Source organism: Actinotalea subterranea (genome assembly GCF_008364845.1).
Taxonomy (GTDB): domain Bacteria; phylum Actinomycetota; class Actinomycetes; order Actinomycetales; family Cellulomonadaceae; genus Actinotalea; species Actinotalea subterranea.
Map to the genome: position 1 here is coordinate 283,885 of NZ_VTTP01000003.1, position 224,117 is coordinate 508,001.

Annotated in this window: 214 protein-coding genes and 3 tRNA genes (2 of these 217 only partly in view); 85 read left to right on the plus strand and 132 right to left on the minus strand. The window is 73.5% G+C overall.

The window, feature by feature from the left end; translation table 11 throughout:
• The 46 genes from FZ988_RS07155 to FZ988_RS07375 form a co-directional block, all read right to left on the minus strand.
• A protein-coding gene (locus tag FZ988_RS07155; RefSeq protein WP_149203327.1) for a response regulator crosses the window boundary here: on the minus strand, positions 1-58 show its 5' portion. 305 nt of this gene lie to the left of the window's left edge; only the first 58 of its 363 coding nucleotides appear in the window; the start codon lies at positions 56-58; its stop codon lies off the left edge, out of view.
• A gap of 55 nt (positions 59-113) precedes the next feature.
• A complete protein-coding gene (locus FZ988_RS07160) occupies positions 114-590 on the minus strand; it encodes a chemotaxis protein CheX (protein WP_149203328.1) in 477 nt (158 codons plus the stop codon).
• The gene (locus FZ988_RS07165; RefSeq protein ID WP_149203329.1) at positions 587-970 is read right to left on the minus strand and encodes a response regulator; all 384 of its coding nucleotides are present in this window, start codon (positions 968-970) and stop codon (positions 587-589) included. Before FZ988_RS07165 ends, FZ988_RS07160 begins: the two co-directional genes overlap by 4 nt.
• Entirely contained in the window at positions 967-1,797 is an 831-nt protein-coding gene (locus FZ988_RS07170; RefSeq protein WP_149203330.1) for a CheR family methyltransferase, read from the minus strand. The genes FZ988_RS07165 and FZ988_RS07170 overlap by 4 nt, the downstream gene beginning before the upstream one ends.
• Positions 1,794-2,912, minus strand: a complete 1,119-nt coding sequence (locus tag FZ988_RS07175; protein WP_149203331.1) for a protein-glutamate methylesterase/protein-glutamine glutaminase — start codon at positions 2,910-2,912, stop codon at positions 1,794-1,796. Before FZ988_RS07175 ends, FZ988_RS07170 begins: the two co-directional genes overlap by 4 nt.
• Before the next feature lie 201 nt (positions 2,913-3,113).
• The gene (locus tag FZ988_RS07180; protein ID WP_246169295.1) at positions 3,114-4,580 is read right to left on the minus strand and encodes a methyl-accepting chemotaxis protein; all 1,467 of its coding nucleotides are present in this window, start codon (positions 4,578-4,580) and stop codon (positions 3,114-3,116) included.
• Between the two features lie 295 nt (positions 4,581-4,875).
• The gene (locus FZ988_RS07185; protein WP_149203333.1) at positions 4,876-6,531 is read right to left on the minus strand and encodes a methyl-accepting chemotaxis protein; all 1,656 of its coding nucleotides are present in this window, start codon (positions 6,529-6,531) and stop codon (positions 4,876-4,878) included.
• Positions 6,528-7,637 (minus strand): multiple monosaccharide ABC transporter substrate-binding protein, encoded by a 1,110-nt coding sequence (chvE, locus tag FZ988_RS07190; RefSeq protein WP_149203334.1) that lies wholly within the window; start codon positions 7,635-7,637, stop codon positions 6,528-6,530. Before chvE ends, FZ988_RS07185 begins: the two co-directional genes overlap by 4 nt.
• Positions 7,638-7,783: 146 nt before the next feature.
• Positions 7,784-9,637 carry a methyl-accepting chemotaxis protein gene (locus FZ988_RS07195; protein ID WP_149203335.1) on the minus strand — a complete coding sequence of 618 codons (1,854 nt, stop codon included), beginning with the start codon at positions 9,635-9,637 and terminating at the stop codon, positions 7,784-7,786.
• A gap of 115 nt (positions 9,638-9,752) precedes the next feature.
• Positions 9,753-10,967, minus strand: a complete 1,215-nt coding sequence (locus FZ988_RS07200) for a methyl-accepting chemotaxis protein (protein WP_223145055.1) — start codon at positions 10,965-10,967, stop codon at positions 9,753-9,755.
• A gap of 199 nt (positions 10,968-11,166) precedes the next feature.
• On the minus strand, positions 11,167-12,780 hold the full coding sequence (locus FZ988_RS07205; RefSeq protein ID WP_149203337.1) for a methyl-accepting chemotaxis protein: 1,614 nt from the start codon (positions 12,778-12,780) through the stop codon (positions 11,167-11,169).
• A gap of 84 nt (positions 12,781-12,864) precedes the next feature.
• Positions 12,865-14,490, minus strand: coding sequence for a methyl-accepting chemotaxis protein (locus FZ988_RS07210; RefSeq protein WP_149203338.1), 1,626 nt, complete (start codon positions 14,488-14,490; stop codon positions 12,865-12,867).
• 159 nt (positions 14,491-14,649) lie between these two features.
• Entirely contained in the window at positions 14,650-15,069 is a 420-nt protein-coding gene (locus FZ988_RS07215) for a chemotaxis protein CheW (protein WP_149203339.1), read from the minus strand.
• Between the two features lies 1 nt (position 15,070).
• Entirely contained in the window at positions 15,071-17,698 is a 2,628-nt protein-coding gene (locus tag FZ988_RS07220; RefSeq protein ID WP_246169296.1) for a chemotaxis protein CheA, read from the minus strand.
• 244 nt (positions 17,699-17,942) lie between these two features.
• On the minus strand, positions 17,943-18,281 hold the full coding sequence (gene csrA / locus FZ988_RS19140) for a carbon storage regulator CsrA (protein WP_149203341.1): 339 nt from the start codon (positions 18,279-18,281) through the stop codon (positions 17,943-17,945).
• Between the two features lie 130 nt (positions 18,282-18,411).
• Positions 18,412-19,803, minus strand: coding sequence for a hypothetical protein (locus tag FZ988_RS07230; protein ID WP_149203342.1), 1,392 nt, complete (start codon positions 19,801-19,803; stop codon positions 18,412-18,414).
• A complete protein-coding gene (locus FZ988_RS07235) occupies positions 19,781-21,844 on the minus strand; it encodes a flagellar biosynthesis protein FlhA (protein ID WP_149203343.1) in 2,064 nt (687 codons plus the stop codon). Before FZ988_RS07235 ends, FZ988_RS07230 begins: the two co-directional genes overlap by 23 nt.
• 88 nt (positions 21,845-21,932) lie before the next feature.
• The gene (locus FZ988_RS07240) at positions 21,933-23,042 is read right to left on the minus strand and encodes an EscU/YscU/HrcU family type III secretion system export apparatus switch protein (RefSeq protein WP_149203344.1); all 1,110 of its coding nucleotides are present in this window, start codon (positions 23,040-23,042) and stop codon (positions 21,933-21,935) included.
• Positions 23,039-23,821 carry a flagellar biosynthetic protein FliR gene (locus FZ988_RS07245; RefSeq protein WP_149203345.1) on the minus strand — a complete coding sequence of 261 codons (783 nt, stop codon included), beginning with the start codon at positions 23,819-23,821 and terminating at the stop codon, positions 23,039-23,041. The genes FZ988_RS07240 and FZ988_RS07245 overlap by 4 nt, the downstream gene beginning before the upstream one ends.
• Before the next feature lie 3 nt (positions 23,822-23,824).
• Positions 23,825-24,097, minus strand: coding sequence for a flagellar biosynthesis protein FliQ (gene fliQ / locus FZ988_RS07250; RefSeq protein WP_149203346.1), 273 nt, complete (start codon positions 24,095-24,097; stop codon positions 23,825-23,827).
• Positions 24,097-24,963 (minus strand): flagellar type III secretion system pore protein FliP, encoded by an 867-nt coding sequence (gene fliP / locus FZ988_RS07255; RefSeq protein WP_149203616.1) that lies wholly within the window; start codon positions 24,961-24,963, stop codon positions 24,097-24,099. The genes fliQ and fliP overlap by 1 nt, the downstream gene beginning before the upstream one ends.
• 11 nt (positions 24,964-24,974) lie before the next feature.
• The gene (locus FZ988_RS07260; RefSeq protein WP_149203347.1) at positions 24,975-25,607 is read right to left on the minus strand and encodes a FliO/MopB family protein; all 633 of its coding nucleotides are present in this window, start codon (positions 25,605-25,607) and stop codon (positions 24,975-24,977) included.
• Entirely contained in the window at positions 25,607-26,359 is a 753-nt protein-coding gene (gene fliN, locus FZ988_RS07265; RefSeq protein ID WP_246169299.1) for a flagellar motor switch protein FliN, read from the minus strand. The genes FZ988_RS07260 and fliN overlap by 1 nt, the downstream gene beginning before the upstream one ends.
• Complete coding sequence (locus tag FZ988_RS07270) at positions 26,359-27,291, minus strand: FliM/FliN family flagellar motor switch protein (protein ID WP_246169301.1); 933 nt, start codon at positions 27,289-27,291, stop codon at positions 26,359-26,361. Before FZ988_RS07270 ends, fliN begins: the two co-directional genes overlap by 1 nt.
• Before the next feature lie 290 nt (positions 27,292-27,581).
• Positions 27,582-28,103: a flagellar basal body-associated FliL family protein gene (locus tag FZ988_RS07275; protein WP_149203349.1), complete on the minus strand. Its 522-nt coding sequence runs from the start codon at positions 28,101-28,103 to the stop codon at positions 27,582-27,584.
• A gap of 5 nt (positions 28,104-28,108) precedes the next feature.
• Positions 28,109-28,996 carry an OmpA/MotB family protein gene (locus tag FZ988_RS07280; protein WP_149203350.1) on the minus strand — a complete coding sequence of 296 codons (888 nt, stop codon included), beginning with the start codon at positions 28,994-28,996 and terminating at the stop codon, positions 28,109-28,111.
• Positions 28,993-29,544, minus strand: coding sequence for a motility protein A (locus FZ988_RS07285; protein ID WP_342781158.1), 552 nt, complete (start codon positions 29,542-29,544; stop codon positions 28,993-28,995). Before FZ988_RS07285 ends, FZ988_RS07280 begins: the two co-directional genes overlap by 4 nt.
• Entirely contained in the window at positions 29,510-29,782 is a 273-nt protein-coding gene (locus FZ988_RS19200; RefSeq protein ID WP_342781159.1) for a MotA/TolQ/ExbB proton channel family protein, read from the minus strand. Before FZ988_RS19200 ends, FZ988_RS07285 begins: the two co-directional genes overlap by 35 nt.
• Positions 29,782-30,087 carry a flagellar FlbD family protein gene (locus FZ988_RS07290; RefSeq protein ID WP_149203351.1) on the minus strand — a complete coding sequence of 102 codons (306 nt, stop codon included), beginning with the start codon at positions 30,085-30,087 and terminating at the stop codon, positions 29,782-29,784. Before FZ988_RS07290 ends, FZ988_RS19200 begins: the two co-directional genes overlap by 1 nt.
• A gap of 279 nt (positions 30,088-30,366) precedes the next feature.
• Positions 30,367-31,557, minus strand: coding sequence for a flagellar hook protein FlgE (locus FZ988_RS07295; protein WP_149203352.1), 1,191 nt, complete (start codon positions 31,555-31,557; stop codon positions 30,367-30,369).
• A gap of 32 nt (positions 31,558-31,589) precedes the next feature.
• On the minus strand, positions 31,590-32,096 hold the full coding sequence (locus FZ988_RS07300; RefSeq protein WP_149203353.1) for a flagellar hook assembly protein FlgD: 507 nt from the start codon (positions 32,094-32,096) through the stop codon (positions 31,590-31,592).
• 9 nt (positions 32,097-32,105) lie between these two features.
• Positions 32,106-33,596: a flagellar hook-length control protein FliK gene (locus FZ988_RS07305; protein ID WP_149203354.1), complete on the minus strand. Its 1,491-nt coding sequence runs from the start codon at positions 33,594-33,596 to the stop codon at positions 32,106-32,108.
• On the minus strand, positions 33,593-34,123 hold the full coding sequence (locus FZ988_RS07310; protein ID WP_149203355.1) for a flagellar export protein FliJ: 531 nt from the start codon (positions 34,121-34,123) through the stop codon (positions 33,593-33,595). The genes FZ988_RS07305 and FZ988_RS07310 overlap by 4 nt, the downstream gene beginning before the upstream one ends.
• Positions 34,123-35,517: a FliI/YscN family ATPase gene (locus FZ988_RS07315; RefSeq protein ID WP_149203356.1), complete on the minus strand. Its 1,395-nt coding sequence runs from the start codon at positions 35,515-35,517 to the stop codon at positions 34,123-34,125. The genes FZ988_RS07310 and FZ988_RS07315 overlap by 1 nt, the downstream gene beginning before the upstream one ends.
• On the minus strand, positions 35,514-36,158 hold the full coding sequence (locus FZ988_RS07320; protein WP_149203357.1) for a FliH/SctL family protein: 645 nt from the start codon (positions 36,156-36,158) through the stop codon (positions 35,514-35,516). The genes FZ988_RS07315 and FZ988_RS07320 overlap by 4 nt, the downstream gene beginning before the upstream one ends.
• On the minus strand, positions 36,148-37,161 hold the full coding sequence (gene fliG, locus FZ988_RS07325; protein WP_149203358.1) for a flagellar motor switch protein FliG: 1,014 nt from the start codon (positions 37,159-37,161) through the stop codon (positions 36,148-36,150). Before fliG ends, FZ988_RS07320 begins: the two co-directional genes overlap by 11 nt.
• Positions 37,161-38,735 carry a flagellar basal-body MS-ring/collar protein FliF gene (fliF, locus tag FZ988_RS07330; RefSeq protein ID WP_149203359.1) on the minus strand — a complete coding sequence of 525 codons (1,575 nt, stop codon included), beginning with the start codon at positions 38,733-38,735 and terminating at the stop codon, positions 37,161-37,163. Before fliF ends, fliG begins: the two co-directional genes overlap by 1 nt.
• Positions 38,735-39,070: a flagellar hook-basal body complex protein FliE gene (fliE, locus tag FZ988_RS07335; RefSeq protein WP_149203360.1), complete on the minus strand. Its 336-nt coding sequence runs from the start codon at positions 39,068-39,070 to the stop codon at positions 38,735-38,737. The genes fliF and fliE overlap by 1 nt, the downstream gene beginning before the upstream one ends.
• On the minus strand, positions 39,070-39,471 hold the full coding sequence (flgC, locus tag FZ988_RS07340) for a flagellar basal body rod protein FlgC (RefSeq protein ID WP_149203361.1): 402 nt from the start codon (positions 39,469-39,471) through the stop codon (positions 39,070-39,072). Before flgC ends, fliE begins: the two co-directional genes overlap by 1 nt.
• Entirely contained in the window at positions 39,471-39,812 is a 342-nt protein-coding gene (locus tag FZ988_RS07345; protein ID WP_149203362.1) for a flagellar basal body rod protein FlgB, read from the minus strand. The genes flgC and FZ988_RS07345 overlap by 1 nt, the downstream gene beginning before the upstream one ends.
• A 179-nt stretch (positions 39,813-39,991) precedes the next feature.
• Positions 39,992-40,327 carry a hypothetical protein gene (locus FZ988_RS07350; RefSeq protein ID WP_149203363.1) on the minus strand — a complete coding sequence of 112 codons (336 nt, stop codon included), beginning with the start codon at positions 40,325-40,327 and terminating at the stop codon, positions 39,992-39,994.
• A gap of 3 nt (positions 40,328-40,330) precedes the next feature.
• Positions 40,331-40,783 (minus strand): flagellar export chaperone FliS, encoded by a 453-nt coding sequence (gene fliS, locus FZ988_RS07355; RefSeq protein ID WP_149203364.1) that lies wholly within the window; start codon positions 40,781-40,783, stop codon positions 40,331-40,333.
• Between the two features lie 34 nt (positions 40,784-40,817).
• Positions 40,818-42,179, minus strand: coding sequence for a flagellar filament capping protein FliD (fliD, locus tag FZ988_RS07360; RefSeq protein ID WP_149203365.1), 1,362 nt, complete (start codon positions 42,177-42,179; stop codon positions 40,818-40,820).
• Positions 42,180-42,337: 158 nt separating this feature from the next.
• A complete protein-coding gene (locus FZ988_RS07365; RefSeq protein ID WP_149203366.1) occupies positions 42,338-43,525 on the minus strand; it encodes a flagellin N-terminal helical domain-containing protein in 1,188 nt (395 codons plus the stop codon).
• A 118-nt stretch (positions 43,526-43,643) separates the two neighbouring features.
• Positions 43,644-45,218 carry a glycosyltransferase family 2 protein gene (locus FZ988_RS07370; protein WP_149203367.1) on the minus strand — a complete coding sequence of 525 codons (1,575 nt, stop codon included), beginning with the start codon at positions 45,216-45,218 and terminating at the stop codon, positions 43,644-43,646.
• Between the two features lie 76 nt (positions 45,219-45,294).
• A complete protein-coding gene (locus tag FZ988_RS07375; protein ID WP_149203368.1) occupies positions 45,295-46,176 on the minus strand; it encodes a sigma-70 family RNA polymerase sigma factor in 882 nt (293 codons plus the stop codon).
• A gap of 315 nt (positions 46,177-46,491) precedes the next feature.
• Between FZ988_RS07375 and flgN the strand changes: the two genes are divergently transcribed.
• The 5 genes from flgN to FZ988_RS07400 all read left to right on the plus strand — a co-directional run bounded on the left by flgN (position 46,492) and on the right by FZ988_RS07400 (position 51,321).
• Positions 46,492-46,971 carry a flagellar export chaperone FlgN gene (gene flgN / locus FZ988_RS07380; protein WP_149203369.1) on the plus strand — a complete coding sequence of 160 codons (480 nt, stop codon included), beginning with the start codon at positions 46,492-46,494 and terminating at the stop codon, positions 46,969-46,971.
• 7 nt (positions 46,972-46,978) lie between these two features.
• Positions 46,979-48,397, plus strand: coding sequence for a flagellar hook-associated protein FlgK (gene flgK, locus FZ988_RS07385; RefSeq protein ID WP_149203370.1), 1,419 nt, complete (start codon positions 46,979-46,981; stop codon positions 48,395-48,397).
• A gap of 3 nt (positions 48,398-48,400) precedes the next feature.
• Complete coding sequence (flgL, locus tag FZ988_RS07390) at positions 48,401-49,339, plus strand: flagellar hook-associated protein FlgL (RefSeq protein ID WP_149203371.1); 939 nt, start codon at positions 48,401-48,403, stop codon at positions 49,337-49,339.
• Positions 49,336-49,773: a flagellar assembly protein FliW gene (gene fliW, locus FZ988_RS07395; RefSeq protein ID WP_149203372.1), complete on the plus strand. Its 438-nt coding sequence runs from the start codon at positions 49,336-49,338 to the stop codon at positions 49,771-49,773. Before flgL ends, fliW begins: the two co-directional genes overlap by 4 nt.
• A 123-nt stretch (positions 49,774-49,896) precedes the next feature.
• Positions 49,897-51,321, plus strand: a complete 1,425-nt coding sequence (locus FZ988_RS07400; RefSeq protein ID WP_149203373.1) for an EAL and HDOD domain-containing protein — start codon at positions 49,897-49,899, stop codon at positions 51,319-51,321.
• Between the two features lie 141 nt (positions 51,322-51,462).
• On the opposite strand, the gene FZ988_RS18475 is transcribed toward FZ988_RS07400, so the two are convergent.
• On the minus strand, positions 51,463-51,630 hold the full coding sequence (locus tag FZ988_RS18475; RefSeq protein WP_188079020.1) for a hypothetical protein: 168 nt from the start codon (positions 51,628-51,630) through the stop codon (positions 51,463-51,465).
• Positions 51,627-52,292, minus strand: coding sequence for a DsbA family oxidoreductase (locus FZ988_RS07405; RefSeq protein ID WP_149203374.1), 666 nt, complete (start codon positions 52,290-52,292; stop codon positions 51,627-51,629). Before FZ988_RS07405 ends, FZ988_RS18475 begins: the two co-directional genes overlap by 4 nt.
• 105 nt (positions 52,293-52,397) lie before the next feature.
• Here FZ988_RS07405 and FZ988_RS07410 point away from each other — a divergent pair, with 105 nt between their 5' ends.
• From FZ988_RS07410 to FZ988_RS07430, 5 genes are all read left to right on the plus strand, one after another.
• Positions 52,398-53,234, plus strand: coding sequence for an alpha/beta fold hydrolase (locus tag FZ988_RS07410; RefSeq protein ID WP_149203375.1), 837 nt, complete (start codon positions 52,398-52,400; stop codon positions 53,232-53,234).
• A complete protein-coding gene (locus tag FZ988_RS07415) occupies positions 53,227-53,787 on the plus strand; it encodes a TetR/AcrR family transcriptional regulator (RefSeq protein WP_149203376.1) in 561 nt (186 codons plus the stop codon). Before FZ988_RS07410 ends, FZ988_RS07415 begins: the two co-directional genes overlap by 8 nt.
• A 25-nt stretch (positions 53,788-53,812) precedes the next feature.
• Positions 53,813-54,133 carry a helix-turn-helix transcriptional regulator gene (locus FZ988_RS07420; RefSeq protein ID WP_149203377.1) on the plus strand — a complete coding sequence of 107 codons (321 nt, stop codon included), beginning with the start codon at positions 53,813-53,815 and terminating at the stop codon, positions 54,131-54,133.
• Positions 54,134-54,429: 296 nt separating this feature from the next.
• Positions 54,430-55,494 carry a TerC family protein gene (locus FZ988_RS07425; RefSeq protein ID WP_149203378.1) on the plus strand — a complete coding sequence of 355 codons (1,065 nt, stop codon included), beginning with the start codon at positions 54,430-54,432 and terminating at the stop codon, positions 55,492-55,494.
• 66 nt (positions 55,495-55,560) lie between these two features.
• Positions 55,561-56,634, plus strand: coding sequence for a winged helix DNA-binding domain-containing protein (locus tag FZ988_RS07430; RefSeq protein ID WP_149203379.1), 1,074 nt, complete (start codon positions 55,561-55,563; stop codon positions 56,632-56,634).
• Between the two features lie 67 nt (positions 56,635-56,701).
• On the opposite strand, the gene FZ988_RS07435 is transcribed toward FZ988_RS07430, so the two are convergent.
• The 4 genes from FZ988_RS07435 to FZ988_RS07450 form a co-directional block, all read right to left on the minus strand.
• Entirely contained in the window at positions 56,702-58,270 is a 1,569-nt protein-coding gene (locus FZ988_RS07435; RefSeq protein WP_149203380.1) for an aspartate:alanine exchanger family transporter, read from the minus strand.
• 321 nt (positions 58,271-58,591) lie between these two features.
• The gene (locus FZ988_RS07440; RefSeq protein WP_149203381.1) at positions 58,592-58,798 is read right to left on the minus strand and encodes a hypothetical protein; all 207 of its coding nucleotides are present in this window, start codon (positions 58,796-58,798) and stop codon (positions 58,592-58,594) included.
• Between the two features lie 31 nt (positions 58,799-58,829).
• On the minus strand, positions 58,830-60,173 hold the full coding sequence (locus FZ988_RS07445; protein WP_149203382.1) for an MFS transporter: 1,344 nt from the start codon (positions 60,171-60,173) through the stop codon (positions 58,830-58,832).
• 117 nt (positions 60,174-60,290) lie between these two features.
• Positions 60,291-61,298, minus strand: coding sequence for a hypothetical protein (locus FZ988_RS07450; protein WP_149203383.1), 1,008 nt, complete (start codon positions 61,296-61,298; stop codon positions 60,291-60,293).
• Positions 61,299-61,532: 234 nt separating this feature from the next.
• Here FZ988_RS07450 and FZ988_RS07455 point away from each other — a divergent pair, with 234 nt between their 5' ends.
• The gene (locus FZ988_RS07455; protein WP_149203384.1) at positions 61,533-62,129 is read left to right on the plus strand and encodes a hypothetical protein; all 597 of its coding nucleotides are present in this window, start codon (positions 61,533-61,535) and stop codon (positions 62,127-62,129) included.
• 12 nt (positions 62,130-62,141) lie between these two features.
• On the opposite strand, the gene FZ988_RS07460 is transcribed toward FZ988_RS07455, so the two are convergent.
• The 5 genes from FZ988_RS07460 to FZ988_RS07480 all read right to left on the minus strand — a co-directional run bounded on the left by FZ988_RS07460 (position 62,142) and on the right by FZ988_RS07480 (position 66,502).
• Entirely contained in the window at positions 62,142-62,549 is a 408-nt protein-coding gene (locus tag FZ988_RS07460; RefSeq protein ID WP_149203385.1) for an OsmC family protein, read from the minus strand.
• Between the two features lie 106 nt (positions 62,550-62,655).
• Positions 62,656-63,414 (minus strand): iron ABC transporter ATP-binding protein, encoded by a 759-nt coding sequence (locus FZ988_RS07465; RefSeq protein ID WP_149203386.1) that lies wholly within the window; start codon positions 63,412-63,414, stop codon positions 62,656-62,658.
• Positions 63,411-64,478, minus strand: coding sequence for an iron chelate uptake ABC transporter family permease subunit (locus FZ988_RS07470; protein WP_246169302.1), 1,068 nt, complete (start codon positions 64,476-64,478; stop codon positions 63,411-63,413). Before FZ988_RS07470 ends, FZ988_RS07465 begins: the two co-directional genes overlap by 4 nt.
• On the minus strand, positions 64,468-65,523 hold the full coding sequence (locus tag FZ988_RS07475; protein WP_188079021.1) for an ABC transporter permease: 1,056 nt from the start codon (positions 65,521-65,523) through the stop codon (positions 64,468-64,470). Before FZ988_RS07475 ends, FZ988_RS07470 begins: the two co-directional genes overlap by 11 nt.
• Before the next feature lies 1 nt (position 65,524).
• Complete coding sequence (locus FZ988_RS07480) at positions 65,525-66,502, minus strand: siderophore ABC transporter substrate-binding protein (protein WP_149203388.1); 978 nt, start codon at positions 66,500-66,502, stop codon at positions 65,525-65,527.
• A 118-nt stretch (positions 66,503-66,620) separates the two neighbouring features.
• Between FZ988_RS07480 and FZ988_RS07485 the strand changes: the two genes are divergently transcribed.
• Complete coding sequence (locus tag FZ988_RS07485) at positions 66,621-67,448, plus strand: siderophore-interacting protein (RefSeq protein ID WP_149203389.1); 828 nt, start codon at positions 66,621-66,623, stop codon at positions 67,446-67,448.
• Positions 67,449-67,650: 202 nt separating this feature from the next.
• Here FZ988_RS07485 and FZ988_RS07490 read toward each other — a convergent pair whose 3' ends face one another.
• Complete coding sequence (locus tag FZ988_RS07490; RefSeq protein WP_149203390.1) at positions 67,651-68,961, minus strand: RNA polymerase sigma factor; 1,311 nt, start codon at positions 68,959-68,961, stop codon at positions 67,651-67,653.
• On the minus strand, positions 68,934-69,353 hold the full coding sequence (locus FZ988_RS07495; protein ID WP_223145056.1) for a YciI family protein: 420 nt from the start codon (positions 69,351-69,353) through the stop codon (positions 68,934-68,936). Before FZ988_RS07495 ends, FZ988_RS07490 begins: the two co-directional genes overlap by 28 nt.
• A gap of 218 nt (positions 69,354-69,571) precedes the next feature.
• On the opposite strand from FZ988_RS07495, the gene FZ988_RS07500 reads away from it, so the two are divergent.
• Complete coding sequence (locus tag FZ988_RS07500; protein WP_149203391.1) at positions 69,572-70,996, plus strand: AAA family ATPase; 1,425 nt, start codon at positions 69,572-69,574, stop codon at positions 70,994-70,996.
• A gap of 136 nt (positions 70,997-71,132) precedes the next feature.
• On the opposite strand, the gene FZ988_RS07505 is transcribed toward FZ988_RS07500, so the two are convergent.
• Positions 71,133-71,215, minus strand: a tRNA-Leu gene (locus FZ988_RS07505).
• 196 nt (positions 71,216-71,411) lie between these two features.
• Between FZ988_RS07505 and FZ988_RS07510 the strand changes: the two genes are divergently transcribed.
• The 7 genes from FZ988_RS07510 to pknB are packed head-to-tail and all read left to right on the plus strand — an operon-like array spanning position 71,412 to position 80,773.
• Complete coding sequence (locus FZ988_RS07510) at positions 71,412-72,116, plus strand: FHA domain-containing protein (protein ID WP_149203392.1); 705 nt, start codon at positions 71,412-71,414, stop codon at positions 72,114-72,116.
• Positions 72,117-72,125: 9 nt separating this feature from the next.
• Positions 72,126-72,635 carry an FHA domain-containing protein FhaB/FipA gene (locus tag FZ988_RS07515; protein ID WP_149203393.1) on the plus strand — a complete coding sequence of 170 codons (510 nt, stop codon included), beginning with the start codon at positions 72,126-72,128 and terminating at the stop codon, positions 72,633-72,635.
• A gap of 10 nt (positions 72,636-72,645) precedes the next feature.
• On the plus strand, positions 72,646-73,911 hold the full coding sequence (locus FZ988_RS07520) for a Stp1/IreP family PP2C-type Ser/Thr phosphatase (protein ID WP_149203394.1): 1,266 nt from the start codon (positions 72,646-72,648) through the stop codon (positions 73,909-73,911).
• A gap of 46 nt (positions 73,912-73,957) precedes the next feature.
• Positions 73,958-75,448, plus strand: a complete 1,491-nt coding sequence (locus tag FZ988_RS07525) for an FtsW/RodA/SpoVE family cell cycle protein (protein WP_149203395.1) — start codon at positions 73,958-73,960, stop codon at positions 75,446-75,448.
• Positions 75,445-76,899 (plus strand): peptidoglycan D,D-transpeptidase FtsI family protein, encoded by a 1,455-nt coding sequence (locus FZ988_RS07530; protein ID WP_149203396.1) that lies wholly within the window; start codon positions 75,445-75,447, stop codon positions 76,897-76,899. The genes FZ988_RS07525 and FZ988_RS07530 overlap by 4 nt, the downstream gene beginning before the upstream one ends.
• The gene (locus FZ988_RS18945) at positions 76,896-78,719 is read left to right on the plus strand and encodes a serine/threonine-protein kinase (RefSeq protein ID WP_246169304.1); all 1,824 of its coding nucleotides are present in this window, start codon (positions 76,896-76,898) and stop codon (positions 78,717-78,719) included. The genes FZ988_RS07530 and FZ988_RS18945 overlap by 4 nt, the downstream gene beginning before the upstream one ends.
• On the plus strand, positions 78,719-80,773 hold the full coding sequence (pknB, locus tag FZ988_RS07540; RefSeq protein WP_149203397.1) for a Stk1 family PASTA domain-containing Ser/Thr kinase: 2,055 nt from the start codon (positions 78,719-78,721) through the stop codon (positions 80,771-80,773). Before FZ988_RS18945 ends, pknB begins: the two co-directional genes overlap by 1 nt.
• Positions 80,774-80,847: 74 nt before the next feature.
• Here the strand turns inward: pknB and FZ988_RS07545 are convergent, their stop codons facing one another.
• The 4 genes from FZ988_RS07545 to FZ988_RS07555 are packed head-to-tail and all read right to left on the minus strand — an operon-like array spanning position 80,848 to position 83,213.
• Positions 80,848-81,498: an aminodeoxychorismate/anthranilate synthase component II gene (locus FZ988_RS07545; RefSeq protein ID WP_149203620.1), complete on the minus strand. Its 651-nt coding sequence runs from the start codon at positions 81,496-81,498 to the stop codon at positions 80,848-80,850.
• 1 nt (position 81,499) lies between these two features.
• Positions 81,500-81,661 (minus strand): hypothetical protein, encoded by a 162-nt coding sequence (locus tag FZ988_RS18480; RefSeq protein WP_188079042.1) that lies wholly within the window; start codon positions 81,659-81,661, stop codon positions 81,500-81,502.
• A complete protein-coding gene (locus FZ988_RS07550; RefSeq protein WP_149203398.1) occupies positions 81,658-82,449 on the minus strand; it encodes a class E sortase in 792 nt (263 codons plus the stop codon). Before FZ988_RS07550 ends, FZ988_RS18480 begins: the two co-directional genes overlap by 4 nt.
• Positions 82,446-83,213 (minus strand): DUF881 domain-containing protein, encoded by a 768-nt coding sequence (locus tag FZ988_RS07555; protein WP_149203399.1) that lies wholly within the window; start codon positions 83,211-83,213, stop codon positions 82,446-82,448. The genes FZ988_RS07550 and FZ988_RS07555 overlap by 4 nt, the downstream gene beginning before the upstream one ends.
• 112 nt (positions 83,214-83,325) lie before the next feature.
• Between FZ988_RS07555 and FZ988_RS07560 the strand changes: the two genes are divergently transcribed.
• Entirely contained in the window at positions 83,326-83,571 is a 246-nt protein-coding gene (locus tag FZ988_RS07560) for a cell division protein CrgA (protein ID WP_149203400.1), read from the plus strand.
• A 216-nt stretch (positions 83,572-83,787) separates the two neighbouring features.
• On the opposite strand, the gene FZ988_RS07565 is transcribed toward FZ988_RS07560, so the two are convergent.
• Both FZ988_RS07565 and FZ988_RS07570 read right to left on the minus strand, forming a co-directional pair.
• A complete protein-coding gene (locus FZ988_RS07565; RefSeq protein ID WP_149203401.1) occupies positions 83,788-84,654 on the minus strand; it encodes a rhomboid family intramembrane serine protease in 867 nt (288 codons plus the stop codon).
• Between the two features lie 33 nt (positions 84,655-84,687).
• Positions 84,688-85,227 (minus strand): peptidylprolyl isomerase, encoded by a 540-nt coding sequence (locus FZ988_RS07570; RefSeq protein ID WP_149203402.1) that lies wholly within the window; start codon positions 85,225-85,227, stop codon positions 84,688-84,690.
• 113 nt (positions 85,228-85,340) lie between these two features.
• Here FZ988_RS07570 and FZ988_RS07575 point away from each other — a divergent pair, with 113 nt between their 5' ends.
• A complete protein-coding gene (locus FZ988_RS07575; protein WP_149203403.1) occupies positions 85,341-86,348 on the plus strand; it encodes a hypothetical protein in 1,008 nt (335 codons plus the stop codon).
• A gap of 67 nt (positions 86,349-86,415) precedes the next feature.
• Here FZ988_RS07575 and FZ988_RS07580 read toward each other — a convergent pair whose 3' ends face one another.
• Entirely contained in the window at positions 86,416-87,405 is a 990-nt protein-coding gene (locus tag FZ988_RS07580) for a sigma-70 family RNA polymerase sigma factor (protein ID WP_149203404.1), read from the minus strand.
• Positions 87,406-87,423: 18 nt separating this feature from the next.
• On the opposite strand from FZ988_RS07580, the gene FZ988_RS07585 reads away from it, so the two are divergent.
• Positions 87,424-87,888 (plus strand): VOC family protein, encoded by a 465-nt coding sequence (locus FZ988_RS07585; RefSeq protein ID WP_246169307.1) that lies wholly within the window; start codon positions 87,424-87,426, stop codon positions 87,886-87,888.
• A 60-nt stretch (positions 87,889-87,948) separates the two neighbouring features.
• On the opposite strand, the gene FZ988_RS07590 is transcribed toward FZ988_RS07585, so the two are convergent.
• From FZ988_RS07590 to dnaA, 12 genes are all read right to left on the minus strand, one after another.
• Positions 87,949-88,410: an anthrone oxygenase family protein gene (locus FZ988_RS07590; RefSeq protein ID WP_149203405.1), complete on the minus strand. Its 462-nt coding sequence runs from the start codon at positions 88,408-88,410 to the stop codon at positions 87,949-87,951.
• 71 nt (positions 88,411-88,481) lie between these two features.
• Positions 88,482-88,554: transfer RNA gene (locus tag FZ988_RS07595), tRNA-Ala, on the minus strand.
• Positions 88,555-88,587: 33 nt separating this feature from the next.
• On the minus strand, positions 88,588-88,707 hold the full coding sequence (locus tag FZ988_RS18720) for a DLW-39 family protein (protein WP_223145057.1): 120 nt from the start codon (positions 88,705-88,707) through the stop codon (positions 88,588-88,590).
• A gap of 25 nt (positions 88,708-88,732) precedes the next feature.
• Positions 88,733-88,806, minus strand: a tRNA-Ile gene (locus tag FZ988_RS07600).
• Between the two features lie 118 nt (positions 88,807-88,924).
• Complete coding sequence (locus FZ988_RS07605) at positions 88,925-89,614, minus strand: DUF3566 domain-containing protein (RefSeq protein WP_188079022.1); 690 nt, start codon at positions 89,612-89,614, stop codon at positions 88,925-88,927.
• Entirely contained in the window at positions 89,611-92,310 is a 2,700-nt protein-coding gene (gene gyrA / locus FZ988_RS07610) for a DNA gyrase subunit A (protein ID WP_149203406.1), read from the minus strand. The genes FZ988_RS07605 and gyrA overlap by 4 nt, the downstream gene beginning before the upstream one ends.
• A gap of 91 nt (positions 92,311-92,401) precedes the next feature.
• Positions 92,402-94,459, minus strand: a complete 2,058-nt coding sequence (gene gyrB, locus FZ988_RS07615) for a DNA topoisomerase (ATP-hydrolyzing) subunit B (protein ID WP_246169308.1) — start codon at positions 94,457-94,459, stop codon at positions 92,402-92,404.
• Positions 94,460-94,811: 352 nt separating this feature from the next.
• Positions 94,812-95,453, minus strand: coding sequence for a DciA family protein (locus FZ988_RS07620; RefSeq protein ID WP_149203408.1), 642 nt, complete (start codon positions 95,451-95,453; stop codon positions 94,812-94,814).
• Positions 95,443-96,738 (minus strand): DNA replication/repair protein RecF, encoded by a 1,296-nt coding sequence (recF, locus tag FZ988_RS07625; RefSeq protein ID WP_149203409.1) that lies wholly within the window; start codon positions 96,736-96,738, stop codon positions 95,443-95,445. Before recF ends, FZ988_RS07620 begins: the two co-directional genes overlap by 11 nt.
• Positions 96,739-96,750: 12 nt before the next feature.
• Entirely contained in the window at positions 96,751-97,644 is an 894-nt protein-coding gene (gnd, locus tag FZ988_RS07630; protein WP_188079041.1) for a phosphogluconate dehydrogenase (NAD(+)-dependent, decarboxylating), read from the minus strand.
• Between the two features lie 13 nt (positions 97,645-97,657).
• Complete coding sequence (dnaN, locus tag FZ988_RS07635; protein ID WP_149203411.1) at positions 97,658-98,788, minus strand: DNA polymerase III subunit beta; 1,131 nt, start codon at positions 98,786-98,788, stop codon at positions 97,658-97,660.
• A gap of 662 nt (positions 98,789-99,450) precedes the next feature.
• Positions 99,451-101,037, minus strand: a complete 1,587-nt coding sequence (gene dnaA / locus FZ988_RS07640) for a chromosomal replication initiator protein DnaA (RefSeq protein ID WP_149203412.1) — start codon at positions 101,035-101,037, stop codon at positions 99,451-99,453.
• Positions 101,038-101,486: 449 nt separating this feature from the next.
• On the opposite strand from dnaA, the gene rpmH reads away from it, so the two are divergent.
• The 8 genes from rpmH to FZ988_RS07680 all read left to right on the plus strand — a co-directional run bounded on the left by rpmH (position 101,487) and on the right by FZ988_RS07680 (position 108,352).
• Positions 101,487-101,624, plus strand: a complete 138-nt coding sequence (gene rpmH / locus FZ988_RS07645; RefSeq protein ID WP_109131294.1) for a 50S ribosomal protein L34 — start codon at positions 101,487-101,489, stop codon at positions 101,622-101,624.
• Between the two features lie 9 nt (positions 101,625-101,633).
• Complete coding sequence (rnpA, locus tag FZ988_RS07650; RefSeq protein ID WP_149203413.1) at positions 101,634-101,996, plus strand: ribonuclease P protein component; 363 nt, start codon at positions 101,634-101,636, stop codon at positions 101,994-101,996.
• Positions 101,993-102,325, plus strand: coding sequence for a membrane protein insertion efficiency factor YidD (gene yidD / locus FZ988_RS07655; protein WP_149203414.1), 333 nt, complete (start codon positions 101,993-101,995; stop codon positions 102,323-102,325). Before rnpA ends, yidD begins: the two co-directional genes overlap by 4 nt.
• Positions 102,322-103,779 (plus strand): membrane protein insertase YidC, encoded by a 1,458-nt coding sequence (yidC, locus tag FZ988_RS07660; protein ID WP_149203415.1) that lies wholly within the window; start codon positions 102,322-102,324, stop codon positions 103,777-103,779. The genes yidD and yidC overlap by 4 nt, the downstream gene beginning before the upstream one ends.
• 40 nt (positions 103,780-103,819) lie before the next feature.
• Complete coding sequence (locus tag FZ988_RS07665; protein WP_149203416.1) at positions 103,820-104,344, plus strand: Jag family protein; 525 nt, start codon at positions 103,820-103,822, stop codon at positions 104,342-104,344.
• A gap of 425 nt (positions 104,345-104,769) precedes the next feature.
• Complete coding sequence (gene rsmG, locus FZ988_RS07670; RefSeq protein ID WP_246169310.1) at positions 104,770-105,465, plus strand: 16S rRNA (guanine(527)-N(7))-methyltransferase RsmG; 696 nt, start codon at positions 104,770-104,772, stop codon at positions 105,463-105,465.
• 440 nt (positions 105,466-105,905) lie between these two features.
• A complete protein-coding gene (locus FZ988_RS07675; RefSeq protein ID WP_342781165.1) occupies positions 105,906-107,081 on the plus strand; it encodes a ParA family protein in 1,176 nt (391 codons plus the stop codon).
• A complete protein-coding gene (locus tag FZ988_RS07680) occupies positions 107,081-108,352 on the plus strand; it encodes a ParB/RepB/Spo0J family partition protein (protein WP_149203418.1) in 1,272 nt (423 codons plus the stop codon). Before FZ988_RS07675 ends, FZ988_RS07680 begins: the two co-directional genes overlap by 1 nt.
• Before the next feature lie 372 nt (positions 108,353-108,724).
• Here FZ988_RS07680 and FZ988_RS07685 read toward each other — a convergent pair whose 3' ends face one another.
• From FZ988_RS07685 to FZ988_RS07710, 6 genes are all read right to left on the minus strand, one after another.
• The gene (locus tag FZ988_RS07685; RefSeq protein WP_149203624.1) at positions 108,725-110,068 is read right to left on the minus strand and encodes an aminotransferase-like domain-containing protein; all 1,344 of its coding nucleotides are present in this window, start codon (positions 110,066-110,068) and stop codon (positions 108,725-108,727) included.
• A 125-nt stretch (positions 110,069-110,193) separates the two neighbouring features.
• On the minus strand, positions 110,194-110,514 hold the full coding sequence (gene trxA / locus FZ988_RS07690) for a thioredoxin (RefSeq protein WP_149203419.1): 321 nt from the start codon (positions 110,512-110,514) through the stop codon (positions 110,194-110,196).
• A complete protein-coding gene (gene trxB, locus FZ988_RS07695; RefSeq protein WP_149203420.1) occupies positions 110,511-111,590 on the minus strand; it encodes a thioredoxin-disulfide reductase in 1,080 nt (359 codons plus the stop codon). The genes trxA and trxB overlap by 4 nt, the downstream gene beginning before the upstream one ends.
• Before the next feature lie 51 nt (positions 111,591-111,641).
• A complete protein-coding gene (locus FZ988_RS18725) occupies positions 111,642-115,481 on the minus strand; it encodes a murein biosynthesis integral membrane protein MurJ (protein WP_223145058.1) in 3,840 nt (1,279 codons plus the stop codon).
• Positions 115,478-117,910, minus strand: coding sequence for a DUF6049 family protein (locus FZ988_RS07705; protein WP_149203421.1), 2,433 nt, complete (start codon positions 117,908-117,910; stop codon positions 115,478-115,480). Before FZ988_RS07705 ends, FZ988_RS18725 begins: the two co-directional genes overlap by 4 nt.
• Complete coding sequence (locus FZ988_RS07710) at positions 117,907-118,458, minus strand: NUDIX hydrolase (protein WP_149203422.1); 552 nt, start codon at positions 118,456-118,458, stop codon at positions 117,907-117,909. Before FZ988_RS07710 ends, FZ988_RS07705 begins: the two co-directional genes overlap by 4 nt.
• A gap of 96 nt (positions 118,459-118,554) precedes the next feature.
• Between FZ988_RS07710 and FZ988_RS07715 the strand changes: the two genes are divergently transcribed.
• Positions 118,555-120,057 (plus strand): CCA tRNA nucleotidyltransferase, encoded by a 1,503-nt coding sequence (locus FZ988_RS07715; RefSeq protein ID WP_149203423.1) that lies wholly within the window; start codon positions 118,555-118,557, stop codon positions 120,055-120,057.
• Positions 120,054-120,506, plus strand: coding sequence for a pyrimidine dimer DNA glycosylase/endonuclease V (locus FZ988_RS07720; RefSeq protein WP_149203424.1), 453 nt, complete (start codon positions 120,054-120,056; stop codon positions 120,504-120,506). Before FZ988_RS07715 ends, FZ988_RS07720 begins: the two co-directional genes overlap by 4 nt.
• Positions 120,507-120,554: 48 nt before the next feature.
• Here the strand turns inward: FZ988_RS07720 and FZ988_RS07725 are convergent, their stop codons facing one another.
• Entirely contained in the window at positions 120,555-121,871 is a 1,317-nt protein-coding gene (locus FZ988_RS07725) for an MFS transporter (protein WP_188079023.1), read from the minus strand.
• 57 nt (positions 121,872-121,928) lie between these two features.
• Complete coding sequence (locus FZ988_RS07730; RefSeq protein WP_149203425.1) at positions 121,929-122,219, minus strand: hypothetical protein; 291 nt, start codon at positions 122,217-122,219, stop codon at positions 121,929-121,931.
• Between the two features lie 172 nt (positions 122,220-122,391).
• Here FZ988_RS07730 and FZ988_RS07735 point away from each other — a divergent pair, with 172 nt between their 5' ends.
• The 3 genes from FZ988_RS07735 to FZ988_RS07750 all read left to right on the plus strand — a co-directional run bounded on the left by FZ988_RS07735 (position 122,392) and on the right by FZ988_RS07750 (position 124,690).
• Positions 122,392-122,862, plus strand: a complete 471-nt coding sequence (locus FZ988_RS07735; RefSeq protein ID WP_149203426.1) for a hypothetical protein — start codon at positions 122,392-122,394, stop codon at positions 122,860-122,862.
• On the plus strand, positions 122,862-124,085 hold the full coding sequence (locus FZ988_RS18485; protein ID WP_188079024.1) for a putative T7SS-secreted protein: 1,224 nt from the start codon (positions 122,862-122,864) through the stop codon (positions 124,083-124,085). The genes FZ988_RS07735 and FZ988_RS18485 overlap by 1 nt, the downstream gene beginning before the upstream one ends.
• Before the next feature lie 92 nt (positions 124,086-124,177).
• Positions 124,178-124,690, plus strand: a complete 513-nt coding sequence (locus FZ988_RS07750; RefSeq protein ID WP_149203427.1) for a hypothetical protein — start codon at positions 124,178-124,180, stop codon at positions 124,688-124,690.
• Positions 124,691-124,748: 58 nt separating this feature from the next.
• On the opposite strand, the gene FZ988_RS07755 is transcribed toward FZ988_RS07750, so the two are convergent.
• From FZ988_RS07755 to FZ988_RS07770, 4 genes are all read right to left on the minus strand, one after another.
• Entirely contained in the window at positions 124,749-125,312 is a 564-nt protein-coding gene (locus FZ988_RS07755) for a hypothetical protein (protein ID WP_149203428.1), read from the minus strand.
• A complete protein-coding gene (locus tag FZ988_RS07760; RefSeq protein ID WP_188079025.1) occupies positions 125,309-125,656 on the minus strand; it encodes a DUF4333 domain-containing protein in 348 nt (115 codons plus the stop codon). The genes FZ988_RS07755 and FZ988_RS07760 overlap by 4 nt, the downstream gene beginning before the upstream one ends.
• 267 nt (positions 125,657-125,923) lie before the next feature.
• Entirely contained in the window at positions 125,924-127,018 is a 1,095-nt protein-coding gene (locus FZ988_RS07765) for an inositol-3-phosphate synthase (RefSeq protein ID WP_149203430.1), read from the minus strand.
• Positions 127,019-127,038: 20 nt separating this feature from the next.
• The gene (locus FZ988_RS07770; RefSeq protein ID WP_149203431.1) at positions 127,039-127,668 is read right to left on the minus strand and encodes a PadR family transcriptional regulator; all 630 of its coding nucleotides are present in this window, start codon (positions 127,666-127,668) and stop codon (positions 127,039-127,041) included.
• A gap of 512 nt (positions 127,669-128,180) precedes the next feature.
• Between FZ988_RS07770 and FZ988_RS07780 the strand changes: the two genes are divergently transcribed.
• The 5 genes from FZ988_RS07780 to rplI all read left to right on the plus strand — a co-directional run bounded on the left by FZ988_RS07780 (position 128,181) and on the right by rplI (position 132,442).
• Entirely contained in the window at positions 128,181-130,523 is a 2,343-nt protein-coding gene (locus FZ988_RS07780; protein ID WP_149203433.1) for a transglycosylase domain-containing protein, read from the plus strand.
• Between the two features lie 272 nt (positions 130,524-130,795).
• Positions 130,796-131,086: a 30S ribosomal protein S6 gene (gene rpsF, locus FZ988_RS07785; protein ID WP_149203434.1), complete on the plus strand. Its 291-nt coding sequence runs from the start codon at positions 130,796-130,798 to the stop codon at positions 131,084-131,086.
• A gap of 58 nt (positions 131,087-131,144) precedes the next feature.
• Positions 131,145-131,648 carry a single-stranded DNA-binding protein gene (locus FZ988_RS07790; protein ID WP_149203435.1) on the plus strand — a complete coding sequence of 168 codons (504 nt, stop codon included), beginning with the start codon at positions 131,145-131,147 and terminating at the stop codon, positions 131,646-131,648.
• A 90-nt stretch (positions 131,649-131,738) separates the two neighbouring features.
• Complete coding sequence (rpsR, locus tag FZ988_RS07795; protein WP_149203436.1) at positions 131,739-131,975, plus strand: 30S ribosomal protein S18; 237 nt, start codon at positions 131,739-131,741, stop codon at positions 131,973-131,975.
• 14 nt (positions 131,976-131,989) lie between these two features.
• Complete coding sequence (gene rplI, locus FZ988_RS07800) at positions 131,990-132,442, plus strand: 50S ribosomal protein L9 (RefSeq protein ID WP_149203437.1); 453 nt, start codon at positions 131,990-131,992, stop codon at positions 132,440-132,442.
• Positions 132,443-132,569: 127 nt separating this feature from the next.
• Here the strand turns inward: rplI and FZ988_RS07805 are convergent, their stop codons facing one another.
• The gene (locus FZ988_RS07805) at positions 132,570-133,946 is read right to left on the minus strand and encodes an MATE family efflux transporter (protein WP_149203438.1); all 1,377 of its coding nucleotides are present in this window, start codon (positions 133,944-133,946) and stop codon (positions 132,570-132,572) included.
• 432 nt (positions 133,947-134,378) lie between these two features.
• Between FZ988_RS07805 and dnaB the strand changes: the two genes are divergently transcribed.
• The 3 genes from dnaB (at position 134,379) to FZ988_RS07820 (ending at position 137,193) form a co-directional block, all read left to right on the plus strand.
• Positions 134,379-135,758 carry a replicative DNA helicase gene (gene dnaB, locus FZ988_RS07810; protein WP_149203439.1) on the plus strand — a complete coding sequence of 460 codons (1,380 nt, stop codon included), beginning with the start codon at positions 134,379-134,381 and terminating at the stop codon, positions 135,756-135,758.
• 159 nt (positions 135,759-135,917) lie between these two features.
• Positions 135,918-136,454 (plus strand): P-loop nucleotide/nucleoside kinase family protein, encoded by a 537-nt coding sequence (locus tag FZ988_RS07815; protein ID WP_223145075.1) that lies wholly within the window; start codon positions 135,918-135,920, stop codon positions 136,452-136,454.
• A gap of 202 nt (positions 136,455-136,656) precedes the next feature.
• Positions 136,657-137,193 carry a putative immunity protein gene (locus FZ988_RS07820; RefSeq protein WP_149203441.1) on the plus strand — a complete coding sequence of 179 codons (537 nt, stop codon included), beginning with the start codon at positions 136,657-136,659 and terminating at the stop codon, positions 137,191-137,193.
• A 55-nt stretch (positions 137,194-137,248) separates the two neighbouring features.
• Here FZ988_RS07820 and FZ988_RS18950 read toward each other — a convergent pair whose 3' ends face one another.
• Positions 137,249-137,692, minus strand: coding sequence for a hypothetical protein (locus FZ988_RS18950; RefSeq protein WP_149203442.1), 444 nt, complete (start codon positions 137,690-137,692; stop codon positions 137,249-137,251).
• Between the two features lie 114 nt (positions 137,693-137,806).
• Between FZ988_RS18950 and FZ988_RS07830 the strand changes: the two genes are divergently transcribed.
• The gene (locus FZ988_RS07830) at positions 137,807-138,514 is read left to right on the plus strand and encodes a VOC family protein (protein WP_149203443.1); all 708 of its coding nucleotides are present in this window, start codon (positions 137,807-137,809) and stop codon (positions 138,512-138,514) included.
• Between the two features lie 71 nt (positions 138,515-138,585).
• Here the strand turns inward: FZ988_RS07830 and FZ988_RS07835 are convergent, their stop codons facing one another.
• The gene (locus tag FZ988_RS07835) at positions 138,586-139,047 is read right to left on the minus strand and encodes an aromatic ring-opening dioxygenase LigA (RefSeq protein ID WP_149203444.1); all 462 of its coding nucleotides are present in this window, start codon (positions 139,045-139,047) and stop codon (positions 138,586-138,588) included.
• A gap of 320 nt (positions 139,048-139,367) precedes the next feature.
• On the opposite strand from FZ988_RS07835, the gene FZ988_RS07840 reads away from it, so the two are divergent.
• The 3 genes from FZ988_RS07840 to FZ988_RS07850 all read left to right on the plus strand — a co-directional run bounded on the left by FZ988_RS07840 (position 139,368) and on the right by FZ988_RS07850 (position 141,434).
• The gene (locus tag FZ988_RS07840; protein ID WP_149203445.1) at positions 139,368-139,991 is read left to right on the plus strand and encodes a ClpP family protease; all 624 of its coding nucleotides are present in this window, start codon (positions 139,368-139,370) and stop codon (positions 139,989-139,991) included.
• Positions 139,991-140,599, plus strand: coding sequence for a ClpP family protease (locus FZ988_RS07845; RefSeq protein ID WP_149203446.1), 609 nt, complete (start codon positions 139,991-139,993; stop codon positions 140,597-140,599). The genes FZ988_RS07840 and FZ988_RS07845 overlap by 1 nt, the downstream gene beginning before the upstream one ends.
• A 103-nt stretch (positions 140,600-140,702) precedes the next feature.
• Positions 140,703-141,434: a class I SAM-dependent methyltransferase gene (locus FZ988_RS07850; RefSeq protein ID WP_149203447.1), complete on the plus strand. Its 732-nt coding sequence runs from the start codon at positions 140,703-140,705 to the stop codon at positions 141,432-141,434.
• A gap of 28 nt (positions 141,435-141,462) precedes the next feature.
• Here the strand turns inward: FZ988_RS07850 and FZ988_RS07855 are convergent, their stop codons facing one another.
• The 3 genes from FZ988_RS07855 to FZ988_RS07865 all read right to left on the minus strand — a co-directional run bounded on the left by FZ988_RS07855 (position 141,463) and on the right by FZ988_RS07865 (position 143,901).
• A complete protein-coding gene (locus FZ988_RS07855) occupies positions 141,463-141,807 on the minus strand; it encodes a helix-turn-helix domain-containing protein (protein WP_149203448.1) in 345 nt (114 codons plus the stop codon).
• A 95-nt stretch (positions 141,808-141,902) separates the two neighbouring features.
• Positions 141,903-142,565 (minus strand): response regulator, encoded by a 663-nt coding sequence (locus FZ988_RS07860; RefSeq protein WP_149203449.1) that lies wholly within the window; start codon positions 142,563-142,565, stop codon positions 141,903-141,905.
• Positions 142,566-142,617: 52 nt separating this feature from the next.
• On the minus strand, positions 142,618-143,901 hold the full coding sequence (locus tag FZ988_RS07865) for a sensor histidine kinase (protein ID WP_149203450.1): 1,284 nt from the start codon (positions 143,899-143,901) through the stop codon (positions 142,618-142,620).
• Between the two features lie 119 nt (positions 143,902-144,020).
• On the opposite strand from FZ988_RS07865, the gene FZ988_RS07870 reads away from it, so the two are divergent.
• Positions 144,021-144,842, plus strand: a complete 822-nt coding sequence (locus tag FZ988_RS07870) for a GAP family protein (RefSeq protein WP_149203451.1) — start codon at positions 144,021-144,023, stop codon at positions 144,840-144,842.
• A gap of 60 nt (positions 144,843-144,902) precedes the next feature.
• Complete coding sequence (locus tag FZ988_RS07875; protein WP_149203452.1) at positions 144,903-145,982, plus strand: MsnO8 family LLM class oxidoreductase; 1,080 nt, start codon at positions 144,903-144,905, stop codon at positions 145,980-145,982.
• Between the two features lie 3 nt (positions 145,983-145,985).
• On the opposite strand, the gene FZ988_RS07880 is transcribed toward FZ988_RS07875, so the two are convergent.
• From FZ988_RS07880 to FZ988_RS07895, 4 genes are read right to left on the minus strand one after another with little or no spacing between them, the layout of a single operon-like run.
• Positions 145,986-147,512 carry a DUF6297 family protein gene (locus FZ988_RS07880; protein ID WP_149203453.1) on the minus strand — a complete coding sequence of 509 codons (1,527 nt, stop codon included), beginning with the start codon at positions 147,510-147,512 and terminating at the stop codon, positions 145,986-145,988.
• Positions 147,509-148,192: an ABC transporter ATP-binding protein gene (locus tag FZ988_RS07885; protein ID WP_149203454.1), complete on the minus strand. Its 684-nt coding sequence runs from the start codon at positions 148,190-148,192 to the stop codon at positions 147,509-147,511. The genes FZ988_RS07880 and FZ988_RS07885 overlap by 4 nt, the downstream gene beginning before the upstream one ends.
• 59 nt (positions 148,193-148,251) lie before the next feature.
• Positions 148,252-149,109 carry an alpha/beta fold hydrolase gene (locus FZ988_RS07890; protein ID WP_149203455.1) on the minus strand — a complete coding sequence of 286 codons (858 nt, stop codon included), beginning with the start codon at positions 149,107-149,109 and terminating at the stop codon, positions 148,252-148,254.
• 32 nt (positions 149,110-149,141) lie between these two features.
• Positions 149,142-151,745, minus strand: a complete 2,604-nt coding sequence (locus FZ988_RS07895; protein WP_149203456.1) for a lysylphosphatidylglycerol synthase transmembrane domain-containing protein — start codon at positions 151,743-151,745, stop codon at positions 149,142-149,144.
• Between the two features lie 416 nt (positions 151,746-152,161).
• Between FZ988_RS07895 and nirB the strand changes: the two genes are divergently transcribed.
• From nirB to FZ988_RS07930, 7 genes are all read left to right on the plus strand, one after another.
• Complete coding sequence (nirB, locus tag FZ988_RS07900; RefSeq protein WP_281287172.1) at positions 152,162-154,741, plus strand: nitrite reductase large subunit NirB; 2,580 nt, start codon at positions 152,162-152,164, stop codon at positions 154,739-154,741.
• Positions 154,738-155,106, plus strand: a complete 369-nt coding sequence (gene nirD / locus FZ988_RS07905) for a nitrite reductase small subunit NirD (protein WP_149203458.1) — start codon at positions 154,738-154,740, stop codon at positions 155,104-155,106. The genes nirB and nirD overlap by 4 nt, the downstream gene beginning before the upstream one ends.
• Positions 155,103-156,341, plus strand: coding sequence for a uroporphyrinogen-III C-methyltransferase (gene cobA, locus FZ988_RS07910; protein WP_149203459.1), 1,239 nt, complete (start codon positions 155,103-155,105; stop codon positions 156,339-156,341). Before nirD ends, cobA begins: the two co-directional genes overlap by 4 nt.
• Complete coding sequence (locus FZ988_RS07915; protein WP_149203460.1) at positions 156,334-157,452, plus strand: uroporphyrinogen-III synthase; 1,119 nt, start codon at positions 156,334-156,336, stop codon at positions 157,450-157,452. The genes cobA and FZ988_RS07915 overlap by 8 nt, the downstream gene beginning before the upstream one ends.
• Positions 157,449-158,258: a sirohydrochlorin chelatase gene (locus tag FZ988_RS07920; RefSeq protein ID WP_246169314.1), complete on the plus strand. Its 810-nt coding sequence runs from the start codon at positions 157,449-157,451 to the stop codon at positions 158,256-158,258. Before FZ988_RS07915 ends, FZ988_RS07920 begins: the two co-directional genes overlap by 4 nt.
• Positions 158,259-158,343: 85 nt before the next feature.
• Entirely contained in the window at positions 158,344-158,604 is a 261-nt protein-coding gene (locus tag FZ988_RS07925; RefSeq protein WP_149203461.1) for a type II toxin-antitoxin system Phd/YefM family antitoxin, read from the plus strand.
• The gene (locus FZ988_RS07930; RefSeq protein ID WP_149203462.1) at positions 158,601-158,870 is read left to right on the plus strand and encodes a type II toxin-antitoxin system RelE family toxin; all 270 of its coding nucleotides are present in this window, start codon (positions 158,601-158,603) and stop codon (positions 158,868-158,870) included. The genes FZ988_RS07925 and FZ988_RS07930 overlap by 4 nt, the downstream gene beginning before the upstream one ends.
• A 10-nt stretch (positions 158,871-158,880) precedes the next feature.
• Here FZ988_RS07930 and FZ988_RS19145 read toward each other — a convergent pair whose 3' ends face one another.
• Positions 158,881-160,374, minus strand: a complete 1,494-nt coding sequence (locus FZ988_RS19145) for a diguanylate cyclase domain-containing protein (RefSeq protein WP_149203463.1) — start codon at positions 160,372-160,374, stop codon at positions 158,881-158,883.
• Between the two features lie 90 nt (positions 160,375-160,464).
• Positions 160,465-161,253: a CPBP family intramembrane glutamic endopeptidase gene (locus FZ988_RS07940; protein WP_149203464.1), complete on the minus strand. Its 789-nt coding sequence runs from the start codon at positions 161,251-161,253 to the stop codon at positions 160,465-160,467.
• Positions 161,254-161,412: 159 nt separating this feature from the next.
• Between FZ988_RS07940 and FZ988_RS07945 the strand changes: the two genes are divergently transcribed.
• The 3 genes from FZ988_RS07945 to FZ988_RS07955 all read left to right on the plus strand — a co-directional run bounded on the left by FZ988_RS07945 (position 161,413) and on the right by FZ988_RS07955 (position 164,837).
• Positions 161,413-162,336 carry an ABC transporter ATP-binding protein gene (locus FZ988_RS07945; protein ID WP_149203465.1) on the plus strand — a complete coding sequence of 308 codons (924 nt, stop codon included), beginning with the start codon at positions 161,413-161,415 and terminating at the stop codon, positions 162,334-162,336.
• Positions 162,333-163,085: an ABC transporter permease gene (locus tag FZ988_RS07950; protein ID WP_149203466.1), complete on the plus strand. Its 753-nt coding sequence runs from the start codon at positions 162,333-162,335 to the stop codon at positions 163,083-163,085. Before FZ988_RS07945 ends, FZ988_RS07950 begins: the two co-directional genes overlap by 4 nt.
• 147 nt (positions 163,086-163,232) lie before the next feature.
• Positions 163,233-164,837: a peptide chain release factor 3 gene (locus tag FZ988_RS07955; protein ID WP_149203467.1), complete on the plus strand. Its 1,605-nt coding sequence runs from the start codon at positions 163,233-163,235 to the stop codon at positions 164,835-164,837.
• 54 nt (positions 164,838-164,891) lie between these two features.
• On the opposite strand, the gene FZ988_RS07960 is transcribed toward FZ988_RS07955, so the two are convergent.
• From FZ988_RS07960 to FZ988_RS07975, 4 genes are all read right to left on the minus strand, one after another.
• Complete coding sequence (locus tag FZ988_RS07960; protein WP_223145059.1) at positions 164,892-167,597, minus strand: heavy metal translocating P-type ATPase; 2,706 nt, start codon at positions 167,595-167,597, stop codon at positions 164,892-164,894.
• A gap of 93 nt (positions 167,598-167,690) precedes the next feature.
• On the minus strand, positions 167,691-167,927 hold the full coding sequence (locus FZ988_RS07965) for a heavy-metal-associated domain-containing protein (protein WP_149203468.1): 237 nt from the start codon (positions 167,925-167,927) through the stop codon (positions 167,691-167,693).
• A gap of 93 nt (positions 167,928-168,020) precedes the next feature.
• Positions 168,021-168,302 carry a metal-sensitive transcriptional regulator gene (locus FZ988_RS07970; RefSeq protein WP_149203469.1) on the minus strand — a complete coding sequence of 94 codons (282 nt, stop codon included), beginning with the start codon at positions 168,300-168,302 and terminating at the stop codon, positions 168,021-168,023.
• Positions 168,303-168,420: 118 nt separating this feature from the next.
• Complete coding sequence (locus tag FZ988_RS07975; protein ID WP_149203470.1) at positions 168,421-169,323, minus strand: hypothetical protein; 903 nt, start codon at positions 169,321-169,323, stop codon at positions 168,421-168,423.
• A 235-nt stretch (positions 169,324-169,558) separates the two neighbouring features.
• Between FZ988_RS07975 and FZ988_RS07980 the strand changes: the two genes are divergently transcribed.
• A complete protein-coding gene (locus FZ988_RS07980) occupies positions 169,559-169,912 on the plus strand; it encodes a TraR/DksA family transcriptional regulator (protein ID WP_149203471.1) in 354 nt (117 codons plus the stop codon).
• A 74-nt stretch (positions 169,913-169,986) separates the two neighbouring features.
• Here FZ988_RS07980 and FZ988_RS07985 read toward each other — a convergent pair whose 3' ends face one another.
• A complete protein-coding gene (locus tag FZ988_RS07985; RefSeq protein WP_149203472.1) occupies positions 169,987-171,297 on the minus strand; it encodes an isocitrate lyase/PEP mutase family protein in 1,311 nt (436 codons plus the stop codon).
• Between the two features lie 64 nt (positions 171,298-171,361).
• Between FZ988_RS07985 and FZ988_RS07990 the strand changes: the two genes are divergently transcribed.
• The 3 genes from FZ988_RS07990 (at position 171,362) to FZ988_RS18735 (ending at position 175,098) form a co-directional block, all read left to right on the plus strand.
• Complete coding sequence (locus FZ988_RS07990; protein WP_246169315.1) at positions 171,362-172,051, plus strand: ArsR/SmtB family transcription factor; 690 nt, start codon at positions 171,362-171,364, stop codon at positions 172,049-172,051.
• A 151-nt stretch (positions 172,052-172,202) separates the two neighbouring features.
• Positions 172,203-173,561 carry an alpha-amylase family glycosyl hydrolase gene (locus FZ988_RS07995; RefSeq protein ID WP_149203474.1) on the plus strand — a complete coding sequence of 453 codons (1,359 nt, stop codon included), beginning with the start codon at positions 172,203-172,205 and terminating at the stop codon, positions 173,559-173,561.
• A gap of 142 nt (positions 173,562-173,703) precedes the next feature.
• A complete protein-coding gene (locus FZ988_RS18735; protein ID WP_149203475.1) occupies positions 173,704-175,098 on the plus strand; it encodes a GNAT family N-acetyltransferase in 1,395 nt (464 codons plus the stop codon).
• Positions 175,099-175,185: 87 nt separating this feature from the next.
• On the opposite strand, the gene hemL is transcribed toward FZ988_RS18735, so the two are convergent.
• The 8 genes from hemL to hemE form a co-directional block, all read right to left on the minus strand.
• Positions 175,186-176,577, minus strand: coding sequence for a glutamate-1-semialdehyde 2,1-aminomutase (hemL, locus tag FZ988_RS08005; RefSeq protein WP_149203476.1), 1,392 nt, complete (start codon positions 176,575-176,577; stop codon positions 175,186-175,188).
• On the minus strand, positions 176,574-177,596 hold the full coding sequence (gene hemB, locus FZ988_RS08010) for a porphobilinogen synthase (protein ID WP_149203477.1): 1,023 nt from the start codon (positions 177,594-177,596) through the stop codon (positions 176,574-176,576). Before hemB ends, hemL begins: the two co-directional genes overlap by 4 nt.
• Entirely contained in the window at positions 177,593-178,663 is a 1,071-nt protein-coding gene (locus FZ988_RS08015) for a uroporphyrinogen-III synthase (RefSeq protein ID WP_149203478.1), read from the minus strand. Before FZ988_RS08015 ends, hemB begins: the two co-directional genes overlap by 4 nt.
• Entirely contained in the window at positions 178,660-179,631 is a 972-nt protein-coding gene (hemC, locus tag FZ988_RS08020; protein ID WP_246169346.1) for a hydroxymethylbilane synthase, read from the minus strand. Before hemC ends, FZ988_RS08015 begins: the two co-directional genes overlap by 4 nt.
• A gap of 210 nt (positions 179,632-179,841) precedes the next feature.
• On the minus strand, positions 179,842-181,062 hold the full coding sequence (locus FZ988_RS08025; protein WP_149203480.1) for a ferrochelatase: 1,221 nt from the start codon (positions 181,060-181,062) through the stop codon (positions 179,842-179,844).
• Positions 181,059-181,832 carry a hydrogen peroxide-dependent heme synthase gene (gene hemQ, locus FZ988_RS08030; RefSeq protein WP_149203481.1) on the minus strand — a complete coding sequence of 258 codons (774 nt, stop codon included), beginning with the start codon at positions 181,830-181,832 and terminating at the stop codon, positions 181,059-181,061. Before hemQ ends, FZ988_RS08025 begins: the two co-directional genes overlap by 4 nt.
• 138 nt (positions 181,833-181,970) lie before the next feature.
• Complete coding sequence (gene hemG, locus FZ988_RS08035; protein ID WP_246169317.1) at positions 181,971-183,461, minus strand: protoporphyrinogen oxidase; 1,491 nt, start codon at positions 183,459-183,461, stop codon at positions 181,971-181,973.
• A gap of 1 nt (position 183,462) precedes the next feature.
• Positions 183,463-184,557, minus strand: a complete 1,095-nt coding sequence (gene hemE, locus FZ988_RS08040) for a uroporphyrinogen decarboxylase (protein ID WP_149203482.1) — start codon at positions 184,555-184,557, stop codon at positions 183,463-183,465.
• Between the two features lie 57 nt (positions 184,558-184,614).
• Here hemE and FZ988_RS08045 point away from each other — a divergent pair, with 57 nt between their 5' ends.
• The gene (locus FZ988_RS08045) at positions 184,615-185,895 is read left to right on the plus strand and encodes a glutamyl-tRNA reductase (RefSeq protein WP_246169348.1); all 1,281 of its coding nucleotides are present in this window, start codon (positions 184,615-184,617) and stop codon (positions 185,893-185,895) included.
• 17 nt (positions 185,896-185,912) lie between these two features.
• Here the strand turns inward: FZ988_RS08045 and FZ988_RS08050 are convergent, their stop codons facing one another.
• The gene (locus tag FZ988_RS08050; RefSeq protein WP_149203483.1) at positions 185,913-187,403 is read right to left on the minus strand and encodes a CoA-acylating methylmalonate-semialdehyde dehydrogenase; all 1,491 of its coding nucleotides are present in this window, start codon (positions 187,401-187,403) and stop codon (positions 185,913-185,915) included.
• Between the two features lie 179 nt (positions 187,404-187,582).
• On the opposite strand from FZ988_RS08050, the gene FZ988_RS08055 reads away from it, so the two are divergent.
• Entirely contained in the window at positions 187,583-190,201 is a 2,619-nt protein-coding gene (locus FZ988_RS08055) for a helix-turn-helix transcriptional regulator (protein ID WP_149203484.1), read from the plus strand.
• A complete protein-coding gene (locus FZ988_RS08060; RefSeq protein ID WP_149203485.1) occupies positions 190,198-191,442 on the plus strand; it encodes an MFS transporter in 1,245 nt (414 codons plus the stop codon). The genes FZ988_RS08055 and FZ988_RS08060 overlap by 4 nt, the downstream gene beginning before the upstream one ends.
• A gap of 378 nt (positions 191,443-191,820) precedes the next feature.
• Here the strand turns inward: FZ988_RS08060 and FZ988_RS08070 are convergent, their stop codons facing one another.
• Both FZ988_RS08070 and FZ988_RS08075 read right to left on the minus strand, forming a co-directional pair.
• Positions 191,821-192,063 carry a ribbon-helix-helix protein, CopG family gene (locus tag FZ988_RS08070; RefSeq protein ID WP_149203486.1) on the minus strand — a complete coding sequence of 81 codons (243 nt, stop codon included), beginning with the start codon at positions 192,061-192,063 and terminating at the stop codon, positions 191,821-191,823.
• A 234-nt stretch (positions 192,064-192,297) separates the two neighbouring features.
• The gene (locus FZ988_RS08075) at positions 192,298-194,544 is read right to left on the minus strand and encodes an Ig-like domain-containing protein (RefSeq protein ID WP_149203487.1); all 2,247 of its coding nucleotides are present in this window, start codon (positions 194,542-194,544) and stop codon (positions 192,298-192,300) included.
• A 325-nt stretch (positions 194,545-194,869) separates the two neighbouring features.
• Between FZ988_RS08075 and FZ988_RS08080 the strand changes: the two genes are divergently transcribed.
• From FZ988_RS08080 to FZ988_RS08090, 3 genes are read left to right on the plus strand one after another with little or no spacing between them, the layout of a single operon-like run.
• Positions 194,870-195,973 (plus strand): RDD family protein, encoded by a 1,104-nt coding sequence (locus FZ988_RS08080; protein ID WP_149203488.1) that lies wholly within the window; start codon positions 194,870-194,872, stop codon positions 195,971-195,973.
• A 33-nt stretch (positions 195,974-196,006) separates the two neighbouring features.
• Positions 196,007-196,264, plus strand: coding sequence for a type II toxin-antitoxin system Phd/YefM family antitoxin (locus FZ988_RS08085; RefSeq protein WP_149203489.1), 258 nt, complete (start codon positions 196,007-196,009; stop codon positions 196,262-196,264).
• Positions 196,249-196,653 (plus strand): PIN domain-containing protein, encoded by a 405-nt coding sequence (locus FZ988_RS08090; RefSeq protein WP_149203490.1) that lies wholly within the window; start codon positions 196,249-196,251, stop codon positions 196,651-196,653. Before FZ988_RS08085 ends, FZ988_RS08090 begins: the two co-directional genes overlap by 16 nt.
• A 22-nt stretch (positions 196,654-196,675) precedes the next feature.
• Here FZ988_RS08090 and purB read toward each other — a convergent pair whose 3' ends face one another.
• A complete protein-coding gene (purB, locus tag FZ988_RS08095; protein WP_149203491.1) occupies positions 196,676-198,190 on the minus strand; it encodes an adenylosuccinate lyase in 1,515 nt (504 codons plus the stop codon).
• A 485-nt stretch (positions 198,191-198,675) separates the two neighbouring features.
• Here purB and FZ988_RS08100 point away from each other — a divergent pair, with 485 nt between their 5' ends.
• Positions 198,676-199,785 (plus strand): NucA/NucB deoxyribonuclease domain-containing protein, encoded by a 1,110-nt coding sequence (locus FZ988_RS08100; RefSeq protein WP_149203492.1) that lies wholly within the window; start codon positions 198,676-198,678, stop codon positions 199,783-199,785.
• Positions 199,785-200,432: an SMI1/KNR4 family protein gene (locus tag FZ988_RS08105; RefSeq protein ID WP_149203493.1), complete on the plus strand. Its 648-nt coding sequence runs from the start codon at positions 199,785-199,787 to the stop codon at positions 200,430-200,432. Before FZ988_RS08100 ends, FZ988_RS08105 begins: the two co-directional genes overlap by 1 nt.
• 12 nt (positions 200,433-200,444) lie before the next feature.
• On the opposite strand, the gene FZ988_RS08110 is transcribed toward FZ988_RS08105, so the two are convergent.
• Entirely contained in the window at positions 200,445-200,825 is a 381-nt protein-coding gene (locus FZ988_RS08110; protein ID WP_149203494.1) for a hypothetical protein, read from the minus strand.
• A 135-nt stretch (positions 200,826-200,960) separates the two neighbouring features.
• The gene (locus tag FZ988_RS08115) at positions 200,961-201,944 is read right to left on the minus strand and encodes a DMT family transporter (RefSeq protein WP_149203495.1); all 984 of its coding nucleotides are present in this window, start codon (positions 201,942-201,944) and stop codon (positions 200,961-200,963) included.
• Positions 201,945-202,016: 72 nt separating this feature from the next.
• Between FZ988_RS08115 and FZ988_RS08120 the strand changes: the two genes are divergently transcribed.
• From FZ988_RS08120 to FZ988_RS08135, 4 genes are all read left to right on the plus strand, one after another.
• Entirely contained in the window at positions 202,017-204,203 is a 2,187-nt protein-coding gene (locus tag FZ988_RS08120) for an alpha-galactosidase (protein WP_223145060.1), read from the plus strand.
• A 173-nt stretch (positions 204,204-204,376) separates the two neighbouring features.
• Positions 204,377-204,808, plus strand: a complete 432-nt coding sequence (locus tag FZ988_RS08125; RefSeq protein WP_149203496.1) for a hypothetical protein — start codon at positions 204,377-204,379, stop codon at positions 204,806-204,808.
• Positions 204,805-206,460: a hypothetical protein gene (locus FZ988_RS08130; protein ID WP_149203497.1), complete on the plus strand. Its 1,656-nt coding sequence runs from the start codon at positions 204,805-204,807 to the stop codon at positions 206,458-206,460. The genes FZ988_RS08125 and FZ988_RS08130 overlap by 4 nt, the downstream gene beginning before the upstream one ends.
• 182 nt (positions 206,461-206,642) lie before the next feature.
• Positions 206,643-207,200 carry a hypothetical protein gene (locus FZ988_RS08135; RefSeq protein ID WP_149203498.1) on the plus strand — a complete coding sequence of 186 codons (558 nt, stop codon included), beginning with the start codon at positions 206,643-206,645 and terminating at the stop codon, positions 207,198-207,200.
• 596 nt (positions 207,201-207,796) lie between these two features.
• Here FZ988_RS08135 and FZ988_RS08140 read toward each other — a convergent pair.
• Positions 207,797-208,183, minus strand: a complete 387-nt coding sequence (locus FZ988_RS08140) for a phage holin family protein (protein WP_149203499.1) — start codon at positions 208,181-208,183, stop codon at positions 207,797-207,799.
• Between the two features lie 14 nt (positions 208,184-208,197).
• Between FZ988_RS08140 and hisC the strand changes: the two genes are divergently transcribed.
• The 4 genes from hisC (at position 208,198) to FZ988_RS08160 (ending at position 213,251) form a co-directional block, all read left to right on the plus strand.
• Entirely contained in the window at positions 208,198-209,307 is a 1,110-nt protein-coding gene (gene hisC, locus FZ988_RS08145) for a histidinol-phosphate transaminase (protein WP_149203500.1), read from the plus strand.
• Between the two features lie 204 nt (positions 209,308-209,511).
• Positions 209,512-210,639 (plus strand): pyruvate dehydrogenase (acetyl-transferring) E1 component subunit alpha, encoded by a 1,128-nt coding sequence (gene pdhA / locus FZ988_RS08150; protein WP_149203501.1) that lies wholly within the window; start codon positions 209,512-209,514, stop codon positions 210,637-210,639.
• Positions 210,636-211,709 (plus strand): alpha-ketoacid dehydrogenase subunit beta, encoded by a 1,074-nt coding sequence (locus FZ988_RS08155; protein ID WP_149203502.1) that lies wholly within the window; start codon positions 210,636-210,638, stop codon positions 211,707-211,709. Before pdhA ends, FZ988_RS08155 begins: the two co-directional genes overlap by 4 nt.
• A gap of 42 nt (positions 211,710-211,751) precedes the next feature.
• Positions 211,752-213,251 carry a dihydrolipoamide acetyltransferase family protein gene (locus FZ988_RS08160; protein ID WP_149203503.1) on the plus strand — a complete coding sequence of 500 codons (1,500 nt, stop codon included), beginning with the start codon at positions 211,752-211,754 and terminating at the stop codon, positions 213,249-213,251.
• A 50-nt stretch (positions 213,252-213,301) separates the two neighbouring features.
• Here the strand turns inward: FZ988_RS08160 and FZ988_RS08165 are convergent, their stop codons facing one another.
• The 8 genes from FZ988_RS08165 to FZ988_RS08200 all read right to left on the minus strand — a co-directional run bounded on the left by FZ988_RS08165 (position 213,302) and on the right by FZ988_RS08200 (position 220,481).
• A complete protein-coding gene (locus tag FZ988_RS08165; RefSeq protein ID WP_149203504.1) occupies positions 213,302-214,279 on the minus strand; it encodes a hypothetical protein in 978 nt (325 codons plus the stop codon).
• The gene (locus FZ988_RS08170; protein WP_188079029.1) at positions 214,279-215,331 is read right to left on the minus strand and encodes a VWA domain-containing protein; all 1,053 of its coding nucleotides are present in this window, start codon (positions 215,329-215,331) and stop codon (positions 214,279-214,281) included. Before FZ988_RS08170 ends, FZ988_RS08165 begins: the two co-directional genes overlap by 1 nt.
• Positions 215,328-216,386 (minus strand): VWA domain-containing protein, encoded by a 1,059-nt coding sequence (locus FZ988_RS08175; protein ID WP_149203506.1) that lies wholly within the window; start codon positions 216,384-216,386, stop codon positions 215,328-215,330. The genes FZ988_RS08170 and FZ988_RS08175 overlap by 4 nt, the downstream gene beginning before the upstream one ends.
• The gene (locus FZ988_RS08180; RefSeq protein ID WP_149203507.1) at positions 216,383-216,871 is read right to left on the minus strand and encodes a hypothetical protein; all 489 of its coding nucleotides are present in this window, start codon (positions 216,869-216,871) and stop codon (positions 216,383-216,385) included. The genes FZ988_RS08175 and FZ988_RS08180 overlap by 4 nt, the downstream gene beginning before the upstream one ends.
• Complete coding sequence (locus FZ988_RS08185; protein WP_149203508.1) at positions 216,858-217,796, minus strand: DUF58 domain-containing protein; 939 nt, start codon at positions 217,794-217,796, stop codon at positions 216,858-216,860. Before FZ988_RS08185 ends, FZ988_RS08180 begins: the two co-directional genes overlap by 14 nt.
• 11 nt (positions 217,797-217,807) lie before the next feature.
• Positions 217,808-218,800 (minus strand): AAA family ATPase, encoded by a 993-nt coding sequence (locus tag FZ988_RS08190; RefSeq protein ID WP_149203509.1) that lies wholly within the window; start codon positions 218,798-218,800, stop codon positions 217,808-217,810.
• 102 nt (positions 218,801-218,902) lie between these two features.
• Positions 218,903-219,751, minus strand: coding sequence for a pentapeptide repeat-containing protein (locus tag FZ988_RS08195; protein WP_342781174.1), 849 nt, complete (start codon positions 219,749-219,751; stop codon positions 218,903-218,905).
• A 13-nt stretch (positions 219,752-219,764) separates the two neighbouring features.
• Positions 219,765-220,481: an SDR family NAD(P)-dependent oxidoreductase gene (locus tag FZ988_RS08200; protein WP_149203510.1), complete on the minus strand. Its 717-nt coding sequence runs from the start codon at positions 220,479-220,481 to the stop codon at positions 219,765-219,767.
• A 61-nt stretch (positions 220,482-220,542) separates the two neighbouring features.
• Between FZ988_RS08200 and FZ988_RS08205 the strand changes: the two genes are divergently transcribed.
• The 5 genes from FZ988_RS08205 (at position 220,543) to FZ988_RS08225 (ending at position 223,955) form a co-directional block, all read left to right on the plus strand.
• A complete protein-coding gene (locus FZ988_RS08205) occupies positions 220,543-221,046 on the plus strand; it encodes a MarR family winged helix-turn-helix transcriptional regulator (RefSeq protein WP_149203511.1) in 504 nt (167 codons plus the stop codon).
• Between the two features lie 57 nt (positions 221,047-221,103).
• Positions 221,104-221,961, plus strand: coding sequence for an ATP-grasp domain-containing protein (locus tag FZ988_RS08210; protein ID WP_149203512.1), 858 nt, complete (start codon positions 221,104-221,106; stop codon positions 221,959-221,961).
• A gap of 115 nt (positions 221,962-222,076) precedes the next feature.
• Entirely contained in the window at positions 222,077-222,298 is a 222-nt protein-coding gene (locus FZ988_RS08215; RefSeq protein WP_342781221.1) for a helix-turn-helix transcriptional regulator, read from the plus strand.
• Positions 222,295-222,825, plus strand: a complete 531-nt coding sequence (locus tag FZ988_RS08220; RefSeq protein ID WP_149203514.1) for a hypothetical protein — start codon at positions 222,295-222,297, stop codon at positions 222,823-222,825. The genes FZ988_RS08215 and FZ988_RS08220 overlap by 4 nt, the downstream gene beginning before the upstream one ends.
• A 113-nt stretch (positions 222,826-222,938) precedes the next feature.
• Positions 222,939-223,955: a magnesium and cobalt transport protein CorA gene (locus FZ988_RS08225; RefSeq protein WP_149203515.1), complete on the plus strand. Its 1,017-nt coding sequence runs from the start codon at positions 222,939-222,941 to the stop codon at positions 223,953-223,955.
• On the opposite strand, the gene FZ988_RS08230 is transcribed toward FZ988_RS08225, so the two are convergent.
• A protein-coding gene (locus FZ988_RS08230; RefSeq protein ID WP_149203516.1) for a PaaX family transcriptional regulator crosses the window boundary here: on the minus strand, positions 223,952-224,117 show its 3' end. The gene runs 641 nt beyond the window's last position; only the last 166 of its 807 coding nucleotides appear in the window; the start codon falls outside the window, past its right edge; it ends in the stop codon at positions 223,952-223,954. The genes FZ988_RS08225 and FZ988_RS08230 overlap by 4 nt on opposite strands.

A 224,117-nucleotide genomic window follows, 5' to 3' on the forward strand; every position in this document is an offset into this window, starting at 1 on the left:
GCGTGCGGATGACGATCTGACGCATCACCCGGCTGTCGTCGGCAACCAGGACTCTCATCGGTTCCACCTCGTTCGTGCGTCGTTGCTGTTCGGTGCAGTGCGCCGCCGGTCGTTCACAGGAGCCTCCAGAGGCCGATGACGACCATCCGGCCCCGCCAGTCGAGCGGCAGCTCGTACATCAGGCCCTCGGCGTCGATCTCGGGTCGTTCGTGCGCCACCTGGGGCAGCGTCAGCGCACCGGGGTCGGGGACCAGCGCCTTGACGTTCCCGCCGACGACGTTCGCGACCTCGCCCAGGGCGTCGGCCATGTCGGTCTCGCTGAGGACCTCGTCCTCACCCATCGCGAGCAGTGCACGCGAGAGGTGCTCCACGGTCTCGCGCTCCGCGGTGAGCAGGACCCGGCCCGGCAGGGCGCCGTGGACGTCGACCCATGCGTACATGGGGTCGGTGAGCTCGGCCTGGTCACCCTCCCAGGGTCGCAGGAAGCCGGGCTCCCCGTCGACCATCGCGGTGAAGACCTCCTCGGCGATGACCCAGATGGGGTCCGTCCCCGAGAAGTCGTCCAGCGCGATGTTGATGTCCAGGCTCATGCCGACTCCTCAAGTCCGACCAGCCCGAGGAGCTGGAGCTTGTCCCGGATCGCGTCCGGGGTGAAGGGTTTGATGACGTACTCGTGGGCGCCAGCGGCGAGCGCGCGCACGATCTGGCTGTGCTCGCTCTCCGTGGTGATCATCATCAGGGTGACGCCGCGCCACGTGCGGTTCTCCCGCACGGCGGTGACGAAGTCGAGCCCGTTCATGACCGGCATGTTCCAGTCGATGCAGGCGAGGTCGACCTCGGTGCCCGCCTCGAGGATGTCGAGCGCCTCACGGCCGTCCGCGGCCTCGAGGGTCTCGAAGCCCAACGGTTGCAGTGTCCCTGCGATGATGCGCCGCATCGTGCGCGAGTCATCGATCACCAGTGCTCTCATGCTGCCCTCCGGGCCGCGAGCCGGTAGACGGAGCCGCGACCGACCGCGACCCTCTCCCAGCCCTCGTCGATGCCGATGGTTGTCTCTGCCGCGCCCAGGAGCAGGTAGCCGCCGGGTCGTAGGACCTGCTGGACGCGCCGGAGCACGTCCCGCTTGGTCGCGAGGTCGAAGTAGATCAGGACGTTGCGCAGGAAGACGACGTCGAACGGTCCGCCCGGCGGTGGCGCGTCCAGCAGGTTGTGGCGCTGGAACGAGATCGCGGACCGCAGCGCCGGGGCGATCTCCCAGTCGGCTCCGATCCGGGTGAAGTGCTTGACGAGCATCGGGGCCGGCAGGCCGCGGTTGATCTCGAGTTGGCTGTACCGGCCGGCACGTGCGCGGTCGACCATGAGCTGGTTGATGTCCGTCGCGACGATGCGGAGCTGGACCTGGGGGACGGCGTCGGCCAGGACCATCGCGATCGAGTACGGCTCCTGCCCGCTCGAGCACGCCGCGGACCAGATGCGCAGGGTGGGTGCGCCGAAGCCGCTGCGGTCCTCGAGGAGCTGGGGCACGACGTGCTCGGTCAGGGCGTGGAACGGCTGGGCGTCGCGCAGCCAGGACGTCTCGTTGGTGGTGAGCGCCTCGACGACGGCCTCGAGGGCCGCCGGGCTGGGCGTCGCGCGCAGGCCGCGCACGTACGTGTCGACGTCGGTGGTCCCGGCGGCGCGGGCGATCGGCAGGAGCCGGCTCTCGACCAGGTACTCCTTGCCGGCCTCGAGCTGGATCGCGCTACGGCGCCGCACGAGGTCGGCGACGAAGGCGAAGGAGTCGGCGCTCAGGCTCATCGGGCGTCTCCTGTCGCACTCAGCTCCGCCGAGGTGACGGTGCGGGTGATGGCTGCTGCGACCTCGTCGATGGGGAGGATCGCGTGGGCGAGGCCGGCTCCGGCGACAGCACCGGGCATACCCCAGACGACGCTCGTGGGCTCGTCCTGGACGATCACGGTGCCGCCCGCGGTCGCGACCTCCTCGCAACCGACCTTGCCGTCCGAGCCCATCCCGGTCAGGACGACGGCGAGCAGGTCCCCGCCGTAGACGCCGACGGCGGACTTGATCATGACGTCGACGGCGGGCCGGCAGAAGTTGACGGGCGGACCCTGGCTCAGGTGGGTGCGGGCGCCCGACGCCGAGCGCGTGAGCTCGAGGTGGAAGTCGCCGGGGGCGATGTAGACGGTCCCGGGCTGGAGGTCCTCGCCGCCGGCCGCCTCGACGACCGAGCTCGGGCCCAGGCGGTCGAGCCGCGCGGCGAGCTGACGCGTGAAGACGGGCGGCATGTGCTGCACGACGACGATGGGCACGGGCAGGGGCGCCGCGAGGCTCTTGAGCACGCGGGACAGCGCCTCGGGCCCACCGGTCGAGGAGCCGAGGACGACGGCACGGATGGGCCGGCGCAGGCCCTCGGGGCGCGGCCGCAAGCGCGGCTTGGCACGCTCCGGGGCCGGACGCGCGGGCCCGGGGGCCGAGCGCAGGCCGGGCAGGTCCGAGCCCGTCGGCTTGGGGACGAACGCCTTGATGCGCGGGATGAGCTCGCCGGCGACCTGCGCGAGCGACTGCTGGACGCTGCCGACGTTGGCCGGCTTGGTCACGTAGTCCGTGGCGCCGGCGGCGAGGGCGTCGAGCGTCGCGACGGCGCCGCGCTCCGTCAGCGTCGAGAACATGATGATCGGCATGCGGTGGCCGGCCTTGCGCAGCGCGCGGACCGCCTCGATGCCGTTCATGATGGGCATCTCGATGTCCATCGTCACCAGGTCGGGTGCGAGCTGCTCGACCTTGCTCAACGCGATCTGGCCGTTCGCCGCGACACCGACGACGTCGATCGCGGGGTCGGAGGAGAGGGCGTCGGTCACGAGCCGGCGGACGACGACCGAGTCGTCGACCACCAGGACCCTGATGCGTGCCACGTTTCCTCCTCTTTCGCCGCGCTGTGCGACACGATCCAGATCGGCCACGGCGCCCGTCATGTGAGCCGTCCGTGGGTGCTGCGGGCCCGCTCAGCGGGTGAGTCGTGCCGGGGCGTGGGGCCCCCGTGCCGGAGCGCGGGTGCCCTCACGGGCGTGTCAGTAGGTGAAGGCCTCGACCTTGGTCCGCAGGTCGGCCGCGAGCTACGCGAGCTCGTCGGTGGAGGTGCCCATCTGACCGAGCACCTGCGCGGAGGTCGACGCGGCACCGGCGACGCCGTTGATGTTGACGGTGATCTCCCCGGAGCCGGTGGCGGCCTCGGTGACCCCACGCGACATCTCGTTGGTCGTGGCCGTCTGCTCCTCGACCGCCGACGCGATCGTCAGCTGGTAGTCGTTGATGCTCGCGATGATCGCCGAGATCTCACCGATCGCCGCCACCGCAGACGCCGTCTGCGCCTGATTCGTCGCGATCCGACCAGCGATGTCCTCAGCCGCCCGCGCAGACTCCTGCGCCAGCTCCTTCACCTCACCAGCCACCACCGCAAAACCCTTACCCGCCTCACCAGCACGAGCAGCCTCGATCGTCGCATTCAACGCCAGAAGATTCGTCTGCTCCGCGATCGACGTGATCACCTTCACCACGTTCCCGATCTCCGTCGCAGCAGTCGACTCCGAGGACGCCACAGCCTGAGCCGCCACCCGAGCCGCCTCATTCGCATTCTGAGCAATCTCCCTGATCGACGCCCCCATCTGCTCAGCACCCGCAGCCACCGCCTGCACATTGCGCGACACCTGCTCCGACGCAGCAGCAACCACACCCGCCTGCACACTCGTCTCCTGCGACCCCGCAGCCACCTGCGTGTTCGCCGCCGACAGCTCCTCCGCCGCAGCCGCCACGGTCTGCGCGGTCTGGCCGACGGTCGTCATGGTGCTGCGCAGCGCGCCGAGCGCGGTCGCGAGCGAGGCGGCCATCCGGCCGAGCTCGTCGCCGGACGTCACGTGCGGCTCCTGCGTGAGGTCGCCGCGGGCGAGGGCCTCGACGGAGACGCTCACGGCCCCGACGGTGCGGACGATGCCGCGCACGACTGCGAAGGCGATGAGCACCGGGGCCGCGAGGCCCGCGAGCAGGGAGGTGATGAGGAGGACCTCGGAGCGGCTCGCGAGGGCCTCGCCGTCGGCGTGCTCCTGCGCGCCCTGGGCCTCCTGCGCCTCGGCCTCCGCGCTCATGGCCTCGTTGGCGGCGTCTGCCGCGGGGTACACGAGCTCGCCGTACAGGTCGGCGACGGCCTCGGTCTCGCCCGCGTCGACCGCGGGGGCGAACTCGTCGCGGAACGCGGCGTGGAAGGCGGCCGCCTGCTCGGCCAGCGTGTCGACGACCGCCGGGTCGTCCGCGAGGGGCCGGTACGCCTCGACGAGCTCGGTGAAGGCCGCCTCGCGCTCGACGAGCTCGGCACGCAGGTCGGCGCGCTCGTCGGCGTGGGCGAAGGCGTAGGCGTTCACCCGGACCCGGCTGCCCTGGAACGTCCGCTGCATGTCGACGAGGGGCTCGACGGTCTCGTCGTACATGCGCTCCTGGCCGGCATCCAGGCCGCGCAGCGCGGTGACTCCCAGCACGCCCATCCCGGTCGCGACCACGGCGAGCGCCCCGAGCGCGGTGCCGATCTTCACGGCGACCGGTCGGTCGGTGAACCATCGGGCCCGCCCTGCGGGGCGGACGGCGGGGGGGGTGCGTGGCGGACATGGTCGACTCCGGGGTAGATCGGGGGGGAGACCCTCCTTCGTCCCGGACCGTTTGTCATTGAAGGTTCTACGATGGGTCACCCGGGTGAATCCTGGGCCCACCCGGACACGACGACGGGGCCGACGGACGATCCCGTCGGCCCCGTCGGGGCATGGCGTTGTCGGGCATGGCGCCGTCGCGAGGCGCCCCCTCAGCTCGACCCAGGAGCTGCTCGTCCCCTTCTCAGAAGCTGAACGCCGAGACGCGCGCCCGCAGGTCGGCCGCCATGCGTGCGAGCTCCTGCGTCGAGGCGCCCATCTGCGTGAGCACCTCGGTGGAGTTGGACGCGGAGGAGGCGACGCCCGTGATGTTCGCCGCGATCTCGCCGGAGCCGGTGGCGGCCTCGGTGACCCCACGCGACATCTCGTTGGTCGTGGCCGTCTGCTCCTCGACCGCAGACGCGATCGTCAGCTGGTAGTCGTTGATGCTCGCGATGATCGCCGAGATCTCACCGATCGCCGCCACCGCAGACGCCGTCTGAGCCTGATTCGTCGCGATCCGACCAGCGATGTCCTCAGCAGCCCGCGCAGACTCCTGCGCCAGCTCCTTCACCTCACCAGCCACCACCGCAAAACCCTTACCCGCCTCACCAGCACGAGCAGCCTCGATCGTCGCATTCAACGCCAGAAGATTCGTCTGCTCCGCGATCGACGTGATCACCTTCACCACGTTCCCGATCTCCTTGGCGCTCGCGCCGAGCTCGCTCACGGTGCCCGCGGTCGACTCGGAGAAGTGCACGGCCTGCGCCGCGACCTTCGCCGCCTCGTTCGCATTCCCGGCGATCTCCCGGATCGACGCACCCATCTCCTCGGCGCCCGCGGCTACCGCCTGGACGTTGCGGCTCACCTGCTCGGCAGCGGCGGCGACGACACCCGCCTGAGCGCTGGTCTCCTCGGACCCGACCGCGACCTGCGCGTTCGCGGCCGACAGCTCCTCCGCCGCAGCCGCGACGGTCTGCGCCGTCTCGACGACACCCGCGAGGATCTGGCGCAGCGACGCCTGAGCGGCGCTCGCCGACGCGGCCATGCGACCGATCTCGTCCTGGTCGGCGACGTCGGCCGGCACCGTGAGGTCACCCGTGGCCATCGCGTCCAGGCTCGTGCCGACCGACTGGAGGCCGCGGCTGATGCGGCGCGTGATCGCGATCGTCAGGGAACCTGCCGTGACCGCGGCGACGACGAACCCGACCGAGAGGCCGAGGACGACCCAACGGATCTCCTGGGACGCCCGTGCCTCGATGTCGGCGACCGCGTTGCGGGCCTGCCCGTCGGCGAGGCCGAGGGCGCGCGCCGCGTTGTCGGGGTCTCCCGCCATGGACGCCGCGAGCGCCGTCTCGAGGCCCGCAGGGTCACCGGCCTCGACGAACGGCATGAGGGTCGCGTCCCGGTACGCCAGCCAGGCGTCCCACCGGACGAGGAAGTCCTCCCACTGCTTGGTCTGCGCCTCCGGGTACTCGGACACCTCGGCGATGAGCGCCTCGGCACGCCTGTCGTTCCAGGCCGCCGACGTCAGGAGCTGCTCGCGTGTCGCGTCGTCCGCTGCGGACGCCGCACGGCGCACCAGCAGGTGGCTCGACTGCTGGATGGTGCGCAGCTCGGCCATCGACCCCTGGAGGTCGTCCGTCAGCGCCCGCACCTGCGAGAGGTTGCTGCCGGCCCGCACCAGGGCGATCGCCCCGATGCCGCCGACGATCGCGAAGACGAGGCCGAGGACGCCGAGGGCTGTCCCGACCTTGACCGCGACGGGACGGTCCCAGAACCAGGCAGCCGGGCGGCGTCGGGCGACGGTCGGTGCGTCCGCGTGCCCGGCGTCGCCGTGCACCTGTGCCTGCGCGCTCATCCGAGCTCCTCCGCCGTGTAGTAGCCGCTCTCGACCAGGACCTCTTCGTAGTTGTCCTGCGTGACCACCTGGGACGCGAGCAGGTACGAGGGGACGACCATCACGCCGTTGTCGTAGGACGTGACGTCGTTGGTCTCGGGCTCCTCGCCCGAGAGGAGCGCGTCGACCATCGTGACCGCGACCTCGGCGAGCTGCCGGGTGTCCTTGTAGATCGTCGAGTGCAGCTCACCGGCGACGACAGCCTTGACCGCGGTGACGTCGGCGTCCTGGCCGGTCACGACGGGCCAGGGCTTGGCGTCGGTCCCGTAGCCGGCGCCGCGCAGCACCTCGAGGAGGGGCACGGAGATGATGTCGGCCGGCGCGAGGATCCCGTCGAGACGGCGCGAGGTGTAGTGCGCGTCGAGGAGCGGGCCGAGGCGCTTGGCCGCGGTCTCGCCGTTCCACGCGGGCGTCGCGATGGTCTCGAAGGCTGTCTCGCCCGAGGTCACCACGAGCACGCCCGAGTCGATGTACGGCTGGAGCAGGCTCATCGCGCCCTGGTAGAAGACCGTCGCGTTGTTGTCGTCCGGCGAGCCTGCGAACAGCTCGATCGCGAACGGGCCCGTGACGCCCGTGGGCTCACCGGTCTCGTCGATGACGCCGAGCCCGGACAGGAGCGACGTCGCCTGCTGGACGCCGACCCGCGCGTTGTCGAACGTCGCGTAGTAGTCGATGTCCTGCGTGTCGCGGATGAGGCGGTCGTAGGAGATCACCGGGATGTCGGCGGCCGAGGCCTGCGCGAGCACGTCCTTGAGAGCGGTGCCGTCGATCGACCCGATGACGAGGGCGTCCGCTCCGTCGTCGATCATCTTCTGGATCTGGGCGACCTGCGTCGGCACGTCGTCCTCGGCGAACTGGAGGTCGACCTGGTGGCCGAGGGCCTCGAGCTGCGCCTGGACGTTCTCGCCGTCGTCGATCCACCGCTGGGAGGTCGTCGTCGGCATCGCGACACCGACCAGGAGGTCGTCACCGTCACCCCCGCCGGCAGGTATGACGGAGCAGGCGGCGAGCCCTCCCGTCAGGAGCAGGGCGCCGACCACAACGGTCGGTCGCGTGGCGTGCCTCATGGACATCCCCTCGTCGTGCTGAACCTCGGGCACCCGTACGGGGCCCACGGACTGATCGGCCAGGACAGGCCGTTTGTGAGCAGCCGACAGTCCGTCGGCACGTGGTCCGCCCCCACCCGGCCGCCCCGCACCGTGGCCGCGAGACGTCAGAACGCGAACCGGCTGACCGACTCCTCGAGCTCGGACGAGGCGCGCGCGACGGCGTCGGCGTGCTCGCCCATGCGCGTGCTGATCTCGCTCGAGCTGCGCGCGCTCTCGGCGATGCCCGCGATGTTCCCGGCGATCTCGCTCGAGCTCGTCGCGGCGTCGACGATCGACCGGGACATCTCGTTGGTCGTCGCCGTCTGCTCCTCGACGGCGGAGGCGATGGTCTGCTGGAACTCGTTGATCGACGTGATGACCTGGGTCACCTCGCCGATCGCCTCGACCGCCGACGCAGCCTGACCGCTGTTCGCCTGGACGCGCCGCGCGATGTCCTCGGCCGCCTGCGCCGACTCGCGTGCGAGCTCCTTGACCTCGCCCGCCACGACGGCGAACCCGCGACCGGCCTCGCCCGCCCGCGCAGCCTCGATCGTCGCGTTGAGCGCGAGCAGGTTCGTCTGCTCCGCGATCGACGTGATGACCTTGACGACCGTGCTGATCTGGGCGGCGCTGCTGCCCAGCTCCGTGACGGTCGCAGCGGCGTGCTCGGCGCGCGCCACGGCCTCCGTCGCGACCTTGGCGGCCTCGTGCGCGTTGTGCGAGATCTCCCGGATCGAGCCACCCATCTGCTCGGCGCCCGTCGCGACGTTCTTCACGTTGTGGCTGACCTGCTGGGCCGACGCCGCCACGACCTCGGTCGTCGCGCTCGCCTCCTCGGCGCCGTCACGCACGAGCCGCGCGGCGCTCGACATCTCCTGCGCCGCACCGGCCATCGCGAGGGCGTGCTCGACGACACCCGAGAGCGTCGCGCGCAGCGCCTGCTGGGCCGTGCCCAACGCCTCGGCCATGCGCCCCAGCTCGTTGCGGCCGACGACGCGCGCGGTCACCGTCAGGTCGCCCGCCGCCATGGCCTCGAGCGAGTGCTGGACGGCGGCCACGGACCTGCGGATCGACCCCGCCGTGGCGAGTCCGAACGCGACGAGCCCGGCGACCGCGACGGCCATGCCGGCGAGCACGGTCCGCAGGGCCTGGTCGGAGCGCCCGGCGGCGCGCTCGGCACCGACCTCGAGCCGCTCCGTGACGTCGGCCAGCACCAGGTCGAGGTTGCTCTGGTAGCGCAGGGCGAGCGGTTCCGCGTCGTTGCCGAGCACGCGGACGTACGCCTGCTCGTCGTCGGACTGCGCGGCGGGCAGCAGCACGTCGTCGCGCACGGCGAGCCACTGCGCGTAGGCGTCGACGAACTCGGGCCAGCCCTCGAGGTCCGAGCCGCCGGCGGCCTCGACCATCGCGATGTCCGCGGCGACCTGACCGTCGTTGGTCTCCTGCCGGGCCAGCCATGGCCCCTGGAGGCCTGAGCCGACCGCGGCGATCTGCGCGACGATCGCGCTCGCCTCGGCCTGGTTCTCGCGGATCCGGTACACGGGCGCGGCGATCTCCTGCTGGCTCAGCACGATGTCACCCGTGTCCTGGGCGACCTCACGCATCGCGGCGACGGTGCTGAGCGTGAGCAGGCCGCCGACCACGGCGAAGGCGACGACGAGCGCGACGATGCGGGTCCGCACCGAGGCGTCGGCCAGGCGCGGGCGGCGGCGGGGGGCGTCGTCGTGCGCGCCGTCCGGGGGTGCGGGGACAGGTGACCTGGGACCCTGGGCGACGTCCGGGGCCGCACCGGACGGGTCTGCACCGGACGGGCCGGCGGGGCCGTCCGCCGCGCCGTCCTCGAGGGCTCGCCGCCCGGGACCGCGCACCCGTACGCGGGCCGCGAGCACCGGCACCCGCGTGAGGAGGCCGGGCACGCGACGCGTGCGGGCGGGGTCGGGTGTGGTGTGCGGCGTCCCTGCCGCGACTGGTGCCGTCATGGCGCCTGCTTCCCTGCGGGCGGTACAGGGGAGGCCCGTGTGCCGCCCCTGCTCTTCGTGTCACCGAGCGCGTCCATGCGCCCGGGTCGTGCGGTCGTGCGGTCGTGCGGTCGTGCTACAGCCTGAAGGCGTCGACCCGGCTGCGGAGCTCGCCGGACATCCGGCTGATCTCGTCGACGGATCCCTGCATCTGCTTGAGCGTCGCGGCCGACGACGACGCCGCCGTCGCCACACCCGTGATGTTGGTGGCGATCTCGCCCGAGCCGGTCGCGGCCTCGGTGACGCCGCGCGACATCTCGTTCGTCGTCGCGGTCTGCTCCTCGACGGCCGACGCGATCGTCAGCTGGTAGTCGTTGATCTGGGCGATGATCTGCGAGATCTCGCCGATGGCCGCGACGGCCCCGGTCGTGTCGGCCTGGATGGCCTCGACCAGGCGGGCGATGTCCTCGGTGGCCCGTGCCGTCTCCTGCGCGAGCTCCTTGACCTCACCGGCCACGACGGCGAAGCCCTTGCCGGCCTCGCCCGCCCGCGCCGCCTCGATGGTCGCGTTGAGCGCCAGGAGGTTCGTCTGCTCCGCGATCGACGTGATGACCTTGATGACGTTGCCGATCTCCTGCGAGCTCGTGCCCAGCTTCGCGACCGAGACGTTGGTGGCTGCGGCGACGTCGGTCGCGTGAGCGGCGACCTTCGCGGCCTCGTTGGCGTTGGTCGCGATCTCCCGGATCGAGGAGCCCATCTCCTCGGCGCCGGCAGCGACGGCCTGCACGTTACGGCTGACCTGCTCGGCCGCGGCGGCGACGACGCCTGCCTGCGCGCTCGTCTCCTCCGCGCCGGCGACCATGCCCGTGCTCGCCTGCTCGAACGTCCCGACCGTCGCGTCGAGGCCGTCGGCCACGCCCTGGACGCGCGACAGGGTCGCCCGGAGGTTGCGGGCAGCCGCGTCGAGGGCCGAGGCGGCACGGCCGATCTCGTCACGCCGGTCCAGGCCCGTGGTCTGGCTGAGGTCCCCCGCGGCCATGCGCTCGGCCACGTGCCCCACGCGGGCGATCGCACCGACGATGCGACGCGCCATGAAGACACCGACGGCGAGCGTCATCGCGACGCCCGCGATCGAGAGCGCCAGGACGGGGCCGGCGGTCGCGTCGGCCTCGCCGGACGCGAGCTCGCTGCCCGTGAGGACCGCGACGACGACCAGGGGGACGAGCGACCAGAGCATCGCGAGCACGTACTTGCTCAGGAACGAGAAGTCGGCCAGACGGCCCTGCGAACCTCGGGCAGGCAGGGGCGTGGTGGCCGCTACCCGTGGCGTGGCCTCGGTCCAGGCGGTCATGTGCTGCTCCTGACGTGCGTGCAGGGCGATACGTGTCAGGGGCCCCATCGGCAGGCCGATCCGGGATGTGAGCGGTCTGTGGTTCCGGCGCGGCTGCGGGGGGATCGCAGCCGCGCCGGGGCCTGGCCCCGCCCGGGACCGCCGTCGAACGAACCCGGGCGGGAGATCGTGGTGGCGCCGCAGAGCAGCGCCGGTGGTGTCAGTAGGTGAAGGTCGCCACCTTGGTCCGCAGCTCGGAGGCCATGCGGGCGAGCTCGTCCGTGGAGGTGCCCATCTGACCGAGCACCTGCGCGGAGGTCGACGCGGCACCGGCGACGCCGTTGATGTTGACGGTGATCTCCCCGGAGCCGGTCGCGGCCTCGGTCACCCCACGCGACATCTCGTTCGTCGTGGCCGTCTGCTCCTCGACCGCCGACGCGATCGTCAGCTGGTAGTCGTTGATGCTCGCGATGATCGCCGAGATCTCACCGATCGCCGCCACCGCAGACGCCGTCTGCGCCTGATTCGTCGCAATCCGACCAGCGATGTCCTCAGCCGCCCGCGCAGACTCCTGCGCCAGCTCCTTCACCTCACCAGCCACCACCGCAAAACCCTTACCCGCCTCACCAGCACGAGCAGCCTCGATCGTCGCATTCAACGCCAGAAGATTCGTCTGCTCCGCAATAGACGTGATCACCTTCACCACATTCCCGATCTCCTTCGCCGACTCCCCCAACGCACTCACCGTCGCAGCAGTCGACTCCGAAGACGCCACAGCCTGAGCCGCCACCCGAGCCGCCTCATTCGCATTCTGAGCAATCTCCCTGATCGACGCCCCCATCTCCTCAGCACCCGCAGCCACCGCCTGCACATTGCGCGACACCTGCTCCGACGCAGCAGCAACCACACCCGCCTGAGCGCTGGTCTCCTGCGAGCCGGTCGTCACCTCCGCGGTCGAGGAGGAGAGCGCGCCGGCGGCCGCCGCGACGTCGTCCGCGGCCGTCGAGACCTCACCGACGAGAGCGCGGATGCTCTCGACCGCGCGGTCCAGCGCGGCCCCGGCGCGGCCGACCTCGTCCCGGGAGACGAGCCCGGTGGTCCGCGTGAGGTCGTGCTGGCCGATGGCCTCGGCGACGTCGGCGATGCGCGCGACGGGCCGCACGATCGACCGGGTCCCGACGATCGCGAGCACCACGGCGCCGAGCACCGCGAGAGACCCGACCCCGATCAGGAGGATCTGCGAGGACTGCTGAGCGGCGTCCTGCTCGGCCGCGATGGCGTCCGCACGCTCGAGAGCCGAGGCCTGGACGGTGTCCGCGATCTCGGCGATCGCGCTGTACGCGGCGCCCGCCTCACCGTTGATGGCCTCCATGGCGGTGCGGTACGCCGCCGGGGTGCCCTCGGCCAGCCAACCGACCACACGGTCGTCCCACTCGAAGAACTCGTCCCAGGCCGGGCGCAGCTTCGCGAACTCGGCCGCCTCCTCGGGCGTGGCCGTGCTCGTGTCCAGCGCGTCGAGCCACTCGTAGACCCCGGCCTTGCTCTCCAGGAAGCCCGCACGGTTGTAGCTGTCCTCGGCAAGCGCGGTCTGCGGACCGTAGACCGTCGTGTCGCCGAACACGAGCGACTGCCAACCGGTCACGTCGGCGATCTGGAACCGCGCCGTCTCGGCGTCGCGGGCGACGAGCTCCGCCGCCGTGACGCGCTCGCCGTACTCGCGCTGCGCCTGACCCGAGGTGAGGCCGATCGCGACGCACACGAGGACGAGGATCCCGATCGCGCCGAACGTGCCGCCGAGCCGGAGCCCGACACTCAGGTTGCGTAGCCGTGCCATGAGGGTGCCTTCCGCTGTGTCATGCCCTGCGGCCCACCGACGCAGAGCGGCCCGCCCACGTGGTGTGGGCCGGCCGTGGATCTGTCAGTAGGTGAAGGCGGAGACCTTCGCCCGGAGGTCCGCGGCGACCGCGGCGAGCTCGTCGGTGGACGCGCCCATCTGGACCAGGACGTCGGCGGCGGTCTGGGCCGAGCCGGCGACCCCGTTGATGTTGACGGTGATCTCCCCGGAGCCGGTCGCGGCCTCGGTGACCCCACGCGACATCTCGTTGGTCGTGGCCGTCTGCTCCTCGACCGCCGACGCGATCGTCAGCTGGTAGTCGTTGATGCTCGCGATGATCGCCGAGATCTCACCGATCGCCGCCACCGCAGACGCCGTCTGAGCCTGATTCGTCGCGATTCGACCAGCGATGTCCTCAGCAGCCCGCGCAGACTCCTGCGCCAGCTCCTTCACCTCACCAGCCACCACCGCAAAACCCTTACCCGCCTCACCAGCACGAGCAGCCTCGATCGTCGCATTCAACGCCAGTAGATTCGTCTGCTCCGCGATCGACGTGATCACCTTCACCACGTTCCCGATCTCCTTCGCCGACTCACCCAACGCACTCACCGTCGCAGCAGTCGACTCCGAGGACGCCACAGCCTGAGCCGCCACCCGAGCAGCCTCATTCGCATTCTGAGCAATCTCACGAATCGAAGCACCCATCTCCTCAGCACCCGCAGCCACCGCCTGCACATTCCGGCTCACCTGCTCCGACGCAGCAGCAACCACACCCGCCTGCACACTCGTCTCCTGCGAGCCCGAGGCGACCTGGGCGCTGGCGGCCGAGAGGTCGCCGACCCCCTTGGCCACCGTGTCGGACGCCTCGGCGACCGTCGTGACGGTCGCCCGCAGGGACACGAGGGCGGCGTCCAGCGCCGCGGCCATGCGACCGACCTCGTCGCCGCGCGTCAGGCGGGTCTCGGCCGTCAGGTCGCCGGCCGACAGGCGGGCGAGGACGGACTCGACGGCGCCGAGGCCGCGCGTGAGCCCGCCGGTGACGCGCATGCCGAGGATGATCGCGATGACCGTGCCGAGCGCGCCCGCCAGGATGGTCCACATCCGGATCTGCGCGGCCTTGGCGGTCGCGGCCTCGCTGGCCTCGAGCGACTCGGCGACCTGGAGGGCGACGATCTCGTCGATGCCCTCGGCGACGGACACACCGAGCGGGGCGACGGTGCTCGCGACGAGCTCGTCGCGCTCGGCCTTCTTGCCCGCGGCCATGAGCGCGTCGGTCTCGGTGACGGCGTCCGCGTAGGCGAGCACGTCCGCGCGCAGCGTCTCGAGGATGCCCGTCTCGGCCTCGGTCGGGTCGATCTCGGCGATGTACTGGTCGGCGAGGTCCGCGATGCTCGCGAGGGCCTCGTCGCGGTCCGCCCGGTACTCCTTGGCCGCAGCGGGGTCGGAGGCGTAGCCGCCGCTGACGGCGTTCCACCGGGCGAAGACCATCTGGTACTTCATCTGGCCCGCGAGCGACGTGCCCTGCACGTGGCGGCTGTAGAGCTGCTCGGCCGTCGAGGCCATGCTGCCGGCCCCGAGGCTGCCGACGACGACCACGACCACCGTGACGAGCGTCGTGACGATCAGCGCCGTGAGGACCTGGGTGCGGACGGAGAAGTCGTGCAGGCGACGCCGACGGTGCCGAGCGCCTGCAGAACCGGGGTGCGACATGGTGTTGCCCTCCAGGTGCCAGGCACCGTGCCCGGTCCACCGATGTTCCGTTCGTCCCTCAGCCCGATCGCGTGAGGGGATTTCCGCCGCGATCCGTCCGGAACTACGGCAGACGGGTGATCAAGGTCCCCGCCGACCGCCGAACCCGGGACCTGCGACCTACGCCGCCGTGGCGCGCTCGACGTCCAGCGCGAGCAGCAGCCCGCCGTCGAGCTTGTACGCGCCGAGGATGACCTCGCGCAGCTCGGCGGCCAGCGTGTCCGGCGGCGCCTCGAACTGGGTCTCCTCGACGTCGATGACGTCACCGACCTCGTCGACGAGCAGGCTGATCGGCTCCCCGTCGACCTGGACGACGACCATCATCGGCTCGGCACCCGCCGCGAGCGGCGGCAGACCCATGCGGACCCGCAGGTCGATGCTCAGGACGACCTCGCCGCGGAGGTTGACCAGGCCCGAGATGCCGGCCGGGGCCAGCGGGACCGGCGTGCGCGTGTGCGAGCGCAGCGCCTCCTGGACGCGGACGACGTCGACCCCGTAGCGGGCCCCGTCGAGGACGAAGGTTGCGAGCTGTCGGCTCATGTCACACCCCCACGAGCTCGCCGAAGGCGGCCAGCTCGTCGATGTCGTCGGAGAAGAAGGACGGGTCGGCAGCGGCCACCGCTGCCCGGATGTCGAGCAGCTCGGTGACGCGCTCCTTGAGGACCGTGGAGCCCACCAGGCCGTGGTCGCCCAGCTCGCTGTGCCGCGACGCGTGGTCGTCGACGATGTCGATGATCTCGTCGACCACGATCGCCACGCTCCGCTCGTTGCGGGTGTACATGACGACCGTGAGCTCGTCGCGCTGGTCGCTGAGGGAGCCGAGCATGCGGTCGAGCCGCGCCACGGGAGTGATCTGGCCGCGGTACTGCATGACCTCGCGGGAGCCGACGTGCTCGACGACCGCCGCCGGGAGCTTCTCGAGGCGCGTGACCGCGGAGAGCGGGATCGCCACGCGGCGCCCGTCGCCGATGCCCGCGACCAGGGTCTGCACCGTCTGGACGTCGTGCAGGACCTCGTCGCTGCGCAGCGCCCGGGCGTGCTCGCCGACGTCCGCGGCCATCGACCGCCGGGCCAGGCCCTGCACGTCGAGGATCAGCGAGACGCGTCCGTCGCCCATGAGCGTGGCACCCGCGTAGAGGCCGATCGCCTTGAGACGCGCGGAGAGCGGCTTGACGACGATCTCCTCGGTGTTCAGCACGCGGTCGACGACGAGGCCGAAGCGCACCGTGTCGGCCTGGAGCACGGCGATGACCGTGCGGCCCTCCTCGCTGCGGTCCGGCACGCCGAACAGCTCGCGCAGGTCGACGAGCGGCAGGAGGTCGCCGCGCAGCCGGTACACGGGCGAGGAGCCCACGTACTCGATCGCGCCGTCGGACGTGGAGTCGCCCAGGGCGACCAGCTCGAGGAGGCTGACCTGCGGGATCGCGTAGATCTCGCTGTCGCACTCGACGGTCACCGCGGGCATGATCGCGAGCGTCAGCGGGATGCGCAGGCGCCACGTGGTGCCGCGGCCGACGGTCGAGTCGATGTCGACGGTCCCGCCGATCGACTCGATCTTGGTGCGCACGACGTCCATGCCGACGCCACGACCGGACACGTTGGTCACGGCCTCCGCGGTCGAGAACCCGGGCAGGAAGAGGAGCTGGAGGAGCTCGGCGGGAGCCATGTTCGCGACCTGCTCGGTCGTGCGCACGCCTCGCCGCACCGCCGTCGACGCGACGGCCTGCGGGTCGACGCCCTTGCCGTCGTCGGTGATCTCGACGACGACCTGACCGCCCGCGTGGTACGCACGCAGCGACAGCAGGCCCTGCGCGGGCTTGCCCGCCGCGACCCGGGCGGCCGGCGACTCGATGCCGTGGTCGACCGCGTTGCGGATCAGGTGGGTCAGCGGGTCCTTGATGGCCTCGAGGAGGCTGCGGTCGAGCTCGGTGTCGCCACCGATCATCTCGAGGCGCACCTGCCGGTCGCACGCGGCCGCGAGGTCGCGCACCATGCGCGGGACCTTGGACCACACGTGCTCGATGGGCTGCATGCGCGTCTTCATGACGCCCTCCTGCAGCTCCGAGGCGATGAGGCTCAGCCGCTGCGAGGCGCGCGCCAGGTCCACGTCGCCGCCACCCTCGGCGAGCCGGGAGATGGCGTTGCGTGCCAGCACGAGCTCGCTGACCTGGCGCATGAGGGCGTCGAGGAGGTCGACGTCCACGCGGATCGAGCCGTCGGCGGCGCTGCGGGCCGTCGTGGCGTCCGAGGACGGGACCTCCGGGGGCGCCACCGCCTCGGCAGGGGCGGTCACGGGGGCGGGGGGCACGGCGACCTCCGGGGTGTCGGCAGGGGGGTGCGGGGAGGGCACGACGTCGGAACGCCCGACGTCGGTCATGTCCGGCAGGACCGGGTGCGGCGCACCGTCGTCGGCCGGACGGGTCTGCTCGGTGGCGGTCTCGGTCGCGACGGCCGACGCGCGGCCCGTCGCACCCGAGGCGGCTGCGGCGACCGCAGGCTTCTTCGCCACGACGGGCTTCTTGGCAACGACGGGCTTCTTCGCGACCACCGGCTTCTTGGCGACGACCTTGCGCACGGCCGGGGTAGCCGGAGCGGGGGCGGCGGGCGCCTCGGCGGCGGGCTCGGGCTCGGCGGGCGCCTCCTCGGGCTCGGCCGCGACCGCGGCGAGCACGGGCTCGGCCGCCTCCACCACGGGCGCGGGCTCCGGGGCGGTGGTCTCCACGACGGGCTCCGGCTCGGCGGCGGGCTCCTCGGCGGGCACCGCGGCCTCGGGTGCGTCGACCCGCGCCTCGAGGACCGCGCGGATCCGCTCGACGACGGGCGCGACGTCGACCGATCCCTCGGTGCCGTCGGCCTCGATGGACTCGAGGATCGCGCGGATGCTGTCGACCATCTCGAGCAGCACGTCGGTCGTCGGCTGGTCCATGGAGCGTCGGCCGTCGCGGAGCTCGACGAGCAGGTTCTCGCCGGCGTGCGTGACCTTCTCCAGGGAGCCGAACGCGAGGAACCCGCTCGTGCCCTTGATCGTGTGGATCGTCCGGAACACGCTGCCGAGCAGCTCACGGGCTCCCGGGGTGCTCTCGAGCGCCACGAGGTCCGAGTCCAGCTGGTCGAGGTTCTCGTGGCTCTCGATCAGGAACTCGTGGACGATCTCGTCCAGGTCTTCCACAGCGTCCTCCATGACCGGCCGTAACGGGGCCTCCGCTACACGTCACGAGGCACATCGGCGGTCGGCTGCGGGATGTGAGGGAAGTCCGTGTCGTCCGGCGTGCGTTCACCCGCTCGCGGACGAGCGGAGCACGAGGTCAGACGGCGGACGGGCCGCCGCCGACCGCGGCACGCGCTCGCCCGCAGCTGCCGCGGAACACGCGGCCCTGCCCCGCCGCAGGCTGACCGGCCGGAGGGCCGCGAGGTCAGCGGCGGGGCGCGGCCGGCTTCGCGGGGGTGACGGCCGGCTTCGCCGACTGGGCGGCCGGCGTCTCGGGCGCGGACGCACCACTCGCCGCCGCGGGCGCGGGCGGCGTCGGGGGGCGCAGCGCACGCAGGGCCTCGACGGCGTCGTCGTCGGCCGAGCGCGTCGCCTCGACGTTGGCCTGGGTCACGGCCTCGAGGATCTCGGCCCGCGTGACGCGGACCTCGCGCGGCGCGTCGATGCCGATGCGCACGCCGTCGCTGCGCACGTCGATGACCGTGATGACGATGTTGTCACCGATGATCAGGCGTTCGCCGACGCGACGACTCAGGACGAGCATGGTTGCGAGACTAACGGCTCACCACGCCAACGGCCGCGCCGATGGTCCGCACCCGTCCCAGCCCGTGGTAATGATCATGCAATCGGGCTGCGCGAGGCGGCAGCGGCCGCACCCGACACGTCGGTCGGAGTCAGTCCCAGCGCGCGTCGTCGGCGAGGCGCTCGCTCAGCACCGCGGCCCACACGACGGGCGAGGCGGGCAGGCCGTCGACCCAGCCCACGGGTGTGCCGAGGTTGAGGACGGTGCCCGGCGCCTGCGCGTCGAACGTCGCGGTGGCGGCGACGGCGTCGAACGCCCGGCGCGAGCCGACCCCACGCAGCCAGCGCCGCAGGTCAGCGGCCTTGCGGCGCGCGTCGACGACCGCCCACGCCTGGTCGGGGTGCAGGGCCTCGAGCAGCATCGCCGCCTCGTCCCAGTCGTCGCGCTCGGGCCCGACGCCGAGCGCCACGACCGCGGGGACGTCAGCCGAGACGCGTGCGCGGTACCGGGCGAGGGCCGGCACGGTCTGCAGCCGGCGGCCGTGCCCGGCCACGGGCTCCATGGCGCCCGCGAGGACGATGTCCTCGGGCGCGACGCCCACGCGGCCGGCCATCTGGGTCGCGGTGCGCAGCACGGTCGCGGGATCGCCGGCGACCGCGAGCACCTGGCCGGGCGCGACGCGCAGGGCGGGTGCGCGGTCGAACCTGCGCACGAGCTGCGAGAGCGGGACGGGCGCACCGGGGTCCCCGAAGCCCTGGAGCACGCGCGTGGGGAGCCCGAGCTCGAGGAACGTGCTGATCGTCGAGCCCGAGCCGCGATCGTCAGGCTCCGCCGCACGGGCCGGGGTGGGCGCGGGCGCGGGCGGGGCTGCCGGGGCGGGCTCGACGGCACCGGCGGCGCCCTCGTCGGGCTGCGGCTCCCCCGCCTGCGCCTCGTCGGCGTCGGGCGCGTCGTCGTCGGCCTCGTCCGCCTCGTCGTCGGGGGCGTCCGCGTCGGGCGCGGCGGCGTCGTCGGCGGCCTGGGCGGGGAGGGTGGCGCGCTGCGGGACGGGGCCGACCATCTGGCGCACGGACTCGAGGATCTGGGCGAACGTCTCGCCCGACGTCGACATGACCGGGGCCGGCGGCTCCTCGGGAGCCTCGGGCTCGTCAGGGCCCTCCGGGGTGCCGGCTCCCCCCGACGCACCGGTCGGCTCGGCCGCCGCCGGTGCCCCAGCGCCCTCGGGCGCCCCGCCGCCGGCCACCCGCCCCGCGATCAGGTCCGCGTCCTCCTGCTCGGCGGCGTCGGCCGCGGCGAGCAGCGCGTCGATGCCCGCGGCGTCACCCGGTGCCGTGCCGCGCGGGGCGAGGCGGCGCCGGCCCGGGCGCACGGGCTCGGGCACCTCGACGGTCAGCTCGTAGTGCTCCTTGGCGAAGAACCCCGCGAACCCGCCGGTGCGGATGCGCTCGGCCTTGACGATGCGTGCACCCGGGCCCATCTCGGAGCGCACACGGAGCATGAGGGACGGCAGGTCCTCACCGTCAAGCAGCAATCGCGTGGGCATCACTGACCACCCCCACGGTCTCGATCTGCAGGCCGGCGCCCGTCGCCTCGCTGTAGGAGAGCACAGGGAGGCGGGGCACCGCCAGCACCACGGTACGCCGCAGGGCGGGCCGCAGAGCCGGTGCGCAGACGAGGACCGCTTCGCGGCCGCTGGCCTCACCCTGCGCGGCGAGCGTGCGCAGGGTCGTGAGGATCCGGTCGGCACGTGCGGGGTCGAGCAGAAGCTGCGACCCGCCGTCGCCGGGACGGACCGACTCGAGCAGCGACTGCTCGAGGACGGGGTCGAGCGTGAGGACGCGCAGCACGCCGTCGGTCGCGTGCGGTGCCGCGAGCGCGGGGCCGAGGCTCGCACGTGCGGCCTCGACGAGGCCCTCGGGGTCCGTGCTGACCTTGGCGCGCAGCGTCAGGCCCTCGTAGATGCGGCCCAGGTCCCGCACGGCGACCTGCTCCGCGAGGAGGCCCTGGAGCACGCGCTGGACCTCGCCGAGCGTCAGCAGGTTGGGGATGAGCTCGTCGACGACCGACGGGTTGACCTGCTTGACGCCCTCGGTCAGCACGCGCACGTCCTCGCGGGAGAGCAGGCGGGCCGCGTTGGCGTCGATGATCGCGCCGAGGTGGGTGATGAGGACCGAGACGCGGTCGACGACGGTCGCGCCGACCATCTCGGCGCCGTGCCGCAGCTCAGCGGGGATCCACTTGCCGGGCAGGCCGAACACGGGCTCGACGACGGGCGTGCCGCCGAGGCCGTCGAGGTTGTCGCCGAGTGCGAGGAGCCGGCCGCCGGGCGCCTCGCCGCGGCCCACCTCGACGCCCGCGATGCGCACCACGTACGTCGAACGCGGCAGGTCGACCGAGTCGCGCGTCCGCACGGGCGGGACGACGATGCCGAGCTCCATCGCGATCTTGCGGCGCAGGCCGCGCACGCGGGCCAGGAGGTCCTGGTCGGTCCCGCTGCCGACCATGTCGACGAGGTCGGGTGCGAGCAGGATCTCGAGCGCGTGCACGCGCATCTGCTCGATGAGCGCCTCGGGCGTGTCCGCCTGACCCGTCGGGCCGGTCACGGCGGTCTGCGCGGCTGCGGCGACCGTGGCGGCCTCGGCCTTCTCGGTGACGCCCACGCGCCACGCACCGAACAGGAGCAGCGCACCCACGAGGACGAACGGGATCTTGGGCAGGCCCGGGATGAGCGCGAGGGCGATCGCCGCGGCACCCGCGATCTGCATGGCCGTGCGGCTCTGCGTGAGCTGCTGGCTCGCGGCCGTGCCCATGTCGGCCTCGGCGGTGGCGCGCGTGACGATGAGGCCCGTCGAGACGGACATGAGGAGCGCCGGGATCTGCGTGACGAGGCCGTCACCGATGGTCAGGAGGCTGAACCGCTCGAGCGACTCGCCCGCGGACATGCCCATCTGCATCATGCCGATCGCGAACCCGCCGAGCAGGTTGATGACCGTGATGATGATGCCCGCGATCGCGTCACCCTTGACGAACTTGGAGCCACCGTCCATCGCGCCGTAGAAGTCGGCCTCGGCCGCGACGTCGGCCCGGCGCTTGCGCGCGGTGTCCTCGTCGATGAGGCCCGAGTTCAGGTCGGCGTCGATCGCCATCTGCTTGCCGGGCATCGCGTCGAGGGTGAACCGCGCCCCGACCTCGGCGACACGGCCCGCACCGTTGGTAATGACCGCGAACTGGATGACGACGAGGATCAGGAAGATCACGAGGCCGATGACGAGCGAGCCGCCGACGACGAAGTGCCCGAACGCGTCGATGACCTGCCCGGCGTAGCCGTCGCGCAGCACGAGGCGAGTCGAGGCGACGTTGAGGCCCAGCCGGAACAGCGTGAGCACGAGGAGCATCGAGGGGAACACCGAGAAGTCGAGCGGCCGCTTGACGTACATGCTCGTGAGGAGCACGACGAGCGACATCGTGATGTTGACGACGATCAGGACGTCCAGCAGCGCCGCGGGCAGCGGCACCACGAGGAGCAGGACGACGCCGACCACGCCGACCGGGACGGCCAGCTGGGCGAGGTTCTTGCCTCTCATCGGGGGGTCTCCGGTCTCTGGTGGTCGTTCACGTGACGGGCGGTGCGGGCGGTTGCGGGGCGGTGCGGGCTCGGACCGCGGCGGGTGTTCATGCCGCCTCCGGGACCTGGGTCGGCCCGCCCGGCGGGCGGTGCATGCCGGCCGCGGACCCGCGCCGGCGCAGGGCCATGACGAACGCGAGGATGCGCGCCACGGCGACGAAGAGGTGCTGCGGGATCTCCTGGCCCACCTCGCACGCGGCGTGCAGGGCACGCGCGAGCGGGATGTCCTCGACCATCGGGATGCGCTTGTCGTTGGCGACCTGGCGGATGCGGGCCGCGACGTGCCCGGCGCCCTTGGCGACGACGCGCGGCGCTCCCGTTCCCGGCTGGTACCGGAGAGCGACGGCGACGTGCGTCGGGTTGACGAGCACGACGTCGGCCGTGGCCACCTCCGCGATCATGCGGTTGCGGCTCATCGCGATCTGCTTGGACCGGATGGCGCCCTTGAGCATCGGGTCACCCTCGGACTGCTTGTTCTCGTCCTTGACCTCGCGCAGCGTCATCTTCGTCTTCTTGCGGTTGCGCCGCATGATGACGATGAGGTCGAGCGCCGCGAGGCCGAGGCCCGCGACGACGGCCGTGCGGATCAGGTCGGAGATCCCGGCGCCGGCGGTGCTCAGCACCTGGGTCAGGGAGTGCGTGCCGGACCCGAGCATGAACGGGACGAGGCCCTGCACGACCGTGTAGAGGACGGCGCCGATCGCGAGGGTCTTGAGCGCGGCCTTGACGCCCTGCCAGCCCGCCTGGGGCCCGAAGGTCCGCTTGATGCCGTTGACGACGTTGAACTGCTTGAAGGTCGGCTTGATGCGCTTGGTCGAGAAGTGGATGCCGCCCTGCGCCGCCGACGCGACGACCGCCGCGATCACGACGACCGCGAGCAGCGGCGCGAGCGTCCCGATGAGGGACTGCATGCCCGTGAAGAGCGCCGTCACGGCGGCCTCGGGGTCGGGGTCGGCGATGACGTCGGTGACGACCGTGAGCTGGTCGGTCGCGGCCTTGGTGCCGCTGCTCAGCACCATCGGCAGCATGAGCGCGCCGACGCCGATGCCGAGCCACGAGGAGAGGTCCTGCGACTTCTCGAGGGCTCCGTCGCGGCGGAGCTCCTTCATCCGCTTCGGGGTGGCCTTCTCGGTCTTGTCCTGCCCGCCGCTGCTCATCGCGCCACCTCCAGCACGGTGGTCACGGCGGTGTCCGTCAGCGCGCTGATCAGCTGCGGGACGGCGAGGTAGGCGGTCGCCCCGAGGCTCACGGTGATGAGGATCTTGAGCGGGAACCCGAGCGCGAACGCGTTGAGCGCGGGGGCGACCCGGGTCAGCAGGCCCAGGCCGACGTCGGCCAGGAACAGGACCACGATGAGCGGGCCGGCGACCTGCAGGGCCGAGAGGAACATCTCCGTCAGGCCCGTCGTGACGGCCTGCCCCATCGCGGCGAGGTCGAGCGCGGTGCCGAGCGGCAGGGCGTCGAAGCTCCGGGTGAGGCCCCCGATGACCACCTGGTACGCGTCGGACGCGAAGAGCAGCACGATCGCGGTCATCGTGTAGAGCCGCGAGAACTGTGCGCCGTTGGACTGGCTCATCGGGTCGAACGCGGCCGCGAGCTGGAAGCCGCCGAAGAGGTCGATCAGGTTGCCCGCGGACTGCACGGCGGCGAACACGAGCGCGACGAGGAAGCCGAGCGCCCCGCCGATGACGACCTGGAGCAGCAGCTGCCCGATGAAGACCGCGGTGCCCGACGCGATGGCGGAGCCGACCTCCGTCCCGGCCGCGGCGGCGGCGCGGGGCGCGGCGACGAGGCCCAGCGCGAGCGCGAGCATCGCCTTGACCCGCCCCGGGATGGCCCGGTGCGAGAAGGGCGGCGCGATGACGAGGAACGCCGCGATGCGCACGCCCGCGAGCATGATGATCTCGACGGTCGCGAGGGGCAGCGTCAACCCCACGGGTCAGCCCCCCAGGAGCGTGGGGATGCGCTCGAACATCTCGTGCGTGAACGCGACGGACTCGGAGATCATCCAGTGCCCACCGATGAGGAGGGCCGCGGCCACGGCGATCGCCTTGGGCACGAAGCTCAGGGTGACCTCCTGGACCTGCGTGATCGACTGGAGCAGGGAGATCGCGAAGCCGACGACGAGGGCGGTCACGAGCACGGGGGCCGCGAGCTTGCCCGCGAGCAGCATCGCCTGGAGGCCGATGTCCAGGACGGCGTTGGTGTTCATCAGCCGTAGCTCCCCACGAGTGCGGTGACGATGAGGCCCCAGCCGTCCACGAGGACGAAGAGCAGGAGCTTGAACGGCAGCGACACCATGACGGGCGGCAGCATCATCATGCCCATCGACATCAGTGACGCGGAGACGACGAGGTCGATCACGAGGAACGGCACGAAGATGACGAACCCGATGATGAACGCGCTGCGCAGCTCGGAGAGCATGAACGCCGGGATGAGCGTGGTCATCGCGACGGCGTCCGCCGACTCGGGGTTCGGCTGGTCCGCGGCCCGGGTCACGAGCGCGAGGTCCTCCTCGCGCGTCTGACCCAGCATGAACTCCCGCAGCGGCCCGCCGCCGACCTCCACGGCCTCCGAGAAGGTGGCGGTGCCCGCGAGGTAGGGCTGGAGCGCGGTGTCGTTCACCTCGGTGAGCACCGGCGCCATGATGAACATGGAGAGGAAGAGCGCGAGACCGGCGAGCACCTGGTTGGGCGGGACGCCCTGGAGGCCGAGGGCGTTCCGGGTCAGCGCGAGCACCACGAAGATCTTCGTGAAGCTCGTCATCATGAGGAGCAGCGAGGGCGCGACCGCGAGCAGCGTGATGGTCAGCAGCACCACGATCGAGCTGTTGGGCCCGCCGTTGACGCCGTTGATGTCGACGGTCACGCTCGGGTCCGCGTCGGGCGCGGCGGGGTCGACCGGTGCGGCCGGGTCGGCGGGCGGGACGGGCGCGGCGTGCGCGCCGCCCGCCACGAGGACGGTCAGGGCCAGCGCCGCGAGCAGGACGAGCAGCACGAGGGCCGCACGCGTCCATGCCCGACGACGGGCCGGGCCCTGCGACGGCGACCGGTCGAGCCGGCCCGCGCGGGGCGCCAGGAGGGTGGAGGTCAACGCCGGATGGTCCGTTCCTGCACCGCAACCACCGCCTGGCGCCACGTCGTGGCGTCCAGGATCGATCCCTCGAGGGGGTAGCGGGGCTTGGGAACCGCGGGCATCCGTGCCGCGGGGGTGGACGGGGGCGTGGTGGCAGCAGCGCTGCGCTGGGACTTCGTGGTGCGGGCACCCGACTGGCCGGTGGCCTTGGGGCGAGGTGTGGCGCCGACCGCCGCGAGGACCGTGGGCCGTGCGGCCGGGGCCGCCCGCTCGGTGGTCGCGGGCGTGACGACGGGCAGGTCCGCCACGACGTCGACCGCCGTGAGGGCCTCGAGCTCGGCCGGGTCGAGCTCGACGCGCTCGACGCGCGCCGGCTCGGTCTCGGGCGCCTCGGCCTCGATCTCGGTGAGCAGGTTGACCCCGTGCTCGCTGACGCCGAGGAGCAGGCGACGCCCGCTGACCTCGACGAGCGCGAGCGCGCTGCGGCCGCCGAGCGACTGGCGCGAGACGACCGTGAGCGCGGCGGCCCGGGACCGGCGCACGTGCGCGGTCCCGGACATCCGACGGCCGGCGTACCAGAGCAGCCCCAGCACGCAGGCCAGGGCCAGCGCCACGCGCAGGCCGAGCACGAGGGTCGAGGAGTCCATCAGCCCGCGTGCTCCGCGGAGACGATCTCGGTGATGCGGATGCCGTAGTCCTCGTCGACGACGACGACCTCGCCGCGGGCGACGAGGCGACCGTTGACCATGACGTCCGCGGGGGCGCCGGCGGCCCGGTCGAGCTCGAGGACCGTGCCGGGCACGAGCTCGAGGACCTGACGCACGGGCAGGCGGGTGCGGCCGATCTCGGCCGTGAGCGTCATCTCGACGTCGTTCAGGAGGCGCATCGCGGCGCGCTCGTCGTGCACCGGGGTGCCGCCCTCGCCGCGCTGGTGCGGGACGGGCGGTGCGGCCTGGCGCAGGTGCATGCCGAACCAGGCCTGCGCGGTGCCGCTGGGGTCCGCGAGCGCGACGGCCGTGACGCCGTCCTGCGCGAGCGCGTCGCCCACGGGTGCGGCGGTCGTCGCGTCGAGGACGCCGGCGCCGAGCGTCGCGGTCGCGGCCTCGAGGGCCGGGCGGAGCGCGTCGGCGAGCGAGATCTGGTCGGCGCCCGCGAGCGCGGTGGCGACCGCCTCGTCGGCCACGACCATGACCTCGGCGGACACGGCCCCGACGAAGGACGCGCGCACGACGAGCGCGTCGGGCGAGGGCCCGGCGGACGGGTCGAACGACGCGACGGTCAGGGGCACGGTCGAGGGCAGGAGCCGCGTGAGCTCCTCGGCTGCGGCCCGGGCGATGGTCATCGCCTCGGCCGAGCCGGCGACGGGCGCCGTCGCGGTGGACATGCTGCGGGGACTCATCAGGACTTCTCCTCGGAGGTGACGACCAGGCAGGCCAGGCGGGAGCCGTTGCTCCCGATCGCGGCGCGGGCCAGCACGACGTCGCCGACGACGACGTCGAGCGGGGTGTCCGCGCTGTGGTTGAGGGACACGACGTCGCCGACGGCGAGCCGCCCGATGCTGCCGGGCGTGACCGTGAGCGGCTTGAACCGGACGGAGACGCCGACGGGCACGCCCCGCACCTGGTCGGAGAGCAGGTCGGTCGCGAGCCGGTGCTCGCGGAGCTCGTCGGCCGAGCGCTTGTCGCTGGTCTCGCCGTCGCGCAGGGACGCGAGCAGGATGTCGGCGGGGATCATCATGGTCGCGGTCGAGACCCGCTCCCCCGCGGTGAGCTCGAACGTCGCGACGATCACGGGCTCGGAGGCGGCGACGGCCTGGACGAACTGGGGGTTGTACTGCACGGACTTCACGACGACGTCGAGCGGGTGGACCGCCGCGAGCGCGTACGTGAGGTCCTTCGAGGCCTGCTGGAGCAGGTCGCGCATGAGGAACCACTCGATCTCGGTGAGCTCGCGCTCCGGCACGTCGAGCACGATGCCCGGGCCGCCGAGGAGGTAGTCGATCCACAGCATCGTGGTGTCCATGGGCAGCTGGATGACTGCCGTCGAGCGGTTCTGCTCGATGCCGCACAGGACCATCACGGCGGTGGGCGGCAGGGACCGGATGTACTCGTCGTAGGAGCGCATCTCGACGCGCTCGAGGGTTGCGGCGCCGACGACGCGCAGGCGCGAGGTCAGCAGGGTGCCCCACTGGCGCGAGAACGTCTCGAACGCCATCTCGAGGATGCGCCCGTGCTCCCGCGCGAGCGTCATGGGTCGCCGGAAGTCGTAGGGCTCGGGAGCCGCCGAGCGCTTGCGGCGCGTCGTGGCATTCAGCGTGTCCTGGACCGTCACGGCCAGCACATCGGCACACCGCCGGGGGTGATGAGGCAAAGCCGGGAACCAGATGCGCGGGTGCGTGGAATCACCCGGATCGGCGCCGCGCGTCGCGGCGGGCCTGCCGGCCGTGGCATGCACGGTCCGGCTCCCCGGGCTCCTGGGACCCCGGGGCGAGGTGGCGCCCTCCATGGCGCCGTGAAAGACAACCGGCTTCCGTGCCGGTCTGCTGCGTCAGCGCACCTCGGCCCGGGCGGGCCGCGTTCGGCCCTGCGGGTCGGTGCGCCGGGGACGACGTCCCCCAGTGGTCACTGGGTCACGTAGTCGGTCAGGTAGACGTCGATCACCTCGCCCTCGTAGGCCTCCTCGAGCTGGTGGGCGAGCTCGGTCTTGAGGGCCTCGCGCCCCTCGGGGCTCGACACCTCCTCGACCGTGCGTCCCGAGAACAGGGCGATGGCCAGGTCGAGCGCGCGCGCGGCGTCGGGCTCCTCCGTGACCTCGGCCGTGAGCTGAAGGCCCATGCCCAGGCGCAGGTAGTGCCCGCCCGCGAGGTTGATGCTCACGGCCTCGATGACGAACACCTCGCCCTTCTCGGGCTCCGGCTCGGGCTCGGGGGCCGCCTCGGTCGCGGACGCGCCGGGGCCCATGAGGAACCAGTAGGCCGCGCCGCCGCCGAGGACGAGGACCACCGCCAGGACGATGATCATCAGCTTCTTCTTGGAGCCGCCGCCCTCGCCCTTGCCCTTCGACTCCGGCTCCGGCTCCGGGGCGCCCGACGTGGGCCTGGCGCCGATCTTCGGCTTGCTCGCGATCACGCGCTGCTCGGTCATGGCGGTCATCCCTGGTGTGCGTTCTCGATGGACGGGAGGAGGACGCGGGCGTCCTCGGAGATGCCGCTGAGGACCACGAGGTCCACGCGGCGGTTGGCCTCGAGCGGGTCGACCCCGGGGTCGTCGATCGGGCGAGCCTCACCGAAGCCGACGGCCGCGACCCGGCCCGCGGGCAGGCCACCGACCTCGACCATGCGGCGCAGCACCTGCGTGGCGCGGTCCGAGGACAGCTCCCAGTTGGTGGGGTACCGGCTGCTGGGCAGCACGTTGGCGTGCCCCTCGATGGACACCTGGTCGGGCAGCCCGACCAGGACCGGCGCCGTGGTGTCGAGCACCCTCAGCGCGGTCTCGGTGAGCGTGGCCGTGTCAGGGCTGAAGAACACGTCGTCCGCGACCATGCCGATGACGAGCCCGCGCTCGGTCACGCGGAACCGCACCCGGTCGCCCAGTCCCTGCGCGTTCAGCGCCTGGCTGATCTGGTCGCGGATCTGGGCGAGGCGGTCGTACTCGGCGGCGGCGAGCTGCATGGTGCGCTCCTCCTCGGTGATCTCCACCTCGGGGGTCTGCACCTGCTCGGTCTCGATGCCCGTCTCGCCGGCGAGGTCGGGGACGATCTGGAAGTCCTCGACGCCGGAGAGCGCGCCCGTGCTGCCCTGGAGCATCGACGGGGCGCGGTGGCCGAACCCGGCGGCGAGGGACTCCCGCAGGGCCTCGAACTTCGCCTGGTCCACCTGGCTCATCGAGTACAGGACGATGAAGAGGCCGACGAGCACGGTCATCATGTCGGCGTAGCTCACGGCCCACCGCTCGTGGTTCTCGTGCTCCTCGTGGTGCTCGGCCTTCTTGCGACGCGGGCGCTGCCCGTGCCCGCCGGAGCCGTGGCCCGAGCTCACGCCGCCTCCTTCTTCGCGGCCTTGCCGTCCTTCTTGACGGCGTCGGGCGGCATGAGGCTGCGCAGCCGCTGGCCCACGAGGCGCGGGTTCGCGCCGGACTGGATCGCGAGGAGGCCCTCGACCGCCATCTCCATGTGCGCGCACTCGAGCTCGGAGGCGCGGGTCACGCGTGCGCCGAGGGGCAGCCAGATGAGGTTCGCGGAGAGCAGGCCCCAGAGGGTCGCGACGAACGCGGCGGCGATCATGTGACCGAGCTCGGCCGGCTCCGCGAGGTTCTCGAGGACGTGCACGAGGGACACGACGGTGCCGATGATGCCGATGGTCGGCGCGTACCCGCCCATGTTGTTGAAGTACTTCGCGGTGGTGCGGTCGAGCGCACGCTTGCTCGCGATCTTGTCCTCGAGCATCTCGCGGAGGTCGTCGGGGTCGGTGCCGTCGATCGCGGCCTGGAGGCCCGCGCGCAAGAACTCGTTGTCGACCGTCCGGGCCGCGTCCTCGAGCGAGAGGAGGCCCTCACGCCGGGCCCGGTCCGCGAGACCGACGACCACCTCGACCGTCGAGTCGAGGTCCGGCTGCTTGAAAGGTCATCCAGCGACCAAGGGTCCCGAAGGCGCGCTTGGCGTCGCGCAGCGTGCTGCTCGCGAGGCCCGCGCCGAGGGTTCCGCCGATCACCAGGATCATGGGCGCCGGCAGGATGACCGACATCGGGCTCGAGCCCTCGAGGAAGATCGAGAGGAGGACGGCCCCGAACGCCAGGGCCATCCCCGCCATGGTTGCCGGATCCATCAGTCGGCCTCCGGGACTGAGCTGAGGTTGCGGACCGGCGCGGGGCGCAGCTCGGTCACGGCAGCCACGGTGGTGTCACCGGCGAGGGGGTCGCCGGCGCCGTCGGCGCTCAGCGCGAGGGTCGCGGCGGCGACACGCGCCCGGTACGCGACCACGAGCGCGGTGACCTCGTCGAGCGACTCGGCCACGATGTACTTGGTGCCGTCGATCAGGGTCAGGATCGTGTCCGGGGTGCTCTCGATGCGCTGGAGCAGGTCCGGGTTCACCGCGAAGCGCGGTCCGTTCAGACGCGTGACGACGATCATGGTGGTCCGTCCCTGGAGTTCCTTCGGGCCCATCCGTGAGCCCTGCCCCTACCTGATCGGCCGGGGTGGCGGCGGTGTGAGGCTTCGGCGCCGGTTCGGGTGGGTCCCGTGGCGTTCGGTGGCGACCTGCCGACGTGCGGCGCCGTGCGGCGACGTGCGGCGGTCGAGCGGGCCCGCGGGCGGGCCGGGGACGTCCAGCAGCCGGGGCCGTGGACGCGGCGAGCGTGCGACCCCACGCCGGCGGGGCCGTGGGGGTCGCACGCTCGCGGTGCGCCGGGGTCAGCGCTTGAGGTTCACGAGCTCCTGGAGCAGCTCGTCCGAGGTCGTGATGACCCGGGAGTTCGCCTGGAAGCCACGCTGGGCGATGATCAGGTTGGTGAACTCGGCCGAGAGGTCGACGTTCGACATCTCGAGCGCGCCGCCCGTGAGGTCGCCGCGGCCGCCCGTGCCGGCCTCGCCGACCTGCGGGTCACCGGAGTTGACGGTCGTGCGGTACAACGAACCGCCCGCCTTCTCGAGGCCCGCGGGGTTGGTGAACGTCGCGAGCGAGACACGGCCGAGCGCCTGCTTGAGGCCGTTGCTGAACGAGCCGAGCAGCGTGCCGTCCGCGTTGATCGTGAACGACTGGAGCGTGCCGGCCGCGCGGCCGTTCTGCGACAGCGCCTCGACGGTGCTCAGGCCCGCGTACCCGGTGATCGTGCCGAGCTGCACGTCGACCACGCCGGCGTCGAGCACCGCGGGGGTCGTCGTGAGCTTGCCGTCCGCGCCGAACGCCAGGTTGAGGGACGTGCCGACGGGCGCGCCGTCCTGCGTGGCCGCGACGGTCCAGCCGGTGCCCGTCTTGGTGAACGCCAGCGAGAGCGAGTGCATGGTGCCGTCGGCGTCGTAGACGTCGACCTCACGGTTGAGGATGGTCGCCGGCGTGACGGTCGCGTCGGCGGGCAGGTTGCCCTCGAACGTGGCCGACGTCGTGCCCGCCGCGCCCATGAGCGTCGCGATGGGCAGGCGCATGTCCGTGAGCGTGCCGTTGGTGTCGATCGCGCCCGCGTCGTCGGCCGCCCAGCCCTGCACGAGGCCGCCGTCGGGCGTCACGAGCTGGCCCGTCGCGTCGAAGTCGAACGCCCCGGCCCGCGTGTAGAACTGCTCGGAGCCCTTGCGGACCATGAAGAAGCCGTCGCCGGAGATCATCATGTCCGTCGAGCGGTTGGTGAGCTGGGCGGCGCCCTGCTGGAAGTTCGTCGTGATGCCCGCGACGCGCACGCCGAGGCCGACCTGCGCGGGGTTCGTGCCGCCGACGCCGTCCTGGCCGCCGCCCGCGTTCGTCAGGACCTGGGACAGCGTGTCCTGGAACTGGGACTGGGACGCCTTGAAACCCGTCGTGTTGACGTTGGCGATGTTGTTGCCGGTCACGTCGAGCATGGTCTGGTGGGCACGCAGACCGCTGATGCCGGAGAAGAGCGAGCGAAGCATGGGAGTTTCCCTTCGGTGGTGTCGCGGCCTGGTCAGGCAGCGGTTCCGGCGGAACCGGCGGAGTCGGTGGTGTCGGTCGTGGTCGCGGGCGGGGTGGTGGTCGGGGGCGGGGTCACGGCGGCGGGCGCCGTGATCGCGGAGACGTGGTCGATCGGGACCTTGACCTTGCCCACGGTCACCGTGGGCACCTCGTCGTCGAAGGACACGCCGGAGACGACGCCGGTCTGGACCTTGTCCTTGTCGTCGACGTAGCTGACGGTCTGGCCGACCATGCCGCTCGCCGCGATGCGCATCTGGAGCGCGAAGCTCTCGCGGGAGGTGTCCGAGAGCGCGGTGAGCTGCTCCATGGACGCGAGCTGGGTGGACTGCGCCATCATCTCGTTGGTGTCCATGGGGGACGTGGGGTCCTGGTTGCGGAGCTGAGCGACGAGCAGGGCCAGGAAGACCTCCTGGTCCATCTCCTTCTTCGCGTCGGTCGCGGGCGTGTTCGTCGTGTACAGGCTTGGCGGCGGCGCGGACGCCGTGGGTGTGACGGTCATGGTTCCCTCTCAGACGATCAGGTCGAGGCCGGTGCGGCGCGAGCCAGCGTGGGTCGAGGTGCGGGTGCCGTCGCCGGCGAGGCCCGCGTCGGTCGGCGACTCGCGTGAGCCGCGGCCGTCGGAGCCCGTCGTCGAGCCGTCGGGGCTCGCGCCGGTCCCGTTGCCGCCCGGGCCGCCCGTCGCGGGACCCTGACCGCGGGCACCGTTCTGGCTGCCGGTGCCGAGGCCGAGCTCCGCGGGGAGCCCGGCCGCGACGAGGTCACGGCGCAGGTCGGGCAGCGCGGCGCGCAGGGCGTCACGTGCCTGGTCGGTCGCGCCGAGGAGCTCGATCCGCACACCCTCGGCGCCGATGTGCGCGACGACGCGGACCTGGCCGATCGCCTCGGGCTCGACCCGCATGACGAGCACGTGCTGGCCGGCGCCCGCACCGCGGAGGCCGACGAGGCGCGCGGCGAGCTGGTCGGCCACCTGGCGGGGCTCGGGAGCCGGGGCGGGAGCCGACGGTGCGGCGACCTCCGCGGCGGGTGCCGCGGACTGCGTCGGCCCGACGACCGCGACGTTCGCCGGTCCGGTCGGGGCGGTCGTCGTCGCGGTGGAGGTGGTCGGTGCCACGTCGGAGGCGAGCGCCGCGCGGGCGGCCGCAACCGCGGCGTCGGCGGGTGCCTGGGCCGTGGCCGCGGGGTCGGTGGTCGCCTCGGCGGCCGGTGCGGCCTGCGCACCGGACCGCGAGCCGTTCCCGGCCTGCGGGTCGCCACCGTCGGTGGTCGACGGCGCGAGCGCGGTCGGCGCGGTGGCGGTCCCGGTCGCGGTCGTGCCGGCCGCCGAGTCGGGGGTGCCAGGCGTCGCCGTGGCGGCGTCGGCGACCCCGCGCTGCGTGGGCACCCCGCCCTGGACGGCGGCGCCCGCGGCACCGGCGGCACGACCAGCCGCCGCACGACGCCGCGCGTCGAGGTCGACGACGTCGGCGAGGGGTGCGTCGGCGCTCTCGACGGCGACGCCCTGGGCCGCCGCGGCCTCGTCCGCGGCGAGGGCCTGCCCGGCGGCGGCCACGAGCTGGCCGATCGTCAGGAGGACCGCGCCGACGTCGCCCGGGACGGGCTGGGCCGCACCGTCCGCCGGGGCCGTGGGGCCCGTGGCGGGCGCGGAGCCGGCGGCCGTGCCCGGTCCCGCCTGCGCGGTGTCGTCCTGGGCGCCGTGCTGGGACCGGTCGGTCGCGGTGTCCGTGCGCTCGCCGTCGGCCCGCCCGGCCGTCCGGTCGGTGCGGACCGGACGGTCCGTGCGCTCGGAACGCTCGGCGGAGCCGGTGCCGGCGTCGCGGCGGTCGGCGTCGCGCCGGCGGTCGGCGCGCTCGGCCCGCTCGGCCCGGTCGGCCTCGCGGCCCACCTTGTCCATGGTCGACGCGAAGTCGTCACCGCCGTTCCCGCGCGAGCCGGCCGACGTGCGGTCCGCACCGCGCGAACCGGACGGCGGAGGTGCGGGGAGCATGATGATCGTGGTCATCGGTCCTCCTTGGGGGTTGCGGTGCGTGGGCTCTCGACGACGTCGTCGGCGCTGGAACGGTGGGCGTCGGCCGGGGCACCCGGCTCGGCCACGTCCGCGGCGTCGGCGAGGTCCGCCGCACGCTGCCGGGACGCGGCCTCGTCGAGGACGAGCTGCTCGGCGCGCAGCTCCTCGGCGCGCTCGAGCACCTCGTGGCGGTCCTCGAGCTTCTCGAGCGTCGCGGCCTTGGTGCGGGCGGCCGACCACTCGTGGGTCGCGGCGTCGACGCGCACCTCGACGACCTCGAGCGCGGCACGCGCCTCACCCAGCAGGCCGTTGACCGCGGCCCGGCCGGCGATCGCGGCCTGCCACGTGAGGTGGTCGGCGCGCTCGGGCAGGCCCGTGCCGCTCAGCATCTCGGCCGTCTCGTCACGACGCTTCTGAGCCGCACGGCGCTCGGCGTGCGCGAGGGCGAGCGCGGCAGCGGCCTGCTCCTCCTGGAGGTTGCGCAGGCGCAGGAGCCCCGCGAGGCGGAACCGGCCGGCCATCAGCGCACCCCCATCGCGTTCACGAGGCGGGCGAGCTGCTGCCAGGACGCGTCCGCGGCGGCGACCTCGTCCATGCCCTGGCGCAGGAAGGCGTCGATCCCGTCGGCGTTCGCGACGGCGGCGTCGACGAGCGCGTTGCTGCCCGCCACGTACGCGCCGACGTCGAGCAGGTCCTGGGCCCGGCGCCGGGCCGCCATCACCTGACGCAGGCCCGTCGCGGCGGCGCGCTGCTCGGGCGACGTGACGCGGCCCGCGACACGCGAGATCGAGCCGAGCACGTCGATGCTCGGGAAGTGCCCGGCGACGGCGAGCTCACGCGTGAGGACGACGTGCCCGTCGAGGATCGACCGGGCGGCGTCGGCGATCGGCTCGTTGTGGTCGTCGCCGTCCACGAGCACGGTGTAGATGCCGGTAACGGAGCCGCGCTCGTCGGTGCCTGCACGCTCGAGGAGCTGCGCGAGCAGCGAGAAGGTCGACGGCGGGTAGCCGCGCGTCGCGGGCGGCTCGCCCACGGACAGGCCGATCTCACGCTGGGCCATGGCCACACGCGTGAGGGAGTCCATCATGAGGACGACGTCACGCCCCTCGGCCCGGAACGCCTCGGCGATGCGCGTCGCGACGAACGCCGACTGGCGGCGCACGAGCGGCGGCTCGTCGGACGTCGCGACGACGACGACGCTGCGGGCCAGGCCCTCGGGCCCCAGGTCGTCCTCGAGGAACTCGCGCACCTCACGCCCGCGCTCCCCGACGAGGGCGATCACGGAGACCTCGGCCTCCGTGCCGCGGGCGATCATCGAGAGCAGGGAGGACTTGCCGACGCCCGAGCCGGCGAACAGGCCGATGCGCTGACCGCGGCCGACGGTCGCGAGGGTGTCGAGGGCGCGCACGCCCAGGGTCAGCGGGGTGTCGACCCGGGACCGGCCGAGCGCCGAGGGTGCCGACGCGTCGACCGGGACGCGGTGCGCGCCGAGGAGCGGGCCCTTGCCGTCGATCGGGCGGCCGAGGCCGTCCAGCACGCGGCCGAGGAGGGCGTTGCCCGTCGGGGCGGTCAGGGGCCGGCCGGTGCTGCGCGCCGGCATGCCCGTGCGGAGCCCGCTCACGGTGCCGAGCGGCATGCAGCGGAGCGTCTTCGCGGTGGCCGCGACGATCTGCGCGGGCACGGGCGGGGCGACGTCGGCCGGGTCGCCGAGGAGCACGAGGTCCCCGACGGCGCCGCTGAGCCCCGACACGTCGATCGAGAGCCCGACGACCGCCGACACGGACCCGACGCGCTCGGGGGCCGCGCCGGCCAGCGCGCGCGCCAGCCGGTCGTCGGCCGGGCCCAGGGGCGCGTCGGCGCGGGACGGCGCGGCGCCGGGCCGGCTCGTCCGCGGCGCGGAGGTCGTCGTGGTCATGCCTGGTCCTCGAGCAGCGCGCGACGGGCGCGGTCGAGCGCGGCGGCCACCTGGCCGTCGAGGAACCCGCCCGGGTACTCGCTGATGACGTCGCCGGGCGCGAGGCGCGGGTCGGCGACGAGGGACACCCCGGTGGGCAGCGGCACGCCGTCGCCCGTGGCCACGGCGTCCTGGACGCGGGCGAGGTCGGTCGGGTTCAGCCGGATGGTGTGCACGCCGACCTCGGCGGGCACGGCGAGGGCACGCGCGAGGAGGTCACGCACGGACCCCGCGCCGTCGGCGAGCTCGCGCTGGAGCACGACGGCGGCGAGCTCGAGCGCCGCGTCGTACATCGCGCGGCGCGCGTCGTCGACGACGGGCACGACCCGGGCCGAGGTGGCCTGGACCGCGCGCTCGAGCACGAGCATCGCGTCCGCGAGCGCAGCCTGACGTGAGGCCTCGGCGCGCTCGTTCTGCTCGGCGAGGCGTCGCTGCTGCGTGACCGCGGCGTCCGCGGCCGCCCGCGCACCGGCCGACCAGCCGGCGGCGTAGCCGGCTGCGCGGGCGCGGTTCTCGGTCTCCCCGGCGGCGGCGGTCGTCGTGGTCGGCGCGAGCTGGGCGGGCCGGAACGCGACGACGGCGGGCGTGGGCTCAGGCGACATACTCGTCCTCGCCCTCGCGGCGGATGACGATCTGGCCGCTCTCCTCGAGGCGACGGATGACCTGGACGACTGCCGCCCGGGCCTCCTCGACCATGGACAGGCGCACCGGCCCGAGCAGCTCGATCTCCTCGAGCAGGTTCTCGCGGGCGCGCTCCGACAGGTTGCGCAGGATCTTGTCGCGGACCTCGTCGGCCACGCCCTTGAGGGCGGTCGCGAGCGAGGACATCTCGACGCCGCGCAGCACGAGCTGGATCGCGCGGTCCTCGAGCAGCACGATGTCGCCGAAGACGAACATGCGGCTGCGGACCTCTTCCGCGAGCGCCTGGTCGCGTGCCTCGAGGCCCTCGAGGATGAGCTTCTCCGTCGTCGGGTCGGCGCGGTTGATGATCTCGACGAGGGGCTGGACGCCGCCGACCGCGGACATCTCCTGGGGTGTCAGGACGGCCGACGCCTTGCGCTGCATGCTCTCGGCGACGAGCGCGACGACGTCGGGCGAGGCACGCTCCATGAGCGCGATGCGGTGCGCGACCTCACCCTGGGTGGCGTGCGGCAGGCCCGTCATGATCGCGGAGGCGTGCTCGGCGCGCAGGTGGGCCAGGACGAGCGCGATCGTCTGGGGGTGCTCGCCGTTGAGGAGCGAGACCACCTGGCGGGCGTCGGCGTACTGGAGGAACTCGAACGGCTGTCCCTGCAGGGACGACGCGAGGCGCTCGAGCATGCCCGCGGCGCGGTCCCGGCCGACGGACGCCTCGAGGAGCGCCTGCGCGAGGCCGAGGCCGCCGCGGCCGCTGTAGCCCGCGCCCCCGAGCGAGACCTCGTAGAACTCGTCGAGCACGTCGTCGGCGAGCTTGCCGTCGACCCGCTCGAGGCGCGCGATCTCGGTGGTGAGCTCCTCGATCTCGCTCTCTTCGAGCTGGGCCATGACGCGCCCGGCCTGCTCGCGGCCGAGCTGGATGAGCAGCAGTGCGGCCTTCTGGGTGCCCGTGAGCATCGCGGTGGACATCAGCGCCGCCCGCCCACGAGCCAGCCGCGCAGGACCTCGGCCACCTCGGCCGGCTGCTCCGCGGCGAGCGCGATGACGTCGTCACGCTTGCTCTGCATCTCGTCGGACAGGGGCTCGACCGGGGCGGGGAGCGCGAGCGTCGGCTCGGGCTGCTCGAGGATCTCGGCCTTGCGGGACTCGATGAGCTCGATCGCGCCCAGGTCGATCGCCTCGCGGCGGGCCCGGCGGCTGCGGCGTGCACCCATGACGATCGCGAGGATCAGGGCGAGGAGGACGACGCCGCCGATGCCGGCCGTCGTGATGAGCTGCTTGGACTCCTCGGCTGCGGCGGCCTTCTCGGCCTCCGCGAACGCGGCCTCGGCGGCCTCGGCGCTGCTCGTGTCGAACTCCATGCGGGACACGGACACGACGTCGCCGCGTGCCTCGTCGATGCCCGCCGCGGCGACCACCGTCTCCTGGAGGTCGGCCATGTCGAGGTTGCCACCGGCGTCCTGCGAGACGACGACGGAGACGGACTGGCGGCGGACGGCACCGGGGGTCGTCGTGACCTCCTCGACCGTCTTGTTGACGGTGTTGTTGAGGGTCTCGCTCTCCTTGCGGTACGAGCCGTCCGCGTCGTCACCCGTGGTCGTGTTGCCGTCCGGGCCGAGGACCCCGCCGACGGCCTGCCCGGAGCCCGTGTACTCCTCGAGCGTGCTGGTCTCCGAGATGGGGGGCGCGTTCTCGGCGGGCGTGTACGTCTCGGTGACGCGGGCGGCCTGGTCGTAGTCCAGGTCGGCGGTCACGGTCACGACGGCGTTGCCGGCGCCGACGATGCGCTCGAGCATCTGCTGGACGTTCGAGGCGACGCGCGCCTCGTACTCCGCGGTCTGGTTGCCCTGGAGGCCGTTGCCCGAGGTCCCGCCGATCGCGGAGAGGACCTTGCCGTCGGCGTCGATCACCGCGACGTCGGTGGGCGACATGCCCTCGATGCCCGCGGACACGAGGTGCACGATCGACTCGACCTTGTCGGACTCGAGCGCGACGCCCGGGGCGGTCTTGACGAAGACCGACGCGGTGGGTGCGCCCTTCTCGTCGACGAAGACGCTGTCCTCGGGGAGCGCGAGCTTCACGGTCGCGGCCTCGACGCCGTTGATCGCGCCGATGGTCTTGGCCAGCTCGCCCTCGAGGGCCCGCTGGTAGGTGACCTCCTGCTGGAACTCCGAGGAGGTCATGCCCATGTCGTCGAGCAGCGAGTAGCCGCCGCCGTCGGACGACGCGGGCAGGCCGGCCGAGGCGACGGCGATGCGCATCGGGTAGACCTTGTCGTTCGGGACCATGATCGTCGAGCCGCCGTCGGTGAGCTCGTACGCGACCGCCTCGGACTCGAGGTGGTCGACGATCGCGCTCGCGTCGGTCGCGGACAGGCCCGTGAACAGCGGCGTCATCGTGGGCTTCGCGAGCCACGAGGAGAGCGCGACCGCGCCGAGCACGAGCACCGCGACACCGATGACGACGAGGGTGCGCTGCGCGAGCGTGAACTGGCGGATCGACTGCTGGAGGCGGCCCAGCAGGCCGCTGATCTGAGCGGGCATCAGGCCTGCATCCTCATGATCTCGGTGAACGCCTCGACGGCCTTGTTGCGCAGGGCCGCGGTGAGCTCGAGGGTCACGGCGGCCTGGCTGCTGGCGATCGTGTAGTCGTGGACGTCGTCGAGGTCACCCGTGACGGCCTTGACCGCGAGGGCGTCCGACGTCGACTGCATGGCCTGGAGCTGGTCGATCGAGCCGGCGAGGTCGGCACCGAAGACCGCGGCCGTGGGGGACGTGCCGGCCGTCGCGGCGACGGGGCTCGTCTGCCCGACGGCGCCGACGCCGGTCAGGGAGTCGAGCAGCCCCGCCGTCACGCCGGAGATGGGTTGGATGCTCATCAGCTACGTCCGATCTGGAGTGCGGCCTGGTAGGTCTCCTTGGCGCGGTCGACGACCGCGGCGTTCGCCTGGTACCCGCGCTGGGCCATGATCAGCTGGGTCATCTGGCTGGACATGTCGATGTCCGGGTACTTCACGTAGCCGTCCGCGTCGGCCAGCGGGTGGTCGGGCTCGTAGACGAGCCGCCCCTCGGCGCTGCCGAACTCGACGCCCGCGACCTCGGCGCCGCCCTGGCCCCCGTAGTCACGGGCCTGCGCGATGACGTAGCGCGCCTGGAAGGCGTCCTCGTCGGTCGACTTCACCGTGCTCATGTTCGAGAGGTTGTCGCTGATCGCGTCGAGCCAGGTGCGGTAGACGGTCATGCCGCTCCCGGCGACGCCGATGGCCCCGAAGATGCTCATCAGCTCATCCTCATCGCGGTGCGGAGCTTGCTGAACGTGCCGTCGACGGCCTGCGTCGCGAGCTGGTAGCGCAGGTTCGTCTCGACGTTGAGGAGGGTCTCCTCGTCGAGGTTCACGTTGTTGCCGTCCTCACGCGTCGCGGCGAGCGAGCGGGACGTGGCGGGTGTGGTGGCGCCGGTGCCGTCGGACACGGCCGCGGCGAGCGACTCCTCGAAGGAGACGCGCCCGGCGAGGAAGCCGGGGGTCTGGATGTTCGCGACGTTGTCGGCGATGACGCGCTGACGTAGCGCGAGACCGTCCAGAGCACTGTTGATCGCGACGAAGGACACGGAGTCGAACACGGCCGGATACACCTCACCCAGTCGAGGCCTAGCAATGCGGCCGATCCATGGCCTTCGGGGTGAGCGATCCCTGCTCGGCGTGCCCATCGGCCGGGGCCCTGGGCGTGTGAGGGATTCCGGGCCCGGTGATCTTCGCCGGGACGGAAGTCACCCGTACGGGTGAGCGACCGTGTGCCGGGTCAGGCAGGCAGGTCGACGTACACGGGGACGGACGGCGCCCCGGAGCGCAGCGCCTGCGCGGCGCGGCCGTGCCGGCGGCTCAGGTCGGCGGCCTCCGCCATGCGGCGGCCCACCTCGATCTGGCGGTCGAGCAGCGCGAGCGCCCGGTCGCCGAGCGCGGCGGGCAGCGGGCCCAGGCCGACGGGCGGGGCCCACGGGTCGCGCGGCGGGGTGTCAGCGATGTGGTCGAGCGCGAGCATGCGCTCGGCGGCCTCGACGTCGAGCTCGAGGGCGGTGAGAGCTGCCTCCCACGCGCTCCCCCACGTGGTCGACGACGACGCCGTGACGGCAGCCACGGTCTAGCCCACGCCGAGGACGCCGAGGGAGCGCGGCGTCGTCGCCGCACCGGCGGTCGTGACGGGCTCGAGCGTCGCCGCTCCGGACACGGTCGCGGCGGCCTCGTGCCACGCGTCGCGCAGCGGCTCGACGAGCTCGCGGCAGGACGCGGTGCGGTCGGCGTCGCCGGCGACGTTCGCACCGACGAGCTCCGTGAGGAGGAACGTGTAGACGCTCATGAGCTGCTTGGCGCCGTCCCACGCGTCGACGTCGAGGGTCTCGAGGAGCTCGGAGACGATGTCCTGCGCGTGCGTGAGCTGGGCTCCCGCACCGGCGCGGTCGCCGGCACGCTGGGCGTCCTCGGCACGCTTGAGGTCGAGCACGAGGCGGTCGTAGAGCATCGTGAGGAGCTTGGCGGGGCTCGCGGTCGCGACCGTGTCGTCGAGGTACCGCGTGCGCACTGCGGAGTAGTTCATCGCGTTCCCCAGGTGAGGTTCGGTCGGTGCGTGGTCATGAGCCCGAGTTGGCGTTGAGCTGCTCGATCTGAGCGGAGAGCCACGCCTGCTGCGAGGTGAGCGTGCTGAGCGCGACCTCCATCGCCGTGTACGTGCGCTCGAGCGTCGCCTGGCGCATCGCGAGCCGGTCGTCCCAGTCGGCGATCCGGTCCGCGAGGTCCTTGACGATGCCCTGGTGGCTGTTCACCTGCGCGGTGATCGAGCCCTTGTCCTTGTCGGACGCGGACTTCGCGACCTCGGCGACGCGTGAGGCGACGGTGCTGACGATCTTCTCGACCTTGGCGGGGTCCGCGGCAAGGGCGGCCGTGTACTTCGCCGAGTCGAACGTGAAGGTGCCGTCACGGTTGAGCACGAGGCCGATGTCCGACGGCGACGTGCCGTCGACCGGCTGGGACGCGACCGCGAGCAGGTTCTGCTGGAGCCCGCGCGTCGTGCTGTTCCCCGCGAAGAGCCCGCCCGTGACGATCGTGCCGCCGTCCTCTGCGGTGCTCGTGGACGTCTTGGTGCGGGACGCGATCTCGCTGAGCACCGTGTTGAGGTTCGTCACGAGGCTCGAGGCAAGCGTGGTCTGCGCGGCGGTGCTGGGTGCGACCGTGAGCGTGACGGGGTCCGTCTCGGCCTTGCTGAGGGTCACGTCGACCCCGCCGAGCAGACCCGAGAAGGTGTTGGTCGCGGACGTGACGGCCTGCTCCGCGGGCGTACCGGCCCAGAGCGTGATCGACGCGTCCACGGCCGCGCGGATCTGTGCGACACCGGGCTGGTCGGCCGAGTCGTTCGACGCGACCGAGAACGTGGCGGCGGCGCCCGTCTTGGTGCCCGTGAGCTGGATGCGGTAGTCGGGGACGGCCGTGGTGCCGAGGTTCACGACGGCGGCCGTGACGCCCGTGTCGGCCTTGTTGAACGCGGCCGCGACGTCGGCGGCCGACGTGCTCGCGGCGGTGACGGTGACCGTCGTCGCGTCCGGGCCGGTCCCGTGCGTCAGCGTGAACGACGGGGTCGTGGAGGTGAAGCTGCTCGGGAGCGTCACGAGCGAGGACTGCGAGGCCGCGAGGTTCTCGATGTCGAAGGTCACCGAGGAGGGCTGGGCCGTCGAGCCGACCGTCGTGGTGACCGACGTGGCGCTCGAGGTCGCGGTCACGGTCTTCCAGGACTCGGTCTTCGCGGCGGTCTGGGCGGCGGTCAGGAGCGACGCGGCCTTCGTGTTCAGGGACTGGAGGGCCGTGACGAGCGAGGACGCGTTCGCCTTCTTGTTGACGAGCTGCGCCTGCGGGATCGCCTCGACCTGCATCAGGGCCTTGATCATGCCGGTCGAGTCGAAGCCGCTGACGGCGCCCGAGATCGCGAACGAGCTCGCCATGGGTGTCCTCCAGAGTCGGGAATGCCGAACCGGCGGTGGGCGGACGGTCGTCCACCCACCGCCGGTCGGATGTTGCGGGTACTGCTGGTGATACCGGTGCTGCTGGTGATACGGGTGCTGCAGGTCAAGCGGCGGTCACCTCGAGGGCGACCCCAGGCTCACTGGAGGAGCTGGAGCACGCTCTGCGGCAGCGACTTGGCCTGGGCGAGCATCGCGGTGCCGGCCTGGGACAGGATCTGCGCGCGGGTGAACGACACCATCTCCTCGGCCATGTCCGTGTCACGGATCCGGCTCTCCGACGCGGACAGGTTCTCCACGGCGACGTTGAGGTTGTTGATGGTGTGGTCGAAGCGGTTCTGCACAGCACCGAGCTGCGAACGAACCGAGGAGACCTCGGTGATCGCGTCGTCGATGAGGTCGATCGCCTCGGTGGCGCCGCTGGCAGCGGCGAACGTGGGCGTCTTCGCAGCGAGCTGCTCGATCGTGTCGGTGCCCGAGAACGCCGGGCCCGAGATCGTCAGCACGCCGGTCGCGATGGCGGCCGAGCCGGTGCCGAGCGCGGCGTCGATCGCCGTGGTCAGCTTGGTGCCGCGAGCCGCGGCGTCCTCACCGGCCGTGTAGGTCACCGAGGAGAAGTCGAAGCTCTTGGAGCCGATGGTGACGGTGCCGTTGAGCTTCTCGAAGTTCGCCGCGGTGGCGAGGTCGGCGAACGCCGTCTCGGTCGCGATGGTGCCGACGGCCGTGGTCGACGCGTTGGTGATCGTGACGTCCGAGACCTTCATGGCGTTGCTGGCCGTGGTGGTCACGTCGACACCGGAGATCCCGAGGCCCGAGGCGCTCATCGCACCCGTGCTGTTGAGGTCGACCGTGATCTTGTCCTGGGCGGAGGTGTTGGCCCCGACCTGGAACGTGCCGCTGTAGTTGCCGTCGAGCAGCTTCGCGCCGTTGAACTGCGTGGTGTCGGCGATGCGGGTCAGCTCGGTCTTGAGCTGGTCCATCTCGTCCTGGATGTTCGTCTTCGCCTCGGAGGAGAGACTGCCCTCGTTGGACGCCTGGACGGCCAGGGTGCGCATGCGCTGGAGGATCGAGTGCGTCTCGGTCAGCGCGCCTTCAGCGGTCTGGACGACGCTGATGCCGTCCTGGGCGTTGCGGACAGCCTGCTTGGTGCCACCGATCTGGGCGCGGAGGCCCTCGGAGATGGCCAGACCGGCCGCGTCGTCCGCCGCACGGTTGATCCGCAGACCGGACGACAGCTTCTCCAGCGAGGAGTTGAGGTCGTTCTGCGTGTTGGACAGGTTGCGGTACGAGTTCATCGCCGCGATGTTGGTGTTGATCGAGAGACCCATGGGGAACTCCTCCTTGATTCGGGTCGGAACTGCCGCCCCTCCATGGGCGAGCACTTGTCTGATCGGTCGGCGCCCCCGGACCTTGAGCGTTTTCCGGAGAACTTTCTTGCGACGTCCGTCAGCCGTCGGCCGCGGGCGTCACGAGGCCGGGGGCGAGCACGTCGAGCTCGGCGAGCAGCGCGGCCTCCTCGGCGGCCGGGACGAGGGCGAGCGCGGCCTCGAGGCCCGCGAGCGCACGCTCGTCGCCGTAGACGCTGAACGCCAGCGCGCCCGCGAGCGCCCGGCCCCGCGCGTCGACGCGCTCGTCGAGGGCGATCCGCACGAGCGGGCACTGCTCGGCCGCCCCGTACCTGCGGAGCTCGATCGCCCAGGCTGCGGCCTCCTCGAGCGGGAAGGCGAGCGCTGCGGTCGCGACGGCACCGAGCACGGTCGGGTCGCCGGGCCGCGCGTCGTGCATCCACCGCAGGAAGGTGCGCGCGTCGGCGTCGGGCTCCATGAGGCACGCGGTCACGTACTCGCGCCACAGCGCGTCGCCGAGCACCTCGATCACGCGCGTCGTGCGCTCGCGCCCGAGCAGGCTCACCAGGCCGCCGGGTGCGCCGGGCGCGACGCCCTTGCGGGCGGCGGCGACCGCGACCTGGGTAGCCTGCCGGCCGCGGCCGAGCGTCGCGAGGGCCCAGACCTCGATCCGCACGTAGCTGATCCGGTCGAGCCGCTCGCCCTCTCCGTTGAGCGTCGTGGTGGGCATGGCCTCGAGCGCGGCGAGCGCGACGTCGGCCTGACCCCGCTCGGCGGCGACCCGCGCACGCGCGGCACGGGCGAACGCCGGGTTGTCGTCCGACTGCTCCCACAGGTCGAGCCAGCGGTCCGTCGCCTCGGCGTCGCCGAGGAGGTGCGTGACCCCGACCATCGAGGTCGCGAGCAGGCGAGCCCGGCGCGGCAGGCTGAGTCCCGCGGAGCGCAGCTCTTCGCCGAGGGCGGCGGCCTCCACGAAGCGGCCCGCGGCGGCGAGCGACCGGGCGAGCTGGATCCGTGAGCTCTCGAGCTCCTCCGCGGGCACGCCCGCGCGTCGGCCCGCCTCGATCTCCGCCTCGGCGAGGGCGACGTTGCGCTCCCCCTTGGCCTTCCCCTGGCGCACCTCGGTGGCGTAGCCGGTGTGGCGCAGCACGACGTCGGGCAGGGGGACGAGGTGCGCCGGCACGGGTGCGTCGACGCGCCGGGTGAGCTGCTCGTGCAGGCTCCCGGTCCACACGTGGACGTCGCGCCGGAAGACACGGTGCACCGAGACGCGCGCGCTGACCGAACGGGTCGGCGGAGCGAGCGGGAGCGTCGCGGCCTCGTCGACGTTGTGCTGGATGACGGAGTGCGCCGTCGCGCCGTCGCGGCCCAGGTTCTTGCGGAGCTGCGCGGGTACGCCCTCGAACACCTCGTCGGCGTCGATGGACAGCACCCAGTCCGCCGTCACGTGCTCGAGCGCACGGTTGCGCGCGGCCCCGAAGTCGTCGTCCCAGTAGCCCTCGACGACGCGGTCCGTGAACTGCCGCGCGACGTCGCGCGTGGTGTCCGTGGAGCCGGTGTCGTAGACCACGACCTCGTCGGCCCACTGCACGGACGCGAGGCACTGCGCGAGGACGGCCTCCTCGTCCTTGACGATCAGGACGGCGGCGACGGTCGGCGTGCGCCTGGTCGACATGGATCCCCCTCGTTACCCGGGCGCGCAGACGCGCGCACGCGGGTCACATCGGCAGGACGGGTCGAGCGGTGAGGGGTCAGACCGCCCACTCGAGGCCGCCGCCGACCAGCTCGGCGTCGTCGTGCGTCCCCGGCCGCTGCTGCGGGACGGCCGCTGCCGTGCTCGCGTGGGCGCCGGCCGCGGCGCGTGCCGCGACGCTGGCGAAGTAGGCGCGGCGGCGACGCTCGGCGACACCGTCGGGGCGGTCGGCGGTCTGCACGAGCTCGGGGTCGAGGCTCGCGTTCATGCCGTCGCGCAGGAGGCCGAGGGCCTCGGTGCGGAGCTGGCTGATGCGGGACTGGGTGACGCCCATCTCGGCGGCGAGCTCGACGACCGGACGGTCGTGGAAGAAGAGCTGCTCGACGACGTGGCGCATGCGCTCGGGCAGGCTCTCGACGCCGGCGCGCAGGTACTGCAGGCGCTCGCCCACGAGGAGGCTCTCCTCCGGGCCCATGCCCGCGGAGACCACGGTGTCGGCGATCGAGCCGTCGAAGGCCTCGATGGACAGGACGCGCACGTCGGCGTCGCCGCGGGCGGCGTCGATCTCGTCGACACCCATGCCCGTGGCCTCGGCGAGCTCGCTGCGCGAGGGCACGCGGCCCAGGGCGCCGGTCAGCTCGTCGGCGACCTCGGTCAGCTGGCGGGCCCGGCGGCGGGCGCCGCGGGAGACCCAGTCCATGCCGCGGAGCTCGTCGATGAGAGCACCCTTGATGCGCAGCGACGCGTAGCGGGCGAACGGGACGCCCGTCTCGGCGTCGTACGCCCGGGCCGCCTTGACGAGCGCGAGCGACCCGGCGGAGGCCAGGTCGGAGCGCGAGACGTAGGACGGCACGCGGGACAGCATCGCGTTGACGTGGTAGCCGACGAGCGGGAGGTGCTCGACGACCAGCGCGTTCGTGGAGTGCTCTGTTGCGGTCACAAGAAGGGCTTTCGGAGCCCGTGGCGGATGACTTGAGCGGGCCGAGCGGGTGAAAGGATGTGGTACCGGCGCGTCGCTGCACGGCGGGCCCCTCCCGGCGGTACGAGTTGCGCAGTTGCGTCCGATTCACATCCGGTGAACACGTGCCAACTCGGACATCCTCCTGTGATCTACGTCACATTCAGATCAAGAAGCCGCAGGTCAGGGGCCTCCCCGGAACTTCGTGCCAGGGATCGGTCACAATGACGAGGCGCCTGCCGATGGGCTGGGCTGGAACGCGCGAACGCAGATACCTAGACCCAAGGGGACGTCACGATGGGTTTGAACGAGCTCTCCGGGGTGCTCTGGCACGAACGCCAGCTCCTCGAGCTCCTGCTCTTCAAGCTGGAGGAGGAGCAGCTGATCCTCTCCAGCGGACGCACCCAGTGGCTCGGCCACGCGACGCGTGAGGTCGAGACCGTCCTCGACCAGATCCGCGGCGCCGAGCTGGGCCGCTCCATGGAGGCCGACGAGGCCGCCCGTGAGCTCCGGATCTCCAGCGGCGCCAGCCTCCTCGAGCTCGCGAAGCACGCGCCCGCACCCTGGGACGAGCTGCTCACCGAGCACCACGCGGCGTTCGTCTCCCTCACCGACCAGATCAACGGCCTCGCCGAGAGCAACCGCGACCTGCTCGCGACCTCGCACCGGGCCACCCAGGAGACCCTCATGAGCCTGCAGGAGAGCGTGCAGACGTACGACCCGCGCGGCGGTGCCGCGTCGGCGTCGGGCAGCATGCTCCTCGACCAGGCCCTGTGAGGGACGCATGAGCACCTTCTCCGGACTGAGCGGCGCCCTGTCGTCCCTCATCGCGCAGCGCCAGGCCCTCGAGGTCTCCGGCCAGAACGTCGCGAACGCCAAGACCGCCGGCTACACCCGCCAGCGCGCCGACATGACGTCGGTCCAGGCGCTCACGACGCCGTCGATGTTCTCCGCGGCGAACGGCGCCGGCAACGGCGTCCGGGTCAGCGGCATCACGCGCATGGGCGACGTGTTCCTCGACGCGCGCCTGCGCACCGAGACGTCCGCGGCGTCCTTCCAGGCCGCGCAGGCCAAGTCGCTCGACCGGCTCGAGACGCTCGTCACCGAGCCCTCCGACACCGGGATCACCGCGCAGCTCCAGACCTTCTGGTCCGGCTGGCAGGACGTCGGCAACGACCCCGACGACCCGGCCGCGCGGCAGACCCTCATCGGCAACGCCAAGGCGCTCATCAGCCAGATCGCGAGCGGCTACCGGGGCGTCGAGACGCAGTGGGCGCAGGCCCGCACCGAGGCCCAGTCGATCGTCACGCAGGTCAACACGACCGCGACGGCCGTCGCCGACCTCAACGAGCAGATCCGCGCGATCCAGGTCTCCGGCGGCTCGGCCAACGAGCTCGTGGACCAGCGCAGCCTCCTCGTGACCCAGCTCTCCTCGCTCGTCGGCGCCTCCGCCCGTGAGCGTGAGGACGGGACGATCGACGTCATGGTGGCCGGCAACGCGCTCGTCCGCGGCGTCAAGGCGACCGCGGTCCAGCTCTCCGGCCCCAGCTCGATGGCCGAGCTCGTCGCGACGCCCTCGGTGCCCGTGTCGCTCTCCTGGGGCACGACCCCGCCCACGCCGCTGTCGCTCCAGGGCGGCACGCTCGCGAGCCACATCTCGGTCCTCAGCCCCACGGGCTCGCTCATGAGCGCGGCCGACTCCTTCAACGACCTCGCGACGTCCCTCGAGACGTCCGTCAACGCGGTCCACCAGACCGGGACGACCCTCACCGGGGCCACGGGTGTCGACTTCTTCGTCGTCAACCCGGACGCGAGCCTGCCCAAGGCGCTGCGGCTCTCGACCATCAGCGACCCGGCCCAGGTGGCCGCCGCGGACGGCACCAAGGGAACCCTCGACGGGTCCATCGCCGACAAGGTGTCCCAGATCGTCAGCAAGGCCGGCGGACCGGACTCCGTGTGGCGCAGCTTCGTCGTCGACCTCGGCGTCCAGACGCAGGCCGCGACCCAGCGCGCCAAGGTCACCGAGGTCGCCCGGGCGACCGCCGAGAACCTTCAACTCTCCCAGGCGAGTGTCGATCTGGATGAGGAGTCGGTGAACATGCTCGCCTACCAGCGGGCCTACGAGGGCGCAGCACGTGTCCTGACCGCCATCGACGAGATGCTCGACGTGCTCATCAACCGCACCGGCGTGGTGGGGAGGTAACCCGTGATCAACCGCGTGACCCACCAGACGGTCCAGCGCTCGACCCTGGCCAACCTGCAGCTCAACCTCAGCAAGATGGCCGACCTGCAGTCGCGGATGTCCGGCGGCAAGATCATCACCAAGCCGTCCGACGACCCCGCCGGCACCGCCCAGGCGATGGCCCTGCGCACCGAGAAGCGCGCCGCGGAGCAGTTCACGCGCAACGCGGACAACGGTGCGACGTGGCTCAACACGATCGACACGGCGCTGTCGTCGTCGACGGCGCTGCTGCTCAAGGCCCGCAACCTCACCGTCCAGGGTGCCAACTCCGGCGCCATGGGCCCGGCCGCCCGCGAGGCGATCGCCAAGGAGCTCGACGGCCTGCGTGACGCGCTGCTCGACCAGGCGAACACCGACCTGCTCGGCCGCTCCGTCTTCGCCGGCACGTCGAACGCCGGGGTCGCCTACACCGTGACCCCCGCCGTGCCCGAGCAGCCCGGCCCGCCCGTGGTCCCCGCCGTCCCCGCGCAGTACACGTGGACGGGCTCGGCCAACGGGAGCGTCGAGCGTCGCCTCGCCCAGGACACCACGGTCCGCGTCGACGCCGACGGCAAGGCCGCGTTCGGCGACGGCGCCACCTCGGTGTTCGCGCTCATCGACACGATCGCCGCGGACCTGCGCGCCGGCACCGACGTCAGCGTCCACCTCGACACGATCGACGCGCGTCGCGACGCGATGCTCGGCGAAGCCGCCTCCGTCGGCACCCGGTACAACCAGATCGCGACCGCGAAGTCCAACCTCTCGAGCGACGTGCTCGCCCTCAAGACGCAGCTCTCCGCGGTCGAGGACATCGACCTCGCCGCGATCATCGTCGAGATCCAGGCCCAGGAGGTCGCCTACAAGGGCGCCCTCGGAGCCACCGCACGTGTCCTGCAGCCGACCCTGATGGACTTCCTCCGATGAGCGTGATGGTGGCCGACGGGCCGGCCGAGACCCACGACGTCCACGACGTCCTCGAGTTCCTCAGCCCGCCCCCGGGCCTGCGGGACCTGCGCCGCTTCACCCTCACCGCGCTCGACGAGCTCGGTCTGCTGTTCGCCCTGCGCGCCGTCGACGAGCCCGAGACGCGGCTCTTCCTCGTGCCGCCGCGCATCTACTTCCCCGACTACGAGCCGCACCTGGACCCGAGCGTCCGCGCGGACCTCGAGGTCGCCGACGGCGCGGACACCGTGCTCCTCGTCGTCGTGCACCCCGGCCAGGACGGCCGCCCGCCGACGGCGAACCTGCTCGCACCCGTCGTCGTCGACCCCGCCTCCGGGCGCGCCGTTCAGGTCGTGCTCGACGGCGACGAGTGGCCGCTGCGCGCACCCCTGTCCGCCGAGGGCTCCGCGGCCTGAGCCGCAGCCGGCGGCCCGGCGCGGGTGAACTCGCCCGTCCACGCGTTCCCGCGTGCCGAAACGGTCATGCGGGGCGCCGTTCCGCCGATGGTTCGACGACAACGACCAGGCCGAGGAGCGACCGTGCCGACTGTGCCCACCGTCCCGCCGCCCGCTGACCCCGCCGCCGTCGCGGCGCCGCAGGGTGTGCCTGCCGCGCCCGTGGCCGTGGCGCCCGTGCCCGCCGCGCCCGCGCCGGCTCCCGCCGCGCCCGTCGCGCCCGTGGCACCCGCCGCCGCGCACGTCGCCCCCACAGGTTCGACCACGGGACCCGTCGCCCTCCCGGGTGCGACCGTGCACCGGGACCCCGTGACGACGCTCGACGGCCACGTCGTCGGGTACTGCATCTCCGTCAGCATCCAGGCCGCCACGCCCGGCCGGCACGACGCCGCGCACCCCGCGGCCGCACCGGCGCCCGCGGACCTGCTGCACGCGCACTACATGGCTCTCGACCTGCCCAACCTCGTCGCCGACCGCTACGCGTTCCTGCCCGCGACCCAGCGCATGCTCGACGGGTTCGTGCCCGCGCCCGTCGTGCCCGGCCGCCTCGTCCTCGAGCTGCCCCTCGGGTTCGAGCACACGCCCGACGCCGTCCAGCGCGCCGCGGCGCTCCGTGCGCTCGGCATGGAGCTCGCGCTCCTCGACTACCGCGGGGGTGCCGAGCAGGAGGGCCTGCTCCCCCACCTCGGCTTCGTCGTCATCGACCCCGCGCCCCCTGGCCTGCCGCTGTCCGCGCTCGTGCACCACGTGCACGCCGCCGGCGCCCGGGTCCTCGCGGCCGACGTGCGCGACCCGCGCCTTCAGGACGAGTGCCGGGCCGCGGGCGTCGACGGGCTGCGCGGCGGCTACGGCGCGCGCGTCGAGGCACCCGACGGCCAGGTGCCCGCGGGCGGCTCCCGGGTGCTCCGTGCCGGCGAGCTCCAGTGCCTCGCGCTCATGCACCTGCTCGCGCAGCCGGACGTCGACTTCTCCGAGGTCGCCCAGGTGGTCGACACCGACCCCGTCCTGACGCTGCGCGTGCTGCACCTGGTCAACAGCGGAGCGTTCGGGCTCGCCCGCGAGGTCGACACCGTGCACCAGGCCGTCGTGCTGCTCGGCGTGCGCGAGGTCATCACGCTCGTGGCGGCGCTCATGCTCGACGCCCGCCCGGACGCCATGGACAGCCTGTGGTTCATCCTCGCAAGGTCCCTCACGTGCGAGGCGCTCGCCGACGACTCCACCGGCTACACGGTCGGCATGCTCTCGGCCCTGGCCCACCAGCTCGGGGTGCCCGCGGACGTGATCCTCGACAAGGTCGGTGTCTCCGCCGCCGTCGCCGAGGCCGTCCGCTCCGAGGCCGGTCCGCTCGGTGCGGTCCTCGCGGCCGTCCGCGCGCACGAGGACAAGGACACCGCCGGGGTGCTCGCCGCGGGGATGCTCCCCGCCGAGGTCTCCGCCGTGTACGTCCGCTGCGTCCGCGACGCGCTCGCCACGGCCCGCACCGTCACCCGCGCCCCCGCAACCTTCTGACACCCCCCGCCCCCGCCCCCCGACGCCGAGGTCGCACATCTGCAGCGAGCCCGCACATGCGCGAGTACGACCTCGGTGCGAACGTGCGACCTCGCGCGGTGCGGGGCGGTCAGGCCTGGGTCGCGTGTCGTACGGGTCCGGTCAGGCCGGCAGGGCGCACGCATCTCCCTCGCACGCGGCCGCCGAGGGGTCGCCCAGGGGGACGAGCGTGAGAGGGGCCGGCACGGCGCCCGTGTTGCTCGACGCCCCGGCGTCGGCCACCCCGGCCGTCGTCCCGTGGAGCGCGGTCGTCCCGACCGGCCCGGTCATGCGCCCACCCGGTCGCCCGCGGCCTGGCGCAGGCCCTGCTCGAACACCGTCGGGTCCTGCGCTCCGGAGACCCCGTAGCGACCGTCGATGACGTAGAACGGCACGCCGTTGATGCCGTACGCGCGGGCCTGCTCGAGGTCGGCGTCGACGGCGTCCGCGTACGTCCCCGCACGCAGGGCGGCGAGCACCTCCTCGCGGTCGAGGCCGACGTCGGCGGCGAGGTCGGCCAGGTCGGCGTCGTGCCCGACGTGGCGCCCCTCCTCGAAGTACGCGTGGAAGAGGCGCTCGGCCATGTCCAGCTGGAGCCCGTGCGCCTTGGCGAGGTGCAGCACCTGGTGGGCCTTGAGGGTCTTGGTGTGGCGCAGCGCGTCGAAGTCGTACGCCAGGCCCACGCTCTGCGCGATCGCGGTGACGCGCTCGAGCATCTGGCCGACCTGGTCGGCGGGGAGCCCCTTGTGCCCGGCGAGGAAGTCGACCTCGCTGCCCTCGAAGTCCACGGGCGTGTCGGGGGCGAGCTCGAACGAGTGGTACTCGACGTCGACGGGCAGGGCGTCGTCCGCCGCCGCGTAGCGCCGCAGGCCCTCCTCGAACTTCCGCTTGCCGATGAAGCACCACGGGCAGGCGATGTCGGACCAGATGTCGACGCGCAGGGATTCGCTCACGCCACGACCAACCCCACGGCCCCCCGCGGCATTCCACCCGGCCGTTGACGCGTCAGGCTATTGGCATTAGCCTCATCGCTATTGCTACTAGCCCAGGAGGCTCGCGTGACGACGTTCCTTGAGGTCGACGGGGGGCGGCTCGCCTACGACGTCGTCGGCGACGGCCCCCTGGTGGTGCTCGCCCACGGCATGGGCGACAACCGTGGGGTGTACCGGGAGCTGGCCGGGCTGCTGGCGGAGGGCGGGTACCGGGTCGCGAGCGTCGACCAGCGCGGCCACGGCGAGTCGAGCACCGGCTGGCCGTCCTACACGCGCACCGACTCGGCCGCCGACCTGCTCGCCGTCGTGCGGCACCTCGGCGGCCCAGCCGTGCTCGTCGGGCACTCGTTCACCGGCGGCTCCGTGACGATCGCGGCCGCCCAGGCGCCCGAGCTGGTGCGCGCGGTGGTCGAGATCGCCCCGTTCACGCGCGCCCAGAAGCCCGACCTGCGCGGCCTCCTGACGCACGCGCGCTACCGCAGGGGCATGCTGCTGCTCCTCGGGGCCGGCACGTTCCGCAGCGTGGGGCTGTGGACGCGGTACCTCGAGCACGCCTACCCGGGTGCGAGGCAGCCCGGCTTCGACGAGCACCTCGCCGCGCTCGACGCGGACCTGCGACGACCGGGGCGGATGGCCGTCGTCGGCCGCATGGGCATGTCGGCGCCCACCGACGCGGGCGCCCACCTGGGCGACGTCCGCAGCCCCGTGCTCGTCCTGGAGGGTTCGCTGGACCCCGACTGGGTGGACCCGCGCGCCGAGGGTGAGGGAGTCGTCGCCGCGATGCCGGCGGGCGTCGGCCGCGTCGAGGTGATCGAGGGCGCCGGCCACTACCCGCACGCCCAGCGCCCCACCGAGGTGGCCGCCCACGTCCTCGCGTTCCTCGAGGAGACCGCCCGTGCCTAGGGCTGCGCTCTCGACGGACGCGGTGGTCGACGTCGCGATGCGCCTGGTCGACGAGGAGGGCCCGGCCGCGCTGACCCTCGCGGCGGTGGCGACCCGCGCGGGCGTGGCGACGCCGTCGCTCTACAAGCACGTGCGCAGCCTCGCCGAGGTCCGTGCGCTCGTGTCCGTGCGGATCATGGACGAGCTCGCCGAGCGCATCGGGGAGGCCGTGCTGGGACGCTCGGCCGACGACGCGATCCGTGCGCTCATGGCGGCGTGGCGCGCGTACGTCGTCGAGCACCCACGCCGCTACACGGCGCTCGTCCAGGCGCCCGAGCCGGCCGTCGCGGAGGCCGGCGAGCGCGTCGTCGGCGTGCTGCTCGCCGCGCTGCGCGCGTACGGCCTGGAGGACGCCGACGCGGTCCACGCCGCCCGCTGCGTGCGCGCGGCCGTGCACGGGTTCGCGCTCCTGGAGGCCGAGCGCGCGTTCCAGCGGCCCGAGCGGCTCGACGAGTCGTACGCCCTGCTCGTCCACATGGTCGTGGCGGGGCTGCGCACCCCGGCCCACCCCTGAGCGCACCGCAGGTACAGTCCCGACAATGGCGACCATGACCTCCGACGTCGTCGAGCAGCCCGACGCCAGCCGCGGCTGGACGTTCCTGACGAACCACGCGCACGTGCTGGTGGCGATCGGCCGCGACCCGCACGTGCGGCTGCGTGACGTGGCCGAGCAGGTCGGCATCACGGAGCGCGCGGCGCAGAAGATCGTCGCGGACCTCGTCGACGCGGGGTACGTGAGCCGGGCCCGTGAGGGGCGCCGGAACACGTACACGGTGGCGCGTGACCGGCCGTTCAGGCACCCGCTCGAGGCTGGGCACCAGCTCGACGAGCTGCTCGCGGTGCTGGTGCCCCGCCGGTAGACATGCGAACTGTGGTTCGCTAATCTGGCTTCGCACGTTGAGGGGAGTACCTCACCTCGCCGCGTCGTCAGTACGGCCTCCCCAGCGGGGCCCGGCGCGGCGGAGCCGTCCGACGGCTCGAGGGAGACCTCGTCGCTCCTCGCCGAAGGACCCTCACTCGTGGCACCAGCACCGCTCGACCTGCGTCGACCCCCGCTCCCCCCTGCCGCACGCGTGCGGCGTCGTGCACCGCGGCCGTCGCCCCCGCCGGCCGCCCCTGCGCCCCGCACGCGGACCGCGCGTGAGGGGGCGGCCCGATGAACGTCCCCCTGTGGGGCTGGCTCGCCGTCCTGGGCGTCATCCTCCTCATGCTCGCGCTCGACCTCCTCGCCCACCGGCGCGCGCACGTGATCGGCGTGCGCGAGGCCGCCGGGTGGTCGGTGCTGTGGGTCACGTTCGGCGTCGCCTTCGGGGCGCTCATCTGGCAGGTGTACGGCGCGGACCTCGGCCAGCAGTACTTCGCGGGCTACCTGATCGAGAAGTCGCTGGCCGTGGACAACGTGTTCGTCTGGGCGATCATCTTCAGCCACTTCGCGGTCCCGCCGGCCTTCCAGCACCGCGTCCTGTTCCTCGGCGTGCTGGGCGCGCTCGTGTTCCGCGGCGCCTTCATCGCAGCCGGCTCCGTCCTCATCGCCAGCTTCTCCTGGGTGCTCTACCTGTTCGCGGCGTTCCTCGTCTACACCGGCATCAGCATGCTGCGGCGCCGCAACGAGCACCTGGACCCCGAGGCCTCGCGCACGCTCCGCCTGTTCCGCCGGTACGTGCCGATGACCGACGCCTACCACGGGCAGCACATGCTCATCCGGAAGGGCGGCGTCGTGCTGGCCACGCCCCTCCTCGCCGTCCTCGTCCTCATCGAGGTCACCGACATCGTCTTCGCGGTCGACTCGATCCCGGCGATCTTCGCCGTCACGGACGAGACGTTCCTCGTGTTCACGGCCAACGCCTTCGCGATCCTGGGCCTGCGCGCCATGTACTTCCTGCTCGCCGACCTCATCCACCGGTTCGTGTACCTCAAGATCGGCCTGGCGCTCGTGCTCATCTGGGTCGGCATCAAGATGCTGCTCAAGGTCGACGTCCTCTACGTGCCCACCACGATCTCCCTCGCCGTGATCGTGACGCTCCTCGCCGGCTCCGTCGGCGCAAGCCTGTGGGCGACGCGCGGTCAGGAGCGGCGCGGCCCGGAGTCCCCCGTCGACCCGCCGTTCGGCACCGCCACGGACGAGGAGGTCGCCTCGCTCGAGCCGCTGTGGCGCCGACGCCGGGAGGCGCGCAGCCAGGAGCCGGTCGGGACGCGCCGCGACGGCCCGGACGCCGGATGACGCGCAGGACGCCGGATGACGAGCTCGGTGGTGCGCGGTGTCGGTGCCGTCTGGCACCGTCGAGCCATGCCGACGACGACCGTCCCCGACGCGCAGCGCGAGATCTCCCTGCTGCGCCTGGTCGCGCAGGGGGTCGTCGGGCGGCGCGAGACCCCGCGGGAGGTCGTCGCGCGCCTCACCGCGGTCCAGGCGCAGGACGAGGCGGGCGCCCAGCTCTCGATCGCGCTGCGGGCCGGGGTGCCCCGGTCCGCAGTGGTGGCGGAGTACGACGCCGGCACCGTCGTCCGCTCCTGGACGCAGCGCGGGACGCTGCACGCGGTGCTCGCCGAGGACCTCCCGTGGATGGCGGAGCTGATGAACGTGCGGCCCATGGCCGCGCAGGCGAAGCGGCGACCCCAGCTCGACCTGGACGCGTCGCACGTGGCGCGCGCGAACGACGCGACCGTCGCGGCCCTGCGCGGGGGCGGCCGCCTGGCACGGGCGGAGCTCATGGCGGCGTGGGCGGACGCCGGGCTCGAGACGTCCGGGGGCCGCGGCTACCACCTGCTCTCCACCCTCGGCCACGCGGGCCTCGTGTGCTTCGGCCCGACCCGGGACGGCGAGCAGCTCATCGTGCTCGTCGAGGAATGGGTGCCCGCGCCCCGCACGCCCACGCGTGAGGAGGCGCTGCGTGAGCTCGCGCTGCGCTACTTCCTGGGCCACGGCCCGGCGACCGTGCCAGACCTGGTCCGCTGGACGGGCCTCACGGCCAAAGACGCCCGCGCCGGGTTGGCGCTCGCTCTCGACAAGCTCGCGACGCTCGAGGTCGACGGCGTGACGTACTACCTCGATCGCACGATCCCGGCGTTGCTCGAGAAGCACCGCGCCGCCGCCGAGGCCACGCTCCTGCTGCCCGGCTTCGACGAGATGGTGCTGGGCTACGCCGACCGGACGGCAACGGTCCCGGCGCCCTACGCCGACCTCATCGTCCCCGGACGGAACGGGGTGTTCCGGCACACGGTCGTCGACCGCGGGGTCGTGGTCGGTGCCTGGCGCGCCGTCGGCTCCGGCCGCAACCGACGCGTCGAGGTCGAGGCGTTCGAGGACCTCACCCCGGCGGTGACCGAGGCGGTGCCGGCGCTCTTCGCGGCGCTCCCCTGACGTCGCCGCGGCACGCCGCACGACCTCGCCCTCGCCCTCGCCCTCGCCCTCGCCCTCGCCCTCGCCTTCAGAGCGTGACGAGCACCTGCACCAGCAGGATCTTGACGATGATCCCGAGCGCGAACAGCGCGGCGTAGCCCGCCTCGACACGCTCGTCGACGACCCGGCTGCTCGCATACGCGAGGATCGCGGGCTGGCCGATCAGGCCCGCGAGCGCCCCCGCCGCCCGCGGTGCGCTGACGCCGACCACCCGCGCTCCCACGAGGAACAGGCCGCACGTGACCCCCACAACGACCGCCGCGACGAGCACGACCCGCAGGCCCGTGGCCGTCAGCGCCTCCGCCGCGAACGCCTGCCCCGACGCCAGGCCGACCGCGGCGAGGAACAGCAGGAGCCCGAGCTGCCGGATCGTCAGGTTGGCGGCCTGCGGCATGCCCCACACGAGCCGCCCCGTGCGCTCGGCACGTCCCAGGACCATGCCGACGACGAGGGGCCCGGCCGCGGCACCCAGCGCGAACGAGCCACCGCCCGGGAGCGGGATGCTCACCAGGCCCGCCAGGAGCCCGAGCGCGAGCCCGAGCCCGACCGTCACCGCGTCGATCTCGGACACGCGCCGCTCGGAGTCGCCGAACAGCGCGCGCGCCTCGTCGAGGTGCTCACGGGGCACGACGGCGAGGACGCGGTCCCCGAGCTCGAGCGTGAGGTCGTCGCGGGCGAGGAGGTCGAGGTCGCCGCGGCGCACGCGCGTGACCACGCCGTCGAACCTGCCGGGGACGTCGAGCTCCGCGACGGTGCGCCCGGCGACACGGCGGTCCGACACGACGAACCGCTGCGTCTCGACGACCGTCCGGTCGTCGGCCAGGTGCTCCTCCACGCGATGCCCGAGGTGCGCGACGGCGTCGTCGACCGCCGTGCGTGGCCCGACCACGACGACCTGGTCCCCGGGCCGCAGCTCCTCGTCGGGCCCCACCACGCGCATCCGGCCGTCCCGCGCGAGGTAGGACATGCGGACACCGCCGACGGCGAAGCCAGGGACGTCGTCGAGCCGCGTGGGCCGCTCGACCTCGGCGGTCACGGCCTCGAGCCCGACGCCGGCCGCGGGCTCCGGGTCCCGTCGCGCCGGCCAGGTGCGGCTCACCGTGAGGGCGACGAGCACGATCGCGATCGTCACGCCCACGGGGTAGGCGAGCGAGTAGCCGACGGCGGGCTCGTCGGTCCCGGTCGCGGCGGTCGCGGCCGCCAGGGCGGGCGTGGAGGTGAGCGCGCCCGTGTAGGCGCCGGCCCGGAGCGCGCCCGACAGGCCGCCGACGGCGCCGAGGACCGCGGCCGACGCACCGGCGACCGCGAGCGCCGCGACGCCCACACCCATGAGGGGCAGCTGGCGGCGCAGGTCACGGAAGAACGTGCTGCCGGCCGCGAGCCCCACCGTGTACACGAAGAGCGCGAGGCCGAGCGTCTGGACGAGCCCGAGGTTCTCGCCGAGCCGCGCGTCGGCGGCCCCCAGCGCGAGGCCAACGAAGAGCGCGCCGGCCGCGCCGAAGCGGATGGGCCCGAAGGGCACGGCGCCGAGCAGGGTCCCGAGCGCGACGACGAGGAACAGGGTGAGGAGCGGGGAGGAGGCGAGCACGTCGAGCACACCCCGACGTTAGGCCCTGTGCGTGCGGCCGGGCGCCGGCGCTTCTGCGTCATCCGTCACAGGGCCGCCGCACCGCCCCGCGAGATCGCACACCCGCACCGAGGTCGCACTCGCGCCAGTGCGACCTCGGTGCAGATGTGCGGGTTCGCGCTCAGACGAGCCCTGAGGTGGGCGCTCAGGCGGGCCGGGTCAGCGGGCCGGGTCGGGTCAGCGGGCCGGGTCGGGCCGGGTCAGCGGGCCGGGTCGGGCGGGTCAGCGGGCCGGGTCGGGCCGGGTCAGCGGGCCGGGTCGGGCCGGGTCAGCGGGCCGGGTCGGGCCGGGTCAGCGGGCCGTGTCACGCATGGGGATCCCGAACGCGATGCCGCTGACCAGGAGGCCGCCGGCGAAGACGAGGCCGTTGCCGTTGGTCACCCCGGAGCCCATGAGCCAGAAGCCCGCGAGCAGGGCCGCGAGGCACACCAGGAACATCACGACCCGGGTGGGCTCGGGGTGGGTCGTGTACGCGTCGTCGTCCTCGTAGTCGTTCATGCGGGCTCCTCGGGTGCGGGTAGCGACGACGCTACGGACCCTCCTGCGGGCGCGCACCTCGGGCGGCGGCGTCGGACGCGGGGCCGTCGTCGTCCGGCCCCTCGTCGCCTGATCCGTCGTCCTCGGCGAGGGTGTCACCGTCCGCAGGGTCCTCATCGGCGTGCGCGATGTGCCGCAGCTGCCGCCAGATCAGCACGACGAACACGGCGGACCCGACGAACGCGAACCAGAAGGGCGCGGTCACACCCCAGCGCTCGGCGAGCACCCCGCCGACACCGGAGCCGACGACGAGCCCGCCGAACACACCGACCATGTTCACGCTGCCGACCCGCCCTTGGAGCGGTGCGGGGACCGCGCGCTGGCGCACGGTGATCGACGTCGTGCCCCACACGAACGCGTGCGCCCCGAAGACGAAGAAGATGGCCATCGCGACCCACGGCCGCGTGGTCAGGGCGAGACCGAGGTGCGTGAACGTCTCGATGACGAGGCCGATGCGCATGAGGTTGCCGAGGGTCACGCGGCGGGTGATCCACCCGTAGGCGGCAGTGCCCACGAGGCCGCCGACGGCGCTGACGGTCGTCAGGAGCCCGTAGCCGATCTCGCCCATCCCCAGGCGTCGGGTCGCGTAGAGCACGAGCACCGACCACGCGGCCCCGAACGTGATGTTGAACGTGAAGATGGTCAGGACGAGGGTGCGCACGGCCGCGTGGTGCCGCACCCAGCGGAAGCCCTCGGCGATGTCGTGCCGGATGTGCGTGCGCTCGGCATGCTCGCGCCGGTGCCGCGGCAGGCCGATGCGGGCGACGAGCACCGCCCCGAGCCCGACGACGACGCCCTGGGTCGCGAACGGCCAGACGGTCCCGAGGGCGAACAGCGCGGCGCCGATCGGCGGGCCCGCGAGCTGGTTGACGGTGATGAATCCCGTCTGCAGCCGCGCGTTGGCGACCGCGAGGTCCTCACGCCGCACGAGCATCGGCAGCAGCGTCTGCGAGGAGTTGTCCGCGAACACCTCGGCGGTGCCGAGCACGAAGAGGGTCGCGAGCACGAGGACGATCGAGACGTGGCCGGTCGCGACGGTCACCGCGAGGACGGCGAGCACCACGGCCCGCAGCACGTCGACGGTGACGACGATGAGCCGACGGTCGAGCCGGTCGGCCAGCGCGCCCGCGAACAGTCCGAACAGGAGCGGCGGCAACCACTGCAGGGTCGCGGCGAGGGCGACGAGGCGCGCGTCCTGAGTGAGCGAGGCGACGAGGAGCGGGCCGGCGGCGATCGCGATCCCGTCGCCCAGGTTGCTGACCCACGACGACGCGAGGAGCCAGCGGAACCCGACGCCCAGGCGGGCGGGCACCACGGTCTCCACGAGTCGGCTCACAAGCGCGTGATGCTAGTCCCGGCCGCGGTCCAGGGGCCCCGGAGAATCCGGTGGCCGTGGCCGCTCGCGTCGGCCGGGACCCCCCGGGGGGGCGGGTCCCGGCCGAACGCCGACCGGTCAGGAGGTGAAGATGGCGTGCCCCCGCGTGCCGAGCGGGTTGATGTCGTACGTGAGCTCGCTCGGGTCGGTCAGGACGAGGAGGACGTCACCGGTCCAGGTCCCGCCGTTCGGGATGTGCCCGATGCCGAAGTAGCCGCCCTCCTTGCCCTTCTTCCAGTCGTTCGCGAAGCCCGTGAGCTTGCTCACGTCCTCGCCACCGACGGCGAACGTCCCCGGGGAGTTCACGTCGATGCGGTTTCCGCTCTCGTTGGTCACGACGATGGTGACCTCGTAGATCTCCCCCTCGGAGCCGATCTCCGTCGTCACTGTGTCCGAGCTGTAGGGCTTCGGCTCGCTCGCCGTGACGCTGATCCCGTCGGACCACGTGTGCGTCTCGCCGAAGGCGAGCGTCACGTCCTCCTCGTCGGCCTCGCCCGGGCCCGAGGGCTCACCCGTGTTGTTGAGCTGGTTGGCCGTGGCGAACGCGATCGGGGCACCGAGGTCGATGCTGAGCTCGACCGACACGTCGTCCGTGTCGCTCAACCACGCGTTGACGTCGCCCTCGAAGGTCTGCCCGGGCTCGAGCACGCCGAAGTCGACGTTGCTCGGGTAGTCGATGAAGCGAGCCGACCGCCCTGCGGCGACGACGTTCGTGCCGGGCTTCATCGCCGCCTCGTAGACCTCCGTGCCCGTGTTCGTGATGCTGACGGCGAACGCGTAGGGCTTGGTGCCCTCCGGGCCGGTCTCGGTCGTCTGCGTCGGCTCCGGTGCCTCGATGACGATCTCGAGGCCGCGGTCGTCGAGATAGGGCTCACCGAACTCCGTCTCCGGGACGATGTCGTTGGGGTCCCCGTCGAACTCCGCGGGCTCCTCGTCCGGGGTCGCCTCGGCCGTGTCGGAGGACTCGTCCGCGGTCGGCGCCTCTGCGTCACCACCACCGCACGCGGCGAGCGAGAGCGCGAGGGCGCCGGTCGCGGAGAGGACGAGCACGGACCTGGGACGGCGCATGGTGGAGGTACGGCGCATGAGGAAGGGACACCCCTGAGGTTGGGTCGCTGCCGGCCCCGGTCCGCTCCCGTGCGGCACGGGTGGTCCAGGCGTCGTTCAGGAACGTGCTGGCCCCCGTGCCGGCTGCGTGTGGTCGTCGGGGGCCGCGGTCAGGGTAGCGGTGCCGCGCACCGCACGCGCAGGTCAGGACGACGGGCCCGCGCCCCCTCGGTGACCGCTCGGTACCCTTCGTGCGGCGTGAAGGAGGCCACGATGCACGGGGACCCGACGGTGGGCGGGCGGTCCGAGCCGCCCACCCGCGCGTTCAGCGAGCGCCTGGCCCCGCTCGGCAGCTACATCGCCTTCGAGCAGCAGGCCGTCGTGGGCCTGCGCGACGTGCCCGTGGGCGAGCCGCCGTGGCCGGCGCCAGGGAACCCGATGCTCGCGTGGTTCGTCGGCGGCGCGGTCGACCGCGCCGCGGCCGAAGGACCGGGCGCCGCGATCCTCGACCTCGTGGTGCACGCGTGGCGCGAGGGCGGCATCGACTGGGAGCGCCGGGTCGTGGACGGCGAGCAGGCCGGTCCGGCCACCGCGTGGCCCGGCGAACCGCTCGCGGACGTCGAGCGGCACGCCCGAGCGCACCTGGCTCAGGAGCCCCCCGGCGCACGCGCGCTGCGTGCGTTCCCGGCCGGTGCCTCACCCTGGCCGCAGGACGGCGTCGTCATGCTCGAGTACCTCGTCGCTGCGGCCGTCGAGGCGCTGCAGGACGGTGACGGCCTCCCGGACGTGCTGCTCAACCTCGGCACGCAGGCGTGGCGCGAGGGCGGGACTGCGCGCGCGGCACACCTTGCGGGTCCGCCGGCGCCCTGATCGGGCCGACCGTCACGTGGGCTGTGGCGCTGGCTCCCGCTCCACCGGCGCCCCTGCCCTGATCGCGCGGGGGATCTCGGCGACACGGTCGACCACCTCGAGAAGATGCTCGACGTCGTCGGCCGAGGCTGAGGTCTCGACCGCGACCGTGTACGTGATCCCCGTGGACGCCCAGGCGTCGTCGAAGCCCCCACGCGCAGTGACACGGGCGCCGCGGAGCTCGATGCCCAGCGCCTGGGCCTCCCGGTAGAGGTCGTTCAGCACGCAACCGGCAGCGGCGACGTGCAGCAGGTGCGCTCCCGCGAACGGTGCCTCGACGGTGACGCCCTCGGCGCTCCAGCGATGCGGGGCCGACCATGCCTCAGGTGCCGAGGAGCGCAGGTCCCCGGCCCCCACCACGACGGCGTACGTCTCCGACATGCGCCTCCGCCTCTCGCCATGTGCGACGACCCACGGGCCCGTTGCTCGCCGACGGTACCGACCACGCACCGCCACCGGAAGACCGTCGAGCCCCGCGCCCTGCCGCTCAGAGCACCGGCACCGCCACGGGCCGGCCGTCGAGGTGGTGCACCGTGAGCTCGAGGTCGTAGACGTCCCGCAGCACGTCGGTCCGCATGAGCTGCGACGGTGGGCCCTGGTGGACCACGACGCCGTCGCGCATCGCGACCACGACGTCGCTGTACGCGGCGGCCACGTTGACGTCGTGCAGCACGACGACGACGGTGCGGCCGAGCTCGTCCGCGGCCCGCCGGAGCAGGCGCATCATGGCGACGGCGTGGCGCAGGTCCAGGTTGTTCAGGGGCTCGTCGAGGAGCACGTAGTCGGTGCCCTGGCACAGCACCATCGCGACGAACGCGCGCTGCCGCTGCCCGCCGGAGAGCTCGTCGAGGTAGCGGTCGGCGAACGCCTCGAGCTCGAGGAAGGCGAGCGCCTCGACCACGTGGCGCTCGTCGTCGGGCGTGGGGCGGCCCTTGCTCCACGGGTAGCGGCCGAACCCGACGAGGTCGCGCACCGTCAGACGCGCCGTGAGGTGGTTGTCCTGCCTGAGCACGGACAGGCGCCGGGCGAGCACGTCGCCGGGGGTGCGGTGCACGTCGAGTCCGTCGACCGTGACGGTCCCGCCGTCGAGCTCGAGGAGCCGGGCCACGCAGGAGAGCAGCGTGGACTTGCCCGCGCCGTTCGGCCCGATGATCGAGGTGACGCCCCCGGGCGCGAGCTCGAGGTCGACCCCGTCGACGACGCGCGTGGCCCCGTACGCCTTGACGGCGCCGCTGACCCGGATCATCGGCGGCCCTCGCGGACCAGCAGGGACAGGAGCACAAGACCTCCGAGGAGCTCGACGACGACGCTCAGCGCGGTGTCCAGCCCGAGCATGTGCTCGAGCACCGCCTGACCGCCGACGAGGGTGATCGCCGCGACCATCGCCGCGGCGGGGAGCACGTGCCGGTGCCGGTGGCTGCCGACGACCCGGTACGCGAGGTGCGCGACGAGCAGCCCGAAGAACGTGACGGGCCCGACGAGCGCGGTCGAGACCGACACGAGCACGGCGACGACCACGAGGACCCGTGTGACGGCCCGCTGGTGTTCGACGCCGAGGGCCGTCGCCGTCGGACGGCCGAGCAGGAGCACGTCGTAGGCGTGCCGCCCTCGCCACGCGACCACCGACGCAGCCCCGACGAGCACCGCGGCGACGCCGAGCAGCTCGGTGTCCACGGCGTTGAAGCTCGCGAACAGCGCGTCCTGGAGCACCGCGAACTCGTTGGGGTCGATGAGGCGCTGAAGGAACGAGGAGACGCTGCGGAACAGCACGCCGAGCACGATCCCGGCGAGCAGCAGCAGGTGCAGGCTGCGGCGCGCGCCGGTGAACAGCCAGCGGAACAGCACCCCGGCGAAGCCGACCATCAGGAGCACCTCGACGCCGAACCGCAGGTGCGGGTCCACCGCCGCGAGCCGCGCCGAGCCGATCGTGAACACCAGCGTCGTCTGGAGCACCACGTACAGCGCGTCGAACCCCATGATCGACGGGGTCAGGATGCGGTTCTCGGTGACCGTCTGGAACAGCACGGTGGACACACCGATCGCGTACGCGACGAGCAGGAGCGCGAGCACCTTGACCCCGCGGAACGGGAGCACGAACGCCCACGCGCCCCGGGCGTCGACCGTCATGAACGCGGCGACCGCGACGGCCAGGAGCACGCCGAGCCCCACCAGGACGCGCCCCGGGCGGCGGTCACGGGCCGCTGTTGCATCGGCGGGCCGGGCGGGACCGCTGTCCGACGACGACGACGACGACGGTCGAGGCGTGGCGGTCACGGTCCCGCGGCCGGCGCCGCCCAGGTCAGGCGACACGGGCATCCCTGCGCAGCAGGAGGTGCAGCAGCGCCACGCTCCCGACGACGCCCACCACGACCCCGACCGGCACCTCGTACGGGTACCGCACGACGCGCCCGACGAGGTCGCACACGAGCACGAGGCCGGCGCCGAGCACGGCGACCCACGGCGCGGTCCGCCGCACGTCGTCCCCGAGCAGCCGCGAGACCACGTTGGGCACGACGAGCCCGAGGAACGGCACGATGCCGACGGTGACCACGACGACGGCGCTCACGAGCGACACGAGGACGAGCCCGAGGTTCATCACGGCCCGATAGCTGAGCCCGAGCGTCGTCGCGACGTCGCGCCCCATGCCCGCGACGGTGAAACGGTCGGCGGCGAGGTAGGCGACGAGAGTGAGCGCGAAGGCGACCCACAGCAGCTCGTAGCGGCCGCGCAGCACTCCCGAGAAGTCGCCGGTCGTCCAGGCGCCGAGGGACTGCAGCAGGTCGGTGCGGTACGCGACGAACGTGGTCGCGGCGCTGATCACCCCTCCGAGCATGAGCCCGACGAGCGGCACCACGAGCACGGACCGCAGCGGCACGGCGCGCAGCACGCGCAGGAAGAGGGCGGTGCCCGCGAGCGCGAACGCCGCAGCGACGCCCATCTTCGCCATGAGGGGTGCGCCGGGTGCGACGAGCGTGACGACGAGGATGCCGAGCACAGCGGACTCGACGGTCCCGGCCGTGGACGGCTCGACGAACCGGTTCCGCACGAGCACCTGCATGAGCATCCCCGCGACGGCCATGCCCGTTCCCGCGAGGAGCACCGCGACGGTACGCGGGACCCGCGAGACGAGCAGCACGACGAGGTCGTCGCGGCCCGCGGCGCCCGACGCCCCGGTGAGCGCCGCGAGCACGTCGCCCGGGGAGAGCGCCGACACCCCGACGAACAGGCTGACGACCGAGAGCGCGACGACGCAGGCCACCGCCCACCCGAACGCGACCCGACGGCCGCCCCGCGTGGGGGTGGCCGTCGGGGCGGGTGCCGTCGGCGTGACGGGCCGTGCAGGTGCGAGCGTCACGTCAGCCGAGGGCCGTCGTGATCTCGTCGACCATGCGCGAGAGCGTGCCGAGGCCGCCGTTGACGATGTACCAGTCGACGGAGTCGACGTAGACGACCTGGTCGCTGGACCAGGCGGTGGTGCCCGCGACGAGCTCGTTCTCGAGCACCTGGGCGGCGGCCGCACCGGACTCCCCCACGGCGACGTCGCGGTCGACGACGACGAGCCAGTCCGGGTTCGCCTCGGCGATGAACTCGAAGCTCACGGCCTCGCCGTGCGTCGCGGCCTCCACGTCCTCGATGGCGGGGGTGAGGCCGAGCTCGTCGTGGACGAACCCGAAGCGGGACCCCGGCCCGTAGGCGGTGACCTCGCCGCCGGCGGTCATGACGACGAGGCCGGTCCCGGCGTCGGCGGTGATCTCCTTCGCGGCCTCGATGTCGGCGCCGAGCTGGGCGACGATCTCGGCGACCTCGTCCTCCTTGTCGAAGATCTGGCCGAGGATCGCGGCGTTCGCCTCGACGCTGCCCCGGAAGTCGGCCCAGTCGTTGGAGAGGTCGATCGTGGGGGCGATCTTCTCGAGCTCGGGCAGGGCCTCGGCCGAGCGGCCCGCGACGATGATCAGGTCGGGCGCCGCAGCGTTGACCGCCTCGTAGTCGGGCTCGAACAGCGTGCCGACGTCGAGCATGTCGGGCGTGTCGAAGTCGGCGAGGTGGCCGGGGAGGTTGGACTTCGGCAGGCCGTCGACCTCGACGCCGAGCTCGGTCAGGGTGTCGAGGGTCGCGAGGTCGAACGTGAGGACCGTCTCGGGGTTCACGGGGACCGTGGTCTCCCCCTGCGCGTGGGTCACGCTGATCTCGGTGGGCACCTCCTGCGCCGTCACCTCGGCCTCGCCCGCGGGCTCGACCTCCTCGGGCGTGGAGGCGCAGGCGGTGAGCGCGAGGGTGGACAGGACGACTGCGGCGAGGCCGCGGCCGGTCGCCTGCGGGCGGTGCGTGGACATGGGGCTCCGTTCGGGCGGGACTGTGGACGGGTGTCGAGACGAGGAGACCCTGGACGGGTCGAGGTGAGGGTAGCCTAACCTTTGTTCGACGCCGCAACCCCGTCCGGACGGAGCCCCCATGACCACGACCAGCGCCGACGTCGTGCGCCGCGTGCCCCTGCCCCTCGTCGCACGCCGCCTCACGGTGCACCGCGTCGAGGAGCTCAGCCCGACCATGCGCCGCGTCGCGCTGGGCGGCCCCGACCTCGCGGGCTTCGAGGCCCACGGCCCGGCCGACCACGTCAAGGTCTTCTTCCCGCACGACGACGGCGACGGCGACGGCGTGACTATGCCCGTGCTCGAGGACGGCCGCTGGGTCAACCGCGCCGACCCGTCGCTGGTCTACCGCGACTACACGGTGCGGACGTTCGACCCGGCGGCCGGCGAGCTCGTGATCGACATGGTGGTGCACGCCCACGGACCGGCGGGTCGCTGGGCGGCGCAGGCCCGGCCCGGCCTGGTGCTGGGCACGCTCGGCCCGCGGGGCTCGATGCTCGTCCCCCTCGACCGTGACGCGTATCTCCTCGCGGCCGACGAGACCGGCCTGCCCGCGCTCCTCAACTGGCTCGACCGCCTGCCGACGCAGACGTGCGTGCGGGCCCTCGTCGAGGTCGGCGCCCCGGGCGAGGAGATCGACCTGCCGGGCGCCGCGCGGACGGATGTGACCTGGCTGTACCGCAACGGCGCAGCCCCGGGCACGACGACCCTGCTCCAGGACGCCGTCCGCGACGCCCTCCCGACCCTGCCGACGTCGTCGCTGTGGGCCTGGGCCGCGGGCGAGGCCGCCGCCGTCCGAGGCATCCGCGCGCACCTCGCAGGTGCGGGCATCGGCCGCGAGGCCTTCGCGATGACGGGGTACTGGCGCGTCGGCGTCGCGAACTTCGACCACCACTCCCCCGACGCCTGACCCCTGCCGCTCCTCTGTCCCCCACTCCCCCTCCCCACTTCTCCCGAGCTCGCACATCCGCACCCAGATCACACATGCGCGCGTACGACCTCGATGCGGATGTGCGACCTCGGCGGTTACGGGACTGGGGGGGCCGGACGAGTGGGGGCCGGACGAGTGGGGGCCGGACTGGTGGGGGGGCGGGACTCGCGAGGTCGCGACGTCAGAGGGCGGCGGACTTGCGGAGGAGGACGGCCTTCTCGCGCTCGTTGCCGCACAGGCGCGCGGCGAGCTCGAGCTCGGCCCGCGCCTCGGCAGACCGTCCGAGCTGTGCGAGGAGCTCGCCGCGCACGCTCGGCACGAGGTACGTGCCGGCCAGCGAGCCGGAGGCGACGAGGGCGTCGACCAGCGGCAGCGCGGCGTCGGGCCCCGCGGCCATGGACACGGCCACGGCGCGGTTGAGGTCGACGACGGGCGACGGCGCGACCCGTCCGAGCGCCTCGAACAGCACCACGATGCGGTCCCAGTCGGTGGCCTCGATCGACGCCGCGAGCGCGTGCTGCTCGGCGATGGCGGCCTGGAGCCCGTACGGCCCGAGCCCGCGACCTGTCGAGACGGCCCGCGCGAGCGCCGCACGGCCCCGCCGGATCGCCGAACGGTCCCACCGCCGTCGGTCCTGGTCGGCGAGGAGCACCGGGTCGCCGTCGGGCCGCGTGCGCGCCGGGAAGCGCGCGGCCGTGAGCTCGAGCAGCGCGAGCAGGCCCTGCACCTCCGGCTCGTCCGGGAGCAGCCCGACGAGCACGCGCGCGAGCCGTACGGCCTCGTGAGCCAGGTCGGTGCGCAGCCACGAGTCGCCGGTGGACGCCGAGGAGCCCTCGGTGAACAGCACGTAGATCACGGACAGCACGGACCCGAGGCGCTCGGCACGCTCGGCGGCGGGCGGGACCTCGAACGGCACGCGCGCCGCGGCCAGGGTCTTCTTGGCGCGGGTGATCCGCGCCTGGACGGTCGGCACGGGCACGAGGAGCGACGCGGCGACCTGCTCGCTCGTCAGACCGCCGACGACGCGCAGCGTCAGGGCCAGGCGCGCCTCCCGGGACAGCACGGGGTGGCAGGCGATGAACAGGAGCGCGAGCCTGTCGTCGTCGATCCGGTCCGGGTCCCACAGCAGGTCCGGCTCCTGCGCCCGCGCGGGGGCACCGCCGGCGTGCGCGCCGCCCTCGACGAGCTCGCGTCCCAGCGTCGCGTACCGCTCGTCCCGCCCGGCGCGACGTCGGAACGCGTCGATCGCCCGACGCCGGCCCACCGTGAGCAGCCACGCGACCGGGTCACGGGGCACGCCGTCGCGGGGCCAGGCCGCGAGCGCCTCCGTCAGGGCCTCCGACGCGAGGTCCTCGGCGAGCGAGAAGTCACCGGTGTACCGGGCGAGCGCGCCGACGATCCGTGCGGACTCGATCCGCCACACGGCCTCGACGGCGCGCCGCCCGGCTTCGGTGGCCGGAGCGCTCAGTTCGTCCCGAGCTGCTCGCGCCACCCGGCCTCCTTCTCCGCCCACTCGTCCTTCGGGAAGTCGTCGGGCCCGGTGACCCGGCGCACCTCGACCTTGTTGCCCGGGCCGTGCAGCGGTGCGCGCTTCGCCCACTCGACGGCCTCCTCCTTCGTGGCGACGTCGAGGATCCAGAAGCCGTTGAACAGCTCCTTGGTCTCGCCGTAGGGCCCGTCCGTCACGACGGGCGTCTCGGCGGTGAAGTCGACGACGGCGCCCTCGTCGGCGCCCGACAGCCCCTCACCGGCGACGAGGACGCCGGCCTGCATCATCGCCTCGTTGTACCGCCCCATCGCGGCGATGATCTCGCTGAAGTCCTTCTGCACGTACTCCGCGTAGCCCTCGTCGGTGTTCCGCATGATGAGCATGTACTTCGACATCGTCCTGCCTCCCAGGTGTCGTCGGCCCGTGGTCTCGGACCTTCTCATCCCCAGGTCGAACGAGGAAGGCCCGGATCGACACGGCCGTGCGACGGGTCTTTTCGGTTCCGATGGGCAGCACGGTCATTCCGCTCGGCTGTCTTGCCAGGCTGAGATACTATCTCTGGTGTAACTAACAACAGAGATACTTACTGGTCGGGCGAGGTAGGGAGGCGCGCATGACGTCGTTCATCGGCCGCACGCGCGAGCTGGCGCTCCTCGACGACCAGCTCGACATCGTCCGCCGCGGCGGTCGCGATGCCCGTGGGGTCGCGGTCCTCGTCCGCGGACGTCGCCGCATCGGCAAGAGCCGCCTCGCCGAGGTGTTCGCCGAACGGGCCGACGTCCCCTACATCGTGTTCCAGGCGGCACGCCGGTCCACACCCGAGCGCGCGTACGCGGACCTCGCCGCCGCGATCGCGGCGTCGAGCCTCCCGAACGCCGCCGTCGCAGCAGGGAACGAACCTCGGTCGCTGACCGCCGCGCTCACGCTGCTCGCCGCAGCCCTGCCCACCGACGGGCCGTCGGTCGTCATCCTCGACGAGCTCCCCTGGCTCCTCGAGGTGCTGCCCGGGGGAGCCGGGGAGCTCCAGCGGGTGTGGGACCAACAGCTGTCCCGTCGCCCCGTGCTCCTCCTGCTCCTCGGGTCGGACCTCGCGATGATGGAGCACCTGACCAAGCCCGACCAGCCGTTCCACGGGCGCGGCGCCGAGCTGGTCCTGCGGGCCCTCACGCCGGCAGACATCGCCACCATGACCGGTCTGCGCGGGATGGATGCGTTCGACGCGTACCTGATCACCGGTGGGCAGCCCCAGATCGCCGAGACCTGGCGGACCGGCGAGTCCCGCGAGTCCTTCCTCGAGCGATCGTTCGCCACGTCCCTGTCCGCGCTGGTCGCCTCCGGGACCCGCGTCCTCGACGGGGAGCTCCCCGAGGGCGTTCAGGCCCGGACCGTCCTGACCGCCATCGGGGGATACGGGGAGCGGACGTTCTCAGGCATCCAGCAGGCGGCGGGCAGCCTGCAGTCGACCTCCCTGTCCCGGTCCCTCGGCCTGCTCACCACCAAACGGATCGTGGCCGTCGACCAGCCGCTCAGCACCCGGACCCAGAAGGAGCCGCGGTACCGGATCGACGACCCGGCGCTCCGCTTCTGGCTGCCGTTCGTCGAGCCGGCGCTCCCCGAGGTCGACCGCGGCCGCGGTGACCTTGCCCTGGCCCGTGTCAACGACGCCGCGTACGGGTCGTGGCGCGGGCGGGCGATCGAGCCTGTCGTCCGCGCCTCGATGTCGCGCCTGCTCGCGGACACCCCGTGGGCGCACGTCCGGGAGATCGGCGGCTGGTGGCCGAGGTCGAACGTCCCCGAGATCGACCTCGTGGGCGCCGCGCGTCGGCCCGCGCAGGAGCTCGCGTTCGTCGGCACGATCAAGTGGCGTCCCCAGCCCGTCACCGCCACCGACATCCGCAAGCTCTCGACCGACGCCGCCGCCGTCCCCGGCTACCAGAACAGCACGCCCCTGGTCGCCGTGTGCCCCGGCGGCGTGACCCCGACGGCCGGCGCCGCCCAGGCATGGACCGCTGACGATCTCCTGGCGGCGTGGGCCTGACGCAGCAGAGCACGCGCCTGTCCACGACTCGCCGCAGCGTCCCGGCCGGGTCGCCCGCCAGCAGATTCCCCGGCCCCGAGGGCAGCAAGAAGGGCCGCTGACCGGTGTTACCCGAGGTCAGCGGCCCTTCATCCTGTGCGCGAGGGGGGACTTGAACCCCCACGTCCTTTCGGACACTGGCACCTGAAGCCAGCGCGTCTGCCATTTCGCCACTCGCGCGCGCCGCAGAAGGCTAGCACGGTTCGCGGGGCCACCCCCTGCGCGCGTTCGCGGCCGATCGTGGCTGCGGCGGATACGATCAGGCAGGACCTCTGGGCGGTCCACGCGCCCGCCGGGCGTCGCACCACCCAGCAACGATGCCGTCAGCGGGCCCCGCACCCGCCTCGAGCGGGAGCAGGAGACGGGAGGAGGTGGCATGGGAGTCCTCGACAAGTTCGAGAAGGGCGTCGAGCGCGTCGTGAGCACGGCGTTCGCGAAGGCGTTCCGCAGCGAGGTCAAGCCGGTCGAGCTCGCGAGCGCGCTGCGCCGTGAGGTCGACGACCGTGCCGCCGTCGTCGGCCGCGACAGAACTGTCGTGCCCAACGAGTTCACGATCGAGCTCTCTTCTGCCGATCTCCAGCAGGTGGAGGACTGGGGTGCGGAGCCGTTGGCGGACGAGCTCGCGGCGAACGTCACGGACCACTCGACGCAGCAGCGCTACGCGTTCGTCGGGCCGGTGACCGTCGCGTTCGTGGAGAACGAGGAGCTCGAGACCGGGCGCTTCCAGGTGCGCAGCGCCACCGTGCGCGGTGCCGTGGCCCCCGCCACCAGCGTCGCCGCCACCCCGCGCCACCCGCTCGTCGACATCGACGGCCAGCGCTACCTGCTCACGGGGCCCGTCACGGTCATCGGCCGCGGCAGCGAGGCGGACATCATCGTGGACGACCCGGGCATCTCCCGGCGCCACCTCGAGATCCGCGTGACGCCCGACGGCGTCATCGCGAGCGACCTCGGCTCGACCAACGGCACGTTCGTCGAGGGCCACCAGGTGCCCGCGGCCACGCTCGTCGACGGGAACACGATCACGATCGGCCGCACCCGGATCCTGTTCTGGACCGGCACGGACGACGAGGACCGGTGAGCGCCCGGCATGAGTGAGCTCACGATCACCCTGCTGCGGCTGGGCTACCTGGTGCTGCTCTGGGTGTTCGTGCTCGCGGCCATCGGCGTGCTGCGCCGGGACCTGTACGGCACCAAGATCGTCGAGCGTCGTCTGCGTCGCAGCGGGGGAGCGGCCGCACCCGTGGCCCCCAAGGCCGCCCCGCCCGCGCCCGCCGCCGGCTCGGCCCCGTTCCCCAAGCGTGAGGTCGCCCCGCGCCGCCTCGTCGTCACGGCCGGCCCGTTGCGGGGCACGACGCTGCCGCTCACGTCGTCGGCGATCCTCATCGGCCGCGCACCCTCGTGCACCCTCGTGCTCGACGACGACTACTCGTCGTCACGGCACGCGCGGATCTTCCCGCAGGACGGCCAGTGGTTCGTCGAGGACCTGGGCTCGACCAACGGCACGTTCGTCGGCCGCGAGCGCGTGACGGAGCCGACCGCGCTGCGGACGGGCGCCCAGGTCAAGGTGGGCCAGAGCATCCTCGAGCTGCAGAGGTAGGGGGACCGGTATGGCGATCGCCCTGCGCTACGCAGCCCGCTCCGACGTGGGCCTGTACCGGACGAACAACCAGGACTCCGCGTACGCGGGCCCGCACCTGCTCGTGGTCGCCGACGGCATGGGCGGTCACGCGGGCGGTGACGTCGCGTCGTCCGTCGCGGTCGCGAACCTCGCACCCCTCGACGACGAGGCGCACGGGCCGGACGACGCGCTCGACGAGCTGGGCCGGGCCATCGCGGCGGCGCACGACGAGCTGCTCGCGCGCTCCGAGGAGAACCCGGAGCTCGCGGGGCTCGGCACCACCGTGACGGCCCTCCTGCGCTCGGGCAACAAGATCGCGATGGCGCACATCGGCGACTCGCGCGCGTACCTGCTGCGCGACGGCGAGCTCGCGCAGGTCACGACCGACCACTCGTTCGTCCAGCACCTCGTCAACACCGGCAAGATCACGCCCGAGGAGGCCGAGCACCACCCGCACCGCTCGGTCCTGCTGCGGGCGCTCGGCGACTTCGACCTCGACATCGTCCCCGACCTGTCCGTGCGGGAGGCCCGGCCCGGCGACCGGTGGCTGCTGTGCTCCGACGGTCTCTCGGGCGTCGTGAGCAGCGAGACGCTGGCCGCGACGATGATCGAGCTCACCGACATCGAGACGTGCGCCGACCGCCTCGTCGAGCTCGCGCTGCGCGGCGGGGCGACGGACAACGTCACGGTCGTGCTGGGCGACGTCGTCGACGTCGACGGGCTGCCCGACGGCGCCGCCCCGTCGACCCAGTCGCACGTCGTCGGCGCGGCAGCCCTCGACCGCCACCGCCCGACCGTCGGCGCCGGGACGCCCGCCGCCCGCGCGGCCGAGCACTCCGCGGCCGCACGCGCCCGGGCCCGCGCCGAGGACCCGCAGGCCCACGCCGCCGAGCCGACGCCACCCGTCGAGGAGGACGAGCCCGAGCCCAGCCGGGTGCGCCGCCGCGTCGTCGGCGCCCTGGTCACGCTCTTCGTCCTGGCAGCCCTCGGCACCGGCGGGTACCTCGCGTACGGCTGGACCCAGGAGCAGTACTACGTGGGCGTCGCGGAGGAGAAGGTCGCGATCTACCAGGGCATCCCGCAGTCCCTCGGGCCCCTGGACCTGTCGACGGTCGTCGAGACGAGCGACGTCCCGGTCGCGGACCTGCCCGCCTACGTCCAGGACCGGCTCGCGCAGACCATCCGGGCGACCAGCCTCGACGACGCCCGCCAGATCGTGCAGGACCGCGAGTCCGAGGCGGACGGGGCGTCGTGAGGTCGTCCCCACCGGTGAGGACCCGCACCGGGCGGGGGGGCCGCTGATGGCCACCGTCGCTCCCCATCGCGTACGCCCGGGCCGGACCCTCGAGCTCGGCCTGCTCGTGATCGCGCTGGTCATCGGCGTCGGCGCGTACGCGCTCGTCGGCCTGGCGACGTCCGGCACGCTGCCCGTCGACATCCTCGGGTACGGCGCGGGCCTGGTCGCCCTGACCGTCGGGCTGCACCTCGTGCTCCGGTGGCGTGCGCCCTACGCAGACCCGGTGATCCTGCCCGTCGTGACCGCGCTCAACGGCATCGGCCTCGCGATGATCTACCGGATCGACATCGCGTACGCCGCGCGTGACCGGGTCAGCACGTTCGCGGAGCGGCAGCTCGGCTGGACGGCCCTCGGCGTCGTGCTCGCCGGCGTCGTGCTCGTCCTCCTGCGTGACCACCGGACGCTGCGGCGCTACACGTACACGGCGATGGTCGTGGGCCTCGGGCTCATCGTGCTGCCCCTGGTCCCGGGCCTCGGCACCGAGATCAACGGGGCGCGCATCTGGATCCGCTTCGCCGGCAACTCGTTCCAGCCGGCCGAGCTCGGCAAGATCGCCCTCGCCGTGTTCTTCGCGGGGTACCTCGTCACGACGCGCGACACCCTGGCCCTGGCCGGCCCGAAGGTCCTCGGGCTCCAGCTCCCCCGTCCCCGCGACCTGGGGCCGATCCTCCTCGCGTGGGCCGTGTCCCTCGGCGTCCTCGTGTTCGAGCGCGACCTCGGGACGTCGCTCCTGTTCTTCGGCCTCTTCGTCGGGATGCTCTACCTCGCGACCGAACGCCTGAGCTGGGTCGTCCTGGGCCTCGTGCTGTTCGTCGGCGGAGCCGCGGTCGCGTCCCAGGTGTTCAGCCACGTGGGTGCGCGCTTCGACGCCTGGCTCCACGCGTTCGACGACGACGTGTTCAACGCGTCCCCGGGCGGCTCGGGCCAGCTGGTGCGCGGCCTCTTCGGCATGGCGAGCGGAGGCCTGTTCGGCACGGGCTGGGGTGAGGGCCGCCCCGACCTCGTCCCGTACGCGGAGTCCGACTTCATCGTCGCGTCGCTCGGCGAGGAGCTTGGCCTGACGGGCCTCCTCGCGATCCTCGTGATGTACGTGGTGCTCGCCCAGCGCGGCCTGCGCACCGCCATCGGCGTGCGCGACGGCTTCGGCAAGCTCTTCGCGGGCGGCATGGCGTTCGTCGTCGCGTTCCAGTGCTTCGTGGTCGTCGGGGGAGTGACCCGGCTCATCCCGCTGACCGGCCTGACCATGCCGTTCGTCGCGTACGGCGGCTCCTCGTTGCTCGCGAACTGGGTCATCGTCGCGCTCCTGCTCCGCATCTCCGACAGCGCGCGACGGCCCGCCGGTGCGCCCCTGCCGGGTGGTGGCGCGGGCGGCGGACCCGCACCGGAGCCGGATCCCGAGCCGCCGTACGACGCCGACGACGTGCCCACGACGGGCCCGACGGGTGACGACGTCCACGAGACCGAGATCATCGACGTGCGGGAGGTGCGCCGGTGAACACGCCCCTGCGCCGCCTCGCGTCCGTCGTCGTCGTCATGTTCCTCGTCCTCATGGGCGGCAGCACCTGGGTCCAGTACGCCCAGTCCGACCGGCTCAACAACGACCCGCGCAACGTCCGCACCCTGTACCGCGAGTACGGCAATGCACGCGGCCCCATCGTCGTGGCGGGCAACGCCATCGCGTCCTCGACACCCGTGGACGACGCGTTCGGCTACCAGCGCGCGTACACGTCCCCGGACCTGTACGCGCACGTCACCGGCTACTACTCCGTCGTGTACGGCCCCTCGGCCGTCGAGCGTGCGATGAACACCGAGCTCAACGGCTCGGCCGACTCGCTGTTCTACTCGCGCCTCGAGGACCTCGTCACGGGCCGGCAGACGCAGGGCGCGTCCGTCGAGCTCACGATCAACCCGAACGCGCAGCAGGCCGCCTGGGACGCCCTGGGCGACCAGCGCGGCGCCGTCGTCGCCCTCGACCCGACCACCGGGGCGATCCTCGCGATGGTCTCCAAGCCGAGCTACGACCCGAACGCCCTCGCGAGCCACGACACCGCAGCCGTGAACGCCGCGTGGCAGGCGCTCGAGGACGACCCGACGGATCCCCTCGCGAACCGTGCCATCGCGGGGGACACCTACCCGCCGGGCTCGACGTTCAAGCTCGTGACCGCGGCGGCCGCGCTCGAGTCGGGCCTCACGCCCGAGAGCCAGGTCCCCGCGCCCGACGTGCTCGACCTCCCCCAGACGTCCGCGACCCTCAGCAACTTCGGCGGGTCCTCGTGCAGCGGCACGGGCACGACGACGCTCGCCGACGCCCTGCGCATCTCCTGCAACACGGCCTTCGGGCAGCTCGGCATGGACCTCGGCGACCAGGCCCTGCGCGAGCAGGCCGAGGCGTTCGGGTTCGACACGCCCCTGAACGTGCCCATGAAGGTCACGGAGAGCCGGTTCCCGGCCGGCGACCTCGACGAGCCGACCACCGCCATGTCGGCGATCGGCCAGCGCGACGTCCGCGTCACCCCGCTCCAGATGGCGATGGTCTCCGCGGCCATCGCCAACGGCGGCACCCAGATGCGCCCGTACCTCGTCGCCGCCGTGCGCAGCCAGGACCTCACGGTCGTCAGCGAGGCCGACCCGGCGGAGATCGGTCAGCCCGTCTCCCCGGCTACCGCCGCGGCCCTGCGGGACATGATGGTCGGCGTCGTCGCGAACGGCAGCGGCCGCGCCGCGCAGATCTCGGGCGTCCAGGTCGCTGGCAAGACCGGCACCGCGCAGACCACCGACGACGTCGCCCCGCACGCCTGGTTCACGGCCTTCGCGCCCGCCGACGCACCGCGCGTCGCCGTCGCGGTCGTCGTCGAGAACGGCGGCAACATGGGCAACGAGGCCACGGGCGGGCAGGTCGCAGCGCCGATCGCCAAGGCCGTCATCGAGGCGGTGCTCGGCTCGTGAAGCCCGACACCGACGTCGCCCTCGGCGGCCGCTACCGCCTCGCCTCCCGCATCGCCGTCGGCGGCATGGGGGAGGTGTGGGTCGCGCACGACATGGCCCTCGCGCGCGACGTCGCCGTCAAGGTGCTGCGCGAGGAGTTCGCGGGCGACGCCGGGTTCCTCGAGCGGTTCCGCACCGAGGCGCGCAACAGCGCCCAGCTCTCGCACCCGAACATCGCCCAGCTCTACGACTACGGCGAGCAGGAGGGCTCGGGGTTCCTCGTCATGGAGCTCGTCCTCGGCGAGCCCATGTCCGACCTCCTCGACCGGCAGCCCGTGCTCCCGACGCGCCGCCTCCTGCCGATCCTCGCCCAGACCGCGCGCGCCCTGCACGCCGCGCACGTGGCCGGCGTGGTGCACCGGGACGTCAAGCCCGGCAACATCCTGCTGGCCCGCTCGGGTCGCGTGAAGATCACCGACTTCGGCATCTCCATGGCCAGCAACCAGATCCCGATGACCGCGTCCGGGATGGTCATGGGCACCGCGCAGTACCTGTCGCCCGAGCAGGCGATCGGCCGCGCGGCGACCCCGGCGTCGGACATCTACTCGCTCGGGATCGTCGCGTACGAAGGACTCGTGGGAAACCGCCCCTTCACGGGCCCGACGGCGGTGGACATCGCCGTCGCGCACGTGAACACGCCCGTGCCCCCGCTGCCCTCCGACATCGAGCCGCACCTCGCAGCGCTCGTCATGCGCATGCTCGCCAAGGAGCCCGAGGAACGGCCCCGGTCCGCGGCGTCGCTCGCGCGCACGCTCGACGGGATGCTCGACCGCACACCGCCCGGTGGCCTGCCCATGCCCTACGGCCGCCACGCCCGCACGGCCGACATCATCGACGCCGCCGAGATGAGCGACCGCGAGGCCGAGCAGGCGCGCCGACCCGCGACGCAGGGCCTGCCCACCACGGGTGTCGCGCCCGCCGTCGTCCCCCCCGCCGAGCCACCGGCCTGGCCGGTCCCGCTGCCACCGGGCGAGGCCCCCGCCGGCGGTCCCGGGCCTGGTTCGGGGCCCGTCGCTGCAGCGGGCACCACGTCCACGGGGTCGCCCGGGTCGGGTCGCGAGGCGGGTGGCGACGCTGCCGAGCGACGAGGTCCCGAGGAGCCGCACGGGGCGTCCCCGAGCAGCGCCGACGCCGGCGCAGGTGCCCGAGGCGCCCTCGCCGCACCCGTCGCGACGGTCGTGCCCGGCCGCGCGCTCCAGGACGCGACGGCCGTCACTCCCCCCGAGCCGCCGCCCACGTACGTGCCCCGACCGGAGCCGCACGCCGCCGGAGCCGCGGGCCAGGCGGCGCCACCGACCCTCCAGCCCTCCGCCGGAGCGGGCCGACCCGGCTCGGGCACCGACGGGGGAGCGGCACGGTCGATCGGCCGCCGCCGCGCCCGCGAGACCGAGGTCCGGCGCACGTCGACGACCACCGGCCTGCGGTGGGGCACCGTGTCCCGGCCGCTCGTCGTCCTGGTGCTCATGGTGCTCTTCGCTCTTCTCGGCGCCGCGTTCGCGGATAGGGTCTGGGGATCGGCCCGTGCGATCGGCGCGCCTGACGAGCACGGCAGCGTCCGAGCGGTCGTGGCCTCCCCCGGGGACGGCCCCGCACGTGGGAGGATCGGCGCGAGCGTCGACGGCGTCGGGCCCGGCCCGACGGTCGGAGGCCCGGTGGCCATGACCGCAGCGGCAGCAGGACACGTCGCAGCGTCCGGGACGCCGGCGGGGCAGGGCACCACAGCACAGGGCATGAGAGTGCAGGCGACAGGCCTGGACATGACGACAGCGAGGGACCAGTAGTGGTGGACGACGCACCTCGGATCCTCGGCGGCCGCTACGAGGTCGGCGAGCTCATCGGGCGCGGCGGGATGGCCGAGGTCCACATCGGGCACGACACCCGCCTCGGCCGCACCGTGGCGATCAAGATCCTGCGCTCGGACCTCGCCCGCGACCCGTCCTTCCAGGCGCGCTTCCGCCGCGAGGCCCAGGCCGCGGCGTCGCTCAACCACCCGGCGATCGTCGCCGTCTACGACACGGGCGAGGACGTGTTCACCGAGCACGGCGGTGGCGTCGCGCACGTGCCCTTCATCGTCATGGAGTACGTCGAGGGCCACACGGTCCGCGACATCCTCCGGGACGGCTCGGCGGTGCCGATCGAGGAGGCCGTCGAGATCACGGCGGGCGTCCTCTCGGCGCTCGAGTACTCCCACCACGCCGGCATCGTGCACCGCGACATCAAGCCCGCGAACGTCATGCTGACCCCCACGGGCGCCGTCAAGGTCATGGACTTCGGCATCGCGCGGGCCATGGCCGACTCGGCCGGCACCATGACGCAGACCCAGGCCGTCATCGGCACCGCGCAGTACCTCTCGCCCGAGCAGGCCCGGGGCGAGGCGGTCGACTCGCGCAGCGACCTGTACTCGACGGGCTGCCTCCTCTTCGAGCTGCTGACCGGGCGCCCGCCGTTCATCGGCGACTCGCCCGTCGCCGTCGCGTACCAGCACGCCCGCGAGGAGGCCCAGGCACCGAGCGCGTTCGCGTCCGACGTGCCCGAGAGCCTCGACCGCATCACCATGAAGGCGCTCGCCAAGGACCGCGAGTCCCGGTACAGCACAGCCGCGGAGTTCCGCTCCGACCTCGAGGCCGCGATCCGTGGCGGGCGCGTGAGCGCCCCCGCCGTCGGTGCGCTCGGTGCCGCCGCCCTCGGCGGTGCCGCCGCCGCGGCGTACGACCCGGGCCCCGCCACTGCGGCGACCCAGGTGATCGGCGGCGTGCCGAACGCCACGCAGGTCGCTCCCGCCGCGGCGCCCTGGTCGCAGACCGGGGTGGGTGCCGGCGCGGGGACGGGTGGCTACGAACCGTCCCGTCGTGACGTGCCGCCCGAGCCCGAGGAGGAGCCCAGCCGACGGTGGATCCTGTGGGCGCTCGTCGCGGTCGCGCTGATCGCGGTCGCCGGCATCATCTTCCTGCTCAACAGGAACGGCACCCAGGAACCTGAGACCACCGCCGTCGCCGTGCCGGACGTCGTCAACATGGCCGATGCCGCCGCGCGCGAGCTCATCGAGGACGCCGGGCTCGTCTACACCCCGGTGACCGAGCCCAGCACCGAGGTCGCCGAGGGCAACGTCATCAGGACCGACCCCGAGGCGGAGGTCGAGGTGGAGCCCGGCGAGGAGGTCACCGCCTACATCTCGTCCGGACCCGACGCGGTGGTGATCCCTGAGCTCAAGAACTTCTCGGAGGCCGACGCGCGGCGTGAGCTGAACGACCTCGGCATCGAGGACATCAGCATCCAGACCGAGGCGAGCCCTGACGTCACCAAGGACGCGGTCACGCGCACGGAACCCGTCGCGGGCACGTCGGTGGACCCCGGCCAGCCCGTCAAGGTGTACCTCTCGACGGGCCAGGTCGACCTCATCGACCTCACCGGGGCGGCCGAGGCCGACGCGAGCGCCGCGCTCGTGGCCCTGCGCCTGACGCCCATCATCAAGTACGAGGAGAGCGAGACGGTCGCACCCGGCCTCGTCATCCGGCAGAGCCGGAGCCCGGGCCCGGTCCCGCAGGGCTCGTCGGTCGAGCTGACCATCGCGACGGAGCCCACCATCGAGACGGTGCGGGTGCCCGTCAACCTCATCGGTGAGACGTGCGCCGACGCCAAGGACATCCTGGGCGCCTCGAACCTCAACGGGGTGTGCCAGTACGCCGACGGCAAGGCCGCCGAGAACACCGACGTCGTCACCAACAGCAACCCGGCTCCGGGCGCGGAGGTCGAGGTCGGCTCTCAGGTCGTCCTCATCGTCACCAAGGCGACGCCCCCGGGCAACGGCACCGGCACCGGCACCACCAACCCCTGACGGCCCGCGCGACGAGGCCGGCGGACCCGCACGGGTCGCGCCGGCCTCGTCGCGAGCGGCTCAGCGAGGCGGGCTCAGCCCCGCGCGCCCTCGCGGACGAGCGGGTGCATGCCGGCCGACGCCTCGACGGCGCCCTCGAGCCCGCACAGCTCGAGCCAGTTGGCGAGGAGCCGGTGGCCGCCCTCGGTGAGCACCGACTCGGGGTGGAACTGCACGCCGTGCAGCGGGAGCTCGCGGTGCTGCAGGCCCATGATCACGCCGTGGCCGTCCTCGGTGCGCGTGCGCGCCGTGACGACGAGCTCGTCGGGCACCGTGCCGTCGACGACCGCGAGGGAGTGGTACCGGGTCGCCGTGAACGGCGTGTCGAGCCCTGACAGCACCCCGGCGCCCTCGTGGACGACCTCGCTCGTCTTGCCGTGCATGAGCTCGGGGGCGTGCGTGACCGTCGCGCCGAACACCTCGCCGAGGGCCTGGTGACCGAGGCACACGCCGAGCATGGGTGTGCCGGCGTCGGCGCAGTCGCGGATCACGTCCATGCTCGCGCCGGCGGCACGCGGCGTGCCCGGGCCGGGGGAGATGAGCACGCCGTCGTACGTGGCGCGCTCCTGCGCCGACGGCACAGCGTCGTTGCGCACCACGACGGTCTGCGCCCCGAGCTGGTCGAGGTAGCCGACGATCGTGTAGACGAACGAGTCGTAGTTGTCCACGACGAGGATCCGGGTCATCTCACTCATCCACCGTGATGTCGTTGAAGGGCATGTACGGGGCGATCGCCGGGAACACCCAGGTGAAGCAGGCGGCCACGACGGCGACCGCGAGGGCGAGCAGGAGCAGGAGCCGGAGCCACCGGGGGCCGGGCAGCGCCCGCCACAACCACGCGTACATCATGCGCCTCCGGTGAGCTCGGCCGGTGTGCCGTCCGCGACCGGCATCCAGTACTTGAGGTCCGCGTGCACGATGAAGCGCTCCCGGGCCGAGTACATGGGGTGGCAGGTGGTCAGCGTCATCACGGCGCCGGTGGGCACGGCGCCGGGCTGGCCGGGCACGGGCGCGATCACCTGGACGTCACGCGGTGTGACGACCTCGGTGGAGCTCACCGTGTACACGTACCAGGTCTCGGGCGTCTGGACGACGAGCGCGTCACCGACCTGGAGCTCCTCGACCCGGTTGAGCGGCTTGCCGTAGGTGGTGCGGTGCCCGGCGACCGCGAAGTTGCCGACCTGCCCCGGCATCGCGGTGCCCTCGTAGTGGCCGAGGCCCAGCACGTCCAGGATCTCTCGCCGCGTGGTCCCCTGGCTGATCATCTGGAGGTAGTCGGGACCCCAGCGGGGCACCTGGAGGGACGCGAACGTGGTCGCGAACGCGGGCTCGTCGATCACCGGTGGGGGGTCGGTGGGGTCCCGCGGGCCGGTCGGCTCGGCGCTCGGGGCGGGCGTCGGGGCGGGCTGCGCCTCGGAGCGGACCCAGTCCATGCTGCTCACGAGCTCGGCCTGGCGCTGCCCGGCGACGACGTCCGTCCACCAGAGCTGCCACACCACGAAGAGCCCCAGGAGCACGCCGAGCGTCACGAGCAGCTCGCCCAGCACGCCGACGACGGCGGCACCGACCGACCGACGGCGTACCGCCCTGGGGCGTGCGGGCGTCGTGCCCGGCCCGGGCCCGTCCGGTCCGCTCACGACTCGGCGTCGGCGTCGGCCTCGACGCCCTCGGGGAGGGCCGCGTACTTGAGGTCGACGCTGCCCTCGTAGGCAGGGAGCTCGAGCTGGGCCTCGCGTGTGACCGACCACCCGAGGCCGAGCTGCTCGACGTAGTCGAGGTAGATCTCGATCGCGTCGTCCTCCCGCAGGGCCGCGCGCAGCGCGTCGGGGTCGCCGATCGCCTGGACCGTGTACGGCGGGGAGTAGTGCTGGCCGTGCAGGAGGAGCACGTTGCCGACGCACCGGAACGCCGACGTCGCGACGACCCGCTGGCCCTGGAGCGTCATGGCCTCCGCACCGCCCGCCCACAGGGCGTTGATGACCGCCTGGAGGTCCTGCTGGTGGACGACCAGCATGTCGTTGGTGACCTCGTCCGAGTACGTCCTGTTGGTGGGGGCGTCGTCGAGCTGGACCGTCAGTCCTGGGCCCGTGACGGCCACGCGGCCGGCGACGAGCGCCTCCTCGGCGACCGCGCCCGCCTCGTCGACCGACGGTTCCGCGGTGAGCTCCTCGGCCAGGGCGACGACCTCGCCCTCGAGGTCGTGGACCTCGGTCTCGACCTCCTCGAGGCGGGCCATCTCGGTCTCGACCAGGCCCGCGAGGTCCTGCGGCTCACGCCCGGTGGTCCCGGCGGCGAGCCGTGCGTTGGCGGCGAAGAGGAAGCCCGCGAGCACGAGCACGAGAGTCACCCCGAGCGCGCCGGTCACGGGCACGGACCTGCGGGTGCGTGCCTTGCCCGCCATGCCGCGTCCCTCCGTCGACCGGTCCACGAGGTGTGCCGCGTGGTGCCACTACGCTAGACGACGAACCACCGGTGCCCGTGGCACCGGTCCCCGTCCGAGCAGGAGATGTGCCGTGCCCGAGTCGAAGTCGCGCAAGAAGCCGGCCTACGTCCCGCCGGCGGAGCGCCAGGGACCCCAGGTCAACCCTCGCTGGCTCGTCCCGACGATGCTCACCCTGATGATCGTCGGCCTGCTGTGGGTCGTCGTGACGTACATCTCGCAGACGGACTACCCGATCCCGGGCCTGGACAACTGGAACCTCGCCGTCGGGTTCGTGCTGATCATCGCGGGCTTCGGCCTGACGACCCGCTGGCGCTGACGCCGCACCGCACCCGCACCGCCACGAAGGCCCGCCGCACCCGCGGCGGGCCTTCGTCGTCCCGGGGTCGTCCGGGTTCGTCACGGGTGGTCGCCCGTCGCCACCGAGTGTTCTCCCCAGGGGTGGACATCTCTGTGGATAACTACACCGGTGTAGTTCCACAGGTGTGAGCAACCCTGGGGACGGCTGCCGGGGCACCGGACGTGTCGTCCGGGGTCACCAGGAGGCGTACTTGATCGCTGCCATGACGACCAGGACGAGCGCCACGCCCACGGTCACCCCGATGCCCACGACGCGCCGCCTCGCCTTGGGCGCATAGGCGAACCCCACGCCGATGAGGGCGCCCGTCAGGAGGCCGCCCAGGTGCCCCTGCCACGAGATGCCGGGCACGAGGAACCCGATCACGGCGTTGATCGCGACGACCCCGAGGATGGGGCGGGCGCTGCGGCCCATCCGGCGCAGGACGACGGCGATGGCGCCGAACAGGCCGAACACCGCACCCGAGGCACCCACGGTCCCGGTGACCCACGCCGGCGAGAACGGCGACGCGAGCAGCAGGATCATCACGTGCCCGCCGAGCGCGGAGACGAGGTAGAGCGCCAGGAACCGGGCACGGCCGAGTGCGGGCTCGAGCTCATGCCCCAGGATCCACAGGGCGTACATGTTGAACAGGATGTGGGTGATGCCGAACGTTCCGCTCGGGTAGTGCACGAAGGCCCCGGTGAGGAACCGCCACGGCTCGGCGTCGCCGATGCCCGGCGCGAACAGCAGGGAGTTCGTCCACGCGTCGCCCACCGCGAGCTGGAGCAGGTAGCTGACGACGGTCACGCCGATCAGCGTGAGCGTCACGAGCGGCCGCCCGGCCCGCAGGGGCGCGCCGAACGCGGTGCGCGCGACGGGTGCGGTCCGGTTCGCCTCGCGCACGCAGTCGACGCAGTGGATGCCGACGGCCGCCGGGCGCTGGCACTCGGTGCACGTCGGGCGCCCGCAGCGCTGGCACCGCACGTAGGAGACGCGATCAGGGTGGCGGGGGCAGACCGGCACCTGCTCAGGTGCCGGCCCGCCGCCGTACGGCGTGCTCATCGGACGCCGCTCATGGTGCGGGGTGGGGTGCGGTCACTCCTCGACCGTCACCGAGGTGATGGTGATCGCCTCGACGGGTCGGTCGCCCGAGCCCGTGCGGGTCCCGGCGATCGCGTCTACGACGGCGCGGCTCTCGTCGTCCGCCACCTTGCCGAAGATCGTGTGCTTGCCCGTGAGCCAGGCGGTGGGCGCGACGGAGATGAAGAACTGCGAGCCGTTGGTGCCGCCCGGCTTGCCCGTGACGGGGTCGCGGCGCAGGCCGGCGTTCGCCATGGCGAGGAGGTAGGGCTCCGTGAAGCCGAGCTCCGGGTGGATCTCGTCGTCGAACGTGTAGCCGGGGCCGCCGGTGCCGGTGCCCAGCGGGTCGCCGCCCTGGATCATGAAGCCGGGGATGACGCGGTGGAACACGACGCCGTCGTACAGCGGGTCGGTGCGCTCGGCGCCGGTGGCCGGGTCCTTCCACGCCTGCGTGCCCGTGGCCAGCCCGACGAAGTTGCGGACGGTCTTGGGGGCGTGGTTCGGGAGGAGCTCGAGGCGGATGTCGCCGGATGTGGTGTGCAGAGTCGCGAACATGCTCACATCCTCCCACGCAGGCCGGGCGCGGGCCGTGCAAGGGTGGCAGCATGGGCAGGAGGTCCCGCACCCGGGTCAGTTCGTTGTCCGTCCGCCGACAAGGGGAGTCGACCATGTTCGACCACATCCGCCGTTCCGCGCGCACCAGCGTCGACGCCGACCGTCTGAAGAGCCAGGCCGCCGAGGTCGGGGCCGTGCTGAGCGACGCATCCGTGCACGCCGGCCAGGCTGCCGCCCAGCTCGCCGAGCAGGTCGCCGAGCAGGCGAAGGTCGGGGCGCTGCACGCCAAGGACTGGGCGGCGCCGCGCGTCGAGAAGGCGCTGCGGGAGGGCGCCAAGGCCGCCGCGCCCAAGGTCGAGAAGGCCGCCGAGCGCGCCGTCCCGCTGGTGGACTCCGCACACGACCGCCTCGTCGACGACCTGCTGCCCAAGCTCGTGGCGGCCCTGACCGCCGCCGCGGGTGCCGCGGCGGTCGGTGCCGACAAGGCGCGCGACGTCACGTCGGCCAAGCTCACGGAGCTCGCGCACCTCGAGGTGCCGGAGCCCAAGAAGTCCCACAAGGGTGCGAAGGTCTTCTGGTTCTTCGCGGGGATCGCCGCGATCGGTGCCGCCGTCGCCGCGTGGCGGAGCAGCCGTCCGACGCACGACCCGTGGGCCGAGCAGCCGTGGGAGCACGAGTCCGAGCACGGGACGGACCGCTTCAAGGCGCGGGCCGCCGAGGCCCGGGACGAGCTCGAGGGCGTGGTCTCCGACGTGCGTCACGAGCTGGGCGACGCTGCCGAGGCCGTCGGCGAGGCGGCAGGCGAGACCGTCGCGCGGACGCGGGAGGCGACCGAGAAGGCAGCCGAGCGCGCCCGTGAGGCGACGGAGCGGGCACGCGAGGCCACCGAGAAGGCAGCCGAGCGCGCGAAGGACGCCGCGAAGAAGACGACGACGCCCCGCCGCCGCACCGCGAAGGCGGCGACGGACGACGCCACGGCAGCCTCCGACGAGGTCACCGAGGCGATCCCGACCCCTGCCGAGCTCTTCACCGAGCCGACCGATGCGCAGAAGATCCCGACCGACGTCCCCGGTCAGCCCAAGGCACCGGGCTCGACGGCGAAGGGCGCGGACGAGAGCTGAGCCCGCCGTCCGCACGACTGTCCGGGAGCCCGGTGCCGAGAGGTGCCGGGCTCCCGTGCTGCCCGGCTCAGCCCACAGCCGGCAGCGCGGGTGGTAGCCCGGCGGCCGTGAACAGGTCCGTGTCGAACCACGCCGTCACGTGGGCGACGCCGTCGGCGGTCACCACCGGGGCGTGCAGGTTGAACGCCCGGTGCACGCCGTCCTCGCCGCGCATGTAGAGCCCGAACGCGGTACGCCCGTTGAGGGAGGTCCGCACCATCCGCATGTCACCGGCGGCGTTCGCGGGGCAGTGGTGCGTGATGAGCCCGCCGATGTCGCTCGCGCCGCGGTACCAGTCGAGGAACGGCGGCATCTCCCACACGGCGTCCGCGGTCAGCACCTGGACGAGTCCGTCGATGTCGTACTCCTCGAACGCGCGCGCGTACCGCTCGAGGAGGGCGCGGGTCCGTGGGTCGTCCTCGGCGATCGGCACGGGCTCGTGCTCGCGCGCCCGCGCGAGGTGGGTGCGGGCGCGCTGGAGCGTGCTCGTGACGGCACCGACGCTGAGCCCGAGGGTCTCGGCGGCCTCCGCGGCACGCCAGGCGAGCACGTCGCACAGGATCACGACGGCGCGCTGCTGGGCCGTGAGGTGCTGGAGCGCCGCGACGAGGGCCAGCCGGACACTGTCGCGGGTCACGGTCTCGGCCGCCGGGTCGGGCGCGGGCGTGGCCCACAGCGCGTCGTCGGCCAGGGGCTCGAGCCACGGCACCTCACCGTCGCGGGTGAGCCCGTTCGCGGGGCTGGCGGGGGGCTGGCCCAGCCCCGTGGGCAGCGGCCGGCGGCGGCGCCCCTCGAGCGCCGTGAGGCACGTGTTGGTCGCGATGCGGTACATCCAGGTGCGGATCGAGGAGCGCTCCTCGAAGCCGTGAAAGGCGCGCCAGGCGCGCAGGTAGGTCTCCTGGACGAGGTCCTCGGCGTCGTGCACCGAGCCTGTCATCCGGTAGCAGTGGGCGATCAGCTCGCGCCTCAGCGGCTCGACCTGGGCGAGGAAGTCCTGCTCGGTTGTGACGGTGCTCACACCCGCGAGGCTACCCCGATGACTTTCCCCGGCGGGAGGGGTCTTTTTTGCGTGATCGACGCCCGCCTCACCCTCCCGGAGCCCGCCATGGAACGCATGATCTTCGTCAATCTCCCGGTCCGCGACCTCGCCGTGTCGCGCCGGTTCTACACGTCTCTCGGCTTCGACGTGAACGAGCAGTTCTCCGACGACGAGGTCGTCTGCGTCACCATCTCGGACACGATCATCGTCATGCTCCTCACCGAGCGCCGCTTCGCGACCTTCATCACGACGCAGATAGCCGACGCGCGGACCACCACGGAGGTGCTCAACGGCCTGTCGGCCGAGACGCGCGCAGAGGTCGACGAGCTCGTCGAGCGTGCCCTGGCGGCGGGCGGGACGGCGCGCGAGCCGATCGAGGACGGCGCCATGTACGGCCGGAGCTTCACCGACCCGGACGGACACGTCTGGGAGGTCATCTACATGGACATGGGCGCCGTCTGAGGCCAGGCGCTCCGGCCGGCCTCCCGGGCGTCGGGTCCGCCGGGAGGCCGGCCGGACCGCTCAACGGCCCAGGGCCACCGCGAAGCAGACCGCAGCGACCACGCAGGTGAGCGTCCGCACGTGGTTCATCGGGTTCCACTCGGCGAGGTACACCGTCCAGTACGCAGCACCGTCGTCCGTTGCCGGGTCGGTCGCGGCGAGCCGGTTGTTGCGCGGGATGTGGAACGCGAACGTGATCGCGACAGAGGACAGGTACGCCAGCGCGCCCAGGACGAGCAGAACCCCGTCGATGCGCGGCACGTCGCGCCCGCCGGCCACCGCGAGGACGACCGACAGCACAGCGACAGGTACGGCGACGGGCACCCACGCCTTGGGCGCGTCCTCGTTGAACCGCTGCATGGCGGCGGCCCCCGACGCACCGGGGAGCCGGCGCAAGGCGGGCATGATCACGACGGAGAACGCCAGGTAGAAGCCGGCCATGATGCCGCTGCCTGCTGCTGCGGCGATCGTCGCACCGCTCATGTGGGACTACCCGGCCTCGTCACGCTGTGCCTCCGGTCCAGCCTCGACGCCGATGACGGTGTGAGCTTCGGTGGAGCCAAGGGGACTCGAACCCCTAACCCCCTGCTTGCAAAGCAGGTGCGCTACCAATTGCGCCATGGCCCCGTGCACCCGCCTGGGGTGGCGGGACTGACGCGGTCAGTCGATCTCGTCGGTGACCTCGGTCCAGAGGTCGCGCTCGTCGCGATCCTCCGCGTACGTGCGCCAGACGACGTAGCCGGCCGCCGCTGCGAGCAGGGCGATGAGGAGCTTCTTCATCCGTCCTCCGGTGGTGCGTCTGGAGTGGGCCTAAGAGGACTTGAACCTCTGACCTCTTCCTTATCAGGGAAGCGCTCTAACCGTCTGAGCTATAGGCCCGTCACGCCGGCGTGCTGCGGGCGCCGCACGAGACTACCCCAGCGGCACCGCGGCGCCCAAACGCACCCGGTGCGCGACGGGTTCGCGCGGCGGGGCGCCGGGTGCCAGTCGAGGTCGGTCAGTCGTCCGTGAGCGTGAGGTGCACGCCGCCGACGAGAGCCGCCACGATGTTGTAGAGGAACGCGCCGATCGTCGAGAGCGCCGTGAGCAGCACGATGTCCACGACGCCGATCATGGTCGCCAGGGAGATCGCGCGGTCGAACGCGGTGTACTCGAGCAGCGGGAAGAAGTCCTCCGAGCCCGAGAGCGTCGTGATCACGTCGTTCACGGAGACGAAGACGCCGAGGCCGTCGAGCGCGTACCAGACGACCGCGGTCGCGACCACGAGCATGATCCCGACGGCGACCGACAGCAGGAACGACAGCTTCATGACGGACCACGGGTCGATCTTCGCCACGGCCAGGCGCACCCGCCGGGGCCCGCCGGACGAGGTGACGGGCGAGGCCGAGGGACGGGGCGACGTCGTGCGCTGACCCTCGGACTGCGTGCTGATCTCCTCGTGCTCGCGCGACGGCATCGCGTTGCGCGCCGCGCCGACGGCACCCTGCGCGGTCGCCTTGATGCGCTCGGCGAACGACGTCGAACTGCCGGTGTCCGGCTCGGAGGTCGTGGTCTGCGTCGCCGACGGCGCGCTGCCCCCCGAGCGCGGCGCGGAGGCCGGCCGGGGCTGGACGTCCGCGCTACGGGCCGGTGCCGCCGCCGGCCTCTTCGGCGCGATCGAGGGCGGCTTGGTCCCGTCGGTGCTCATCGCTCTCCCTCGGTGGATTCCGTCGTCGCGGGCTGCTCGCTCGCCGCGTCAACCGCGTCGTCGCCAGCATGGGCACTGTCATTGTCCCCGGTGCTCGCCGAGGCGGCATCGTCCTCAGGTATGGCGTCGCCCTCGTCCACGGTAGCCGCATCGGTGCCGAGGTTGCGCTCCACGTTGCGGGCGACCGCGAGGATGCGGTCCCCGGAGTCGGGCTTCGCCAGGATGACGCCGGTCGCGTCCCGCCCGTGCACCGGGATCTCACCGACCTGCGAGCGGACGACCTTGCCGCGTTCCATGACGACGAGGACCTCGTCGCCCTCGTCGGCCATGAGCGCGCCCACGAGGCCGCCGCGGTCGTCGGGGAGGCGCGCCGCACGCACGCCCAGGCCGCCGCGCTTGGTGCGTCGGTAGTCGAGGTTGCCGTCGGAGTTGACGCGGTGCATGTCGGAGCGCTTCGCGGTCCCGCCGTCGGTCACGGTCACGAGGAAGGAGCCCTCGGTCACCACGTCCATGGAGAGCAGCTCGTCGCCGTCCCGGAACTTCATGCCCGTGACGCCCGACGTCGCGCGGCCCATCGCACGCAGCTGGTCGGACGTGGCCTCGAAGCGCACGGCCTGGCCCTTGCGGGAGACGAGCAGCAGCTCGGAGTCCTCGTCCACGAGAGCGGCAGAGACGAGCTCGTCGGGCTGGCCGTCCTCGTCCTCGCGCAGGTTGATCGCGATGAGGCCGCCCGAGCGGTTCGAGTCGAACTCGGCGAGCCGCGTCTTCTTGACCAGGCCGCGGCGCGTCGCGAGGACGAGGTACTCGGCCTGCTCGTAGTCGTGCAGGTCGATGACCTTGGCGATCTGCTCACCGGGCTGGAACGCGAGCAGGTTCGCGACGTGCTGGCCCTTGGAGTCGCGACCGCCCTCGGGGAGCTCGTACGCCTTCGCGCGGTACACGCGGCCGAGGTTCGTGAAGAACAGCAGCCAGTGGTGCGTCGTCGTCACACCGAAGTGCTCGACCACGTCGTCGGCGCGCAGCTGTGCACCGCGCACACCCTTGCCGCCGCGCTTCTGGACGCGGTACTGGTCGCTGCGGGTCCGCTTGGCGTAGCCGCCGCGCGTGATGGTGACCACGACCTCCTCCTCGGCGATGAGGTCCTCCATGGAGACCTCGCCGTCGTACGGGAGGATCGTCGTCCGGCGCTCGTCGCCGTACTTCGCGACGAGCTCCTCGAGCTCGCTGCCGACGATGTCGCGCTGGCGCTGCGGGTCGGCGAGGATCGCCTTGTAGTCCGTGATCTTGATCATCAGACCGTCGTACTCGTCGATGATCTTCTGCCGCTCGAGGGCCGCGAGGCGACGGAGCTGCAGGTTGAGGATCGCCGTCGCCTGGAGCTCGTCGACCTCGAGCAGCTCCATCAGGCCGGCCCGGGCCTCCTCGACGTCGGGCGAGCGACGGATGAGCGCGATGACCTCGTCGAGCGCGTCGAGCGCCTTGAGGTAGCCGCTGAGGATGTGCGCCTGCTCCTCGGCCCGGCGCAGACGGTACGTGGTGCGCCGCACGATGACGTCGAGCTGGTGGGTCACCCAGTGACGCACGAACGCGTCGATGCTGAGCGTGCGCGGCACCTCGTCGACCAGCGCGAGCATGTTCGCGCCGAACGTGTCCTGGAGCTGCGTGTGCTTGTACAGGTTGTTGAGGACGACCTTGGCGACGGCGTCGCGCTTGAGCACGATGACGAGGCGCTGGCCCGTGCGGCCCGAGGTCTCGTCACGGATGTCCGCGATGCCCTGGACGCGACCGTCCTTGACGAGCTCCGCGATCTTCGCGGCGACGTTGTCCGGGTTCACCTGGTAGGGCAGCTCGGTGACGACGAGGCAGATCCGGTTGTGGATCTCCTCCACCGTGACGACCGCGCGCATCGTGATCGAGCCGCGGCCCGTGCGGTAGGCGTCCTCGATGCCGCGTCGGCCCAGGATGGTGGCGCCCGTGGGGAAGTCGGGGCCCGGGATGCGCTCGATGAGCGCCTCGAGGAGCTCTTCCTTGCTCGCCTCGGGGTGGTCCAGGTGCCACTTCACACCCGCGGCGACCTCGCGCAGGTTGTGCGACGGGATGTTCGTGGCCATGCCGACGGCGATGCCCGCCGAGCCGTTGACCAGCAGGTTCGGGAACCGTGACGGCAGGACCGCCGGCTCCTGGGTGCGCCCGTCGTAGTTGTCGCGGAAGTCGACGGTCTCCTCGTCGATGTCCCGCACCATCTCCATGGCGATGGGCGCCATCTTGCACTCGGTGTACCGCGGCGCGGCCGCCGGGTCGTTGCCGGGGGAGCCGAAGTTGCCCTGGCCCGCGACGAGCGGGTACCGCAGGGACCAGTCCTGCACGAGGCGGACGAGCGCGTCGTAGATCGCGCCGTCGCCGTGCGGGTGGTACTTGCCCATCACGTCGCCGACGACGCGGCTGCACTTGGAGAACTGGCGGTCGGGCCGGTACCCGCCGTCGTACATCGCGTACAGCACGCGCCGGTGCACGGGCTTGAGGCCGTCCCGCACGTCGGGCAGCGCGCGACCCACGATGACGCTCATCGCGTAGTCGAGGTAGGAGCGCTGCATCTCGAGCTGCAGGTCGACCGCGGTGATGCGGTCGGTGATCACATCCAGCGGCGCGTCGGGCCCCGTCTCCGGCAGGTCGCCGTCGGGAGTCTGGTCGGTCACCGTGTACCTCGTCTCGTGAATGGCATGTCAGCTCTTGGCGGTCTCGACCCCGGCCGGACCCGCGCGCCGTGGACGGGCGCGGGCCGCACGGTCAGATGTCGAGGAACCGCACGTCCTTGGCGTTGCGCTGGATGAACGCCCGGCGCGACTCGACGTCCTCGCCCATGAGCACCGAGAAGATCTCGTCCGCCGCTGCCGCGTCGTCGAGGTTCACCTGGAGCAGCGTGCGCTGGTCCGGGTCCATCGTGGTGTCCCACAGCTCGGAGTAGTCCATCTCGCCGAGGCCCTTGTAGCGCTGGATGCCGTTGTCCTTGGGCACCCGCTTGCCGGCCGCCTGCCCCTCGAGCAGGTAGGCGTCGCGCTCACGGTCCGAGTACACGTAGTCGTGCGGCGCGTTGCTCCACTTGATGCGGTACAGCGGGGGCTGCGCGAGGTACACGTGACCGTTCTCGATGAGCGGCCGCATGTACCGGAACAGGAGCGTGAGCAGCAGCGTCGCGATGTGCTGGCCGTCGACGTCGGCATCCGCCATGAGGACGATCTTGTGGTACCGCAGCTTGTCGGCGTCGAAGTCCTCGCCGATGCCCGTCCCGAACGCCGTGATGAGCGCCTGGACCTCCTGGTTGCCGAGGGCGCGGTCCAGCCGGGCGCGCTCGACGTTGAGGATCTTGCCTCGGATGGGCAGGATCGCCTGGGTCCGCGGGTTGCGGCCGCGCACGGCGGAGCCGCCGGCCGAGTCACCCTCGACGATGAAGATCTCGCACTCGACGGGGTTGTTCGACTGGCAGTCGCGCAGCTTGCCGGGCATGCCGCCCGACTCGAGGAGACCCTTGCGCCGCGTGGCCTCGCGGGCCTTGCGCGCAGCCATCCGCGCTGCCGCGGCCTGGATCGACTTGCGGATGATGTCCTTCGCCTCGACGGGGTGCGCCCCGAGCCAGTCGCCGAGCTGCTCGTGGACGACCTTCTGGACGAACGTGCGCGCCTCGGTGTTGCCGAGCTTCGTCTTGGTCTGCCCCTCGAACTGCGGCTCGCCCAGCTTGATCGACAGGACGGCCGTGAGGCCCTCACGGATGTCGTCGCCCGTGAGGTTCTCGTCCTTCTCCTTGAGGATGCCCTTCTCGCGGGCGTACCGGTTGACCAGCGAGGTCATCGCCGCCCGGAAGCCCTCCTCGTGCGCGCCGCCCTCGGTCGTCGAGATCGTGTTCGCGTAGGTGTGCACGGACTCCGAGTAGGCGTTCGTCCACTGCAGCGCGATCTCGACGGAGATCTTGCGCTCGACGTCCTCGGCCTCGAAGTCGATGACCTCGGGGTGGACGACCTCGACCTTCTTGGCCGAGTTGAGGTGCTTGACGTAGTCGACGAGACCGCCGTCGTACTTGTAGACGACCGTCCGCACGGGCGCCGCGCCGTCGGCCGCTGCCGTCTCGCCGCCGTCGGTCGAGGACGCCGTGACCTCGTCCTCGGTGCCCGTGTGCTCGGGCCGCTCGTCGGTCAGGGTGATGCGCAGGCCCTTGTTGAGGAACGCCATCTGCTGGAAGCGCGAACGCAGCGTCTCGAAGTCGAAGTCGACGGTCTCGAAGATCGTCGGGTCCGCCCAGAACGTCTGGGTCGTGCCGGTCCGGTCCGTCGGCTCGCCGCGCCGCAGCTCGCCCACGGGCTTGCCGCCGTCCGCGAAGGACTGGTGCCAGGTGTAGCCGTCACGCTGCACCTCGGTCTCGACCCGGTGGGAGAGCGCGTTGACCACGGAGATGCCGACGCCGTGCAGGCCGCCGGAGACGGCGTAGCCCGTCCCGCCGAACTTGCCGCCGGCGTGCAGGATCGTCATGACGACCTCGACCGTCGGCCGTCCCTCCGTCGGGTGGATCGCCACCGGGATGCCGCGGCCGTCGTCGACGACGCGGACTCCGCCGTCCGCGAGGAGGGTCACCTCGATGTGCGTGCAGTAGCCGGCGAGGGCTTCGTCCACAGAGTTATCCACAACCTCGTACACAAGGTGATGCAGACCACGTGGTCCCGTGGAGCCGATGTACATGCCCGGCCGCTTGCGCACCGCCTCGAGGCCCTCGAGGACGGTGATCGCACTGGCGTCGTAGGAGTTGTCCGGGCTGCTCTGCGGGCTGGGTCGGTCGTTGGCGCTCTGGTCTGCCACGGGCAGAGGTGCTCCTCACAGGTGCGGTGCACACCGCCGGACGCAGGCCGGACGGCAGCGGACACAGGGTTCCCGGGCGCACAGGGCCCCTACGGGGAGCGGACCGAGCGCGCGATGCCCCGCGCGCTCCAGCGTGCGTGACGGTCCCGACGGGCGGTCAGCCCCACGGAGCCGTACGACCCCCAGGAATGACAAGGCCATCCTACCGTGCGACGGCCCGCAGGACCGCCTGGGCACACCTTGGACGCATCCGGGGATCCGCCCCCTGACCCCGTGGTCACGCGACGGCTGTCCGGGGCTCTCAGGCGGGTCAGCGCCGATGACCGCCCGGGTGCTTCTCCACAGGGTGACGTCAGCCGTACGTGTCGCGGGGACCGCGTCCCGGAACCCTGCGCCGCCCGCGCCCCCACTGCGGTCCCGACGGGCCCACGACCCTCACCTCGCGCACGACGCCGGCGCCCACCTCGACCTCGAGCCGCGTGAGGAGCTGAGGCACCAGCAGCCGCAGGTTGGCCGCCCAGGCCGTGGAGTCGGTGCGCACCACGAGGAGCCCGTCCTCGAACGTCTCCGGCACGCAGTGGTCCGCGACCTGGTCGCCGACGACCTCGCGCCACCGCCCGATCACCCCGCCGACCGACAGCTCCGTGGACCAGCCGCGCTCGGCCGCGAGCCGCGAGAGCGTGTCACCGAGCAGCGCGGGATCCCGGCCGTCACGCCCCGGCCCGGACCTCGTCTCGGGGAGCGGGGTGCGGCGCCGGCCTGGCTGCCCGGGCCGCACGCCCCGCGCCTGGGCGGCGACGCGTGCACGGTTGAGGGCGGCGCGCGCGACCTCCGACGCTGACGTCAGGCCGAGCTGCTCCGCGACGGGCCGGTCACCGAGGGGTGGGGCCGGCGCGTCGTCGTCCGCGGACGGGGTGCCCGAAGCCGGTGCCCCCGACGCCGGCTCGTCGCCCGCGGGAGCGGACCCGCCGTCGCGACGGCGGTCACCGGACACGCGTCACCTGGCCGTCCATGACGTCGATCCTCGCACCGTCGAGCTGCTCCGGGACGTCCTCGGCGACGGCCGCGGTGACGATGACCTGCTCGGCTCGCGCGACCAGGCCCGCGAGCCGCTCCCGACGGCGGCCGTCGAGCTCGGCGAACACGTCGTCCAGGATCAGCACGGGCTCGGAACCCTCCGCCCAGCCAGGGATCCCGGCGCCCGACTCGTCGTCGGGCGAACCGTGCGTGAGGAGCTCGTAGGACGCGAGCCGCAGCGCGAGGGCGAACGACCAGGACTCGCCGTGGCTCGCGTACCCCTTGGCGGGCAGCCCACCGAGGTTGAGCAGGAGGTCGTCGCGGTGCGGGCCCACGAGGCTGACGCCCCGCTCGAGCTCGCGACGGCGCAGGCGACTCATCGCCTCGAGCAGCTGGGCCTCGAGCAGCTCGGTGCTCGCTCCCGCATGGGGGACCGTCGGCACCATCCGCACCGTGACGAAACCACCCGCGCCACCGGAGGACCGGGACGACGACGTCTCCTCGTCCTCGGCGCTGACCTCGAGGGAGGAGCGGTACCCGAGGACGGCGTCGCCCTGCCGGTCGCTGACCTGCGCGTACGCGGCGGCGACGTGCGGCATGAGCTGGTCGACGAGCGCGAGCCGTACCGCGAGGACCTGCGCACCGACCTGGGCGAGCTTCGCGTCCCAGACGTCCAGGGTGCGCAGGTCGTCGCCGGCGTCGGGCGCATCTTCTGCGGTGCGCCGTGACCCGCCGCGCATGCCCCGACGCGCGGCACCCGCCGTCTTGAGCAGCGCGTTGCGCTGACGCAGCACCCTGTCGTAGTCCGAGAGGACACCCGCCATGCGCGGTGACACCTGCACGGCGAGCTCGTCGAGGAAGCGGCGCCGCCCGTCGGGGTCTCCCTTGACGAGCGCCAGGTCCTCGGGAGCGAACAGCACGGTGCGCAGGATGCCGAGGACGTCACGGGCGCGGCGCGCGGGGGAGCGGTTGATCTGCGCACGGTTCGCCCGGCCCGGGTTGATCTCGAGCTCGACGAGGCTCTGCCGCTCGCCCCGCACGGCCCGGAGACGGACGACGGCGCGTGGGGCGCCGGCCCGGACCAGTGCCGCGTCGGTCGAGACGCGATGGCTGCTCAGCGTCGCGACGTACCCGATCGCCTCGACGAGGTTCGTCTTGCCCTGACCGTTGGGGCCGACGAGGGCGCTCACCCCGGGTTCGAGGGTGAGCTCGACCTGCTCGTAGGAGCGGAAGTCGGTCAGGGACAGCTGGCTGACGTGCACGGCTGCGGCAGGTCAGGCGGGCGGTGCGGGCCGGACGGCGTGGCCGCCGAACTGCTGCCGCAGGGCCGCGACGGCCTTCATCGCGGGAGAGGCACCCTGCCGCGACGCGAACCGGGCGAAGAGGGCTGCGGAGATGACGGGGAGCGGCACGGCCCGGTCGATCGCCTCGTCGACGGTCCACCGGCCCTCGCCGGAGTCCTCGACGAAGTCGTCGATCGCGGCGAGCTCGGGGTCCTGCTCGAGAGCCGCGACCAGCAGGTCGAGCAGCCAGGAGCGGACGACAGTCCCCTGGGTCCACGCCTTGAGGGTCCCGGTGACGTCGATGACGATCTCCTGCGCCTCGAGGAGCTCGTACCCCTCGGCGTACGCCTGCATGAGGCCGTACTCGATGCCGTTGTGCACCATCTTCGCGTAGTGACCGGCGCCGACCGACCCGGCGTGCACGAACCCGTTCTCGCGGGCGCCGTCGGGACGGAGCGCGTCGAAGACGGGCATCAGGAGCTCGACGTCCTCGGTCGACCCGCCGGCCATGAGCCCGTAGCCGTTCTCCAGGCCCCACACGCCACCCGAGACGCCGACGTCGACGTAGTGGATCCCCCGTTCGGCGAGCTCCGCGGCGTGCACGGCGTCGTCCGTGTAGTGCGAGTTGCCGCCCTCGACGACCACGTCCCCCGGACCGAGCAGGGCTGCGAGGTCGGTCACGACCGAGCGGGTGATCGGTCCGGCCGGGACCATGACCCACACGACGCGCCGATCCTGCGGCAGTGCGGCAACCAGCGCGGCGAGGTCGGCGACGTCCGACACCGCAGGGTTGCGGTCGTACCCCGTGACGTCGATGCCACGGGTGCGCAGGCGCTCGCGCATGTTCGCGCCCATCCTGCCGAGGCCGACCATCCCGACGTGCATGGTCCCTGCCACGTCAGCTCGCGAAGCGGATCGGGACGAGCAGGTACCGGTAGCTCTGGTCGTCGTCGCCCTCCAGGGACCCCTGGCCCGTGAACTCGACCGGCTTGTTGGGGTGCGTGAACGACATCCGCACGAACGGCGTGTTGAGAGCGCCGAGCCCGTCCAGCAGGAACTGCGGGTTGAACGCCACGGTGATCTCGTCGCCGACGAGGGCGGCCTCGAGGGCCTCGGACGCCTGCGCGTCGTCCCCCTGGCCCGCGTCGAGCACGACCTGGCCCTCCGTGAACGCCAGGCGGATGGGCGTGTTGCGCTCGGCGACCAGCGCCACGCGCTTCGCCGCGTCCGTCAGCGCGTGCGTCGAGACGACCGCGTGGATCGGCGTCTCGTCGGGGAACAGCCGACGGACAGCCGGGTAGTCGCCGTCGACCAGCAGGGAGGTCGTGTGGCGGCCACCCGCCTCGAAGCCGATGAGGTCGACGCCCGCCCCGGTGGACAGCGCGACGGTCACCCGGTCGGAGGAGCCGAGCGACTTCGCGGCGTCCGAGAGGGTGCGTGCACGCACGAGCGCGACCGAGGAGTGGTCGGGCGTCGCCGGCGTCCAGGACAGGGTGCGCAGCGCCAGCCGGTAGCGGTCGGTCGCGAGGAGAGTGATCGTCTCGCCCTCGATCTCCATCCGGACACCGGTGAGCAGCGGGAGCGTGTCGTCACGGCTCGCCGCGACGGTCACCTGCGCGACGGCCTGCGTGAGCTCGTCACCCGCGACCGTGCCGACGACGGCCGGCATCGCGGGCAGCGCCGGGTAGTCCTCCACGGGCATCGTGAGCAGCGTGAACCGGCTGGCGCCGCACGTCACGGAGACCTTGCTGCCGTCGAGGACGACGTCGACGGGCTTGGCGGGCAGTGCGCGGGAGATCTCCGCGAGCAGGCGGCCAGAGACCAGGACCGTGCCGGCCTCGCTCACGTCGGCCGCGATCTCGGAACGCGCCGAGACCTCGTAGTCGAAGCTCGAGAGCTGCACGACGCCGGACGAGTCGGCCTCGAGGCGGACGCCGGCGAGGACGGGGACGGGCGGACGCGTGGGCAGCGACCGTGCGGTCCAGGTGACCGCCTCGGCGAGGACGTCACGGTCGACCCTGAACCTCATCACTGCATCCCTTCGCCCCGGCGTGCCCTCGTCCGACGTGTGACCTCGTGCGCTGTGTGGCACGACGGTGTGTGGTCTGCGAGCACGGATCTGGGTGAACAGTACGCGGTTGCACCGACGGGGGACACCATTCGTGTCATTCAGACGACAGGATCACGGCCGCGCCGTCGACGGGCCGGAGCCCGGGGTGCGCCTGTGGTCGCGGCATCCCCTGCGGGTCGCGGGTCCTCGGGCCGGATCGGGGTCATGAAGGCGCTGTGGATCTCTGGATGACAAAGGGTTAGTCATCGTCATAGGCAGTGTGGAGAGTGTGGACGACGCCTCTTCGCGCAGGTCAGAGACCGGGGCCGGCTGTGGACCCGCTGTCGACGCAGCTGTCGACAGCCGGCGTGACCGGTGGATCGTCGTCGTGCGTCCACTCGTCGTCCACCGCGAGGCCACCCTGCGTCCACACCTGTTGTGCGTGTCGTCCACGGCCTTCCACAGAGATGTCCACAGGTGTGAACAGTCGTCCCACGGGTGCGCGAAAGGGACCCGGGTGCACAAGACCGGGCGTTCCGGCGTGCGCCGTCGAGGTTCGTCCGCGTGCTTCTGCCGGGCCTCACGAGCGGTCTCCGGAGGAGTATCCGCGGGAGCAGGTTCCTCGGACGTGGAGGCGTCTCTCAGCCGCGGTGCTGCTGCTTGATGCGGTTCGTGAGCTCGGTCACCTGGTTGTAGATGGACCGACGCTCGGCCATGAGCTCGCGGATCTTGCGGTTCGCGTGCATCACGGTCGTGTGGTCGCGGCCGCCGAACTGCTGGCCGATCTTCGGCAGGCTCATGTCCGTGAGCTCCCGGCACAGGTACATGGCGATCTGCCGACCGGTGACGAGCACGCGCGACCGGGAGGACCCGCAGAGGTCGTCGATGGTCAGGCCGAAGTAGTTCGCGGTCTGGGCGATGATCGCCGCCGCCGTGATCTCCGCGGTGTCCTCGTCGGTGATGAGGTCCTTCAGCACGATCTCCGCCAGCGCGAGATCCACCTGCTGCCGGTTGAGGTTCGCGAACGCGGTGACGCGGATGAGCGCGCCCTCGAGCTCACGGATGTTCGTGGAGATCTTCGACGCGATGTAGGAGAGGACGTCGTCGGGCGCCTGGAGCTTCTCGTTCCCCGCCTTCTTGCGGAGGATCGCGATGCGCGTCTCGAGGTCCGGCGGCTGGACGTCGGTGATCAGGCCCCACTCGAACCGCGACCGCATGCGGTCCTCGAAGCCGTTGAGCTGCTTCGGCGGCAGGTCGGACGTGATCACGACCTGCTTGTTCGCGTTGTGCAGGGTGTTGAAGGTGTGGAAGAACTCCTCCATCGTCTGTTCCTTGCCCTGAAGGAACTGGATGTCGTCCACGAGGAGCACGTCGACCTCGCGGTAGCGACGCTGGAAGGCCCCGGCCTTGCCCTCGCCGATCGAGTTGATGAAGTCGTTCGTGAACTCCTCGGAGTTCACGTACCGCACGCGGACGCCGGGGTACAGGGAGAACGCGTAGTGCCCGATCGCGTGGAGCAGGTGCGTCTTGCCCAGACCGGAGTCGCCGTAGATGAACAGCGGGTTGTAGGCCTTTGCGGGTGCCTCCGCGACGGCGACGGCCGCCGCGTGCGCGAACCGGTTGGACGAGCCGATGACGAACGTCTCGAAGAGGTACTTCGGGTTGAGCCTGGCGGGTTCGACGGTGGCGCGTGCGGACGACGACGAGCCGTGCGGGCGCTCCCCGAACGGGAGGTCGTTGCGGCGGCGGCCGTGGTCGTCGTCGTGGTCGTCGCCGATGCCTCGCCGGCGGTCGCCCGTCCGGTGGTCGTCACGGTCGTCGTGGTCGGTGCGATCGCTGCGTCGGTCGCCGCGCTCGAGCAGACCGGTCGTTCGCGGGTGGTCGTCCCGGGTGTCGTCGTTCACGGCACCGGTCGAGCTCGCGCGCTCGCTCTGCGAGGGGCCTCGTGCCGCGTCCTGGTCCAGCGAGGGGTCCACGGTGACGGCGAAGCGGGCGTCGACGCCGAGGACCGCACTCAGTGCCTCGTTGAGCTCCGTGCGCACACGCGACTCGAGGTAGTCCTTGGTGAACTCGTTGCCGACGGCGAGCAGCGCCGTCCCGTCCAGGAGCCCGAGTGGCCGGGCCAGGCGGATGAAGGCGAGCTGCTGGGCGCTCGTCGACGGGTCGTTCGCGATCCGCCCGACGGCGCGGTCCCAGACCTGCGCGATCGAGTCGTCCTGTGCTGGCACTGATCGCTCCTGAGTACTTGCCGATGGCCCTGATCCGAGCCGAAGTCTCGCACGCGGGTCCATGATCCACACACTTGTCCACAAGCTGTGTGCTCACGCCGGGCGGTCCTCTGCCCGGGTCCGGGCGACGGCGGACGGGCACGGCGTGCGGGTCCTCAGCGACCGCTGATCATGGTGCTCCGGCGTGTCGTCCAGGGGAATCCGCCGTACGGGTGCATCCTGGCTCATTTGGCCGGGTGCGTCGAGGTCATGTCCCGCGTTTGACCCGCCGCGCGCCGCCGCGTACCGTGGCACAGCCGTTCCTTCGGCTTCTGCTCGCGTGCCCGCGCACGGCACGCACCCTCACCATCGGGTGGTCCCTGCCGCCGGTGGCGGCAAGCAGCGGCGGGGACGCAACCGACTGTCCGCCGTCCTGGCGGTGACCGTGAACCAACCTTGTGGAGTCTGACGTGTCGAAGCGCACCTTCCAGCCGAACAACCGGCGCCGGGCCAAGACGCACGGCTTCCGGCTGCGCATGCGCACCCGGGCCGGCCGCGCGATCCTCGCTGCACGTCGGCGCAAGGGTCGCGAAGAGCTCTCCGCCTGATCCTCCCCGGTGCTGCCTCCCGCGCTGCGGATGCGTAGCGCCGACGAGTTCGCCGGCACCATCCGTGCGGGCGCCCGTGCGGGCAGGTCGACGCTCGTGGTGCACTGCCGCCTCGTGCCGGGTCGGGAAGCCGCGAAGGTGGGTTTCGTCGTCGCCAGGTCGGTCGGCGGCGCGGTGACGCGTAACCGGGTCAGACGGAGGTTGCGGGGCATGGTCGTCGATCACAGGGACTCCCTGCCGCACGGTGCGGACGTCGTCGTGCGCGCACTACCCAGCTCCGTCGCCGCCGGCTTCGCCGACCTCGAGCGTGAGTACCGGTCCGCCCTGGACGCCGCGTACCGGCGCGCACTCGCCCGGGTGGCGCAGCCATGACGTCGGCTGCGCTCGTCACGCAGCACAGCGTGCTCCGCGCCGTGCGCAGACTCCCCCAGCTCGTCCTCGTCGGGCTCCTCCGCGCCTACCAGTACGGCATCTCGCCGATGACCGGGCCGTCGTGCCGGTTCTACCCCAGCTGCTCGAGCTACGCGCTCACCGCCGTCCAGCGGCACGGTGCGCTGCGCGGCTCGTGGCTGGCCCTGCGCCGGCTCGGACGCTGCCACCCCTGGGCCGCGGGCGGCGTCGACGACGTCCCCCCGGCACGCCACCAGCCTTCTTGCCCGGACCACGGGCCCGCCGAGCGAGCGAGGAGCTCCACGCGATGAATTGGTTCGACACCATCCTCTGGCCGCTGAAGGTGGCCGTGGCCTGGATCATGGTCCAGTTCCACACGCTGCTCACGACGCTCGGCCTTCCCTCCGCCTCGGGGGTGACGTGGGCGCTGTCGATCGTCGGGCTCGTGATCGTCATCCGCATCGCGCTCATCCCGCTCTTCGTGCGGCAGATCAAGGCGCAGCGCGGCATGCAGCTCCTCTCCCCGGAGCTGCAGGCGATCCAGAAGAAGTACAAGGGGAAGACGGACCCCGCGTCCCGCGAGGCGATGAGCCGCGAGACCATGGAGCTCTACCGTAAGCACGGTACGAACCCGTTCTCCTCGTGCCTGCCGATCCTCGCCCAGTCCCCCATCTTCTTCGCACTCTTCCGGGTGCTGTACAGCCTCGGGGACCTCGCCGAGGGGAACTACCCCGTCGGGTCCGACAACCCGAAGTCGAGCATCGGCCCGCTCACGCAGCAGCTCGCCGCAGAGGCGAACAACGCCACGATCTTCGACGCGCCGATCTCGTCGTACTTCCTCGCGCCCGACGCGAGCGCTGCCACCCGCATCGTGACGGTCGCGCTGATCGTCGCCATGTCGGTCACTACGTTCACCACGCAGCGCCAGCTCACGCAGAAGAACATGCCCGCCTCCGCCCTGCAGGGCCCGATGGCTCAGCAGCAGAAGATGCTGCTCTACATCCTCCCGCTGGTCTTCGCGATCTCCGGCGTCAACTTCCCGATCGGTGTCCTCATCTACTGGACGACGACCAACCTCTGGACGATGGGGCAGCAGTTCTACGTCATCCGGCGCAACCCGACGCCGGGCTCCGAGGCGGAGCGCCTGCTCAAGGAGCGTCGGGCGAAGAAGGCTGCCGCCCGAGGCATCGTGCTCGAGGAGGAGAAGCCCGCGATCGAGGAGAAGCCGCGCGGACAGCGGCAGCAGCCCAAGCGCAAGGACCGTGTGCGGCCCGCGGAGATCGCCGGGACCGCCGCGGCGGCCGGCACGGGCGCGGCGAAGGCCCCCGGTGCCAAGCCTGCGGGTGCGAAGCCCGCCGGTGCGAAGCCTGCCGGTGCGAAGCCTGCGGGTGCGAAGCCTGCGGGTGCGAAGCCTGCGGGTGCGAAGCCTGCCGGCGCGAAGCCTGCCGGCTCCACGGCGGCTGGTGCCACGACGGGCGGGACGAAGCCTGCCGGAGCGACTCCCGGTCGGGCCACGTCTGCGGGTGGGAAGCCCGCGCGTGCGAAGTCCTCGGCAGCCCGCCCTGAGACCTCGGGGTCGACGAGCCCGGGCCTGGAGGGCTCGGTGGCCGAGGGAGGCAACGTCACGGACGGGGCCTCTGGGCCGCGTCCGGCCCGTGCGAAGGCGCCGCGGAAGGCCGCGTCGAAGCCCGAGCCGGGTTCGACCGCGTCTGGCGACACCGACGGGACTCAGGGCCCCGAGAGCCCGTCCGCCCCCAGCAGCTGAACTGCGGCAACGCCGCCCCAGGATCGAACGAGGAGATCTCATGACTGAGCAGACCGCGCCCGCCCCGGACGACGCGACTCAGGAGCGAACGCTGACGCGCCGCCTCGAGGAGGAGGGTGAGATCGCAGCCGACTACCTCGAGGAGCTGCTCGACATCGCCGACCTCGACGGTGACATCGACATCGACGTCGACCACGGCCGAGCCGCGGTCGAGATCGTCGCAGAGGCCGGTTCGGAGAAGACCCTGCGCAACCTCGTCGGCGCCGACGGAGAGGTCCTGGACGCTCTTCAGGAGCTCACGCGCCTGGCCGTGCAGACGAAGACGGGCGAGCGCAGCCGCCTGATGCTCGACATCGCCGGGTTCCGCGCCGGCCGGAAGGCCGAGCTCGCTGAGGTCGCACGTGCGGCGATCGCCGAGGTCAAGGCCAGCGGTGCACCCGTGGCGCTCGAGCCGATGAACCCGTTCGAGCGCAAGGTTGTGCACGACGTCGTCGCCGAGGCGGGCCTCGTCAGCGACAGCGACGGCGTGGAGCCCTCTCGCCACGTGGTCGTGCGTCCGGCCTGATCCCGGGAGACCTGACGACGCGCCTGTCGGGCGCAGGTGGCTGGTTTCACGTGAAACCGGACGGCCGCTCGCGCTGGTCTCTGGCAGGCGCGGGGGCGCCACCTTCCAGCACCGTCGCCCGTGGGCTCACGGACTGCACGTTCCATGTTTCACGTGGAACGACCCAGCCGTGAGCGGGACGCTGGTGCGGAGGGCCGGTGCCACCCGGGCACCGGGCACTCGACTGGTTCCACGTGAAACATGGACAGTCATGACCCAACCCCGCCCACGCCATCCACGTCAGGTCCGACTCGATTGCTCGGTGCGCGCAGGCCGGCACTCGACGGCTCACGACCTACCAAAGCCTCACGACGAGCTGGCGGGCACTTGGTTCCACGTGAAACGCATCGTCGTACGCCGTCGCAGGGCACAAGGAGGACCAGACCGTGACCGACGCTCCCGCCGCCCATGAACCTGAGCCGGTGAACCGAGACCTCGTCGTCGAGTACTTCGGTGCGGCGTTCGACCGCGTCGACAGGTTCCGGGAGATGCTCGCAGGCGAGGGCGTCACGCGCGGCCTCATCGGACCGCGTGAGGCGCCACGTCTCTGGGAGCGGCACCTGCTCAACTCCGCCTCAGTCGCTGCGTTCCTACCCGAGCAAGGCTCCGTGATCGACGTGGGCAGCGGCGCCGGCCTGCCGGGCGTGGTGCTCGCGGCCATGCGACCCGACCTGACCGTGACGCTCGTCGAGCCGATGCTGCGGCGTGTGACGTGGCTCGAGGAGGTCGTCGAGACCCTCGAGCTCGCGGGCTCGGTATCGGTGGTGCGTGCCCGTGCTGAGGAGCTGCACGGCACGCTCCTGGCGGACGTGGTGACGGCCCGCGCTGTCGCACCGCTGGACCGCCTCGCCGGATGGACGCTTCCGCTCGTGAGGCAGGGCGGTGCTCTCCTGGCGCTGAAGGGGTCGCAGGCCGCAGTCGAGGCGGCTGACGCCGCACCCGCACTGAGTGCGCTGGGCGGTGGTCCCGCAGAGGTCCTGGACGCGCCCACGATCCCCGGGGTCGACAGCACCGTCGTCGTGCGAGTCGTGCGGGAGCGGGTGGTTCCGCCCGCGCCTCAGGGGAAGCGGGGCCGTCGCTGATCAGCATCTCGGTAGGCGCTTGGCGCCGACGCCGCGGAGGCGGGGGATCGGCGCCCGCAGGCCGGACCGGACAGACTCGCGACGAGCTCCGTCTGGATCGGATGGGATCGCCCGGGACGCAAGGTTGTTTGCGGCCCGCCGATGCGGCTCGGCCGAGGTGAGCTGCACTCGTCCCTGTCCCTGTCCCTCTGTCCCTCTGTCCCTGTGCCCGTGCCTGTGTGCCTGTCCCTGTTGCCGCGCCGCTCGCCTGGGCGCCCTGGGGAGGAGCGGCACCCTCGGGGCGGGGTCGCGGACGGCGGGCGGGCCACAGGGTGGATCAGGATGGCCGGCGGCTGATGCCGGGCGGCTAGCACATCGTGCGGACGGAGAAGTGCGGTGCACGACGCCGGGGCGGGTGCCTCGCAATGGCAGGATGTGACCACGCAAGGACGGGAGTTGTGGTGGACCAGCAGGACCCAGGCTTCGACGTTTCACGTGGAACAGTCGATCCGGACGAGGCGCGCAGGGCAGCGATCATCGAGAGCCTCCCAGCCGTCGACGACTCGACCCCGCTCGCAGCCCAGCTCGCGGCCGACGCGCGACGACGTATCGACCTCTCAGGACGCCGGTTCCCGCGACCGACGCACACGCGTGTGGTCACTGTGGCGAACCAGAAGGGGGGCGTCGGCAAGACGACGACGACCGTCAACCTGGCGGCAGCACTGGCACAGGCGGGGCTCAACGTCCTGGTGATCGACAACGACCCCCAGGGCAACACCTCGACAGCTCTTGGCGTCGACCACCGGGCCGGGACTCCGTCTATCTACGAGGTGCTCGTCGAGGACGAGGACCTCGTCAACGTGGTCCAGCAGTCGACCCGGGTCCCACGGCTTCTCTGCGCGCCCGCGACGATCGACCTCTCGGGCGCCGAGATCGAGCTCGTCTCCCTCGTCGCGCGGGAGAACCGCCTGCGCAACGCGGTGTCGGCCTACCTCGAGGGCCGCGCCGCCGCCGGGCAGGACCGCCTCGACTACGTGTTCATCGACTGCCCGCCGAGCCTCGGCCTCCTGACCGTCAACGCGTTCGTTGCTGCGCAGGAGGTGCTGATCCCGATCCAGTGCGAGTACTACGCGCTCGAGGGCCTCAGCCAGCTCCTCAAGAACGTGCAGCTCATCAAGAACCACCTGAACCCGGCGCTCCACGTGTCGACGATCCTTCTGACCATGTACGACGCGCGGACCAACCTCGCGCAGCAGGTGGCGGCCGAGGTGCGCGAACACTTCCCTGCGCAGACCCTGCGCACGACCGTTCCGCGCTCCGTCCGCATCTCCGAGGCGCCCAGCTACGGCCAGACCGTCATGACGTACGACCCGGGTTCCACCGGCGCGCTCTCGTACCTGGCGGCGGCCCGTGAGCTCGCCGAACGTGCCACGGTGACCGCGCCGGCGCCCGACGCTACGCAGCCGTCGCCGACCGCCAGCGCGGCACCGACCGCAACCGGGGTGGGTGCGCGCGGAGCGGACCACGCCGGACCGGGCCAGCCCGGAGCGAACGACGCCGAAGGCACGAGCCTGACCGCGGGCGCACCGGTGACCGCCGGTGGCCCCGAACGCACGTCCCCGAACGAGGAGATCTGATGGCCGAGAAGCGTCGTGGACTGGGCCGGGGACTCGGGGCGCTGATCCCCAGCGCACCCACGGGTGACTCCCGTCCCGTCGATGTCTTCTTCCCCGGCGCATCGGCGCCCGCGGCACCGGTGCCTGCTGACGTCGCGGAGACGGTCGACGTCGTGGAGGCGACTGACCCCGTAGAGACGACTGAGCTGCCCGGCGGTGCGACCCACGAGGCGAGCACGAGCCCCGCTGTGGTCCATGACGACAGGGGAGCGGCCGGCTACACCGCGCCGGTCGACGCGGGAAGTCCAGCGGCAGCACCCCCGGTCGAGCCGACAGACGACGGCTCCCACGACCGTGGACCGGCTGAGCCGGCGCACACGTCCGGCTCGACCGCCGACGGATCGGCCGCCCGCGCGCAGGGCGCTCCCGACCGGTACGACCTCCCCGACGGACTGCTCCCGGTGCCCGGTGTCCACTTCGCCGAGGTTCCCGTGGGCTCGGTGCGACCGAACCCGCGCCAGCCCCGAACGGTGTTCGACGAGGACGCCCTCGCCGAGCTCGTCGAGTCGATCCGGGAGATCGGCGTCCTCCAGCCGGTGGTCGTGCGTCCGCTGCCGTCGCAGGACGGGGAGCGTGCGTACGAGCTCATCATGGGCGAGCGGCGCCTGCGTGCGACGCGTGAGGCGGGCCTCGCGACAATCCCCGCCATCGTCCGTGAGACCGACGACGCCGACCTTCTCCGCGACGCGCTCCTCGAGAACCTCCACCGGAGCCAGCTCAACGCGCTCGAGGAGGCGGCCGCCTACCAGCAGCTCCTCGACGACTTCGGCTGCACCCACGAGGAGCTCGCCCAGCGCATCCACCGCTCCCGCCCGCAGATCACCAACACCCTGCGCCTCCTGCGCCTTCCGCCGCTCGTGCAGCGCCGCGTCGCCGCGGGGGTGCTGTCGGCGGGGCACGCCCGTGCACTGCTGGGCTTGCCGGACGCCGCCTCCATGGAACGGCTCGCCCAGCGCATCGTCGCCGAAGGGCTGTCGGTGCGGGCCACCGAGGAGATCGTCACGCTCGGGGGAGACGCCGAGCGTCCCGCGACGGCTCGCCGCCCGCGCCCGGGTGACCGCAACGCGGCCCTCGACGACCTCGCCGCTCGGCTCTCCGACAAGTTCGAGACGCGCGTGAAGATCGCCCTGGGCAAGCAGAAGGGGCGGCTGACGGTCGAGTTCGCATCCGTCCAGGATCTCAACCGGATCCTCGAGACCCTGTCCCCGGACGACCCCGGACTCCTCAAGTAGTCGGGCGAGCAGGCACACCCGACGACGCACGGCGCGCACCCGCCTGACCCCGGGCGAGCGGCAGCGATCGTCGACCTGCCCGACCCTGCCAAGGGCGCCAGGGCCGTCCACCCCCCGTCCAACCTGCGAAGGGTTCGGACGGCGAGAGACGGCGGCCCGCGCGCGAGGGACCCACGCAGGGTGGATCGTCCTGGGTGGGGCCAGCTCGCCGACGGAACGACGGCCTGCGCCGTTTCACGTGAAACGACGCGGGCCCCTCACCGCATCCCGGGCAATCGAGCCCGTCAACGCGCCGGCCCGGCAGCCCGCCGGCCCGGCAGAGCGTCAGCCCGCCAGCGCGTCAGCCCCGGCCCCGGCCACGGCCACGGCCCCTCAGTGGACGTCGGGCCCGGCGCCCTCGACGGCATCTGCCTCGCGGTGCGCGTCGGTGCCCGCGCCGAAGATCTCGAGCAGCTCGGTCTCGGCGGCGACGACACCGGCGAGCCTCCGCACGCCCTCGCGGATCCGATCCGGCGTGGGGTAGCAGAACGAGAGGCGCATGTGGTTGGCGCCCTGGCCGTCGGCGTAGAACGCGGTGCCGGAAACGTACGCCACCAGTGCCGTGATCGCGCGTGGGAGCATCGCCTGGGCGTCGATCCCGTGAGGCAGCTTCACCCACGTGTAGAACCCGCCGTCGGGCACGGTCCACGACGCCTCGGGCATGTGCTCCGTCAGGGCGCCGATCATCGCGTCGCGACGTTCGCGGTACATCTCGCGGTAGGCCTTGATCTGGCCCCGCCAGTCGTGGTTGGCGAGGTATGTCGACACGGCGAGCTGCGACGCGTTGGACGGGCACAGGATCGCCGACTCGCTCGCGAGCACGAGCTTCTCGCGGATCGAGTGCGGCGCGACGGCCCAGCCCACGCGGTACCCCGGCGCGAACGTCTTCGAGAACGAGCCGAGGTAGATGACGCCGCTGTCGTCCATCGACCGCATCGCGGGGAGGGGCTCGTTCTCGAAGCCCAGGAGTCCGTACGGGTTGTCCTCGACCACCAGGACGCCGTGCCGACGGGCGATCTCCAGCACACGCGGCCGACGTTCGAGGCTCAGCGTCACACCCGCCGGGTTGTGGAAGTTCGGGACCGTGTAGAGGAGCTTCACCGCGCGGCCCTCGTGGTCGAGCCGGGTGAGCACCTCCTCGAGGGCCTCCGGGATGAGCCCGGCCTCGTCGAGGGGCACGTGCACGACGTCGGCCTCGTAGGCCCGGAAGACGCCGAGCGCCCCGACGTAGCTGGGCGCCTCGGCGACGATCACGTCACCGGGGTTGATGAAGAGCCGCGTCACAAGATCGAGGGCTTGTTGTGAACCCGTCGTGACGACGACGTCGTCGGGGTGCGCCTCGATGCCCTCGAGCCGCATCACGTCGAGGATCTGCTCCCGCAGGGTCTGGTCGCCCTGGCCGGAGCCGTACTGCAGCGCCGTGGTGCCGCGCGACAGGACGAGCTCATGGGACAGCTCGGCGAGCGTCCGCAGCGGCAGCCCCTCGAGGTTCGGCATGCCGCCGGCGAGCGAGACGACCTCGGGCCGGTTCGCGACGGCGAAGAGGGCGCGGATCTCCGAGGCGCGCATCCCGTGGGTGCGGTCGGCGTAGGAGCCGATCCACGGGTCGAGGCGGGTTCCCGTGGCGGGACGGACGGTGTGGGCGGCGCCACCGGGGGTGGGCTTCACCCACCCCATCGGGTCGCCGTTGGCGGGAGTCATGGCCACGAGTCTGCCACGCGCGGGCACTGCCGCTGCCGCGTTGAACGAAGGACGGGCACCGGCCCAGAGGACCGGTGCCCGTCCGACGGGTCAGGACGGCGTCAGACGACGCTCTCGATCTCGGTCACGAGGGCCGGCTTGGGCCGCGCGCCGACGATCTGCTTGACCAGCTCGCCGCCCTTGTAGATGTTGATGGTGGGGATCGACGTGATGCCGTACGCGGCGGTCACCGAGGGGTTGTCGTCCGTGTTGAGCTTCGCGATCTTCAGCCGCCCCTCGTAGGTGCCCGAGAGCTCCTCGAGGATGGGGGCGACCTGGCGGCACGGGCCGCACCAGGGCGCCCAGAAGTCGACGAGCACGGGCACCTCGGACTCCAGGACCTCGGCCTTGAACGTCGCGTCGGTGACAGGAACGGTGGTCACAGGGTCTCCTCGATCTTCTCGGGCAGGGTTGCGGGGCTGGGGGGTTCGGTGGCGTCGACGAGCGACGCCAGGTAGTGCTGGGCGTCGAGCGCTGCCGCGCAGCCGGTGCCGGCTGCGGTGATCGCCTGGCGGTACACGTGGTCGACGAGGTCGCCGCACGCGAAGACGCCGTCGAGGTTGGTGCCGGTGCCGCGCGCCCCGGGGCCGCCCACGAGCACGTACCCGTTCTCGTCGAGGTCCACCTGGCCCTTGAGCAGCTCGTTGCGCGGGATGTGGCCGATCGCGACGAAGATGCCGGTCGCCGCGAGCTCCCGCTCGGCACCGGTCACCGTGTCGCGCAGCGTCACGCCGCTGACCTTGTCCTCGCCGTGGATGGCGGCGACCTCGCTGTTCCAGGCGAACTCGATCTTCGGGTCCGAGAGCGCACGGTCGGCCATGATCTTCGACGCCCGGAGCTCGTCGCGGCGGTGCACCATCGTGACCTTGCTCGCGAAGCGCGTGAGGAACGTCGCCTCCTCGACCGCGGAGTCACCGCCGCCGACGACCACGATCTCCTGGTTGCGGAAGAAGAAGCCGTCGCACGTCGCGCACCAGGACACGCCGTGACCCGAGAGGCGCTTCTCGTCGGGCAGGCCGAGCTCGCGGTACGCGGAGCCCGTGGCGAGCACGACGGCGCGCGAGCGGTACGTCACGCCGTTGCCGGTGACCATCGTCTTGACGGGCCCGTCGAGCCAGGCCTGGACGACGTCGTCGTAGACGACCTCGGCGCCGAAGCGCTCGGCCTGCTTCTGCATGTTCTCCATGAGCTCGGGGCCGTTGATGCCGTCGATGAACCCGGGGAAGTTCTCGACCTCCGTCGTGTTCATCAGGGCGCCGCCTGCCGTCACCGAGCCGGCGATGACGACGGGGGCGAGCCCGGCACGCGCGGCGTAGACGGCGGCCGTGTACCCCGCGGGGCCGGAGCCGATGATGACCAGGTCGCGCACGAGCTCGGTCGATGGGTCGGTCACGAGAAGTCCTTCGTCCGTGGGTCGGTCGGGCGCTCCGGTCGGGCCGGCCCTCGTCCGAGGAACCATGCCCGCTGCGCCGTCGGCGTCAACCGATCCTAGGGCTGATCTGTTCCTTGCTCAGGACAGCCGCACCTCGGCCAGCTCGACCCGGTTGCTGCCGTCCGCCGTCTGGGGGAGCTGCGTGAACCACAGGACGATGTGCGTCGCCTCCGTCGGCTCGGAGAACGTCAGCACCGTCTCCGCGCTCATCGGGCCGGACGCGAGGACCGTGCCCTGGTCGGGCGTCGAGGGGTCGGTCGCGCGGACCTCGACCATGCCGCCCGTGCCGTTCACCTGAAGCGTCACGGTGGTCACCGTCGTCGGCTCCGCGAGCGTCACGGCGTACCCGATGCCGCTCTTCATCCCGTAGGTCGGCGACTTGTAGGTGCGGGTGTACCAGGCCGTGGCCGGGTCCCCGTCGATCGCGAGCGGGACGGCCTCGGGGTGCTCGTTGTTGTCGCCGCCGGGGGGCAGGTCGATCATCTGCGCGCCCGCGATCGTCGGGACCCCGCCACCGTCCGCGGGCTCCTCGGGCGCGTCGGCAGGGGGCTCCACGGCGTCGTCGGCGCCCGCGTCCTGGCCCGCGCCGTCGTCGGCCGCGTCGTCGTCCTGGGTCTGACCCGTGCCGAGGTCCGCGCCGCCGCCGATCGGCGGGGCGGGCGACGTGAGGGCGTTCCACGCCACGACGATCCCGATGAGCACCGCGACGCCCACGAGGATGAGCACGAGCGGCGTCGGGTCGAACCGCTTGCGGACGAGGGCCTCGGTGGACCGCCCGATGAGCGAGTCGAAGGCCTCGTGCGAGGGCTCGTTGCCCGACGACGGCCGCTGCCCCGGACGCTCGGGCCGACCCGCGGCCCCGGGCCAGCCGGTGCCCCCGGCACGGTTCGGCGGCACGACGGGCGGCGCCCCGGCGCCGACCACCGTGGGTGCGTCCTGCCGCACGACGGGCCCTGACGGCCCGTCGGCGCGCTGGGACACCGACCGGGGGTGCGACGCGGCGGCGTCGACCGAGGCGGCCGCGGCGGCAGCCTGCGCGGACTGGCGATGGAACGCGGGCGGCGCCGCCGGGGGCGGGGTCCCGGGGCGCGCTGCGGGCCCGGCCTGGTCCGCGATGGACTCCCGCACGGACTGGCGCTGCACGGTGCGGGGCTGTCCGACGACGCCGTCCTGAACCACTGTCTCCTCGACGGCGGCACCGTCGCCTGCGGCGCGAGGACGGGCGGGGTCGGCGTCGGCGGCGCCCATGATGCTGGTGGGTGCGTCCTGCGGGTCCTCGGGCACGAAGCCTCCTTGGTCGCGTGGCACGGACGTCACGACGGGGCCCACCCGGGTCCCGGTCCACGGCGCCGGTCCGGCGGCCTTCAGGGCCGCGTCGGCCGCGCCGAACACCTCGTCCGCCGCGACGGCCGGCCACGGCTCGAGCTCACGGACGAGCTCGGCGGGGCTGTGCGGGCCGTCGTCGTGCGGACCGAGGGTCACGGCGCACAGCGTGTCGAGGTCGTTGGGCACCCCGGGGACGAGCTCGGCGGGGGCGACGGGGCTGCCCTCGACGAGCGGGGCCGCGACCGCAGGACCGGGGTCCGACCCGGCGGGTGCGGGCCAGCGGCCCGTGAGGGTCAGGTACAGCAGGGACACGAGGGCGACGGTGTCCGCACGCGTCGTCGACCGGGCGTCGCCGATGCCGCGGCCGAGCAGCTCGCCGTCCATCGCGAGGCCGGAGACGACGACGCCGCCGTCGGGCGTCACGCGGACGGCGGAGGGACGCAGCGCGAGGTGGTGCACGCCGCGGCGCCGGGCGACCTCGAGCGCGACGGCGGCCTCGCCGACGATCGCGCGCGCCTGGTCGGCCGGCAGCGGGCCGTGGGACGTCAGCTCGGCGAGGTCCCGCCCGGCGAGCGGCTCCGTCACGGTGTACGGCAGGCCGTCGTGGTCGCCCACGTCGAGGACCCGCAGGAGCCGGGGGTCGGAGACGAGGGCGGCACGCCGGGCCGCGTCCTGGGCGGCGCGGACGCGCTCGCCACGGAGCACGAGGGCGCGCACGGGGCGGTCGAGGATCTGGTCGACCGCGGTCCACGCCTCGACGTCCGGGAGGTCCGTGACCTCCGGCTCGTCCAGGCGGTACCGCCCTGCGAGCAGCGTGCCTCGTCCGACGACGACGTCCAGTGGGTCACCTCCGTGTGCGTTCGCGGGACCCGTTCGACGCCAGGCAGGACGGCTTGCCGCGCCTGCGGGCCGGGACCCGCCCGGTGCGCCCATGCTACGGCGCACGCGACTGAGCAGCGGCTCGAGCAGCAGCCCGACCTCCTCGACCTTCAGCAGGCGCAGGAGCCCCACGTAGATGGCGGCCATGACCACGCCGACGACGACGCACACGAGGACGGCCTTGACGAACCCGGCGCCGGACAGGTTGCCGAACAGGTGGCTCAGCGGCCAGCCGACGGCGGCGGCGACCAGTGCCGCGATGATCGTCCGGACGTGGACGCGGATCAGGCGGCTGCCCGTGCCGCCCAGGCGGTGCCGCACGTGGAAGCCGCCCCACACGGCACCGACCACGTACGAGGCGGCGATCGAGGCGCCCGCCGCCACGACCCACCAGCGTGCGGGCAGCACGAGGTACCCGAGCATGCTGCCCGTCGCGACGATGCCCGCCATGACCACCTGGATGCGGAACAGGCCCTTGGCGTCCTCGTACGCGTAGAAGACGCGCTGGCACAGGGACCACGCACCCAGCGCGCCGAGGCCCGTCACCATCGCGACGACGACGGGCGCGAGCGACCCGGCCTCGGCGGGCCGGGTCGCCTGGAAGACCACGCGGACCAGGGGGAGCGCGAGCACGGCAAGGACGGCTGTCGCGAAGACGGTGAAGACGACGATCAGGCGGAGCCCGTAGGAGAAGTCGGCGCGCACGGCCGCCTTGTCACGCGCGGCGGCGTGCGCCGAGAGGCGCGTGAAGAGGGCGGTGAGCAGCGACACCGTGACGAGGGAGTGCGGGAGCATGAACATCGTGAACGCGAGCGAGTAGGCGTTGTTGCCCGCCACGTCGTCCTGGTACAGCTGCGCCGCGGCCGCGCTGACCCGCACCACGACGAGCGTCCCGGCCTGGCCGACCACGAGCGCGGCGAACGTCCACCCCGCGACCCGGCCGGCGCTGCCGAGCCCGCTGCCCCGCCAGTCGAGCCGCGGCCGGTACCGGAACCCGCTGCGGCGCAGGGGAACGATGAGCACGAGCGCCTGGGCGATGACGCCGAGGGTCGCGGACCCGCCGAGCACGGCGATGCGCTGGGCGTCCCACTGCGCGAACCCGTCGAGGTTGCCGTCGGGCTCGTACGTCCCGAACAGGACCATGAAGACGACGAGGCCCGCGATCGCGACGACGTTGTTGACGACCGGAGCCCACATGTACGGGCCGAAGCTGCCGCGCGCGTTGAGCACCTGACCGAGCAGGGTGTAGACGCCGTAGAACAGCACCTGCGGGATGCACCACAGGGCGAACGCGGTGGCGAGGCCGGCGAAGGCCTGGTCCTTGACCTCCACGGCGAGCCACACGATCAGCGGTGCGGCCGCGGTGAGCAGCGCCGTCAGGCCGATGAGGAGCGCGCCGGCCAGCGTGAGCAGGCGGTCCACGTACTCCTGGCCGTTGGCGGAGCGGTACGCGCGCACCACTTGGGGGACGAGGACCGCGTTGAGGACCCCGCCCGCCACGAGCATGTAGAGCATGTTCGGCAGCCAGTTGGCGACGGAGAACGCGTTCGCCGCGGCGGCGTTCGCGCCGATCGCGGCGATGAGGACCGACGCGCGGACGACGCCGAGGACGCGCGACGTCGCGGTGCCCGCGGCCATGACGACAGCGCTGCGTCCGAGCCGGGAGCCCCCGGCCGCGGGCGTCCCCGAACCGTCGGACGGGACGTCGCTCATGAGCCCGGCCCTCGGCCGACACCCTCGGCCGGGGCGTCGGTGTCGACGTCGTCCTCGGCCTGCTCTTCGGGCGAGAGCGCGTCCGGGCCGGCGGCGACCGGGGCCGCGCGACGGGCGGTCCGGCCCCGACGGATCGTCCGGAAGACCCCGACGAGCACGCCGACGGCCAGCAGCGAGCCGATGATCGCCGTGCCGATGCTCTCCCACTCGGCGCGCACGCGCACCGTGAACGTCGCGTCGTCGTCGACGAGGTCCCCGGCCTGCGTGCGCACCTCGACGGTGATCGCGACGTCGGCGCTCTGCACCGCGTGCACGGGCACCCGGACGATCGTCTCGGACGCCGCGGGGATCGTGACGAGGACGGGCTCGTCGGCGACGAGGCGCCTGTCGTTCGGGCGGAGCGACACGGCGACGGTCACGGGGAGGTCGAGGGCGTTCGTCACCCGGACGGGAACCTCACCCGTCCGCGAGACCAGGTTGAAGTCGCTGCTCGGCTGGACGGACACCGCGTCCTGCAGCGTGGCCGTGGTCGCAGCGGCCCGGGCGACGACCGCGCCGCGGCCCACGGGGTCGGCCCGCCAGGCGACGGACAGCGGGGCCAGGAGCTCACGCTCGACGTCCCCGAGCAGCGTCGCGGGGTCCTCAACCATGCCGACGAGCGCCGTGCGCCCGTCGATCGCCCCGCCGAGGCCGGCGAGCTGGGACGGTGCGATCTCCGCGTCGTCGGTCTCGCGCGCGGGGAGCGTGCCCCGGTCCACGCCCGGGTCGTCCGAGCCGACGAGGGCCGCGACGGGCTCGACGTGCACCCAGGGGGCCTGCTCGAGGGCGTCCAGCTGGGCGTCGACGACGGCGACGTCGGGCTCCCAGTCGCGCGGCACGGTGAGCAGCAGGTGGCGTGCGGTGCTCGGGCGCTCGCGGGTGATCACGGCGAGCTCCGCGAGGAGGTCCTGCGCGGCGTACGCGGGGGTCGCGACGGCCGGGTCCACCGCGGGTGCCGAGGACTCGGCGGGGCGCAGGTCGTCCGTGCCCGCCGAGCCGGCAGCGGCCGAGTCGGCGGCGGGCGGCTCGGCGTCGGCCGCGGCGTCGGCCGTCCCTGCACCGTCGTCCGTCCCTGCACCGTCGACCAGGCCCGTGGTGAGCGCGGTCGAGAGCCGCTCGTCGGGCACGAGGACGGTCACGTCGCCCGCGGCCGCCGCGACCGTGGCGCGCCCCGTGGGGGTGTACGTCAGGACCGCGGGCGACGGGAGGTCACCCGGCCCCACGACGACGGCGCGCGCGGAGCCGCGGTTGACGAACGCGGCGGTCGCGAGGTCGGCGCGGCCGTCGGCGGGCAGGGCGAGGGAGAGCGTCGACGCCCCGGGCAGCCCCGCGGCGGCCGCCACGCGCGTCGAGCGGTCGACGGCTGTGGCGAGGATCGAGCCGGCCTGCGCGTGCGCGAGCGCGCTGACGTCCGCGTCGGCGTACGGCAGGAGCGCGATCTCCCGGTCGGTCGCCGCCTCGAGGACGCCGTCGACCCACGTCGCGACGGCCGTCGACGAGGGGGTCGCCGTCGCGTCGTCGTCGGCCGTCGTGACGCTCTCGAGGAGCTCCGGGTCCAGCGCCCAGCTGACCTCCGGGTGCTCGCGGGTCGCGGCCAGCACGTCGGCGAGGCGCCCGCCCGGCCGGGTCTGCGCCGCTAGCTCCTCGAGCGGTGCCTCGCTGTACGGGTCGACGGCCGGTCCGACGACGGGTGCCAGGACGCTCACGCGCGTCGCGGTGACCTCCTGCTCCGGGAACCACAGGAGGAAGGTGCGCAGCAGCCCCTGACGTGCCCTCGTGGGGTCCGCGACGTCGACCACCTCGAGCGCGACGCCCCGTGGGCCCCAGGCGGCGCGGGCGCGCAGCCCGTGCGCCGACGCCGGCAGGACGGCCGTCGCCGTGGCCGAGGCGCCGGGCGCGAGCGGAGCGGGGAGGTCCACGTGGACGAGCGCTGTGCCGAGCTCCGCCGACGCGTCCGCGGTGCGCCACGCCGTGAGGGAGGAACGGCTCACGAAGGGGTCGCGGTCCAGGTCGAGGAGGACGCGCGGTGCCGCCAGTGCCACCGCCCCGGTGTTGCGCAGGGTCACGGTGACCGTCAGGTCCTGGCCCGGCTGGAGGATCGCGGGGCTCATCGAGTCGAGCGTGACCTCGACGGGCAGGGTCCCGGCCACCACGGGGGCCGGGTCCGTCGCGTTCACGGCAGGGCCGACGCCGTGCGCCACGGACGGTGCGCGGTCGCCGACGACGGCGGCTGCGGGCAGTGCCGTGAGCGTGAGCACGAGCCCGACACCCACGGCCCCGAGCGCCGCGAGGCGCTGACGGGTGGCGAGACGCGCGGGGGCGCTGGCGAGGCGTGGACGGGTCCGCCGGCGCCGACGGGTCGCCGGTCCAGGGCCGGGGGCGTCGCTCATGCGCCGCCGGCGAGCACCGCACCCGCGGCGACGGCGAGCCGACGCTCGTTCGGGTACGCCAGGCGGTCGGGCAGGTCCGTGAGGGCGACCCACGCGACGTCCTCGGCCTCTCCGTCCGGGTCGCCGTCGACGGTGAGCTCACCGCCCGTCGCCGTCAGGAGGAAGTGGTGCACGACCTTGTGGACGCGGCGGTCGTCGCCCGTGAACCAGTAGTCGATGGTGCCGAGGCGCTGCATGATCTGCCCGCGGATGCCCGTCTCCTCCGCGATCTCCCGCACCGCCGCCTCCTCGGGCGTCTCCGGTCCCTCGAGGTGGCCCTTCGGCAGGCACCACTCGAGGCGGCCCGCCCGGTTGCGGCGCGCGATGACGGCGACCTGGGGGTGGTCGCCGGCGCTGGTGACGACGAGCCCGCCCGCGGAGGTCTCCTCGACGACGGGCAGCCCGGGGGCCGAGGGGCGTCGTCCGACGCGTGGGTCGATGCGCAGCGCGTGGCCACCGGGCGGCGAGGGCACCGGCCCGGGCACCGGGTGGGGAACGGCGCTGGACATGTCGACACTGTAACGACCAGGGCTGGAGGCCACGGGACCGCGGCGGCCGGTCGTCGGCGCGTCCCGGCGCGCGCCGATCTGGCACGCTGGTGTCCCGTGCCTACTCCTCCTGCCACCGCCGCCCCCGAGCCGGCCGCGCTCGCGGCCCTGCGGCGTCGCGCCCTGACGGTCCTCGCGGACCTGGCACCCGCCGCGATCGAGCTCGGAGAGGCGTTCGCCCAGGCGGGTCACGAGCTCGCGCTCGTCGGCGGCCCGGTGCGGGACGCGTTCCTCGGCCGCGTGAGCTCGGACCTGGACTTCGCGACGTCGGCGACGCCCGACCAGAGCGAGGCCATCCTCGCCGCGTGGGCCGATGCCCACTGGGACATCGGGCGGGACTTCGGGACCATCGGCGCGCGCCGCTTCGCACGCGAGGGCCAGGCGGACGTCGTCGTGGAGGTCACGACCTACCGGACCGACGCGTACGTCGCGCACTCGCGCAAGCCCGAGGTCGCGTTCGGCGACTCGCTCGAGGGCGACCTCTCACGGCGTGACTTCACGGTCAACGCGATGGCCGTGCGGCTGCCCGCGCTCACGTTCGTCGACCCCTTCGACGGTCTGACCGACCTCGCCCGCGGCCTGCTGCGGACCCCGGTCACGGCGGAGCAGTCGTTCGACGACGACCCGCTGCGCATGATGCGCGCCGCACGCTTCACCGCCCAGCTCGGGATGCGGCTCGCCGACGACGTGCGGGTCGCGATGGAGCGCATGGCCGACCGGATCGAGATCGTGTCCGCCGAGCGGGTCCGTGACGAGCTCGTCAAGCTCCTCCTCGCGGACGACCCGCGACCCGGCCTCGAGGTCCTCGTCGAGACGGGGCTCGCGGACCACGTGCTGCCCGAGCTGCCCGCGCTGCGCCTGGAGATCGACGAGCACCACCGGCACAAGGACGTCTACCAGCACTCGCTGACCGTGCTCGCGCAGGCCATCGACCTCGAGACGGGTACGCACGAGCAGCCCACCGGCCCGGTCCCGGGCCCGGACCTCGTCCTGCGGCTCGCCGCGCTGCTGCACGACATCGGCAAGCCCGCGACGCGCCGGTTCGAGGCGGGCGGCGGCGTGAGCTTCCACCACCACGAGGTCGTGGGCGCCAAGCTCGTGGCGCGCAGGCTCAAGGCGCTGCGGTTCGACAAGGAGACGGTGCAGGCCGTCGCGCGGCTGACCGAGCTGCACCTGCGGTTCCACGGCTACGGCGAGGTCCCGTGGACGGACTCGGCGGTGCGCCGATACGTGACCGACGCAGGCCCGCTGCTCGAGCGCCTGCACCGGCTGACGCGGTCCGACTGCACGACCCGGAACCGGCGCAAGGCCGACCGGCTGTCCTTCGCGTACGACGACCTCGAGCAGCGGATCGCCGAGCTGCGGGAGAAGGAGGAGCTCGCGTCGATCCGGCCCGACCTCGACGGTCAGCAGATCATGGAGCTCCTGGGCATCGCCCCGGGCCGCGAGGTCGGCGAGGCGTACCGGTTCCTGCTCGAGCTGCGCATGGAGCAGGGCCCGCTCGGTCCCGACGCCGCGGGCGAGGAGCTGCGCCGGTGGTGGGCGGCGCGGCACCCGTGAGGCTCTGGTCGGTGCACCCGCGCTACCTCGACCGTCAAGGGCTCACCGCGGGGTGGCGCGAGGGCCTGCTCGCGCAGAAGGTCCTGACGGGCACGACGCGCGGGTACCGGAACCACCCGCAGCTCACGCGTCTGCGCCCGGGGCCCGACGTGCCGCTCCCGGGGCCCGCGGTCGTCACCTACCTGCACGGGGTCGTCGACGAGGCCGTGGCGCGTGGGTACGCGTTCGACCGGTCGAAGATCCTCGGGCCGCCCGACCCGGAGCTGAGGCTCGAGGTGACCAAGGGGCAGGTTGCGTACGAGTGGGCGCACCTGCGGGCCAAGCTCTCCGCCCGGAGCCCCGAGGTGCTGGCCCGCTGGGCGGCGGTCGAGGTGCCGGACGTGCACCCGCTCTTCGTCGTCGTGCCGGGACCGGTCGCCGACTGGGAGGTCGTGACCCAGGCGGGGTGACGGCTCTCGCAGGTCGCCTGCGGTGTGCCCGACCGGGGCCACCGCCGGTCAGAGACCGGGTGCTGAGGTGCTCGCGTGGAGCGGGGTGGGCCGCGGTCGGCCGTCGCCCGACACGGCGCGGAAGGCCAGGAACGTCACGACGTACGCGGCCGCCAGGGCGGCGAACGCGCCGCGCGACCAGCCCGTGTCCGGCAGCGCGACCGCGGCGAGCGCCGCCGCACCCACGAACGCGGCGTTGTAGACGACGTCGTAGAGCGCGAAGGCCCGCCCCCGGAAGGCGTCGGCGGTGTCGCGCTGCACGATCGTGTCGACGGCGATCTTGGCGCCCTGCACGCTCAGCCCCAGGACGGCGGCGGCGACGGCGACGACGCCGAACGCGGACGACGTCACCAGCAGGAGCTGGCTCGTCACGCCGAGGCCGAGGCACACCAGGACCCAGGTCGCGGGTGCCATCCGCTCGTGCGCGAGGGGCGTCAGGACGATCGCGAGCCCGTTGCCCGCGAAGGAGATGCCCGTCAGGAGCCCGAACGTCGCGAGCCCGGCGTCGGCGTCCGCGGGGTCGGAGAGCAGGTTGCGCGCGATGAGGATCAGCGCGATGAAGTTCGCTCCGTACAGGAACCGGTGCACGCCCATGACGCCGAGGGCCGCGGCCGGCGTGCGCCGGGCCACGAGGTAGCGCGCGCCCTCGCCCAGGTCGCCGACCGTCGACCGGAGCTGCGCGAGCAGCCGACCGGCCCTCAGCTCCGGGCCGAGCTGGTCCTTGCCGAGCCGGAGCGCGAGGGATGACGCCGCACCGAAGAGCGCCGCCGCGCAGACCAGCACCAGACCGTCCTTGAGGGGGCCGGCCGGGACGAGCCGCCCGATCGCGAAGCCCAGGACGGCGCCGGTCACCGCCGACACGGCGCCGAGCGTCGGCGTCAGCGTGTTCGCCATGAGCAGCTGCTCCTGCGGGACCACGCGCGGCAGCCCCGCCGACAGCGCGGACAGCAGGAACCGGTTGATCCCGAGCGTCACGAGCGCGAGGACGTACACGGCCGGCCCGACGCCGACCGTGACCAGGAGGACCGCGAGCGTCAGCGCGAGCACGACGCGCAGGGCGTTGCCGAGCAGGAGGACCTGACGGCGTCGCCACCGGTCGAGCAGCGGGCCCGCGAACGGCCCGACGACGGTGAACGGCAGGAGGAGCACCGCGAACGCCGCGGCCACGTCGGCCGCGGTCGCCATGCGCTCCGGCGAGAAGAAGAACAGGGTCGCGAGGCCGACCTGGAACATGCCGTCGCCGCACTGGGAGACCAGGCGCACCGCGAACAGCTTGCGGAAGTCCCGGTGCACCGCGACGGTCTTCAGGTCACCCAGCACGCTCACCCGTGAAGGCTAGCCGTCGCCCCCGTCATGGCCGCCGCGGTGGCCGTGGGTCACGCGTCAGGCGGCCTGGTCCTCGACCGTCTCCGAGAACAGCGGACGCAGGGCGGCGATGACGTCGAGCCGGTCCACGTCCTTGAGGCCCGCGACGAGCGCGATGCACGCGTGCGCGAGGGACATCGCGCCGAAAGCGACGGACGAGACCTGGTCCTGCTCGTCGCCGACGATCTCAGCGAGCTCGGCGAGAGCCAGGGGCACCGCGCGGACGGACGCGGCAGGATTCGCGGGGTCGAGCGCGGTCAGGGCGTCGAGGAGGACACGTGCGACCGCCTGCGGCTGATCAGGTGCCATGGATCGACCATAGGCCACGAAACCGGCAAGTCGGGCGGTCAGGAGACAGGCTCACCCGGTCGGGTGACAGCGGCGGGCGTGCGGGTGGCGCGCACCAGGCCCCGGGTCACGCTCGCGGGGAAGGGTCCCCTACAGTGAGCACGCCGGTGATCGACTGCTGCAGGGGGATGCGATGTCAGGCAATGGCTTCGAGGTCGACCCGGAGGCGCTGGACGAGGCAGCCGGCAAGATCCGCACGGCCGTGGCGGACGGCACCCTGGAGACCCAGTGCTTCGCCTGGGGCAACGGCTACGGCCACCCCGGCCTCAGCGCGGCGCTACGCACCTTCGTCGCCGACGTCGACACGGGCGTGGACCAGCTCGCCGCGAAGGCCGAGGCACTCGCGGTCGACCTGGTCGACCAGGCCGCCGACTACCGCGCGGTCGACGCGAGCGCCCAGGGTCGCCTCACGAACCCGTTCCTCGCGCCCGCGCCCGTGACGCCCGGCCCCTGGGCACCGCCCGCGCCCGTGACGCCCGGCCCGTGGGCACCCCGCGCGCCTCTCGCACCGGCGCCGCCGGGCGTGTTCGACCGGCTCGGCCCACGGGCCCCCCTCGCACCGGCGCCGCCGGGCATCGACTGGTCGGCAGAAGGGAGCGGGTGATGGCAGAGCTCGGCAGCACCACCGACCCGATCGCGCTCGTCCCCGGCAACGAGGCCACCGTCCGCGGGGACGCCACGGCCCTCGGCAACCGCGCGGCCCAGCTCGAGACGGCCGCCCAGACGTTCGCGAGCGTGCGCGTGCCCGGGTGGACCGGGACGTCCGCCGACCGGTTCGAGGTCGCCGTGGGCGCCCTGCCGCGCTCGTGGCGGGTCACGGCCGATGCCCTGACGTCGGCAGCCGCACAGCTCACCGCCTACGCGACCGCCCTGAACGGTGCCCAGCTGGACGCGGCGGAGGCCATCGAGCTCTGGGCCCAGGGCGAGGCGGCCACCGCCGCCGCGGAGCAGTCGTACACCTCGAAGGTCAACGCCTACGAGCGGTCGTTCGACAAGCCCAACCCGACCCCTTACCCCGGACCCTTCGTGGACCCCGGCGCCACGCTCCGGCAGGAGGCGCGCGACCTCCTGGCCGACGCGCGGGCAGCCGTCACGAAGGCGGGCGACGACGCCGCGGACACGCTCGCAGAGATCGTCGTGAGCGACAGCCCCATCGTGCACAACCAGGCGGGCTGGCAGGGACCGGACGTCTCCGGCAGCACCTCGGGCTCGCTGTTCACGTACGACCCGGACTCGGGTGACCGCAAGCTCGACCTCGCGAAGGCCGAGGGGCAGGCCAGCCTGTTCTCCGCCGACGCCTCGACCGAGGCGAAGTCCGGTTCGCTCTTCGCGAAGGCCGAGGCCAGCACCATGGTCGGGGCCAAGGGCGAGGCCGCCTTCGGCGTCGCGGACGGCACCTTCCAGGCGACGGCCGAGGGGAGCGTCGGCGTCCACGCCGACGCGTCCGCGCGGGCCGGGCACGAGCACGCGAGCGTGGGCGTCAGCACGAGCGGGCTCGCCGGCGCACACGCCGAGGCGGGGGTGCACCTCGGCAAGGAAGGCATCAAGGCCGAGGCGGGTGCGTTCGCCGGCGCGAAGGGCGAGATCGGCGCGGACGCCGAGGTCGCGGGTGTCGGCGGGGAGGTCGGCGTCGAAGGCTGGGCCGGCATCGGCGCCGAGTTCGACGGCGGCGTCGGGCGCAACAAGGACGGCAGCTGGACCATGGAGGTCAAGGCGGGCGCCGCGCTGGGCCTCGGCGGGTCCGGGTCGATGGCGATCACCATCGACCCCCAGGGCGTGCTCGACGCCGCCGACGACGCCGTCGACTGGGTCGGCAGCCTGTTCTGACGCGCCGCCGCAACCCGCGCAGCGCACCCGCGCGCATCCCGCACCACCGGACACCGAGCACGCACACGCAGCACGACGAATCGAGGAGACGCATGGCAGCCGTCCCGCCACCCGTCACGTTCCGGCTGCCCGCCGGGTGGCGCCCCCAGCCCGCCGGCGCCACGCCGGGCCTCGACTTCGTCGCGCTCCACGAGACGCCCGACGCCGGCTTCACCGCGAACATCACCGTCGCGCTCGACGTCGCCACCGGTGACGACGCGGTCGAGGTGATGGCCGACGGCGCCGTCGAGCGCCTGGCCGCCACCGAGCAGGACGTGGTGGTCCACAACCGGGCGGTGCTCGGCCACGCACCCGCGCCCGGGCTGGGCCAGGACGTCCGGCTCACGACCCTCGTCGACGGCGTGCCCGTCGAGCTCACGCAGGTGCAGGTGTTCCTGCCCGCCGCGGACGTCGACGTCGACGGACGGCTCGCCGTCTACAGCCTGACGTTCACCGCGACGTCGGCGCAGGCCCCACGCCTCGCCCCCGACTTCCAGGCGCTCGTCGGCAGCGTCCAGGCAGTGACGGGCGGGTCGTCGGGAGGCTCGGCACCCTCCGGCGCGTAGCACCGCCGGCCGGGCTGCGGAGCGCGGGCGCTACGCCGCGGGCGCTACGCCGCGGGCGCTACAGGCGACCCGTGGCCGCGAGGACGGCCAAGGCCCCGCCGACCACGAGCGCGAGCCCGATCGCGGCCCCGCCCACCACCATGCCGACGCGCTGAGCGGCCCCGGCCTTCTCCGTCCACCCCAGCTCGGCGGCGGCCGCCCGGATCATGCCCTGACCCTCGGCCGACTGGAACGTGAAGTCGACGACCCGCCCCGGCTCACCCTGCTCGCTGATGCCCCACGTCCGGTTCGCCTGGAACTCGTACGTGCGGCCCAAGGACCGCTCGACCTGCGCGGACGCGACCAGCCGCGGCATCGGCGCACCGGACGCGTCGACGCCGCCGTCCCAGCGGACCTCCCGGTGGTCGTCCGTGAGCGTCAAGGTCCGGCGCGCCTCATCCAGGACCACGCGGTGCTCGACGACCTTCTTCAGCCCCGCGGCGCCGATCAGCCCGTACCAGCGGGCGTCGACCACGTCGATGCGCAGGTCGAACCCCGCGGGGGTCGGGACCACCTGGTACGGGGTGCCCTGCGCCCGCGCCGCCACAGCGGCCCGCAGTGCGTCCGCCGGGGTAGCCGTCACGACGCGTCCTCGTCAGCGAGAGGCTCCGCATCCACCTCGACGTCGATCGCGACCTCGTCGTCCACCACGTCCGTCGCAGTGACCGTGACGCCGTACGACTCACCGCTGTCCGTGAGCGTGCAGCGGACCTCCGCGCCCGCCTCCGCCTTCAGCGGGTCCGGGCACTCCACGAGCTCAGGCGCGCGGCCCACCGTCTCCGCGAGGACCGCGCTCACCTTCTCCGCGAGCTCGTCCGAGGAGACCTGGCTCCCGCCCACGGAGACGGAGCAGGCCGTCAGGGTGAGAGCGAGGACCGCGAAGGTCGGGAGGAGGGCGAGGGCGGTGGGGGTGGTGGGGCGACGCATGGCGGACATCCTGGCACGGGGGTGCGGGTGCCGCGGGCTGCGCCCTGCGGGGACGGGTACCGCGGGCTGCGCCCTGCGGGAGGCTGCGCGGGCTTCGCCCTGCGGGAGGCTGCGCGGGCTTCGCCCTGCGGCGGTGGTTGCGTGTGCTCTTCGTCTTGCGGCGGACTACCGCGCTGTTCTTCTGGTCGCGGTAGTCCTTCACTCCGTTACGGCCGAGGGCCCCGGCGAAATGCGCGCCGGGGCCCTCGACCTTCACTGCGTTACGGACTACCGCTCCACGTCACCGGCGATGAAGGCCTCCAGGCGCGTGCGCCCCGCGGTGTCCTCCATCTGGATGGGCGGGGACTTCATGAAGTACGTCGCGGCGGCGTGGATGGGGCCACCGACGCCACGGTCCTTCGCGATCTTCGCGGCGCGCAGGGCGTCGATGATGATGCCCGCCGAGTTGGGCGAGTCCCAGACCTCGAGCTTGTACTCGAGGTTCAGGGGCACCTCGCCGAACGCGCGGCCCTCGAGGCGGACGTACGCCCACTTGCGGTCGTCGAGCCACGCGACGTAGTCCGACGGGCCGATGTGGACGTTGCGGTCCTCCTTCTTGCCGGCCAGGGGGCCGTCGTCGAGGTTGGACGTCACGGACTGCGTCTTCGAGAGCTTCTTGGACTGCAGGCGCTCGCGCTCGAGCATGTTCTTGAAGTCCATGTTGCCGCCGACGTTCAGCTGGTACGTGCGGTCCAGGATCACGCCACGGTCCTCGAACAGACGGGCCAGCACGCGGTGCGTGATGGTCGCGCCCACCTGGGACTTGATGTCGTCGCCGACGATCGGCACGCCGGCCGCCTCGAACTTCGCGGCCCACTCCGGGTCGGACGCGATGAACACCGGGAGCGCGTTGACGAAGGCCACGCCCGCGTCGATCGCGCACTGGGCGTAGAACTTCGCGGCGTCCTCGGACCCGACGGGCAGGTAGCAGATGAGGACGTCGGCCTCGGCCTCACGCAGCGCGGCGACGACGTCGACCGGAGCGGCGTCCGACTCCTCGATCGTCTCCCGGTAGTACTTGCCGAGGCCGTCGAGGGTGTGACCACGCTGGACGGGCACGCCGAGCGGCGGGACGTCGCAGATCTTGATCGTGTTGTTCTCGCTGGACCCGATCGCGTCCGACAGGTCGAAGCCGACCTTCTTGGCGTCGACGTCGAACGCCGCGACGAACTCGATGTCCTTGACGTGGTACGGGCCGAACTGCACGTGCATGAGGCCCGGAACCTTCGCCTGCGGGTCGGCGTCCGCGTAGTAGTGGACGCCCTGCACCAGCGACGCGGCGCAGTTGCCGACGCCCACGATGGCGACGCGGATAGAACTCATCCTCGTTCCTCGGTTTTCTCTCAGTGCTGGGACGCGTCAGCGCCGTCAGCGGTGGCGGAGCCGGCCGGACGGCCGGGCCCCTCTGGCTTCACGCGACGGGTGCCGCGTTCGTTGTCGATCAGGCCGTCGAGCCAGCGGACCTCGCGCTCGACCTGCTCGAGGCCGTGACGCTGGAGCTCGAGCGTGTACTCGTCGAGCCGGTCGCGCGTGCGTGACGCCGACTGCCGCACCTGGTCGAGGCGCTCCGCGAGCCGGGTGCGCCGGCCCTCGAGGATCCGCAGGCGGGTCTCGGCGTCGGTCTGCGCGAAGAACGCGAACCGGACGTCGAAGTGCTCGTCCTCCCACGTCGTCGGGCCGGAGCTCGACAGGATCTCGGCGAAGTGCTCCTTGCCGTCGGCCGTGAGCTCGTAGACGATCCGAGCCCGCTTGCCGCTCAGGGCGTGCGGCGGCGGTGTCTGCGACGCGTCCGTCCCGGCGATGAGCCCCTGACCCACCAGGCCCTTGAGGCACGGGTACAGGGAGCCGTAGGACAGCGCCCGGAACGAGCCGAGCAGCAGGTTGAGGCGCTTGCGGAGCTCGTAGCCGTGCATCGGCGTCTCATGGAGCAGGCCGAGGATCGCGAGCTCGAGCACGTCCGAACGACCGCGCACCCGCCACCCCCGATCCCTGCGTTGTTCCGATGGATCGAGACGACCCAGCGCACCGATGTATCGAACTGATACATCGGGAGCGTACGACGAGGGTTGCGGCTTGGCAAACAGCGGGTGACGGACCGCACGATCAGCACACAGCCTTCACCGCGCGACCCCGATACTTGTCGGGCCCGGCACAGGTCGGGTCCGTACCCTGTCGGGAGGCTGGACCCCAGCCACCCGCCGCGCACACCCCGCGCGGCACAGCCTCGTCGTCGACCGGAAGGCACACCGTGGCACCGGGCAACCCCCCTTCTCGCGGCTCCTCAGGACCCGCCGGTGCGAACCGACCGCAGCGTCGCAGCGCCCTCGGCCCCCAGGCCGGCGCCTCCCGCGCGGCCGCGGGTGGAGCCGCCTCGACCGGCGCCGCCGGCGCGACCCGCCGGGCCACGGGAGCGGCGGGCGGGCGCGGAGCCCCCGCCCCTCGTCGTCGTCGGCCCATCGACTACCCGCGCCAGGGGAAGACGGGCGTGCGCCGGTGGCTCCCGTCGTGGCGCCTCGTGCTCGGCACCTTCGTGACGTTCATGGCGCTCGGCGCCGGCGTGATCGTGGCGATGTACATGCAGACGGAGGTCCCGACGCCGGACGAGTTCGCCGACGCCCAGACGACGACCGTCTACTTCTCCGACGGCACGACGGAGATGGGCACCTTCGCCGCCCAGAACCGCGTCATCGTCGACTCGATCCCCCAGCACGTGCAGGACGCCGTCGTCGCCGCCGAGGACCGCACGTTCTACGAGAACGCCGGGATCAACGTCACCGGCATCGCGCGCGCCCTGTGGAACAACCTCACCGGCGGCTCCCAGCAGGGCGGCTCCTCGATCACGCAGCAGTACGCCGAGCGCTACTACATCGGCCAGACCGTGAGCGACTACAGGGGCAAGCTCGAAGAGGCGTTCATCGCGATCAAGCTGGACCGGGAGCAGGACAAGCAGGAGATCCTGTCCAACTACCTCAACACCATCTACTTCGGCCGCGACTCCTACGGCATCGAGGTCGCGTCCCGGAACTACTTCGGTGTCCCCGCCGCGGACCTGACGGTCGCTCAGGGCGCCCTCCTCGCGGGCATCATCCCGTCGCCCAACAACTGGGACCCGCGGACCAACCCGGAGAAGGCCGAGCAGCGCTGGAACTACGTGCTCGACGGCATGGTCACGATCGGTCGCCTGACCCAGGCCGAGCGGGACGCGCAGGTGTACCCGGAGACGATCGAGTACTCCCGCTCCGACAAGCTCGCCGGGACCAACGGCTACCTGCTCGACATGGCCAAGCGGGAGGTCCTCGCGAAGAGCCCCGTGACCGAGGCCGAGTTCAACACGCGCGGCTACAAGATCGTCACGACGATCGACGCGAACGTCCAGGCCATGGCCGTGCAGGCGATCGCCGAGATGCCCGCCGACCGCCCGGCCAACGTGCACGCGGGCCTCGTGACCCTGGACCCGTTGTCCGGCGGGATCGTCGCGCTCTACGGCGGCCCCGACTACCTCGTCCAGGCGCGCAACGCCGTGACCCAGGACGTCGCGCAGGCAGCCTCGACCTTCAAGCCGTTCACTCTTGTCGCCTACCTCGAGGCGGGCGGCTCGCTCAAGTCACGGTTCGTCGGCACCAACAAGATGGACGTCGCGGACTGGAAGGACATCCGCAACTTCGGCGGGACGAGCTACGGCAAGATCGAGGTGCTCGAGGCGACAGCGAAGTCGGTCAACGCCGTCTACGCCCAGATGAACAACGAGGTCGGCCCCGAGGCCACGCTCGACGTGGCACGACGCGCGGGCATCCCCGAGGAGGCCCTGGAGAACCAGGGCTACATCTCCAACGTGCTCGGCACGGCGTCCCCGCACCCGCTCGACCTCGCGGAGGCCTACAACACCTTCGCGGCGCAGGGCCTCCACATGGACCCGTTCATCGTCAAGAGCGTCGAGTACCTCGACGGCGGGCTGGTCTACGAGGGCGGCACCGACGCCCCGGAGCGGGTGTTCGCCGAGGACGTGATGGCGGACACGACGTACGCGCTCACCCAGGTCGTCGAGTCCCGTGGCGGCACGGCGCGCAAGGCCGCCGACGTGGGGCACCCCGTCGCGGGCAAGACCGGCTCCTCGAACGACAACCTCTCGGCCTGGTTCGTGGGCTACACCCGGCACCTGACCACCGCCGTCGCGCTCTACCAGGTCGCTGCGGACGGGAACCCGGAGCCGATCGCGGACTTCGGTGGGTACGACCAGGTCACCGGCGGCACCGTCCCGCTCGACATCTGGACGGCGTACATGAAGCGTGCGATGGAGGGCCGCGAGGTCCTCGAATTCCCCGAGCGTGCAGACGTGGGCGAGCCCAACACGCCGCCGATGGTCGCCGTGCCGGGCGTCGTCGGCATGCCCGAGGCGGAGGCGCGGGCCGCGATCGAGGGCGCCGGCCTCGGCGTCAACGTCCAGCAGGCCAACGACGCGAACGTCCCGTCGGGCAGCGTCATCTCGCAGGACCCCGGCGGCGGCACCGAGATCGCGCAGGGCACCGCCGTGACGATCGTCGTCTCGACGGGCCCGGGCACGACGGCGGTGCCCAACGTCGTGGGCCAGCCCGTCGCGTCGGCGCAGAGCACGCTGCAGGGTGCGGGCTTCGTGGTCACGACGACGCAGCAGACGAGCGCGACCGTCCCGCAGGGCCAGGTCATCAGCCAGAACCCCGGGTCCGGGACCTCGGCCGCGCCCGGCAGCACCGTCACGCTCGTCGTCTCGAGCGGCACGGGCGTGGTGGAGCCGCCGCCCGTGGTACCGCCGGGCACGGGCCAGCCTGACCCGAACACCGGCGGAGGCTGACCCTCTGCTCCGCCCAGCACGCCCGACGGCCGGGCCCCGCGCACGGTGGGGCCCGGCCGTCGCGCGTCAGCCCGCTCCTCACACCGGACCGGGGTCCTGACCAGGGCTCGGCCGGAGGTCCTGGTCGAGGCGCGCTCCGGCACCCGGTAGCATGGGCGGTTGCTGCCTCGACCCTGTGGTGCCGATCATCACGCCGGCCCGGCACGCAGACGCACAACCCTCCTGTCACGGAGAGACCGTGACCGTTGAGTCCACAGGAGGTGGGTACTCACATGCGTCATTACGAGATGATGGTCATCCTCGACCCCGAGATCGAGGAGCGCACCGTCGCCCCGTCCCTCGACAAGTACCTGTCCGTGGTCACCACCGCGGGCGGAACGATCGACAAGGTCGACATCTGGGGCCGTCGCCGCCTCGCGTACGAGATCGCGAAGAAGTCCGAGGGCATCTACGCGGTCGTCGACTTCACGGCCGAGCCCGCCACGGCCAAGGAGCTGGACCGCCAGCTCGGCCTGAACGAGGCCGTCCTGCGCACCAAGGTCATGCGCCCCGACGCTCACTGAGCGTCGCCGCGTCTGAACGCGTCGTACTCGACCGGACCGATCTGAACGAGGAGCTGGCATGGCTGGTGACACCGTCATCACGGTGATCGGGAACCTCACCGGGGACCCCGAGCTGCGCTTCACCCCGTCGGGTGCAGCCGTGGCGAACTTCACGGTCGCCTCGACCCCCCGCACCTTCGACCGCCAGAGCAACGAGTGGAAGGACGGCGACACGCTGTTCATGCGCTGCTCGATCTGGCGTGAGGCCGCGGAGAACGTCGCCGAGTCGCTCACCAAGGGCACCCGCGTGATCGCCTCCGGCCGGCTCGTCCAGCGCTCGTACGAGACCCGCGAGGGCGAGAAGCGCACAGTGGTCGAGCTCCAGGTCGACGAGATCGGCCCCTCGCTGCGCTACGCGTCGGCGAAGGTCACCCGTGCCCAGCGCTCCGGCGGTGGCGGCGGTGGCTTCGGCGGCGGTGGCGGCGGCGCCCAGGGTGGTGGCGGCGGCGGGTTCGACAACGACCCGTGGGCCACGCCCGCACCGTCGGCCGGCGGCTCGTTCTCGGACGAGCCCCCGTTCTGACCTGCACCACAGACTCAACCCATCCCGGCTCACGCGGCTGATCCTCAGCGCAGCGGTTCCGGGCTCCGAAGAACCTGAAGGAGCACCACGATGGCGAAGCCCGTCGTCCGCAAGCCCAAGAAGAAGCAGAACCCCCTCAAGGCGGCCAAGATCGACGCCGTCGACTACAAGGACACCGTGCTGCTGCGCAAGTTCATCTCCGACCGCGGAAAGATCCGCGCTCGCCGGGTGACCGGTGTGACCGTCCAGGAGCAGCGTGCGATCGCGCGGGCAGTGAAGAACGCCCGCGAGATGGCTCTGCTGCCGTACTCGAGCTCGGCTCGCTGAGAGAGGCTGAACCGATGGCAAAGCTCATTCTGACGCACGAGGTCACCGGCCTCGGTGCTCCTGGCGACGTGGTCGACGTGAAGGACGGGTACGCCCGTAACTTCCTCCTGCCCCGCGGCCTCGCGACCGGCTGGTCCAAGGGTGCCGAGAAGCAGATCGCGGGCATCCGCAAGGCCCGCAAGGCGCGCGAGATCGCGACGCTCGACGAGGCCAAGGCCGTCCGCGACTCGCTCCAGTCGAAGCCGGTCGTCGTGACCGCCAAGGCCGGCGCGTCGGGTCGCCTCTTCGGCGCCGTGACGACGACGGACATCGCGGAGGCCGTGACGGCCTCGGGTGGCCCGGCGATCGACAAGCGCAAGGTCGAGATCGGTCAGCCGATCAAGTCGCTCGGCGAGTACCAGGTGCAGGTCCGCCTGCACGAGGACGTCTCCGCGCAGATCGACGTCCGGGTGGTCCCGCAGGCCTGAGCCTCGCGCCCCCGGTCGAGCGGCCCGGTCCCCGATGGGGGCCGGGCCGTTCGGCGTTCCGGGGCCGGGCGGCTCGCTCAGGTGCGGGCTGCGTGGGCTCGGTCACGTGCGGGCCGCGCTGGCTCGGTCACGTGCGGGCCGCGCCGGTCACCATCCACGCGGCGCCGCGGGCGCGCAGCCCTGTCGTCGCGGCCCGGGCGGCCATGAACAGCCCGGCGAAGGCCACCCATGACCACAGGAGGCCGGTCGTGCCGGGGTCGGCCAGCGCGCGCACGGCGAGGGCTGCCGGTGCGTACACGGCGAGCGTGACCATGCCGGCGCCCGCGAGGTAGCGACCGTCGCCCGCGCCGATGAGCACGCCGTCGAGCACGAAGACCCACCCGGCCATGGGCAGGGTCACCGCCACGACCAGGAGCGTGGTGGTGACGGCCGCACGGACGGCGTCGTCGGCGGAGAACACCGGGGCGAGCCACTGCCCGGTCGCGGCGAGGACGACCCCGAGCGCGGCGCCGGCCGCGACGCCCCACTGCAGGGTGCGCCGCAGCACCGTGCGGGCCGTCGTGAGGTCGCCCGCCCCCAGGGATCGGCCGACGAGCGCCTGCGCGGCGATGGCCAGGGCGTCGAGGGTGAAGGCGGCCAGGCCCCACAGGGCGACGATCACCTGGTGGCCCGCGAGCGTGACCGTCCCGAGGCCGGTGGCGACCCACGCCGCCAGGAGGATCGCCAGGCGCAGGGAGACCGTCCGGACGAGCAGCGGCGCACCCGTGCGCAGGCCCAGCCCGAGCCCTGCGTGGGTCGGTCGCAGCGGCACGTGGGCGTCCCGTGCGCCGCGCGCCACGACGACGACCAGGACCGCGGCCATGGTGAGCTGCGCAACCGCCGTGCCCAGACCCGAGCCGCCGACACCCTGGCCGAGCCCGAGCACGAGGGCCGCCGACAGGACGGCGTTGAGGACGGCGCCGCCGGCCGCCACCCACAGGGGTGTGCGCGTGTCGAGCATGCCGCGGAGCACGCCCGTGGCGGCGAGCACGGTGAGCATCCCGGGCAGGCCCGGAGCCGACCACCGCAGGTAGGCGACGGCGTGCGGCGCGACGGCGTGCGGCGCGCCCAGGAGGTCGACGAGCGCGGGTGCCGCGAGCCAGAGCGCTGCGCCGAGCAGGACGCCCAGCGCGGCGCCGAGCCACATGCCGTCGATCCCCAGCCGGAGCGCGTGACCCCGGTCGCCCGCACCGATCGTGCGGGCGACGCTCGCCGTCGTGGCGTACGCGAGGAAGATGCACAGCCCGACGACCGTGGTCAGGACCGTGCTGGCGAGCGCGAGACCCGCGAGCTCCTCGGTGCCCAGCGTGCCCACGACGGCGGAGTCGACGAGGACGAACAGGGGCTCGGCGACGAGGGCCCCGAGGGCCGGGACGGCGAGGGCGACGATCTGCCGGTCCAGGGCGCGACGGTCGTCGGGGGCCGGCGTGGGCAGGGGTGACCGGCGGCTGGTCTGGCGACGCATCGGACGATCCTCCCAGGCGCGACGCGCGGCCGCGCGACCCCTCCGGGGCAGGCTCCTCCCCCGCGCGACCGAACACCAGGCGGGATGAGGTGTCCATCAGATGAACGGATGGGCCACGGGTTTCTGTCCACAGCCGGTGCACGGCGAAGGGCCCTGCTCAGAGCCTGTTCCCACGGCCATTTCCACGGTATCCACAGTGTTGTCCCGAGCCTGTGCACAGTCACCCGCCCGGGCGTCCACAGGCTGTCCCCAGGGTCGCCCACAGGCTGGCGGGGCTCGATGTTGGGTCATGGCCCGATGCCCCCTAACCTCGCGAGGGAAGCAGGACGGGTTCGTCGTCAGCGGCAGCGCAGAGCACTGTCAGAGGCGTGCGATAGAACGTCAGTTCGAGACGTACGCAAGCTGTGGAGGGTCCGAGACGGTGGTCAGCCGGTGAGCATCGACGAGCTCGAGCAGGGACTGAGTCCCACCCGCGCGGGTGGCGGCTTCGACCGCACCCCGCCCCAGGACATCCCTGCTGAGCAGAGCGTGCTCGGCGGCATGATGCTCTCGAAGGACGCCATCGCGGACGTCGTCGAGCAGCTCAAGGGCATGGACTTCTACCGTCCTGCGCACGAGGTGATCTACGACTCGATCCTCGACCTCTACGGGCGGGGCGAGCCGGCGGACGCGGTCACGGTCGCCGCCGAGCTGACCAAGCGTGGAGAGATCGGCCGCATCGGCGGCGCGCCCTACCTGCACACGCTCATCTCGATGGTGCCGACCGCCGCAAACGCGGGCTACTACGCGCGCATCGTCCGCGAGCGTGCGGTGCTTCGGCGCCTCGTCGAGGCGGGCACCCGCATCGTCCAGCTCGGCTACGCCACGGACGGCGGTGACGTCGACGACATCGTCAACAACGCCCAGGCCGAGGTCTACGCGGTCACCGAGCAGCGCACGAGCGAGGACTACCTCCCCCTCGCCGAGATCATCAACGGCACGATGGAGGAGATCGAGGCGGCCGGCCACCGCGGCGACGGCATGGTGGGCGTCCCCACGGGCTTCATCGAGCTCGACCGCCTGACGAACGGCCTGCACCCGGGCCAAATGATTGTTCTGGCCGCTAGGCCGGCAATTGGCAAAAGCACCCTAGGAATTGACATAGTTCGATCGGCGTCAATTAAGCACCAGATGACGTCGGTGATCTTCTCGCTCGAGATGAGCCGCAACGAGATCACCATGCGCATGCTCTCCGCCGAGGCCCGCGTGCCCCTGCAGAACATGCGCAAGGGCACCATGCGCGACGACGACTGGCAGAAGCTCGCGTCGACGATGGGCCGCATGTCCGAGGCGCCTCTGTTCATCGACGACTCGCCCAACATGTCGCTCATGGAGATCCGGGCCAAGTGCCGCCGGCTCAAGCAGCGCCATGACCTCAAGCTCGTGGTGATCGACTACCTGCAGCTCATGAGCTCGGGCAAGCGCGTCGAGTCCCGCCAGCAGGAGGTCTCGGAGTTCTCCCGTGCCCTCAAGCTCCTCGCGAAGGAGCTCGAGGTCCCGGTCATCGCGATCTCGCAGCTCAACCGTGGCGCCGAGCAGCGGACCGACAAGCGTCCCCAGATGAGCGACCTGCGCGAGTCCGGCTCCATCGAGCAGGACGCGGACATCGTCATCCTGCTGCACCGCGAGGACGCCTACGAGCGCGAGTCCCCGCGCGCGGGCGAGGCGGACCTCATCGTCGCCAAGCACCGAAACGGCCCCACCGACACCATCGTCGTGAGCTTCCAGGGCCACTACGCGCGCTTCGTCGACATGGCGCCGGGCGGGATGTGAGGACCGTTCGTGCGGCGTCGAGATGCAAGGTTGTTCGACTCAGCGTTGTCGATGGTCTGACGACCGCGACAGCTGCTCAGGGCGCCTAGGACGAGGCTCGCCAGGGCGAGGAGCCCGAGACCGGAGCGACGAGGCGTTCAGCGCCAGGATGGGTGCGTGATGAAGACGCAACCCACTCTGTTCATGATGGTCGGTCTACCCGGGACCGGGAAGACCACCGAAGCACGACGCATCGAGCTCGAGCAGAAGGCCCTCCGCCTGACGAAGGACGAGTGGGTCAAGGCGCTCTACGGGCCGGCGAACCCGTCGTCAGCCACGGATGTCATCGAAGGTCGACTCATCGCCATCGGGTTGCGAGCACTCGAGCTCGGCGTCAACGTCGTCGTCGACTTCGGGCTCTGGAGCCGAGACGAACGGTCCGCCCTCCGGCAAGCCGCGGCAGACAAAGGCGCCAGAGCAGAGGTCCGGTACTGCGCACTCACGGCGGAGGAACAGCGACGACGACTCGACCGGCGACAGGCAGAGGAACCACAGACGACGTGGCACATGTCCGACGCGGAGCTCGCCACGTGGGCCTCCATGATCGACGTCCCGACGGCGGGCGAGCTGGACGGCAGCGAACCGCTCGACGACCCGCCCGCGACTCATGCCAGCTGGGACGAGTGGCGCGTTCAACGCTGGCCCGCAGCACTCTGACTCAAGACCGCCCGGAGCGCCGAGCGGTCAAGGTACGACGCCTGACGCCGGGCAACCTATCCTGCATCTCGACAGCAGGGATCGGCGTCGCGCACACCTTCGACGGGGGCGGCGCGCGCACAGGGACGCGAGATCCGACGCACGCCCTGCGACTGAGTCGAGGGGTGCATCTCTCCCGCTTCGTCCGAGATGGAGGGTTGGTGTGGCTTCTCCCCAGGCGCTCAGCGAGGCTGATCGGCGCACCGTGGCCAGCTGGGCTGCGGACTGTGCGGAGCGTGTTCTGCCGCTGTTCGAGGCCGAGGCGCCCGACGACGATCGCGCGCGCGACGCCATCGCGCGGGCCCGGATGTTCAGCCGCGGTGAGCTGCGCGCGGCCGACGAGATCCGCCGCCGATTCGTCGCCGGCCGTGCGGCGAACGCGGTCAGCTCGCCCGCAGCCGTGGCCGCAGCCAGGGCGGCGGCGCAGGCCTCGGGTGTCGCCCACATGGGTGCGCACGCGCTGGGCGCCGCCGCCTACGCGGCGAAGGCTGCCGGCCTGGCCGCCCCCGACCACTCGGACGCCGTCAGCGAGGAGGTTCGGTGGCAGCTGCAGCACATGACCACGCAGACCCGGGTCGCGCTGCAGTCTCTGCCGCTGCTCGGCGAGGACTCGGCGGGTCCACTCGGGTCAGGACTGCTCAGCTCCGGCGTTCTCGCGACAGTGATCCGAGAGATCCAGGCTGAGGTGGCCGCTTCCTGACGACGCCGCCCGTCGCGGATGCGAACCTGCTCGCATCGACGATCTCGACGACCTCCTACGGCGTCGGCTGGTACCGCTCCGCGAACGCCGGCACCGGAACCTGCTGGCCCGCGGACAGGTACCCGAAGTGCACGGCGACCGGCGCGCGGTGCACCTCGGACGTGCGACCGAGCGTCTCGCTCAGGAGGAAGTCGTTCAGCGCGACGACCGTGGGTGCCCCGCTCGGGTACGGGACGTGCAGGAGGGCTACGGCCACGCGAGGGGCGCGGCGCCACTCGGCACCCACGACCTCGTCGCGGCCGAACCGCAGCTCCACCAGCCACGACACCTCGCCCGCGACATGCGCCAGGAACGGTCGGCTCAACAGATCCGTGAGGAGGGCGCCGACGCGCGTGTCCGGCGGGACCTCGAGCGTGCGCGCGTGGTCCTCGCAGTCGTCACCCATGCACACCGAGTCGCGGTCCACCGTCACCTGCATGCCGTGCACCGTAGCGGCCACGTCGCCACCCTCGCGGGTGCCGCGTGGAGGTCGACGGGTATCCAGGACCAGTCGGGCACGCCGAGCCGATCCGGCCCCGTGCCGTGCGCGCCCGACGCGCCTACAGTCGGACGGGTGTCCGGCCGACTGACGGCGCTGACCGTCGACGCTCTCGACCCCGCCCGGCTGTCGCTCTTCTGGGCCGCGATGCTCGGCAGGGACGTCGCCGACGAGCCGGGAGGCGCACGGCTGCTGGCCGGCGCGGACGGTCAGCTCGGCCTCCGGTTCGCTCAGGCCCTGTCGGCGAAGGTGGGTCGCAACCGCATGCACCCCCACCTCACCAGCACGAGCGCGGCCGACCAGGCGCGCACGGTCGCGCGCGCACGTGAGCTCGGTGCGACGCACCTGGACGTGGGTCAGCTGCCGGAGGAGGGGCACGTGGTCCTCGCGGACCCCGAGGGCAACGAGCTGTGCGTCCTCGAGCCCGACGCACCGTTCACGGCCGGCTGCGGGTTGCTCGGCGAGCTCAACGGCGTCGGCACGCGCGAGGTCGGGCTCTTCTGGGCCCGGGCTCTGGGCTGGTCCCTCGTGTGGGACCGCGACGGCGAGACCGCGATCCAGGCACCTGGAGGCGGCACGAAGCTCTCGTGGGACGGTCCACCGGTGCCGGCGAAGCAGGGGCGCAACCGCCACCGGTTCGACCTCGCGGTCGCGGGTCACGAGCTCCACGACGAGGTCGCCCGCCTCGCCGCCCTGGGCGCCACGCCGCTGGGGGACGTGGACGGCGGCCTCGAGCTCGCCGATCCGGACGGCAACGAGTTCTCGCTCCGGCCCCAGGGGTAGGTGCCGGTCGCGGACGCAGAAGGGCCCCCGCGCTCAGGTGAGCGTGGGGGCCCTTCTACCCGGGAAGGTTCTCAGGCGGTCGTGGTCGCTGCCGGGGCAGGAGCCGAGATGACCGCGTCAGTGGGGACGAGCTTCCGGAGCGCCCAGCCGACGAGGATGAAGAGCAGGCCCATGCCTGCGGCGAAGGCGGCGACGCCGAACGCGATGACCGAGGAGAACAGCGAGGTCCGCAGGAACGAGGCGTTCATGACGGTCGGGCGCAGCGGGTCCTCGCGGTCGAGCTCGGCGTAGGTCTTGCCACCGGACATGTCCAGGGCGTGGTGGTTGATGATGTCCGCCTGGTAGAAGGCGTCCAGGGGGCCGTTGACGACCTTGCCGCCGAAGGCGGCCGCGTCCTCGGCGACGACGATGTTCTCGGCGACGAGCTGCTGGCGGACCATCATCCACGTCGCGCCACCCGCGACGATCATGAGGATGCCGGCGATGATCGCGACGAGCCCGACGATCCGGACGGGCTTTGCGGAGGTGTTCATGGTTCGTGCCTTCCCAGGATTCGAGGGCGGTTCGCGTCCGTTGGCCCCTCGCAGAAGCGGCTGTCGCTTCAACCACTTAAGCGTGCACGGCCCGCGCGGCGATTAGTTGGGCCGTAGGTCCGGGTTAAATCCGGGCCTGAAGTCCCAGGTCAACGCCGCACACGGCGGACGCGGGCCGGCCGGCGTCGTGCGCCGGGACCGTGTCTGCCCGTGGCAGATCTGCCGACGGCAGACCGGACCCCTCGACGACGGCCAGGGTGTGACTGTGGAGAGGTCGCGCACGCCGCCCCCGGTACGCGCACCGAGCCCCAGGAGGCACCATGCACACCCCGACCGTCGGCCGGGCCGAGACCGCCGCCGCCCGCTTCGACGAGCAGCTCGCGAACCGCCTGCTCCACCAGCGCATCGTGGTGCTGGGCGCTGAGGTCGACGACGCGATCGCCAACCGGATCTGCGCCGAGCTCCTGCTGCTCTCCGCCGAGGACCCGCGCAGCGACATCGCGCTCTACATCAACTCCCCGGGTGGCTCGGTCAGCGCCGCACTCGCCGTCTACGACACGATGCGGCTCATCCCCAACGACGTGTCCACGCTCGCGATGGGGCTCGCGGCGAGCTCGGCCCAGTTCCTGCTGTGCGCGGGCGCACCGGGCAAGCGGTTCATCCTCGAGCACGCGCGGGTGCTCATGCACCAGCCGTCGGGCGGGCTCGGCGGGACGGCCGTCGACATCGCCATCCAGGCGCAGAACATGGCGCACGTGAAGCGGACCATGCAGGGACTCATCGCGCGTCACACCGGGCAGACCGTGGAGACGATCGAGCGCGACAGCGACAGGGACAGGTGGTTCACCGCCGAGGAGGCACGTGAGTACGGGTTCGTCGACCAGGTCGTCACGACGCTCGACGACGTCCGCCCCGGCGGTTCGACGCGCAAGGTGGGCCTGTGATGGCCGGCTCCTACACGATCCCCACGGTGATCGAGAAGCGGCCCACGGGCGAGCGGCACGCCGACGTGTTCAGCCGCCTCCTGTCCGAGCGCATCATCTTCCTCGGCACGGAGATCGACGACGGCGTCGCGAACGTCGTCATCGCGCAGCTGCTGCACCTGCAGTCCGAGAGCCAGGACACGGACATCAACCTCTACATCAACTCCCCGGGTGGCTCGCTCACGGCGCTCATGGCGATCTACGACACCATGCAGTTCGTCCGGCCCGACGTGTCCACGTTCTGCATGGGCCAGGCCGCGTCGGCCGCCGCCGTGCTCCTCGCCGCCGGCGCGCCCGGCAAGCGGTTCGCTCTTGAGCACGCCCGCGTCCTGCTGCACCAGCCGTCGGGCGGGGCCGAGGGCACCGCCGCGGACCTCGAGATCCAGGCGCGGGAGGTGCTGCGCGTGCGCGCGGAGGTCGAGGAGGTCCTGTCCCGGCACACGGGCCAGCCCGTCGAGAGGCTGCGCGCCGACACCGACCGGGACCGCATCTTCACGGCCCACGAGGCCGTCGGGTACGGCGTGGTGGACGCGGTGGTGCAGACCCTCAAGGGCGGCCGCAGCGCGTGACGTTGGCGCCGGGCGGGGCCCGGACCGGGCCCCGCCCGACCGCTCCAGATGGGAGGATGGGAGGGGTGTCGTCGCAGGTCACGGCACAGAAATGAGGCACACGGTGAACCGATCCATCCAGACCGTCGAGGACGTCCTCACGCTTCTCGACGCGCTCTTCGAGGAACGCGCCGACAGGTGGACGGACCGGGGCGGGGCCGCCTGGTGGGACCGGTTCTACGCCGACCGTGGACGCGGCGTCCCCTTCTTCGCGGACGCACCCGAGGAGAGCCTCGTCGGCTGGGTCGACGCCGGCGACCTCCCCGTGGGCCCCGGGACGCGCGTCCTCGAGCTCGGCTGCGGCCCGGGCCGTAACGCCGTCTGGCTCGCCCGACGCGGGGCACACGTCGACGCGCTCGACCTCTCCGAGGAGGCCTTGGCATGGGGCCGTGAGCGCGCCGCGGAGGCAGGGGTCGACGTGAGGTTCGTCCGGTCGGACATCTTCGCCTGGTCAGGTGGCGAGGAGCCGTACGACCTCGTCCTCGACAGCGGGTGCTTCCACCACCTGCCGCCGCACCGCCGGATCAGCTACCGCGCACTCCTCGAGCGGTCCGTGCGTCCCGGAGGGAGCTTCGCCCTCACGTGCTTCGCGGCCGGTGCCATGGGCTGCGAGGACCCGGACGAGGCGCTCTACCGCGACGGCGGCCTCGGCGGCGGGCTGGCGTACTCGGCGCAGGAGCTGCGCGCGACGTTCGGCTGGCTGACCGAGATCGAGCTACGACGCATGCGCGCCCAGCCCGAGGGGTCGGGCCTGTTCGGTGAGCCGTTCCTCTGGACGGGCCTCTTCCGCCGCTGACGCCCGCGCGTCCGGCCGCCGTGCCAGGTCACGCGGCGAGAAGCACCGCGGTCCCTGAGCGCTCAGGCGCCGGCCGGGCGCCGTCGACGACCGACGTCGCGCGCGGCCACGCCGTCAGGTCGACGACCACGGACGGCGCACGCAGGGCCGCGTGCGCCGCGCCCACGAGGTCCACGAGCCCGATGCCGAGCGCGTCGCACACCGCCGCGAGGATCTCCGACGACGCCTCCTTGCGGCCCCGCTCGATCTCGGAGAGGTACGCCGTCGAGACGCGTGCGACGTCGGCCACCTCACGCAGCGTGCGGCCCTGGGCCTCGCGGCGCGCACGCAGGATGCCGCCGATCAGCCGGCGGAGCAGCGGTTCCGGTCGCACGGGCGCCTCCTGGGTGTCGTCCCTCTGCGGCCGAACCTAGCAACGGGCGGGGCCGGCGACGCCGGGGCGCGGTCCGCCGTCCGCGAACACGCTCCCTACACGAGGCCCGCGGCGCGCGCCCGGATCGCCGCCTGGACCCGCGAGGTGCAGCCGAGCTTCGTGAGCACGCGCGACACATGGGTCTTCGCGGTGGCCTCCGTGATGCCGAGGGCTGTCGCGACGTCCGCGTTCGACAGGCCGCGCCCCAGGCACGTGAGCACCTCGCGCTCGCGGGCCGTGAGGGCCAGGACGTCGACCGGAACCTCCGGCGTGGCGTCCGCGCCGCCGACGTCGGCCGCGACGAACGCGGTGAGCAGGCGGCGCGTGACCTCCGGGGCGAGGACACCCTCCCCGGCACCGACCCGGCGGACGGCGTCGAGCAGCGCGGCCGCGTCCGTGGACTTGAGCAGGAACCCGGCCGCACCGGCCCGCAACGCACCGAAGACGTACTCGTCGATGTCGAAGGTCGTCAGGACGAGCACGTCGCCGAGCCCCTCCTCGACGATGACGCGCGTCGCCTCGATGCCGTCCGTGCCCGGCATGCGGATGTCCATGAGCACGACATCGGGCCGCAGCGCCCTCGCGTTGCGGATCGCCGCCGCCCCGTCCCCGGCCTCTCCCACGACCTCGATGGCCGGGTCCGTCTCGAGCATGAGCCGCAGGCCCGCCCGGATCGCGGCATGGTCGTCGGCGACGAGCACCCGCACGGCCGCGCTCATCGCACCGCACCCGTCGGCGGGAGCCCGGCGATCGGTGCGCACCCGGCCCCGCTCATGCCGGCGCACCCACGGGGAGCTCGGCGGCGACCGCCCACCGTCCCGCCACGTCGTCGACCCACCCGGCGGTCAGCCGTCCGCCGAGCGCCTCCGCACGCTCGCGCATCGTCAGCAGGCCCAGCCCGCCGCCGTCGGCCGACGCGCGCGCCACCGCGTGCCCAGCGGCGCTCCCGGGGACCCCGGCGTCCCGTGCGGGGCGCACCGCGCGGTCCGACTCCACGGACAGCAGGAGCAGGTCGCGCTCGCGGCGCACCACCACGCGCGCGCGACCGCCGGGTGCGTGCTTCGCCGCGTTCGTCAGCCCCTCCTGGAGGATCCGGTAGGCGGCCTGGTCGACCGCAGCCGGCAGCGGCGGCAGGTCCGCGGGGGGCGCCCCGTCCCACACGACACGGAGCCCGGCCGTGCGCGCGGCGTCCAGCAGGGCGTCCGCCTCCCGCAGCCGGGCGGGCGCCGCGGCACCGTCATCGAGCGCGCCGCCCGAGCGCAGCAGCAGGATCATCGAGCGCATCTCCGCAAGGCTCGTCACGCCGGCGGCACGGATCGCCTCGAGCGCACGCCGGTCACGGCCCGCCGCCCGTGGGTCGTCCGCCGGCACCGCGAGCGCGGCTTCGGAGTGGATCGCGATCGCCGACAGGTTCCCGGCGATCGCGTCGTGCAGGTCCCGTGCCATGCGGGCGCGCTCGTTGCGCACCGCGTCGGCCCCCCGCAGCTCGGCGAGGCGAGCGAGGTCGTCGGCGCGGGCCTGCGCCAGCTCGGCCAGCTCCGCCTGGCGGCGCACGGCGAGCGCCCACCACAGAGGGGTCCCCAGCAGTGCGAACACCTGGATGGTCATGAACGCGGCGAGCTCGACGCTCCGGGTGCCGACCCAGGTCGCGACCGTCGCGGCGGGGATGAGCAGCACCACGGCGGTCCGCAGGCGGTCGACGGCCCGGGTGCTCGCGAACATGCCCGCGGCGTAGATCAGGTCGAGGAGCACGAGGACCACGGCCATCGTGCCGCCGAGGGACAGGTCGACGGCGAAGACGAGGGTGCCCGCGGCCAGCGCCGCGATCGGGTGCCGCCGCTTGCCGAGCATCACGAGGCATCCCGCAGCGAGCGGGACCAGTCGCACCCACGGCTCGACGGACTCCACGAGCAGCGGGACGTCCGTCCACAGGTCGGTCAGGCCCAGCTGGATCGTCAGGGCCCCGATGACGAACGTCCCCACCGCCCACACGGCGTCGACGGTGCGGGGCGTCGTCGGGCCGTGCCTGCGCACGACCTCGACCCACCGGCTCACGGCACCATCCCAGCACGCCGGCGTCGTGCCCGGATCCGACGAACGATGTACGCGGCCACCTGGGACCTCCCGCCTTTGCCCGACGACGCCCGCCGGGGTCTGCCGCCACGGTGGCGAGCATGTCACTCGCACTCCTGGGCCCCCTCGTCGTCCTGGCGCTCGTCGACAGCACGAGCTTCGGGACCCTGCTCATCCCGATCTGGTTCATGCTCACCGCCGAGGTCCGGCCCCGCAGGGTCCTCGTGTTCCTCGGCACGGTCGCGGCCTTCTACCTCGTGGTGGGCCTCGCCCTGCTCGCCGGCGCCGACGCCGTGCTCCGCGAGGTGCCGCTCGACCACCCCGTGGTGCCCGTCCTCCAGCTCGCGCTCGGCGTCGTGCTCTTCGGGTGGAGCTTCACTATCGGCCGCAAGCCCACGACAGACGGTGCTGCCGCGCCCGCGGCGGCTCACGGCGCGACCGGCACGGACGCCGTCGGCGGCGCACCCGCCACGACAGCGGCGACGGCCACCCGGCAGGGAGGGCGCCTGCTGCGTTGGCGGGACCGGGCGGTCGGGGCCGAGTCGGGGACCACCGGGTACGGCGCCCTCGTCGGGCTCGCCCTGGGGGCCGCGCTCGTCGAGGTCGCGACGATGCTCCCGTACCTCGGGGCGATCGGGCTGCTGAGCAGCTCGGGCCTGCGCCCGCTCGAGCAGGGCCTCGTGCTCGCGGTCTACTGCGTCGTGATGGTGCTCCCCGCCCTCGTCCTGCTGGCCCTGCGCGTGCTGGCCGCGTCGAGGATCCGGCCGACGCTCGAGCGCGTCGCCGCCTGGATGGAGCGCACCGGGGCCGAGACGACCGGGTGGGTGGTCGGGATCATCGGCTTCCTCCTCGCCCGCGACGCGCTCACGCGCATCACCGACCTCACGGCGATCCTCGACGCCCTGACGATCCGGCTCCACTGAGGGACGCGCGCCGGCACGTCACCGAGGAATGGGTGCCGCCCGTCGGCGGTTGGCCCAGGGGTGAGCACCGACGACACGACCCTGCCCCTGGCCGTCCTCGACTTCGTCGGGATCGAGCACGGCGAGTCCGCGCACGACGCCCTGGAAGGTGCCATCGGCATCGCCCAGGCGGTCGAGGCCGCGGGCTTCCGCCGGTACTGGGTCTCCGAGCACCACAACATGCACAGCCTCGCGTGCAGCGCACCCGAGCTCCTCATCGCGGCTGTCGCCGGACGCACGCAGCGCATCCGCGTGGGCGCCGCCGGGATCATGCTTCCCAACCACGCACCGTTCAAGGTGGCCGAGCTCTTCCGGACGCTCATGGCGCTGCACCCCGGGCGCATCGACCTTGCGCTCGGTCGCGCGCCCGGGACGGACCCGCTGACCGCGCACGTGCTGCGCCGCGGCGCCCAGGTCGACGTGAGCGCGGACTTCCCCGGTCAGGTGGCCGAGCTCTTCGCGTTCCTCGGCGAGGGCTTCCCGCCGGGCCACCCGTACGCCGCGCTCGTCGCGGCGCCCGTGGTCGACGAGCGCCCGCAGACGTTCATGCTCGGCTCGAGCGAGTACGGTCCCCGGTTCGCCGCCGCGAACGGCCTGAGCGCCGTCTTCGCGCACCACATGAGCCCCGAGCTCGCGGTGCCCGTGCTGCGCGAGTACCGGCGCACGTTCCGCCGCCGCGTGGTCGAGCCCGAGGATGACGCCGCCGCCGCGGCCGCCCCCGTGATCGGGCAGGCGGAGCCCCGCTCGGCGATGTCCGTGCTGACGTTCGCGAGCGACGACCCGGGTGCGGTGCTCGAGTTCGAGGCCGCGTGGGCGTTGACGATGACGAACCTCGCGCGCGGCATCCGCGAGCCGCTGCGGCCCGAGGAGGTGCGTACCTACGCGGCGTCGGACGACTTCGCGATCGCGCGGCGCGCCGGGCTGAGCACGTCCGACGGCCGGATGGTCACGGGCACGGCCGACCAGGTCGTGGCCCGGCTGCGCGAGCTGAAGGCCGACGCGGAGGTCGACGAGCTCGTGCTCGTGACGCCCTCGCTCGACCGGGGGCGTCGTGCGGCGAGCTTCGCTGCCGTCGCGGACGCCTGGCGCCGCTCGGCCTGACGGTCAGGTGCGCTTGCGTCGGCGACCGGAGGCCGCCGCGAGGACGGCTGCCACGGTCAGCGCCCACAGGTGCTGGATGTTCGGCAGCGCGTCGGGCATGCCCCCGAGGAACGCCGCGACGGCCGTCGGCAGCGTCCCCACGAGCGCGACGTCGAGGCCCTTGAACATGCCCCCGGTCGGCGGAACCCCGCCCATGGGGCTCGACACGGTCGACGCGGTCCACCGCGGCGCCGGGCGGTACGCCGCGCGCACCGCGGCCGCGGCGACGACGAGCGCCCACGCGGGCGCCACGAGCAGCCAGCCCGTCTCGCCCGTCCGCGAGGCGTGCACCGCGAAGGTCGGCACCGCCCAGACCACTGCGGCGAGGAGGGGCACGACGCCGCGCACGAGCCTCGCGTCGCGCGCCGAGAGCGGCAGGAGGCGGTCGAGCACCGGCGCCATGTCGGCCTGGCGCGCGCCGCCGGCGGCGGAGCTCGCGGCCCAGAAGCCGGTGAGCAGCCACACACCGTAGAGCGCCAGGCCCCCGCTCGTCAGGGCGACCTTCCCGGCGGCGACCGCGAAGAGCGTCGCGACGACGATCTGCACGAGCGGGCGCGGTGACCGCACGAGGAGCATCAGGTCGGCGAGCACGATCGCCCGGCGCGGGCCCCCGGCGCGCAGACGGACCGACCTGCGTCGTGCGCGGCCGGTCGAGGCGCTCAGCGCGTGGCCCAGCTCGCGCAGGTCGAGCGAGAGCACGGCGACCTGGGCGCGGTCGCCGAGCGAGCCCTGGGCGCGGAGCCGGGCACCGCTCAGCTCCGGGGTCCGCCGCTCGGCGACGACCGTCCCGGCGACGGCGAGCAGGACCAGGGGGACGGCCGCCCACCACCCGGCACCCAGCGCCCAGCCGTCGGTCGCCAGCCCGAGGAGCGCGATCGCCGCGAAGGCGAGCGCGGTGACGAGCAGAAGTGCCTCGCCGGCCGCCGCGACCCATCGGCTGCCGCGTGGGTGCACCTGCGCGACCTCCGCACCGGCGACCGCGGCACCGAACACGGCGGCGCCGAACGCCGCCCACCGGAGCACCAGCCCGACGGAGCCGGTCCCACCGACCATCGTCACGAGCAGCGGGACCAGCACGAGGCCGGTCGCGGCGGCGACGAGCGGCCAGCGCACGACGGTCGGGCGCAGCAGGCCCCGGCGGTCGATCGGCATCGGCAGCCACCACGCGGCGCCGCCCCCGCCGAGGCCGACGGGCCCGAGCCGCCCCGCGAGGCTGAGCAGGGCGCCGAGGGCGGCCATCGCGACGAGGGCACCCGGGAGCTCGCCGGTCAGCGCCACCGTGGTCTCGCCCGCGTCGGGCGCCGCGTCCCGAAGGCTCTGGGCGATACCGGTGACGAACGCCGTGCACAGGCCGACGGTGACGACCGCGTACCAGACGTCGGAGAGCACCGAGCCGAGGCCGCGGCCCGCGCGCGCGTTCTGGATGCCGTCGGTGAGGTGCCTGACCTGCCGGCCCGTGGGGATCCGCTCGGCGTCGTGCTGGAGGGTCATGCGGTCATCACCGCGACGGCCTCGGCCGTGCGCAGCCGCCGGCACCTGTCGTCGTCGATGACGACGGCGTCGGCGCCGAGAGCGGTGAGCAGCCCCGGGTCGTGGGTCGCGAGGAGCACGCTCGTGCCCGCGGCGGCCTCGGCCCGCAGCAGGTCGGCGAGCGAGGCCCGCATCGCGCTGTCGAGGCGCTGCTCGGGCTCGTCGAGGACGAGCAGGTCGCGGGGCCGCACGAACGCGGCGGCCAGCAGGAGGCGCCGGCGCTGGCCCGACGACAGGGCGGAGGGCAGCACGTGCTGCTGCTCTGTCAGGCCGAAGGTCTCGAGCATCGCGTCGACCGTCGTCGTCGTGTTCGTGACGCCGTGACCGGCGGCCGTGAGCAGGAGGTGCTCGCGCGTGGTGAGCCCCGGGAACCACGCGTCGTCGTCGAGGACCCCCGCGACGCGGGCCCGGAAGTCGGCCGACCGCTCGTCGACCTCCTCGCCGAAGACCCGGAGGGTCCCCTCGAGCGGCTCGAGCAGGCCGAGCACCGCGCGCAGGACCGTCGACTTGCCGGCGCCGTTGGGGCCGACGAGGGCGAGGACCTCCCCCGGGCGGAGCGTCAGCGACACGGGCGCGCACACGGCCTCGCTCGTGTACCCGACGGTGAGGCCCTTGGCGTGGATGAGCGGGGTCGCGGCCATGGACTCGACCCTAGGGCGCCGACCGCCTCCCGGTGGACGGGCCGACACGCGCGCCCCGGTCAGGCGGCGGGTGCCGCGGACGCCAGGAGCCAGTCCAGGGCGTCGCCGCACCGGGCCAGGACCGAGACGTGACCGTCGTGCGGCTGCCGCCAGATCTCGGCGCCCGGGACGGTGCGTGCGAGCCGCTCGCCGTGGCTCGCGGGCACCACGCGGTCCTCGCCCCCGTGCACCAGGAGCACGGGGACCGTCACGGCGGCCGGGTCGAAGCCCCACGGCGTCACGAAGGCGCAGTCGTCGTCGACCAGCCCGTCGGGCCCGGCCTGGGTCGCGCGCCCCGCGTCCTGGCCGAGCGACGACCAGTCGCCCTCGAGCGCCGCCCAGTCGGCCGCGGTGAACGACGCCGGGTCGAACTCCTCGGTCTCGGCGAACGCCGTGCGGGCGTCCCGGCCGGCGGTCGCCGATCGCAGGGCGCCGGGGTCGGCCATGCCCGCGAACCAGTCGAAGGCGCTCGTGAAGGGGGCGAGGCCGGCGAGGCTCACGGCGCCCGCGACCAGGCCGGGGCCGAGCGCGGCGCACGCCAGCGCGTGCGGCCCGCCACCCGAGGCGCCCATGGTCGCGAACCGGTCGACACCCAGGTACCGAGCGACGTGCACGACGTCGTCCGCCGCCGACGCGACGTCACGGCCCGGCCGACGGGTGGACCCGCCGTAGCCCGGCCGCGCGTAGGTCACGAGCCGGATGTCGCGGCTGCGCGCGGCGTCGAGCAGCGGGGGCAGCGGCGTGCCCGTGTGCGGTGACCCGTGGTGCCACACGACGGTGAGCCGGGCGTCGGTGCGCGGTCCCGTGTCGAAGGCGTGCAGGACCCGGCCGTCGGGCGTGGTGACGTGGTGCTCGGTGACCTGGTGCTCGGTGACCATGGCGTCACGGTAGACGCCGGGCCGGCACGTGCCTACAGCTCACCCGTGCGTTGGAGCATCCGCATCGACACCCAGCCGAAGGGCACGCGGGCCCAGAACGTGAGCGAGCGGAAGAGCACCACGACCGACGTCGCGATGCCCGCCGGCACGCCACCGGCGCCCGAGAGCCCCGCGATGAGCGCGAGCTCGACGGACCCGAGGCCGCCCGGCATGGGCACGACGGCCCCGGCCGCGTTGCCGATGAGGTAGATGATCGCGAGGTCGATGAGGGACAGCGGCCGACCGAACGCGGCGAGGCTCGCCTGGAACGCGCCGAGGTACCCGAGCGTCATGAGCAGGTTGCCGCCCGCCGCGACGGCGAACCGGCGCGGCTGGCTGAGCATCTGCACGAGGCGCGGCCACGTCTGGCGCCACAGGGGGAGCGTCTTGGAGCCGACCCACTGCCGCACGGGCGGCACGAGCATCGCGGCGCCGATGGTGATGGCGGCGATCGCGATCGCGACGAGCACCGCCGTCGACGGCATCTGCATGGGCTTGCCGCTCGCGAGCGAGAGCACGAGGAGCAGCAGGAGCGTGGTGATGAACTGCGACACCTGGACGAGGCCGACCGACGCGACGGCGAGCGTGCTGCTCACGCCGCGCCTGGTGAGCATGCGCAGGTTGAGCGCCGCGGGCCCGACGCCCGCCGGCGCGGCGAGCGCGACGAACGCCGCAGCGCACTGGACGAGCGTCGCGCGCCACAGCGGGAGCTTGACGGGTGAGAACGCCACGAGCGCGAGGGCGGACCCGAGGAACGTGACCATGCCGAGCGCGAAGGCGACGAGCGCCCACCCGAACTGCGCCTCGGAGAGGGCCGTGCGGATGTCGTCGATGTTGAGCGTCGTGAGGATCGCGACGGTCGCGCCGATGGCGAGCGCGACCGTGAGGACGGTCCGCGCACCGAAGCGCACGAGGCGCTCGGGCTCGACGTCGGCCTCGGGGAGGCGGGCGAGGAGCGCCTCACGGACCTCGGCGAGCACGCCGCTGTGCTGACGCGCCTGGTCGCGTGTGGCCCGGGGCATCGCGATGGTCTGCAGGAGCGGCCCGATGTTCGCGAGCTCGGTGTCCGAGAGCACGCGGGCCGCGGACTCGACGGCCCGCTCGGCGCCGACGTGCAGGGCGAGCACGGCGAGCAGCTGGCTGACGTCCATGCGGCGCGCGAGCTCGGAGGACGCGACGTCGCCCTGCTCCCAGCCGGTGAGCAGCGCGACCGGCCCGGTGGTGCGGGGTGCGCCGGTGGCCGCGTCGTCGGGCTGCGCCGCGTCGTCGACGTGGAGGCTGCTGTCCGTGCGGAGCGCGCCCTCGGCGGCGTCGGCGCTCGCGGTCGGCTCGAGGTCGATGAGCACGACGTCGGACGTGAGGGCGCGGTGCGCGAGGCCCGCCTGGTGGGCGATCCGCAGCTGCTCCCAGACGGCGTCGAGCACCTCGTCGGTGACCTGCTCCGCGGGGACGTCACGCAGGGGGACGGCGCCGTGGGCGTGCTGCTGGACGAGGATCATCGAGTCCTCGGCCTCGGCGAGGGCGAGGAGCCGGGGCGTGCGCACCCCGGCGGACCATGCGGCGTACGCGAGGAGCGCCGCGCGCTCGGCCGCCTGGCGCAGCGAGACGACGCCGCGCCCGTCGATCCCGCGCAGGCGCAGGGAACGCCAGAACCGGGCGAGCGTGCCGACGACCTGCCGGTCGCCGTCGAGCACGACGACGTCGAGCCGCTCGCCCTCGGTCGTGGTCATCGCGTAGACGCGGTTGTCGCCGTAGCGGGTGATCGCGACGGCGGCGAGGTCCATGGCGAGCGCCTCGTCGCCCTGGGGGTGGTCGGCGGCGACGTCGCGGACGCGGACGAGGCGTGCCGGGGCGAACCCGGTGCGGCGGATGCCGTCGACGAGCGCGGAGCCGTAGGCGCGCTCGCTCTGGACGCCGGAGACGTACCGCACGGCCTGCCCGACGAGGCGGCCGAGCAGCACGGTCATGAGGGCGCCCGGGAGGGTGATGAGGCCGGTGATGAGCGCGACGCCGAGGCCCAGCCACAGGAGGTTCCACGACCAGCCGAGCGTGCGGCGGCGGCCGCGGCTGCCGGCGACGGTGAGGAGCGCCGCGGTGCCGGTGAGCAGCGCGGGGATGGTGACGAGCGACTCGCCGCGGCTGCGGTTCCACACGGTGAACGGCAGGCGCAGCTCGGGTACCGCGAGCTCGGTGAGGAGCCAGGCGGTCAGGAGCGCGACGAGGACCGCGACGACGGCGGCCGCGGCGGCCTCGACGGCGTGCCGCATCAGGCGGCGCCAGACGAGCTCGGACAGCACGGCGACCGGGGCGATGAACGTGATGATGCCCTCGAGGACCGCGGCGGGGATGAACACGATGCGCTGGACGACGGTCTCGAAGCGCTCGACGTCCTCGGTCACGCCCGTGGTGGTCCCCTGGGCGTACACGGCGAGCGCGAGGACGGCGGCGATGCCGAGCGCGGAGAGCACGACGCCGAGGAGGTCGGCGGGGTGGTGCACGCGGACCGCGGGCGTGTCCACGATCCGCACGCCGTGCTCGGTGTGGGGGCTGCCTCGTCGGCCGAGGCCGGACAGGCCTTGGCGGGGCAGGCTGGACATGGTCGCGAGTCTAGGGCGGTGGGCCCGCCCGCCCGGGATGGTTTGTCCGCGTGTACCGGTCCGTCCGGGGGAATCCGGCCGTCGGCGTTCGTGGGCCGCGGTTCTCACACCGGCTCCCCCGCCGGTGTGCGGGAAAGGTTGCGCGCGCGTAATCACACGGCACCCGCCGTCGAAACACCGGGTTCCTAGCGTCGACCTCCACGGCCCGTCCGGGTCGCGGCGGGAGGCCAGCCATGGGTGACGACCTGATCGACGGCGTGACAGAGCCGAAACACACGGAGACCACCGGGGAAACCCGCGCTGCCTACCGTCGTGACCCCGAGGTCGATCCGGTGCCCGCTCCGGGCACCGGCGCCCTCGGCGCCCGGCAGGAGGGGGAACCGGTGACCAAGCACCTCGTGGTGGTCGGTGGCGGCATGGTCGCCCACCGGCTCGTCGAGGCGCTGCGGGACCGCGACCCCGCCGGGACCTGGCGCGTGACCGTCTACGCCGAGGAGCCCCGCGCGCCGTACGACAGGGTCGCGCTCACGAGCTACTTCTCCGGCCGCGACCCCGCCGACCTCGCGCTCGGCTCGCCCGAGCTGTGGGCCGACCCGCTCGTCGACCTGCACCGCGACACGCGCGTCACGGCCGTCGACCGGGCCGCGCGCACGGTCACGGCCCACCGCAACGACACCGGCCACGTCACGACCGACCACTACGACGCGCTCGTGCTCGCGACCGGCTCGTCGGCCGCCGTGCCACCCATCGACGGCGCCGACCTGCCCGGCGTGTTCGTGTACCGGACGGTCGACGACGTCGCGGCCCTGCGCGGCTGGGTGCAGCAGCAGGCCGAGCGGTGGGCCCGGCCCGTCCGGGGCGCCGTCGTCGGCGGCGGTCTGCTCGGCCTCGAGGCGGCCGGCGCGCTCCAGGCCCTCGGCGCCGCGAGCACCGTGATCCAGTACGGCCCGCGCCTGATGCCGCTCCAGGTCGACGAGGGCGGCGGCGAGGCGCTGCGCCGGCTCATCAACGCCAAGGGTGTCGCCGTCCGGCTCAACACGTCGACGACCCGCATCCGCCCCGGCCGCGACGGGAACGCCCGGCGCATGGACTTCGCGGACGGCGGACGGCTCGACGTCGACGTCGTGGTCCTCGCGACCGGCGTGCGGCCCCGCGACGAGCTCGCCCGCGCCGCGGACCTGCCCGTCGGCGAGCGCGGCGGCGTCGTCGTCGACGAGGCGTGCCGCACCGCCGACCCGCACGTGTGGGCCGTCGGCGAGGTGGCGTGCATCGACGGCGCCTGCATCGGGCTCGTCGCACCCGGGTACGCGATGGCCGAGGTCGTCGTCGACCGGCTGCTCGGCGGCGCCGCCGTGTTCCCGGGCGCCGACACGGCGACCAAGCTCAAGCTCTCCGGGGTCGACGTCGCGAGCTTCGGCGACGCGTTCGCGCACACCCCGGGCGCGCTCGAGCTCGTGCACGCCGACCCCGTCGCCGGCCTCTACACCAAGCTCGTGCTGTCCGACGACGCCGCGACCCTCCTCGGCGGCGTCCTCGTCGGCGACGCGTCCGCGTACGCGTCGCTGCGGCCCATGCTCGGCCGACGGCTCGAGGGCGACCCCGGCGCCTACCTTCTGCCCGAGGGCGCGGGCGCCGTCGGACGACCCCAGACCACGCTGCCCGACGACGCCGCGGTCTGCTCGTGCAACAACGTCACCGCGGGCACGGTCCGCGCCGCCGTGACCGAGCACGGCTGCACCGACCTCGCCGGGGTCAAGGCGTGCACGCGTGCGGGGACGAGCTGCGGCTCCTGCCTGCCGCTCGTGAAGAAGCTCATGACGACCGAGCTCGAGCGTGCGGGCGTCACCGTGAGCACCGCCCTGTGCGAGCACGTCGAGCTGTCCCGCGCGCAGCTCTTCGACGCCGTGCGCGTCACGGGGCTGCGCACGTTCAGCGAGATCCTCGCCAAGCACGGCCGGCCCGGCCTCGACCCCGCGGCGCGCGGCTGCGACATCTGCAAGCCCGTCGTCGCCTCGATCCTCGGGTCCCTCGGCGTCGGGCACGTCCTGGACGGCGAGACCGCGACGCTTCAGGACACCAACGACCACGTGATGGCGAACCTGCAGAAGGACGGCTCGTACTCCGTGGTCCCGCGCATGCCCGGCGGCGAGGTCACCCCGGAGGGGCTCATCGCGGTCGGCGAGGTCGCCCGGGACTTCGGGCTCTACACGAAGATCACCGGCGGGCAGCGCATCGACATGTTCGGCGCGCGCATCGAGCAGCTCCCGCACATCTGGCGGCGGCTCGTGGACGCCGGGTTCGAGTCCGGGCACGCGTACGGCAAGTCGCTGCGCACCGTGAAGTCGTGCGTCGGGTCCACGTGGTGCCGGTTCGGCGTCCAGGACTCCACGGCGCTCGCCGTCGAGCTCGAGCTCCGCTACCGCGGGCTTCGCGCGCCGCACAAGTTCAAGCTCGGCGTCTCTGGCTGCGCACGCGAGTGCGCGGAGGCGCGCGCCAAGGACGTCGGCATCATCGCGACCGACAAGGGGTGGAACGTCTACGTGGGCGGCAACGGCGGGTTCACGCCGCGGCACGCCCAGCTGCTCGCCGAGGACCTCGACACCGCGACCCTGATCCGGACCGTCGACCGCTTCCTCATGTACTACGTGCGCACGGCCGACCGGCTCCAGCGCACCGCGCCGTGGATCGAGGAGGTCGAGGGCGGCCTCGACGGCGTCCGCGCCGTCGTGCTCGAGGACAGCCTCGGGATCGCCGCCGACCTCGACGCCGCGATGGCCGCCCACGTCGAGGGGTACGCCGACGAGTGGGCGGCCACGCTCGCGGACCCGCACAAGCTCGCGCGGTTCGCGTCCTTCGTCAACGCGCCGACGACGCCCGACCCGTCGCTCGCGTACGTCGCCGAGCGCGGGCAGGTACGCCCCGCGACGCCGGCCGAGCGGGCCGACGCGGCCAGGCCCGTGCTCGTCGCCGGGACGACCCTGGCGGTGCGGCGATGACCGCGGCGACCTCCCGCACCTGGACGGCCGTGTGCCGGCTCGAGGACCTCGTGCCCGAGCGCGGGGCCGCAGCCCTCGTCGAGGGTGAGCAGGTCGCGCTCTTCCGGCTCCTCGACGACCGGGTCCTCGCCGTGCAGCAGCTCGACCCGTTCAGCGGCGCGTACGTCCTGGCGCGCGGCATCGTCGGGTCCCGGGGGACCGCGGCGACGGTCGCGTCGCCCATGTACAAGCAGGTGTTCGACCTCGCGACGGGCACGTGCCTCGACGCGGTCGGCCGCACGCCCGTGGACGGGCACGGCGCGGACCTGCGCACGTGGCCCGTGAGCGTCGTCGACGGCACCGTCCTCGTCGGGGGCCCGTCGTGACGACGCTCCTGGGGATCGAGCTCGACGGGCGTCGCGTCGTCGTCGCCGGCGGCGGGCCCGTCGCGGCCCGCCGGGTGCGCAGCATGCGCCTCGCGGGCGCGGACGTGCTGGTCGTGGCCCCGCAGCTGTGCGAGGAGCTCGCAGAGCTCGCCGAGGACCGGGTCATCCGCTGGCGGTGCGGCGAGGTGCGCGAGGGCGACCTCGACGGCGCGTGGCTCGTCCACACCGCGACCGGCGACCGCGCGGTGGACGCCGCCGTCGCGGCGTGGTCGCAGGAGCGGCGCACCTGGTGCGTCGCGGCGGGCGACGTCGCGACCGGCACCGCGCGCACGCCCACGACGACGCAGACGGGCGAGGTGCTCGTCGGCGTCGTGTCGACGGGTGCGGCCGACCCCGTCCGCAGCCGCACGGTCCGTGACCAGCTCGCCGAGGTGCTCCGGTCCGGGGGAGCGGACCTGCGGGCCCGGCGAGGCGGGTCCGCCTCGACACCGGCCGGACGCATGGGCCGCGTCGTCCTCGTGGGCGGCGGTCCCGGGGACGTGGACCTGCTGACCCTGCGGGGCAGGCGCGCGCTCGCGGAGGCCGACGTGGTCGTCACGGACCGCTTGGGCCCCCTCGGGGTGCTCGACGAGCTCGCCGCGGGCGTCGAGGTGGTCCACGTCGGCAAGACGCCCGGGCACCACCCGGTGCCGCAGCACGAGATCGAGCGGATCCTCGTCGAGCGGGCGCAGCGCGGGCAGGTGGTCGTGCGGCTCAAGGGCGGGGACCCGTTCGTCTTCGGCCGCGGCGGCGAAGAGGTCGTCGCGTGCCACGAGGCCGGCGTGCCCGTCGAGGTCGTGCCGGGCGTGAGCAGCGCGATGTCCGTGCCGGCGCTCGCGGGCATCCCCCTGACCCACCGCGGGATCACGACGTCGTTCCACGTGCTCTCGGGCCACGAGGGCCTGACGCCCGCGGCGCGGCAGGTGCTGCACGACGGCGCGACGCTCGTCGTCCTCATGGGCGTCTCGATGCTGCCCGCGATGGTCGCCGAGGCGCTCGCGGACGGCGTGGACCCCGCGCTCCCGGTCGCGATCGTCGAGAACGGCTCGACCCCGCGGCAGCGTGTCACCCGCGCGCCCCTGGCCGAGGTCGTCGCGCGCGCCGAGGCCGTCGGCGTGCGCGCCCCCGCCGTGATCGTGCTGGGCCGCGTGGCCGCCGAGGGGCTCCTGGACCGGGCGGCGGACCCCGATGGCTGAGCCGATCAGCCAGACGATGGCCGGGTGCGTCGTGCTCGTGACGGCCGACCGCCGCTCGGGCGAGCTGGGTGCCGCCCTCGCCCGCCGGGGCGCGACCGTCCGCCACGCGCCGGCGATGAGCATGGTGCCCCACACCGACGACGCCGCCCTCGCCCAGGGCACGCGCGAGGTCATCGCTCAGCCGCCCGACGTCGTCGTCGTCACCACCGGCATCGGGTTCCGGGGCTGGACCGAGGCGGCCGACGCCGTCGGGCTCCTCGACGCGCTGCTCGACGTGCTCGGCCGCGCCCGCATCGTCGCGCGGGGACCCAAGGCCCGCGGGGCGATCCAGGCCGCGGGCCTCCAGGCCGACTGGGTCGCGGAGTCCGAGACGTCCGCCGAGATCGCCGAGGTCCTCCTCGGCGAGGGCGTCGCGGGGATGCGCATCGCCGTGCAGCACCACGGTGCGGGCGCGGACGGGCTCGACGCCGCGTTCGCCGCCGCCGGCGCGCACGTGCAGAGCCTCGTCGTGTACCGCTGGGGCCCGCCGCCCGACCCGGCCGCGCTCGCGGCGTCGGTGCGGTCCGCGGCCGACGGGGAGGTCGACGTGGTCGTGTTCACGTCCGCACCGGGCGCCGCCGCGTGGCTCGCCGCCGCCGACGACGCGGACGTCCGCGCCCCGTTGCGCCGCCGGTTCACCGACGGCGGGCTCCTCGCCGCCGCCGTCGGGCCCGTGACGGCGAAGCCGCTCGTCGAGGCCGGGATCACGCCCCTGATCCCCGACCGCGGACGCCTCGGCTCGCTCGTCCGCGCGCTCGTCGCGCACTACGACGACCAGCGCACACGCGCGCTCGCGACCGTCGCCGGGCCGCTCCAGGTGCACCGCGGGGCCGCCGTCCTCGACGGCCGCGTGCTCGCGCTCTCCCCGACGGGCCTCGAGGTCCTGCGGCTCCTGGCCGACGCGGGCGGTGGCGTCGTCGGGCGCGGCGAGGTCCTGGCGGCGCTCCCGGGCGACTCGCGTGACCCGCACGCCGCCGAGGTCGCCGTCGCCCGCCTGCGCGAGGCGACGTCACGCGACCTCATCCGCACCGTCGTCAAGCGCGGCTACCGGCTCGAGACGGTGCCCCGGTGAGCGCGCCGCGCCCCGTGCTCGTCGGGTGCTCCCACGGCACCGCGGACCCCGCGGGACGGGCGACGATCCACGCGCTGCTCGCCGACGTCGCGCGGGCGCGGCCGGACGTCGACGTGCGCGAGGCGTTCGTCGACGTCCAGGAGCCGCGCGTCGCGACGGTCGTGGCCGACGCGCTGGGTGACCGGACCGTGGACGCGCCGTCCGTGGTCGTCGTGCCGCTCCTCCTGTCCGGCGGCTTCCACGTGCACGTCGACATCGCGCAGGCCGTCGGGGGGACCCGTGCGGTCGCGGCCGCACCCCTCGGGCCCGACCCGCGCCTCGTCGAGCTGCTCGACGCGCGGCTCGCGCAGGCCGGCGCCGTCGACGCCGACGCCGTGGTCCTCGCCGCGGCGGGCTCGAGCGACGCGCGCTCCGTGGCGCAGGTCGAGGAGGTGGTGCGCCTGCTCGCCGCGCGCAGGGACGGCCCGGTCACCGTCGGCTACGGCTCGGCCGCGCACCCCCGCGTGCCCGACGCCGTCGCCGCCGCCCGCGCGGAGGCCGCCCGGCGTGCGGCCGTCACCGGGACGCGCTGGAGCGGGCGGGTCGTGATCGCGTCCTACCTGCTCGCGCCCGGCTACTTCCACGACCGGCTCCAGGAGGCCGGAGCCGACCTCGTGACGGCGCCGCTCGGCCCGGACCCGCGGCTCGCGCGCGTGGTGCGGGCCCGCTACGACGAGGCCCTGCGCGGCCACGGCGTGCAGGGCGAGACCCCGCGTGCGCGCGTGCCGCGAGCGTCCCGCGTGCCCGCGCCGCTCGGCGGGCGGTGAGGGCTCCGGCGCGTCACGGGCGGGCAAGCAGTTGGTCGCCGCCGACCCTTGGCCATGTCGGGGACGAGGACTAGAATCCTGGTCTATGAGCCAGACCTCCCTGACGGACGCGAAGGCACACCTCTCTGCCTACGCCCAGGACGTCGTGAGCACGCACGAGCGGCTCTCCATCACGCGCAACGGACGCCGTGAGCTCGTGCTGGTCGCCGCGGACGACCTCGACGCACTCGAGGAGACGCTCGACATCCTCGCGAACCAGCACCTGATGTCGCAGATGCAGCAGGCGAAGGCGGACCTGGACGCCGGGCTGGGCGTCGAGCTCGACGCGCTGCCACCTCGCGAGTGAGCTACCGCATCCTCTGGTCGCCGACCGCCCGACGCGCCCTCGCCCAGGGTCTTCCCGAAGCTGTGGCTGCGGCCGCCTTCGAGTTCGCTCGCGGGCCGCTCGCGGCGAACCCGCACAGGGTCGGCAAGCGGCTCCGCCCACCGCTGGACGACAGGTTCTCGGCCCGGCGCGGCGAGTACCGAGTCCTGTACCTCATCGACGATGAGAGCGGGACGGTGTCGGTGCTGACGGTCGAGCACCGCCGCGACGCCTACCGGACCCACTGAAGCCGCCGCTTCAGGCTCGGCGGCGGTCGTCCTCGGGGAGCACCTCGTCCTCGCCGCGTGCGGTTCGCCGGGCGCGCTTGGTGCGGTACATCGCGGCGTCCGCCTCGGCGAACAGCGCGGCCGGGTTGTGGTGACCGTCGGTCGCGAGTGCCGCGCCGATGCTGGCCCCGACCGTGACGACGACCTCGCCCAGCTGCACGGGCCGGCTCACGGCCGCCTCGAGGCGGGCGACGATCGAGCCGACCTCCGCCTCGCCGCGCGCCTCCGTGAGGATGGCGCAGAACTCGTCGCCGCCCAGGCGAGCGAGGTGGTCGTGCGCGCGCAGGCACCCGGCGAGCCGGCGCGCGACGACCACCAGGAGGTCGTCGCCCGTCGCGTGGCCGTAGGAGTCGTTGACGGCCTTGAAGTGGTCCAGGTCGATGAACAGGACGGCGACGGCCGCACCCGGTGCGGCTTCCGGGAGGACCGCGGTCAGCCGGCGCATGAGCTCGGCGCGGTTCGGCAGGCCCGTGAGGTCGTCGTGCGCGGCGGCGTGCGCGAGCGCCTCGTGGTGCAGCAGGCGCTCGGTGACGTCGCGCTGGTCGACGACGAGGCCCTCGACGAGCGGGTCCTCGAGCAGGTTGTGGACGGTCCACTCGTACCAGCGGCGCTCGTGGCTCGCGAGGACGACGAGGACGTCGAGGCTCGTGCGGGCCTCGCGCCCCTCGGCGACGACCGTGTCGAGGCGCTCGCGGACCACCCCAACCTGCTCCGGGTCGACGAGGTCGAGCAGACGCCTCCCGAGGAGCGCCTGGGGCTGGTAGCCCATGCTGCGCTCGACGGCGGGGCTCACGTAGCTCAGAAGCCCCGCGGCGTCGCTCACCGCGAGCACGTCGGTCGAAGAGTCCATGAGCGCCCGCATGCGGGCCTCCGTGCGTGCCAGGGTCCGCTCCGAGCGTTCGCGTGCCGCGACCGAGGTGCCCACCTTGGCGATGCCCATGACTGCGAGCACGAGGATCCAGAGCGCGACGAGGTGGCTCACGACCGGGTCGACGACGGTGGGCACCCAGCCGAGGTGCACGCCCACCTGGCCGGCGACGGTGAACGCCGTCACGCACGCGGCGGCCACGCGCCACACCTGGCTGCCGGACCGCTGCACGTGCACGACCGCCACGAAGACACCGGACGCGGGGACGACCATGCTCCAGCCCGCGATCCAGCCGTAGGCGGCGAACAGGCCGAACGCGATGATCAGGCGCGGCAGGGGGCGGGTGTCGAGCCGCCCGTCGCCAAGGCGCGACTGCACGGTCTGGGAGCCGCTGAGGAAGATCAGCGGGAGGAGCGGGGCGAGCACCCACGGCGAGCCCGTGACGAGGTCGCGGTCGGCGAGCCAGCGCAGCACCGGGAAGCCGCCGACCACGCTGACCGCCGTCGCCAGGGCGACGACGGTCCGCCGCGGCACGGAGATGGTCGCGGGGTCGTCGTCGGGCGCCTGCTGCGCAGGGCGCCGGTGCCGCGTCGTCATGTGTCCTCGAGCCGGTGTACTCGTCTGGTGCTCTTCCCCTCATCATCGACCGCTCCGAGTCGATGATGAGGCGCCGGACGCGAGCAGGGCTCAGGACAGGCCGAGCGCCTCGAGCCAGCCCTCCGGCAGCGCCTGGTACCCGACGAAGGACACGACGTCGAGGGCGGTGTGCGCGACGACGAGCGGCATGACCCGCCGTCGCCGCACGTAGTAGATCGAGAACACGAGGCCCATGACGACGTTCCCGACCGCCATGCCGGGGCCCTGGTACAGGTGGTACGCACCGCGCAGCAGCGAGCTCGCCGCGACGACGGCCGGGACGGTCCAGCCGCGCTCGAGCAGGCGCTCGACGAGGTAGCCGACGGCCACGACCTCCTCGAGCAGTGCGTTCTGCAGCGCCGAGAGGACGAGCACGGGGACGGCCCACCAGTACGGGTCGAGGCCCGACGCCGAGATCTGCACGTTCAGGCCCAGCGTGCGGCCGAGCAGGTAGAAGCCGAGACCCGGGATGCCGATGACCGCGGCGAGCCCGACGCCGAGGCCCAGGTCCCGGCCGATCCGGCTGCCGTCGAGCCCGATGCGTCGCACGGCGCTGCGGCCGTGGTCCGAGAGCAGGTACAGGGCGAGCGCCACCGGGACCAGGGCGAACCCGATCCCGACGACCTGGTACGTCAGATCCAGGTAGGGGCGCTCGGACTGCGCCGGGTTGAGCGTCGCGCTCTGCTGCGCGAGCGGGACCTCGCGCGTGTACCGCTCGTACAGGCGCAGGATCGCGTAGAGCGCCGACTTGCCGAGGGACAGCCCGAGGACGATCCAGATCTCCGCGCCCAGGCGGCGACGCGACGCGGGGGTCGCAACGGCAGGGGCGTCGTCGTGCACGGGGTCAACCTACGGGACGGTGCTGTGGGCCGCGCCGGCGGGCACGCGCCGTGGCGACCGGGCCGCGAGACGTGCGGCTCAGGCACCCGTCTGCGTGGCAGGGTGTGCGACGAGCCGGCCCCACGACCAGGTGCCGCGACGCACGCCCGAGGGGAGCCCATGGACGCGACCGACCAGGCCGTCGTCGTGCAGGCGACGGGGGTGACCCGACGCTTCGGGTCGACCGTCGCGCTCGACGACGTGAGCCTCACCGTCCGGCAGGGCGAGCTCGTGGGCCTGCTCGGCCCCAACGGCGCGGGCAAGACGACGCTCCTGAGCCTCGTGACCGGGCTCCGCCGGCCCGACTCGGGCGAGGTCCGGCTGTTCGGCGGGGACCCGCGCCGGCCCGAGAACCGCGCCCAGCTCGGCACGACCCCCCAGGAGACCGGCCTCCCCGCGACGCTGACCGTCGGGGAGGTCATCGACTTCGTGGGCGGCCACTACCCGGCACCCATGACGCGGGCCGAGGTGCTCGAGCGCTTCGGCCTGACGGACCTCGCGCGGCGGCAGACCGGTGGCCTCTCGGGCGGGCAGAAGCGCCGGCTCGCGGTCGCGCTCGCGATGGTCGGGCGGCCGCGCCTCGTGCTCCTCGACGAGCCGACGACGGGCCTCGACGTCGAGGGCCGCAACGTCCTGTGGCAGGCGCTGCGCGACTACCACGCCGACGGCGCGACGGTCCTCCTGACGAGCCACTACCTCCAGGAGATCGAGGCGCTCGCGGAGCGGGTCGTGGTGATCGACCGCGGGACCGTCCTGGCGGACGACACGCTCGCGGCCGTGATCGCGCGCGTGGCGATGCGCCGCGTCACCGTGACCCTGCCGGGGGCGCAGGCCGCGAGCGTGCGGGCGCTGCCCGGCGTCGTCGGCGTCGAGCAGGCCGAGCCCGGGGCGCCGTTCCAGCTCCTCGTGGCCGACGCCGACGAGCTCGTGCGTGCCCTGGTGCGGTCCGACCTCACCTTCCACGACCTCGAGGTGCGCAGCGCCTCGCTCGAGGAGGCGTTCCTCGCCCTGACCGAACGCTCCGCGACGGAGGCGACCCGATGACCACCCTCCAGCTCGCTGTGCTGCACACCCGGTACCAGATCCTCGAGACCGTCCGGGTGCCCATCGCGGTGATCGGGAACATGATGTTCCCGGCGCTCGCGATGTTCTTCTTCGTCGTCCCGCAGCCCGAGGTCGCGGGCGACCCGACCGCCGCGACGGCCGCCGTCGGGCAGCTCGCGATGTTCGCCGTCATGTCCACGTGCATGTTCACGTTCGGCGTCGGCGCGGCCGAGGACCGTGCGCTGCCCTTTGACCCCTACGTCCGCACGCTGCCCGCCGGGCCCGCGCCGCGCATGATCGGCCGGATGCTCACGGGCGGGTTCTTCGCCCTGCTAGGGCTGATCCCGCTGCTGCTCATCGGCTGGCTCTTCACCGACGCGACAGTGACCGGCACCCAGTTCCTCGCGGCGGCCGGCGTGATCATCGCGGTCGCGCTGCCGTTCCTCGGGCTCGGCATCGGCATCGGCTACTCGATGAGCGCCAAGGCCGCGATCGCCGTCGTGCAGGTGATCCTCTTCCCCATGGCGTTCGCGGGCGGCCTGTTCATGCCGCCCGAGATCTTCCCCGGCTGGCTGGACGCGTTCTCGCAGGCCCTGCCGAGCCGCGCCGGCCGCGACCTGCTCGTGCAGGCCGTGACGGACCAGACGGCGGGCGCCTACGCCGTCCCCGTGCTGCTCGGCTGGGGCGTGCTCTTCACGGCGTTCGCGCTGTGGGCCTACCGCCGCGACGAGGGCCGCCGCTTCCGCTGAGCGTCGACCGCCGCACCGTGCCGTCTCGGTAGACTGGCCTCACCCAGGCCTCGCGCGGAGCGGCGGTGGGTCTCAACCACAAGCAGATCGGCGAGGTCGCACCATGTCCTGTCGCGCCACGTCGCAGCCCTGCGGGAGCCCGCGCCGATGAGCACCGACCCGGCCGAGCTCAGCGGGCCCACGCTCACCCCTGCCGACGGCGCACCGCGTCGCAGCATCGCGGTCATCTCGCACCCCGACGCGGGCAAGTCGACCCTCACGGAGGCGCTCGCCCTGCACGCGCGTGCCATCACGGAGGCGGGTGCCGTCCACGGCAAGGGCAACCGCGCCGGCGTCGTGTCCGACTGGCTCGAGATGGAGCAGAAGCGCGGCATCTCCATCACCTCGGCCGCGCTCCAGTTCGAGTTCGACGGCGTGGTCGTCAACCTGCTCGACACCCCGGGGCACGCCGACTTCTCGGAGGACACGTACCGCGTCCTGACGGCCGTGGACGCCGCGGTCATGCTGCTCGACGCGGCGAAGGGCCTCGAGCCGCAGACGCTCAAGCTCTTCGAGGTGTGCCGCAGGCGCGGCGTCCCCGTCATCACCTTCATCAACAAGTGGGACCGGCCGGGGCACGCGGCCCTCGAGCTCGTGGACGAGCTCGAGCAGCGCATCCACCTCCACGCGACCCCGGTGACGTGGCCCGTCGGCGAGGCCGGCGCCTTCCGCGGGCTCATCGACGCCAGGCACGACGACGTCGTGGTGTACCGCCGCGCGCCGGGCGGGGCGACGCTCGCCGAGGAGCACCGCCTCACAGCGGCCGAGGCCGCCGCGCAGCACCCCGACGAGGTGGCCGACGCCGTCGACTCGATGGCGCTCCTGGGGCGTTACGACCCGGTGACCTTCCAGGCCGGGACCACGACCCCCCTGCTGTTCGGTGCCGCGCTCACCAACATCGGCGTGCGACAGCTCCTCGAGGTCGTCACCACGATCGCACCGCCGCCGGGTGCCCGGCCCGACGTGCGCGGGGAGCTGCGGCCCGTCGACGCGCCGTTCAGCGGCGCCGTGTTCAAGATGCAGGCCGGCATGGACCCCAGGCACCGCGACCACGTCGCGTTCCTGCGCGTGAACTCCGGGGTGTTCCGCCGCGGCTCCGTCTACGTGCACGCGCAGAGCGGGCGGCCCTTCGCCACCAAGTACGCGGCGACGGTGTTCGGTCGCACGCGTGAGACCGTCGACGACGCCTTCCCGGGCGACATCGTCGGGCTCGGCAACGCCACGTCCCTGCGGGTCGGCGACACGCTCTTCGACCCGCAGGGTCCGCCCGTCGAGTTCCCCCCGCTGCCCGCGTTCGCGCCCGAGCACTTCATCGCGGCGCGGGCCGCCGACCCGGGCCGGTCGAAGCAGTTCCGCAAGGGCATCTCCCAGCTCGAGCAGGAGGGCGTGGTCCAGGTCCTCGTCTCCGAGGCGCGCGGCGACGGCCAGCCGATCCTCGCCGCGGTGGGCCCCCTCCAGTTCGAGGTCGCCTCGTTCCGCATGGAGCAGGAGTTCAACGCACCCATCCGGACGGAGTCCCTCGGCTACTCGCTCGCACGCCTCGCGAGCGACAGCGACGCCGAGCTGCTCGCCGGCGCCAGCGGGGTCGAGCTCGCCCAGCGCTCCGACGGCGTCAGGCTCGCCCTGTTCCGCGACGTGTGGCGGCTGCGCAGCCTCCAGCGGGACCGGACGGGCCTCGAGCTCGCGCCGCTGCCGGCAGACGCCACGACGTGAGACGCCGCGGGTCCCCCGGCCAGGGAGACCCGCGGCGTCCGTCGTGCGGAGCGTCTACGCGAAGCGGCGCAGCCGCAGCGAGTTCGTCACCACGAGCACCGAGCTGAACGCCATCGCGGCACCCGCGATCATCGGGTTGAGCAGCCCGAGCGCCGCGAGCGGGATGGCCGCGACGTTGTAGGCGAACGCCCAGAACAGGTTCTGCTTGATGATCCGCAGCGTCTTGCGGGAGAGCCGCACGGCCTGACCCGCGGACCGCAGGTCACCACGCACGAGCGTGAGGTCCGCCGCCTGCATCGCGACGTCCGTGCCCGTGCCCATCGCGAGCCCGAGGTCCGCCTGCGCGAGCGCGGCGGCGTCGTTGACCCCGTCGCCGACCATCGCGACCACGCGGCCCGCGGCCTGGAGCTCCTGGACTGCCGACACCTTGTCCGCGGGCAGGACCTCGGCGACGACCTCCTCGATGCCGACCTCCGCGGCGACGGCGTGCGCCGCCCCCGCGTTGTCCCCCGTGAGGAGCACGGGTCGCATGCCCAGTGCGCGCAGCTCGGCGATCGCCTCGACGGACGTCGCCTTGACCGGGTCACGCAGCACGAGGACGCCCTGCGCGACCCCGTTCCACGCGGCCATGACAGCCGTGGCGCCGTCGGCCTCGGCCGCACGGAACGGCCCGTCGAGCGCGGACGTGTCGACGTCCTGCTCGCGCAGCCAGGTCGGCCGTCCCACCAGGACGCGGCGGCCCAGGCCGACGCCGCTGTGCGCGGTCCGCACGATGCCGGTGACGCCGCGGCCGGCCTCGTTGGCGAAGTCGGTCACCTCGTCGTCGCCGATCACGACGCCGTCCGCGCCGACCTGCGGGTCGGTGGCCGTGGCGGCGTCCGTGGTCGCGGACGCGGGCTCCGGCGCGCCGCCGCTGGTCAGGGTGTCCCGCGCGGCCGACGCGATGGCGCGTGCGATCGGGTGCTCGCTGCGACCCTCGACGGCGCCGGCGAACCGCAGGACCTCCTCGGTGTGCACGCCCTCGGCGGGCAGCACGTCGACGAGGCGCATCCGGCCCTCCGTGACGGTGCCCGTCTTGTCGAGCACCACGGTGTCGACGCGGCGCGTGGACTCGAGGATCTCCGGGCCCTTGATGAGGATGCCGAGCTGCGCGCCACGACCGGTCCCGACGAGCAGGGCCGTCGGCGTCGCGAGGCCGAGCGCGCACGGGCAGGCGATGATCAGGACCGCGACGGCGGCCGTGAACGCGGCCTGCGCGCCGCCGCCGGTCAGCAGCCACACCGCGAGGGTGCCGAGGGCGAGCACGATGACGACGGGCACGAACACCGCCGAGATGCGGTCCGCGAGCCGCTGCACGGGCGCCTTGCCCGTCTGGGCCTGCGTCACGAGCCGGCCGATCTGCGCGAGCATCGTCTCCTCGCCCACGCGCGTCGCGCGCACCACGAGGTACCCGGACGTGTTGACCGTGGCGCCCGTGACCTGGGACCCGGGCTCGACGTCGACCGGCACGGGCTCGCCCGTGAGGAGCGACGTGTCGACCGCGCTCGTGCCCTCGAGGACCACGCCGTCGGTCGCGACCTTCTCGCCGGGGCGGACCGCGAACAGGTCGCCGACGTCGAGCGAGTCCACCGGGATGCGGCGTTCGGTGCGGCGCCCGTCGGGCCCCGCCTCGAGCAGTGCGACGTCGGTGGCCCCCAGGGACAGGAGCGTGCGGAGCGCGTCACCGGCGCGGCGGCGCGAGCGGTGCTCCGCGTAGCGGCCGGCGAGCAGGAAGGTCGTGACGACCGCGGCGACCTCCCAGTAGAGCTCGGGCAGCACCACCTCTGCGCCCGCCATGCCCGCCATGCCCTCGGAGCCCGCACGCGGGAAGAGCGCGGGCTCCATCCGCATGCCGATCTCACCGGCGCCGCCCAGCAGCACGGCCCACAGGGACCAGGCCGAGGCCGCGATGATGCCGAGCGAGACGAGCGTGTCCATCGTCGACGCCCCGTGGCGGGCGGCCCGCGCGGCCGCGCGGTGGAACGGCCACGCGGCCCAGGTGACGACCGGCAGGGCGAAGGCCGTGACGACCCACTGCCAGCCCGCGAACTGCAGGGGCGGGATCATCGACAGGAGCAGCACGGGCACGCTGAGCAGGGCCGCGACGACGAGCCTGCGGCGCAGGTCCGCGCCCCGGTCGACCTCGGGTGCCGAGGTGTCCTCGTCCTCGTCCATGACATGGCCCTCGGCCATGGAGTGGCCGGACAGGGCGTGCTCGACGTCGCTCATCGGGGAGCCCTGCCCGCCGTGCTCGCTCTGCTCGTCGTGCTCAGCCCGCTCCGTGTGGTGGCCGGCCGCGCGCGTCGGCCGCGGCTTCACGGCCGCGCTGTTGCGGAGCACCTTCGCGGTGTACCCGGCGGACTCGACGGCCTTGATCAGGGCCTGCGTGTCGACGTCCCCGGACAGCTCGACGCGCGCCTGCTCGGTCGCGAGGTTCACCGTCGCGGTCGCGCCCTCGACGCGGTTGATCTTCTTCTCGACGCGGGCCACGCACGAGGCGCACGTCATGCCGCCGACGGCGAGGTCGATCACCGCGACGGGGCCGGCGGTCTGGGCCAGGGGCCCGGCGTCGGCCGGGGCCGCGGCGCCAGGGGCCGCCGTGCCCTGTGCGGTGGCGGTGCCCTGTGCGGTGGCGGTGCCCTGCGCCGTGGTGGGGCCGGAGGGTGTCGGGGTGCTCGTGGGTGGCGTGGCTCCCGCGGTGGCGGGCTGGTCGTGGGTCATGCGATCACGTCCGTGGGTCGGTCGGAGCGGTGGGTCGGCGGTGTCCGCCGCGCTCGGGCGCCTCTGCGGCAGCCGGGCGGGCGGGCGTCGTCGTCAGAGGAGGGAGCGCGGCGGGGCGATGGTGTAGCCCGCCTCGGCGATCGCGTCCTGGACGGCCTCGTCGGCCAGCGGCTCGGTCGAGGTGATGGTGACCTGCGAGGTCGCTCCGGAGACGAGGTCGACGTGCACGTCGGTCACGCCCGGGAGGGCGCGCAGCTCCTCGTCGACGGAGCGGACGCAGTGCCCACACGTCATGCCCTGGACGCCGATGCTCACGGTCTGGGTGCTCATGGTCGTGCCTTCCTGTCGGGTGGTGGTCACGTGCTGGTCGTTCTGGTCGTTCGCGAACAGGTGCCGGCGGGTGAGCCGGGCGGTGCGGCCGTCTCAGCTGCGCACGAGGCGGGCGATGGCGTCGGAGGCCTCGCGGACCTTGGCCTGCCCCGCCTCGTCGGACTCACGCGCCGCGTCGACGACGCAGTGGCCGAGGTGGTCCTCGAGGAGCCCGAGGCTCACGGCCTCGAGCGCCTTCGTCACCGCGGCGACCTGCGTGAGGATGTCGATGCAGTAGGTGTCCTCGTCCACCATGCGCGCGATCCCGCGCACCTGCCCCTCCACGCGGCGCAGCCGCTTGAGGTAGTCGTCCTTGGTGCCGCTGTAGCCGGCCATCTGTCTCTCCCGTCGTCCGCGTACGTCAACACGGTACCCCGGTAGGGTATTCCGCGCCAGAGGCGGGGCCGCGCCGGCGCAATGGAGCGTGGAGCCCCGCCGGGGCCCCGTGCACGCCTCAGGCGGAGGGCTCGCCCCGGCCGTCGGGCCTCGGACGGTCGTGCGCGGCCACGTCGGCGTCGGCGGCCGGGGCGGGTGTCGTTCGCGACGGGGTGACCACCATGCGCCAGAACGCGATCGGGCTGAGCACCACCACCGCGGCGAGGCCGCCGAGCATCATCGCGACCGTGACGCGCAGCGCCCACAGCCACGCCACCGCTGCCGTGTCGACCGTCGCGGTGTACGCGGCCAGGGCGAAGATCCCGGCGACGCCGCGCGGCAGGTCTATGTCCATGCCGAAGCTGATGACCGCGTACGGGATGCCGAAGGTCGCCATCCCGAGGAGGCACACCCCGACGGCGACCATGAGCGCGCGGAACGACAGCGGCACCGCCTCGCCCTCGCCGAGCGGGCCGCGGGGCAGGAACGGGTGCGACCGGCCCGCGCGCACGGCGAACCGCAGCGCCGCGACACCGAGCGCGGCGAGGGTGCCGAGGATGATCAGGCAGCCGACGGCCAGTGCCACGAGCATCGGGAACGCGGCCAGGGTCGCCCAGTCGTCGTCCGCCGGGGTGGCCATGAGGAGCGCCAAGAGCGCGACGTCGCACGCCGCGACCGCGAGGAACCACCGGACGAGCCGTGCGGCGACGTCGGCGGGGACCGACGGCTTGAGCAGCGGGGACGAGCTGGGCCGTGTCCACTCGAGCAGGCGCTGGTGCTCGGACATCTCCCCGGGGGGCAGACGCCGGGACCGCCGCGCGGCGTCCACCGCGTGCGCGACCATCCCCGGCAGCGTCACCACGCCGAGCGAGACGAGCAGCGCCGTCTCCTCCGGCTCGCCGGCCGGGTAGCGTGCCCCGGCAGCCATCCCGCCGCCGAGGATCACCACGAGCACGGCGAGCGGCTGGAGCCACGTGAGCACCCAGGCGACGGGCGAGCTGCGCGGTCCGCGGGGGGCCGACGTCGGGCGACCGTCGTCGGCCCTGAGGTCTTGGTTCGGCGAGGCGCCCTGCGCCGACCACGCCCGACCCCGGTCCCGACGTCGCGTGTCACCGCGCCGGCGACGGATCCCTGCTCTGCCCACGGTCGCGAACGCTATCGCGCACGGGCGCCCCGGCGTGGCCCGTCGTGTGCGTACGGTGGCCTGGGAGGCGACGATGCCGCAGTGGTCGCAGGACGACGCACGACGCACGCTCGACGCGCGGCGTGAGGAGGCGGTGCGCCGCGTCGCGGCCCTGACCGGAAGGTTCGAGGAGGTCGTCGACGCCTCCGCGGGCTCCAACGCGGACGACGAGCACGACCCGGAGGGCGCGACGATCGCCTTCGAGCGCTCGCAGCTCGACGCGCTCGTGCGGCAGGCGCAGTCCGAGGTCGAGGAGGTGGACGCGGCGCTCGCGCGCGTCGACGCCGGCGTCTACGGCGTGTGCGAGCGGTGCGGCCGGCAGATCCCCGTCGAGCGACTGGAGGCGCGCCCCGTCGCCCGCACGTGCGTGAGCTGCGCGGGCCGCTGACCGGACCTGGTCGTGCCCTCGCCGCGGGCGGGCCGACCGGTCGCGCACCGCCGGACCGCCGCACCGCTGCACGGTCACCCCTCGGTCCCGGACCAGCGGTCCAGGAGCCCGCTGAGCGCGTCGTACGGCATCGCGGCCGGGAGGTCCTGCCCATCGCGGTAGGCGGTGGCCGCGCGTACGCCCTGGGTGAGTGCGGTCCGTACGAGCGCCGAGCCCGTGCTGACGCGCCGCACCCCCAGGTCGCGCAGGCGTGCGAGGGGGAGCTGGCTGAGCAGGTTGAGGGGGACGTCACCCAGGGCCTCGACCTGCGCGGCGATCTCGCGCTCGTCCCTCAGGCCCGGGACGAACACGCCGTCGGCGCCCGCCTCGACGTAGGCCGCGGCCCGTCGCGCGGTGTCGTGCCTGTCGACGCCGAGCCAGTGGGTGTCGATGCGTGCGTTGACGAAGAGCTCGGGTGCCACCCGCTTCACGGCCTCGACGAGCGCGGCCTGGGTGCCGACGTCGGCCAGCCCGCCGTCCCGGCCGTCCTCGAGGTTGATCCCGGCGACGCCCATGGTGGTCAGCTCGGCAGCGAGCTCGGCGACGTCACCGCCGAACCCCGCCTCGACGTCCACGCTGACCGGGACCGGGAGGCGTGCGAGGCGCCGCGCGAGCGCGAGTGTCTCGGCGCGGGTCGCCCCGGCACCGTCCGGCAGGCCGTGGGCTGCGGCGACCCCGAGGCTCGTCGTCCCGATCGCGGCGAACCCTGCCTCGACGAGGACGAGCGCGGACCCGACGTCCCACGCGTTGGGCAGCAGGAGGGGCTCGGGGCCGGCGTGGAGTCGTGCGAAGGTGCGTGCCCCGTCGACGAGGGCGTGCGCGTGCTCGACGCCCGGGCAGGCGTGACGGCCGGACCCGAACGGGAGGCCCGTCAGGTCGACGAGCACCTCGTCGCCGCCGGGCGTCACCCGCCGGGTCGTCGGCACCGCCGGGTCGTCGCCCCGGACGGCCGCGCGGGTCGCTGCGCAGGCCTGCACGAGAAGGCCGATCCGCGCGGCGGTGACCTCGTCCCACCTTCCGCCCGCCGCGGCGACGAGTCGGCCGACGGCCTCGTCCGACCCGGGGGTGACCGGGGTGTGCGGGTGGTAGCACGCAGCCACCGTCTCGACGTCGCGGGTCACGTCCCGGGGCAGCCCGAGCGCCTCGGCGAGCGTGGCCACCGGGTGGCCCGGCCGGCGCAGCACCTCGGGCGGCACGGCGGCGAGGAGCTGGGTGGTCAGCGCCCGCCGTCGTCGTCGTTCCTCGCCCTCGCTGAAGCGCACCACGTGCGAGCGGAGCCAGGCGACCCCCGTGGCGCCGTGGGGCGCGGCCGGGACCGGGTACCGCTCGTCGTCGAGGATGTCCATGCGCCCACCCTGGGGCACGGACGGTTCGGTGGTCGCCGAACCGTTGCGGGCGCAGACTGGGCGGGTGTCCGCCGAAGCTCTCGCCGCCGTCGCCGGCGCCCTGGCCGACCCGACCCGTGCCCGCATGCTCACGGCGCTCATGGACGGGCGGGCCTGGACGGCCACGGAGCTGAGCCGGGCGGGCGGGGTCGCGGCGTCGACGGCCAGCGAGCACCTGACCAGGCTGGTCGGCGCCGGGCTCCTCGTCGAGCACCGCCAGGGGCGGCACCGGTACCTGCGGCTGGCGGACGAGCGCGTCGCGGAGATGCTCGAGTCCGTCGCGTCCCTGGGCGGTGCCGTGGCCGGACCCCCGGTCCGCAGCCTCCGGGCGTCGTCCACCGCGCACGCGCTGGCCCGCGGCCGCACCTGCTACGACCACCTGGCCGGCCGGCTCGGCGTGGCCGTCACCGAGGCGCTCGTCGCGCGGGGCCTGCTCGAGGAGACGATGGCGCTCACGGCCGCGGGCCGCGCGTGGCTCGACGAGGCCCTGGGCGCACCGTTCACCCCCGGCCGGCGTCCGCTGACCAGGTCGTGCCTGGACTGGACCGAGCGCCGGCCGCACCTCGCGGGTGCAGCGGGCGCCCACGTGTGCGCGGCCTTCCTCGCGAACGGGTGGGTCCGCAGGGTGGGGACCGGCCGGGCCCTGCTCGTGACGCCGGACGGCGCGGCCGCGATGGGCCGGTTGCTCGGCGTCGCGCCCGAGGCGGTGACCTGAGCGGGCCGACCGGCGCCAGGGCGGGCGCGGTTCCCCGCGTGGTGCGCGCCCGTGCGGGCTACCGTGGCACGGCGCCGGAGCCGGGACCCGACGTCCGGCGGGCCTCGACGGCACCTGAGCAGCACCTCGGCAGCACCTCGACGGGAGACGCATGCGGGACTGGGTCGAGCACGCGATGTGGTGGCACGTGTACCCCCTCGGCTTCGTGGGTGCGGAGAAGGACGCGCTGCCCGACGGCGCCGAGCCGGTCCACCGCCTCCCGCACCTGACGGCGTGGCTCGACTACGTCGTCGACCTCGGCCTGTCGGGCGTCGCCCTGGGCCCGGTGTTCGCCTCCCACACGCACGGGTACGACACGGTCGACCACCTGCGCATCGACCCGCGGCTCGGGACGGAGGCGGACCTCGTCGCGTTCCTCGACGCCGCGCACTCCCGCGGCCTGCGGGTCACGCTCGACGGCGTGTTCAACCACGTGGGCCGGGGCTTCCCGGCGTTCGCGGAGGTGCTGCGCCACGGCCCCGGCGGGCCGACGGAGGACTGGTTCCACCTCACCTGGCCCGACGGCGCGGGCCCCGGGACCGAGCCGGGCTACGTCGACTTCGAGGGCCACCACGCGCTCGTCGCGCTCAACCACGCGTCGCCGGCCGTGGCCGACCACGTCGTCACCGTGATGAACCACTGGCTGGACCTCGGCGTCGACGGCTGGCGCCTCGACGCCGCGTACGCGACCCCGCCGGCCTTCTGGGCGCAGGTCCTGCCGCGCGTGCGCTCCGCGCACCCGGACGCGTACGTGTTCGGCGAGGTGCTGCACGGCGACTACGTGGCGGTCGTCGAGGAGGCCGGGTTCGACGCGGTCACGCAGTACGAGCTGTGGAAGGCCGTGTGGAGCTCCCTCAACGACGGCAACTTCTTCGAGCTCGCCTGGGCCCTCGAGCGGCACAACGGGTTCCTCGAGCGCTTCGTCCCCGTGACGTTCGTCGGCAACCACGACGTGACACGCATCGCCAGCCGGCTCACGGACCCGCGGCATCTCACGCATGCGCTGACGCTCCTCTTCACGCTCGGCGGCACGCCCACCGTGTACGCGGGCGACGAGCAGGGCCTCCTGGGCGTCAAGGAGGACCGCGCCGGTGGGGACGACGCGATCCGGCCCGCCTTCCCGCCCCAGCCGGTCGAGCTCACGCAGACGCCGGGGCTCGCCGTGCTCCCGGGCGGCGGCTGGCCCGTCTACCACCGCCACCAGGAGCTCATCGCGTTGAGGCGACGCCACCCGTGGCTGCACCGAGCCCGCTCCGAGACGCTGACCTGCACCAACACCGAGCTCGTCTACGCGGTGCGTGGCGACGGCGGGGTGCTCCTGGTCGCGCTCAACCTGGGCGACGGACCGGTCACGCTCGCGGTACCGGGCGCGCGCGGCGTCGAGGCAGGCACGGGCACGCTGCACGACGCCGGTGGCGGCGACGCACGGGTCACCCTGGAGCCGCACGCGTCCGCCGTGCTGACCGTGTAGCAACGGCGCACCCCTGGGGCACCCACGCCGCCCCGCCCCGCCCCGCCCAGCGGCACCCCCGCACCACCCGCCGCACGCCGCCGCGCCGTACCCCCGCGGTTTGGAGTGGACGCCAGATGCCCTTCGCCGCCACGCTCGGGGCATGAGCACCGACACCGTCCGGCAGCTTCCGGGCGGGCTCGTGCTGCGCGCGGCCCGACCCGCCGACCTCGAGCAGGTCGCCGCGCTCCTCGCCGAGCGCGGCGAGCCCGAGGACGCGGTCGACCTGCGGCTCGCCGTCGAGGATCCCGCGCTCGGCTGGGACGCGTGCGGGGTCGTGGTGGACGGGGACCGCGTGGTCTCCACGGCGACGCTGCTCGACGAGACCGTGCGCGTCGGCGACGTGTGGCTCCCCGCCGGCCAGGTCGAGCTCGTGGCGACCGACACCGCGTACGAGGGTCGGGGCCTCGTGCGCGCGCTCATGGGCTGGGCGCACGACCGGTCCGCGGAGCGTGGCCACCTGCTCCAGGTGATGATCGGGATCCCGTACTTCTACCGGCTCTTCGGGTACGAGTACGCGATCGACATCCCGCCCGCACGGTTCGTCGACCGGCCCTCAGCCGCCGTGACCGACGTGCCCGAGCTCACCGCCGTCGCGGACGACCCGGGGCTCGCCGCCGCCGCTGCCGTGGTCGAGGAGCTGACGGCAGCCGCCGGCGCGGCGCACGCGTCGACGTCCGAGCCCGCGCCGCCGACCGCCGGGCACGCGGACCCGCCGGGCGCCGAGCGCGGACCGGCGCAGCCCGTCCTGCGCAGGGCCGTCGCCGCCGACCTGCCCGCGCTCGCACGCCTCCAGGCGCGCGCGCAGTCCGGGTTCGACGTCGCGATGCCCCACCCCGAGGCACGGCAGCGCTGGCTGCTCGAGCACGAGGCGAGCGTCACCTGGGTGCTCGACGTCGCAGGCGAGGTCCTCGCCGCCGCCCGCACCTCGCCCCCGGGGTCGAGCGTGGTGGTCGCCGAGGCCGCGGCGCTCGACATGATCGGTGCCGAGGACCTCCTGGTGGGGCTCGCGCGCGAGTTCCCGGGCTCGACGTTGCGCGCCGTGCACCGCCCAGGCACCGCGACGGGTGACGCGTGGGAGGCGCGCATGCGGCCCGCCCCGGACCGTGCCGAGCAGTACTACGCGCGGATCCCCGCGCCCGAGGCCGTGCTCGACGCCCTGCGGCCCGTGCTGCACGCGCGCCTCGTCGAGTCGGGCGTCGCGCACGGTGGGCGCGACGTCGTCGTCTCGACGTTCGGCCGGCACTACCGCATGGCCGTGACCGACGCCGGGCTCGGACCCGTCCACGTCGGCGGTCCCATGCAGGACCCGGCGGAGCAGGGTGCGGTCGGTGTCGCGCCCGACCAGCTCCCGGCGCTGCTCCTGGGCCCGCTGGGCCTGCGCGGGCTCGGCCGGATCAGGCCCGACGTCTACGCGGGCCGCGCCGACGCCCCCCGCTACGAGGCCCTGTTCCCGCCGCTCACGGCCGACCTGCTGACGTACTACCTGCCTTGGTGACCGAGGCCGCCCGGTGGGTGCACGCGGTGCGGTGACGCTGCGCGGCCCGGAGGGTGGGTGTGTCCGGCTGAGGGCGCCCGGCCACGGTCAGGCGGTGGCGGCCGCCGCGGCGCGCGCCGCGGCCGGCAGGGCGTCGAGGATGCGCCCGACGGCGGCGTCGTCGTGCGCGGCCGAGACGAACCAGGCCTCGTAGACCGAGGGCGGCAGCGAGACGCCCGCGTCCAGCATCGCGTGGAAGAACGCGGTGTAGCGGAACGCGTCCTGGGCCTGCGCCTGCGCGTAGTCCACGACGCCGTCCCGGGCCGCGGCCGCGCCGAAGAACGGCGAGAACAGGCTCCCGGCGTTCTGGACGCGGTGCGCGACGCCGGCCGAGTCCAGGGCGTCGTGGAGCGCGGTGCGCAGCGTCAGCGAGACCTCGTCGAGGCGGCGGTAGACCGCGTCGTCGGCGAGCCGCAGCGTCGCGAGCCCGGCGGCGACCGCGACCGGGTTCCCGGACAGCGTCCCGGCCTGGTAGACGGGGCCCACGGGCGCGAGCAGGTCCATGAGCGCGGCCGGGCCGCCGATCGCGGCGACGGGCATGCCGCCGCCGATCACCTTGCCGAACGTCACGAGGTCCGGCGCCCACGCCGGCGCACCCTGGCCGGCGCCGTCGTGCGTCGTGCCCGGGCCCGCTGCCGCGCCCGTGCCGACGTCGGACGGCGTGCCCGGGAAGCCCGCCTCTAGGCCCCACCAGCCGGACGGCCCCACGCGGAAGCCGGTGAGCACCTCGTCGAGGATCAGCAGGGCGCCGTGCGCGGCCGTGATGCGGCGCAGCGACGGGTTGAACCAGGGCAGCGACGGGACGACGCCCATGTTGGCGGGCTGCGCCTCCGTGATGACCGCGGCGATGCGGTCGCCGTGCTGCGCGAACGCCTGCTCGACGGCCGTGACGTCGTTGTACGGGAGCACGAGCGTCTCGGCTGCCGTCGCCTCGGTGACGCCCGCGGAGCCGGGCAGCCCGAGCGTCGCGACGCCCGAGCCGGCGGCCGCGAGGAGCCCGTCGGAGTGACCGTGGTAGCAGCCCGCGAACTTGATCACGAGGGGTCGCCCGGTCGCGCCGCGCGCGAGGCGCACCGCGGTCATCGTCGCCTCGGTCCCGGTCGAGACGAGCCGCACCCGCTCCGCGAACGGCACGCGGCGGCGCACCTCCTCCGCGAGCTCGACCTCGGCGACCGTGGGTGCCCCGAAGGACAGCCCGCGCGCGGCAGCCTCCTGCACGGCCGCGACGACCTCGGGGTGCGCGTGGCCGAGGATCGCCGGCCCCCAGGAGCACACGAGGTCGACGTACTCGCGGCCCTCGACGTCGGTGACGTAGGGACCGCGGGCGCTCGCGAGGAACCGCGGGTCGCCGCCCACCGAGCGGAACCCGCGCACGGGTGAGCTCACGCCGCCGGGCAGCGCCTGCAGCGCCCGCGCGTACGCCTCGTGGTTCGTCGTCATCGCACGTCCTCCCGCAGCCAGCCCGCGAGCTCGAGGGCCCAGTAGGTCAGCACCGCGTCGGCGCCCGCCCGGCGGATGCTCAGCACGGACTCCTCGACGGCACGCCGCCGGTCGATCCACCCGTGCGCGGCGGCCGCCTCGACCATCGCGTACTCGCCGGACACCTGGTACGCCCACACGGGCACCTCGCTCGCGGCGGCGACGTCGGCCAGCACGTCGAGGTAGCTCATCGCGGGCTTGACCATGACCACGTCGGCGCCCTCGGCCACGTCGAGCAGCGCCTCGCGGACGCCCTCGCGCCGGTTCGCCGGGTCCAGCTGGTAGGTGCGTCGGTCGCCGACGAGGGTCGACTCGACGGCGTCGCGGAACGGGCCGTAGAACGCGGACGCGTACTTGGCCGCGTACGCGAGGAGCGCGACGTCGTGGTGACCGGCGCCGTCGAGCGCGTCCCGGACGGCGGCGACCTGGCCGTCCATCATGCCGCTGAGGCCCAGCAGGTGGGCGCCCGCCTCGGCCTGGGCGAGGGCCATCGCGCGGTACTGCTCGAGCGTCGCGTCGTTGTCCACGCGGCCGTGCGCGTCGAGCACGCCGCAGTGCCCGTGGTCCGTGAACTCGTCCAGGCACAGGTCAGCCTGAACGACGACGGCGTCCCCGACCTCCGCGACGACGTCGGCGAGGGCCTGGTTGAGGATGCCGTCGGCCCGGCACGCGGCCGAGCCGGTCGCGTCGCGGGTGACCGGCACCCCGAAGAGCATGACGCCCCCCAGGCCTGCCTCGGCGGCCCGGACGACCTCGGCGCGCAGGCTGTCGCGGCTGTGCTGCACCTGGCCGGGCATCGAGCCGATCGGCAGCGGCTCGGTCGCCCCCTCGCGCACGAACAGAGGCAGCACGAGCTGGGCCGGCGCGAGCGTGGTCTGCGCCGCGAGCCGCCGCATCGCGGGCGTGCTGCGCAGGCGCCGGGGCCGGACGCGCGGGAAGGCCCCCGGGCTGTGCGGGGCCGGGCTGGGTGGGGGAGTCACGGGGCCTCCTCGTCGGGGACTTCGGGGGCGTCAGTCGCGACGGGCGCGTCGGGATCGGCGGGCAGGTCTGGTGCCGCGGGCGCGTCGGGTGCCGCGGCCGGTGCGTCCGACGGCGCGGCGTCGAGGGTGCTCACGTGCGCGGGGCCGCCGAGCGCGTACCGCGCGAGGGCATCGACGAGCGCCTCCGCGGACGCGGCCTCGGGCACCACGTGCACGCGCAGGCCGTGGTCGAGGGCGGCGCGCTCGGTGCGCGGGCCGATGCAGCAGACCGCGGTGGTCGGCGGCGGGGGGCCGACGAGCTCGACGAGGTTCGTCACGGTGCTCGCGGAGCTGAGCAGGACGGCGTCGAACTGGCCCTCGCGCACCTCGGTGCGCAGGCCTGCGCCCGGGACCGGCCCGCTGAGCGTGTGGTACGCGACGACCTCGTCGACCTGCCAGCCGAGCTCCCGCAGCCCGTCGGCGAGCGTGGCCTCCGCGAGGTCGGACTGCGGCAGCAGGATGCGTCCGGGCCTGCCCAGGCTCCCCGGGGTCCCGTCGTCCGCGCGCGGGAAGTCCGCGAGGAGCCCGCGCGCGGACCGCTCACCGCTCGGCATGAGCGCGGGCGCCACGCCGACCCGCTCGAGCGACCGCGCCGTGCCGGGCCCGACCGCCGCCACGCGCGTCTCGCCGACGAACGTCGCCAGCGCCGTGCCCGGCGTCTGCCGCCCGCGGTTCGCGAGCGTCGCGACACGGCCCGCCAGCGACATGACGGTCGTGCTGCTGGTGACGACGAGCCAGTCGTACTCGCCGCGCGCGAGGGCGGTGATCACGGAGTCGTACGACGTGAGGTCGGTCGGCGGTGCGAACTCGATGAGCGGCACGACGACGGCCTCGCCGCCCTGCTCCTCGACGAGCGACGTCACGCGCTCACCCCACTCGCCGCCGCGCGGCACGAGCACGCGCCACCCGCGCAGCGGCCCGGGCGTGGCCCCGCTCGGCCGGGCCGTCTCGGGTGCGGCTCCACCGTCGGCTCCACCGTCGGCCGCGCCGGCGCCGACGGGCTCGTCGGGCCTGGTCGGGGGCGTCATCGGGCGGGTCCGATCTCGGCGAGGTCGGCGGCTCCGTCGGCGAGGAGGCGTTCGGCGACCTGCTCGCCGAGGTCACGCGCGGCGGCGACCTGGGCGTCGCGCCCGTCGGGGAGCCGGACGGACGCCGAGCTGCGCAGCTGGACCGCGCCGTCGGGCCGGCAGACGACGGCGTCGAGCGTCAGGCGCCGGGGGGCGTGCCCCGCGTGGCCGCGTGGGTCGGCAGGGCCGCCGGCACCGTCGGTGAGCCGGCCGAGTGCTCCGACGGGTGCGGCGCAGCCGGCCTCGAGCGCGGTCAGCAGGGCGCGCTCCGCGGTGACCGCGAGGCGTGTGGGCAGGTGGTCGAGGCGTGCGAGGGCGTCCGCGAGGCGCGGGTCGCTCGCCAGGAGCTCGTCGCGGCACTCGACGGCGAGGGCGCCCTGGCCCGCGGCCGGCGCCATCACGGCGGGCTCGATGAGCTCGGTCGCGGCCGCGAGCCGGCCGAGCCGCGCGAGGCCCGCGGCCGCGAGCACGACGGCGTCGAGGTCGCCCGGGCCGTCGGCGCCGCTGCCGGGGACGCGACCGAGGCGGGTCTCGACGTTCCCGCGGATGTCCAGCACCTCGAGGTCGTCGCGGAACGCGCGCAGCTGGGCGGCACGCCGCGGCGACCCCGTGCCGACCCGTGCCCCCGCGGGGAGGTCGGCGAGGAGCAGCCCGTCGCGCGCGCACAGCACGTCGCGCGGGTCCTGGCGCTCGGGCACGGCGGCGACCACGAGGCCCTCGGCGGGCAGTGTGGGCAGGTCCTTGAGCGAGTGCACGGCGAGGTGGCAGCGTCCGTCCAGCACGGCCTCGCGCAGGGCGGCGACGAACACGCCTGCCCCGCCGAGCGACGCGAGCGAACCGGTCAGGCGGTCGCCGTCGGTCCGGATGCGCACGAGTCCCACGTCGTCGGCTCCGAGCCCGGCGAGCGCGCGCAGGCTGTCCGCGACCATCCCGGTCTGCGTGAGCGCGAGCGTGCTGCCGCGCGTCCCCACGAGCACGCGCGCGCCGTCGGCGGGCACGGCGTCCTCCGCAGGCGCAGCGTCCTCGTGAGGCGCAGCGTCCTCGATCGGCACGGCGTCGTTCATCGGCACAGCGTCCCCCTGCCCCTGGTGCCGGTGCTGTCCCCGGGCGCGGGGACGGTGCTCATCGTGCCACCGCCGTCACGGTGCGATGCCAGCCACCGCAGGTCGTACCTCCCCGCGCATCGCCGGGTTGGTGCAGCAGCCGGGCCGGCACACGTCGTACCAGGGGCCCAGGGACGTCAGGGCCGGTCGGGGTCGCGGCCCCTGCCCGGCGTCCGCGGGGTCACGGGCGAGGCGCTCCTCGACGAGGTCGACGAGCCCGGTCACGAACGCGGGGTCGACGCCGGGGGTCGGCACGCGCTCGGCGTGCATCCCCGCGTCGCGGGCCGTGGTCAGCGCCTCCTCGTCGAGGTCCCACATGACCTCCATGTGGTCGGAGACGAACCCGAGGGGCACGATGACCACCGCGCGCACGCCCCGCTCGGCGAGCTCGGTGATGGCGTCGTTGATGTCGGGCTCGAGCCACGGCGTCGTCGGGGCGCCGCTGCGCGACTGGTAGACGAGCGACCAGGGGACGGCCGAGAGCTGCCCGGTCGCTCCGCCCGTGCCGACATCGCTCGCCGTGCCGACGCTTGCCATGACCACGTCGGCGACGGCGCGGTGCTGGGCGCCGTACGCGCCGTCGGGCCCGAGGTCGGCGTCGGGCGGGCCGGAGGCGACGGCCGTCGACGTGGGGATCGAGTGCGTGGCGAACAGGACGTGCGCGTCGCGGGCGAGGTCGGCGTCGGCGCCGAGGGCCTCGTGCGCGCGGACGAGCGCGGCACGCACCCCTTGGACGAAGGGCGTGACGAACCCGGGGTGGTCGAAGTACTGCCGCACCTTGTCGATGGTCATCTGACCGGTGAGCCCGGTCTCGGCGAGGGCGCCGGCGAGGTCCTCGCGGTACTGCCGGCACGACGAGTAGGACGAGTAGGCACTCGTGACGACCGCGAGGAGGCGGTCGTGGCCCGCGGCGTGGGCCTCGAGCAGCGCGTCGCGCAGGTACGGGTCCCAGTTCCGGTTGCCCCAGTACACGGGCAGGTCGAGGCCGCGGGACCCGAGCTCGGCGTCGAGCGCGGCGCGCAGGTCCCGGTTCTGGGCGTTGATCGGGCTCACGCCGCCGAACGCGCGGTAGTGGTGCGCGACCTCCTCGAGGCGCTCGTCGGGGATGCCGCGTCCGCGGGTGACGTTGCGCAGGAAGGGCAGGACGTCGTCCTGGCCCTCGGGGCCGCCGAACGAGACGAGCAGCACCGCGTCGTAGGGGGCGGGCGCCTGGGGGTCGCGGTCGGGCAGGGTCGACGGGTCGACGACGGCGGTCATCGCAGCACCTCCGCGACGTCGCCGGCGGGGATGCGCCGGCCGGTGAAGAACGGGATCTCCTCGCGCACGTGGCGGCGTGCGTCGGTCTCGCGCAGGTGGCGCATGAGGTCCACGAGCTCGCCCAGGTCGTCCGCCTCGAGGCCGAGGAGCCACTCGTAGTCGCCGAGCGCGAACGAGGAGACGGTGTTCGACAGCACGTCGGGGTGCTCGCGACCCTTGCGGCCGTGCTCGCCGAGCATCGCGCGACGCTCCTCGGCGGGCAGCAGGTACCACTCGTACGAGCGGACGAACGGGTAGACGGTGAGCCACTCCCGCGGCGTCGTGCCCCGCATGTACGCGGGGGCGTGGTTCGCGCTGAACTCGGCCCCGCGGTGGACGCCGAGCGCGGACCACGTGGGTGTGAGCGGGGCGAGCTCGGCCGTGCGGCGCAGGCGACGCAGGGCGGCCTGGAGGTCCTCGGCACGGTCGCCGTGGAGCCAGATCATGAGGTCCGCGTTGGCGCGGAGGCCGGAGACGTCGTAGAGGCCGCGCAGCACCACGCCGTCGCCGAGCGCGTCGACCTCGTCCGCCAGGGCGGCGCCCGCGGCTGCGCCGCCGTGGGTCCGGTGGGGGCGGGCGAGCACCGCCCAGAGCGTCCAGGTGCCGGCGGTCTCGTCGGCGAGCGGTGCACCGTAGGCGTCCGCGGCGCCCGGTGCGGTGCCCGGGGTGCCCGGCGCTGCGGGCGTCCCGAGGGGTGCGGAGCTGGCATCGGTCGGGGGCACGGCGTTCATGAACGCAGTCTGCGCGACCGGGAGCAGAATGCGGAAATCGTGCGCCCCGCACCCCGGAAATGACAGATTGTCAGAACGGGCGCCGGTCGGGGAATGCTCGTGGAGCCGCGCGGAAATGCCTCCCGGAGCCGGGCCTGCTCACCCCGCGAGGGGAGGGCGCGGCGACTCGAGGATCGCCTGCGCCGTCGCCTGCGCGTCCGCCACGACCGCGACGAGCCCGGTCCCCGCGAGCCATGCCCCGCACGCCCGCACGCCCGCACGGCCCAGCGCGTCCCGCACCGCGACGACCCGGTCACGGTGCCCCGGCTGCGCGTACGGCAGCCCGCCCGGCCAGTCCCTGCGCGCGAACCCGACGACGTCCTGCGGGCGCAGCTCGACACCGAGCAGCCGCGCGGCGTCGGCCAGGGCGACGGCCTCGAGGTCCTCGTCGACGTCCTCCGGGAGGCGCCCGCCCGCCCGGCCGTAGGACAGCCGGACCACGTGACGCCCGCCCGCCGTCTGTGCGAGCCAGGCCCACTTGGTCGTCGCGTGCGTGAGCGCCTTGGCCCGCACGCCCGGGACGCCTGCCGCGACGAGCACACCCGTGCCGCGCGGTGCCGCGTCGAGCACCGCCGCGTCCAGCACCAGCGTCGCGAGCACGACGCCCGTGTCGACCGGCGTCGCGAGGTCACGCACCTGCGGCACCATGTGCGCCGCGAGCCGGGCGGCCGCCGGGCCGGGCACCGCGAGCACGACGGTCCCCGCGCCGACCGTCTCCCGCGCGCCGTCGTCGTCGCCGTCGCCGTCGCCGTCGACCGCGAGCCGCCAGCCCGCGCCGTCGCGCACGAGCCCCGCCACGGTGGCACCCGTACGGATACGCCCGCCGTGCGCCACGACGTCGTCCGCCAGGGCCGTGACCAGGCGGTTCATCCCGCCCCGGAGGCCCGCCACGGCCGACCCCGCGGGTGCGGCGGCCCGCACCCGGCCGACCGCCGCGCCGAGCGAGCCGTGCTCGCGGAGCAGGCCACGGACGGTCGGCAGGACGGCGTCGAGGTCGACGTCGTCGGGCTCCGCCGAGTGCACCCCGGTCACCACGGGCGCGACGAGCCGCTCGAGCACGCGCCGGCCGAAGCGTGCGCGCACGAGGTGGCCCAGGCTCACGGGGCCCCCGTCACCGAGGCCCACCGATGCGGGCAGCACGCGATCGGCCGACGCCCGCAGCGCGCCGAGCACGCCGATCGCACGCCGCACGTCGGGCGACCACGGGGCGGAGGGGATGCCCAGCACGCCGGCGCGCGGGAGCGGCAGCGCGCCGTCGGGCAGCTGGACCCAGGCGCCGAACGGGGCGGGGACCACGACGTCGTCCGCGAGCCCGAGCTCGGTCACGAGGTCGAGGACGACCGGCGAGCGCGTCGCGAAGGACTCGGCGCCCGCGTCCAGGCGCAGGGCCGGGCGGTCGCCGGCGTCGACGTCGTGCACCGCGACGCAGCCACCCAGGCGGTCCGACGCCTCCAGGACCAGCACGTCGACGCCCGCGTGGGCCAGCGCGCGCGCGGTCACGAGCCCCGCGACGCCACCCCCGACCACGACGACGTCCGCCCCCGCGGGAGCTGCGTGCCCGGCCCCGGCCGGAGCGCTCTCGGCTCCCACGTCACTCCTCGCCGTGCGCGAGCCGGACGATGCGGGTCAGGACGTCCGGGTCCGTCGTCGGGGGGACGCCGTGGCCCAGGTTCAGCACGTGCGCGGGCGCCTGCGCGCCGCGGGCCAGGACGTCACGCACGTGCGCCTCGAGCACCGGCCACGGGGCGCCGAGCAGCGCCGGGTCGATGTTGCCCTGGAGCACCGTGGTCCCGCCGAGCCGCCGGTTGGCCTCGTCGAGGCCGATGCGGTGGTCGACGCCCACGACGTCCGCACCGACGTCGCGCATGGCGCGCAGCAGCTCGCCCGTCCCCGTGCCGAAGTGCACGATCGGCACGCCCAGGTCCACCACGTGGGACAGCGCGCGCGACGACGCCGGCGCGACGTGCGCCTCGTAGTCGGCGAGCGACAGGGACCCCGCCCACGAGTCGAAGAGCTGCGCGGCGCTCGCCCCGGCGAGGACCTGGGCCCGCAGGAACGCGCCCGTGACGTCCGCAGCCCAGTCCATGAGCGCACGCCACGTCTCGGGCTCGCTGTGCATCAGGGTGCGTGCGCGCAGCTGGTCCTTGGACGGGCCGCCCTCGACGAGGTAGCTCGCGAGCGTGAACGGCGCACCGGCGAACCCGATGAGCGGCGTGCCGCCGAGCTGGGCGACCGTCCGCTCGACCCCCTCGACGACGGGGGCCAGCGCGGCGGGGTCCAGCGGAGCGAGGCGAGCGACGTCCTGCGCGGTGCGCACGGGCTCGGCGAACACCGGACCCGTCCCGGGGACGATGTCCACGTCGACCCCCGCGAGGAGCAAGGGCACCACGATGTCGCTGAAGAAGATGCCGGCGTCGACCCCGTGCCTGCGCACCGGCTGGAGCGTGATCTCGCTCCCGAGCTCCGGGTCGAGGCACGACGCGAGCATCGTGACGCCGCGGCGCAGCTCGCGGTACTCCGGGAGCGACCGTCCCGCCTGGCGCATGAACCAGACAGGCGTCCGGGCGTGTGCCGACGTGTGGGGTTCGTCACTCGTGACGCCCGGCCGTTCGCCGCGGAATGCGCGGACCAGCGGGGAATAAACGGTGCGGCCGTCGACCAGGGGATGCGTTGCGGGGAGCGTCACCCTGCGATTGTGCCGAACATTCTTCGGCCTGGTTCAATCAGGCTCGTTGTGGTGCTCATGACCCTTACGGCGAGTCACCGCGATCTGGACCTCGACGTCCTCGAGCAGCTCAGCTCGGGGGCCCACTCCGTGGCCAAGCAGGTCGTGTCGGACAGCCCAGCGATCACCGGTTGCGTCGTCCTGGCGACATGCAACCGGTTCGAGGTGTACCTCGAGACGACCCAGGCGGCCGGTGACGCGGCGGCCGTCGCGACCGAGGCCGTCGCACGTGCGAGCGGCCTCCCGCACGACGACGTGGTCGCGTCCCTCCAGCCCCGGACGGGCCCCGAGGTCGCCCGGCACCTGTTCGCCGTCGCCTCCGGGCTCGACTCGATGGTGCTCGGCGAGCGCGAGGTCGCCGGTCAGGTGCGGCGTGCGCTCGAGACCGCACGCCTCGACGGCACCACGAGCGCGACGCTCGAACGCCTCTTCCAGCGGGCCTCGCGCACGTCCCGCGCCGTCGGCTCGCGCACCCCCCTGGGCAGCACCGGACGCTCGGTCGTGGGCGTCGCGCTCGACATCGCCGCGCACGACCTGCACGCCGTGGGCCTCGACCTCGCACACGCGTGCGTGCTGCTCATCGGCACCGGCTCCTACGCGGGCGCGACGCTCACGGCGCTGCGCGCACGCGGCGTGAGCCAGGTCTGCGTGCACTCGCCGTCCGGCCGCGCCGAGCAGTTCGCCGCCGACCGCGGGATCGAGGCCGTGCCGCCCGGCGGCCTCGGCGACCACCTCTCCCGCGCGGACATCGTCGTGTCCTGCAGCGGTGCGCTCGGACCCGTCGTCGACGCCCCGATGGTCACCGCCGCACGCGCCCGGCACCGCGGGCCCGCCGGCGCGCCGCGGCCCATGCTCCTCGTCGACCTCGCGCTGCGGCACGACATCGACCCGACCGTGGCGCACGTGCCCGGCGTGCGGCTCATCGACCTCGCGACCGTCCAGGCGCACTCGCCCCACACGGTCTCGCCCGCCGTCGACGCCGGGCTCCTCATCGTCGAGGAGAGCGCGCAGGCGTTCGAGGACGCGCTCGCCGAGCAGGCCGTCGTGCCCGCCGTCGTCGCGCTGCGCAGCCACGTCGAGCAGGTGCTCGGTGCGGAGGTCACGCGCCTGCGCGCCCGCGGTGCCGACGACGCGACCGTCGAGCAGGTCGAGCGGTCCCTGCGCCGGTTCGCCGCCGCGATGCTGCACGGCCCCACGGTGCGGGCCCGGGCGAGCGCCCACGGCGGCCACCCCGAGGAGTACCGGGCCGCGGTCGAGATGCTGTTCGGCATCGACGTCCCGCGGCCGCCCGCGCCCTGACCCGCCGAGCGCGGGCCTCAGCTGTGCGTCGGGAAGCCCAGGTCCACGCCGCCGTGGCCGGGGTCGAGCCACCGTGACGTCACGACCTTGCCGCGCGTGAAGAAGTGGACGCCCTCGGCGCCGTGCGCGTGGGAGTCGCCGAACAGCGACTGCTTCCAGCCGCCGAACGAGTAGTAGGCCATCGGCACGGGGATCGGCACGTTGACGCCGACCATGCCGACCTCGACCTCGTACTCGAACCGCCGGGCCGCGCCGCCGTCGTTCGTGAAGATCGCCGTGCCGTTGCCGTACGGGTTCGCGTTGATGAGGCCGAGCCCCTCGTCGTAGGAGCCGACGCGCACCACGGACAGCACGGGGCCGAAGATCTCGTCCGTGTAGACGGACATGCCCGGCGTGACCCGGTCGAAGAGCGTGGGGCCCAGCCAGAACCCGTCCGGCGACCCGTCGGGCTGCACGTCACGGCCGTCGACGACGAGCTCGGCGCCCGCGTCGACCCCGGCCGCGACGTAGCCCGCGACGCGGTCGCGGTGCTCGCGCGTGACGAGCGGGCCCATGTCGCAGCCGCGCCTGCCGTCCCCGGTGCGCAGGCGCGCGACCCGCTCGGCGATCTTCGCGACGAGCGCGTCCGCCACCGGCTCGACCGCGACGACGGCGGAGATCGCCATGCAACGCTCGCCCGCGGACCCGAACCCGGCGTTGACCGCGGCGTCCGCGGCGAGGTCCAGGTCGGCGTCGGGCAGCACGAGCATGTGGTTCTTGGCCCCGCCGAGCGCCTGAACGCGCTTGCCGTGCGCCGTCGCCGTCTCGTACACGTGCCGCGCGACGGGCGTGGACCCGACGAACGAGACGGCGCGCACGTCGGGGTGGCGCAGCAGGTGGTCCACGGCCTCGCGGTCCCCGTGGAGGACGGTGAGCACGCCGTCGGGCAGCCCGGCCTCCTTCCACAGCTGAGCCATGAGGTCCGGCGCCGACGGGTCCTTCTCGCTGGGCTTGAGCACCACGGCGTTGCCCGCGGCGATCGCGACGGGCACGAACCACAGGGGCACCATCGCCGGGAAGTTGAAGGGCGAGACCACGGCGACGACGCCGAGGGGCTGCCGCACCGAGTGCACGTCGACTCCCGACGAGACACCCTCCGAGTGCGAGCCCTTGAGCAGGTGCGGCATGCCGCACGCGAACTCGACGACCTCGAGCCCGCGCGTGACCTCCCCGAGCGCGTCGGACAGGACCTTGCCGTGCTCCGCGGTGATCAGCGCCGCGACGTCCTCGGCGCGCTCCGCGAGGAGCTGGCGGAACGCGAACAGGACCCGCGCCCGCTGGGTCAGAGAGGCCCGCCGCCACCCGGCGCTCGCGGCGACCGCGCTCGCGACGGCCTGGTCGACGACGGCGCCGTCCGCCAGGTCCAGCGCGGCGGTGACCTCGCCCGTGGCCGGGTCGTGCACCGGCGACGTGCGAGCCGCCGTGCCGGACCAGTGCGTGCCGTCGATCCAGTGCGTGATGCGCTCCATGGCGAGCAGTATCGACTGCGACCCCCGGGATGCGCGATGGGATCCGCAGATCTGCTCACCTCGCAGACACACGTGGGAGGACTCTGGGCCGAGCCGGGCCTGTGCCGTGCACGGCTTCACCCGCCCGGCCGTGGTGCCACGCGCGGGCCCGTGCGACGTTCGACCTAGGCTGGCCGGTGATGAGCACCGCGACGAGCCCGCCCGGACCGGCGGGCGGCATCCTGGGCGCACCGCGCCTCCCGTCGTGGCTCGTGGCCCGGCCGAGGCTCGTGGCGGCGCTCGACGTCGACGTGCCGCTCACCGTCGTCCGCGCGCCCGCGGGCGGCGGCAAGTCGGTGCTCCTCGCGGAGTGGGCCCGGACCTCCTCCGCGAGGGTGCGCGGCATCTGGGTCGACGTCGACGTCGACGGCGGGACCGCGCGCACGGCGTTCTGGGTGCAGGTCGTCGAGCTGCTCCAGGACGCGGGCCTCGTCGGCCCCGAGCACGTCCTCGCGCTCGGTGTGGACGCGCTCCGTGAGACGTCGGACGCGCGGGGGCTCCTGCGACGCGGGCTCACGCAGCTCGGCCCGCTCGTCCTCGTCGTCGACGGCGCCGACGGGCTCGACGCCGAGACCGCCGACGACCTCGTCGAGCTCGCCGCGACCGTGCCGGCCCTCCGGGTGGTCGTCGCGGTGCGGGGCGGGCGCGCGTTCGACCCGGCCCAGGCGCGGCTCCGGCTCGACGTCGAGGTCCTGGCGGAGGAGGCGCTGGCCCTGACCGTCGCCGAGACGGCCACGATGCTCGGGGCCGACCCGGACGAGGCGCGCACCGTGCACCGTGCGACGGGTGGGTTGCCCCTGGCCACCCGTGTGGTGCACCTCGAGCGTGAGGGCGCGGGCGGGGCCGACCCCACCGTCGCGCTCGAGCGCCTCGTGCAGCAGGCGACCGCGTCGCTCGACCCGGCGACCGAGCGGCTCGTGCGCCTCACCGCCGTCGCCGACTCGTTGACGCCCGCGCTCGCCGAGCAGCTCACGGGCGACGGGGACGCGGCCGCGCGCCTTGAGGACGTCGCCGCGCACGGCCTCGGGACCTGGTCCCACGGACGCGACGGGCTCGAGCTCCGGTACACGACGGTGGTGCGACAGGTGCTGCGGCAGTCGCTGCGCGCCACCGACCCGGTGCGCTACGCCGAGCTCCGGCGAGGGGTCGCGGCGTGGTGCGACACCCACCGGCGCCCGCTCGAGGGGCTCGCGGCCGCGGTGGACGCGGACGACCTCGACCTCGTGAGCGGCATCATCGCGCGGCACTGGTACGACCTGCTCAGCCTGCACGCCGGGCAGGTGCGCCCGGTGCTCACCGTGATCCCCGTGCACCGCCTGCGCCGCTACCCGTTCATCCTCTTCTACCTGGCGATCGCGGAGAACGCCGACCGGCACCGTCGCCGGCAGGCCGTCACCCTGTTCGGCCTCGCGGTCGCCGCCGCGCGGATCCACCCGTCACGCGTGCCGCCGGCGGACAAGGTGCGGCTCCGGATGGTCGAGCTCGTCGCCCTGCGGCTCACCGGTCAGCGCCGCCCGCTGCTGCACGCGGCGCACACGGTCGCCCAGCTCGTGGCCGACCTGCCGCTCGTGGACCGCGGCGAGCTCCTCCCGATCCTGCCGACGGTCCACGCGCAGACGGGCATCGCCTTCCTCTACACGGGCCACGCGGAGGAGGCCGTCGCGCAGTTCCAGCAGGGCCTCAGCGCCGCGTCGGGGCCGACGGCGGGACTGCACAACCTCGCCTGCCTCGCGGGCACGCACGCCCTCATGGGGGACGTCCGACGAGCCCGTGACCTCGTCGAGGAAGCCCGCCGCCGGAGCTGGCCGGACGGCTGGCCCGACGGGTACATGGGATCGATGTACCGGCTCGCCGAGGCGGTCCTGGCGGTCGAGGAGCTCGACGCCGGTGGTGCCCAGAACCATCTGGACGCGCTCGCCCCGCACCTCGAGACCATCGAGCACTGGCCCCTTCTCACGTACGTCCAGGCCACCGTGGACCTCGTCGCGGGCCGACCGGCCGCGGCGCTCGAGCGGTTCGACGCCACGCTGCGCCTGCACCGGGAACGCCGCTCGTCGACGGCCCTCAACGGGCGCCACCTCGATGCGACCCGGATGCTGCTGCTCGTGGCCACGGGCCGCGCGCACGACGCCGTCAACGCGGCACCCGCGGGGGCGGCCGACCCGGTGGTCGCGCTCGCCCTCGCGCGCGCACAGCTCGTCGCCGGGATGCCGGAGAAGGCGCTCGCGGGGCTCGCGCGCGTCGGCGGCCGCCTCGGTGCCGGCGTGCGGGCCCGGGCCGACCACTCCGTCCTCGAGGCCGCGGTGCTCGCGGAGCTGGGCCGCGACGCCGACGCGGCGCAGGTGCTCGCGCGGGCTGCGGCGACGCTCGAGGTGAACGGCCTGCGTCTGCCCCTCCTCCTCGTGCGTGCCCGTGACCGGGTCGCGCTCCTACGCGTCGCGTCCGAGCACGGGCTCGAGGCCGCGACCCGGCTCCTCACCGAGGGCGAGCTGCCCGACCTCGTGCCCGACGGCCTCGGGCTCCCCCTGCTGACGCCGCGCGAGAAGGTCGTGCTCGAGGCCCTGACACGGACCGGCTCCGCGAGCGAGATCGCGGCGGAGCTCCAGGTCTCGACGCACACCGTCAAGTCTCAGCTCCGCACCCTCTACCGCAAGCTCGGCGCGACGTCCCGCGAGTCCGCTCTCGCCACCGCGCGACGCGTCGGCGGGCTCGGCACCCCCGGCGCGGACCTGGTCGGCCCGACGGAGCCCGGGCCGTGACGCTCTCGACAGCCACGCCCGTCCGGCTGCGCCGGTTCGTCCCCGCGGTCTCGGCCGTCACCCTCGCCCTCAGCGCCACATACGCGGCCGTCCTCGTCGTGCTCCTGCCGGCGCAGGTCGCGGCGCTCGACCCCGACGCCAAGGCCACCAACCTCGCGATCGTGACCACGGTGTCGTTCGCGCTGACCGTCGCGGCCCAGCCGCTCATCGGCGCGCGCAGCGACCGGACGGGCGGGCGGCTGGGCCGGCGCGCCCCCTGGATGCTCGGCTGCGCGGTCGTCGCGGCCGTGCTCCTGGTCACCCTGGGCGCGGTGCACACGCTGGCCGCGCTCGCCGTCGTGTGGGCCCTCGCGCAGTTCGCCCTCAACGGGGTCGACATCGCCGCCTCGGCGGCGGTCCCCGACCAGGTGCCCGTCGCGCGGCGCGGGTCCGTGTTCGCCGTGCTCGGCTTCGTCGCGGTGCTGGGGGCTGCCCTCGGCGTCGTCGCGGCGGGCGAGGCGACCGACGCTCGAGGCCCGTACGCGAGCCTGGCGGTGGCGGTCGTCGTCGTCGCCGGTCTCTACGTGCTGCTCGACCGGGACCGGCCGGTCGTCGCGCCCGCGGTGCCCGCGGGCCGGGCCCGGTGGGCCGGTGTCCGGGAGGCGGCGGCCACGATGAGCCGGACGCCAGTGTTCGCGCGTGGGCTCGCCGCCCGGCTCCTCTTCGGCCTCGCCTACCAGCTCGTCTACGCGTTCCAGCTCTACGTGCTCGTGGACCACGTGGGCGTGCCCGAGGACCAGGCGCAGGCGGTGCTCGTGCGGCTCACCGTCGGGGTGCTCGTCGCGATCCTCGTCGGGGCGGTGGTCGCCGGCTGGTGGAGCGACCGGGTGCGCGACCGCCGCCCGTTCATGGCGGGAGCCTCCGCGCTCCTCGCGGTCGCCCTCGTCGTCCCCGTCGTGGTGCCGACGGTCGCGGGGATGGCGGTCTTCGCCGTGCTCAAGGGCCTCGCGTTCGGCGCCTTCGCGGCCTGCGGGACGGCTCTCGCGACCGAGGCGATGCCGCACGGCGGCGCGACGGCGGGGCGTGACCTCGGCGTGTACAACGTGGCGACCAACGTGCCCCAGACCGTGGCCCCGGCGCTCGCGGCGGCGCTCGTCGGGAGCGCCGGGGGCTACCCGGCGCTGTTCGCGGTCGCGGCCGTGGTCGCGGTCCTCGCGCTGTGGGTCAGCGCGCGCATCCCCGCGCCGGCGCCCGAGGCCTGAGGGGCGGGCTGCGTCGAGGCCCCAAGGTGGTCGACGTCGGTTCGTCGCCCGGTCTCGAAGCCCCTCCCTGCAGCTGCCAACGCCCGAACGCGCGCCCGGACGCGACGTCGTCCCACCGCACGGCCGGCGGCATGACCGGGAGTTGATCGTTGCCGCGCGTAGCGTCCAGCGGGCGGAGTGCTCGCCTGTCGCGCTCGTCTCCAGCCTCGAGGATCAGGACCACGGTCTCCAGCATTCGGGCTTGGGTGTCGAACCCCAGGCGCAGCTCTCGGTGGGGCGGGCCGTCTTCGTCGATGGGCTCGATCCACAGCGCCGACGTGGCCGCCTGGACAGCGTCCTCCGGCGAGACGCCGTGCTTGAGCGCGCTGCGATGGACCTTCACGCGGCGAAGTGGGCGAGTGCGGCCCGGATCGCCTCGGACCTACTCATCTCGTTCTTGGCGGCGGCCGCGTCCAGGGCGTCGAGCTCCTCAGCGGTCAGCCGGACCGCCACGACCTGCATTGGTTCAGCCCCCCGGCCTGGACGTCCGCGGCCTCGACGCTTGAGGGTGTCGACGTCGTAGCCGGACTCGGCCTCATCCGCCCACTTCTGGATCTGCTCTTCGCTCACTGCCACCGGCATATCGTATGACGAAAACGGGTCGGTCGCTAGAGGCGTGGCCCTGCTCGCGTACCGGTGCCGCCCTGCAGGCCGAAGGTCGAACTGCTCGTGCTCGGCAGGAGCGGTGCAGCCTCAGGTTCCCGACGCCAAGGTGGAACGAGGCCCCAGCGCGACGGCGCACCGGGCCCGCGCCGTCGATCGGCGCGGGCCCGGTGTCTCATGCGGGGTCGGGCGACGCCTGGCCGCCCGGGGACGTCAGGCCTGTGCCTGGCGGCGTCGCGCCACGACGGTCGCGGTCGCACCGACGAGCACGAGCGCGAGCGCCCCGAGCGCCGGTCCGGCGAGCGACGCGCCGGTCGTGGCCAGGCCCGCGGACCCGCCCGCGGCGGGGGTGGCCGGGGCGACGTACGTCACCACGACCTGCGCGGTCGTGACGTTCCCGAGGGTGTCGGTGACGCGGTAGGTCACCGGCGTCGGGTCACCCGTGAAGCCGCTCTCGGGAGTGAAGGTGATCGCACCCGTCGTGGCGGAGACCGTCCACACCCCCTCGCCGGGGACCGTGAGCGTCGTGACCTGCGCGCCCGACGTGGGGTCGACGAGGCGCACCGACGTCGGGTCGAGCGTGCCGTGGTCGTTGCCCAGCGGGTCCACCGTCACGCTGCTGCCCCGCGGGTTGCCGTCCCGCCGGTCGTCGCGGGCCTGCGGCAGGTACGTCACCGTGACCTCCGCCGTGGCGTGCAGGCCGTTGGCGTCCGTGACCCGGTAGGTGACCGGTGTCGGGTCCACGAGGAGGCCGCGCTCGGGTGCGAAGGTCACCGATCCGGTGGCCGGGTCGACGGTCCAGACGCCCTCACCGGGGACGACGAGCCGCGTCGTCCAGCCCGTGCCGTCACGCAGGACGACGGTGCCCGGGCCGACGCCCGCGGAGTCGTTGCCGACGACCGGGACGGTGACGACCTCGCCGGCGGCGTTGCCGAGGTCGGCGTCGTCCTGGGCCGACGGTGGCGTGGCAACGGTCACGGTTGCCGTGTCCGTGTTGTCCTCGGGCGCTCCGCGGTCCGTCACCGTCGCGGTGTTCGCGAGGACGGTGCCGGCCGCGTCGGTGACCTCCTGCTCGTAGGTCACTGTGAGCCGCTCGCCCACGTCGAGGCCGCGGGCGCCGTCCACCGGCCCGCCGTAGGGCGCGTAGGGGCGGGAGCACGTGAGCGTGGCGGGCATGACGTCACCGGCGTCGGCGTCGCACGTGACCGGCCCGCGCTCGAGCGTCCCGTTCGCGCCGCCGGAGGTGGTGACCCCCGTCAGGACGGCCGACGAGGCACCCGGCAGGGTGTCGGTCAGCGTGACGAGGTCGCCGCGCGTCATCGCCTCGGGTCCGTTGTTCGTCACGGTGACCGTCCAGGTCACGGTCGAGCCCGGGAGCGCGACGTCCGGTGCGGCACCTGCCGGGTCCACCGTCGCCGACTTCTCCACCGCGAGGTCGTACGCGCACGGGACCCACGCGAGCTCGACGTACCCGTCCTGGCCCGCGCCGACGCCCGTCTCGCGGCCGAAGGGGGCCGACGTCACGTCGGTCGCGCCCGCGGCGACGAAGCTCGAGCCGCCTCCGCCGCCGGCACCGGCGACGTCGAGGATCCCGTTGTCGCTGTTCTTGATGAGCGTGGACGCGCCGCCGCCACCGCCGAAGTAGCCGCCGCCACCGCCGCCCGCGGCGTCGAAGTTCGGGTCCGGGGCGCCCGCGCCGCCGGAGCGGCCCGACCCGGCCTCGCCGTCGAGCGTCGGGTCGGTGCTGTGCGCGCCGCCCGCGCCCGGCGCCGTCGCCGTGCCGCCCTGGCCGCCGCCCGGAACGAGGCCGTCGTCGTCGCGACCGTCCGTGCCCGCGTCACCCGCAGCGGCGCCGACGCCCGTGGGGAGGCCGGCGTCGCCGCCGAACCCGTCGTCGGTCGTCGAGTGGCCGCCGCCGCTGCCTCCGCCGCCGCCCGCGAGGACGGCGAGGTCCGCCTCGTCGGTGCCACCGAGGTGCAGGCTGCTCCAGCCGCCGCCGCCCGCACCCGCGTGGTCGTCGGCCGCGCTGCCGCCCGCGCCGCCACCGTTCAGGCCGCCCGCGCCGCCGGTGTTGCCCGCGTGCGACCGGCCACCGCCGCCGGCGGTCGCGCTCCACGGGGTGCCCGGGAGCACGGAGAACGTCGCGGTCACGAGCGCACCGGCGCCGTTCGAGCCGACGCCGCCCGCGCCGTCGGCGGACCGCCCGCCTGCGCCGCCAACGACGGTGGCGGTAACGGCGCAGACGCCGTCGGGTGTGACCCCGCTCAGGGGGCTGCCGACGCCCACGATGGTGACGCCAGGTGCGGGCGCGGGCGCGGCGAAGGCGGCGGGGGCCGCGATCCCGGTGCCGAGAGCCGCCAGGGTCAGGACGCCCGCGGCCGTCGCGCCGCGTCGGACGCCCTCGCGTCGCTTCCGTCGCTCGGGGGTGACCCGGGGTGCGGGTCGGTACTGCTGGTCCACGTTGTTCCTCCAGGATGCCGGGTGGGGGTGCCGCAGTCCGCCCCGGAGGGCTCGCGCGGCGCCTGCAGAGGCCGCGCGGAGGGTCCTCCCCCGCGCCTCGTGCGCTCTGCTCGGGCCTGCGACAGCGTGGAGGTGACGCTGCGTCACATCCCGGCGGCGGCGGAGATTTCACACCGGGCTTCACACCCGCGCCGCGCGCAATGTCCGGTTCGCCCGGTTCGGCACGCCCGAATGGATGATGTCCGGCCGGTGGTGATCCGTGCCGGTACCTGCCGCGTGGTCGCGCTGCCATACTCGGTCGCGCGACGCAGACGAGGGGAAGCCGATGAGCGACGACCAGCAGCCCGACCGGCCCCGCGCCGCAGATCCGCAGCTCCCCACGTGGCAGCCCCAGCCGGTCCAGCCGCAGGCGGTCCAGCCTCCCGCCGGGTACGGCCAGGCGGCCCCGGCCGCGCCGGCACGTCCGTACACCCAGGCGCCCGCGCAGCCGAGCCCGTACACCCAGGCGCCCGCGCAGCCGAGCCCGTACGGCCAGCCCTCCGCGCCGCCGAGCCCGTACGGCCAGGCCGCTCCGACTCCCACTCCGCAGCAGAACCCCTACGGTCAGCAGCCCGCGTCGGCGGCCTACGGTGCGAGCCCGTACACCCAGGTGCCCACGGCCCCGGGCGGGTACGGGGCGCCGTCGGCCCAGGTCCCTCCCGTGCCGACGTCGCCTTACGCACCCACCCCGACGTACGCACCCACTCCGACGTACGCGCCGACCCCCGCGTACGTGCAGGACGCCTACGGCCAGCCGACGCGGGCGCAGACGCCGCTCGCACCGCAGGCCGACAGCCCGAGCCGCTTCAGCTCCTACTCGACCGGTGCCGCGCACCCGTCGGGCGGCGCGGGATACGGCGGGGGCGGGTACGGCGCGGGCGGCTTCGCGGCGGGATACGCCGCGGGTGGTTACTCGCAGCCGGCGTACGGCTACGGAGGGCGCGCCGACTACGCGTCGTGGGGCGCCCGCGTCGGCGCGTTCCTGATCGACATGGTCCCCGTGATCGTGTTCTTCACGATCTCCGCGTTCGGCTCCGCCGTCTTCACCACGCCGGGGTACGACGCGTACGGCTACCCGACCGCGCAGCCCACCGGCGGCAGCCTGGCCGTGGGCCTCGGTGGCTACGCCATCGCCCTCGGCTTCCAGATCTGGAACCGCTACATCCGGCAGGGCCGCACCGGTCAGTCGCTGGGCAAGCAGGCGCTGGGCATCCGGCTCGTCAGGGAGGACACCATGGCGCCCCCCGGAGCGGCCATGGCCTTCGGTCGCGAGTTCGCCCACAACATCGACAGCATGATCCTGTACATCGGGTACCTGTGGCCCCTGTGGGACCCCAAGAGCCAGACGCTCGCGGACAAGATCTGCTCGACGATCGTCGTCAAAGCCTGACCGACGAATCAGATTCCCTGATACCGTGGGGGGATGCGCACCCTCACGGCCACCCATGCCTCGCGCGGGTTCTCCGACCTGCTCGACGCGGTCGAGCACGGTGAGACGATCCGCATCACGCGGGCGGGCCATGTCGTCGCCGAGCTCCGTCCGGTGGTCCCCGCGACAGGGCGGTCCCTGCGTGACGCCCTGAGCCGCGTCCCCGCGCTGGATGACGCGTTCGACGACGACGTCGCCGCGGCGGCATCGCTCCTGCGCGCCGACGAGAGCGACCCGTGGGCCGGCGACTGATCCTGGACACCACCACGCTCATCGCGTACGAGCGTGGTCGGTTCGACACCACCGCCCTCGACGAGGACGACCTCGCCATCGCGGCCGTGACCGTTGCGGAGTTCCGCACCGGGGTCGAGCTCGCCGACACCGCGCAGCGTGCGGCCGATCGCGCGCGTGTCCTCGCGGCGATCACCGACACCCTGACGGTGCTGGACTACACCGAGCGGACGGCCGTCGAGCACGCCCGGCTGCTGGCGCACGTGCGACGCCGCGGCACACCGCGCGGAGCGCACGACCTGATCATCGCGGCCCATGCGGCCCAGGAGGATCGCATCGTGCTGTCGCTCGACGCGAACGCACGGTTCGGTGACCTGCCGGGCGTCCGGGCCGACAGCCCTCTCGGGTAGGCGGCACCCGCAGCGCGGGCGGTCAGTCGTCGAGGAACCGCACCAGCTCGGCCGCCGCGCCCGTGTAGGACCCGGGTGTCATCGCCGCGAGGCGCTGCGCCACGTCGTCGGGCAGACCCAGGCCGGCCACGAACGCCCGCAGGTCCTCGCCCGTGATCCGGCGACCCCGGGTCAGCTCCTTGAGGCGCTCGTACGGCTCGTCCATGCCCGGGACGCCCGCGACACCGGCCGCGCGCATCGCGGACTGCACGGCTTCGCCGAGGACCTCCCAGTTCGCGTCGAGGTCCCGTGCCATCGCGGCCGCGTCGACGTCGAGCCCCGCGAGCCCGCGCCGCACGTTGTCGATCGCGAGCAGCGAGTGGCCGAACGCGGGCCCGATGTTGCGCTGCGTCGTCGAGTCCGTGAGGTCACGCTGGAGGCGCGACGTCACGAGGGTCGACGCGAGCGTGTCGAGCAGCGCGCTCGAGAGCTCGAGGTTGGCCTCGGCGTTCTCGAACCGGATGGGGTTGACCTTGTGCGGCATCGTCGAGGAGCCGACGGTGCCCTGACCGCGCACCTGCGCGAAGTAGCCGAGCGAGATGTACGTCCACATGTCCGTCGCGACGTTGTGGAGGATCCGGTTGAAGCGCGCGACGTCGGAGTACAGCTCGGCCTGCCAGTCGTGCGACTCGATCTGGGTCGTCAGCGGGTTCCAGGTGAGGCCGAGGTGCTCGACGAACGTGCGTGACACCGTCACCCAGTCGGCCGTCGGCACCGCGGCGAGGTGCGCGCCGTACGTGCCCGTCGCGCCGTTGAGCTTGCCGAGGTACTCGGCGCCCTCGATGCGGCGAAGCTGGCGCCGGAGGCGGTGCGCGAGGACCGCGAGCTCCTTGCCGAGCGTCGTCGGGGTCGCCGGCTGACCGTGCGTGCGCGCGAGCATCGGCACGGCCGCGTGCTCCGTGGCGAGCGCGGCGAGGTCCGCGACCAGCCCTCGCGCTGCGGGCAGCCACACGTCGCGCACCGCGCCCTGGACCATCAGGGCGTAGGCCAGGTTGTTGATGTCCTCGCTGGTGCAGGCGAAGTGGACGAGCTCGGTGACACCCGGGAGCACGGTGTCCTCCCCGAGAACGCCCGGCGCGGCCGCGAGACGGGCCTTGAGCAGGTACTCCACGGCCTTGACGTCGTGCACCGTGATCTTCTCCGTCGCCGCGAGCTCGGCGACCGTGGAGGCGTCGAACGTCGCGACGACGTCCCGCAGGTGGTCACGCTCCTCGCTCGACAGCGTCGGGGCGCCGGGGATCACGTGGTGCGACGTCAGGTGGATGAGCCACTCGACCTCGACGTGCACGCGCTCGCGGTTGAGCGCGGCCTCCGACAGGTGGTCGACGAGCGGCGAGACTGCAGCCCGGTAGCGCCCGTCGAGCGGGCCGAGCGCGATGGGCGGGTTCGCGTCGGCGAGACGGCGACGGCTGGGCCGCACGACGGCGGTCGCGTCGGTGGTCTCGGTGCCGGCAGGCTCGGCGGCGTCGTGCGGGGCGTCAGGACCGGTCTGCGGCATGGGGCAATCCTTCCACGGGGCGCCGCCGGGGCGGGTCCTGCGCTCACGCCCGGCCGGGCCGTGGACGGCGCCCTCACGCGTCTGGGTCGTCACGAGCCGTTCACAGGAGTCAGCCGTGCGGCGGATGCGCGCCCTCCTGCACCGATGGTTCGGTGTCCGTGGGCAGTCGTCGATGACCGCCCGAACGGCCATGACAGGCGGAGAACGACGGCCTGGCGGCCGGCGTTCGAGATGGGGGGCATCTCATGAGACGGCACACTCTCGGCGCGGCGATAGCCGCGGCAGCGCTCGCCCTGGGGATGGGGGCGTCGCCGGCGCAAGCAGCGTCGCCCTACGACTCCGCGACGCAGAGCAGTCTGCGAAACCTCGTGAGCGCGGTGCAGTGGTGGTCCGCGTTCGACAACAACGACCGGTTCGAGGGACTCACCGTGCCCGCCCTGGCCGGCTGGGGCTGGCAACCGACCGGCACCACGTACACGGAGATCGTGATCGAGGGCGACGGTGAGTCCTGGCGCGCGACCGCGCAGGACACCCATGCCGGGTCGACCGAGTACACCTACACCTCGACCGCCGCGGTCAACGGTGTCACGCCCGGTTCCGTGCGGGCCTCGTCGCCGCAGCCCGCGGCCGTGCCAGCGGCGCCCGGAGCATCTGTGATCGACGTGGGGCTGGCGATCGACATCGATGCGCTCGCCACAGCGTTGATGAGTGGTGCGGTCACCACTCAGATGGTCTGCGAAGCCGCGGTGGTCTACCCGGGTACCCACACCGCTGGGTCGTCGGTCCCCGACCACGTCCTCGCGTGCGAGTCCGCAGCCGCCGCGTCGAACGCCACGTGGCGGTCGGTCCTGGCGGCGATGCTCAAGGCCGGTGGCCGCGTGGCGCTGCAGCAGCTCGCGCTGGACTTCGTGGGCGCTGGGACGGAGCCTGCCAGCCCGCCGGAGTGGGTGGGCAACCCCGAGGCGCCGCGGACCCCGCCGCCGGTGCCGACGGGGTTGCCCAACAACATCTGGAGGGTGGTGCCCAAGGCGGACCGTCTGACCGCGCCCGAGCTCACGCCGGAAGAGAAGCAGGTCGTCGTCACCCAGTGCCTGGCGTTGGCGGCGCGTGCCGGCATCGACGGAATGCAGCGGTGCAACGGCGACACGCCCATCTTCCTCAGTGGTCGGTCCGACACCCCCGAGCCGACGCAGCACGACTTCGAGGCGATCCGTGCGAACCCGATGTGGCTCGTGCTGAACCGCCAGCAGCCGCCCAACGACCGTGCGTGGCTCCAGAACCATCCCTCCTGTGCCGGACGCGTGCGGGACGTCCGGGACTGCGACGAGTTCCCGTTCGCCTCGACCAAGCAAGGGGGCGAGCGCGCTGAACCGCCGGTGAGCCTGCGAGTGCTTGACGCAAGTCAGAACCGATCTCAGGGACGGAAGCTCCTCAGCTTCTTCCAGGACCCGCGGTGCAATGTCGGTGCGGGTGATGAGTTCTGGGCCGTGCCGCTTCCCGAGCGTCCTGGCCTCCCACGAGCGGAGCAGCTTCCCACGCTCGGCTGGTGCGACGACGATGTAGTGGTCGTGCCCGAAGGAAGCGCTGAGCCCTGATGAGCGGGGAGGAGATCGTCGCGGCCCTGGCTGGGTGGGTCGAGCGCATCGGGGCCCTGGGTGCGGCGGCGGCTCCGCGGATGCGCCCGGGCCTGGCGCCCGAGCAGATCGAGGAGATCGCCACCCGGCATGGGTTCACTCTGAGCGAGGAGATCGCCGCGATCTGGGCGTGGCACGACGGCGAGCAGGGCAGGGGCGACTGGGGTGACCCGCGCCTGGAGGGACGCGGTCTGACGCCCAGAGGAGGCTTCTTCGACCTGGATACGACCCTGCACCGGGGGTTGGCCGGGTGGCACGCGACCTGTGGGGATGACGACGAGCTTGCTGACCCTGACGTGAGCGATGAGGTGAAGGCAGGCATCTGGCGCCGCGAGTGGGTCATCCTCGAGATCGGGCAGCTCCCGTTGGTGCTGGTGACGTCCGAGGACGGGACGACGGACACGTTCCGCTACGACCCGCAGTCGGGCACCGCGTGGGTGGCGCACTCGACGCTGCCGGAGCGGATCGCCTGGTGGCACCGCTACCTCGATCTGGGTGCCTGGCAGGTCATGCCTGATGGGACGTGGGGCGGCGAAAACGACCGGCTCCCTCGGGTCGACCGCACCGCGCCCGTCGACGAGCAGATCCGCATGACCGAGGTGACGTAGCGTCCGCTCCAGTCAGCCGCTGACCTCAGGCGAGATCCACGACGGGAGGTTCGGGTTCCGCGGCGCGAACACGACGCGGAAGGTCGGCGCGGGTGACGTCTGGTCCGTGGGCAGCGCGATGCGGGTGAGGCCGAGGCGCGAGGCGGGTCGCCGGTCCAGCGTCTCCCAGGTCCCGTCGGCGCAGCGGCGCTGAAGGCTCACGGCGCCCGGGAGCGACGTGCGCAGGAGGAGCTCCGCCCCTTCCTGGCGCAGCGACGTCGCCCGTGAACGCTCCCGGTCCTTGCGGCTCACAGCGCCGACGGGGGCCGCGACGCCGACGGACGGGCTCATGCCGCCGCCGGAGCTCATCGGCACGGAGACGGCCTTGAAGGCGCGTTCGCTCGGCTCGCTCACGGGGGCCTCCACGTCGGTGTGGTCAGGCTGGTGCGGTCGCCACGTGCGTGCCGACGATGCCGGCGACCGCAGCTCCGAGCCTAGGGTGCCCCGCCTCGCCCGGCAGCGGAACGGGGGAACCGGCTCAGGCGTGGCTCAGTGGCTCACGACGGCGTCCGGTGCGGGTGTGAGCGTCGCACCGCGCCGAGCCGACTCCGCGAGCGCCACGCCCGCGAGGACGACGGCGCCACCGACCAGCTGGACGGCCGTCATCGACTCGCCGAGCACGAGCCACGCGGCCGCAGCCGCCGCGACAGGCTCGAGCATCCCGAGCACACCCGTGCGCGCCGCGCCGAGCCGGGCGACGCCCACCAGGATGAGCAGGTACGGGACGGCCGTGCCGAGCACGACGATCCAGGCCACGAGCACCCACAGCGGCAGGTGCGCGCCGTCGAGCGCACCGGGCAGCGCGACGTCGTCGGCCAGGACCGACGCATCGAACGTCCACAGGGGCTGGAGCACGATCCAGAACAGGGCCGCGAACACCATCGACCACGCCTGGGTGGACAGCGGGTCCCGCGCGCGGACGAGGCGGTCACCGAGCAGGTAGTAGGTCGCGAGCGCGACGGCGGCACCCCCGGCGGCGAGCAGGCCGAGGGTGTCGAGCTCGATGCCGTCGCCCACCTGGGCCACGAGGACGAGCCCGCCGAGGCATGCGGCGAGGGCCCACCAGACGCGTGCCTTGACCTGCTCGCGCAGCACGAACCGTGCCCAGAGCGCGACGAGCACGGGGGCCGTGTACTCGACGAGGAGCGCGAGGCCCACGGGCAGCCGCGAGATCGCCACGAAGTACAGCCACTGGACCATCGCCATGCCGACGACGCCGAGCACGGCGATGCCCACGAGCTGCCGTCCCCGCGGCAGGGGCAGCCGCCGGCTCACGACGAGCACGGCTGCCACGAGGACGACCGCCGAGCCGATCGACCGCAGCTCGACGAGGCGCGTCGGGCTCAGTCCTGCCTGCATGGCCAGCTTCGACACGGTCCCGTTGACGGCGAAGAGCAGGGAGCCGACGACGACGGCCGTGACGCCCACGCCCACGTGCCGGGCACCCAGGGCTGGCACCTGCGTTGTCGTCACGGCGCGAGCCTAGGGGGTACCCGCCGACGCGCGACGGGCCGGCCTGCGAGGTGCTGACTAGGCTCGGGAGCCGTGCCGACGACGCCCGGCCGCAACGACGCGGCGACCCGTTCCCTCGTCCACCTCCGTGCCTCCGGGGTGAGCCTCGTGCTCGACACCGCCGGGCCCGCCGTGCCGCGCGTCGTGCACTGGGGGGCCGATCTGGGCGTCCTCGACGACGCCCAGCTGCGCTCGCTCGCGCGCGCGAACGTCCCGCCGTGGTCCAACACCATGGACGACCCGGCGCCGGTCGCCCTCCTGCCGGAGGCGTCGACGGGCTGGTCCGGCCGGCCGGGGCTGAGCGCGCACCGCGACGGCACGCACTGGTCGACGCGCCTCGTCGTCGACTCGGTGACGGTGCGTGCCGACGACCCGCCGGACGGGGGCGGCGAGGTGGTGGTCCAGGCGGCCGACGACGTCGCGCACGTGGGCGTGACCCTCACCATCGCGCTCACCTCGCAGGGCCTCGTCCGCACGCGCGCGGCGGTGACGAGCACGGCGCCCGCGGCCGACGACGCGCGGCTCCCCGCCCTGACGCTGGACGACCTCGTCGTCGCGCTGCCCGTCCCCGCCGAGGCGACCGAGCTGCACGACCTCGCCGGGCGGTGGTCGCGCGAACGCGCCCCGCAGCGGCGCGCGTTCGTGGTGGGCGAGCACCTGCGGGACAGCCGCCGGGGGCGTACGGGCCCCGATGCCGCCACGGTCCTCGTCGCGGGCGCACCCGGGTTCGGGTTCCGCGCGGGCGAGGTGTGGGGCGTGCACGTCGCGTTCAGCGGCAACCACCGCACCTACGCGGAGCACGTGAGCACGGGCGAACGGCTCCTCGGCGGCGGGGAGCTGCTGCTGCCCGGCGAGGTGCGGCTGGGCCCGGGCGAGACGTACACGGGGCCGTGGGTCTACGGGTCGTACGGCGTCGGGATGGACGCCTTGGCCGGGCGCCTCCACCGGTGGTTGCGTGATCGGCCGCACCACCCGACGGGTCCCCGGCGCGTCGTGATGAACACCTGGGAGGCCGTGTACTTCGACCACGACCTCGCACGGCTAACGGAGCTCGCCGACCGGGGTGCGGAGGTCGGCGTCGAACGGTACGTCCTGGACGACGGCTGGTTCCGTGGACGGCGGTCCGACGACGCCGGGCTGGGTGACTGGACCGTCGACGAGACCGTGTGGCCCCGGGGCCTGCACCCCCTCGTCGACCACGTGCGCGGCCTCGGCATGGAGTTCGGGCTGTGGTTCGAGCCCGAGATGGTCAACCCGGACTCCGACCTCGCGCGCGAGCACCCCGAGTGGGTCATGCAGACCGGGGACCGGATGCCGCCCGAGGCGCGCCACCAGCAGGTGCTCGACCTCACGCACCCCGGTGCGTACGGGCACGTGCGCGACCAGGTGCTCGCCCTCGTGCGCGAGTACCGGCTCGACTACCTCAAGTGGGACCACAACCGCGACCTGGTCGACGCGGGCTCCACCCGGACGGGTGCGGCCGGGGTGCACGGCCAGACGCTCGCCCTGTACCGGCTGCTCGACGAGATCCGCGCGGCTGCGCCCGGTCTTGAGATCGAGTCGTGCTCGTCGGGAGGGGCGCGTGTCGACCTCGAGATCCTCGAGCGCACCGACCGGGTGTGGGCGAGCGACTGCATCGACGCCCTCGAGCGCCAGATGATCCAGCGGTGGACGGCGCAGCTGCTGCCGCCCGAGCTCGTCGGCTCGCACGTCGGGTCCCCGCGCTCGCACACGACGGGGCGTGCCCACACGCTGGCGTTCAGGGCGGGCACGGCCCTGTTCGGCCACTTCGGTGTGGAGTGGGACCTGACGCGCGCGTCGGAGCAGGAGCGCGCCGAGCTCGCGGCGTGGGTCGCGACCTACAAGGAGCACCGGGCGCTGCTGCAGCGGGGGACGGTCGTGCGGGGCGACCACCCCGACCCGGCGCTGTGGGTGCACGGCGTGGTCGCGCCGGAGGGGGACGAGGCGCTGTTCGCGCTCGTCGCCGTCGACCGTTCCGCGACGTGGCCGCCCGGGCGGGTCCGGCTGCCCGGGCTGGACCCGGACCGCGTGTACCGGGTCGCACCCGCGGGGCCGGGCGCGGCGCTCGCGGACCTGCCGTCGCGGCCCGAGTGGTGGGCGCACGGCTGCGAGGCGACGGGTCGCGTGCTCGGTGAGGTCGGCGTCCAGGCGCCGCCGCTGCTGCCGGAGTCGCTCGTGCTGCTGCACGTCACGTCGTAGCGGGCCGCTGCCGGTCGCGCCGTCCACAGACCGTTCCGGCGGGCTGGTCCGTCCACAGGGTGCCCGTGCGGGCCCGTCCGTCCACAGGTCGGCGGGCCCCGGCCGGACCGGCGCGAACGCTGCGACCTAGCGTCCCCGACGACGGACACGGGTACGCAAGGTGGAGGTAGCGGATGAGTGGCAGCTGGTTGGACCCCGGACCCGGCCCGCACGCGACGGGCGACGCGATGATCGCGCTCGGCGACGTCCAGCGCGGGCTCGAGTCGGCTGACACCCAGCTCCGGGCGGCCCTGGCCCTCGACTGGGTCTCGGCCGCGGCCGACGGCTACCGCGTCGAGCTGACCGACGTGCAGGGAGAGATCGGCCGGCTCGGCGTCCACCTGGGATCCGCGCGCTCGACGGTCGTGCAGCACCTGAGGGCCGCCGACTCCGCACACGCCGCCGCCGAGGCCGCACAGCTCACCGCCGTGGAGCGCCTGCCCGTCTGGCAGGGCGTGGGCCACGCGCCGGCGCCCGTCTACGGGCCACCTGTGCCGCGGCCGGCGCACGCGTCCGCAGGGGTACCCGCCCCGACGTCGGGCGGCGACCGTCGGGGACCGGTGTGAACGCGCCGGCCGCGATCCTGGGCGGCGTGCGGACCGGGACCGGGTCCGACGAGGCCGGTGACCCGGCGCTGCTGCCGGGCGTCGCCGTGATGGGCGGTGCCGGCGGGACCGCTGCGCACCTCGCGGACCTCGAGGCGACCGCGGTGGGGCTCGACGCCGCCGCGGACGCGCTCGACGCCGCCGCGTCCGCCGTCGCACGGGTCGTCGTGCTGGTGGACTCCACGACCCGGTGGTCCCCCGGCACGGCGGCGCGGGCGCGCGCCGACCTCGCCCCGCTCGTCTCGGCCTGGTCAGGGGTCGCCGCACGCGCCGCGCAGGCGCGCTCGGCGGCGGCCCGGCTGCGGAGCACGGCAGGCGTCTACCGTGACACTGACTCGCTCGTCGCGGCCGTCGTACGGAACGGCCTGGCGACCGTGGGAGGTGCGCTCGGCGACGCCGGGCCGATCGGCTGGATCACCGCAGGTGCCCTCGTCGTGGCCGGCGCCCTCCAGGCTGGTCTGTCCCTGGTCACCGTACGGACGCTGCGCTACTCGCCCGGTCTCGCGGGCGTGGCTCTGCGCGCGCTCGGCTCGGCGGAGAACCGGGCCGCGCCCGGGGCGCTCGGCATGGTGGCGCGGACCGTCGGCGGCCCGGGCCTCCTGCCGCAGGGGCTCGGGTTTCCGTCGGCACGCACCGTCGAGATCCTCATGCCGGGTGCCGCCGGCTTCATCCGTGGGATGGCTCCCTGGCCGTACATCGGCGGGGCCCGGCTCGCCGTTCCCCAGGCCGCCGGGACCCTGCTCGTCGCGTCCAAGGGCGCGACCCTGCTGTTCGGGACACCACGCCCGGGCCTCGTCGTCGCGCCGGTGATCACAGGGCCGCGGCCGCCGGGACGCCCGAGCGAGAGCCTCGAGCCGCCCGCCCCACGGAACGTCTCGGACGTGCTCGACCAGATCTGGGCCCTCTCGCCCCTCGAGCGGGAGGTGGGACCGCCGCCGGGTGAGGCCGGGTCTGTCGGGGTCCAGCAGCTCGACCACGCGGACGGCACACGGAGCTGGGTCGTCACCGTGCCGGGCACGCAGGACTGGTCGCCCATCGCGGGCAGCAACCCCGTGGACCTCACGACCAACCTGGAGGTGGCCGCGGGCGTGCGCGACGACGCGTCCGAGGTCGTCCGGCAGGCCATGGACCAGGCCGGCATCGCACCGGGTGAGCCCGTGCTCCTCGCCGGGCACAGCCAGGGCGGGATGATCGCGATGGGGCTCGCCGAGGAGCCCGAGATGCTCGCGCGGTACTCGATCGAGGCCGTCGTGACGGCCGGTGCGCCGATCACCTCGGGGGAGCTGCCGCCACAGGTCCAGGCTCTGAACATCGAGCACGTCCAGGACTACGTGCCCACCGCCGACTCGGGTGAGGGCCGGGACCAGCCCAACCGCACGACCGTCGTCGTCGACCTCACGAAGTCCGCGTCACCGGAGAACCGCGCGGCGGCGGGCTCGCCCTCCACCGCGCACGGCCCCGAGGTGTACTCGCGCACCGCGGAGGAGATCGAAGACCTTGACGACCTGTCGGTGCGAGCCGCCCAGGAGGCGATCCGCGGCGTCCTCGGCGACGGCACCGCGCAGGCCACCCTGCACCGCTACGTGGGCATGCGGGTGGAGGAGTGCCGGTGAGGTGGACCGAGGAGTTCCACGGGTTGACCTGCAAAGTCCGCGAACCCGGCGCGCCGCCAGCAGTAGGGTCACGGGCGCCAGGCCAGAGCTGAGCAGGGGGCCAACGATGACAGCTGAGATCGACTTCGCCTGTACTGCGCGACGGCGCAGGGGTGCCGTCGCGGTCACAGCGGGGGTGTCCGATGGCTGAGCGGGGGTCTCGTCGTGGGCGACGTGGGTGCCTGGTCGGTGTCGGCGTCCGCGTCGGTGTCGTCTTCGTCTTCGTCTTCCTGGCCCTGCTGCTCGGGCTGAGCGCCGCCGGCGTCCCTGTGCAACCGCCGGGCGCGCCCGTGATGATGCGGGGCGGAACGCAGGATCGCATCAACTTCGGGCTCGTCTCGGTGTTCCGTGTGAGCGGGACCGGCGACGCCCCTGTGGCAGCCCTCGGCGTCTCGGCGTTCGGCGGCAGCCGCAGTGCCGAGCTGGAGCGCTGGGAGTCGATCGTCGTGCCGTGGTGGGGTCAGCTCACCGCCGTGTCGTTGGAGCCGTTCTCAGGCGACCCCTTGCAGCCGGGGCCGCGCGGATCGGCGACGCTGATCTACACGCCACCGTGGTGGACGGCTCTCGTGCTGGTGCTGGGAGTCGGGGCATGGGTGCGTCGTCCGGCGCGGTCTCGGCGAACCGACGCGGCGGTCCCCGGCCTTGAGGCGGACGCTCCGTCGGTCGTCCCGCCCGCGTTCGAGGCGAGGGCCCATGACTGACACGGACGCCGTGACAGGTCCACCTGCCCGTCGGTGGCGCTGGGGTTGGCGCGGAGCTCTTGTCGGTGGCGTCCTTGTGATCGGCGCAGCCGCGGGCGGGTGGACGTGGCTGTGCGCGCACCAGGCCGCGCAGGCGGCCCAGGCCCGCCTCGACGCGGCCGAGGTGAGTGCTTGGGAAGACCGCCAAGCCCTCGAGGGAGTCCTCACGGAGACGGCCCTTGCGGTCGGCCTGACCGTGGAGAGCGAAGCCGACCCGTACGTGCGAGCGGTCCAGTGCGGGCGCAACGACGGGCGAACGGGCTTCGCCTACCTCCTACCCGCTGTCCAAGCGCCACCCGTGGACGACGCCGCCGCCATGCTCGGGGCGATCGAGGAGTACTGGCAGTCGTTGGGCTACACGACGAACGAGGGCGAGTACCTCGGCTCGTCTGCGATACGAGCAGTCACCGCGACCGGAGCGCAGATGCGTGCGGTGGCCGGCCCAGCGGGCACGGGCATCGCCGGAGAGACCAGCTGCGCACTGACCGACGGTCGCCCGGCTCCTGAACCCCGCGCCGCCGCGTCGTGCGCGTGGGGGAGGTCCGGTACGTCCTCGCTCAGTCCTTCTTGCGGGCCCCGGGGATCGCGACGCTCAGGATAAAGCTCACGATCGAGATGATCAGGGCGCCGAGGACGGCGGTGCCGAACCCGTCGACGCGCAGCCCGTAGTCGGTCTGCTCCGAGAGCCAGCCCGTGAGCATGAGCATGAGCGCGTTCACGACGAGCGTGAACAGGCCCAGCGTCAAGATGTAGAGCGGGAACGAGATCGCCTTGACGATCGGCTTGACGACGGCGTTGACCACACCGAACACGAGGCCCACGACGAGGTAGACAAGGACGGTCGTCCCGGTGTCCTCACCGCCCACCACCCCGAGGCCGTCGAGCATCTGGGTCGCCAGCCAGATCGCGGCAGCGTTGATGATCACACGCAGCAGGAAGCTCATGTCCGCATGCTTCCATGCCGCGCCGACGTGCGGGAGCGCGATGGCATGCTGAGCCGGTGACGTCTACCCCGGTCGCTGCGCGCGACGCCGTGCAGCAGCTGCCCGCCTACGTCCCCGGCGCGCGGGCCGGCACCGACGGACGGACGCACAAGCTCTCCTCCAACGAGAACCCGTACCCGCCCCTCGCCTCCGTGCAGCGGGCGATCGAGGCGGCAGCCGGCGACGTCAACCGGTACCCGGACATGTTCGCGACCGACCTCACGCACGCTCTCGGCGCGAAGCACGGCGTCGACCCGTCCGGCGTCGTCGCAGGCAATGGCTCCGTGGCCGTCCTCGGCCACGCCCTCCAGGCGTACTGCGACGCAGGCGACGAGGTCGTCTACGCGTGGCGCTCCTTCGAGGCGTACCCGATCCTCGTCCGCCTCCAGGGTGCGGTCCCCGTCGAGGTCCCCGTGACCCCCGAGGGCCGCCACGACCTGCCCGCCATGGCGGCGGCCGTCACCGAGCGCACCCGGGTGGTCCTCGTCTGCTCGCCCAACAACCCGACGGGCCCCGCCGTCCGCCACGGCGAGCTCGTCGAGCTGCTCGCCGCCGTCCCGGAGCGCGTGCTCGTCGTCCTCGACGAGGCCTACACCGAGTTCGTGCGCGACGCGGACCCCATCGACAGCGCGCGCATCCTGGCCGACCACCCGAACGTCCTCCTCCTGCGCACCTTCTCCAAGGCCTACGGGCTCGCGGGGCTCCGCGTGGGCTACGCCGTCGGGCACCCGGACGTCGTCCGGCCCGTGCGGACGGCGTCGACCCCCTTCGGCGTGAACCACCTCGCGCAGGTCGCCGCGCTCGCGTCCCTCGACGCCGAGGCTGAGCTGCGCGCACGCGTCGACTCCGTCGTCGAGGAACGTCGTCGGCTCGTCGCCGGCCTGCGCGCGCAGGGCTGGTCGGTCCCCGACAGCCAGGGCAACTTCGTGTGGCTCGCCACCGGGGAGCGGACCGTGGACCTCGCGGCCGACGCCGTGCGCAACGGCGTGCTCGTGCGCCCGTTCCTCGGCGAGGGCATCCGCATCAGCGTCGGGAGCCCCGAGGCGAACGACGCGGTCCTCGCGCTCGCGGCGACCTGGCGCTGAGGCCCAGGGCCCACCCTCAAGCCGCCGGGGCCGCCGTGGCCCCCGCCGGGGCGCCAGGCCCCGCGTTGGAGGGTCGGGACAACGCCGCGCGGGGCAGCTTTGTGGCCGTCGCACAGGCCGAACCTACGCGTCCGTAGCCTACGCTGACGTAAGTTCGCGGGCCCTGCCCCGAGCGCTCCTGGCCGTCACCCGGAAGGACCCTGCGTGAACGAGCCCGACCTCGTCCAGCTCCTCACCCCGACCGGGGAGCGGCTGGACCACCCGGACTACAGCCCGCGCGTCGCGCACCTCGACCCCGAGGCCCTGCGCGGCCTGTACCGAGACATGGTGCTCGCGCGGCGCTTCGACACCGAGGCCACGGCGCTCCAGCGCCAGGGCGAGCTCGGTCTCTTCCCCCCGGCCCTCGGCCAGGAGGCCGCGCAGGTCGGCTCCGGCCGCGCCCTCGCGCCGCAGGACTACGCGTTCCCCTCCTACCGCGAGCACGGCGTCGCGCACACCCGCGGTGTCGACCTCGTCGACGTGCTGCGCCAGTTCCGCGGCATCGACCACGGTGGCTGGGACCCGCGCGCGCACAACTTCCACCTCTACACGCTCGTCATCGGCTCGCACACGCTGCACGCCACGGGCTACGCGATGGGCGTCCAGCGCGACGGCGCCGTCGGCACGGGCGACCCCGCGCGGGACACCGCCGTGATCGCCTACTTCGGCGACGGCGCGACCTCCCAGGGCGACACCAACGAGGCGTTCGTGTTCGCCGCCGTCAACAACGCACCCCTCGTGCTGTTCTGCCAGAACAACCAGTGGGCCATCTCGGAGTCGACCGACAAGCAGTCGCGCGTCCCGATCGTCGAGCGCGGCAAGGGGTTCGGCGTCCCGAGCGTCCGCGTCGACGGCAACGACGTCCTCGCCTGCTACGCGGTCACGTCGGAGGCGCTCGAGCGCGCACGGTCCGGCAACGGCCCCACCTTCATCGAGGCGTACACGTACCGCATGGGCGCGCACACCACGTCCGACGACCCGACGCGCTACCGCTCCGCCGCCGAGGAGGAGGCGTGGCGCCGTCGGGACCCGATCGACCGCCTGCGGCTGCACCTCGAGGCGACCGGCGAGCTCGGCCAGGACTTCCTCGACGAGCTCGCCGCCGCCGGGGACGCCCTGGGCGTCCGCCTGCGTGCGGAGGTCAAGGCCATGCAGGCCCCGGCGACGAGCACGATGTTCGAGCACGTGTACGCGGGCGCGCACTCCGTCGTCGAGGCGGAGCGTGCCTGGTTCGAGGAGTACGAGGCATCGTTCACCGACGCACCGGCGAGCACCGCGGGGGCCACCCGATGAGCACAGCGACCACCACGGCTGCGGCCGGCACCTCGACGGGCTCGCACGCCGCGCCTGCGACGGGGCCGAGCACGTCCACCGTCCAGCGCCTCACGCTCGCCAAGGCCATCAACGTCGGCCTTCGGGCCTCGCTCGAGCAGGACCCCAAGGTCATGCTCATGGGCGAGGACATCGGGCAGCTCGGCGGCGTCTTCCGCGTCACCGACGGCCTGCAGAAGGACTTCGGCCCCGACCGTGTCGTCGACACGCCCCTGGCCGAGTCCGGCATCGTCGGCACCGCGATCGGCCTCGCCCTGCGCGGCTACCGCCCCGTCTGCGAGATCCAGTTCGACGGGTTCATCTTCCCCGCGTTCGACCAGATCACCACGCAGCTCGCCAAGATGCACTACCGCTCGCGCGGCCGCCTGTCGCTGCCCGTCGTCATCCGCGTGCCCTACGGCGGCGGCATCGGCGCGGTCGAGCACCACAGCGAGTCGCCCGAGGTGCTCTTCGCGCACACCGCCGGCCTGCGCGTGGTCTCCCCGGCCACCCCGGCCGACGCGTTCACGATGATCCAGGAGGCCATCGCCTCACCGGACCCCGTCCTCTTCTTCGAGCCCAAGGGCCGCTACTGGGACAAGGGCGACGTCGACCTCAGCCACGCGTACGGCACGTCCGACGCCGCGGGCCTCGACCACGCCCGCATCGCCCGGCCCGGGACCGACCTCACGCTCGTCGCCTACGGGCCCACGGTCGCGACCGCCCTGCGCGCCGCCGACGCCGCGGCCGCCGACGGGACGAGCATCGAGGTCGTCGACCTGCGGACCATCTCACCCCTGGACACCGACACCGTCGCCGAGTCGGTGCGCCGGACCGGACGGTGCGTCGTCGTGCACGAGGCGCCCGTGCTCTACGGGACCGGTGCCGAGGTCGCGGCCCGCATCAGCGAGGCGTGCTTCTTCCACCTCGAGGCCCCCGTGCTGCGCGTCGGCGGCTTCCACAGCCCCTACCCGGTCGCACGGCTCGAGCACGAGTACCTGCCGAGCCTCGACCGCGTGCTCGACGCCGTGGACCGCGCGCTCGCGGTCTGACAGCACCCCGAAGCCCCATCACCGTCCCACCCGAGGAGCACCGTGCCCAGGTACGAGCAGTTCCGGCTTCCCGACGCCGGAGAGGGCCTGACCGAGGCTGAGATCGTCGAGTGGCACGTCGCCGTCGGCGACACCGTGCAGATCAACCAGACGATCGTCGAGATCGAGACGGCCAAGTCGCTCGTCGAGCTGCCCTGCCCGTACGAGGGCGTCGTCACCGCGCTGCTCGCGGAGCCGGGCACGACCGTCGAGGTCGGCACCCCGATCATCACCGTCGACACCGACCCGACGGGTGCGTCCGGCGCAAGCGAGGCGACGCCGGAGCCCGCCACGGCCGCTGCGGCACCCGCCGCGGACGGTCAGGCGGACTCGGGTGCGAGCGGCGCGGTCCTCGTGGGCTACGGCGTCACGGGCCACAGCGCCGCGCGCCGTCCCCGTCGAGCGGTCGAGGCCGCGGGCGCGGCTCCCGCCGGTCCGACGACGACCACCTCTGCGCCCGTCGCCGTGCCCGCCGCCACGGCAGCGGTCGTCGACCGACCGGGCACGCCGTCGGCCCCGTCCGCGGCATCCCCTGCCGCCACCGCTCCGGTCGCGACGGCTCCCGCCGCCGCTGGCCCGGCGGCCACGAGGGGGGCGAGCCCGGTGCTCGCCAAGCCTCCCGTGCGCAAGCTCGCCAAGGACCTCGGCGTGGACCTCGCGACCGTCCGGCCGACCGGCCCCGGCGGCATCGTGACGCGTGAGGACGTGCTGGCCACGTCGTCGGGCAACCAGGCCGAGACCCTCGCCACGTACGCGGGCGACGACCAGCCGTGGCTCGCGTCGGGCACGGTCACGCAAGACGGCCGCGTGACGCGCGTGCCCGTGCGGTCGGTGCGCAAGCGCACCGCGGAGGCCATGGTCGCGAGCGCCTTCACGGCCCCGCACGTCTCGGTGTTCCACACGGTCGACGTGACCAAGACGATGCGCCTGGTCGCGCGCCTGCGCGAGGACCGGGAGTTCGCGGACGTGCGCGTCACGCCCCTGCTCATCGCCGCGAAGGCGCTCCTGCTCGCGGTGCGCAGGCACCCGGAGGTCAACGCGTCGTGGATCGACGAGACCCAGGAGATCGTCTACAAGCACTACGTGAACCTCGGCATCGCGGCCCAGACGCCGCGCGGCCTCATCGTGCCCAACGTCAAGGACGCGCACCGGATGAGCCTGCACGACCTCGCGGTCGCGCTCGCGGACCTCACGGCGACGGCGCGCTCGGGCCGGACCACGCCGACGGCCATGTCGGACGGCACCATCACGATCACCAACGTCGGGGTCTTCGGCATCGACACGGGCACGCCCATCCTCAACCCGGGTGAGTCCGCGATCCTCGCGTTCGGGGCGATCCGCCAGCAGCCGTGGGTCCACAAGGGCAAGATCAAGATCCGCCACGTGACGCAGCTCGCGCTGTCGTTCGACCACCGGCTGGTCGACGGCGGCCTGGGCTCACGCTTCCTGGCCGACGTCGCCGCGGTGCTCGAGGAGCCCGGTCAGGGACTCGTCTTGGGCTGACGCCACGAGCGGGGGCTGACGCCGCGAGCGGGGCACCACCGGCACGCCCGTCACCAGTTCTTGGTCTGGCCCCCGCCGAGGTCGCCCTCTTCCTCCTGACGTTGCCGCTCGGCCTCCGCCTCGGCCTCGGAGTTGCGCTGGTCGAGCTCCTGCTGGCGGCGCTCCTCCTCGGCGTCGGAGTCGCCCTGGTCGGGGTTCTCCTCGGGCTCGGCCTGCTGCTCCGCCTGCTCCTGCTTGTCCTCGAGTCGCTGCTCGGACTCCTGCTCCTGCTGCTGCTCCTCCTCGGACTGCTCCTCGTCCTCGCACTCCCCGCGGGTCGCGAGCGCGGTCTCGTAGTCGAGGGCCGCCCATGAGGCGTAGCTCTTGGCCTCCTCGCGGAGCTCCTCCGACGTCGAGTCGCCCCACGGCGACCCGATCGGGTACGGCGTTCCCGCGGCCTCGTGCGCCGCGGCCTCGGCGGCCCAGTCGAGTCGGAGCTGGGACTCCTCCATCTCCCCGTCGCCCATGAGCTCGTAGGTGACGGCGAGGTTGATCGCGACGAGGCAGCGCTGCTCGGGGTCGTCGGGCACCGCCTCGAGCGCGTCTTCGAGGAGGAACACGCCGAGCTCGGGGTCGCCGTCGGCGGTGAACGTGGTGCCGAGGTTGTAGGGGGCCTTCCAGCGTTCGGTCACGTTCGTCCACTTGAGCCACAGGAAGCCGAGGGTCGCGCCGCCGTAGCCGCCGTCGCGGTACTGCGCCTGCGCGGTGCCGGCGACCGCGTTGAGGAGCGCCACGTGGGCACCGAAGACGAAGACGCCGAGCCAGACGGGCAGCGCCGCCCACACGAGGAGCCGGCGCCGACGCCGCCGCTGCTGCTCGGGGGTGCGGGCCGTGGGCCGGCGCGTCCTCTGCCGTGTCCGGCGGGGCTGCGCCGGACCGGCGGCAGGCGGCGAGGCGTAGCCGGGCACCGTGACCGGCTCGACGGCGGCCGCGCGCCTGCGTGCCCGCGACCGGCCGGTCCCGGGGGTGCGTTCGCGTCCGCGGGCCATCAGGGACCACCTCCGTCAGGTGCGGACCGGGGCGCCGGGTCGCTGGGCTCGGTGGTGCGTGCGCGCCGCAGAGGTACCCAGTGCCGGGCCGTCCGCCACGCCTCGTACGCGAGGACGAGGACGAGCAGCACGGCGAGGGGCCAGCTCACGGCCTGCCAGGTGCGCAGCGCACGCCGGCCGTCCTGGGCGATCTGCTCGGGGTCGAGGTCGGCGACGAGCGACTCGACCTCGTCGGGCCCGGTGCGGTGCACGTACGGCACCCCGAGCTGGTCCGCGACGGTGCCCAGCGACTCCTCGTCGATGCGTGAGATCGCCTGCGGGGCGTCGGGCCCGTCGCCGTCGAGGATGTAGGGCGCCTCCGGGTCGGGGTCGAGCGACCCGTCGTAGGAGCGCATGGGCCCGCCCTCGGCGGTCCCGTAGCCGAGCACCGCGCCGCCGTCGACGAGCTCGGCGAGGGCCTCGTAGGACTCGGGCTCGCCGTCGGTGGTCTGCTCGCCGTCGGACAGGAAGAACACGAGCCGCACGTGCGCGGGGCTGCGCTCGGCCGCCCCGGCGAGCGCGGTCTGCAGGGGGACCAGCGGGCGGTCCACGAGCGAGCCCGAGGAGTACGCGGTGATCTCCTGGCGCACCGTCTGGGTCCAGGACTCGACGGCGCCCTCGTCGGTGGTCAGGGGGAGCTGTCTGCTCGCGGAGCTGTCCCAGCCGATGATCGAGTACCGCGCGTCGGGGATGGCCTCGGTGAGGGCCACGACGTCGTGCCGGACGCCCTCGAGCCGGGGCAGGCGCTCGGCCGACCAGTCCTCGGCGGCCATGGAGCCGGTGCGGTCGACCACGAAGAAGACGTCGACGGCGACGCCCAGGTCCTCGTCGGTGATGCGCGGCACGGACGGACCCAGGCCGATCCCGAGCACGAGCAGCACGGCGACCGAGCGCAGCCACCAGGCGAGCCGCGACCCCGGCCGGGCACGGACGGCCTGCACGACGGCGAACACCGTCATGGGCACGAGCAGGAGCAGGAGCCAGCCGACCCCGAGCAGCGGTTGGAGGCTCATTCGCGCACCCGCCATCGCCACAGGAGCAGCCCGAGCACCCCGACCACGAGCAGCGCGAACCACGGCTGCGGCCGGTCGGTGAGCAGGTGCTGGGGCTCCTCGTCGAGCGCCACGGCCTGCTGGGCGGTGACGTCGTCGATCACGGAGCGGACGGCGGCGGGGTCCTCGGCGAACCAGGACATGCCGTCGGCGTCCTCGATCGCCGTCGAGAACTCCTCGTTCTGCGCCGAGCCGCGCAGGCTCTCGTCGCCCCCGTAGAGGCCGTAGAGGACGACGTCGCGCGACGCCACCAGGTCGACGGCCTGGGGCAGGGTGTAGACCGGCTCGCCGAACGGGTCGTTGTCGGTCGCGAGGATGATCGAGCGGGACCGGTCGGTCTCCTGCTCGTCGAACAGGAGCGCGCAGCTCGCGAGCCCGTCGCCGATGAGGGACCCCTGCGCGGGGACGCCCTGGGTGCCCTCGACGAACTGGAGCATCTCGTCGAGCCCGCGCCACGTCATCGGGTCGGACGGGTCGAATGCCTCGAGGTCGAAGCGCAGCGCCTCGACGGCGATCTCGAGCTCCTCCTGGACCAGTGCGTAGTCGTCGGTCAGCGGGAAGACGGTGCGGGACGTCGAGTTGAACACCGACAGCGCGATGCGCTCGCCGGAGAAGCTCTCCACGAGCTCGCTGAACGTCTCGACGATCGCGGAGTCGAACGGGACCATCGAGCCGGACACGTCGAGGCACAGCACGATGTCGCGCGTGCCGAACCGCTCGCTCTTGACCTGCCGGTCGACGGGCCGGGCCGCGAGCACCGCGGCCGACGCGACGGCGACGACGAGCGTGCCGACGCCGGCCCAGCGGAGCACCTGGTAGTCGCGCACGGCGCGGCGGACCTCGGGGACCTCGTCGAGGCGCTCGGTGTGCGCGACCCAGTGCGCCTCGTCGGACGACGCGCGGCGGGTGCGCCAGGCCCACGCGGCGCCGGCGAGCACCGCGAGGAGGAGGACGGCGAGGAGCCACGGCCAGACCAGGCCGCTGCTCACCGTGACGGTCTCGGACGTGGGGGTCACCAGTTCCGGATCACCCGCCTGGCGCCGTCGAGGGCGTGCTCGGGCGACGCCTCGGTCGCACCGGACCGAGCGAACGCGGGCCGGTAGTAGGACTCGATGAGGCTCGCCAGGCGCTTCGCCCCGCCGATGCGCCGCAGGTCGCTGAGGGTCAGCACGCGTGCGTCGACGCCGCGCCGCACGGTCGCGAAGTCGCGGACCACGGCGCTGAGCTCGAGGTGGAGGCCGCGCGCGTCGAGGTCGCCCGTGCGGAAGCGGTGCTCGACCTCGTCGACGCGTGCCAGGTAGACGGGCCGCACGGACGCGTACCTGTCGCCGCCGTACCCCGGGGTGAGCGGCAGCAGCGGCGGTGGCTGATCCTCGGGCCGGGCGCGCGTGCTGCGCACCGCCCACACGAGGTACACGACGACCGCGACCATGAGGAGCACGCCCGCGACGGTGACGAGCCACGAGTACAGGACGGGGTCGTTCAGCTCATCGGTGGGCACGGCGGCTCCGCGCGAGGAGGTCGACGAGGCCCGGCACCACGTCCTCGGTGCCGCGGACCACGACGTCGTGCACCCGCAGGCGGCGCAGCATCGTGGCGCGCTCGACGGCGTGGGCGGCGCGGGACCGGGCGGCCGCCTCCTGGAGGTCGGGGCGCCCCTGGAGCCAGGGCGGGACGGACCAGCCGTCATCGACGTCCCGGGTCTGGCGGCCCTCGCCCGGTGCGGCGAGCGGGTCGGCGTCGGCGACGGAGATCACGAGGACCTCGTGGCGCATGCAGACCGTCCGCAGGGCGTCCCGGTGCTCGGGGCCCGGACCGGCCTCGTCGGTCAGCACGACCACGAGGGACCTGCGGGGGAGCGCACCGACGCGCTCGAGCACGCGGCGTAGGTCCGACGGCGGTGCGGTGACCGTCAGGGCGCGTTCGACCTGGCGCAGCACGACCTCGATGTGCGCGGTCCCGGCGCGGGGTGGCAGCTGGGTCATGCGGCCGGAGTCGGCCGCGACGAGCGCGACCCGGTCACCACGGTCCCGGGCGAGGTAGGCGACGAGGCCCGCGGCGTCGGCCACGACCGTGGCCTTCGACTCGCCCGACGCCGCCGTGGCGGCCATGGTGCGGCCCGTGTCGACGGCGAGGACGACGGTGAGGTTGCTCTGGCGGACGAAGCGCTTGATCACGGGGATGCCGGCCCGGGCGCTGGACTTCCAGTCGATGTCGCCCACGTCGTCGCCGGGCGTGTAGAGCGAGAGGTCGTCGAAGTCCTGGCCGTGCCCCTGGAGCACGGAGCGGTGCAGGCCGTCGAGCAGGCCCGTGGCGCGGCGTGCGACGGGCAGGGACAGGCGGGCGCGCAGGTGCGCGTAGCGCGAGGCCGAGGCGCCGCCGACCGGGGGCGGCGGGCCGGGTGGTGCGGGCGGGGCGGAGGCCATGGGTCAGCGCATCAGGGGGTCGGTACCGCGTCGAACACCGCGTCCACGAGCTGCTCGGCGGGCACGTTGTCCGCGAGCGCGTCGAAGGTCCGCACGAGGCGGTGGCGCAGCACGGGGTGGCGCATGGCCTTGATGTCCTCGGGGGTCACGTAGGCGCGGCCCGCCTGGAGCGCGAGGGCCTGCCCGATGCGCATGAGCGCGATGGAGCCGCGGGGGCTCGCGCCGACGCGGATCATCTGGCCGATGCCCGGGATGGGCCGGGGCCCCTTTCCGCGCGTCGTCGCGACGAGGTCGACCACGTAGCGCTTGATCGCGGCGTCGACGTACACGCGGTCCGTGAGCGACTGGAGCCACTCGAGGTCCGCCAGGGTCACGGGCTCGCCGGAGATCGGTGCGGCCTGGCGCCCGCTCGCGATGCGCTCGAGGATCTCGACCTCCTGCCCCGAGTCGGGGTAGCCGAGCACCTCCTTGACGAGGAACCGGTCCATCTGGGCCTCGGGCAGCACGTACGTGCCCTCCTCCTCGATGGGGTTCTGCGTGGCGAGGACCATGAACGGCGTGGGCAGCGGGTACACCTCGCCGCCGATCGACGTCTGCTTCTCCTGCATCGCCTCGAGCATCGCGGACTGCGTCTTGGCGCTCGACCGGTTGATCTCGTCGAGCAGCACGAGGTTCGCGTGGACGGGGCCGAGCTGGGTCGTGAACGAGCCGGTCGCGTAGTTGAAGATCTGCGTGCCGACGATGTCGTTGGGCATGAGGTCCGGCGTGCACTGGATCCGGTGGAAGGTGCCCGAGACGGCGGCGGCGAGCGTCTGCGCGGCCGTCGTCTTGGCGAGGCCGGGGACGCTCTCGAGGAGGATGTGCCCGCGCCCGAGCAGGGTGCTCACGAGTGCGACCCGCAGGTTGTCCTGCCCGACGAGCCGCTGCTCGAACACCTCGTCGATGCGGTCGAACAGGTGCCGGGCCTGCCGGTGCTCGCTGTCGCTGATGGGCTCCTGCTGCATCCCGTGACCCCTGTCCGTTCGCCCGGCCGCCCGCCCCACCTGGGCGTCGGCCGCACGTGAGTATGCCAGCGGGCGGCGTCGGGTGCCTGGGCCGTCCCCAGGTCAGGACGGGGGCGCGGTGCTCGGGAGCGGCGGTGACCAGTGCGCGGGTGGCGTGTGGACCGGGGGCAGGCGCGTCGTGGCGTCGCCCCGCGCGGCCGCGACCTGAAGCGGCGTGAGGAACAGCGTCCCCGTGAGGTCGGCGCCCCGGACGTCCGCGCCGCGCAGGTCGGCGCCGATGAGGTCCGCGCCCCGCAGGTCGGCCCCGCGCAGGTCCGCGCCGATGAGCAGCGCGCCCCGCAGGTTGGCCTTGCGCAGGTCGGCTCGCCGGAGCCGCGCCCCGACGAGGTCTGCGCCGCGCAGGTTGCGTCCCGGGCGGGGGCCGCGGGCGAGCTCGCTGGCCTGGAGCAGGAGGTCGGCGACGGCCCGGCGACGGCCTTCGACGTCGTCGGCGACGAGCGTCGCGGCGTCGGACCGGCTGAGGGCGTCCGCGTCGCGGAGCGCAGCCGAGAGCGCGCCGCGGATCGGGCCCGACGACGCGAGCTCGAGCGCCTCGCTCAGGTACCAGAGCAGCTCGTGAAGCACGCGCATCACGGGGAACACGGCACCCACGTCGCGTGCGACGGTCGCGTCGGTGCGCCAGTCGCGGCCGCCGAACGTCACCTGCGTGACCTTCTGCCCTGCGCCGAGGCAGTCGAACACGGTGCAGCCGGGGAAGCCGCGCTCCCGGAGCTGGGAGTGGATGCCGCAGCGCAGCTCGCCAGTGAGGTTCGGGCACGGGCGGCCGGCGGGCTTGTCGATCGCGAAGTCCGCCGACGCCTGGAACGCGGGCACCACGCAGCACAGCGCGACGCAGCGCGCACAGTCCGCGCGCAGCTCGCCGCGCGTGGGCATCGGCAGGTCGACAGGCACCTCCCGAGGGTAGTCACCGGGTCGTGTGGGCCCCGCCGTCGACGTGGAGCGTCTGACCAGTGATGTGGCGGGCGTCGGCCGATGCCAGGAACGCGACGAGCCCCGCGACGTGCGCGGGTCGGCCGGGACGCCCGACGTGCGTCTTGCTGATCAGCGTGGCTCGCCGCGTCTCGCTGACGGGTCCACCGAAGAGGTCGGTGCCCTCGACGTAGCCGGGGGCGACCGCGTTGACCGTGATGTCCCGCGGGCCGAGACGCTCGGAGAGGCCCGCGCTCCAGGCCTGGAGGGCGGCCTTGGCCGTGGAGTACGGGTTGCCCGCGTACTCGGCACCGATGGAGCCGATGCTGATCACTGCTCCTCCGGGGCGCAGCCGCTCCTCGAGCACCGCGACGACGAGGGCTGCGCCGATGACGTTGACCGTGAGGTTGCGTCGCCAGTGCTCCGCGACGTCGGCGAGTGACGCGTCGGCCCCGGGCGGCGACGTGGCGAACCCGCCGGCGTTGTTGACGAGCACGTCGACGCCACCGTCGAGCACAGCGGGCAGGCTCGCGATCGAAGCCGTCGACTCGAGGTCCAGCTGGACGCCGCGTGCGCCGATGCCGCTGGCGCGTGCGACGACGTCGGCTGAGCGGCTCGTCACGACGACGTCGTCGCCCGCCTCGACGAACCTGCCGGCGATCGCTCGCCCTATCCCGCTGACACCGCCGGTCACGAGCACGGTTCTCGGCATGATGCGCTCCTCTCCGTTACGTTTAGGTCTAAACAAGCATCTCACCACGGAGGTCCGACCGATGCCAGACGGCGAGCGCGAGACGGCGGCCACGGTCGCCGCGGCCTGGGCGAGGGAGCTGCCCGGCGTGCCCACGCGGTCGATCCCGGTCGTCTGGGCCGCGAAGACGATCTCCGCCGAGCTGCGCCGCGCCCGGGAGCGAGCACTGGCCGAGGTCGGCATCGACGCCGGAACCCTGGATCTCCTCAGCACGCTGCGACGCTCGGGCGACCCCTACGTCCTGACGACCCGCCAGCTGGCCGAGCGGTGCCTCGTGAGCGCCGGCGCGATCTCCCAGCGCGTGGCCCGCGCGGAGCGCGACGGCCTCGTGACCCGACGACCGTCGTCGGGCCGCAGGGTCGAGGTGGTGCTCAGCGCCGCAGGGCACGACCTCGTGGAACGCGGCGCAGGTCATGTCCTCGCCGTCGACGCACGTCTGACGGCGGGTCTGAGCGACGCGGACCTGGGACGGCTCGAGTCGCTCCTGACCCGGTGGGTCGAGGTGCTCCCGACTCGCGACGCGTAGGCGAACCGTGTGCCGGGTCGACGCGTTCCATGATCCGCCCGTGCCTAGAGTGACCGCGTGGCCGCTACCCCCGACGTGCTCCTCGTGACCTTCGCGCTCGCACCCGACGGCGAGCCCGGCGGGGACCTCCTGGTCTCCGAGCTCGCCGGGCGCGGCGTCGGTGCGCGATGGGTCGTGTGGGACGACCCGGGCGTCGACTGGGCCGGGGCGCGCCTCGTCGTCGTGCGTGCGGCGTGGGACTACCACCGCAGGTGCCCGGAGTTCCTCGAGTGGGCGCGGCGCGCAGCCGCGGCCGCCCCGATGCTCAACGGGCCGGACGTCTTCGCGTGGAACGCCGACAAGTCCTACCTGTGCGCGCTCGCGGACCGCGTGCCCGTCGTGCCTACCGCCCTGCTCGACGACGCGACGCTCGTCCCGGGTCTGCGTGCGGCTCTCGAGCGTTGGGGCACCGTCGTGATCAAGCCGCGCACGGGCGCGGGCGGCGTCGGCGTCGTCGTCGCGCAGAGCACCACGGACCACCGGCTCGAGGGCCTGACGGCCGGCCCGTGGGTGGTCCAGCCCCTCGTCGAGTCGGTGCGGACCGACGGCGAGACGTCCGTCTACGTGCTCGACGGCGGCGCCGTCAGCCAGGTGGCCAAGGCGCCGGGCGGCGACGAGATCCGGGTCCACGAGCTGTACGGCGGGAGCTCGCGGCCGGTGCCCGTCGACGCCGCTCTGGGCCGGCTCGCGGAAGACGTCGTGCGGGCGGCGGCCGAGCTGCTCGACGCCGACCTCCCCTACGCGCGCGTCGACCTCATGCGCTGGCAGGGCGCCTGGGTGGTCTCGGAGCTCGAGCTCATCGAGCCGGGCCTCTACCTCGACGTCGACCCGGCCAACGCCGCCCGGTTCGCCGACCTCGTCGCGCGCCGCGTCTGAGCGGCCCGCCCGGCCCGCCGCAGCCATGTCGCGTCTACTTGACACAGAGCCAAGTTTACTTGACTCTTGAGTCGTGGGACGGAGCTCAGCACAGGGTCGGCGCAACGGCGTCCGGGTGGCGCGCACGCTGCGCGGCATGACCCAGGCCGAGCTGGCCGCCGAGGTCGGGGTGAGCCGCCAGACGGTCGTCGCCCTCGAGTCAGGCGACTACGCCCCCTCGGTGTACCTGGCCCTGGCGATCAGCCGGTGCCTGGGCGCCACGGTGGAGCAGCTGTTCGCAGAGGACGCCGCCGCGGAAGAACCCGCGCGTGGCCAGAGCACGGAGGTCGAGCGGTGACCAGGGACGTCGCGCACGAGAGCGGTCAGGGCCTGTCGGAGGACGCCGAGCGGATCCACCGCGACGACTGGCTCGTCGTGGCGGCGGCGAAGATCGGTGACCTGACGAGCCCCTTCTACGAGGAGGAGCGCCACCGCGACGTGTGGAACGAGGCGTCCGCGGTCGGCCTCCAGCTGACGCTGTGGCTCGGGACGGCGCTGGCGGCGGCCATGCTGTGGATCGGCGGCGCCGCGGCCCTGCCGTACGGGCTGGCCCTGGTGGTCCTCGTCAACCTCGTCGCGGGCTTCACGCTGCTCTACGCCAGCCGGCTCGGCGTGCAGGTCGACGAGACGACGTCGTTCTCCTCCCGCCGGATGATCCCCTACTACGGCCTGCTCCTCCTCCTCGTCGCGGGAGCCATCCGCGCCCTGGTGCTGGGCGGAGCCGGGGCGAGCATGGCGTACGGGGTGGGTGTGGGCGCCTCCGTGGGCTTCGCCGCCGCCGTGTGGGGCGCGGTGCGCTCCCGGCGGCAGCACGCCGCCGTCTGACGGCGACCGGTCGCGGGCGCGTGCCGGCGCACCCGCGTCCCTGATCCCTGGGAGGATCGGCACCTGATCCCGTGGTGGTCGCGGGCGCTCCCTTCCGAGTCGAGGTGGTCCACGTGGGAGTCGTCGACAACGCGGTGTACGTCGCCGGCGTGCGGCACTGCGAGCCGGAGTCGCTCGAGGTGACCTACGAGCTGCTCCGGGACGAGAAGGGCATGGGCTGGATCGGCCTCTACCGGCCGACGCCGGAGGAGGTCCTGTCCGTCGCCGAGGAGTTCGGCATCCACGCGCTCGCGGTCGAGGACACCATCACGGCGCACCAGCGGCCCAAGCTCGAGCGCTACGGCGACGTGCTGTTCACCGTGCTGCGGCCGGCCCGGTACATCGAGCAGGACGAGCGCGTCGAGTTCGGTGAGCTCCACGTGTTCACCGGCCCGGACTTCGTGGTGACCGTGCGGCACGCGGAGTCGCCCGACGTCGCGCTCGTCCGACGCCGCCTCGAGGCGTCGCCCGAGCTGCTGGCGCTCGGGCCCGAGGCGGTCCTGTACGCGCTCCTCGACCAGGTGGTCGACGAGTACGGGCCCGTGGTCGCGGGCCTGGAGAACGACATCGACGAGATCGAGGACCAGGTCTTCGAGGGTGACCCGGGCGTCTCCCGCCGCATCTACGAGCTCTCCCGGGAGGTCACGGAGTTCCACCGGGCCACGCGACCGCTCGTCGACATGCTCGCGGCCCTGCGCGCGGGCTTCTCCAAGTACGGCGTCCACGAGGAGCTGCAGCAGCACCTGCGCGACGTCGAGGACCACGTGATCCCCGTCGTCGACCGGGTCGACGGCTTCCGCGCCCTGCTGCAGAACATCCTCACGGTCAACGCGACGCTCGTCGGGCAACGGCAGAACGAGGAGGCGCGGCGGCTCACCGAGGCCAGCCTGTCCCAGAACGAGGAGGTCAAGCGCATCTCCTCGTGGGCGGCCATCCTCTTCGCGCCCACGCTCGTCGGCACCGTGTACGGGATGAACTTCGACCACATGCCCGAGCTCCACTGGGCGTTCGGCTACCCGTTCGCGATCCTGCTCATGGCGGCCGTCTGCGGCGGGCTCTACGTGGTGTTCAAGAAGCGGGGCTGGCTCTAGCCGTCGGTCGTCGGCGGCCACCAGCCGGCATAGAGCGGCATGGCCGGCGCCGCCGAGCTCAGTGCCTCCCACCGCTCGCCCCACGCCCGCCGGACGGCGGTGGGCGGCCAGGGGTCGTCGCGCAGCTCGAGGGGCAGCAGGGGGTCGTCGCGCATCGCGCGT

What these genes read in the sequence shown, in the direction of transcription:
- FZ988_RS07260 (WP_149203347.1), bottom strand. Translation starts at nt 25,607, where the DNA reads ATGGACTCCTCGACCCTCGTGCTCGGCCTGCGCGTGGCGCTGGCCCTG.
- FZ988_RS08165 (WP_149203504.1), bottom strand. Translation starts at nt 214,279, where the DNA reads ATGGCCCGCGGACGCGAACGCACCCCCGGGACCGGCCGGTCGCGGGCA.
- dnaN (WP_149203411.1), bottom strand. Translation starts at nt 98,788, where the DNA reads ATGAGGTTCAGGGTCGACCGTGACGTCCTCGCCGAGGCGGTCACCTGG.
- FZ988_RS07805 (WP_149203438.1), bottom strand. Translation starts at nt 133,946, where the DNA reads ATGCGTCGCCAGACCAGCCGCCGGTCACCCCTGCCCACGCCGGCCCCC.
- FZ988_RS07980 (WP_149203471.1), top strand. Translation starts at nt 169,559, where the DNA reads ATGCCGCAGTGGTCGCAGGACGACGCACGACGCACGCTCGACGCGCGG.
- FZ988_RS07730 (WP_149203425.1), bottom strand. Translation starts at nt 122,219, where the DNA reads ATGGCACCTGATCAGCCGCAGGCGGTCGCACGTGTCCTCCTCGACGCC.
- flgK (WP_149203370.1), top strand. Translation starts at nt 46,979, where the DNA reads ATGAGCACCTTCTCCGGACTGAGCGGCGCCCTGTCGTCCCTCATCGCG.
- FZ988_RS07575 (WP_149203403.1), top strand. Translation starts at nt 85,341, where the DNA reads ATGTTCGACCACATCCGCCGTTCCGCGCGCACCAGCGTCGACGCCGAC.
- FZ988_RS07995 (WP_149203474.1), top strand. Translation starts at nt 172,203, where the DNA reads ATGCGGGACTGGGTCGAGCACGCGATGTGGTGGCACGTGTACCCCCTC.
- FZ988_RS08170 (WP_188079029.1), bottom strand. Translation starts at nt 215,331, where the DNA reads ATGAGCCTCCAACCGCTGCTCGGGGTCGGCTGGCTCCTGCTCCTGCTC.
- rpsF (WP_149203434.1), top strand. Translation starts at nt 130,796, where the DNA reads ATGCGTCATTACGAGATGATGGTCATCCTCGACCCCGAGATCGAGGAG.
- FZ988_RS07955 (WP_149203467.1), top strand. Translation starts at nt 163,233, where the DNA reads ATGAGCACCGACCCGGCCGAGCTCAGCGGGCCCACGCTCACCCCTGCC.
- FZ988_RS07860 (WP_149203449.1), bottom strand. Translation starts at nt 142,565, where the DNA reads ATGAGCGCGGCCGTGCGGGTGCTCGTCGCCGACGACCATGCCGCGATC.
- FZ988_RS08025 (WP_149203480.1), bottom strand. Translation starts at nt 181,062, where the DNA reads ATGACCGCCGTCGTCGACCCGTCGACCCTGCCCGACCGCGACCCCCAG.
- FZ988_RS07665 (WP_149203416.1), top strand. Translation starts at nt 103,820, where the DNA reads ATGACTGAGCAGACCGCGCCCGCCCCGGACGACGCGACTCAGGAGCGA.
- FZ988_RS07230 (WP_149203342.1), bottom strand. Translation starts at nt 19,803, where the DNA reads ATGCCCACGCGATTGCTGCTTGACGGTGAGGACCTGCCGTCCCTCATG.
- FZ988_RS08205 (WP_149203511.1), top strand. Translation starts at nt 220,543, where the DNA reads ATGCCAGACGGCGAGCGCGAGACGGCGGCCACGGTCGCCGCGGCCTGG.
- FZ988_RS07765 (WP_149203430.1), bottom strand. Translation starts at nt 127,018, where the DNA reads ATGAGTTCTATCCGCGTCGCCATCGTGGGCGTCGGCAACTGCGCCGCG.
- nirD (WP_149203458.1), top strand. Translation starts at nt 154,738, where the DNA reads ATGACCGCGGCGACCTCCCGCACCTGGACGGCCGTGTGCCGGCTCGAG.
- yidC (WP_149203415.1), top strand. Translation starts at nt 102,322, where the DNA reads ATGAATTGGTTCGACACCATCCTCTGGCCGCTGAAGGTGGCCGTGGCC.
- FZ988_RS07760 (WP_188079025.1), bottom strand. Translation starts at nt 125,656, where the DNA reads ATGCGTCGCCCCACCACCCCCACCGCCCTCGCCCTCCTCCCGACCTTC.
- FZ988_RS18725 (WP_223145058.1), bottom strand. Translation starts at nt 115,481, where the DNA reads ATGAGCGACGTCCCGTCCGACGGTTCGGGGACGCCCGCGGCCGGGGGC.
- FZ988_RS07970 (WP_149203469.1), bottom strand. Translation starts at nt 168,302, where the DNA reads ATGGCCGGCTACAGCGGCACCAAGGACGACTACCTCAAGCGGCTGCGC.
- FZ988_RS07925 (WP_149203461.1), top strand. Translation starts at nt 158,344, where the DNA reads ATGAGCCAGACCTCCCTGACGGACGCGAAGGCACACCTCTCTGCCTAC.
- FZ988_RS07885 (WP_149203454.1), bottom strand. Translation starts at nt 148,192, where the DNA reads ATGGCCGCGACCCCGCTCATCCACGCCAAGGGCCTCACCGTCGGGTAC.
- FZ988_RS07705 (WP_149203421.1), bottom strand. Translation starts at nt 117,910, where the DNA reads ATGAGCGACGCCCCCGGCCCTGGACCGGCGACCCGTCGGCGCCGGCGG.
- FZ988_RS18735 (WP_149203475.1), top strand. Translation starts at nt 173,704, where the DNA reads ATGAGCACCGACACCGTCCGGCAGCTTCCGGGCGGGCTCGTGCTGCGC.
- FZ988_RS07215 (WP_149203339.1), bottom strand. Translation starts at nt 15,069, where the DNA reads ATGAGCCGACAGCTCGCAACCTTCGTCCTCGACGGGGCCCGCTACGGG.
- FZ988_RS07480 (WP_149203388.1), bottom strand. Translation starts at nt 66,502, where the DNA reads ATGTCCACGCACCGCCCGCAGGCGACCGGCCGCGGCCTCGCCGCAGTC.
- FZ988_RS07840 (WP_149203445.1), top strand. Translation starts at nt 139,368, where the DNA reads ATGCACACCCCGACCGTCGGCCGGGCCGAGACCGCCGCCGCCCGCTTC.
- FZ988_RS07835 (WP_149203444.1), bottom strand. Translation starts at nt 139,047, where the DNA reads ATGAACACCTCCGCAAAGCCCGTCCGGATCGTCGGGCTCGTCGCGATC.
- fliS (WP_149203364.1), bottom strand. Translation starts at nt 40,783, where the DNA reads ATGAACTACTCCGCAGTGCGCACGCGGTACCTCGACGACACGGTCGCG.
- FZ988_RS08055 (WP_149203484.1), top strand. Translation starts at nt 187,583, where the DNA reads ATGAGCACCGCGACGAGCCCGCCCGGACCGGCGGGCGGCATCCTGGGC.
- FZ988_RS08105 (WP_149203493.1), top strand. Translation starts at nt 199,785, where the DNA reads ATGAGCGGGGAGGAGATCGTCGCGGCCCTGGCTGGGTGGGTCGAGCGC.
- FZ988_RS07685 (WP_149203624.1), bottom strand. Translation starts at nt 110,068, where the DNA reads ATGGGGTGGGTGAAGCCCACCCCCGGTGGCGCCGCCCACACCGTCCGT.
- FZ988_RS07950 (WP_149203466.1), top strand. Translation starts at nt 162,333, where the DNA reads ATGACCACCCTCCAGCTCGCTGTGCTGCACACCCGGTACCAGATCCTC.
- FZ988_RS07605 (WP_188079022.1), bottom strand. Translation starts at nt 89,614, where the DNA reads ATGAGCACCGACGGGACCAAGCCGCCCTCGATCGCGCCGAAGAGGCCG.
- FZ988_RS18720 (WP_223145057.1), bottom strand. Translation starts at nt 88,707, where the DNA reads ATGAAGAAGCTCCTCATCGCCCTGCTCGCAGCGGCGGCCGGCTACGTC.
- trxB (WP_149203420.1), bottom strand. Translation starts at nt 111,590, where the DNA reads ATGGTTCCTCGGACGAGGGCCGGCCCGACCGGAGCGCCCGACCGACCC.
- FZ988_RS07895 (WP_149203456.1), bottom strand. Translation starts at nt 151,745, where the DNA reads ATGTCCAGCCTGCCCCGCCAAGGCCTGTCCGGCCTCGGCCGACGAGGC.
- FZ988_RS07915 (WP_149203460.1), top strand. Translation starts at nt 156,334, where the DNA reads ATGGCTGAGCCGATCAGCCAGACGATGGCCGGGTGCGTCGTGCTCGTG.
- hemL (WP_149203476.1), bottom strand. Translation starts at nt 176,577, where the DNA reads ATGACGACGAACCACGAGGCGTACGCGCGGGCGCTGCAGGCGCTGCCC.
- FZ988_RS07710 (WP_149203422.1), bottom strand. Translation starts at nt 118,458, where the DNA reads ATGTCCAGCGCCGTTCCCCACCCGGTGCCCGGGCCGGTGCCCTCGCCG.
- FZ988_RS07160 (WP_149203328.1), bottom strand. Translation starts at nt 590, where the DNA reads ATGAGCCTGGACATCAACATCGCGCTGGACGACTTCTCGGGGACGGAC.
- FZ988_RS07430 (WP_149203379.1), top strand. Translation starts at nt 55,561, where the DNA reads ATGCCGACGACGACCGTCCCCGACGCGCAGCGCGAGATCTCCCTGCTG.
- FZ988_RS18480 (WP_188079042.1), bottom strand. Translation starts at nt 81,661, where the DNA reads ATGATGTACGCGTGGTTGTGGCGGGCGCTGCCCGGCCCCCGGTGGCTC.
- fliD (WP_149203365.1), bottom strand. Translation starts at nt 42,179, where the DNA reads ATGGCGAGCTCGTTCGCGATCTCGGGCGCCGTCAGCGGCTTCGACTCG.
- yidD (WP_149203414.1), top strand. Translation starts at nt 101,993, where the DNA reads ATGACGTCGGCTGCGCTCGTCACGCAGCACAGCGTGCTCCGCGCCGTG.
- FZ988_RS07485 (WP_149203389.1), top strand. Translation starts at nt 66,621, where the DNA reads ATGACCACGACCAGCGCCGACGTCGTGCGCCGCGTGCCCCTGCCCCTC.
- fliQ (WP_149203346.1), bottom strand. Translation starts at nt 24,097, where the DNA reads ATGAACACCAACGCCGTCCTGGACATCGGCCTCCAGGCGATGCTGCTC.
- FZ988_RS19200 (WP_342781159.1), bottom strand. Translation starts at nt 29,782, where the DNA reads ATGGATCCGGCAACCATGGCGGGGATGGCCCTGGCGTTCGGGGCCGTC.
- FZ988_RS19145 (WP_149203463.1), bottom strand. Translation starts at nt 160,374, where the DNA reads ATGACGACGCGGCACCGGCGCCCTGCGCAGCAGGCGCCCGACGACGAC.
- FZ988_RS07815 (WP_223145075.1), top strand. Translation starts at nt 135,918, where the DNA reads ATGAAGACGCAACCCACTCTGTTCATGATGGTCGGTCTACCCGGGACC.
- flgN (WP_149203369.1), top strand. Translation starts at nt 46,492, where the DNA reads ATGGGTTTGAACGAGCTCTCCGGGGTGCTCTGGCACGAACGCCAGCTC.
- FZ988_RS07425 (WP_149203378.1), top strand. Translation starts at nt 54,430, where the DNA reads ATGAACGTCCCCCTGTGGGGCTGGCTCGCCGTCCTGGGCGTCATCCTC.
- FZ988_RS07450 (WP_149203383.1), bottom strand. Translation starts at nt 61,298, where the DNA reads ATGCGCCGTACCTCCACCATGCGCCGTCCCAGGTCCGTGCTCGTCCTC.
- chvE (WP_149203334.1), bottom strand. Translation starts at nt 7,637, where the DNA reads ATGAGGCACGCCACGCGACCGACCGTTGTGGTCGGCGCCCTGCTCCTG.
- FZ988_RS07890 (WP_149203455.1), bottom strand. Translation starts at nt 149,109, where the DNA reads ATGGTCACCGAGCACCAGGTCACCGAGCACCACGTCACCACGCCCGAC.
- FZ988_RS07185 (WP_149203333.1), bottom strand. Translation starts at nt 6,531, where the DNA reads ATGAGCGCGCAGGCACAGGTGCACGGCGACGCCGGGCACGCGGACGCA.
- FZ988_RS07240 (WP_149203344.1), bottom strand. Translation starts at nt 23,042, where the DNA reads ATGAGCAGCGGCGGGCAGGACAAGACCGAGAAGGCCACCCCGAAGCGG.
- fliN (WP_246169299.1), bottom strand. Translation starts at nt 26,359, where the DNA reads ATGAGTCCCCGCAGCATGTCCACCGCGACGGCGCCCGTCGCCGGCTCG.
- FZ988_RS07525 (WP_149203395.1), top strand. Translation starts at nt 73,958, where the DNA reads ATGGCCACCGTCGCTCCCCATCGCGTACGCCCGGGCCGGACCCTCGAG.
- FZ988_RS07210 (WP_149203338.1), bottom strand. Translation starts at nt 14,490, where the DNA reads ATGTCGCACCCCGGTTCTGCAGGCGCTCGGCACCGTCGGCGTCGCCTG.
- FZ988_RS07195 (WP_149203335.1), bottom strand. Translation starts at nt 9,637, where the DNA reads ATGACGGCACCAGTCGCGGCAGGGACGCCGCACACCACACCCGACCCC.
- FZ988_RS07945 (WP_149203465.1), top strand. Translation starts at nt 161,413, where the DNA reads ATGGACGCGACCGACCAGGCCGTCGTCGTGCAGGCGACGGGGGTGACC.
- FZ988_RS07545 (WP_149203620.1), bottom strand. Translation starts at nt 81,498, where the DNA reads ATGACCCGGATCCTCGTCGTGGACAACTACGACTCGTTCGTCTACACG.
- FZ988_RS07295 (WP_149203352.1), bottom strand. Translation starts at nt 31,557, where the DNA reads ATGCTTCGCTCGCTCTTCTCCGGCATCAGCGGTCTGCGTGCCCACCAG.
- FZ988_RS07275 (WP_149203349.1), bottom strand. Translation starts at nt 28,103, where the DNA reads ATGACCGAGCAGCGCGTGATCGCGAGCAAGCCGAAGATCGGCGCCAGG.
- FZ988_RS08140 (WP_149203499.1), bottom strand. Translation starts at nt 208,183, where the DNA reads ATGAGCTTCCTGCTGCGTGTGATCATCAACGCTGCCGCGATCTGGCTG.
- FZ988_RS07365 (WP_149203366.1), bottom strand. Translation starts at nt 43,525, where the DNA reads ATGGGTCTCTCGATCAACACCAACATCGCGGCGATGAACTCGTACCGC.
- FZ988_RS08125 (WP_149203496.1), top strand. Translation starts at nt 204,377, where the DNA reads ATGAGTGGCAGCTGGTTGGACCCCGGACCCGGCCCGCACGCGACGGGC.
- fliW (WP_149203372.1), top strand. Translation starts at nt 49,336, where the DNA reads ATGAGCGTGATGGTGGCCGACGGGCCGGCCGAGACCCACGACGTCCAC.
- FZ988_RS07870 (WP_149203451.1), top strand. Translation starts at nt 144,021, where the DNA reads ATGTCACTCGCACTCCTGGGCCCCCTCGTCGTCCTGGCGCTCGTCGAC.
- FZ988_RS07585 (WP_246169307.1), top strand. Translation starts at nt 87,424, where the DNA reads ATGACTTTCCCCGGCGGGAGGGGTCTTTTTTGCGTGATCGACGCCCGC.
- FZ988_RS07880 (WP_149203453.1), bottom strand. Translation starts at nt 147,512, where the DNA reads ATGACCCTCCAGCACGACGCCGAGCGGATCCCCACGGGCCGGCAGGTC.
- FZ988_RS07735 (WP_149203426.1), top strand. Translation starts at nt 122,392, where the DNA reads ATGTCAGGCAATGGCTTCGAGGTCGACCCGGAGGCGCTGGACGAGGCA.
- FZ988_RS08135 (WP_149203498.1), top strand. Translation starts at nt 206,643, where the DNA reads ATGGCTGAGCGGGGGTCTCGTCGTGGGCGACGTGGGTGCCTGGTCGGT.
- FZ988_RS07465 (WP_149203386.1), bottom strand. Translation starts at nt 63,414, where the DNA reads ATGATCCGGGTCAGCGGCGCCGTCAAGGCGTACGGGGCCACGCGCGTC.
- FZ988_RS08070 (WP_149203486.1), bottom strand. Translation starts at nt 192,063, where the DNA reads ATGCCGGTGGCAGTGAGCGAAGAGCAGATCCAGAAGTGGGCGGATGAG.
- FZ988_RS08080 (WP_149203488.1), top strand. Translation starts at nt 194,870, where the DNA reads ATGAGCGACGACCAGCAGCCCGACCGGCCCCGCGCCGCAGATCCGCAG.
- FZ988_RS07290 (WP_149203351.1), bottom strand. Translation starts at nt 30,087, where the DNA reads ATGATCGTCGTCACGCGTCTGAACGGACCGCGCTTCGCGGTGAACCCG.
- FZ988_RS07570 (WP_149203402.1), bottom strand. Translation starts at nt 85,227, where the DNA reads ATGTTCGCGACTCTGCACACCACATCCGGCGACATCCGCCTCGAGCTC.
- FZ988_RS07510 (WP_149203392.1), top strand. Translation starts at nt 71,412, where the DNA reads ATGGGAGTCCTCGACAAGTTCGAGAAGGGCGTCGAGCGCGTCGTGAGC.
- FZ988_RS08190 (WP_149203509.1), bottom strand. Translation starts at nt 218,800, where the DNA reads ATGCAGCAGGAGCCCATCAGCGACAGCGAGCACCGGCAGGCCCGGCAC.
- FZ988_RS07315 (WP_149203356.1), bottom strand. Translation starts at nt 35,517, where the DNA reads ATGACCACGACGACCTCCGCGCCGCGGACGAGCCGGCCCGGCGCCGCG.
- FZ988_RS07590 (WP_149203405.1), bottom strand. Translation starts at nt 88,410, where the DNA reads ATGAGCGGTGCGACGATCGCCGCAGCAGCAGGCAGCGGCATCATGGCC.
- FZ988_RS07520 (WP_149203394.1), top strand. Translation starts at nt 72,646, where the DNA reads ATGGCGATCGCCCTGCGCTACGCAGCCCGCTCCGACGTGGGCCTGTAC.
- FZ988_RS07205 (WP_149203337.1), bottom strand. Translation starts at nt 12,780, where the DNA reads ATGGCACGGCTACGCAACCTGAGTGTCGGGCTCCGGCTCGGCGGCACG.
- fliG (WP_149203358.1), bottom strand. Translation starts at nt 37,161, where the DNA reads ATGTCCACCGCGATGCTCACGGGCACCCAGAAGGCCGCACTGCTGCTC.
- FZ988_RS07310 (WP_149203355.1), bottom strand. Translation starts at nt 34,123, where the DNA reads ATGGCCGGCCGGTTCCGCCTCGCGGGGCTCCTGCGCCTGCGCAACCTC.
- flgC (WP_149203361.1), bottom strand. Translation starts at nt 39,471, where the DNA reads ATGAGCATCTTCGGGGCCATCGGCGTCGCCGGGAGCGGCATGACCGTC.
- FZ988_RS07305 (WP_149203354.1), bottom strand. Translation starts at nt 33,596, where the DNA reads ATGACCACGATCATCATGCTCCCCGCACCTCCGCCGTCCGGTTCGCGC.
- FZ988_RS07200 (WP_223145055.1), bottom strand. Translation starts at nt 10,967, where the DNA reads ATGACCGCCTGGACCGAGGCCACGCCACGGGTAGCGGCCACCACGCCC.
- FZ988_RS07515 (WP_149203393.1), top strand. Translation starts at nt 72,126, where the DNA reads ATGAGTGAGCTCACGATCACCCTGCTGCGGCTGGGCTACCTGGTGCTG.
- FZ988_RS07165 (WP_149203329.1), bottom strand. Translation starts at nt 970, where the DNA reads ATGAGAGCACTGGTGATCGATGACTCGCGCACGATGCGGCGCATCATC.
- FZ988_RS18475 (WP_188079020.1), bottom strand. Translation starts at nt 51,630, where the DNA reads ATGACCGGGCCGGTCGGGACGACCGCGCTCCACGGGACGACGGCCGGG.
- FZ988_RS07680 (WP_149203418.1), top strand. Translation starts at nt 107,081, where the DNA reads ATGGCCGAGAAGCGTCGTGGACTGGGCCGGGGACTCGGGGCGCTGATC.
- FZ988_RS07965 (WP_149203468.1), bottom strand. Translation starts at nt 167,927, where the DNA reads ATGAGCACCCAGACCGTGAGCATCGGCGTCCAGGGCATGACGTGTGGG.
- FZ988_RS07440 (WP_149203381.1), bottom strand. Translation starts at nt 58,798, where the DNA reads ATGAACGACTACGAGGACGACGACGCGTACACGACCCACCCCGAGCCC.
- FZ988_RS07845 (WP_149203446.1), top strand. Translation starts at nt 139,991, where the DNA reads ATGGCCGGCTCCTACACGATCCCCACGGTGATCGAGAAGCGGCCCACG.
- fliF (WP_149203359.1), bottom strand. Translation starts at nt 38,735, where the DNA reads ATGCCCGCTCAGATCAGCGGCCTGCTGGGCCGCCTCCAGCAGTCGATC.
- hemC (WP_246169346.1), bottom strand. Translation starts at nt 179,631, where the DNA reads ATGGTCGCGGACAGCCTGCGCGCGCTCGCCGGGCTCGGAGCCGACGAC.
- FZ988_RS07300 (WP_149203353.1), bottom strand. Translation starts at nt 32,096, where the DNA reads ATGACCGTCACACCCACGGCGTCCGCGCCGCCGCCAAGCCTGTACACG.
- FZ988_RS07565 (WP_149203401.1), bottom strand. Translation starts at nt 84,654, where the DNA reads ATGAGCACGCCGTACGGCGGCGGGCCGGCACCTGAGCAGGTGCCGGTC.
- FZ988_RS07420 (WP_149203377.1), top strand. Translation starts at nt 53,813, where the DNA reads ATGGCGACCATGACCTCCGACGTCGTCGAGCAGCCCGACGCCAGCCGC.
- FZ988_RS08155 (WP_149203502.1), top strand. Translation starts at nt 210,636, where the DNA reads ATGAGCACAGCGACCACCACGGCTGCGGCCGGCACCTCGACGGGCTCG.
- rpsR (WP_149203436.1), top strand. Translation starts at nt 131,739, where the DNA reads ATGGCGAAGCCCGTCGTCCGCAAGCCCAAGAAGAAGCAGAACCCCCTC.
- FZ988_RS07960 (WP_223145059.1), bottom strand. Translation starts at nt 167,597, where the DNA reads ATGACCCACGACCAGCCCGCCACCGCGGGAGCCACGCCACCCACGAGC.
- FZ988_RS08200 (WP_149203510.1), bottom strand. Translation starts at nt 220,481, where the DNA reads ATGCCGAGAACCGTGCTCGTGACCGGCGGTGTCAGCGGGATAGGGCGA.
- FZ988_RS07370 (WP_149203367.1), bottom strand. Translation starts at nt 45,218, where the DNA reads ATGTCGACCAGGCGCACGCCGACCGTCGCCGCCGTCCTGATCGTCAAG.
- FZ988_RS07555 (WP_149203399.1), bottom strand. Translation starts at nt 83,213, where the DNA reads ATGGCGGGCAAGGCACGCACCCGCAGGTCCGTGCCCGTGACCGGCGCG.
- FZ988_RS07235 (WP_149203343.1), bottom strand. Translation starts at nt 21,844, where the DNA reads ATGAGAGGCAAGAACCTCGCCCAGCTGGCCGTCCCGGTCGGCGTGGTC.
- FZ988_RS08045 (WP_246169348.1), top strand. Translation starts at nt 184,615, where the DNA reads ATGACCCTTACGGCGAGTCACCGCGATCTGGACCTCGACGTCCTCGAG.
- hisC (WP_149203500.1), top strand. Translation starts at nt 208,198, where the DNA reads ATGCCGCGCCGACGTGCGGGAGCGCGATGGCATGCTGAGCCGGTGACG.
- FZ988_RS07500 (WP_149203391.1), top strand. Translation starts at nt 69,572, where the DNA reads ATGACGTCGTTCATCGGCCGCACGCGCGAGCTGGCGCTCCTCGACGAC.
- hemQ (WP_149203481.1), bottom strand. Translation starts at nt 181,832, where the DNA reads ATGAACGCCGTGCCCCCGACCGATGCCAGCTCCGCACCCCTCGGGACG.
- FZ988_RS07750 (WP_149203427.1), top strand. Translation starts at nt 124,178, where the DNA reads ATGGCAGCCGTCCCGCCACCCGTCACGTTCCGGCTGCCCGCCGGGTGG.
- FZ988_RS18485 (WP_188079024.1), top strand. Translation starts at nt 122,862, where the DNA reads ATGGCAGAGCTCGGCAGCACCACCGACCCGATCGCGCTCGTCCCCGGC.
- FZ988_RS07985 (WP_149203472.1), bottom strand. Translation starts at nt 171,297, where the DNA reads ATGGACATCCTCGACGACGAGCGGTACCCGGTCCCGGCCGCGCCCCAC.
- FZ988_RS07320 (WP_149203357.1), bottom strand. Translation starts at nt 36,158, where the DNA reads ATGTCGCCTGAGCCCACGCCCGCCGTCGTCGCGTTCCGGCCCGCCCAG.
- FZ988_RS08015 (WP_149203478.1), bottom strand. Translation starts at nt 178,663, where the DNA reads ATGACGCCCCCGACCAGGCCCGACGAGCCCGTCGGCGCCGGCGCGGCC.
- FZ988_RS07495 (WP_223145056.1), bottom strand. Translation starts at nt 69,353, where the DNA reads ATGTCGAAGTACATGCTCATCATGCGGAACACCGACGAGGGCTACGCG.
- FZ988_RS08185 (WP_149203508.1), bottom strand. Translation starts at nt 217,796, where the DNA reads ATGGCCTCCGCCCCGCCCGCACCACCCGGCCCGCCGCCCCCGGTCGGC.
- FZ988_RS08085 (WP_149203489.1), top strand. Translation starts at nt 196,007, where the DNA reads ATGCGCACCCTCACGGCCACCCATGCCTCGCGCGGGTTCTCCGACCTG.
- purB (WP_149203491.1), bottom strand. Translation starts at nt 198,190, where the DNA reads ATGCCGCAGACCGGTCCTGACGCCCCGCACGACGCCGCCGAGCCTGCC.
- fliE (WP_149203360.1), bottom strand. Translation starts at nt 39,070, where the DNA reads ATGAGCATCCAACCCATCTCCGGCGTGACGGCGGGGCTGCTCGACTCC.
- rplI (WP_149203437.1), top strand. Translation starts at nt 131,990, where the DNA reads ATGGCAAAGCTCATTCTGACGCACGAGGTCACCGGCCTCGGTGCTCCT.
- csrA (WP_149203341.1), bottom strand. Translation starts at nt 18,281, where the DNA reads ATGCTCGTCCTGAGTCGTCGCGTCGGCGAACGCCTGATCATCGGTGAC.
- FZ988_RS08050 (WP_149203483.1), bottom strand. Translation starts at nt 187,403, where the DNA reads ATGGAGCGCATCACGCACTGGATCGACGGCACGCACTGGTCCGGCACG.
- FZ988_RS07460 (WP_149203385.1), bottom strand. Translation starts at nt 62,549, where the DNA reads ATGTCGGAGACGTACGCCGTCGTGGTGGGGGCCGGGGACCTGCGCTCC.
- FZ988_RS07455 (WP_149203384.1), top strand. Translation starts at nt 61,533, where the DNA reads ATGCACGGGGACCCGACGGTGGGCGGGCGGTCCGAGCCGCCCACCCGC.
- gnd (WP_188079041.1), bottom strand. Translation starts at nt 97,644, where the DNA reads ATGCACGTCGGGATGGTCGGCCTCGGCAGGATGGGCGCGAACATGCGC.
- nirB (WP_281287172.1), top strand. Translation starts at nt 152,162, where the DNA reads ATGGTCGCCCACCGGCTCGTCGAGGCGCTGCGGGACCGCGACCCCGCC.
- FZ988_RS07790 (WP_149203435.1), top strand. Translation starts at nt 131,145, where the DNA reads ATGGCTGGTGACACCGTCATCACGGTGATCGGGAACCTCACCGGGGAC.
- FZ988_RS07170 (WP_149203330.1), bottom strand. Translation starts at nt 1,797, where the DNA reads ATGAGCCTGAGCGCCGACTCCTTCGCCTTCGTCGCCGACCTCGTGCGG.